Origin of the sequence: Streptomyces sp. NPDC102360 (assembly GCF_044766085.1) — a bacterium.
In the GTDB taxonomy this organism is placed as follows: Bacteria; Actinomycetota; Actinomycetes; order Streptomycetales; family Streptomycetaceae; genus Streptomyces.
The window spans coordinates 1-225066 of the sequence record NZ_JBIWLG010000013.1; the positions used below are offsets into that span (position 1 = coordinate 1).

Here is a 225066-nt window from a genome sequence, read left to right on the forward strand (position 1 = left end):
GACCGCCGCGATCTGGCACAACGACCAGACCGGACAGCCCGTACTGCGGTCACTGACCGCCTACGACCACTGACCCCTTGGAATCGATCATCTAGGGCTGTCGTTCGGGTCAGGCCCTCGGCCCTGACTTCACGCTCCCGCCCGCGCCGTGGCGTCCGGCACGCCCCGGACGCCACCGCGCCACCCTTCGGGCGACGACGGGAGCCCGAAGGCAGGATCCAGCGGCGACCCGACCGGCAGGCGAGCTCCGGCTCCGCCCCTGCCACCGACCTTGAGGAGATCACCGTGATGGGCCCTGCCACCGCGTCACCCCGTCCCACCCCGGCCCACGACCGGACCGGCTCGGACCAGCCGTACTGGCTGCGGGTGGCCCGCGAGGTGGCGGACGATCTCGCCACGGACGCGGTCGCCAGGGAGCAGGCGGGCAAGGCCCCCGTAGACGAGGTGTCCCGGTTGCGCGAGGCGGGCCTGCTGACACCCCCGGCGTCGACCGAGACCGATGGAGGCGGCGGAGACTGGGCCGCCGCCCTCGCCGTGGTCCGCGAGATCGCCGCGGCGGACGGTGCGATCGGCCAACTCCTCGGTTGTCACTACTTCTTGGCGGGCAGCGCCCGGTTCTTCGCCGGGCCCGCGCTCGCCGCGCAGATCGAGGAGCGGTCCGCGGCCGAGCAGTGGTGTTGGGGCGGCGGATTCGCCCGCCAGGAACCCGCACTGACCCTGACCAGGAGCGGCGGCGGGCTGGTGCTCAACGGGCGGCAGGACTACACCACCGGGGTCCTGGCCGCCGACCGGCTCGCCGTGCGGGCCGTACGGGCGGACACGGGCGCGCCGCTCGCCGTCGTGGTGGACGCCGACCGGCCCGGTGTCGTGATCGACGCCGCCGCGGACACCTTCGGCAGGCGGCTCGCGGCCGGCGGCAGCGTGGAGTTCGACGACGTGGTGGTCACCGCCGACGAGGTGCTCGGCCCGCTCTCCGCGGACGAGGATTTCCTGCCGCCCCGGACGGCACTGGCCTCGCCAGTCGCCCACCTCGTCTCGGTCCAGGTCCTGCTCGGCACGGCCGAGGGCACGCTCGCCGAGGCCCGCGAGTACAGCAGGACGGGCCAGACACCCCTGCATCCGGCCTGGCCGGTCGGCAGCCCGCACGACCCGCAGGTGCTGACCACCTACGGGGAGCTGACCGTCCTCGTCCGCTCCGCGTCGGCGCTCGCCGACCAGGCGCTGGGAGCCGTACAGGACGCGCTGGCGCTCGGCGACGAGCTCGCGTACGACGCGTACGCGGAGGTCGCCGCGCTCGTGACCATGGCGGAGACCGCCGCTTCCAGGGCCGCGCAGGAGTCCACCAGCCGGGCACTGGACATCGTCGGCCCGCGCGCCGCATCCGCACGCCTCGGCTTCGACCGTTTCTGGCGCAACGCCCGCACGCACACTCTCTACGAGCCGCTCGGGCATCAACTCCGCGACATCGGCGACTACTTCCTCAATGGCGCGCAGCCTCCTTTCGCCCTCCCCGCCTGAGGCTCTTCACCGAGATCTCGAAATGCGAGACTCGTGCGTCCATATGATGAACACCCTCTTGGGGTGAGCGCTTCCTTCTGCCACGATCCCTATCTGTCAGGTAGGAAAACTGGGAAAGTCAGGGGGTGGCGATGCGTACGCTCAGCCGCGTCGACCTGTCGCGCCTCCTGCTGACCTCGCGCCGCCACATCGACCTCGGCCGCACGTCCAGCGCCATCTGTCGGGCCGCCTGAGCCGTCTCCGTCCGCAGGGGCGCCCGAGGGCGCCCGCGGGACGACGGCCCGAGTCCGGCCCCATGCCGGCCCACGGCCCCACGGCGCCCCGCGCGCCTCCCCTGAACCACTCATTCCCCGAGAGGACACCTCCGTGTCTGCCGCACGCCCTCGCACCACCCTGCGCACCCTCGCCGCCGTAGCAGCACTTCCCCTTCTGCTGACCGCGTGCGGCTACGGGTCCGAGTCGACCGACAGCGGCGGTCAGGCCAAGGCCGCGTCGGGTGCCAAGAAGCTCTCCGCCGACTCGGTGAAGATCGGCTACTTCCCCAACCTGACGCACGGCACCGCCCTGGTGGGCGTCCAGAAGGGCCTGCTGCAGAAGGAGCTCGGCGGCACCGAGATCAAGCCGTCGACCTTCAACGCCGGCCCCTCCGAGATCGAGGCCCTCAACGCCGGCTCCATCGACATCGGCTGGATCGGCCCCTCCCCCTCCATCAACGGCTACACCAAGTCCAAGGGCAAGTCCCTGCGGATCATCGGCGGTTCGGCCTCCGGCGGCGTCAAGCTGGTCGTGAACCCGAAGAAGATCAAGTCCCTGGACGACCTCAAGGGCAAGAAGATCGCCACGCCGCAGTTCGGCAACACGCAGGACGTCGCGTTCCTCAACTGGATCGCGGAGAAGGGCTGGAAGGTCGACGCCCAGAGCGGCAAGGGCGATGTCTCCGTCGTCCGCACCGACAACAAGATCACGCCGGACGCCTACAAGTCCGGCTCCATCGACGGCGCCTGGGTGCCCGAGCCCACCGCGTCCAAGCTCGTCTCCGAGGGCGGCAAGGCCATCCTCGACGAGGCCGACCTGTGGCCCGACAAGAAGTTCGTGATCACGAACATGATCGTGTCGCAGAAGTTCCTCAAGGAGCACCCGGACGTCGTCGAGGCCGTGCTGCGCGGCTCGGTGAAGACCAACAAGTGGATCAACGCCAACCCGGAGAAGGCCAAGGCCTCCGCCAACGCGGCGCTGCAGAAGCTGTCCGGCAAGGCGCTGCCGGCCGATGTCATCGACCCGGCCTGGAAGTCCATCGACTTCCTCGACGACCCGCTGGCCTCGACCCTCGACTCCGAGGCGAAGCACGCGGTGAAGTCCGGACTCCTCGAGCAGCCCGACCTCAAGGGCATCTACGACCTGAAGCCTCTCAACAAGGTCCTCAAGGCCGAGGGCGAGGACGAGGTCGACGACGCCGGCCTCGGCGCGAAGTAACAACCCATCGGACCGGTCACGTCGAGCAATTGACGAACCATCAGGACCATCCGGGCCATCAGGACCCTCAGGAGGTGACGCCCATGGCCACCACGATCGCCAAGTCGGCCGAGGCCGTCGAGACGGTGACACACGCAGCGCGAATCGAGCATGTCTCGAAGTCCTTCCCCGCGCCGGGCACGCCCGGCGGACAGCAGCTCGTCCTTGACGACATCACACTCGATGTCGCGCCGGGTGAGTTCGTCACCCTCCTGGGGGCCTCGGGCTGCGGCAAGTCCACACTGCTCAACCTGGCCGCGGGCCTCGACCTGCCGTCCGCGGGCTCCATCGCCACGGACGGCAGGCCCGCCCTGATGTTCCAGGAGCACGCGCTGTTCCCGTGGCTGACCGCGGGCAAGAACATCGAGCTGGCGCTCAAGCTGCGCGGGGTCGCGGCGCAGGAGCGGCGCACCGAGGCCGAGCGACTGCTCGACCTCGTACGGCTGACCGGCGCGCACCGCAAGCGGGTGCACGAACTGTCCGGCGGCATGCGCCAGCGCGTGGCCCTCGCCCGTGCGCTGGCCCAGGACAGCCGGCTGCTGCTGATGGACGAGCCGTTCGCCGCGCTCGACGCCATCACCCGCGACGTGCTGCACGACGAGCTCACCCGCATCTGGCAGGAGACGGGTGTGTCGGTGCTGTTCGTGACGCACAACGTGCGGGAGGCGGTGCGCCTGGCCGAGCGCGTCGTCCTGCTGTCGTCCCGCCCCGGCCGCGTCGCCCGGGAGTGGACGGTCGACCTGCCGCGACCGCGGCGCCTGGAGGACACCTCGGTCGCCGAACTGTCCGCCGAGATCACCGAAGAACTGCGTGGGGAGATCCGCCGCCATGGCCGCCACTGACCACACCGTCACCCTCGACGCGGATCCCGCGAAGGCGGACTCCGACGAGCCCCGGCGCCCGAGCGACCTCGCGGGTCTGGAGGCCGGGCTCGACGCACTCGACTCGGTGCAGAGCGTCCGGGCGCCGCTGCGCGAGACACTGCGCCGCAAGGTGCTGCCACCGGTGACCGCGGTCGCGGTGGTGCTGGTGGTCTGGCAGCTGCTGGTGTGGGCGGGGGTCGTGCCCGACTACAAGCTGCCCTCGCCCTCCGAGGTGTGGGGCGAAGTGCGCACGGCCTGGCTCCAGGGCACGCTCCTCGACTCCATCTGGACGTCCGTGTCACGCGGCCTGTTCGGTTTCCTCCTTGCCCTCGTCATCGGCACACCGCTCGGCCTGCTGGTGGCCCGCGTACGGTTCGTGCGGTCGGCGATCGGCCCGATCCTGTCCGGTCTCCAGTCCCTGCCGTCGGTGGCGTGGGTGCCGCCCGCCGTCATCTGGCTGGGCCTCAACGACTCGATGATGTACGCCGTGATCCTGCTCGGCGCGGTCCCCTCCATCGCGAACGGCCTCGTCGCGGGCGTCGACCAGATCCCGCCGCTGTACCTGCGCGCCGGACGGACCCTGGGCGCGACCGGGCTGCGCGGGGCGTGGCACATCGTGATGCCGGGCGCGCTCCCCGGCTATCTCGCCGGGCTGAAGCAGGGCTGGGCCTTCTCGTGGCGCTCGCTGATGGCCGCCGAGATCATCGCTTCGTCGCCCGACCTCGGCGTGGGGCTCGGCCAGCTGCTGGAGAACGGCCGTAACAACAGCAGCATGTCGCAGGTGTTCCTGGCCATCTTCCTGATCCTCCTGGTCGGCATCGCCATCGACCTGCTGATCTTCAGCCCGCTGGAGCGCAAGGTGCTGCGCGGGCGGGGGCTGCTGGTCTCCCGCTGACCACGACCGGCGGCCGGCCGGCCGGGACGGGGGTCCGGCCGGTCAGCCGCCGAGGGCGTCGGCCATGCGGTCGAGGTCGACGAGGAGGGCGGCCAGGCGCCGCTCGGGGATGGCCTCGATCATCTGCCGTTCGATGTCGTAGACGGCGGACCTGACCGCTTCGAGCCGCGTGCGGCCTTCGGGCGTCAGGTGGGTGGGCAGGGCGCGGCCGTGTTCGCTCGTGGCGGGGCGGGAGACCAGGCCCGCTTCCTGGAGGTGGCGCAGGACGACATTCACGGACTGCCGGGTGACGAACGTGGCGCGGGCGAGTTCGGCGTTGGACAGGCCCGGCCGCTCGTCGAGAAGTTCGAGGCAGGAGTACTGCGGCACGGTCAGCCGGTGCTCGCGCAACGCCGCGTCCATGGCGCCGCGAAGGGCCGCGGCGGCGCGCTTGAGGCGGTATCCCACATGGTCCGTGACATTGTCCGCGGGGTGCGGCGGCTGCGTCGGCTTCCGGTCTTCCATGTCAGCAGTTTGACATACGAGCGGGGTACACCTACGTTCGACATGTCAGAGTCCTGACATTGGATGCACGCTTACGCCGGAGGCGCCGACCATGAGCAGCCCCACCACCACCATCTCCGCCGACGCGGACCTGATCACGCTGGTGAACGTCTTCACTGTCTCGCCGGAACGGCAGATCGAGCTCGCCGACGCCCTCGACCGGGCCACCCGCGACGTCTTCCTGGCCGTGCCCGGCTTCGTCTCCGCGAACCTCCACGTCAGCCTGGACGGCCGCCGTGTCGTCAACTACGCGCAGTGGAACAGCGAGCAGCAGTACCAGGAGGCCATGCGGCGCCCCGACGTCCGCGCGCACATCACCGAGGCGGCGGCGATCGCCGAGGCCTTCGACCCGACGTTCACGCAGGTCCGCTCGGTCCACCGGCCCGGCGAGCGGCAAGTCTGAGAGGCCTCCCGGTCCACCCGGCGCGCCGGTCATGGGGCCGAGCAGGGGAACGCGTTGCTGCACCCGGGTGGCACGGGAACGGCCCGGGGTGCGCGTCCCCCGACGGTCTGCTGATCTTTTAAGTGATCACTTGATCCCTCTCAGAAGGAGAAGTTCATGGTGCGTCGCATCGCAGCCGCTGTCGCCGTCGCCTCGGTGGCTGGGTTCCTGGCCGCCGGCCCCGCTGTCGCCGACATCGACGACAGCCACCACAGCAGCAGCCACGTGTATGACCACGCCGGAATCGCCGGTCAGGAGTTCGTCAACGTCGGCGGACGTGACGGGGTCACCGTCTCCAACTCGCTGGCGGCCCACCACAACGTCGGCGCGTGGAAGCACCACCACCGGTACCACGACTACGCCGGTCGCTGAGGTCCCCCGGGGGGGCTCCGCCCCTCGGTATGACGCATGACGCATGACGCATGACGCAGGCGGCCCCGCTTCGGCGGGGCCGCCTCCGCGTGTGCACCGGGAGGAACCTCATAACGAAGGTGTCTTCACCCGGCGTGTCGCACTGACACGGGACCGCCGCTCGGGACCACTGCTCGTATGAGTGAACTGAGCGATCTGATCCCCGTCGAGGCCATCCGCCTCGACGTGGCCGCCCCCGACTGGCAGTCCGCCGTGCGCACCGCCGGTGACCTGCTCGTCTCCACGGACGTCAGCACGGACACGTACTCCGAGGAGATGCTCCGCAACGTCGAGGAGAACGGCCCCTACATCGTCATCGCGCCCGGCTTCGCCTTCGCGCACGCCCGGCCCTCCCCCGCCGTCCGGCGTACGGGCATGTCATGGGTCCGGCTCTCGACACCGGTGAACTTCGGGCACGAGACGAACGACCCGGTCCATCTCGTCGTCGCCCTCGCCGCCGAGGACGCCGGGGCACACACCCAGGCGATGGGCGCCCTCGCCCGGCTGCTCGCGGACCAGGACACCTCCGCGGCCCTGGACCGTGCTCCGACACCGGAGGCCCTGCGGCGGATCCTCGTAGGAGACACCGCACCGACCCCGGCACCGTCCGGCAGCACACCCGAACGGCCCGCGTCCAAGGGCTCCGGGCACGGCATGCACAAGATCCTGACGGTGTGCGGCAACGGGGTCGGCACGAGCCTGTTCCTCAAGTCGACGCTGGACAAGGTGCTCGACCGCTGGAAGTGGAGCAGGTACATCACCACCGAGGCGACCGACACCATCTCCGCGAAGGGCAAGGCGTCCGAGGCGGCGGCCATCATGACCTCGCGGGAGATCGCGCGGACGCTCGGCGACGTAGGGGTGCCGGTGCGGGTGATCGAGGACTTCACCAGCACCAAGGAGGTGGACGCTGCGATGCGCGACCTCTACGACGTCTGATCCCCCGCCCCCACCGCTCCCCTCCCCAGGAGTCCCGCATGAACACCCTCGTCGACATCGCGAAATTCATCGTCAACGAGATCCTCAGCGTCCCCGCCTACCTCATCGGCATCATCACGGCCGTCGGCCTCCTCGCCCTGAAGAAGTCCGCAGGGCAGGTCATCGGCGGTGCCATCAAGGCGACCCTCGGCTTCCTGCTGATCGGTGCGGGCGCGACCCTTGTCACCAACTCGCTCGCCCCGCTCGGCACGATGATCACGGGCGCCACCGGTTCGCACGGTGTCATCCCCACCAACGAGGCGATCGTCGGCATCGCACAGGCCGAGTACGGCTCGCGCGTGGCCTGGCTGATGATCCTCGGCTTCCTCATCAGCCTGCTCCTCGCCCGCTTCACACCGCTCTCGTACGTGTTCCTGACCGGCCATCACATGCTGTTCATGGCAACGCTGTTGACGATGGTGATGGCCACGGCCGGTGTCACGTCATGGGTCGTGGTCGTCGCCGGCGCGGTGCTGCTCGGCGTCATGCTCGTCGCGATGCCCGCCTTCGCGCATCCCTGGACCAAGCGTGTCACCGGGAACAACACCGTCGCCGTCGGGCACTTCGGCACGGCCGGGTACATCCTCTCCGGTGCCACCGGGCAGGCCGTCGGCAAGAAGAGCCGCTCGACGGAGGAGATGAACCTGCCCGAGGGCCTGCGCTTCCTGCGTGACTCGATGGTGGCCACCGCCCTGTCGATGCTGCTCATCTACATGATCATGGCCATCGTCTTCCTCGCGAAGGTCGGGAAGACGGAGGCGTTCAAGGCGTTCGCGACGGGCGGGGGGACGCCCTCCACGGGTGTCGGCAACTACCTGATGTCATCGGTCGGTCAGGGCCTCCAGTTCGGCATCGCCGTCGCCGTCATCCTGTTCGGCGTCCGTACGATCCTCGGTGAGCTGGTCCCCGCCTTCCAGGGCATCGCGCAGAAGGTCGTGCCCGGCGCCATCCCCGCCCTGGACGCCCCGATCGTCTTCCCCTACGCCCAGAACGCCGTGCTCGTCGGCTTCATCTGCTCGTTCGTCGGCGGCCTGGTCAGCCTCGGGCTGCTCGTCGGTGTCTTCAAGCCCGCGTTCGGCACGGCCCTCGTCCTGCCGGGGCTCGTCCCGCACTTCTTCACCGGTGGCGCGGCGGGTGTCTTCGGCAACGCGACGGGCGGGCGCCGCGGGGCGGCCCTCGGGGCATTCCTCAACGGTGTGCTGATCACGTTCCTGCCCGCGTTCCTGCTGGGCGTCCTCGGCTCGTTCGGCTCGGCCAACACCACGTTCGGCGACGCCGACTTCGGCTGGCTCGGCCTCATCCTCGGCAACGTCGCCAAGGCCGGTGACGTCGCGGGTGTGATCCTCATGCTCGTCGTCGGCCTGTTGATCCTGGCCACGGCCATCACGTGGCAGAAGCGGGTCGTGGAGACCGGCTGGGACCCGGGCGCCAAGCGCGCCGCGCTGCTGCCGCCGGAGGACCGCCCGGAGCAGCACGACGAGACCGCGGGCGACCAGACCCCGGTCTCCCGCACGTACGCGAAGATCACGCCTCCGGCGGGCGCCCCGGTGCCGCCGCCTCCGCCGGAGGACTGAGCGGATCCCACACACACGTCGAAGGCCCGCTGCACCCCTCGGGGGTGTGGCGGGCCTTCGTACGGTGTGTCAGCCGGGGCCGGTCGGTGGGGGCCGGTCAGTGGGGGGGACGGTCAGTGCGCGAAGCCCCAGTCGAGAATCTTCGTCGCGTCGCCGAAGACCTCCTTGTCGGCGCCGACGATCGCGCCGACGAGCGTGCGGTTGTCCCGCTTCGCGGCGAAGACCAGGGAGTAGCCGGCCTCTTCGCCGCTGCCGGTCTTGACGCCCAGGGCGCCGTCGTAGCTGCTCAGCAGGTCGTTGGTGGTTTCCCAGGTGTAGTACCGGGTGCGGCCGTTGGCCGCCGGGGCCTCGGCCTCGTACTTCTTCAGCTTCACCACGTCGGCGAAGACCGGCTGGAGCATGGCGCGCTGGCCGAGCTTGGCGAGGTCGCGGGCGGTGCTGCGGTTGTCGCCGTGGGAGATGCCGTCGAACGAGTCGAAGTGGGTACCGGTCATGCCCAGCTGCGCCGCCTCGACGTTCATCTGGCTCACGAAGTCGGCGACCCGCGCTTCCGTGGTGTTCCCGACGCCGTAATTGTCGGCAAGCGCCATGGCGGCGTCGCCGCCGGAGGGAATCAGCATGGCGTGCAGCAGCTGCCGGGCGGTCAGCTTGTCACCGGTCTGGAGGTCGGCCGTGCTGGCGCCGTTCTCCTGGACATAGTCGCGGTACTCCTGCTTGACCGTGATCTGCCGGTCGAGCCATTCCGGGTGCTTGAGCACGACCACGGCAGTCATGATCTTCGTCGTGCTGGCCATCGACACACTCTCGTCGGCCTTGGCCCCGGCCCACATCTCGCGCTCCTGGCTGCCGTCGCGGGCGTCCAGGAGGTAGGCGTGGTCGGCCGCGACGGCGGGAACGTCCTGGGTGTCCGCGGCCGGCGCGCCCTCGTTCTGTTCGGCGGCGGGCGTGGCTGCCTGGGCGATGCCACCGGCGGTGATCGGCAGGACGGCCCCGAAGAGCGCGACCGTCGCGACTCTGGCTCCGGTCCGGTGCAGCCGGTTGGGTCGGGCATGGGAACCCATGGAACGCCCCCTCCTTCCGGCGGGTGTCCGCCGGTTCGTCATGGTAAATCGGTGCACCACGAACCTACTTGTCCACCGACCCTTCACGTCAAGATCGCCATGTCATAACCGGGTAACAGGCCTGACCTGCGTGAAGGTGACGTGCAGACAACCGGTCGATCCCGTGACCCCGGCAACCCGCACCCTCGATCAACACTCCACCCGCACACCGGACTTGAGCCCGTCGGCTCACTCGCCGTCGAAGGCGTCCCGTGCGCGTTCGATCTCGGGCATGTGTGTCGTGGCCCAGTCCAGCAGTACGTCGACCGGGCGGCGGAGTGTCTTGCCGAGGGGCGTGATCCGGTACTCGACGGCGACCGGGCGGGAGCTGAGCAGCTCCCGCTCGACGATGCCGTTGCGCTCAAGCCGCCGGAGTGTGGCGGTGAGTGATTTCTGGGTCACCTCGGGGATCGCGCGGCGCAGTTCGTTGAAGCGGCTTGGCCGTTCGCAGAGTTCGTTGAGGACGCTCAGCGACCACTTGTCCAGCACCTGGTCGAGGAGTTCCCGGTGCGGGGCGGTGACGCGGAGTTCGCTGTCAGGGGTGGGGGCGGAGGCGGGAGCGGTATCCATGCCGAAACCTGGTTCCGTTGAAGTGTCCTTTGTGCACCAGGTATCAAAGGTATACCTACGAATCGTTCGACATGAGCCTCGCGACGTGAGGCATGAGGAGTCCTCGATGGCCGTTCGCCGTTTCACCCCTGCCGGCATGCTTCAGCCCACCCCGTACCACCACGTCGCCGTCGCCACCGGCACGCGCCATGTGTACGTGAGCGGGCAGATCGCCCGCACCGCGGACGGGGCCCGGGTCGCTCCGGGCGACCTCGCGGGCCAGGTCGCGCACGCGCTGCGCAACACAGCGACCGGGCTCGCCGGCGCGGGCGCGACCTTCGACGACGTGGCGCGGCTGACGTTCCACGTCGTGGGGTGGACGCCGGAGAAGATCGACGCGTTCATGGCCGGAATCGGCCAGGTGGCCGGGGAGTTGGGTCTGGGCGACCGGCTCCCCCCGGCCTCGCTGATCGGCGTCGACTGCCTCTTCGAGCCCGACGTACTCGTCGAGGTCGAGGCGACGGCGGTTCTCGACTGAGAGGGCCTGACTGCCGTGCATGCACCAGGTCAGTCGGGCAGCCGTCTGTCGTCCACATGCGCGCCGTAGAAGTCGGCCTGGCGTTCCATGACCTCCCGCATCGGGGTGCCACGTGGCACCCCGTAGACGGTGCCCGGGAAGTCCAGGCCCTCCTGCTCCTCCCACAGCTCGTCGTGCTGGTCCGGCGAGAACAGCCGCGCCGGATCCCCGGCGGCGATCCAGCCGATGGGCACCACGGTGTCCGGGCCCAGCCGGGAGTTGGCGTGGAGCACGCTGTTGATCCGCAGTTCCGAGCGTGTCCCCGCCACCGCGCCGGGGAACATCGACACTCCGGTGGCCACGAAGACCTCGTCCTCCACGCGCGCCCCGTTGATGTGCGCGTGCGGCCCGATCAGTACGGAGTCGCCCAGCACGGCTGGGTGTCGCGCCCTCCCCCGCACCAGCGCGTTCTCCATGACCACGACGTCGCGGCCGGTGCGCACCTCGCCGTCCTCCGCGGTGAGGACGGCTCCGTGCAGGACACGCACGCGCTCCCCCAGGACGACCGCGCCACACAGCACGGCGGACGGAGCGACGTAGGCGGAAGCGGGGACCACGGGGCGTTTTCCACGGTGCTCGATCAGCATGCCCATGGAGCGTAGAGCAGGCGGGGCCGGACGGCACGTCCGCGCGGGCCCCTTCAGACGTCAGCGCGGTGGACGCTGACGGCATAGCCGCCACCGTCGTACGGCGCGGCGTCCCACGTCGCGAACCGGTCCACAAGGGTGAGACCGGCCGCCTCACAGCAGGCGTCGTACTCCGGCAGTGTGATCGTGGGCGGCACCGGCAGGTGGGCCGCGTCCAGGCCGAAGCCCGCGACCAGCAGTCCGCCCGGGCGCAGGGCCGCGGCCAGGCGCTTGACGACCGTGGCTTCGGTGCCGGGGGTGAGCAGCGGCATGACGTTGCCGGCGGCGACCACGAGGTCGAAGTCCGCGGCGATGCCGAGATCGGCCGGGTCGAACTCGGCGAGATCGGTCTGGTACCAGGGCAGTTGGGGCGCCCGCTCCCGTGCCACGTCGAGCATGGAGGCGTCCAGGTCGATCCCCACGCCGTCGTATCCGAGCTCCGCCAGCCGGATCATGACCCGTCCGGTGCCGCACCCGGCGTCGAGCACGCGGGCCCCGGCGGGCACGAGGGCCGCGCAGAAGGACGCCTCTCCGTGCATGTCCTTTCCGCTGCGCGCCAGCGCCTCGAAGCGGGCGGCGTACTCGCTGCCGGACGTTCCACCGGTCAGTTCCTGCCAACGACTCATGTGATCGACTATAGGTCGCCGGGCCGCCCGGTCACGCCTGGGCACCGCCCCCGCCCTCGCTCGCCGGAAGGCGTAGGACACACGCCGTGAGCAGCGCGAGGAAGGTGAAGCCGGCGGAGATCCACAGGGCCTGTTCGATGCCGCCGAGCGTGCCGGAGCCGGCCGCCGGGGCGACGAGTGCGATGCCGACCGAGGAGCCGATGCCGAAGCAGGCCGCGTTGATGCCGGGGACGGCGCCGGGCGCGTCCTTCGGGGAGACGACGACACCGAGCGCGTTGAGCGGCGTCATGGCCAGGCCGTTGTACGCGATGCCGAGAGCGCAGGCCGCCGCGAAGAGCAGCCACCGGTTGTCCGGCAAGAGGGCCGTGCCGAGCAGGATGAGGAGGCTGAGCCCCAGGCCCGTGCGCAGGAGTACGAGCCAGCCCTTGCGCGGTGCCAGCCATCCCGTCAGCGGTGCGGAGAGCAGACCGATGGCGGCGGGCGGGGTGAGGTAGAGCAGCGAGGAGAGCGTCGCGCTCATCCCGTAGCCGAACTCGCCGTCCTGGCTGAGCAGGACGAACGTGAAGTTGATCGCGGAGAAGACGCCCATCAGGGTCAGCAGGGTTGTCGCGAGCAGCGGCCACACCTGGCGCGAGCGCAGGTGCTCGATGGCGATGAGCGGGGCCGTACGGCGCTTCTCCGTCTGCCAGAAGACGACGAGCAGGGTGAGCGCGGCCAGCAGCAGGGCGAGCGGCAGCGGCGCCGACCAGCCGTGTGCGGAGCCCTTGCTGAGCGCGAGGTTGACGCAGATGAGCGCGGCGGACAGCTCGGCGGCGCCCCACCAGTCCATCCGCCGGCCGTCCTTGGGCGCGGTCTCGGGCAGGAAGCGCAACAGCAGGACGATCGCGGTCAGGCCGACGACGAGGATGGCCCCGAAGATCCAGCGGAAGCCGACGGTGTCCGCGACGATGCCGCCGACCAGGCCGTCGAGCCCGCCGACGCCACCGTTGATGGCGGTGACGAGCCCGAGGGCCGGGCCGAACCTGGCGGGGCTCATCGTGTCGCGCAGCAGCATGTACGTGACCGGGAAGGTGGCACCGGAGGCGCCCTGGAGGATGCGCCCGGCGATGAGCACGGGAACGCTGGGGGCCAGGGCGGCGATCAGCGCGCCGAGGCACATCGTGACCATCGCGGCCAGCAGGATGCGGCGGCGGCCCACGCGGTCGCTGAGCCGGCCGAGGACGACGCCCGCGACACCGCCGACGAGGAAGAACAGGTCCTGGGCGCCCGCCACTTGGGAGGCCGAGACCTGGAATTCCCTGGCGATCTCGGGGAGCGCGGGGGTGACCATGGAGGCACCGAGCTGGAACGCGATCACCGCGACGATGAGCGCGGTGAGCAGCAGTCCGTGCGATCTCCCGCGGCGGCCCGCGCCGTCCGCGTCCTCGGCGGCCGCCGCGGGAGCCGTGCGGCTCACGAGAGGGCTCCGGATCCGGTGGCGGGCAGGGCGGTTCCGGCCGGTGCGCCTACGGCCGGGACGCCTCCGGTCGGCACGTCTACGGCCGGTGCGTCTATGGAGTTGATCCGCTCCACGAGGCGCTCCGGGAACGTGCCGTCGGTCTCCAGGAGGACGCGGGCGTTGGCCTCGGGCGTGCGGGGGTAGCCGCGGTACATGCCCCGGGTGTCGGCGACGAGTTCGCCGCGCGCGGGGCCCTGCGTGGTGTCGACGGTGACGTGCAGCACGGGGGCCTGGACGGGCGCGAGGTCACCGGCGGCCATGGCGGCGGCCAGCGGGTCGTGGCAGGCGGAGGCGCGGAACGGGAACACGATCCGCTCGTGGAAGTCGAGGTACACGTCGAGGGCGTCGGCGGCGAAGCGGGCGGCCGGTGTGCCGTGGGCGCGCAGCCGGTCCTGGTGGGCGGGGGTGAGGCGCTCGCGCATGGTCACGTCGAGGGGGACGATCGTCAGCTCCCACCCGGCGGCGAGGACGCGTGCGGCCGCCTCGGGGTCGTTGCCGATGTTGGCCTCGGCACGGGCGCCGATGTTGCCGGGATGGTGGACGGCGCCGCCCATCACCGTGACATGGCTGACGAGTTCGGGGAGCCGGGGCTCACGCTCCAGGGCGTGGGCGAGGTTGGTGAGGGGCGCGGTGGCCAGGATGTGCAGGGCGCCCGGGGCCTCGTGCGCGGCGTCGATGATGAGCTGTACGGCGTCGCGCCGGTCGAGGTCGGCGGTGGGCTGCGGGAGTTGGATGTTGCCGATGCCGTTGTCGCCGTGCACGTGGGTGGCGTACTCGGGGTCGGTGCCGGTGAGCGGGGTGGCGGCGCCGGCCGCGACGGGGATGTCGGTGCGGCCCGCGAGTTCGAGCACCTGGAGGGTGTTGATCGCGGCCTGTTCGGCGCTGGTGTTGCCCGCGACGGTGGTGACACCGCGCAGGTCCACGCCGGGGGTGCCGGCGAGGTAGAGGAGGGCCAGGGCGTCGTCGACGCCCGTGTCGCAGTCCATGAGCAGGGGCAGGGGGGCGTTCATCGGGGGCCTTTCCGCGGGGAGGGAGTTCACATCCAACTCGGCTTCAGTTGTCAGACAACTGAAGTTCTGCGGTGGAGCGTAAGTACGGATCGCCCCGCTGACAAGAGGTTGATTTACCGGGTTGACCGGCGTAATGGCGCTGGTGCATGCTCGACGTGACGCCGTACCCGGCCCGGTGGATGTATGACCACTGGCGGCCGGAGAATGGTTGACATGACCGAGAGGCCCCGCCCCATGACCGCACGCGCGGCTCACCGCCGACCGCCCCGCGTCGAGCTGTACGAGCGGATCGTCGCCGCGATCCACGACGGCACCTTCCCGCCCGGCTCCGTGCTCCCCTCAGAGCCGGCGCTCGCCGGGGAACTGGGGGTGAGCCGCCCCGCGCTGCGCGAGGTGCTGATCCTGCTCCAGGAGGACGGGGTGATCACCCGCAAGCACGGGGTGGGCAGCCGGGTCAGCCATCAGCTACCGCCACGCGGCCTCGAACGCCTCTCACCCGTCGAGGACCTGCTCGACACCACGCACGTCGACAGCCGCCGGCTCGCCGCGAGCCGGGATCTGCCCACCGACTTCTCCGCCCACCACCTGCGGCTGTCCGGCAGCGACAGCACCTGGTTCTGGGAGACCCTGCTGGCGGCGGACGGCGTGCCCGCGTGTTTCGCGCACGAGTGGGCCGCCGACGACGACACCCTCGCCGAGGTCGTTCCCGACGGCCCGGCGCTCCTCAACCGCACGGCCGACGCGAGCCGGGGCGGGGCGCCGGACCGCAGCATGAGCGCCGTCCTCCTCGCTGCCACCGACGCCCCGCTCACCGGCCGCAGCACGGTCGGCGCGACGCTGCTCGGCGAGGAGCGCGGCGCGGCGATGGAGCGGTCCGCGCAGACCCCGGCGACGCTCGTGACGCAGGTCGTGTCCTGGGGCAGCCGGCCACTGTTCGCCGCCAAGTACCTCTACCCGGCGGGCGCCCCGCTGCTCCACGTACGCCAGCGCCGCTGATCGCTCCTGGCGCGCCGCGGCCGACAGGAGACCACGCGGCCCGCCGCCTCACGCCGTCGCCGCCCCCGGATCGCAGTCCTCCGCGATCTCGTCCAACAGGTCGATCAGCGCATGCAGCGCCGGATTCGGGTCGCCCGCGCGCCACGCCAGGGCCAGCGGCAGCGGCGGGATGTCACGGGCCGGGATGAGGACCACGCCGGGGACCTTGAGGTGGCCGGCGGAGGACGGCACGAAGCCGATGCCCACACCCGCGCCGACCAGCGTCAGGATCGTGTGCGTGTCCGGCGCCTCCTGGATGATGCGGGGGCTCGACCCGTGGGCCAGATAGGCGCTGTGGATCAGCGCCACGATGCCCGCGCCCCGGTTGGTGGGGTGGCTGACGACGGGCTCGTCCTGGATCTCGCCCATGCCGATCTCCTCGCGCGTCGCGAGCCGGTGCCCCGCGGGGAGTGCCACCACGATGTCGTGCCGGGCCAGTTCGCGGGCCTGGATGCCGGTGCCGGAGACCGGCAGCCGCATCAGCCCCGCGTCGATCTCGTCGTCGGTGAGCCGGGTCACCAACTCGCCGCCGTACAGCGGGCCGTGGATCTCCAGGCGGACGCGCGGGCGGTGTTCGCGGAACTTCCGGGTCATCAGGATCAGCACCTCGTGGGAGGTGGGCCCGCTGAACCCGAGCCGCACCACCCCGGTCTGCCCGCTCGCGGCCCGGCGTGCGGCGAGCGGCGCCTCCTGCACTGCCCGCAGCGCCCGGCGGGCCTCCGTCAGGAACGCCTCCCCCGCCGCCGTGAGGGACACCTGCCGCGTCGTGCGGCGCAGCAGCGTGACGCCGACCTCGTGCTCAAGACGCTTGATCTGCTGGGACAGCGGCGGCTGCGACATCTGCAAGCGCTCCGCCGCCCGCCGGAAGTTGAGCTCCTCCGCGACCGTCACGAACGACCGCAGATGACGCAATTCCACGTGAACTCCCGTTCCCTCGCAGGTCATCAGTGATTGTGTCGCGCAGCCGAATCAACGGTAGAGAACTTTGGTGTTAGACGAAACCAGTCGGCGGTCATAGCTTCCCTGTGAGCGCGATCACGTTGTTTCCCACAGGAGTTCCCCTGCCCACGCCCGGACGACGACGTCCGCGGCCGACCGGAAGGACGGGACGAGATGCCGAGCAGACGGCTTCCCGCAGAGGAGAAGATGGCCCGCAGGGCGGGCTGGGCCTCCTACCTCGGCTCGACGATCGAGTGGTACGACTTCTACGTCTACGGCACCGCCTCCGCCCTGGTGTTCGCCCCGCTGTTCTTCGCCGACGTACCCCCGACGATCGGCGTGCTGCTCTCCTTCGTCACCTTCTGGGTCGGCTTCCTGGCCCGGCCGCTCGGCGCCATCCTCTTCGGCCACCTCGGCGACCGCCTCGGCCGCAAGAAGGCGCTGGTCGCCACGCTGCTGCTGATGGGTGTCAGCACGGTCGGCATCGGGTGTCTTCCGACGTACGGGCAGATCGGTGTGGCCGCGCCGATCCTGCTCACCCTGTTCCGTACCGTGCAGGGCATCGCGCTCGGCGGTGAGTGGGGCGGCTCGGTCCTGATCACCACCGAACACGCCAAGAAGGAACGCGGGTTCCTGTTCGCGGCCTTCGCCCAGCAGGGCTCGCCCACCGGCCGCATCCTGGCCACCCTCTCCTTCCTCGCCGTCGGGCGGCTCTCCGACGACGCACTCCTCGCGTGGGCCTGGCGGATCCCGTTCCTGGCCTCCGCCCTGCTGGTGATCATCGGCCTGGTGATCCGGCTCAGCCTGGAGGAGTCCCCGGCGATGGTGTCGCTTCGGGCCGCCGACCAGACCGTGAAGATGCCGGTCGTCACCCTGTTCCGGGAGCACTCCAAACTCCTGCTGCTCGGCGTCGGCGCCGCGTTCACCGTCTTCGCCATCGTCTACGCCCGTGACACCTTCGCCCTGTCGTGGGCGACCGGCGAAGTCGGCATGGGACGGCAGGACTTCCTCACGGTCATCCTGATCGCCAGCATCGTGCAGTTCTTCGTGCAGCCGCTCGGCGCCCTGCTGGCCACCCGCTGGGGCGTCCGCAAGGCCGTCACCGTCATCCTGGCCTGCCAGATCCCCACGATCCCGGTCATGTTCGCCCTCATCGGCACCGGCAGCTTCCCGCTCGCCGTGACCGGCGCGGTCCTCGCGACCATCCCGGACGTCATGTACTACGCGATCGTCGCGGGCATGTTCGCCCAGGCCTTCCCTGCCAAGGTCCGCTACACCGGCATCTCCACGGCGTACGGGCTCGCGGGTGTGCTCGGCGGCCTGGCGCCGGTCATTCTGCAGTCGCTGCTGTCGGCCTCCGGGACGATCGTGCTCCCGGTGCTGTTCGTGGTCGTCCTCGGAGTCATCTCGCTCGTCGCGGCACGCGCCTTCCTCACCCTGTCGGCCAGGACCGCCGACCAGGAGCAGCAGACCGAAGCGTCTCCCGCTGCCGCCAACTGACCTTCCCCTACTCGCACTTCGCGTCGCCGACAGGAACAGACCCGAGCAGTCCCGAGGAGAAACCGTGCAGCAGCACGCAGCCACCCCCCGTACCGACGACGCCCTGAACTCGCTCCTCCACCCCCGCTCCATCGCGATCCTCGGCGCCTCCGACACCCCCACCAAGCTGTCGGGGCGGCCCGTCGACTACCTCAAGCGGTTCGGGTTCACGGGCCGGATACTCCCCGTCAACGCCAAACGCGATCAGGTGCAGGGCCTCACCGCCTACCGCGCCCTGGACGACATCGACGGGGACATCGACCTCGCCATGATCATGCTGTCGGCCGAGCAGTCCGCCGATGCCGTACGGGCCTGCGGCCGGCGCGGTATCCCCGCCGCGATCCTGGGAGCCTCGGGTTTCGCCGAGGTCGGCGGCCGGGGCGTGGAGCTCCAAGAAGACCTCAAGGCCGCGATCGCCGAGAGCGGGGTGCGGGTCCTCGGCCCCAACTGCCTCGGCATGATCGCCTCCCGCGAGCGCGCGCTGCCCACCTTCACCTCCGCGCTGGACGAGGACGCCGACCTGGTCGAGGGGCCGATCGCCTTCCTCAGCCAGAGCGGCGCCTTCGGCGGCTTCGTGTTCAACGCCGCCCAGAACCTCGGCATCGGGATATCCCACTACCTCAACACCGGCAACGAGGTGGACCTTTCGGTCGCCGAGCTGGTCGACGGCCTCGTGCGCAGCGAGGATACGAAGGTGATCCTCGCCTACCTCGAAGGTGTCACCGGCGGCCGCCGTCTCCTGGAGGCCGCCCGGGAGGCGCACGAGCGGGACAAGCCGATCATCGCCGTCAAGGTCGGCCGTTCCGAGGCGGGCGCCCGCGCCGCCCAGTCCCATACGGCCTCGCTCGCCGGTGAGGACGCCGTATTCGACGGGGCGATCAGCCAGTACGGCATCCTGCGCGTGGACGGTCCCGAGTCCATGCTGGAGGCCGCCCAGATCTTTTCCACCGGCCGCCGCGCGGCGGGACGCAGGCTCACCTCGCTGTCCGTCTCCGGCGGCGCGGGCGCCCTGATGGCCGACGCGGCGGCGGGTCACGGCATCGAGGTACGCCCCTGGGACGAGGAGTGGCAGCGCGCCATGGCCGCCGCCATCCCCGTCTACGGATCGGCGCGCAACCCGGTCGACCTCACCGGCACCCTCACCGCCGAACCCGACATCCTGCGACGTTCGCTCAAGGTCGCCGTCGAGCACCCGGACACCGACATGATCGCCGTCCTCCTCGGCTGCGCCGACAGCAGCGCCGACACGCTCGTCGACGCCCTCGACGAGGCGTACCGGTCCACCGACCGCCCCTTCGTCGTCGTCTGGACGGGTGGCAGCGGCCGTCCCCGCGCCCGCCTGCGTGAGCTGGGCATCCCCTGCTACACCGATCCCGCCCAGGCCGCCCGCGCCCTCGGCCTGCTCGCCGACTTCAGCCTGCGGCCTGCCCTGCCGGACCCGCAGCGGCCCACCGACGTCGACACCGAGGCCGCCCGCGCCGTCCTGACCCGCGCCCGCGCGGAGGGCCGCACCCAGCTCGACGAGTACGAGTCGACGCGGCTCATCGCCGCCTACGGGGTGCGCGCCGCGGCCTCACGACCGGCCGCGAACCCGGATCAAGCGGCGTCCGCGGCAGAGGAGTTGGGCGGATCCGTCGCCGTGAAGCTGCTGTCCGAGCGGATCGGGCACAAGAGCGACATCGGCGGCGTCCGGCTCGGCCTCGACGGCGCGGACACGGTCCGCGCGGCCGCCGCCGACGTGCTGCGCATCGCCCGCGAGGCCGGCGTGCACGACGCCCGCGTCCTCGTCCAGCGGATGGCCGAGGGCGGCGGCACCGAGCTGATCGTCGGCGTCAAGAACGACCCGGTGTTCGGCCCGGTCGTGGTCACCGGGCTCGGCGGCATCCTCGTCGAGGCGCTCGCCGACAGCCGGGTCGCCGTCGCCCCCGTCGACACCGCGGGCGCCCTCCGCATGCTGCTGTCGTTGCGCGGCAGCCGTCTGTTCGGCGAGGTGCGGGGCAAGCCCGCCCGCGACGTCGAGGCCGCGGCCGACACGATCGCCCGCCTGTCCTGGCTGGCAGCCGACTTCGCGGACGAACTCGCGGAGCTGGACGTCAACCCGCTGCTGCTGGGAGCGGCGGGCGAGGGCGCCCTGGCCGTGGACGCGCTGGCACATCTGACGACCCGTAACTGACGCACGTAGAAGGGAGCTTCACGATGGAAGCCGAGGAGTTCGAAGCGGTCGTCGCCGCCGTCCACACCCTCGTACGGGAGGACGTCGTCCCGCGCGAGGACGAGATCGAGGAGACGGACGCGATCCCGGAGGACGTCCGCCGCAAGGCCGTCGAGATGGGGCTTTTCGGGTACACGCTGCCGGAGGCGTTCGGGGGCCTCGGGGCGAGCCTGTCCGAAGACGTCCGGCTCGCCTTCGAGTTCGGGTACACGACGCCCGCGTTCCGCTCGATGTTCGGCACCAACAACGGCATCGCGGGCAAGGTCCTCGACAACGCGGGCACCGAGGAGCAGAAGAAGCACTGGCTGCCCCGGCTCGCCGAGGGCGCCGTCGCCTCGTTCGCGCTGACCGAGGCGGAGGCGGGCTCCGACCCGTCGGGCCTGACCACGCGCGCCGTGCGTGTGGGCGACGGATACACCATCAACGGCAGCAAGCGGTTCATCACCAACGCCCCGCTCGCCGACCTGTTCGTGGTGTTCGCCCGCACCGGCGAGGAGGCGTCCGGGACGAAGGGCATCTCCGTGTTCCTCGTCGAGGCGGGTCTTCCGGGCGTCACGGTCGGCCCGAAGGACGCCAAGACCGGGCAGGCGGGCGCCTGGACGGCCGAGGTGTTCTTCGACGACGTACAGGTCGACAAGGCGGCGCTCGTCGGCGGCGAGGAGGGCGCGGGTTTCGGCACGGCCATGCAGTCCCTCGTACGCGGCCGTGTGCACATCGCGGCGCTGTGCGTCGGGATGGCCGAGCGGATCCTGGAGGAGTCCGTGGCCCACGCGGCGACCAGCAAGCAGGGCGGCCGGCCCATCGGCGAGTTCCAGCTCGTGCAGGGCATGCTCGCCGAGATCCAGACGGGTGTGCTCGCGGGCCGGGCCATGGTCGTGGACGCCGCCGAGAAGTACGACTCCGGCGAGGACCGCAGGATCCGGCCCTCGGCCGCCAAGCTGTTCTGCTCCGAGATGGTCTCCAAGGCCGCCGACCTGGCCGTGCAGATCCACGGCGGCATGGGCTACATGCGCGGCACGGTCGTCGAGCGCTGCTTCCGCGACGCCCGGCTCTTCCGTATCTACGAGGGCACCAGCGAGATCCAGAAGGTCATCATCGCCAAGCAGCTGCTGCGGCAGGCCCGGTCGTGATCGAACCCGCCGTGGACGTCCGCTGCGAGGGACCGGTCCACACCCTCACCCTGAACCGGCCCGCCCGGCGCAACGCCCTCGACCTCGCGGACCGGCGCGAACTGCTCGCCGCGCTGCGGGAGTCCGAGCGGGACCCGGAGTGCCGGGCGATCGTGCTGACCGGCGCGGGAGAGGTGTTCTGCGCGGGCGGTGACATCCGTTCCATGTCGCAGGATCCGCACGTCGCCCGCGAGCGCCTCGCCGTCGTGGGAGACGTGGCCCGCGCCCTGGTGTGCTCGGCGAAGCCGGTGGTCGCCGCAGTGCGCGGGGGCGCGTACGGCCTGGGTCTCGGGCTCGCCGCCGCGTGCGACTACGTCGTGGCCGCCGACGACGCCCGGTTCGCGGCCTCCTTCGCCAAGATCGGGCTCACCGCCGACTCCGGCCTGACCTGGAGCCTCGCCCAGCGCGTCGGACCGGCCCGCGCCAAGGAGCTCATCCTCTTCGCCGAGGACCTGGATGCCGCAGAGGCCGGGCGGATCGGCCTGGTCAGCGAGATCGTCGAGAGCGAGAAGGTGGCGGTGCGGGCGCGGGAGCGGGCCGAGCGGCTCGCCGTCGCCTCCCCCGCGATGGTCGCCGCCACGAAGCGGATCTTCTCCCAGGAGGCGCAGGGCCTGGGCGCGGTGCTCGAAGCGGAGGCCGAGGCGCAGGTCGAACTGCTGGGCGGTGAGGGCTTCTTGGAGGGCCGGGCCGCGTTCTTGGAGCGCCGTCGCCCGGTCTTCCCGGCCTGAGCCCCGATCCCGTACGCGTAAGGAATGAGAGGAGAACGCATGCCTCACCCCACGGTGTCCCGCTTCCGTCCCCTGGAGGGCCTGCGGATCGTCGAGCTCTCCAGCTACGTGGCCAGTCCGCTCGGCGGGATGACGCTGGCCCAGCTCGGCGCCGACGTCATCCGCGTCGAGCCGCTGAACGGCGCGCCGGACCGCACCCGGCACCCGCTCGCCGACAGCGGTACGAGCCTGTACTGGTCCGGCCTGAACAAGGGCAAACGCGCCCTGGAGGTCGACCTGCGCAGCGAGGAGGGGCGCGAGCTCGTCGCGGACCTGGTCACCGGGGGCGGGCCGGGCGGCGGCATCGTGATCGCCAACTCCGAGCGCTACCAGGACCTTTCGTACGAGGCGCTGGCCGCTCGCCGCCCCGATCTGGTCCACGTGCTGCTCACCGGCCGCCGGGACGGGTCCGCCGCCGTCGACTACACCGTCCAGGCCGCCACGGGCTTTCCCCAGCTCACCGGCCCGGAAGGCACGCCCGACCCGGTCAACCACCTGATGCCCGCCTGGGATGTGGCCGCCGGGCTCTACCTCGCCGTCGGCCTGCTCGCCGCCGAGCGGCACCGGCTGCGTACCGGCGAGGGCCAGCAGGTCCGTGTCGCCCTGGAGGACGTGGCACTGGCGACGGCCGGAAACCTCGGGTACCTCGCCGAGGCCCAGCTCGACCCCGCTCCGCGCGCCCGTTCCGGGAACTACGTCTACGGAACCTTCGGCCGCGACTTCGCCACCGCCGACGGCGGCCGCCTCATGGTCGTCGCGCTCACCGACCGGCACTGGCGTGGCCTGTTGGGCGCCACCGGCCTCACCGACGCGGTCGACGCCGTCGGCCGCGCGCTCGGCGCCGACCTCTCCGACGAGTTCGAGCGCTACACCCACCGCAAGGTCCTCGGCGAACTGCTCGCCGGCTGGTTCGCGGCACACACCCTCGCCGAGGCCCAGGAGGCACTGGCCCGCACGCGCGTGCTGTGGTCCACGTACCGCAGCTTCGCCGACCTGGCCGCCGACGACGCCCAACTGCTGCGCGAGAACCCGCTGATGGCACGCGTGGGCCAGGACGGCATCCCCGCGCACTGGGCGCCCGGCTCCCCCGTCGTCATGGCCGACACCCAGTTCCCGCCCGCACCCTCACCCTCGGTCGGCCAGCACACCGACGACGTGCTCCGCAAGGAACTCGGGCTCGGCGAGGCCGAGTTGGCGAAGCTCGGTGCGGCGGGTGTCATCCGTCCACGCCGCGTCGCGCCGCACCCGTTCACCACGACCACAGGAAGCTGAAGACACCATGGCACTACTGGCCGACAGGACCGCAGTCATCACGGGCGGCGCCCAGGGCATCGGGCTCGCCATCGCCAGGACCTATGTCCGCGAGGGCGCGAGGGTCGTGCTCGGCGACCTCAACCTGGAGGCCGCCGAGGCCGCCGCCAAGGAGCTCGGCGGGCCCTCCGTCGCGCACGCCGTACGCTGCGACATCACCGAGTCCGCCCAGGTGGACGCGCTGATCCAGGCCGCGATCGACACCTTCGGCTCCCTCGACATCATGGTCAACAACGCCGGCATCACCCGCGATGCCACCATGCGCACCATGACCGAGGAGCAGTTCGACCAGGTCATCGACGTGCACCTCAAGGGCACCTGGAACGGCACGCGCAAGGCCGCCGCCGTGATGCGCGAGCAGAAGCGCGGCGCGATCGTGAACATCTCCTCGCTCTCCGGCAAGGTCGGCATGGTCGGGCAGACCAACTACTCCGCCGCCAAGGCCGGCATCGTCGGCCTGTCGAAGGCCGCCGCCAAGGAGATGGCCCACCATGGTGTGCGTGTCAACGCGATCCAGCCCGGACTGATCCGCAGCGCCATGACCGAGGCGATGCCGCAGAAGGCCTGGGACCAGAAGATGGCCGAGATCCCGATGCGGCGAGCGGGCGAGGTCGAGGAGGTCGCCTCCGTCGCGCTGTTCCTGGCCTCGGACCTGTCGTCGTACATGACCGGAACCGTGCAGGAGGTAACAGGCGGCCGGTTCATGTGAGTTGGTTCTTGTGAGCTGGCTCTTGTGAGGTCAGCCATCGGTCCGTACACCCGCACCCCGTCAGGAGCACCCCATGCGTGAAGCCGTCGTCTGCGAACCCGTCCGCACCCCCATCGGCCGCTACGGCGGCATGTTCACGTCCCTCACCGCCGTCGACCTCGGCGTCGCCGCCCTCAAGGGCCTCCTGGAGCGCACTGGCATCAACCCCGAGGCCATCGAGGACGTCATCCTCGGCCACTGCAACGGCAACAGCGAGGCGCCCGCCATCGGCCGCGTCGTCGCCCTGGACGCGGGACTGCCCGTCACCGTCCCCGGCCTCCACCTCGACCGCCGCTGCGGCTCCGGCCTCCAGGCCGTGCTGTACGCCGCCCAGCAGGTGCAGACCGGCGCGCACGAGGTCGTCGTGGCGGGTGGCACGGAGTCCATGAGCAACGCGGCGTTCTACTCGACCGACATGCGCTGGGGCGCGAAGGGCGCCGCCATCCAGCTGCACGACGGTCTCGCACGCGCCCGCTCCACCGCCGGAGGACGCCACTACCCGGTGCCCGGCGGCATGTTGGAGACGGCCGAGAACCTGCGCCGCGAGTACGCCATCGGCCGCGAGGAGCAGGACCGTCTCGCCCTCGCGTCCCATCAGCGCGCCGTGCAGGCGCAGACGGACGGGGTCCTCGCCGAGGAGATCGTGCCCGTGACGGTGCCCGGCCGGCGCCGCGGCGACGAGGGCACCGTCGTCGACACCGACGAACACCCGCGCGCCGACACCTCGTTGGAGTCCCTCGGCCGTCTCAAGCCGATCCTGCGCCACTCCGACCCGGAGGCCACCGTCACCGCGGGCAACGCGAGCGGGCAGAACGACGCGGCGGCGATGTGTGTCGTCACCACGCCCGAGCGCGCCGAGCGGTTGGGGCTGCGTCCGCTCGTACGTCTGGTGTCGTGGGGTGTGGCGGGTGTGCCGCCGAAGACGATGGGCATCGGTCCCGTCCCGGCGAGCGCGGTCGCCCTCGACCGGGCGGGGCTCTCACTGGAGGACATCGACCTGATCGAGCTGAACGAGGCCTTCGCCGCGCAGGCGCTCGCCGTGATGCGCGAGTGGGAGTTCGGCGAGAAGGACCTGGAACGCACCAACGTGCACGGTTCCGGCATCTCGCTCGGCCACCCGGTGGGCGCGACCGGTGTGCGGATGCTCGCCACGCTGTCGCGCGAACTGCACCGCCGCGAGGCCCGGTACGGCCTGGAGACCATGTGCATCGGCGGCGGCCAGGGCCTGGCGGCGGTCTTCGAGCGGGTGACGTCGTGACGACGTCGCTCGCGCGTGCGACCGCGCTCGTCGAGGCGCTGGAGGCGGTCGTCGACAGGGCCTCCGCCCACCTCGCCGCCGCACCGGCGACCGACGACGACCAGACCGTCCCGTACGACATCGCCTCGGTGTCCTCGGCGGTCGCCGCCGCCCGCCACCTCCTCGACCTGGGATCACACAGCTCGGCCGAGGCGGACCTGGCGCTGCTGTTCGCCGCCGACACGGCCGCCGACCTGGCGGGCCGGGCGGTCGGCCGCGAAGCCCTGTGGGGCACGGCCGGGTCGACGACGCTCGACGGGGTCGCCGAGCATGTCGCGGCCGGGCGGGCGCCCGCGTTCCTGGACGCCGTCGCCGAGCGCGTCATCGCGGCCGGCGGGGAGGCGGCCCCGCGCCACCTCTCCGACGAACTCCAGCTGGTCCGCTCCACGTTCCGCGACTTCGCCGAGACGAAGGTGAAGCCGGTCGCCGACCGGATCCACGCGGGCGACGAGGACATCCCGGCCGAGATCGTCGACGGCCTCTCCGAGATGGGCTGCTTCGGCCTTTCGATCCCCGCCGAGTACGGCGGCTTCGCCGAGGGCGGCGCGGACGAGCTGCTCAGCATGGTCGTCGTGACGGAGGAGCTGTCACGGGCCTCGCTCGGCGCCGCGGGCTCGCTGATCACCCGGCCCGAGATCATCGGTACGGCGATCTCACGCGGCGGCACCGAGGAGCAGCGACGGCGCTGGCTGCCACGCATCGCGACCGGCGAGAAACTGTGCGCCGTCGCCGTCACGGAGCCCAACCACGGCTCGGACGTCGGCGGCATCACCACGACCGCCGTGCGCGACGGCGAGGACTGGATCCTGAACGGGGTCAAGACGTGGTGCACATTCGCCGGTCGGGCCAACTACCTTCTGGTACTGGCCCGTTCACACCCGGACCGCACGGCGGGCCACCGTGGCTTGTCCCTGTTAGTCGTCGAGAAGCCGTCGTTCGCAGGCCACGAGTGGGAGGTCACACAGGACGGCGGTGGCTCGGCGTCGGGCCGCGCGATCCGCACACTCGGCTACCGCGGCATGCACTCGTACGAAGTCACCTTCGACGGCTTCCGGGTACGTTCCGACAACCTCATCGGCCTCGACGAGGGCCTGGGCCGCGGCTTCTACCTTCAGATGCAGGCCTTCGCCAACGCCCGCCTGCAGACGGCGGCCCGCGCGGTCGGCGTCATGCAGTCGGCCCTCGAACTCGCTCTTGAGCACGCGCGACAACGCCCCGTCTTCGGCCACCCCCTCACCTCCTTCCAGCTCACCCGGACCAAGCTGGCCCGCATGGCCGCCCACATCGCGGCCTGCCGCGCCTTCACCGCCACCGCCGCCCGTGCCATCACGGCGGGCGAAGGTGTCCTGGCCGCGGCCCAGGTCAAACAGCTCGCCTGCCGGGCGGCCGAGTGGGTCACCCGCGAGGCCCAGCAGCTGCACGGCGGATACGGCTACGCCGAGGAGTACGCGGTGTCCCGCCTGTTCGTCGACGCCCGCGTGCTGTCGATCTTCGAGGGGGCGGACGAGGTACTGGCGCTCCGGGTGATCGCCCGGCAGCTGGCGAAGGGAGCATCCCGGGCCACACCAACCCCTTGAGGGCATAGACCGCGCTTATGGGCTCATAGGGAACGAGCGGCTACCGGCCCGGAGGTCATACGCCGACGCTGAGAGCATGACGACAACCGACACGGCAGCCGGCGCAGTGCCCGGAGTGGTCAAGCCGACCTCGGCCGAGGTCATGGAGGACACCGGTACCGGACTCGACTTCGGTACGCGGGCGGATCGGATGCCGGGCCATCTGACCCCCAACGACCGCTTCTTCGTCCGCAGCCACTCCCCCACGCCCCGGATCGACGCCGACCAGTGGTCGCTGCGGATCGGGGGCGACGCCGTGCGCTCGCCCGTCACCTTCGGCTATGACGATCTGTGGCGGTCGTTTCCGCTGGTCTCCGTGACGCGCACGATCGAGTGCGCGGGCAATCGCCGTGTGCTGTTCGGTCGGCAGCACGGGCAGCGCATCGCCGGTACGCCGTGGGGCCGTGGGGCGGTCAGCACCGCCGAGTGGACCGGCGTACGGCTCCGTGACCTGCTGGAGGCGGCGGGGATCGGCCCGGAAGCGCACGACGTGATGCCGGTGGCCCTCGACGAGTGCGGCGCCCGCCGCCCCATGCCGCTCGACAAGGCGCTGGCCGACGACACCCTGCTCGCCCTCGCCATGAACGGAGAGCCGCTGCCGCCCGATCACGGGTTCCCGGCCCGGGTCGTGGTCTCCGGCTGGCTGGGGGCGGCCAGCATCAAATGGGTGGGCCGTATCGAGGTGTCACGCAAGCCGATCCACGTCCCCTGGAACACCGAGGACTACGTCCTCATCGGCCCCGACCACCCGGCACACGGTCCGGTCCTCGGCACCCCCATCAACGAACTCCCGGTCACCAGCCTGGTGGAACTCGACTGGCCCGCACACCTGAAGCCGGAGCCCCAGCTCGTACGCGGACGGTCGTTCGCCGGAGAGCAGCGCATCGCCTCTGTGGCGTACAGCATCGACCGGGGCCCCTGGCACGAGGCCCGGCTCACCGGCTCCCGGGAGGCCGGCGCCTGGACCCGCTGGCACTTCCCGTGGACCCCCGCCCCGGGCGAGCACACCCTCTCGATCCGCGCCACGGACGACACGGGCCGCACCCAGCCCGCCCACGTCCCCTGGAACCGCCTCGGCTACCTCAACAACCAGATCCTGGACCATCCGGTGCACGTGGCGGCCGAGGTCGCCGACTGAACCACTGCGCGGCGGCTACTCCTTCGGCAGCCAGCGCAGGGCCGCCGCCCCCAGGGCGAGGTGCAGGGCGCTCGCGGTGAGCGCCACGAGATGCAGTCCGGCCAGGAAGGCCGCCTGGGCATCCGCCCGGGCCGCCGCATCCGCACCGGACTTGAGGGTCTCGTCGAGGGTGGGCGCGAGGCCGGGGCCCTCAAGCCGGAAGACCAGGGCGGCCAGCGAGCCGAGGAGGGCGATGCCCAGCGCATTGCCGATCTCGTTGCTGGTCTCGGCGATCGCGCCCGCCGCACCGGCGCGCTCCGCGGGGACCGCGCCGACCGCGGTGTCGGCGACCACGGCGAAGGAGATCCCGTAGCCGATCCCGGCGACGGCTGTCGAGGCGATGTACCAGCCGACGCCGCCGGTGACGGTGGTGGCGAGCAGCGCGAGCAGCCCGGCCGCGATGGCGAAGTGACCAGTGATCAGGACCTTCCGCTTGCCTACCCGGTCGACGACGGCCGGCACGACCACCGAGGTGACGGTGAGCACGGCCGCTCCGGGCAGGGCGAGCAGCGCGGCCCGCAGGACGTCGATGCCGAGGACGGACTGAAGGTAGACACCGGTCAGGTAGGCGACGGCCGACCAGGCGGCCAGCGGGAGCAGACCGGTGATGATCGCGACAGTGAAGACGCGGTCCCGGAAGAGCGAAAAGTCGATCAGTGGCTCGTCGAGCACACGCTGCCGGGACGTGAACCAGGCGAGCAGCGCGACCCCCACGGCCACGGAGACCACCGGCAGGACGGCGAGGCCCTCGGCGGCGAGGTGCTTGAGGCCGTAGATCACGGACAGCAGGCCGACGGCGGACGCGGCCACACTGGGTACGTCGACACGGCCCGTCCGCGCGGCCCGCACCTCGCCGAGCAGGACCGGCGCGACGATCAGGAACAGCGCGACGACGGGTAGGTTCACCAGGAACACCGAACCCCACCAGAAGCTCTCCAGGAGCAACCCGCCTGCGACGGGTCCCACCGCGAACCCCGCGGCGAACGTCGCCGCGAAGATCCCGATCGCCCTCGCCCTCATCCGTGTGTCGGGGAACAGCTCGCTGAGCACGGCGAGCGCCGAGGGCAGGAGCGTGGCGCCGGCCGCGCCCATCAACACACGGAAGGTGATGAGGAGTTCCGGCGTGGCTGCGAAGGCGGCGGCGACAGAGGCAAGGCCGAAGACGGCGGTTCCCACCATCAGCAGCCGGAGCCGTCCGTACCGGTCACCGATGTTGCCGAAGGCAATCAGAAGTGAGCCGACCGCGAAGCCGTACCCGTCGAGGATCCACAGCGCCTGGCCGGCACTCGGCGCGAGCGCCTGGGACAGCCTCGGCATGGCGAGGAAGAGGATCGAACCGTCCATGGAGACCAGGAGGACCGGCCCGAGGACCACAAGGAGGCCGAGCCAGGAGCGCAGACCGGTGCGGCGGGGCGGTGCCGTGTCCTGTGGGGGTGTCTGTGTCGTCGTCATGGCCACCACGTTCGGCGCCGGTCACGAGGGCAGCCATCCCACTGGTGCGGGTACACCTGGCAGGTACACCCTCCGGTCCCCCGTTTCCCTCCTCGACGGCCTACCGTCTGAGACATGGAGAGCATGGGAGCGTTCCTCAAGAACCGCCGTGACCGGGTCACACCCGACGACGTCGGGCTGCGTACGTACGGCACCTCGCGGCGGGTCCCCGGACTGCGGCGCGAGGAGCTCGCCCAGCTCGCCGGCGTCAGCGCCGGCTACTACACGCGGCTCGAGCAGGGACTCGCCGAGTCCGCCTCCGAGCAGGTCCTCGACGCGCTGGCACGGGTACTGCGGCTCGACGACGTGGAGAGCACCCACCTGCACAACCTCGCCCGCCGGTCAGGGCGTTCCCAGCTCGTCGAGCCCCCGGCCGAGACACCCGACACCCGTGTCCTCGCGCTCCTCGCCGCGATCGACGAGGCCACTCCGGCGGTGATCCTCGGCCGGCGCGGCGACATCCTGGACTGGAACCGTGCCGGGCACGCCCTGTTCGGGCAGGGCGCCGACTTCGACGCACCTCGGAACCCGGACCTCCGCCCGTCGGTCGTCCGCGGCTTCTTCCTGGCCCCCGAGGCGCGCGACTTCTACCGCAACTGGGGCGAGCTCGCCGAGATCCACGTCGGCTATCTACGGCTCACGGCGGGCCGCTACCCGACCGACGCGCGGCTCGCCGCGCTGCTCGGCGAGATCATGATGGGCAGCGACGCATTCGCCGAGCTGTGGGCCGCAGGCCACGTCCGCGACTGCACGACCGCGCCCATGCACCTCCAACACCCACAGGCAGGCGCCCTCGGCGTCACATACCAGGTCTGGCTCCAGCCCGACAATCCCGACCACCGTCTGGAGCTGTACACCCCCAACGACGCCGGCTCGGCGAACGCGCTGCGCGAATTGCTCGGGTAGTCGGCATGAGCGAAACCAACCCACTACTTTCGAAGCGCCGTTGACTCCCGCACAACCAGTTGCGTCGCCAACTCCACCCGATGCGTATCGGGTTGTTCGCCGCGCGACTGGCGCAGTACGGCGCGCAGGGCCGCGCGGCCCATCTCCTGAAGAGGCTGGGCGACGGAGGTCAGGGCCGGGACGGAGTCGCGGGCGAGGGCCGTGCCGTCGAAGCCGACGAGGCTGAGGTCCTCCGGCACCCGGATGCCGCGCCTGCGGGCCTCGCGCAGGACGCCGACGGCGATGGCGTCGTTGCCCGCGAAGACGGCGGTCGGCGGCCGGTCGAGGGACAGCAGCGCCGTCAGGCCTTCGATGCCGTGCTCGGCGCGGAACCGGCCGTGTCGGACGAGGCCGGCGTCGGCCTCGATGCCGTGCGAGGCGAGCGCGGACAGGTGGCCGTGCAGGCGCGCCTGGTTGCACTCGATCGCCTCGGGGCCGCCGAGGTACGCGATGCGGCGGTGGCCGAGGTCCAGGAGGTGTTCGGTGGCGGCCTTGCCTCCCGCCCAGTTGGCGGCACCGATGCTGACGACGTCGGCGGGCGGCGGGTTGTAGGAGTCGATGACGACGACGGGGATGTGTCGGTGGAGGAAGGCGGCGAGGCCGGACTCGTCGTAGGCCGAGGTCACGACGATGACCCCGGCGCGGCCCTCGTTGATGACGCGCTGCGCCTTGCGGCCGAGGCCGAGTTCGGTGCCGCTCTGCCGTCCGGTGGTGCTGACGACGACCTCGACGCCGGCGCTCGCGGCGTGGTCGAGGATGCCGTTGAGCAACGCCGAGGGGTACGCGGAGTCGATCGCGTCGAAGGCGACCTCGACGACGTCGGGACCGGAGGGCGCCCGGCGCTGGGACGGCGAGCGGTAGCCGGCCTGCTCCAGTGCGGCCAGCACCTTCGCACGGGTCTCGTCGGCCACGTCCGCACGGCCGTTGACGACCTTGGACACCGTGGCCGTGGAGACTCCGGTGCCGCGCGCGATGGCGGCCAGGGTCGGCTTGGCCGAGGTGGACGGGAGCGGCACGGGGCCTCCTGGGTCTCGAAATATTTTCGGTGACAGCAGCTTGTGACGCGGTGGCATCGGCGTCAATCCCGGGCTCCACATCTTTAGTGCTGCGAGGGCTCTTGACCGCCAACGTCGCCACTTCTACGGTTCCGGAGTATCGAACAATCTTCGAAATATTTCGGTCCCTGTCCCTCTTCGGCAAGTGACCCGCGTATCCCCCACCCGTCAAAGGAGACCTGTGACCACCGCCAAGAAGGCACTCGTCGTACGCGGCGGCTGGGACGGGCACCAACCCGTCGAGGCCACCGACCTGTTCATCCCGCACCTCGAGGCGAACGGCTATGAGGTGCGCATCGAGGGCTCGCCCAAGGTCTACGCCGACGCCGCGTACATGGCGGGCGTCGACCTGGTGATGCAGTGCATGACGATGTCCACGATCGAGCGGGAGGAGTTCGCGGGGCTGCGCGCGGCCGTCGAGAACGGGACCGGGCTCGCCGGATGGCACGGCGGGATCGCCGACTCGTACCGGAACACCGCGGACTATCTGCACCTCATCGGCGGCCAGTTCGCCTGCCACCCGGGCAAGCACCCCGACGAGCGCAAGGGCGAGCAGGCCGACAACTACGTCCCGTACACGGTGAACATGCTCCCGGCGGCCGCCGAACACCCGGTCACCGAGGGCATCGAGGACTTCGACCTCGTCACGGAGCAGTACTGGGTCCTCTCGGACGAGTACATCGACGTGCTCGCCACCACCACGCAGAAGATCCGCGCCTGGGACCCGTGGCACCGGGAGGTCACCTCGCCGGCCATCTGGACCCGCAGGTGGGGCAAGGGCCGCATCTTCGTGTGCACACCGGGCCACCATGTCGAGGACCTCGAGCACCCGAGCGTGCGCACCATCGTCGAAAGGGGCCTGCTGTGGGCAAGCCGTTGAACGCGAGCAAGCCGTTGAACGTCGGCATCATCGGGTGCGGGACGATCGTGGGCCAGTATCTGGCGAGCCTGCGCAGGCTGACGGACGTCGCGTTGGTCGCCGTGGCCGACCTCGACGCGGATCGGGCGCGTGCGGTGGCGAAGGAGTGGGACGGGGACGGGGACGTACGCGCGGTCACCGTCGCCGAGTTGCTCGCCGCGAAGGACGTCGACCTCGTCCTCAACCTCACCATCCCCGCCGCGCACGCCGAGATAGCCCTCGAAGCGATCGCGGCCGGCAAGCACGTCTACGGCGAGAAGCCCCTCGCCGCCACCACGGACGAGGCCCGCCAGGTGCTGGAGGCCGCCCGGCAGGCGGGGGTGGTCGTCGGCTGCGCGCCGGACACCGTGCTCGGCACGGGTATCCAGACCGCACGCAAGGCCATCGACGACGGACTCGTCGGCCGACCGGTCGCGGCCACAGCCACCATGGTCACCCCCGGCCACGAACGCTGGCATCCCAGCCCGGACTTCTACTACGCGCCGGGCGGCGGCCCGCTCCTCGACATGGGTCCGTACTACATCACCGCCCTCGTCACCCTCCTCGGCCCCGTCACGTCGGTGATCGGCGCCGCGAGTCGCCCGCAGTCGCAGCGGGAGATCGGCAGCGGGCCGCGGGCGGGCGAGCGGGTGCCGGTCGAGGTCGACTCCCATGTCACGGGGGTTCTCGTCCACGAGTCCGGGGCGCTGTCGACGCTCGTGGTGAGCTTCGACGCGGTCGCGACGCACTCCGCGAACATCGAGGTCCACGGGCCGCGCGGCACTCTGGCCGTGCCCGACCCGAACCATTTCGCGGGTGACACGCGGCTGTTCCGCCTGGGCGGCGAGGCGTGGGAGACCCTCCCGGTCTCCGCCGGTCTCCTCGACTCCGGCCGCGGCTACGGCATCGCCGACCTGGCCGCCACGCCCCCGACGCACGAGCCACGTGCGTCGGGCACGCTGGCGTACCACGTGCTGGACGTCATGGAGTCACTGCTCGCGTCCGCGGCGGGCGGCAGGTCCGTCACCGTCTCGAGCCGCGTGGCGCGTCCGCCGGCGGTCCCGCTCACGGATCTTTCTCGTACGGGGGTGGGCGCAGCCTAACCGCGAGGGCGGGCACGCACGGGCTCCCAGGCGAACGGCGGGTCGGGGAGTTCGTGCCGGAGCACCGAGGCGACCTCGGACTGGAACAGTTCGAGGGAGGACCGGTGCTGAGTGCCCGTCAGCCCGGCTCCGTCCGCGTGCAGATGCAGCACCGAGTGCCCGAACTGCTCGTGGTAGCGGTGGACCTTCTCGATGACCTGTCGCGGGCTGCCGATCAGAGCCGAGCCGCGCTCCACGAAGTCCTCCACGGTCTCGAAGACCACCGGCAGCCCGAACTGCCGCTGGAACGCCAGCGTCGACTCGAAGATCGGCCGGTACACCTCCAGCGCCTCCTGGGAGGTGCGGGCCACGAAAAGACCGGCCGTACCGGCGCCCACCGCGATGTCCGCCGGGTCGTGGCCGTAGTGTTCCCAGCGCTCGCGGTAGTGGCGGATCAGCTCCGCGTACGGCTCGATGGGGTTGGTGACGTTCGCCGAGAAAAGCGGGTCGCCGTAGCGGGCCGCGAGGTCCACCGACTCCTTGCTGGTGGCGCTGCCGTGCCAGACCCGGACCGGCTGCTGGTAGGGCCGCGGCCACACCTCGGCGTCCGTCAGCGGCGGGCGGAACCGGGTCGCCGCGGTGACCTTGTCCTGCCGCCAGAGCTTGCGGAACACCTCGTAGCTCTCCGCGTTGCGGTCCCACTGGTCCTCGGGCGTGACGTGGAACAGCTCGCGCTGTGCGGAGCCGTTGCCCTTGCCGATGATCAGGTCGAGGCGCCCGTCGGAGAGGTGGTCGAGCGTGGCGTAGTCCTCGTAGGCGCGCACGGGGTCGAGGAGGCTGAGCGTGGTCACCGCGGTGAAGAGGCGGATGCGTCTGGTCAGCGCGGCGATATGGCTGAGCACGACGGTCGGCGAGGAGGAGATGAACGGCCGCTCATGCCGCTCCCCCACACCGAACCCGTCGAAGCCCAACTCCTCCGCCAGCACCGCGTGGTCGAGCACCTCGCGGAACCGGTCATGGGTCGACTTCTGTATGCCGGTGACCGGGTCGGGCCGGTGCGTGATCAGGGTGATGGCGAGGAATTTCACGAGGCCACCCGCTCGTACCGGCCGCGGAAACCCGGCGCCTCGCCCGCCCGGAACGCCCGGCGCGGCGCTCTGGCAGGCAGGAACCGGTGGGAGGTGTGAGACACAGGGGTTCTCCGTTCAGGGTCGTCCGTCACAGCAGGCCGTGCCGGGGTGGCCGGGTGCCGGCCAGTACGTAGCGGCCGATGTGCTGGACCTTCCAGCGGGCCGGGTCGTGCAGCGTGTGGGTGCGGGCGTCGCGCCAATGGCGGTGCAGGTCGAGGGAGTTGAGGGCCGAGCGGGTGCCGGAGAGCTCGAAGAGGGCGCTGCCGGCCTCCACGGCCGTCTCGGCCGCCGTCACCTTCGCCGCGGCCACCGCGATCGACGCCTCGGCCGCCGTGTCGTCGTTCAGCTCGGCGCGCGCGGCGTCCACGGATCTCGCTGCGGCGGCGAGCAGCGCGTCGGCGGACCGTACCCGGATGGCCAGTTCACCGAATCGCTGGATCAGCAGCGGGTCCTCGGCGGCGGTCGCGTGCCCCTCTTCAACGCTCTCGAACCAGGGCCGGCTCTTCGTGCGCACGAACTCCACCGCCTCACCCAGCGCACCGGAGGCGATCCCGGCGTCGATGGCGGCGTGCAGCAACTGTGCGACCGCGCCGTGCAGTTGGGGCCCCTGAAAGGTGAGGTGATGGGGCACGACCCGGTCGGCGGGTACGGGCACCGACTCCAGGCGGACGGTTCCGCTGGCGGTGGTGCGCTGCCCCATGCCGTCCCAGTCGTCCTCCACCGAGAGTCCGGGCGCGTCCCGCGGCACGTACGCCACGTGCAGGGTGTCGTCGTCGGCGCGGGCCAGGACGGGGATCCAGTGGGCGAACAGCGCGCCGGTGGAATAGTGCTTGACGCCGTCGAGGACGTACGCCCCGTCCGGCTGTCGCGCGAGCCGGGTGCGGATGTCCTGCACGTGCCGGGTGCCCGCCTCGGACTGGGCGTTGCCGAACCGCCTCCCCCGCAGCACCTCACCGAAGAAGTACTCCTGCTGCTCCCGCGTCCCCTGCCGGCGCAGCACGTTGACGTACACGAAGTGGCTCTGCGGTATCTGCGCCAGGCTGGCGTCGGCGGCGGCCAGCAGCCGGAAGATCTCGGCAAGTGTCTCCGTGCGGACGTCCGCGCCTCCGAACTCCCGGGGCACCGTCACCCCGAGCAGCCCGGAGGCCGACAGCCGGTCCAGCTCCGGACCCGGGAGCCTGCGCGTCGCGTCCCGTTCGGCGGCCTCCTTACGGAAGTCCGCGGCGAGTTCGGCGGCGACGGCCAGGGCCGCGCTGTCGTCGGCGAGCACGGTCGCGGTGCTCATCCGGTGGCCGCCAGCAGCGTCGTGCGGCCGCCGAGCGCGGCGGAGAACTGGTCGGTGACCTGGGCCAGGGCCTCCGCCGAGCCGGGCGCGACGGACAGCGTGCCGTCGTCGCCCACCGTGATGTCCTTGTCGAGCGTGAACCAGCCCGGTGTGATGTGCGCGGGCCCCATGGAGGCGAGGACCGGGCGCAGGGCGTAGTCGATCGCCAGTACATGGGCGGTGGAGCCGCCGGTGGCCAGAGGGAGCACCGTCTTTCCGGCCAGCGCGTACTGCGGGAGCAGGTCGAGCAGCGACTTCAGCAGCCCGGAGTAGGCGGCCTTGTAGACCGGCGTCCCGACCACCACTCCGTCCGCCCGCTCGAACAGGGCGGTGGCCTCGACGATCGCGGGGTGCCGGAAGTCGGCGTGGAGCAGGGCCTCGGCCGGGATCGTGCGCACATCGAGCGGGATCACCTCGTGCCCTTGGCTCGTGAGCCGGGCATCGAGCGCGCGCAGGAGACGGCCGGTGCGGGAGGTGGGGGACGGACTTCCGGACACGGACAAGACGGTGGCCATGGGGTCTTCTTTCTGGGCGCGGGGAGCGGGGGCGCGGGGGCCGAGGCGGGGGGGGTGCCGAGGCGGGCGGATGACGGCGGGGTGGGTCAGGCGTGGGCCGCTACGGACTCGGTGTCCGTGTCCGCGGACCTCGCCTCCAGCTCACGTACGAGGGGCAGCACACGCTTGCCGAAGTACTCGACCTCTTCCTTGTAGTGCAGGAAGCCGAGCAGGAGGAGGTCGACGCCGAGCCTCTTGTAGGCGACGATGCGCTCGGCGATCTGCTCGGGGGTGCCGATCAGCCCGGTGCGGAAACCGTCGTTGTACTGGACGAGGTCCTCGAAGGTGGAGTCCTGCCACATGCCCTTGCCGTCGGCGCTGGAGCGTCCTGCCTGCTTCACGGCGTCGCGGAAGCCGTGGACGGCATCGGTGTCCGCCTTGGCGACGATCTCGCGGAGTGTCTCGCGGGCCTCGGCCTCGGTGTCACGGGCGATGAGGAAGCCGTTGAGACCGAACTTGGGTGGCGTGCGGCCCACTTGGGCGGCGGAGGCGCGGACGTCGTTGATCTGCTCGGTGACTCCGTCGAAGTCCTTGCCGTTGCTGAAGTACCAGTCGGAGACACGGCCGGCCATGGCACGGGCGGCGGTGGAGTTGCCACCCTGGAAGATCTCCGGATGCGGGCGCTCGGGGGTGTTCAGCGGTTTGGGCTTGAGGGAGAAGTCACGCAACCGGTAGAAGTCACCGGCGAGTTCGACGTGGTCCTCGGTCCAGACGTCACGCAGGGCTCGGATGAACTCCTCCGCTCGGCGGTAGCGCTCATCGTGCTCCAGCCAGGGTTCGCCCAGTGCGGTGAACTCGCCCTTGAACCAGCCGGACACGACGTTGACGGCGAAGCGGCCGTTCGACAAGTGGTCGGCGGTGGCGCCGAATTTGGCGAGGACGCCCGGGTGCCACAGGCCGGGGTGAACGGCGGCGATGACCTTGAGCCGTTCGGTGGCCAGCAGCAGGGCGAGGCTGAAACTGGTCGACTCGTGCTGGAACTCGGCGCCGTAACTGGCCATGTAGCGGACCTGGCTGAGGGCGTAGTCGAAGCCGTTGTTCTCGGCGAGCACGGCCAGTTCGCGGTTGTACTGGTGACCCCAGTCGGTGCGCTGCTCGATGGTGCTGGTGACGAGGCCACCGCTCACATTCGGGACCCAGTAGGCGAAGCGGAGGGGGTCGGTTCCCGGCGGGACGGGCATGAAGAACTCCTGGCGAAGGCGCGCACGGAAAACGTGTGCGCGGGTTTTCCGGGGTGTGCTCAGACCCGACGGCGACAGCAGGAGCTGGAGACACGCGCGAGATCGACGTGGCGCCGCTGCGTGAGGTCCTGTCGCTTCATGTCTTCGATCAAAGCAGCGGAAAGTCCGGGCGGTCAACGAGGCGAGGAGCCGATTCCGCATTCTGCAATTCGGAATTCACGCCGTTGTGACAGGCGCCCCTTACCCCTTGGCACGGCCCCCGTCACACCACCGTCACCGGATGCCGTACCACCGCGTCGAACAGGTAGCCCTGCGTGTTGGGCACGGCGACGTCCGGCTGGCTGCGGCCCGTGGTGTCGGTGGCGCGGGCCAGGACGTGCGTGGCGCCGGGTGTGTCGGGCTGCCAGGGGACGGACCAGCGGGTCCATGTGCCCGCGCGGGGCCTGTCGTGCAGCCGGGCCGGCCGCCAGCCGGCCCCGCCGTCGGTGCTGACATCGACCCGCGTGACGGCGCCCGCGCCCGACCAGGACCGGCCGTGCAGCACCTGCCCCTCCCCCACGGGGAACCGGGCGCCGCTCGCCAGCTCGAAGGCGCTCTTGAGCGTCTGCCGGGTCAGCGGCGCGCTGCCGCCCTCCGGGTGGCCGGGGCCGAACAGCCGGTAGAAGGTGGTGTTCCACGGCGAGAACAGCGGCTGCGCGGACACCTCGATGTCACCGACCCACTTGATCGACGCGATCCCCACCCACGACGGCACCAGCACCCGCACCGGATACCCGTGGTCGTACGGCAGCGGCTCGCCGTTCATCTCGTACGCGAGCAGGACGTCGTCCAGCGCCTTCGCCAGCGGCAGCGGCCGGCGCACCCGGCCGAGGTTCTCCCCGTCGCTGACGTATTCGGCGTCCAGGCCGCGCGGTTGTACGTCGACGGCGTGGGACGACAACCCTGCCTTCCGGAGTACGTCGCCCAGGCGCACCCCGCGCCATCGCGCGATGCCGACCGCGCCCAGCGTCCACGCGGTGCCACTGACGGTCTCACCCTGCTGGGACGTGTAGTAACTGCGCCCGTTCCCTGCGCACTCGACGAACGCGGTCCGGGTGACGGCGGGCAGGGCGCGCAGATCGTCGTAGCCGAACTCCACCGGCCTGCCCTCGCCGTGCGCGCCCCGCAGCCCGCTGCCCCACAGCCGCAGTCGCCACTCGTGTGCGTCCAGGACCGGGGTGGCGGTGTGGTTGCGCACGAAGAACCGCTCGTTGGGGGTGTGGTGGCCGGTCCCGCGCAGGGCCTCCCAGCGCGTCTCGGCGTTGGTGCCGCGCTGGATGAACCACTCGGGCGGCAGCGGTTTGACGATGGGCGACTCAGCGGCGTGGGCCGGTCGCGGCGCGGGGAGCGCGGTGGCGGCGGCCGTGGCGGCGAGCAGGGTGAGCAGCCGACGGCGGCTGACCCCGTCCGCGCGGGCTTCCCCGGCCAGCCACTGCCGCAGTCTGCGCCGGTCGTAGGCGGTTTCGTCGAGGCGGGGCGCGGGGCAGGACTCGGAATGGGGCTCGTAACGAGGCGAAGGTACGGCGGATTCGGGCATGACGGGACCTCGTGATCAGCGGGGAGGGCGGAGGTGCGCGGGATGTCCAGCGGTCGGTACACCGCACCCAACACATTTACCTGGCAGGGCAGTTGGGTGGCGGGCCGACGCGGCGAGTGATCAGCCGGGGAACCTACACAGTGCGGCGGCGACGCGGACGAGGTCCACGGCGCGGCGGCGCGTCAGAGGCTCCAGCGGTGGCATGGCGTGATGCAAGCACGCGGCACGTGAGGGCGTCAACGGCGCGGTACAGCAGTGTGGTTGGGGCTTCCCCGCCCCTGTCGCGCCGACTTCATGAGGCCGGTGCGGCACACGGCTCCGCCGCCTGGCCTCGACCAGGGCATGAGCACACCCACGAGCCTGCGTCCGGGCACGGCGGGCGACGGACCCCGGCGCATGCGCGGACACAATTCGGGCATACGGGCAGTGGCGGACACCGCCGGGCGTGGGGGAGGGAAGCTCCCCTTCCCTCCCCCACGCGCACGCCCTGCACGGGGCGGAGAGCCCAAGAGGCCGCTCCGCTCAGCACGTGACAGGACGCGAGCTGGAGCCGCCCATGGTCGGCGACGCGGCCCCAGCGGCCCATGGTGTACACAGCGGGGCCCAGGGGCAGGGGGCCGTGGCGGCGCATCGGCGACCGCTGCTACCGAACGTACAACCGTTACCCATAGTTCGTCAGGCCATCGGCGGGACAATCTGCCCCGCCCCCCACCCAGCCCCCGCATCCCGCCTCACCGCCCTCCCCCGGGTCCGCCCTCCCCTGTCCGCGACCTCTACGATCAGGTGGCGCTTCGCCGTCGAACGCCCGGTCCGCCCGGCCGTGTTCCGCGGCGGGCGCCCGCGTCGTCCGCCGCACAGCGGTGACGTCGGGTATCGGGCAGTCGAGGAGAGGAACGTCATGCGTGCTCGGAACATCGGTGCGGCCGCGGCCACCGCGTTGGCGGTGGTCGCAGCCCGCGACCTCGTACAGAAGAAGCACGCACTGCTGCGGAACTTCCCCGTGATCGGGCACGCCCGGTACCTGCTGGAGACGATCGGCCCGGAGCTTCGCCAGTACGTCGTGACGTCCAACGACGAGGAGCGCCCCTTCAGCCGCGACCAGCGCAGCTGGATCTACGCGTCGGCGAAGGAGGAGAACAACTACTTCGGGTTCGGCACCGACAACGACGTCGAGCACGTGCAGGGCCACGCGTACGTGAAGCAGCGCACGTTCGCCGGGGCGCTGCCCGATCTGCACGACCCGCAGGCCCCGCTGCCCTCGGCCAAGGTGCTCGGCGGGCCGCGGGGGCGCGCCAAGGCGTTCCGGCCGGCGAGCGTCGTCAACATCTCGGCGATGAGCTTCGGTTCGCTGTCCGGCGCGGCGATCACGGCGCTCAACAAGGGCGCGGCGCTGGCCGGCACGATGCACAACACCGGAGAGGGCGGCCTCTCCTCGTACCACCGCGGCGGCGGTGACCTCGTCCTCCAGATCGGCACCTCGTACTTCGGCTGCCGCGACGAGGACGGCACGTTCAACCTCGACAAGCTCAAGGCCGTGGTCGACAGCGCGCCCGTCAAGGCGCTGGAGATCAAGCTTTCCCAGGGCGCCAAGCCGGGGCTCGGCGGGATGCTGCCGGGCGCGAAGGTGACCCCCGAGATCGCCGAGATCCGCGGCATCCCCGCCGGCAAGGACTGTGCCTCGCCCTCGCGGCACACCGCGTTCCACGATGTGGACTCGCTGCTCGACTTCGTGGAGCTGCTCGCCACCGAGACCGGTCTGCCGGTCGGCATCAAGAGCGCCGTCGGCGAGATGAGTTTCTGGGAGGAGCTCGCCACGCTGATGGCGCGCGGTGACCGCGGCGTCGACTTCGTGACCATCGACGGCGGGGAGGGTGGCACCGGCGCCGCTCCCCTGATCTTCAGCGACTCGGTGTCGCTGCCGTTCCGGATGGGCTTCTCGCGCGTCTACAGCACGTTCGCCGAGCGTGGCCTGACCGATCAGCTCACCTTCATCGGCTCCGGCAAGCTCGGCCTGCCCGAGAACGCCGCGGTCGCCTTCGCCCTCGGCGTCGACATGATCAACGTGGGCCGAGAGGCAATGCTGTCCATAGGGTGCATCCAGGCGCAGAAGTGCCACACCGACAAGTGCCCGACCGGCATCGCCACGCAGGACCCGTGGCTGGTGCGTGGTGTCGACGCACCGTCGAAGGCGACGCGCGCCGCCATGTATCTGCGCACCCTGCGCAAGGAGTTGCTGAAGGTGTCGGGGGCGGTCGGCGTCGCCCACCCGTCGCTCATCACGCCCGATGACATCGACATCATGAACGGCGACTACGACGCCCGTACGCTGGCGAGCGTCTACGGTTACAAGGCCGGCTGGGGCGAACTCGGCAAGGACCTCGCCGAGGAGATCACTGAACTCCTCACCGCGCGGCCCGAGTTGGAGCCGAAGCCGGGGGTCTGAGTCCGGCCCGTCCGACGGTGACCTGGACACACGTCACCGGTCACCGTCGGTCTGCCTCGGCGTCAGCCCGTGTGCCGCGTGCGCAGCAGATGCGGTCCGAGGTCGGCGATCGTCGCCGCCCCGATGAGCTGCATGGTCACCTCGATCTCCCTGGCGAGCAGTTCGACGGCGCGCGACACACCTTCGCGGCCGCCGGCCATCAGCCCGTACAGGTAGGCACGCCCGATGAGGGTGAAGTCGGCTCCGGCGCAGAGGGCTGCGACGATGTCGGCGCCGGACATGATGCCGGAGTCGAGGATGATCTCCACGTCGTCGCCTGCCTCGGCCCGTACCTCGGGCAGGGCGTGCAACGAGACGGGCGCGCGGTCGAGTTGGCGTCCGCCGTGGTTGGAGACGACGAGGCCGTCGGCCCCGGCGTCGAGCGAGCGGCGCGTGTCCTCGGCCGTGAGGACACCCTTGACGAACAGCTTCCCCGGCCACTGGGACCGGATCCACTCCAGGTCCTCGATCGACAGGGTCGGGTCGAACATCGAGTTGATGATCGACGGCAGGTCCTGACTGGTACCGGAGAGCGAGGCGAAGCTGAGCGGGTCGGTGGTGAGGAAGTTGAACCACCACTCGGGCCGGTACGAGGCGTCGAGCACGGTCTTGAGGGTGAGCCTCGGCGGGATCACCATGCCGTTTCGGGTGTCGCGCAGCCGCTGGCCCGCCACTGGGGTGTCCACGGTGACCAGCAGTGTGTCGAAGCCGCTCGCCGTGGCCCGCTTCAGGAGGTCGAGCGACTTCTGCCGGTCCTTCCAGAGGTACAGCTGGAACCAGCGGCGCCCCTCCGGTGCCGCGGCGGCGACCTGTTCGAGCGAGCGGGTGCCCATCGTCGACAGGGAGAACGGGATGCCCGCCGCCGCGGCGGCGGTCGCTCCGGCGTCCTCGCCCTCGGCGTGCATGAAGCGCGTGAAACCGGTGGGTGCGATCCCGAACGGCAGCTCGGACGACGCGCCCGCGATGTCCGTGCTCAGGTCCACCTTCTCGGTGCCGTGCAGGATGCGCGGCAGGAGCACGACGTCGTCGAACGCCCTGCGCGCCCGACGCACCGTCAACTCGCGCTGCGCCGCGCCGTCCACGTAGTCGAACGCCGGGCGGGGTGTGCGGCGCCTGGCTATCGTGCGGAGGTCCCATACGTCGGCGGCCTTCGCGAGCCGGGCGGCGCGCCTGTCGGGGTTGAAGCCGTCGAACCTCAGCAAGGGGCGCAGCTCGGAGATCTGGGGCAGACGGTGTTTCATGGGGGCTCCTGCGATGCGTGAGGTGTGCGGTGCCCGGTGGCACGCGTCAGCAGGATGGCATGTCGAGGGTGGCGTCATGGTGGACGCCGTGGACGCCGTCGTCGGGCGGACGGTTCTGCGTGAAGGCGTACGCGCGCCTGGTCGAGGGGGACAGGGGGACGCCGAGGTGGACGGTCAGGGACGCTGTTGTCCGGCCGGAGGCGGTGCGAACGCCTCGGCGGGGACCTCGCCCTCGACGACCCGCAGGCACAGCTGGGTCAGCGAGGTCCGCTGGGCGCGGGCGTAGACCCGCAGACGCTCGAAGGCGGCATCGGGTGCGATGCCGAGCCGGGCCCCGAGGGCGCCCTTGGCCTGTTCGATGGCGATGCGGCTGTTGAGTGCGGTCTGCAGCTGGCCGGCCCGTTCGGCCTGGTCCCGGGAGAGGCGGTGGTGCAGGATGCCGATGGTCGCCGCGTCCGCCAGCGCCTGTCCCAGGCGCAGGGACGCCGGGTGGAGGGCGCCTGGTCGGGTGTGGAACATGTTGACCGCGCCGATCACTTCCTCGCGCAGCCGCAGCGGAAGCGCGGCCACGGTCGCGAATCCGGCGGCGCGGGCGGCTTTCGTGAAGCGTGGCCAGCGTTCGGCGACGGCGGGAAGCGTCAGGTCCACGGGGGCGATCCCCTCGCGGCCCAGGCAGCAGTCCTTGCACGGGCCCTCGTCGAACTCGACCTGTGTCTCTTCGAGTTGATGGGCGGTGTGAGTGGACGCGGTCACGTCCACCAGCCGGTCCTGGGCGTCGACCATGACGACCCCGATCGTGGTCACATCCAACAACTCGCGCATGTGGTCGGTCAGTGCTCGCAGGAAGTCCACCAGGTGGAAGCCGTCCTGGAGGGTGTCGGCCAGCTCCAAGAACGCACGCGCGAGTCGTTCGTCCCGCTCGCCCTGCTCCATCACACAGCCTCCTTCTGCTACGGATCCCCTTCAGCCTGGCCGACCCGTCGCGGCACTTCCAGTGTCCTGTACGGCACCCATGGCCGGGACCGGATGGACGGATTACCACGAATGGTCCACGGCAAACTCCGGTCGGCCGCTGGAGCCCGCACCGCCGCGGAGCCGTAGGGTTCTTCCCAGTCGGCGTCGCGGCACGTGAGGACCGCACACCGACCTCGTTCCTTGCTCCCTCGCACTTTTCTGGAGATTCGATGTACGCAGTCACCGACCCGGCCACCGGCGAGATCGTCGAGACCTACTCCACCGCCACCGACGCCGAGGTGGCCGCGGCCGTCGACGCCGCGCACCAGGCCACCACGTGGGGGCGCACCAGCACCGTGGCCGACCGTGCCGCGCTCCTGCGCCGCCTCGGCGACCTGCACGCCGAGCACCGCACCGAGCTGGCGGACAGCATCGTGCGGGAGATGGGCAAGCCGCGCGAGGAGGCGGAGGGCGAGGTCGACTTCTGCGTGGACATCTACCACTACTACGCCGACCACGCCGAGGAGTACCTCGCCGACGAGGCGGTGAACGTGACCTCGGGACCCGGCCGCGCGGTCGTCCGCCGCAGCCCGGTCGGCGTCCTCCTCGGCATCATGCCGTGGAACTTCCCCGCCTACCAGGTCGCCCGGTTCGCCGCCCCGAACCTCGCCCTCGGCAACACCATCGTCCTCAAGCACGCCCCGCAGTGTCCCGCCACGGCGGCGCTCCTGGAGAAGCTGTGCGGCGAGGCGGGCTTCCCGGCCGGCGCATACGTCAACGTCTACGCCACGAACGAGCAGATCGCCGGCGTCATCGCCGACCCACGCGTGCAGGGTGTCTCGCTCACCGGTTCGGAGCGGGCCGGCGCCGCGGTCGCCGAGATCGCCGGTCGGAACCTGAAGAAGGTCGTCCTCGAACTGGGCGGCTCCGACCCGTTCGTCGTGCTGTCCGCCGACGACCTCGACGCGGTCGTGGAGTCCGCGGTCGCCGCCCGCCTCGACAACACCGGCCAGGCCTGCAACGCCGCCAAGCGCTTCGTCGTCGTCTCCGATCTGTACGACGCGTTCGTGGAGAAGTTCGCCGCGCAGCTCCTCGCGCGCCAGTCCGGTGCCCCGCTGTCCTCCGTGGCCGCGGCCGACACGCTGGAGCGCCAGGTGGCGGCGGCCGTCGCCGAGGGCGCCACGCTGCACTCCGAGGGCAAGCGCGACGGCGCCCACTACCCGGCCGGCGTGCTCACCGGCCTGACCACCGAGCACGCCACGGCCCGCCAGGAGCTGTTCGGCCCCGTCGCCATGGTCTTCAAGGCCGCCGACGAGGACGACGCCCTGCGGATCGCCAACGACACCCCGTACGGCCTCGGTTCGTACGTCTTCACCACCGACGCCGAGCAGGCGCAGCGGGTCGCGCACCGCATCGAGGCCGGCATGGTCTTCATCAACGGCGTCGGCGCCGAGGGGGCCGAGCTCTCCTTCGGCGGCGTCAAGCGCTCCGGTTTCGGCCGCGAGCTCGGCCGGCCGGGCATCGAGGAGTTCGTGAACAAGAAGCTCATCCGCACGGTCGCGTAGGCGTCCGAACGGGCACCGACCGGAGGGTTCCGGTCGGCGCCCGGGCCGGCGGGCGCGCGCAGGTCGCGCCGTCCCACCAGGCCCTGGGGCAATTCACGCCTGGTGAGCGACGGTGTCGAGCACCGCCGACGGCCGCACCGCACCGACGGGTTCACCGTGCCCGAGGACGGGGGCCTCGGTCAGCGCCGCCAGTTGGGGATCGGCGTCGACGTCGACGCCGAGGTGGCGCAGTGCGGCGGTCATCACGACGGGGCGCGGTCGCTGCGCACCGTCCGCGATCTTCAGGGCGACGGCGGAGCCGTCCGCGCGTGCGAGGGCGTAGACGCCTTCTGCTCCGTCCTTGGCGACGACGCCGGGGAGCGCCCGCATGAGGGTGGTGACGTCGCGGCCGGTGCCGCCCACGTATTCGGGGTGAGTGTTCATCGCGGTGGCGACCCGCTTCTCGGGGGTGCCCTCGGCCGCGGCCGCGATCCGCGCGAAGGCGCGCGCCAGGCCGGTGAGGGTGAGCGCGAACAGCGGGGCGCCGCAGCCATCGACGCCGACGGAGGTCGACTTCTCCCCCGCGAGATCCTCCAAGGTCTCACGCAGGGCCACCTGCAGGGGGTGACCGGGGTCGAGGTAGTCGTCGAGGGACCATCCCGCCGCCGCACACGTGGCGAGCATCGCCGCGTGCTTGCCCGAGCAGTTCATCGTGATCCGGCTGGGGCCGAGCCCCGCGGCGAGGTGCGCGGGCTGCGCGTCGGCGCCGATGGGCAGGGCGGCGGTGCACCGCAGGGCGTCCTCGGCGAGCCCCGCTCCGGCGAGGATCCGGCGTACCCCGTCGAGGTGGAAGGCCTCGCCCGAGTGGCTGGCACAGGCGAGGGCGAGGAGTTCGCCGTCGAGGTCGAGGCCCGCGCGGAGCATGCCGACGGTCTGGAGCGGCTTGTTGGACGACCGCGGGTACATGGGGCTGTCGACGGGTCCCGCCGCGAGCACGGCGGCGCCGTCCGCGTCGAGCGCCACGACCGATCCGTGGTGCACGGACTCGAGGAAGTCACCGCGCCACACCTCCGCGAGCACGGGCCACTCCGGCCGCGAAACCGGTGACACGGACGTGGACTTGCTGGGGACTGCGGCGGTCATGAGTGTCCTTCGACGGTCGGTGGTGCGGAGCCCCGGCGGTGGCCGCCACGGGCTTTCAAGTGTCGACAGTTATCAGTTTCGGCGGCAAGTGTCGACAGTTGTCCGCGATGAAAGACGGTCGCCAGGAAGTCTTGACACGGGGTTCGAGGCGCCTGTCCACTGACGTCTGTCGACACTTTGGCAGCGCGTTTCGGCAGATCAACGCCGTCCGCTCTCTGTTCTCGGAGGTTCCCGTGACCGGACTGGTCCATCGCCGCCTGGCGGGACAGGTGGTCGAGATGCTGCGCGAGCAGATCCTCACCGGCGTACTGCCGTCCGGCTCCCGCCTGAACGAGGTGGAGATCGCCCGCGATCTGGGCATCAGCCGCAGCCCGCTGCGCGAGGCCATCGGTCAGCTGGTGAGCGACGGGCTGCTGGTGCACGTGCCCAACAAGGGCGCCGCAGTCCTGACGGCGGGCCCCGAGGACGTGGCGGCCCTGTTCGAGCTGCGCTCGGCACTGGAGTGCCGAGCGGCGCGCCTGGCCGCGCTCCGTCGGCAGCCCAAGGAGGTGGCCCGCCTGCGCAAGGTGTGCGTGCGCTCCCGCACGGCGCGGGAGACGGGACGCAAGCTCCCGTACAACCTGGACCTGGAGTTCCACCGTTCGCTGATGGAGGCCGCGCACAGCCCCCGTATCGCGGAGCAGGTGTGGCTGGTGCAGCAGCAGGTGATCGTGCTGCGCAGCGGCGTCCTGTCGCGGCCCGCCCACACGGAGGCCTCGCTGACCGACCACGAAGCGATGGCCGAGGCGGTCGCGGACGGCGACGCCGAGCTCGCCGCGAGCCTGATGGAGGCCCATCTCTCCCTGGTGGAGACCGAGTTGCTGCACTCCATCCAGTCGGGCACGCGGCTCGCGGACCACGGCGAGGGGGCCACGCCCGCGCGCCGCGCCGGCCGGGCGGAGGCGACGTGACACACCGGCCCCGCCCCCGCACCCTGGGGATCGCGCCGGGCACACTGCCGCCCGGCCCCTCGAACTCCCTGACCGACGTACGAGGCGTCCGCGTGGGCCACCTCACCCTCCACCATGACGACGAGGAGTCGCCGGCGCGGACGGGCGTCACCGTCGTCGTCCCCGCCCCCGGCTCCCCGTTCCGCCGGAAACCAGCGGCGGGCCTTGAGGTCGTCAACGGATTCGGCAAGGCGGCCGGACTCAGCCAGGTCGTCGAACTCGGCGTCCTGGAAACGCCGTTGGCGCTGACGAACACGCTCGGCGTCGGGGCCGCCTTCGAGGGCCTGACCCGGCACGCGCTGCTCGACCACCCGGAGATCGGTGTCTCCACGGGCACCGTCAATCCGGTGGTCCTGGAGTGCAACGACGGCTGGCTCAACGACATCCGCGGGCTCCTCGTCCGCCCGCGTCATGTCCTCGACGCGCTGGCCTCGGCGTCCGACGGACCCGTGGCGGAAGGCGCCGTCGGCGCGGGCACCGGCATGGTGTCCTTCGGCTGGAAGGCGGGCATCGGTTCCAGTTCCCGGCTCGTCGACGCGGGTGACGGCAGCCGCTTCACCGTGGGCGTCCTCGTCCTCGCGAACTTCGGGCGGGCGGCGGACCTGACCGTGCTCGGCGTTCCCGTCGGCCGGCACCTCACCCCTGAACAGTCGCAGGAGCAGGGCGAGTTCGCGCGTGGCGCCGGCTCCTGTGTCGTCCTCGTCGCCACGGACGCCCCGGCGGACGCCCGTCAACTGCGGCGCATCGCCAAGCGCGCCTCGGTCGGCCTGGCCCGCACCGGCGGCATCGTCCAGCACGGCAGCGGCGAGTACGCCCTGGCCTGGTCCACGACGAACCGCACACCCCACGTACCGTCCGGGCCCGTCCGCACCTGCTCGGCGCTTGCCGAGGACGGCCCCCTGATGGACCTGATGTTCCGGGCCGTCTGCGAGGCGACGGAGGAAGCTGTTCTCGGCTCCCTGTTCGCCGCCGAGCCGGTGACCGGAATCCGGGGCCACCACGCGCCCGCGCTCCCCACGGACCGTGTGGCCCAACTACTGCGTCACCCCGAGCCGTTGACCCCGCACGACGCGCCGCCGGAGACCGCTCCGTAGGAATTCCGCGCGCCATCCCCACAACCCCACAGACATCGGAGCAGGACTCCGGCCGCCGGGCACACCCGGCGGCCCGGCCCGGCCTGCCCGCAACCACCCCGGAAAGAGCGAACCCATGCCCGAAACCGCTCCGGTCGCGGCGCCGCGCCGGACACCCACCTTCCTCCAGGCCCTCGCCCCGATCGCCGTGATGATCGCGCTGCTCGTGCTCGGCACGGTGTGGCTCGGCCTCGATCCCGTGATCCTGCTCATCGTCGCGTCGGGCTTCGCCGGGGTCTACGCGCTGTGGTTCGGCCTGAGCTGGGAGCAGATGCTCACCGGCATCCGCCGCAAGATCGACTCGACCATGCCGGCGCTCCTGATCCTGATCTCGATCGGCATGCTCACCGGCACCTGGATGATCAGCGGAACGATCCCCATGGTGGTCGACTTCGGACTCCAGGTGATCGAACCGCACTGGATACTTCCGGTGTCGTTCCTGGTCACCGTGGTCGTCTCCACGCTCACGGGAACGTCGTGGGGCTCGGTCGGCACGGTCGGTGTCGCGCTCATCAGCGTGGCGGGCGGTCTTGGTGCCTCGCTGCCCATGACGGCCGGGGCGATCGTCGCGGGCGCCTACTTCGGCGACAAGATGTCACCGCTGTCGGACACCACCAACCTCGCCCCTGTCGTCGCGGGCGCCAACCTCTTCGAGCACATCCGCCACCTGCTGTACACCACGGTGCCCGCCGCGGTCGTGTCGCTGATCGCCTACTTCTTCCTCGGCCTGAGCATGCACACGGATTCCTCGCAGGGCGCGGGCAAGCAGACGGAGGAGCTTCTGGGCTTCCTGGACAAGGCGTTCACCTTCAGCCCGCTCCTCCTGCTGCCGCCGCTCGTGGTCCTGGTGGGAGCGGTGCTGCGCAAGCCGCCGCTGCCGACGATCATTCTGTCGTCGATCGTGGCCGCACTCCTGGGCGGTGTGGTGCAGGGCTTCTCCCTGTCCGAGCTGAGCACCGCCGCGTCCGAGGGCTTCAGCTCCGACATGCTCGCCGCGCACGGCTGGGACGCGCAGGCCATCCCGGAGACGGCCCGGACCCTCCTCGACCGCGGCGGGCTCTCCTCCATGACGAGCGTCGTCCTCATCGGCCTCGCCGGCTTCACGTTCGCCGGCATCATCACCGAGGCCGGCTTCATGGACGTCCTGATCACGCGTCTGCTGCACCGCGTCCGCCGCACCGGAGGCATCATCCTGGCGACGGTCGGGTCGTCGATCGGCGTCGCACTGGCCACCGGCACCTCGTACCTGACGATCCTCATCCCCGGCGAGGGCTTCAAGCAGGTCTACGCCGACAAGGGCCTCGCCCCCAAGAACCTCTCCCGCACCCTGGAGGACTCCGGCACGGTGATGGTTCCGCTGATCCCCTGGAGCGAGGCCGCGATGTACATGTCGACGACGCTGGGCGTGGCGACGATCTCGTACGCGCCCTACGCCTTCCTCTGCTACCTGGGTGCGGTGTTCGCGGTGATCTGCGGATACACCGGCATCGGCATCGCACGCAGCGGCACGGGTCCGGCTTCCCGGGCAGCGTCCACGGAGGCGGCCGCCGCCACTCCCGCCTCCTGAGCCTCACGCCGCGGCGGACGCCGCCGTAACGGGAGCCTCGCGGGTCTCCTTGATCTCCTTGATCTCCCTGGTCTCGCGCAGGATCAGCAGGCCGGTGACCGCGATCAGCGCCGAGGTCAAGCCGTGGATGCCGAACGCGGCGGCCATGGAGCCGTGATGGGTCAAGACGTTGATCATGTCGCCGAACGGGGCGACGGCCTCCATCAGCAGGACCCAGCCCAGGGCGCGGCGGTGGCCCGTCACGAGCAGGATGACGACGACCAGGCCCATCGAGAATTCGCGGATCCCCTTCATGACGAGGAAGCCGCCGCCGTCGCCCGCGGGCCAGTTGGGCAGGCCGACGCCCGGAGTGGACGCCTCGGGGGCCAGGATGAAGGACAGTCCGAGGTAGAGGACGAACAGGGCGATGGCGGTGGCCAGGACAGTGTTCACGCGCTTCAGCGACATGGTTCTTCTCCTTGACGTTTCGACGGGCCCATTGGCGAGACCTCTCCCGGGATCTAGCACCGCTAGGCAGTAATGCGACGCTAGCGCTACTGCCGCTCGATTGTCTAGCGATGCTAGGGTCGAATCATGTCGGTACAAGAACGCAAGGAGCGCGAGCGCGCGAGCCGTGAGCGCCTCATCGTGGCCACCGCCCGCGAACTCGCCGAACGGCAGGGCTGGGACGCGGTCACCACCCGCAAGCTGGCCGAGCGCATCGAGTACAGCCAGCCCGTCCTCTACAGCCACTTCCGCGGCAAACGGGAGATCATCGGCGCCGTCGCCCTCGACGGGGCCACCGAGATGGCCGCCGCCGTACGGTCCGCGACCGCCGCCGCGGACACCCCGCGCGAGCGGGTCACCGTCCTGGCCCGCACCTACCTCGACTTCGCCGCACGGAACCCGGCGGTCTACGACGCCATGTTCCAGCTCGACGGCGGCCTGGCGTTCGCGCAGGAGGACACCCCGGCGCCCCTCAAGGACGCCTTCGCCGCCCTGTTGGAGTGCCTCGCCGAGGTCGCGGGGGACGGCGTCCAGCCGGGGGTCTTCACCGAGGTGTTCTGGGCCTCCCTCCACGGCCTCGCGACCCTGACCCGGGCGGGACGCCTGCCATCGGAGTACGCCGAACTACGGCTGGAGCTGCTGGTGGACCGGCTTGCTGTGTCCTGAGACATCACACCGAAAGCTCGGCGCGGAGTCGCTCCGCGCCGAGCCGGTGTTCTTCTTCCGCCGTGCCCAGAGGCCTGCCGCACAACTGCCCGGCGGCTACTTCACGGCCGCCGCACGGACGAGCTCCTGTGACACCGAGCCGCCCTTGTCGTCCTTCGCCGTCGCCCGCAGCGAGAGCGAGGTGGCGTCCTTCGGCACATTCAGCGTGCCCTTCCAGGAGGCGCCGGCTCCGGCGAGGGGCACGGACTTCCAGGTCTTCCCGTCGTCGTAGGACACCTTCAGGGTGCCGGCGCCGATGGTGCCGGTGCCGGCCGCGTCCTTGACGTACTCGGCGGACAGGCCGACCGGCAGGCGCTTGCCCGGGCGGATCTTTCCGGCGAGGTCGGTGTCGATGTCGTAGTTGAGGTTGATCAGCGGCAGGAACGTGTACGTGTCGTCCGGCGTGGTGCCCGAGCGGAAGGCCCACTCGCTGTGCGAGGTGCTGCGGATGCCCCACACGGCCGGGTCGAGTTCCGTGTCGGTGACGACCTTGAACGGCTGCTCGGAGCCGTCGGTGACGCTGAACTGGGCGGTGCTGCCCGTGTGTCGGCCCGCGCTCTCGCCGTTCACGAAGGCCTCGGTGGACTGCGTCATGCCGAACTCCGGGCTGTACGGGTCACCGAAACCGGTGTGGTCGGGGCCCGAGTCGCCCCAGCCGGGGATGTTGAAGCGCAGCATGTCGCCGCTCCGCTCCTGGCCCCAGCCGAGGCCGCTGCCGCCGTAGGGGTGCAAGACGGGCTTGAACCAGTTCAACTCGGTGCGCTTGCCCGGCCGGTAGGACACCAGGCCGCTGCGCTCCTCCAGGGGACCGACGTTCACGGACTCGTGCCACTTCTGGCCCGGCTCGACGGACACGTAGTCGGTGCGGTGTCCCGGGAAGTCGTACCGCTCCTGGAAGCCACCCGCGACCGCGAAGGACGGGTCGACCGAGTGGCGGAACTCGCTGCCCGCGGCCTTCTTCGCACCGTAGAAGGTGGTGTCGACGGTGGCGAGGTCCTTGGAGTCCGGCGCGAAGAGCAGGCTGCGGTCCGGGATCGCACCCTTGTAGCCCTTCGACAGGTCGTAGGAGTACGTGGCGTTGTCGACGCCCGTCATCCTGACGCGCTCACCGCGCTTCTGCTTGGCGAGCAGCCGCGCGAAGTCGGCGTTGGTGACACTCGCGATCTGCAGTGGCCGGTCGGTGTCGTCGTCGTTGTAGAAGAGGGTGTTGAGGCGGCCGGGGCTGTCGTCCGTGACGAACAGCGCCTTGGCGCCCGCGTCTTGGGCGGCCTGCGCTATCTGTGCCGGGGTGCGGGTGCCGTCGATGTGTACGAGGACGCCCTTGCCGGTCACGTTCTTGCCCGTGTAGTCGACGGGGGTTCCGGCGCCCGCGTTCACCAGCGCGAGCCTGCCGGCGCCCTCGACGAGCGTGGAGCCGGGCTGCTCCCACACCTCGTCGACGCCGTCGACGGTGATCCGCGGCTGGGCCTCGCGCCAGGTGGTGCGGTACGCGTAACTGCCGTCGCTCACGGGGCGGGTGGGCAGGGCGTACAGCGTGTCGTACTTGATGGGCAGCAGTGCCATGCCGAACACGTCGGCGCCGCCCGCCTTGCGGTCGTACTGCACGAGTGTCTGGTGCGGGTCGGTGTCCTTCGGGACACGCGTGGCGACCTCACGCAGTTTGGTGCCGTCGAGCGTGATCTCGCGGTCCCTGTCGATCCTCACCTCGGGGTCGGACAGATAGGCCGTGCCGAGGGAGTCCTTGCCGTGGGCTCCGCGGACGTCCAGGAACGAGTCCAGGTAGTACGTCCCGGGCTTCAGGCGCAGCTCGACCGTGCCGGACGCGTCGACCGTCGCCGGCTGCGGCTGTGTGTCCTTGGCGAGCCGCTGGTACATGAGGTTGGCCGCGGCCGGCCTGCCGTCCCGGTCCTTCACATGGACGGTGAGCGTGTACCGCTCCTCCTCCTTGACCAGGCCGAAAGCCGTGTGCGCGACGGCCGCGCCGCCCGAACTGGCCACGATCCGCCCGCTGTTGGTGCCGACAGCGGCCTTCGAGCCGTCGCCGGTGACCGTGGTGGAGGCGGCGCCGTGCGCGGGTACGGTCAGCTTGGAGTCGGCGAGCGTCGCGACGCCCTCGGCGCCTCCCTGCACGGCAAGGTCCAACTCGACAGCATTGTCGGACGAGTTGGCGTACGTGATGGTCTTGGTGACCGGCTTGTTGCCGTCGTACGGCCAGCGGTAGGAGCCGAGGTCTGCGCTGCCCGTAGCGGTGACCTTCGCGGCGATCGCCTCGGGCACGGACACCCGGCCGGACCCGATGGCGTACGCCGAATCGGAGAGCTGCTTCGACGACGACATCAGCCCGTTCTTGAGCTGGGCGGCCGTCCAGTCGGGGTGGGCCTGCGCGAGGAGGGCGGCGACACCGGCGACGTGCGGTGTCGCCATCGACGTACCGCTCATGGTGGTGTAGCTGCCGGAGCCGTCCACCAGCGAGGAGCGGGCCGCGAGGATGTCCACGCCGGGGGCCGAGAGGTCGGGCTTGAGGCCGTCGTCGCCGAGGCGCGGGCCCTGGCTGGAGAACGCGGCACGCTCGTCGTCCGCGTCGACCGCGCCGACGGTGAGCGCCGAGTCGGCGGCGCCGGGCGAGCCGATGGTGCCGGGGCTGTAGGCGTTGCCCGCGGCGACGACGAAGAGCGCGCCGGTGTCCGCGGTGAGGGAGTTGACGGCCTGCGCCATCGGGTCGGTGCCGTCGCTGCCGGTGTCGGAGCCGAGGCTCATGGAGACGACCTTGGCCTTGATGTCCTCGGCCGCCCACTCCATACCGGCGATGATCTCGGACTCGGTGCCGTAGCCCTCGTCGGAGAGGACCTTGCCGACGGCGAGCGTGGCGTCGGGCGCGACACCCTTCTCCTTGCCGTCGGACGCGGTGCCGGAGCCGCCGACCGTGGAACTGACGTGCGTGCCATGGCCGTTGCGGTCGGCGACCTCCTGGCCGTCGATGAAGGACTTCGACTCACTCACGCGGGAGGCGAGGTCGGGGTGGGTTGTGTCGTACCCGGTGTCCAGGACGGCCACCTTCACACCCTTGCCGGTGAGCCCCGCCTCCCACGCCTTCGGGGTGCCGATCTGGGCGTTGGACTCCGCCATGTCGCCCTCGACGCGGCCGTCGAGCCACACCTTGCCGATGCCGTCCGTGTAACCGGCCTTGGTGGTCAGGTCGTTCCAGAAGGTGCGCCCCTTGTCGGCGTCGAGGGACGCGCCGCCGATGCTGCCGAGTCTGCGGGTCCGGTCGGCGCCCTTGGGGGTGGCTGCGGTGCTGCGTGCGCCCTTGCCTCCGTAGGTGACGATCAGCGGGGTGGCGGCGGCCTTGGTGTCCGCGAGGCCCTGCTCGATGAGCCCGCTCACGTCGAACAGCCGGGAGTCCAGCTTCCCCGAGGCGAGGTAGGGCGCCGCCTCGTCCGGCACGACACGTATCACGCCGTCGGTGACCTGCGTACGGACGAGCCCGGTGGCGCCCCGGGGTCTCTTGACGTCTACGGTCCGCTGCCCGCCGCCGATGTCCGTCACCGTCACCTTGTCCCCGGTCACCAGCGTCACGGTGTGCGCGGCGCCGGCGGCCTTCGCGGGCCGGGGTCTCACGTGGTCCGGCGCGGCGTACGCACCGCCGGCGGGCAGCAGCGCGAACGCAAGACCGGCCGACAGCAGGGCCGCGCCGCGTCTCGCGGTACCTCTTGCCATAGTTGCCTCTTCTCCTGGAACCATCGGGTGCGGGGGTGCGATCCGAGAGCTGGGAAGAGTGTCAACTGCCGTGCGTGGTGGCGTACTTGCTTTGGGGTGGCGGATTGGCGCCACGGCACCTATCCGCCACGGCACCTATCCGCCACGGCCGGGGCGGGGGGTGCGGGGATTCGCTACTTCTTGACCGGCGGGCAGTAACCCGTCTCCTCGCCGATGGAGTTGATCTCCGCGTTGGGGCGCGAGTCGTTCGCGTAGTTGATCTGGTCGGTGCACTTCGTGTCGGGGTCCTTCGGCGTACCCGACGGCTTGGCGGACTTCTGGGGCTCGGGGCAGGTACCCGTGTCCGCGCCGATGGAGTTGATCTCGGCATTGGAGCGCGGGTCACCCGCGTAGTCGAGCTGGTCGGTGCACTTGGTGTCGGAGCCCTGCTTCTGGACCGGCGGGCACGTGCCCGTGTCCGCGCCGATGGAGTTGATCTCGGCGTTGGAGCGCGGGTCACCCGCGTAGTTGATCTGGTCCGTGCACTTGGCGTCGGACTTGGCGGCGGTGCTCGAGGACGTGCCCTCCGTCGCATCGGGCTGCGGGGTGGCGGAGGCCGCCGCCGAACTGCTCGCGGAAGAAGGCGCGCTGGAAGACGCGCTGTCGGTGCCGTCGTTGCCGTTGCACGCCGTCAGCGACAGTCCGAGGGCCACCGCGGTCAACGTCAGTACCGAGATCTTCCGAGTGCGCATTCTGGTGTCCTCCGCGTGGGCCGCCGCTCCTGGTGAGCGACGGGCGAGTGAATCGGGCCGCTGTCAGCCCGTGTTGCTTTCTGTCCCCTCAGACAGCCGGTGCGGGTTCCCCAGTTGCTTCTTGATCGTCTTCAAGACACGTTCGTGACATGACAGTCGTCGCTTGGTGAACTCCCGGCTCGCCGGGGCCCTCCGGTTAGCCTTGGCCTTCGGCCCTGCGACCGCGGGGAGAGCGACATGGCGCAGGTCACAGGAACTCCGCCGGGACCGCGGAGAGACAGTCAGTGTGAAGGACTCAGAAAACGATCTGCGCAGACGCGTACGTGCCGGTGAGCGCGGTGCGTTCGCCGAACTGTACGAGCAGTGGGCCGCAGCCGTGCACCAGCACGCGCTGTGGCTCACCGGCGACCGGACGAGCGCCGAGGACATCATGTCGGAGACGTTCCTGACCGCCTGGCGGGTACGGGAACGGCTGCACGAGGACGGGGGCTCGCTGCGCCCCTGGCTCCTGGGCATCGCCACCCACAAGGCGGAGAACGCCCGCCGGGGCCTGCGCCGCCGCGTGGCGTTCCTGGCCCGGCAGCGGCGGACACCCGTGGTCGAGGACTTCGCCCCCGAGGTCGCGGGGCGCGTGGACGATGCCCGGCGGCTGGCCGCCGTCCAGGTCGCGCTCGACCGGCTGCGTCGCCCCGAGCGGGAAGTGCTCACGCTGTGCGTGTGGTCAGGACTCGACTACCGGCAGGCCGCGGCGGCACTCGGCATCCCCGTCGGCACCGTGCGCTCCCGCCTCTCGCGGGCGCGCGCGAAACTCGCCCGGTTCACGGACGAGGCGCAACAGAATCCGGAACCGCGCACGGACCGCGGAGAGATGAAGGGTGAAGCCGCACTCGCGGCACTGCCCGTGCGGGAGGAGACGGCATGACCCCCGACAAGGACGTACGAGCGGACCGGCGCACCGACGCCGACGCCCGCGCAGACTCCGACGTCACCGAGATCGCCCGGCTGCTGCCGGCGCCGGACCGCCGCCCGCTCCCCCACGCGCTCCACCTTCACCACAAGGAACAGCTGATGCAGCACATCGACCGCGACCGCGCCGACGGCCCCGCGCAGCCTGCCCGTCCCGCCCTCTCCGCCCGACGCCTGCTGCGTCCGGCCGTCCTGGTACCGGTGACGGCGCTCGCCCTCGCCGGCATCCTCACCACGAGCATCGTGCTCAGCACGGGCGACGACGCCCCGGCGACCACCACGGCGAGCAGGGACGTACGCCCCGCGGTCGCGCTCCTCGACCAGATCTCCGACGCCGCGGGAAGGAGCGAGGAACTCACGGTCCGCGCCGACCAGTTCGCCTACACCCGGGAGAAGGACCAGGGCGCGGACCTGACCAGCGGCAAGGCGGTGCTGGAGCCGCTGAAGGAATCCGAGAGCTGGGTCGCCCAGGAACCCGGTCCGCTGCGCAAGCTCGGAGTCACCAAGGAGGACGGCGAGACCTTGCCGATCAACGCCCAACTCGGCGACACCGACGGGACGCCGGAGGGCTTCGGCCGCCCCACCTACCACTGGCTGGCGTCCCTGCCCACCGACCCCGACAAGCTCCTCGACCTCCTTTACGCCAAGACACCCGAGTCCGACGACCAGGAACGCGACCAAGCGGTGTTCGAGCGCATCGGCGGCCTTCTCGGCGGGGTGACTCCGCCGAGGACCGCCGCCGCTCTCTACCGTGCGGCGGCGAAGATCCCCGGCGTCACCAAGGCCCCCGCCGCCCACGACGCCATCGGCCGGCACGGCGTCGGCATCGCCCGGGACGACACCACGTTCCACACGCGCACCGAGTGGGTCTTCGACCGGCAGGACCTCACGTTCCTGGGTTCCCGCAGCTTTCTCGTCAAGGACACCCAGTACGGGAAGAAGGGCACGCTCATGTCCAGCAGGGCCGTTCTGGACTTCGCGGTCGTCGACAAGGCGGGGCAGGAGCCGTCGAGGGCACGGGAGAGCTGAAGCCCTCCAAGTCCTCGCCCCTGGGCATCAGTCGAGGCCCCGCCAGGTCTCCAGGAGCCTCAGCATCGCCTCGGTGGCGCTCGTGATACGGGATACGGAGCAGGTCTCGTCCGTGACGTGGGCCTGGTCCGGATCGCCCGGCCCGTAAAGGATCACCGCCGGTGAGTCCAGCTTCTCCGTGAGGACCGAGGCGTCGGTGAAGTACGTGGCGTACTGCGGATCCCGGTCCGTTCCGGCCGGCTCCAGAGCACCCGTCAGCGTCCTCACCAGCTCGTCGCCGGGATCCGTGGCGATGCTCGGGAGGTCGAGAACCGCCTCGATGTCCGCCGCCTCGGGGCCGCCAGTCGGCGGATCGCCGCGACGGCATCGCGAGAGGCGAAGTCCGGGACCGTCCTGATGTCCAGCATCAACTCGGCGTGATCGGGGACCAGGTTGGGCTGGACGCCGGCGTGGAACGTGCCGACATTGACAGTGGCCGCGCCGTGCGTATCGCTGCCGGGCCAGCCGTCGTGGTCGTGGATGCGGGTGGCCGCGGCGGCGAGGATGCAGGCCACACCGGCCTTCATGTCGCTGCTGCCGCGCCCGAGCAGCCGGTCGTCACGGATGTCACCGCTCAGCGGATCGAAGGACCAGCCCGAGGCATCGGCGGGGACGGTGTCGAGGTGGCCGGTCAGGGTGATGGGTGTGCCGCCGCCCGCGGCCTAGACGACGATCTGGTCACCCGCCTCACTCACCACAACCCGGCCCGGATGCTCACCGGTTGCTGACACCGAGGGTGTCCCTGCGTCGTTTGGGTCAGGCCCTGGCCCGCCTCCCGGTACCGTCCCCCTGTGACCTCACTCGACCCCGCCACACTCGCCGCGCTCGAGCGCGCCCGCTACGTCAGCCTCATCACGTACCGGAAGGACGGCACGCAGCGTGCCACCCCGGTCTGGCATGCCATGGACGGTGACCGGCTCTACGTGCGCAGCGCGGCCGACGCCTGGAAGGTCAAGCGGCTGCGCCGCGACTCCCGGGCCGAGGTCGCCGTCTGCGACCTGCGCGGGCGCATCGCCCCGGATGCCGTACGGGCCACGGGAACCGGCCGGGTGCTGGACGAGGAGGGGACGAAGAAGGCGGGGGCGCTGCTGCGCCGGAAGTACGTGATGGCGCGGATCGGCGACTGGTACTCGGCGGTCTCGGGACGCCACCGCAGGCATCCCGTCATCGGGCTCGAAATCACCTTCTAGCCTGACCGGGGCCCCGGAGGCCGGTCATCCGTCAGGAGGATCGGCCCACAGGGTGGATCCTCCTGTGGTCGCAGGCGCGTCGAGCGTACGGGTTGACCTGCGGCGACGTTCCGCGCGGGACGATGGTGAGGGACGGCGAACCGCTGTCCTCCCCCACGCGAGAAGAGGCCAGCCATGCAGATCGAGGTCCGTCACAGCCCGTCCTTCGCGGTGGCGCGCGTCCTGCTGGCCGGCGGCGAGAGCGTCCGCGCCGAGTCCGGCGCGATGATGGCCATGACCGGCGGGATCGACGTCGAGGCGAAGACCGAAGGCGGCCTGCTCAAGGGGCTCAAGCGCAGCGTGCTGGGCGGCGAATCGCTGTTCGTCACCCGGCTGACCGCCGGCCCCGAGGGCGGCTGGGTCGACCTCGCCGCGAACCTGCCGGGCGACGTCACGGACATCGAGGTGAACGGCGGCCTCAACCTGGCCCGCGGCGCCTGGCTGTGCTCGTCCGACGGGATCGAGCTCGACACCAAGTGGGGCGGCTTCAAAAACCTGGCCGGCGGTGAGGGCGGCTTCCTCGTCCGCGCCGAGGGCCGGGGCACGGTGCTCGCGTCCTGCTACGGGGCACTGGACGTGCTGGACCTCCAGGCGGGCGAGAAGATCGTCCTCGACTCCGGCCACATGGTCGCCTTCGACGACGGCGTCTCCTACACGACCCGCAAGGTGAGCCGCGGGCTGATGCAGACCCTGAAGTCCGGCGAGGGCCTGGTCTTCGAGATGACCGGCCCCGGCCGCGTGTGGACCCAGAGCCGCAACCCCGGCGCACTGATCACATGGCTCACGGCGAAGCTCCCCTTCACCCGAAGCTGAGGCCGCCCCATCTGCTCACCTAGCTCCTCAACACCTCGCGGAGTCGCTCGGCGAACTCCTTGGGCTGTTCGGTGAATCCGCCGTGGTCGCCGGGGAATTCGACCGGAGGGGTGTCGATACGTTCGGCAAGGGCCCTGGAGGTCCGCGCTGTGATCAGGCCTCCCGAGGTGTCGCCGATACCGACGACGACGCGGGTCGAAACGGCCGTCAGCGCCGCGATGTCGGGTACGTAGCGGCTGGTGCCCAGCAGTTCATGGGCGAAGAAGCGGGTGCTGTTGGCGAGGTCCCGTTCGGAGGGCTCCCCGGGCGGTGGGGCGGGCGCGTCCTCGCCGCCGCCGACGTCGAATCCGGCGTTGCCCATGAACTTCATCCACGCCGCGCCCACCCCTTCCCGGCGGAAGGTGTCGACGATGTCGTCGGCTGCCGCGAGCTGCTCCGCGGCGTCGGGGAGCAGCCCGAGCAGCGGAGGCTCGTGCGCGACGAGTGTGCGCACCCGCCCGGGGTGCCGCACGACGAGGGCGAGCCCGGTCACCGCCCCGCCGCTGCTGCCGAACACGTCGGCGGAGTCCGCGTCAAGGGCGTCCAGGAGCGCGGCGACGTCGTCCGCGCGCAGTTCGGGGGTGGAGTCCTGCTCGGGGTCGTCGAGGGTGCTGCCCGAGATGCCCCGCGGGTCGTGGGTGACGACCGTGTGGTCGCTCGCGAGCGCGTCGGCCAGCGGTCCGAAGGCCTCGGCGTCCATCGGCGATCCCATGAGCAGCACCAGCGGTCCTGAGCCGCGGACTTCGTAGTACAGGTGTCCCCCGGCGACGTCGAGGGTTCGGGTGGTGGTCACGGGTCGTCCTTCCCTGGGCGGTCGTCCGCGATCGCGGTGACGAAAGTGGGGACCCCGGCCGGGAGGAAAACTCATCGCCCCCGAGGACTTCGGAGGACTTCAGAGGGCCTCAGACCAGGAGGACGAGCTTCCCGCGTACGTCGCCGGACTCTCCGACCCGGTGCGCCTCGGCGACGTCGGCCAACGCGAAGCTCCGGCCGACAGGGAGCGTGAACCGGCCGACCGCGACCAGGTCGGCCACCTGACCCAGCGCATAGACGGCACGACCGGCGTCACCGCGGCTGAAACGCACACCATGCCGCTGCGCGCCGTCGAAGTCGGCGACGGTGATGACACGTTCCGCCCCGCCGACGAGGTCGACCAGCTCCGGCAGGATCCCGCTGCCGGCGACGTCCAACGCCCGGTCGACGCCGTTCGGGGCGATGGCCCGGACGCGCTCGGACATCCCTTCCCCGTACGCGACGGGTTCCGCGCCGAGTGCGCGGAGTTGGTCGTGGGTGGCCGGGCTGCCGGTACCGATCACCCGCGCACCACGCGCGACGGCGAGCTGAACGGCGGCGCTGCCGACGCTGCCGGACGCCCCGCTGATGAGGAGTGTGCCGCCGCCGCGGACGCCGAGCTGGTCGAGGGCGCGCGCCGCCGTCTCGACGGCGGAGGGCAGCGCGGCGGCGCCGGCGAAGTCGAGCGACGCGGGGATGGGCGCCCATGCGGACAGCACGGCGCGCTCCGCCTGGGCCGCGCCGTCACCGCCGAAGCCGAACACCCGGTCTCCCAGGGCCACGCCCTCGACCCCGTCACCGATCTCGTCGACGACCCCGGCGGCCTCGTACCCCATGGTCTGGGGCAGCTCCTGGTCCATCAGCCCCTGCCGCTTCTTCCAGTCGCTGGCGTTCACGCCGGCGGCGCGCACCGCGATCCGGATCTCCCCGGCTCCCGGATGCGGATCGGGGAGTTCGACGATTTCGAGCACCTCGGGACCACCGAACCGGCTGAACTGCGCTGCCTTCATGGGGAGTTCCGTCTCCGCCGTCCTATCCGCGCACGTTGCGCGCGAGCCAGGGGCTGAGCGCGCTGGGCAGGATCAGCTCTTTGTAGGTGTCATCACCGGGCAGGGGGACGATCAGCCACAGGGCAGGAGGCAACATCCTCCGCTTTACGTGGGCCAGGCCGCCGTAGACAGACCGCAGGAACGCCGGGACGGTGTCTCGGGGGATGTCGTCGAACTCGACGTTCTCCACCACGATTTTCGCGTCGTCGTCCGGGAAGATCCGGACGGACACGGCGGGCGAGCCCCCGAGGTCGATGTGTGCCTCGTGCGGCAGCGTGCCGTCCGGGTCGAGGACCGCGAAGGCCCCGGCCGAGGTGCGGCGGGACGTCTGGTCGGCGCCGATGTCGTCGGTGACGGACACCTCGAGGTTGTACTCCCGGGCCACCTCACGAACCGCCACCACGGCGGCCTGGGTACCCGCCAGATGCGGATGATTCATGGCTCCGATCATGCCTCATGGGTGGCGGAGTCCACCGTCGCGGACCGGTCGGCCCGCTGGTTGTTGCGGTCGATCTCCGGCATGTGGGTCTCGGCCCAGACCCGCAGGGCCGCGAGCGGTTGTTCGAGGGACAGGCCGAGCCCGGTGAGCCGGTAGTGGACGGCGGGCGGCACGGTGGGTTCCACGCGGCGCGCGACCAGGCCGTCGCGGACGAGGCTCTGGAGCGTGACGGAGAGCATCTTCTGCGAGATGCCGGGGGCGCGGCGGCGCAGTTCCGCGAAGCGGATCTCGCCCGGGGCCTGCTCGGCCAGCACCTTGACCACCATCGACGTCCACTTGGTGCCGACACGGTCGAGCAATTGGCGGGTCGGGCAGAGCGGATCCAGCAGGTCACCGCGCACACCGCGCGTTCCCGTCCGCCGCTCGCGTCCGCCGGACCTCGACGTGGTCACCTGGGGCTCACCACCTGTAGGGAAAGTGCCGTCTTGGACCGACCAGGCTAGTTCCCTACCGTGAGGTTGTCACCATTCCTCACCGCCTCCCCACGCCTCCCCTCCCCTTCCCTCCCCTGGAGTCCCTCGTGCCCGAACTCCGACGCATCTCCGTCAACGGTGTCGAACTCAACGTCGCCCTCGCCGGTTCGGGGCCGGCCGTCCTGCTGCTGCACGGCTTTCCGCACACCTGGGAGCTGTGGACGGACGTCATCGCCGATCTGTCCGACCGCTACCGCGTCATCGCCCCGGATCTGCGCGGGTTCGGCGCGAGCAGTCATGCCGCGTCCGGGTTCGACGCGGGCACCATGGCCGAGGACGCTGCAGCGCTCCTCGGCGCGCTCGGTGTGTCCTCGGCCGCGGTGGTGGGCATCGACGCGGGCGCCCCGCCGGCGTTCCTCCTCGCCCTGCGCCGTCCCGGCCTCGTCCGCCGCCTGGTCGTCATGGAGTCCCTGCTCGGCCGACTGCCCGGCGCCGAGGACTTCCTCGCCGCCGGTCCGCCGTGGTGGTTCGGCTTCCACTCCGCCGCGCCCGGCCTGGCCGAGACCGTACTGGAAGGCAATGAGGCCGCCTACATCGACTGGTTCTTGGACGCAGGCACGCTCGGCGACGGGGTGCGCCCGGCCGTCCGGGACGCCTTCGTCCGCGCGTACACGGGCCGTGACACGTTGCGGCGCGCGTTCTCGTACTACCGGGCCCTGCCCGAGAGCGCGGTCCAGATCGACGAGGCCGTCACGACGACCCGCCTGACGGTGCCGACGATGGCGCTGGGCGCACAGCCCGTCGGCGCTGCCCTGGAACGCCAACTCCGCCCGGTCACCGACGATCTGACCGCACACCTCATCGCGGACTGCGGACACATCGTCCCGCTGCACCGGCCGGAGGCACTGCTCGCACTGCTGCGTCCGTTCCTGGCCGGTGGGGAGTCGTACGGCAACTGAACTCGCCGTCCAAAATGGCCCGTTGGGCGTTCAGGCCTGTGCCCGTGGGGCCCGGATCCCGTCGATGATCCGGGTCCAGTTGTCCTTGCCGTGTCCGTCCGCGATCGCGCGGAGGTAGTACGCCTGCACGGCGCGCGGAAGGGTGAGGTCGATCCCGGCGGTCTCGCTGGTGACGGCGATGTGGTCCGCGGTCGCGCCCATCATGGTCGCCGTGCTCAGGTGGCCGGGGTGCTCTCCGGCGTCGATCTGCGCGCCGACGTCCTCGCCCGCCTGGAGCATGGCCGGGATGCCGGACAGCGTCGACACCAGTTCCGGAACCGCCTCCGTCGCGGTGATCCCGGCCGAGCCCAGCAGCGCGGTGGCGTGCATCAGCGCCGACAGGCTCGTCAGGAACACGTCGAGGTGTGCCAGGTACATCAACTGCGCCAGACCGGCATCCTCGCCGAGGTGTCGCGGCGTCCCGATACGGCCCAGCGCCGGGCGGTGTGCTTCGAAAACCTCGGGCGGTCCGCTGTAGTACACGTGCGCCGCCTCGGTGCCCACCATCTCCGCGGGCACCATCACACCGCCGGCCAGGAACGTCGCTCCGTGCGAGGCTGCCCAGGCAGCGGCCTCGCGGGCACGGTCGGGGGTGTCCGAACTCAGGTTGACGAGCGTGCGGCCGGCCAGTGCCTCGGTCGCGCCGCCGAGGATGTCGTACATCGCCTGGTAGTCGGTGAGGCTGAGGATGACCAGTTCGCTCGCGGCGACCGCGTCGGCGGGCGAGGCGGCCAGGGTGGCGCCGTCGGCGACGAGGGCGTCGGCGCGGGCGGCCGTGCGGTTCCAGACGGTGACGGGGTGGCCGGCCGCGAGCAGCGTACGGACCATGGCCTGGCCCATCGGGCCGAGGCCGATCAGGGTGACGGGGGTGGCGCTCATGCCGCGGTTCCTTCCTCGGGGCGGGTGGCGGCGCGGGTGGTGGGACGTGGGGCGCGCAGGCTCTCGTAGATCCGCGCCAGCCCTTCCGGGCCGTGGCCCGCGGCGATCTGTCGACCGATCAGCTCCTGGACGGCGGCGATCGGGGTGGGATCGACGCCCTGGTCCGCGCTGGCCCGTACGAGGTGCGACAGGTCGGAGAAGTCCAGGCTCTGCTGGCCGGGGACGGTGTAGTCGCCGCCGTCGACGACCTCCGCGTACGCGGCGAGCCCGCGGGTCATGGCGGACAGGAACGGCGCCTGCCGGGCGGCGAATTCGGAGGCGCTCATGCCCGTGGTGGCGACCATCGCGGCACCGTGGAGGAAGCCCGCGAACATCTGGTACATCCCCGACAGCATCGCCAGGTCCACCAGCGACGCCCGTCCGGCGTCCTCGCCGTGGAACTCGCTCGTGGCCCAGATGTCGAGCATCGGGAGGACGGCATCGTAGGCCTTGCGCGAGCCGCTGTAGAAGATCTGGCCCTCACGGGTTCCGATCATGGTGGGCACGGCCATGACGGCGCCGTCGAGGTACGTGATGCCGAACTCGGCTGCCCAGGCGGCGAGTTGGCGGGACTCGTCCGGTGTGGTGGTCGTGACGTTGACGAGGGTGCGACCGCACAGCCGCTCGACGACCGGGCCGAGGGTGTCCCGGACGGAGGCGTACTTGAGCAGGCAGGCGACGACGACCGGGCTCGCCGCCACGGCCTCGCGGACCGAGCCCGCGACGTGGGCGCCGCGGGACTCCAGTTCCGCCGCGCGGCCGGGGGTTCGGTTCCAGACGGTCACGGAACGGCCGGCGTCGAGCAGCGCGGTCGCCAGCGCGCTGCCCATCGCGCCGAGGCCGAGCATGCTGATATCGGTCAACTGGGCTGGATTTCTGGTGGGTTCGGACACGACGACCATGCTGCGCGAGGCTGTATCGTCGCGGAAGTACCCACTATTTACTGCGGTACTTACCAATTTGTAAGTGTGTGGAGAGACGGGAGATTGCAGGTCATGGCGGACGCGCCTCGCAACGGCCCTTATGTCTGCGGCATCGACGCCGCGCTCGACGTCGTCAGCGGAAAGTGGAAGGGGCTCGTCCTTTGGGAGCTGCACGCGCACGGTGTTCGGCGTTTCTCCGAACTGCGCCGCGCGCTGTTGGGGGTGAGCGAGAAGATGCTGACCCAGCATCTGCGCCAGATGGAAGAGGACGGCCTCGTCCACCGCACGGTCTACGCACAGGTGCCGCCGAAGGTGGAGTACTCGCTGACGGAATCGGGCGCTGCACTCAACCAGGCGCTGCTCCCGCTGGGCGAGTGGGGCCTCGAGCGGATCCGCCGGGACCGCCTCGACGTCGTCGCGGAAACCGACGCCGCGGCGGCCGCGGCTCCCTGACCGTCAGACTTGGTAGCGGTCCGCGGCGAACAGGTGGAGGTTCTCCGCGACCCAGTCGGAGGTGCGGCGCAGCCCCTCGTCCAGGGCGACCTCCGGCTCCCAGCCGGCCCAGTCACGGGCGCGGGAGTTGTCGGAGAGCAGGCGGTGCACCTCGCTGCCCGAGGGGCGCAGCCGGTTCCGGTCGACGACGATCTCGGCGTCCCGGCCCGAGGCGTTGATCAGTGCCTTGGCGAGGTCGCCGATGGCGATCTCCTGGCCGGTGCCGAGGTTGACGCTGTGGCCGAGGGCCGCGTCGCAGGCGGCCAGCGCCAGGAAGCCGCGGGCGGTGTCGGTGACGTAGGTGAAGTCGCGTGTCGGGGTAAGGGAGCCGAGCTTGATCTGGCGTCGCCCGGCGTGCAGTTGGGCGAGGATGGTGGGGATGACGGCGCGGGCGGACTGCCGGGGGCCGTACGTGTTGAACGGGCGCACCACCGTCACCGGCAGCTCGAAGGCGTGCCAGTGCGACAGGGCCATCATGTCCGCGCCGATCTTCGAGGCGGAGTACGGGGACTGCGGCTGGAGCGGGTGCGCCTCGCTGATCGGGGCGGTGAGGGCGGTGCCGTAGACCTCGCTCGTGGAGGTGTGGACCAGGCGGCGCACCTGGTGGCGGCGGCAGGCTTCGGCCACGTTCTCGGTGCCGACGACGTTGGTCTGCACGTACGCGCCCGGTGAGTCGTAGCTGTACGGGATGCCGATGAGCGCGGCGAGGTGGAAGACCGTGTCGCAGCCCTCGACCGCGTCCATGACCCGGCCGGCGTCCCGGACGTCACCGGCGATCATCTCGACGGGGCCGTGGGAGGCGCCGAGGTAGGGAGCGAGGTTGCCCTTCTCGCCGTACGGCTTGTAGTGGACGAAGGCGCGGACCTTCGCCCCGCGTGCGACGAGGAGGTCGACGAGGGTGGAGCCGATGAACCCTTCGGCCCCGGTGACGAGGACGGTGCGGCCGGTCCAGTCGAAGTCGGTCGCAGCAGTGGTGGGGCGGGAGTTGGGGGTCATATGGCGATCTCCGTGTGGGACGTGGGAAGGGTGGGGTGGGTGAGGGGGTGGCCGGCCAGGCGCAGGACGTGCGCGGCCAGCAGGTCGGCCGCCTGCCCGTGCCGGCCGGGGTGTGCGGCGGCCGACATGGCCGCCAGGCGGGCCGGTTCGGCCAGCAGCGGCTCGACGAGGGCGGCCAGCCGGTCGGCGTCCGTCTCCGCGTCGGGCAGCAGGAGTCCCGCGCCGACGTCGGTGAGGACCCGCGCGTTGTGGGTCTGGTGGTCGCCCGGCGCGTAGGGGTAGGGCACGAGGACGGCGGGGGTGCGGGTGGCCGCGAGTTCGGCGACGGTCGCGGACCCGGCGCGGCAGACGGCCAGGTCGGCGGCCGCGTACGCCAGGTCCATGCGGTCGAGGTAGGGCACGGCGGTCGCCACCCGGTCCGCCCCGGTCTCGCCGAGCCGTCGGCGGACCTCGTCCAGAGCGGCGGGTCCGGTCTTGATCAGCAGGTGGACGCCGGGGCGGTCGCGCCAGTGCCTGGCGAGGTCGGCGGCGGCCGCGGTGAGGCGGGCGGCGCCGAGGCTGCCGCCGTTGACGAGCAGGAGCCGTCCGTGGGCGGGGACGCCCAGTGCCCGGCGGGCCTCGCCTCGCAGCCGGGGCCGGTCGAGCGCGGCGAGTTCCGAGGCGATCGGCATGCCCACCACGTCGGCGTGCCGGCTGCCCGCCAGGTGTGCCCGGCTCTCCTCGAAGGCCAGGGTGATCTGGTCGGTGAGCAGCGCGGCGAAGCGGTTGGCGCGGCCGGGCACCGCGTTGGACTCGTGGATGACGCTGGGCAGCCCGGCCATCCGCGCCCCGACGATCACCGGGGCGCTCGGGTAGCCGCCCATGCCGACCGCGACCTGTGCCCGCTGCGCCCGCAGGACCGACTTGGCCTGGGTGCCGGACTTGACCAGCGCGGCGGGCAGCAGAAACCGCCGTGCCCCGAGCGACGGGTCGAACGGGATCATGTCGACGGTGTGCAGGCGGTACCCGGCCTCCGGGATGAGCCGCGTCTCGAGCCCGCGTTCGGTGCCGACGAACGAGATCTCGGCGTCGGGCACGGCCCGCCGCAGCGCGTCCGCAAGCGCGAGCCCCGGATAGATGTGTCCGCCCGTGCCGCCCGCCCCGATCACCACCGAGAGCCGGCCATGGGATGTTCGCTGTGTCCTCATGGCCGACACACTGCTGACGCGCTCTAAGAACTTTCTAAGACCAGGTTTTGGCAGGCTGTGACCATGAAAGCGGCCGACGGGTGCACGAACGCACCGAGGGTTCTGGTGGTGGATGACGAGCCGGAGGTGCGGTACGCCGTCGAGGACGGACTCACCGTCGAGGGCTACGAGGTGCGCGGCGCGGAGGACGGCATCGCGGCGCTCTCCGCCCTCGCCGCCTGGGAGCCCGACGCCATGGTGCTCGACGTCATGCTCCCGGGCATGGACGGCCTCGCGGTCTGCCGTCGCCTGCGGGCGCTCGGCGACCGCACACCGGTCCTGGTGCTCACGGCGCTGGGCTCGGTGAGCGAGCGGGTGGACGGCCTGGAGGCGGGCGCCGACGACTACCTGGTCAAACCGTTCGCCCTTGACGAGCTGGTGGCACGGATCCGGGCGCTGCTGCGTCGCACGGCCGCGCCCGAGGAGTCGGCGTCGACGCTGGCCTTCGCCGACCTCGTCGTCGACCCGGCCAGCAGGAGCGGGCGGCGCGGGACACGTGTCATCGAGTTCAGCCGCACCGAGTTCTCCCTCCTCGAGCTGCTGCTGCGCCACCCGGGGCAGGTGCTCCCCCGCGAGACGATCATGGAGCGGGTGTGGGGCCGGGACTTCGGCCCCGACTCCAACTCCCTTGCCGTCTACGTCGGTTACCTGCGCCGCAAACTGGAGGCCGAAGGCGAACCGCGGCTCGTCCACACGGCGCACGGCGTCGGCTACCGGCTGGACCTGGCGTGAGCACACCACTCCTGTCCCCGTCGCAGCCGAAGCCGCACCCCAGGGGCGCGCGCCGTCACGCCCGTTGGATGCGCCGGCGCCCCCTGCGCACCCGGCTGACCCTCACCGCCTCCGCGGCCGTGGCCGCCGTCGCCATCGGACTGTGTGCCGGCAGCTTCGTGGTGATCCGCCATCAGCTGCTGCACCAGCTCGACCTGCACCTGACGCAGTCCGCGCGCCTCGCCACCCAGCAGTTCGGCCACGAGCCCTCGGGTGTGGTGCAGGGCGAGTGCCGCTACCTCGCCGCCCCGGCCTGCGCGCAGCTGGTCCCCGCGCGGCCGGCCGACGACCCCGCCAAGCCGTACCTGCTGCCGGTCACCCACTCCACGCGCGAGGTGGCGGCCGGCGACCGGGGGCCCTACTACAGCGAGCTGACGCTGGCCGGGCACCGGGCCAGGATGCTCACGACACCGCTGCCCGAGGGACGCGCGCTCCAGGTCGCGGTGCGGGCCGACACCGTGGACCGGGGTGTGCGCCAGGCCGCGCTGCTGCTCGGCGGCATGGGCGTGGCCGGTGTGCTGCTGGCCGGCGCGCTCGGTGCCTGGGTGTCCCGTACGGGACTCGCCCCCGTCGCCCGGCTCACCGCCACGGCCGAACGCATCACGGCCACGCGCGACGCCCGGCACCGCATCGAGCTGCCGCCGGAACGCGCGGGACAGGACGACGAGGTCACCCGCCTCGCCACCTCCTTCAACACCATGCTCGACGAGCTGGAGAAGTCCATCGGCGCGCAGCGCCGCCTGGTCGCCGACGCCTCCCACGAGCTGCGCACCCCGCTGACCGCGCTGCGCACCAACGCCGAGCTGCTCACGAGGAGTTCCCGTCTCAGCGACGCCCAGCGCGAGCGCGCGGCGGGCGCGCTGAGCCGCCAACTGCGCGAGGTCACCCTCCTGGTCAACGACCTGGTGGAGCTGGCCCGCAACGAGGAACCCGACCCGCTCATCGAGGAGGTCCGGCTCGCGGACATCGTGGCGCACACCGTCGAGACGGCACGCGGCCACTGGCCGGCCACCCCGCTCGACCTCTCGGTCTCCCCCGAGGCACGCACCGCCACAGTCGCCGGTGTGCCGGCTCGACTGGCACGGCTGCTGTCGAGCCTGCTGGACAACGCGGCCAAGTTCAGCCCGCCCGGCCGCCCCGTCGAAGTCACCCTCACCTCCGCATCGGCCACCTTGGAGCTGACCGTCCGCGACCACGGCCCCGGCATCTCCGGACAGGACCTGCCCTACGTCTTCGACCGCTTCTACCGCGCCCGCAGCGCCCGCGCGCTGCCCGGATCCGGCCTCGGCCTCGCCATGGCCCGCCAGATCGCCCTCGCCCACCACGCCGACCTCGTCGCCGAACCCGCGGCGGGCGGCGGCGCCCAGTTCCGCCTCACGATCCCGCACACCTCGTGACGTACGACGCCGGCCCGGCCGCGTCCGGCCGGCGGCGCGCAGCCGGACTCAGCCGATCCGCCACCGCTCCACGGCGTCCTCGTCCAGCTCGACGCCGAGTCCCGGCGCGTCCGGCACCCGCACACATCCGTCCGCGTCCACCCGGACCGGCTCGGCGAGCATGAAGTCGCGCCGTTCGGGGGTCCAACCCGGCGGGTCGAAGGGGAACTCGAAGTACGGGCCGCCGCCGACGCCCGCCGAGACATGCAGGTTCGCCAGCACACCGATGCCGTTGGTCCAGCTGTGCGGTGTGAAGTGGCGGTGCTTGAGCTGGGCCACCTCGGCCAGGGTGCGTGCGCGGTGCATGCCGACGGCCAGGACGACGTCCATCTGGTAGACGTCCAGCGCGTCCTCTTGGAGGTAGCGCAGCAGCTCGGTCGTCGAGTGGTGCATCTCCCCCGCCGCGATGCGCACGCCCGGGTTCTCCGCGCGCAGCCGCTTGAAGCCGTCGATGTCCGCGTACGGCAGCGGTTCCTCGACCCAGAACACGTCCAGTTCGGCGAGGCGCGCGACGGTCTTGCGGGTGCGTGCGAGGTCGGTCGCGTTCGCCGTGTCGCCGGCCATCCGCCAGGACTGGTTGAGGTCGACCATGATGTCGAAGTCCTCCCCCAGCTCCTCGCGCACCGCGCGTACGGCAGCGATCCCCTCGCCCACCCGGTCGCGGTCGATGCGTATCTTCATCGCCCTGAATCCGGCTTCACGCACCTTGAGGGCGGTGGCCACGCGCTCCTCGGGAGACTTCAGCTCGGCCGACGAGGCGTAGGCGGGCAGCCGCTTGGTGGCATTGCCGAACAGCTCGGACACGGGCCGGCCGTGCACCTTGCCGATGATGTCCCACAGGGCGGCTTCGAGCGGCCAGTAGTGGCCGCCGTGGAAGTTCGCCGTCTCGATCGCCTTCACGTGCCGGGAGATGTGCAGCGGGTCCTGGCCGATGAAGAGGTGTCGGAAGGCGTCGAAGCCGTCCATGGTGTCTCCCGAACCGATCCCGGTGACACCCTCGTCGGTGTGCACCCGCACGATGGTCGCGTCGAAGTGCCGCCGCGGGTCCGGGTCCCAGGCCGCGCGGAGCGGCGGGTCGAGTTCGAGCCGCAAGCGGTCGAGCGTGATGTCCGTGATCTTCATGGGTTGCTCCCTGGGGCGCGGCGCACCCCGGTGTGCGCGTAGATTGACACGCCGACATCGAGGTGAGTACGTGCTGGTGAATCAGGCTGCGAGGGCTGTCCGGTCGACCGTAGGCAGGGTCCTGACCAGGGGCAATGAATCCCGGCGGATCGCAATGCGGGTTGCGGTACGGACAACCGACAGGCACCTCGTCGCGGGCCGTCGTGGCTGACACTTCCGCGGCGGGCGCCCGGCGCCACGGCCTCTCCCGCGATCTGCGGCTGCTCGACGTGCTGGCCCTGCACGAGGCCGAGCACGGGCGGGGGCTCGGGGTGGTGGAACTCGCCGCGCGCTCGGGCCGGGAGAAGAGCCAGGTCTCGCGGGCGCTCAAGGCGCTCGCCGAGGAGGGCGTGGTCGAGCGCGACGCCGACACCATGGAGTACCGGCTCGGCTGGCGGCTGCTCTCCCTCGTGGCGCGCACCGCCGAGAACCGCCTGGTCCGGGTCGCGTCCCCGGTCATGCGCCGGCTCGCGGAGGAGGTCGAGGAGACATGTCATCTGTGTGTCCTCAGGGACGCCGAGGTACTGACCCTCCTGTCGGTCTCCGCGCACGACTTCCGCGCACACGGCTGGGAGGGCAAGGGTGTTCCGGCCGCGCGCACCTCCGCGGGGCGCGTGCTGCTGCTCGACGCGACGCCCGACGAACTGTATGTGCGGCTCGGCATGGGCGACCTGTCCGACGGTTTCGACGGCTCCCTCGTGCACACCGTCCAGGAGCTGTGGCAGCGCGTTCAGGAGGCCCGGCAGCGCGGGTTCGCCGAGGTACGCGAGGAGTTCGAGCCCGACCTGGTGGGTGTCTCGGCCCCGATCCGCGACTTTCGGGGCAGGGTCGTGGCCGCGTTGAACGTCGGCGCTCCCGCGGACCGGCTCGCCGGTCGCCTGCACCGCACCGGCCGGACCACCGTCGCCGCGGCGGACCGGGTCTCGGCGGCGCTGGGGTGGGAACGGCCGAAGCGGGTGCGTTAGGCACCAGTTGACGCCTGCCCCGTGCCCCGCACTTCCTCTCCACCCCGTGGTAACTTCCGTATACAAGTTGTATGCGATTCAGGTCCACGGTCCACGGGAGCTCACATGGCGACGTCCGGCAGGGAGAAGGCGTACGCCTACCTCAAGGGCACGGTGCTCACCGACCCGGAGATGCAGGGCGAGTTCCTCTCCGAGCAGGAGATCGCGGACCGCATCGGCGTCTCCCGCACCCCCATCCGCGAGGCCCTGCTGCTGCTCGCCGCCGAGGACCTGGTCGAGATGGTGCCCCGGCGCGGTGCGCGCGTCTCCCGGCTGACCGGGCGGCAGATCACCGAGCTGATGGAACTGCGCGGCATGGTGGAACGGTACGCGGCCGAGCAGGTCATCAAGGCGGACCGGGTGCCGCTCGACGAGCTGGGCGAACTCCTCGATCAGCAGCGCGGGTTGAGCGGACCCGACGACGCCAAGGAGTTCATCGCCATCGACCACCGCTTCCACGCGACGATCGTCTCGGCCGTCGGCAACGGCCTGCTGGACCGGCACTACGACGGGCTGCGCAGCCGCCAGGTGCGCGCGGGCGTCGTGGCGCTCTACAACCAGAGTGGCCGGCAGAAGTCGGTCATCGACGAGCACAAGTCGATCCTGGACGCGCTCGCGGCGGGTGACACCGAAGCGGTCGGCGCGGCGATCGACAGCCACCTGGAGTCGACGCTGAAGGTGCTGCTCGCCGGGTGACCGGAGGGGGCGGCCGGTGGGCCGCCCCCGGCCGCGTCACTTCGGGTACGTGATCCCCGCGTCGTCGCGCCCGAGCCGCCGGTTGGCAAGGACCGAGGTCTTCTCGCGCACCCGGTCGACCTCGGCGACGTCCAACTCCGCGACGATCAGGCCCGGTTCGGCGCCCAGGCTCTCCCGTACGGTGCCGTCAGGGCCGACGAGCATGCTGTGGCCGATGCCTGTCGGGGCGGTGCCCGAGGCGGTGATGCCGCTCGCCGCCGGGTCGGCCTGGCCCACGGCCGCGACCCACACCGTGGCGTCCAGGGCCCGCGCCCGTACGAGGAGTTCCCACTGCTCGCGCTTGCCGGGGCCCGCGCCCCAGGACGCGGGGAGCAGCGTGGCGACGGCGCCCGCGTCGGCGTGGGCCCGGAAGAGCTCGGGGAAGCGCACGTCGTAGCAGGTGGCGAGGCCGAGGCGGACACCGTCGACGTCGATGGTGACCACCCGCGTACCGGGGGCGACGGTGGCGGACTCGGCGAACCCGAAGGCATCGTAGAGGTGGATCTTGTCGTAGGTCGCTTCGACGCCCGGTCCTGTCGCGAGCAGGGTGTTGGTCACCCGCCCGTCGTCGGCCGGGGTGAACATTCCGGCGACGACGACGATGCCGGCCGCCTCGGCGATGGCCCGCAGCCGGTTCGCCCACGGTCCTTCGAGCGGCTCGGCGAGCGGGGCGAGCTTCGTGCCGAAACAGGCCATCGCCGCTTCGGGCAGGACGACGACGCGGGCGCCCGCGTCGGCCGCGCGCCGCGCCTGCTCCTCGATGAGGTCGAGGTTCTTGGCCGGGTCGGGCCCGGTGGTGAGCTGGCTCAGGGCGATGCGCATGAGGTGTCCCTTCCGATGAGGCGGTAGGTGTGACGGCTGATGAGGCGGTAGGTGTGACGGTTCAGGCGGTCGCCTGCGCGACCAGCTCCGCGTCCTCGTCCGTGGCCGCCTCCGCGTCGCGGCCCAGCAGGAGCCCGGTGACGGTCACGACCGCGGTGATGGCCACGTAGATCGCGAGCGGCACCCAGCTGTCGAACGAGCCGAGCAGCGCCGTGAACAGCAGCGGAGCGATCGCGCCACCGATCAGACCGGCCAGCGTATACGCGAGCGAGGACCCGGTGGAACGCAGCCGCGGCGAGAACTGCTCGGCGATGAACGCGGCCTGCGGGCCGTACATCAGCGAGTGCAGGACCAGCGCGACGATCACACCGAGGACCAGCAGGCCCCACGAGCCGCCGTCGACCATGCCGAAGAAGACGAACGGCCACACACCGGCACCGACGGCCGAACAGCCGTACAGCAGCCGCCGGTTGACGCGGTCGGACAGGGCGCCCGCGAGCGGGATCAGGACGATCTGCAGCGAGGAGCCGATCAGTACGGCGGCCAGTGCGGACCCCCGCGACATGTCCAGCTCGTCGGTGGCGTAGGTCAGCACGAACACGGTGAACAGCGCGTACAGCACGTCGGGGGCGACGCGGGAGAGGATCGCCGCGATCAGGGCGCGGGGTTGGCGGGTGAGCACCTCGCGCACCGGCGCCTCGGGGCGGGTCTGCTCGGCCTCCATCGCCTTGAAGACCGGGGTCTCCTCCAGCCTGGCGCGGATCCACAGGCCGAACCCGACGAGGACGCCGGAGATCAGGAAGGCGACGCGCCAGCCCCAGGAGAGGAACTGGTCCTCGGTCAGCAGCGCGCCGAGCGCGGCCAGGACGCCGTTGGCGAGGAGGTTGCCCGCGGGCGGTCCGACCTGTGCCGCCGAGGCGAAGAAGCCGCGCTTCTTCGGGTCGCCGAACTCGCTGGAGAGCAGCACGGCGCCGCCCCACTCGCCGCCGACGCCCACGCCCTGCGCGAAGCGCAGCACGACGAGCGCGATGGGCGCGGCGGCGCCGATGCTGCTGTGGGTGGGCAGCAGACCGATCAGGAACGTGGCCGCGCCGATCAGCACGAGCGTCGCGATCAGCACCTTCTTGCGGCCGATCACATCGCCGAGCCGCCCGAAGACGATGCCGCCGAGCGGGCGCGAGACGTAGCCGACGGCGTACGTCGAGAAGGCCAGCAGGGTGCCGGTGAGCGGGTCCTCCGAGGGGAAGAACAGGTCACCGAAGACCAGGGCCGACGCGGCGGAGTAGACCGCGAAGTCGTACCACTCCAGGGCGGTGCCGGTCAGGCTCGCGAAGAAGGCCCGGACGAGACCGGAGCGGTTCGGCGTGACGACCGGTGCGACGGCCGGGTCGCTTGGGGAGTCTTGCAGCATTTCGGTCCTCGGATCGGGGGACTTCGACGGTCGGGGTGGGCCGTCGACAGGCGGGGGCGATGTTCCGGGTGATGTCCGGGGCGATGTTCGGGGAGACATCGACCTTCCGGCATACTTCTTGTATACAGGTCGTATGCGCAAGCCCCGAACGGGAAATTAACCGCTTCGCAACCGTCCACCCTGCCCCCACGCCCCGGAGATTCCCATGACGCTGCTCACCTTCGAACTGCCCGACGGCTCCACCCGCGACGTGCATGTCACCCAGGTCCTCAACGCCGGCTACGCCGGGCGCAGCCAGGACGATGTCGCCGCGCACGTCGCCGAACTCGCCGAGCTCGGCGTGCCCGCGCCGACCACGACCCCGGCGCTGTATCCGATCTCCCCCTACCTCGCGCAGCAGACCGAGCGGGTCGCGGTGCAGCACGGGCGGACCTCGGGCGAGGCGGAGTGGGCGCTCGTCGTGACGGCGGACGGCGAGCTGCTGCTCACGGCCGCGTGCGACCACACGGACCGCGAGCTGGAGGTGCACGGCGTGGCCTGGAGCAAGAACGCGAGCCCGGACGTCCTGGCCAGGCGCGCCTGGCGTCTTTCGGACGTGGAGGGCCGCCTGGACGACCTGACGCTGCGCGCCTGGGTCACGGTGCGGGGCGAGGACATCCTGATCCAGGACGGCACGCTCGCGGAGCTGCTCACGCCGTCGTACTGGGCGGACGTGCTGCGCGGGCGCGGCGAGCTGCTCCCCGGCACGGTGCTGATCTCCGGCACCATCCCGATGGCCGAGGGCGTCGACCAGTTCGGCGACGCGTGGCGGGTGGAGCTGTCCGACCCGTCGACCGGTGACACCATCACGCTGGCCTACGCGGTGACACCGCTGCCGGTGCCGATCGGCTGAGCGAAGACATGAAGGCGAAGGTCGGGTGCGTCGCCCACGGCGTACGCACCCGACGGAACAACGGCTCGCTCAGTGGATGGCGGCGGTCAGCGCGTCGAGCGCGCTGTGCTGCCGGGCCGCGTCGGCCTTGTCGAAGGGGCCGTTCCAGTGGAATCCGTAGTAATTTCCGCTGCGATCAAGGGAGTTGAGCGCGTCGGCCTGGCGGTCGATGAAGGCGGAGTAGGGGTGGCCCGGAAGCGCGCGGTTCAGCGCGCCCAGGCCGCGCATGTACGCGCCCTTGAAGGACGGGCCGTCGGCACCGCCGTCCGTGTCGTCGTCATTGGGCTCGGAGAGGATCCCGTCGGGCGCGAGCAGCGGCGAGGCCGCGACCGCGTCCGCGATCTTGCGGCCCTGCGCGAGGACGGCGTTGGATCCCGTGGCCTTGTGGAGCTCGACGAGGCCGCCGAGGATGACGCCCTGGTTGTACGTCCACGTGGTCGACTCGCCCGTGTTGACGCACGCGTCGTTGAGGCCGTCGTTGATGAGGTTGTCCTTGTTGATGAGCTTCTTCGCCTTGAACCAGCTCCAGACGCTCTGCGCCCGCCCCAGGTACGTCGAGTCGCCGTCGAGGCGGTTGTGGATGCCCGCGGAGAGGGTGATGAACAGTTCGTTGGTGATGCTGTTCTTGTATTTGTGCTCGTAGTTCCACCACACCCCGCCGCCGCAGGTGTCGTCGTGGTGCTTCCACATGTGGTCGGCGTCGGCGACCGCGGTGTCGAGGAAGCGCTTCTCGCCGGTGAGGTCGTACGCCCGCAGCCAGGCCAGGCCCCACCAGCCGGTGTCGTCGAGGTACTCGTTGCGGAACTGCCCGTCCTTGGCGTCGACGTTCTTCTCGTAGATCCGGTCGGCGATCTTCTTGATGTCGTGGCCGCCCGTGTCGCCGGGCGCCTGCCAGAAGTCGAGGAGCGCCTGCAGGTCGTTGGCGTTGTTCCACCAGCCGGTGCTCTCGAAGGCGCCGGTGTCCTGGTTCCACCAGGTCATCAGGCCGCCCACGGCGTCCACCGCGTCCTGGTGCCGGTCGGCGCGCGGGGCGGCGGTGGCGGGGCCCGCGGCCAGCAGGCTCAGGCCGAGGGTGGCGGCGGTCAGGAGGAGGGAGAGCCTTCTTGTACGGGTGCGCATCGTGCGGTCCCTTCGGAGAGGCGGAACTGACCGGCGCCCGAAGCTCTCTGACATCGTTGTCAAAGCGCGATCCGGTCACTCGGTGCTCCGAGAACGTAACCGGGCGCCATTTTCACCGTCAACCCTGGTGCGACACACGGCACTTGTACCGACGGGCCGCTCGGCGCATCCGCCCGAAGTCGCTCCGCTGCCTACGTTCGGATAATTGTGGCCGCACGCCCGTAGCCACTCGGCCGTCCGGGCCCGCCGCTCGGCCGACGCGCGGGCCCGGACGGTTTCCGTAGCGTCGACGGCATGAGAAACACTCTGCCGGCGGTGGGGCTGTTCTTCCTCGCGCCGCTGGTCGGGGAAGCGCTCCTCGGCGCCACCTCCCTCGACGCCCTGGCACTGCTGCCGGTCCTCGCCCTCCTCTACGGCAGCGGGGCCCTGCTCATCCGCGAGCTCGTCCGCAGAACCGGGCGCGGCTGGGGTTCGGTCCTGCTGCTCGGCGCCGCGTACGCCCTGCTCGAAGAGGGCCTGCTGGACCAGATGCTGTTCAACGCCGACTACTCCGGCAACTACGACATGGTCACCGTGACGCCGATCCCGCTGGTCGGCACCGGCGCCTACGGCCTGATCTCCGTCCTGGCCGTGCACGCGCTGTGGAGCATCACCGTGCCGATCGCGCTCATGGAGGCCCTCGTCCCGGACCGCGCGGCACGTCCGTGGCTCGGCCGGACCGGGCTCACCGTCACGGCGGTGCTGCTCGCACTGGGGATCGTGGTCGTCGGCTGGGGCAGCTACGACGAGAGCGGCTTCATGGCCCCGTGGCCACTGCTGGCCGGCACGGCCGCCGTGGTGGCCGCGCTGGTGGCCACCGCGTTCCTGATCCCCCGCCCGCGCGCCGGGATCGAGTCCCGCGGCGCGCCCCGTCCGCTGTTCGTCGCCGTCGCCTCATGCGCGGCCACCAGCGCGTTCTGGCTGGTGCTTCAGCCGAGCTGGGTGGGCGTGGCCGCCGCGCTGGCGATCGCGGTCGCGGCCGCGGGGATCGTCCACTACTGGGCACGCGCGGGTGACTGGGCCCCCACCCACATCTTCGCCCTGGCCGCGGGTGCCACGCTGACCTACGCCTGGGTCGGCTTCGGCCAGACCCCGGACCAGGGCTCGGGCGGCACCGTCAACCTCGTCGGTCACATCCTGCTGTCCTTCGCCGCCGTCGCGCTTCTCTGTGTCGGGGCGCGACGAATGGGTACCCACTCCGCCCGAGCGGCCCGAATGGCCGTGTCCGAACGGAAGACGCAGCATGGGTGATGTCGTCGGTTTGCCCGGTGTGTGTCGTTCCGGATGCGGCTCGCACACCACCGGCGCCGCGTCGTAGAGCGAACCCGTCGAAAGGCACGCGCAGCTCATGAGTGACGAGACAGCCAAAGCGACCACCACGGATGCCGGCGTTCCGGTCGAAAGCGATGAGCACTCGCTCACGGTCGGCGCCGGCGGCCCGATCCTCCTGCAGGACTCCTATCTGATCGAGCAGATGGCGCAGTTCAACCGGGAGCGGATCCCGGAGCGGCAGCCGCATGCCAAGGGCAGCGGCGCCTTCGGCCACTTCCAGGTCACCGCGGACGTCAGTCCCTACACGAAGGCCGCCGTGTTCCAGCCGGGGACGCGGACCGAGCTGGTGACCCGGTTCTCCACGGTCGCGGGCGAGCGCGGGAGCCCGGACACCTGGCGCGACCCCCGCGGGTTCGCGGTGAAGTTCTACACCTCCGAGGGCAACTACGACATGGTCGGGAACAACACCCCGGTCTTCTTCATCAAGGACCCGATGAAGTTCCAGCACTTCATCCGGTCCCAGAAGCGCCGCGCGGACAACAATCTCCGCGACCACGACATGCAGTGGGACTTCTGGACGCTCTCGCCCGAATCCGCGCACCAGGTCACCTGGTTGATGGGCGACCGCGGTATCCCCCGCACCTGGCGTCACATGAACGGCTACACGTCGCACACCTACATGTGGATCAACGCCCAGGGCGAGCGGTTCTGGGTGAAGTACCACTTCAAGACCGATCAGGGCATCGAGTGCTTCACCCAGCACGAGGCGGACCAGATGGCCGCGGCGGACACGGACTATCACACGCGGGATCTCTTCGAGCACATCCGCGACGGGGAGTTCCCGAGCTGGACGCTGTACGTGCAGGTCATGCCCTACGACGACGCGGCGGCGTACCGCTTCAACCCGTTCGACCTCACCAAGGTGTGGCCGCACGCCGACTACCCGCTGGTCGAGGTCGGCAGGATGACGCTGGACCGCAACCCGACGGACAACCACGCGGAGATCGAGCAGGCCGCGTTCCAGCCGAACAACCTGGTCCCCGGCATCGGCCCGAGCCCCGACCGGATGCTGCTCGGCCGGCTGTTCTCGTACGCCGACGCGCACCGTCACCGCATCGGCGGCAACTACCAGCAGCTGCCCGTCAACGCGCCGGTAGCGCCCCTGCGCACGTACTCCAAGGACGGGGCCATGGCGTACCGGAAGACGCAGGACCCGGTGTACGCGCCGAACTCCAAGGGCGGCCCGGCGGCCGACACCGACCGCTACGGCACGCCTCCCAGCTGGTACGCGGACGGTGACATCACCCGCGCCGCCTACGTCGACCACGCGGAGGACGACGACTGGGGTCAGGCGGGCACCATGGTGCGCGAGGTGCTCGACGACGCCGCGCGCGACCGGCTCGTAGACAACGTCGTCGGTCATCTGCTCAACGACGTGAGCGAGCCGGTCCTCGAGCGGGCCTTCGAGTACTGGTCGAACATCGACCGGTCCATCGGCCAACGCATCAAGCAGGGGGTGCGGGCCAAGGCCGACGAGAAGGACCCCAAGGCGTCGGAGCAGGCCAACCCGGCGCGCAGCAGCATGCAGGACAAGGCCTGAGCGAACCCGCCGGGCGGGGGCCGCTCCCCCGCCCGGCGGGCACGACCGTGCGCATCGGTGGACCTGATTGCACGGTTCCCGGAGTCGGGTCGTAATCTGCGGTCGTGAACGAGAAGGACAACGCGAGGGTGACGGCACCCGTCCGCGACATCGACATCGACATCGAAAAGGCGGTCGGTGTGCTGCGCGGCGGCGGCCTCGTCGCCCTCCCGACCGAAACCGTATACGGCCTGGGCGCCGACGCCGAGGACCCCGCCGCCGTCGCACGCATCTTCCAGACCAAGGGTCGGCCGCCCAACCATCCGCTGATCGTCCACATCGGCGGCGCCGAGCACCTGGCCGACTGGGCCGAGGAAGTGCCCGAGGCGGCGCGCCTGCTCGCGGAGCGCTTCTGGCCGGGGCCCCTCACGCTGGTCCTGCGGCGCGGTGGGCGGGTGCCGCTCGACACCACCGGCGGGCTGGAGACGGTGGCCCTGCGCGTGCCCGACCACCCCGTCGCGCTGGAGCTGCTGAACGCCTTCGGCGGCGGCATCGCGGCCCCGTCCGCCAACCGGTTCGGCTCGGTCAGCCCCACCACCGCCGAGCACGTGCGCTCCGAACTCGGTGACGGCGTGGACTTCGTGCTCGACGGCGGTCCCTGCGAGGTCGGCGTCGAGTCGACCATCGTCGACGCCACGAGCGAGTCGCTGAGCATTCTGCGGCCCGGCGGAGTCACGCGCGAGGAGCTCGAAGAGGCGCTGGGGCGCCCCCTCGACGTCCCTTCCACCAGCGAGGTGCGCGTGCCGGGTCAGCATCCCTCGCACTACGCGCCGAACGCGCGCGTCGTCCTCGTGGAGCCCGAAGAGATCGTCGCGGAGACGGGCCGCGCACACGAACTCGGCCACCGGGTGGGCGTGTTCGTGCCGTCCGCCCTCGCCGACGCTCCGGTGCAGGCGCACGCCGTGGTCGCCGTCCCCGCGTCGCTGGACGCCTATGCGCGCGGCCTCTACGGCTATCTGCGCGAACTCGACCAGCAGGGCTGCGACCTTATCCTCGTGTCGCTGCCGGCGCCGGAGGGCATGGGCCTCGCGATCGCCAACCGGCTGCGCCGCGCGGCCGGGCCCCGGCCCGCGTAGCGGCGCTCAGCCGGCGGCGAGGAGCTGGAGCGTGTCGATCACGCGGTTCGAGAAGCCCCACTCGTTGTCGTACCAGGCGACCACCTTGATGTGGCGGCCGTCGACGCGGGTGAGGGCCGAATCGAAGATCGACGAGGCGGGGTTGCCGACGATGTCGGAGGACACGAGCGGGTCCTCGGAGTACTCGATGATGCCGGCGAGCGGGCCCTCGGCCGCGGCGCGGTAGGCGGCCAGCACCTCGTCGCGTGTCACGTCGCGGGCGACGGTCGTGTTGAGTTCGACGATCGAGCCCACCGGTACGGGGACGCGGATCGAGTCGCCCGACAGCTTGCCTTCGAGGTTCGGCAGGACCAGGCCGATCGCCTTGGCGGCGCCGGTGGTGGTCGGCACGATGTTGACCCCGGCGGCGCGGGCGCGGCGGGCGTCGCGGTGCGGGCCGTCCTGCAGGTTCTGCTCCTGCGTGTAGGCGTGCACCGTCGTCATGAACCCGTGCTCGATCCCGGCGAGTTCGTCGAGTACCGAGGCCAGCGGGGCGAGCGCGTTGGTGGTGCAGGAGGCGTTCGAGACGATCGTGTGCACGGCCGGGTCGTAGGCCTCGGTGTTGACCCCGTACGCGAGCGTGACATCGGCGCCGTCCGACGGGGCGCTGACGAGTACCTTCTTCGCGCCCGCGTCGAGGTGGGCGCGGGCCGCCTTGGCCGAGGTGAAGCGGCCGGTGGCCTCCAGGACGAGGTCGACGCCGAGTTCGGCCCACGGCAGCTGCGCCGGTTCGCGCTCGGCGAGCACCTTGATCCGCCGGCCGTCGACGACGAGGGTGTCCTCTTCGGCGGTGACCGGGCGTCCGAGCCGGCCCGCCGTGCTGTCGAAGGCGAGCAGCCGGGCGAGCGTGGCGGGCTCGGTGAGGTCGTTGACGGCGACGACCTCGAGGTCGCTGTCGCGCTCCAGCAGGGCGCGCAGCACATTACGGCCGATGCGGCCGAATCCGTTGATGGCGATGCGAGTCATGAATGGTGTCCCTTCCGTTCACCACCAGGCTCGCTCGCGGTCCGCGGCACTGCCAGTGGCGGAATCGCCACGCTTCAAAAGGATGCCGCCAAAAGGATCCCGCCGGCCCGTGTTCGGGGGTGTCACTCACCGGGCGTGAAGGTGCGCCGGTACTCGCTCGGTGTGGTGCCGAGGATGCGCTGGAAGTGCAGCCGCAGATTCGCGCCCGTGCCGAGCCCGACGTCGGCGGCGATCTGTTCGACGCTCCGCTGCGAACGCTCGAGCAGTTCGCGGGCCAGATCGATACGGGCGCGCATCACCCACTGCATCGGTGTACAGCCGGTCTCGTCGACGAAGCGCCGGGAGAAGGTGCGCGGGGAGACCCCGGCCTGTCGCGCCAGTATGTCGAGGGTGAGGGGTTCGCCGAGCCGGTGCAGCGCCCACTCGCGGGTGTCGGCGAACCGTTCACCGAGCGGTTCGGGGACGCTGCGCGGCACGTACTGGGCCTGGCCGCCGCTGCGGTAGGGCGCGGCGACCAGGCGGCGGGCGGCGTGGTTGGAGGCGGCCACTCCGAGGTCGCCGCGCAGGATGTGCAGGCACAGGTCGATGCCGGAGGCGGCGCCGGCCGAGGTGAGCACGCTGCCCTCGTCGACGAACAGCACGTTCTCGTCGACCTGGACGAGGGGGTAGCCGGCCGCGAGGGCGCGCGTGTAGTGCCAGTGCGTCGTGGCGCGTCGGCCGTCGAGCAATCCGGTGGCGGCGAGCGCGAAGGCACCGGTCGAGATGGCGGCGAGCCTTGCGCCCCGCTCGTGGGCGGCGAACAGTGCGTCGACGACGGCCCGCGGCGGGTCCTCACGGTCGGGGAACCGGTAGCCGGGGACGAAGACGATGTCGGCCCACTCCAGCGCTTCGAGGCCGTGGGCCACGGCGTACGCGAGGCCGTCGCCGCCGGTCACGAGCCCGGGGGCCGCTCCGCACACCCGTACCTCGTACGGCATGCTCGCGCGGGTCGTGAACACCTGCGCGGGAATGCCGACATCGAGCGGCTTCGCGCCCTGGAGCACGAGGACGGCGACACGGTGCGGGCGGGAGGCTGACACAGGAGGAGGTTACGCGGGAGTCGCCACGAGGTCGTGCCCGTGCCGGGGCCGTCGGCGTGGCCGGACCGCTCGGTGGGCCCCGGGACATCGTCGCCGGTGGTGGTGTGCAGGGTGACATCGACGCCGTCGGGTTGTACGCCGAAGGCGGTGGGGGTGGTGCCGCAGCGGATCTGGGGCCCGATCCGTTCCCGGTCAGCGGGAACGGCCGCTACGACCGTGCCCTCCCCCGTGGCACGCTCCGACCGTCTGATGCTCTGCACTGCCACGGCGACCGGAAGGACGACAACACATGGGCGGCCCGCACACCTTGGCCCGTCTCGCCGACTGGGCTGCCGACACCCACGGCGACGCGGAGGCCCTCACGTTCCGAGGGGCCCGCTGGACGTTCCGCACCCTGCGCGAGCAGGTGGACCGGGCCGCGCGGGCCCTGCTGGCGCAGAGGCTGCGGCCGGGCGAATCGGTCGGGGTCTGGGCGTCCAACAGCGATCGGTGGGCGATCGCCGCGCTGGGCGCCCTCGCCGCGGGCGGCGTCCTCGTCCCGGTCAACACCCGTTACCGCGCCGCGGAGGCCGCCGACATCCTGCGCCGGGCACGCGCCCGTGTGCTGCTGACGGAGCACGACTTCCTGGGCCGCGACTTCCGCGCCGAACTCGCGGACGGCCACGAACTGCCCTTCCTGGAACGGGTGGTGGCCCTGCACGACGACGGCGAGTGGGCCGCGTTCCTCGCCTCCGGCGACGCGGTCACCACCCTCGAACGCGAGGAACGGTCGGCGGCCGTGGCCCCGGACGCACCGAGCGACCTGCTGTTCACCTCGGGCACCACGGGCCGCCCCAAGGGCGTGATCGGCGAGCACGGACAGGTGGTGCGGGCCGCCCGGGACTGGGCGCGAACGGTGACCCTCCAGTTCGGCGACCGGTATCTGCTGGTCAACCCGTTCTTCCACACGTTCGGCTACAAGGCGGGCTTCGTGGCCTGCCTGTTGACGGGGGCGACGGTGCTGCCGGAGCCGGTGTTCGACGCGGCCCGGGTCCTGGAGCGGATCGAACGCGACCGTGTCTCCGTGCTCACGGGCGCGCCGACGGTGTTCCTCTCCCTGCTGAAGCACCCGCGGCGGCCCGCCCACGACCTGTCGTCGCTGCGTATGGCGGGCACCGGTGCGTCCAACATTCCCACCAGGCTCATCGAGCAGATCCATGAACTCGGCGCGCACACAGTGTTCACCGCGTACGGGCTCACCGAGACGAACGGCTTCGCCACCATCTGCCCGCCCCACGAGGGCGCGCACACCCTGGCGCACACGGTCGGGCCCGCCATGCCCGGCACCGAGATCCGTATCGACGCCTCGGCAGGCCGGTTCGCCGACGGCGAGGGCGAGGTCCTGATCCGCGGCTACCAGGTGATGCGCGGATACCTCGACGACCCGGACGCCACGGCCACCACGCTCGACTCCGAGAGCTGGCTGCGCACCGGGGACGTAGGACGCCTCGACGAGCGCGGCTTCCTGACGATCACCGACCGGCTCAAGGACGTGTTCCTGGTCGGCGGGTTCAACGCCTACCCGGCCGAGATCGAGCAGGCGCTGCGCGGCCATCCGGCCATCGCCGACGTGGCCGTCGTCGGCACGCCGGACGAGCGGCTCGGCGAGGTGGGCGTCGCGTACTGCGTCGCGGCGGACGGCGCCGGGATCGATACGGCGGAGCTGACCGGCTGGGCGCGGCAGCGGCTCGCCAACTTCAAGGTGCCGCGCGCCTTCGTCCCGGTCGACGCTTTGCCGCACAACGCGGCGGGCAAGGTCGACAAGGTCGCGCTGCGCGAACGGGCCCGCCGAGAGCAGCCCTCCCGGGCGTGAGCCGACGGCCCGGACGCCGGCCTTCTCCCGCCTCCGGGCCCTCTGCCTTGCGTGCCGCCCTCTCCGCGCTCGTCCCGCATGCCGCTTCAATATGCCAAGGCATGCCGAGGAGCGTCTGTTGGCTGCCGATGACCTGCTTCTCCATATGCCAGAGGCATGACCAGCGAGCAACCTTGGCCGCCTTCCGCACGTTCGCGTGCAAGGACGGTGCGCTCGGTGCTTCCATGGAACACTCAACGCACCTCAAGTGGGTAGGCCGAGGAGCAACGACCATGAGCACGCCGACCTCACCCGTCTTCGACATCCACGTCGTCGACGCCGGAGACCTCGTCCTCCTCCACGCGCGCGGCGAACTCGACCTGAACACGGCGCCCGACCTCGATCGCGCGCTGACCCCTTTGCACCCACGCCGCTGCGAACTCGACTTCGCCGACGTGCCCTTCACCGACTCGACCGGCATCAACCTCCTCGTGCGGCACCACCGGCTGGCCGCCGACGAGGGAGGCAGCCTGCTCCTGATCGCCGTGAGCAGGCCGGTCCGCCGGGTCCTGGACATCTCCGGCACCACCGGCCTACTGCTCGCCACGCCCGAACCTCCCCCGCCGGGCATCACCGGCCGCTGAGGAGAAGGTCTCGGCCGTGATGCCGTCGGGGCTTTCGGGCGGCCACTCCACCAGCTCGATCCGGTAGCCGTCCGGGTCGGTGAGCCACGACGTCTTGGGCCCTTCGGGACCGCCCGGGTACTCGATCGGCCCTGGCTCCAGGCCCGCACCGGTCAGCCGTGCACGGGTGGCGGCCAGTGTGTCCACCTGGATCGCGAGGTGGTCGAAACCGGTGCCCACGTCGACGGATCCTTCCGCGGGGCGATGGACCAGTTCGAGCGAGGCCGCCGGTTCGCCGGGGAACTTGAGGATCACGAGGTGGCCCGTGTCGCCGGCCTGGACCCTGCCCAGCTCGACGTAGCCCAGGGCGGTGTAGAAATCGACGGAGCGGTCCAGGTCGGTGACGCGGTAGGAGACGAACAGTGTCCTCACGCGGCCTCCTCGGGTCGGCGCACCCGGTAGCGCAGGTGCGTGACGTCGCGGTCCTCGAGACGTCGGACGAGGTCGAGTTCGATGTGGTCACCGCCGAGGTGGTCGAACAGTCGTCGGCCGTCCCCGAGGAGGACCGGGACCAGGTGGATCTCCATCTCGTCGAGATGCCCGGCCCGCAGGAGCGCCTGGGCCGCGCCCGCCCCATGGACCATGACCGGCCGGTCGCCGGCGGCCGCGCGGGCCTGCCGGGCGCAGTCCTCGACGTCGGTGACGAATCGCGCGTGGCCCGGCGGCACGTCCCCGTCCTCCACGTGGTGGGTGAGGACGAAGATCGGCACCCCGTCATGGTGGTCGCCCTGCCAGCGTCCGGCGAGTTCGAAGGTGCGGCGGCCGGAGATCACCGCGCCGGTCGCCAGCGCCTCCCGGTAGACCTGTCCGCTGGGGCCGTCGGACTCCCGGTCGTCGAGCCAGTTGAAGAGGCGTCCGCCGTCGCGTCCGAGCTCCTGGCCCGGCCGATCGTCAGGGCCGGCGATACAGCCGTCGAGCGACATCGACATGTACAGCCGAATCGGAGTGCGCATGCTGGCCTCCCTCTCGTCCAGGGCACGTAAAGGCTTCGCCACCCGCTCCACAGGGGCGGGATTGTCACAGGGGAAGACTCCGCGCAGCGAACAAAATCATCGCCCCGAAACGGTCCGTGCAGCCGGTCGAGCGTGTGCGGGACCTGAGGGAATTCAGTCCTGGTCGACGTGCTCGTTCAGGACCTTGCCGTTGGCCGCGTCGATGTCGAACGACGTCTTGTCCCAGGTGGCAGGTGTGACCACGTCGACCGACCAGACCGTGGCTCCGCCGTCGGCGTCGTCGAGGGCGACGGAGGTGACCTTGCCCTTCTTGCGGTCCGTGGCCGTACCGGCGGCCTTCGCCGCCGTGATCTTGGCCGCGGCGAGCTTGTCGGTGTTCTCCTTCTTGTCGTCCGCGTCCTGGTCGTTGTCCTTCGTGGAGCCGCTCACCTTGCCGGTGACGGCATCGATCCGTACGTCGGTGCTCGTGCCGTCCGACGCGACGACCTCGGCGTCCCACTCCGGGTTGCCCTGCTGGTCGTCGTCGAGGTCGATGTCCAGGAGCTTGCTGCCGGAGACCTCCTTCTCGGCGGTGCGTGCCGCCTTGTCCCAGTCGACCTTCGTCGCGGAGAGCAGCTTCTTGCGCTCGGCCTGGTCGTCGTTCAGCCGGCCGGTCGGGGTCGCGTCGCCGGTCTGGTCCTGCTGGGCGGCGCTCTCGCTTTCCTCGGCGCCCGAGGAGGTGGCGTCCCCGTCGTCCGACGAGCAGGCGCTCAGCAGGGAGAGCGAGGCGGCGACGGCGCACACGACGCCGAGGGCACGCCCCCGCGTCCTTCGATTGCTCCGCTTCCCGGGTACAGCAGCGTGCATGGGTGGGCCTTTCGTGGCGTGGGCCGGGGAGCTCCGTGCCGCTCCCGCGCCCAGGTCACCCCGTACGTCCGCCGCCCTCACGGCGACTCCGCGAACGGGCACAAAGCGGACGCTCGCCGATCGTCGCAGCCTCTCCGGGGCTCGGCATCCCGACACCCCGGAGAGGCCGGCCCGATCCGCCGTCAGCCCTTCTTCAGCTCCTCGGCGAACATCACGATGATGCCGCTGGGGCCACGAACGTACGTGAGCTTGTAGATGTCCTCATAGGTGGCCACTCCGCGCAGCGGGTGGCACCCGTGCCTGGCGGCCGTCTCAAGGGCTTCGTCGATGTCGTCGACCGAGAAGGCGACACGGTGCATGCCGATCTCGTTGGGCAGGGTGGGCTCCGTCTCGATCGCTTCGGGGTGGATGTACTCGAAGAGTTCGAGGCGGCCGTGCCCGTCCGGCGTCTGGAGCATCGCGATCTTGGCGTGGTTGCCGTCCAGGCCGACGGCGGTGTCGGTCCATGCACCGCTGACCGTGTCCCGGCCGAGGACCGTGAGCCCGAGGTCGGTGAAGAAGGAGATCGTTGCTTCGAGGTCGCGAACGGCGATGGCGACGTTCTCAAGTTTGATGGCCATGCGCTGCATGCTACGAGCCGGACGCCTGCTGCGCGGGCGTGACGCGTATCGCGGCGCGCAGGACGGTGCCGGGGATTCGGTCGGCGGCCAGGTGCGCCGGCCACGCTCCCGCCTCTCCCGCGGAACACCGTCAGCTCACTTCGAAGCCGTGGTAGTGGCTCACCGCGATGCCGTCGGTGAGGTCGCGGTAGAGGCCGACGCCGCCGATGAAGGGCATGAACACCCGTTGTTTGCCAGGGATGTTGGCGCCCATGTACCAGGACGCGGCCTGTGGCATGAGCGTGAGGTGGGCGAGGTCGTTGGTGGTGTTGACCCAGTTGTCCTCGGCGTCGGGGTCGGCCTCCATGCGGTGCAGTCCGCGCTCGCGCAGGTGCGTGAGGGCGCGAGTGATCCAGTCCACGTGGTGCTCGATCGAGGTCATCATGTTGGAGAGGACGGAGGGGCTCTGGGGTCCCGTCACCGTGAAGAGGTTGGGGAAGCCGGCCGACATCAGGCCCAGATAGGTGCGCGGGCCGTGCTCCCACTTCTCCCGCAGTGAGCGGCCCCCGGCGCCCCTGATGTCGATGGCGTTCAGGGCGCCCGTCATCGCGTCGAACCCGGTCGCCATCACGATGACGTCGACGTCGTACGCGCCCCCGTCCTCGGTGCGGATCCCGCGCTCGGTCATCCGGGCGATCGGCCGCTCGGTGAGGTCGACCAGGGTGACGTTGTCCTGGTTGAACACCTCGAAGTAGCCGGTGTCGACGCACATCCTTTTGCTCGCGATCGGGTACGTGCGTGGGGTGAGCCGCTCGGCGAGTTCGGGGCTCTTCACCTTCTCGCGGATCCGTGCGCGGACGTACTCGGCGACGGCCTCGTTGGCCTCCGCGTCCCTGAGCAGGTCACTGAAACCGCTGCCGAAGCACAGGCCGCCGATGTCCCAGCGGCGGTCCAACTCCCCTGCGATTTCCGCCCCTTCGGTCTCGACCAGCAACACCTGCGCTTCCTCGTCGCAGTCGAAGCCCTTCGAGGAGACGCGGGACACCTCGCGCCGCTCGGGGTAGCGCGTCCGCGCCTCGGCGAGGCGGTCGGCGTTGGGGCCGTTGTGGGCGGGCACCGCGTAGGACGGGGTGCGCTGGAAGACGGTGAGCGAGCCCACCAGCGGGGCGATCGCGGTGATGGTCTGCAGCCCGGAGGAGCCGGTGCCGATCACGGCCACGCGCTTGCCCGCCAGGTCGGCGCCCTCGTGGGGCCAGTTGGACGTCCACAACACTTGGCCCGCGAAGTCCGCGAGTCCCTCGAAGTCGGGCCTGGACGGCACGGACAGGCATCCGGTGGCCGCGATGACGTACTGGGCGGTGCGGGGTGTGCCGTCGGAGGCCCGGACCGTCCAGCGGTGCGCCGCCTCGTCCCAATCGAGCGCCTCGACCCGGGAGTTGAAGACTACGTCCTTGCGCAGATCGAAGCGGTCGGCCACGTGGCGGACGTAGGCGAGGATCTCCGGCTGGGCCGCATAGCGTTCGCTCCAGTCCCACTCCTGTTCGAGATCGGCGTCGAAGGAGTAGGAGTACTCGACGGACTCGATGTCGCAGCGGGCCCCCGGGTAGCGGTTCCAGTACCAGGTGCCGCCGACGTCCTCACCGGCCTCGATGACGCAGGTGTCGAAGCCGAGCGCGCGCAGCCGGTGCAGCTGGTAGAGGCCGGCGAAACCGGCGCCGATGACGATGACGTCGTGGTCGGCCATGGCTCACACCTTCCTTTCGGCGACGAACTTGTTGATGTGCTCGGCCACCAGCCGCAGCCCGTCGTCGAAGCCCGGCAGGATGCCGGCCATCTGGAAGAAGGCGTGCATCTGGCCCGCGGCCTCTTCGAGGTCCACCGGGACGCCCGCCTCCCGCAGCGCGTGCGCGTAGGCGACGCCCTCGTCATGCAGCGGGTCGTACTCGGCGACGTACACGAGCGCGGGAGGCAGGCCCGCGAGGCTGTCGGCGCGCAGCGGAGAGGCGTCCGGGTGCCTGCGGGCCCGCTCATCAGGCAGATAGTGACCCCAGAACCAGGCCATCGTGTCCCTGGCGAGCATGAGTTGGTTCTGCGGCGCGACGTACGAGGGCCGGTCCAGGTCGCAGTCGGTGACGGGGTAGACCAGGGCCTGGAAGTCGATGACGGGTCCGCCGCGATCCCGCGCCCAACGGGTCAGCACAGCGGCGATGTTGCCGCCCGCGCTGTCGCCGGCGACGAGCAACGGGACACCTTGCGGGGCGAGTTCAGCCATATGCCCGGCTGCCCACGTCAGCCCGGCCCAGCTGTCCTCGATGGCGGTCGGGAACGGGTACTCGGGCGCCTTGCGGTAGTTGACCATCACCACGGTCGCCTGTGTCGCGTTCACGAGTCGGCGGCCCACATGGTCGTACTGCAAGTCGATGTCGCCGACGACCCAGCCGCCGCCGTGGAAGTACACGATGACCGCCTGCGGGGCGCCGGCGGGACGCAGTACCCGGGTACGGAACCGGCCGCCCTCCCTGCCCTCGATCTTGACGTCCCGCACCGCGCCGACCTCCGGGCCCCGGCCGCTGAGACCGGAGAGGATCGGGGCGTGCAGCCGGGCGATGGCCGGCGTGGACTCGTGCATCGCCGGGCCGTCGGCCTCGGCCAGTTCCGCCAGAAACATCCGGGTCACCGGTTCCAGTGGCATACGGCCGTCCCCTCGTCGATCCCGCTCGTCTTCTCGGAGGTGATACGCGTAGGCAGCCTCGCCTCACCCACCAGCCGCGAACGGCAGCGTCTCGTACCGCCGTACGTAGCAGCCGTCCGCGAACGTACCGCCGGGCGCGTCGACCGTGAAGTCGGGGAAGCGGGCGAGGAGTTCGGTGAGGGCGATCCGGCCCTGGAGGCGGGCCGCCGCGGCGCCCAGGCAGTGGTGCGGGCCGTAGCCGAACGCCAGGTGCTGTGGGGTCGTGCGGTCCAGGTCGGCCTCGTGCGCGTGGGGACCGAAGGCGCGTGGGTCGCGGTTCGCGGAGCCGTAGAGCAGCAGCACCTTGCGCCCGGCCAGGGCGGTTCTGCCATTCAGCGTCAGGTCCTCGGTGAGGGTGCGGGCCAGGCCCTGCACCGGCGACGACAGACGCAGTGCTTCCTCGATGAAGGGCCCGATCGAGTCCGGGTCCGAGGCGATCCTGGTCCGTAACCCGGCTTGTTCGGTGAGGAGTTGGGTTGCGGTGGTGAGGAGGCCGATGGTCGTGTCGTTGCCGCCCGCGATCATGGTGAAGGCGAATCCGAGGATCCGGATCACGGCCTGCGGGTCGTCGGCCAGGACACGGACGAGGTCGGAGACGGTGTCGTCGGCGGGGTGGGCGCGGCGCCGTTCGATCAGTTCGGCGAAGTATGCGAAGAGGCCGGCGACCGCCTCCTGTGCGTCGAGGGCGTGGCCGTTGGCGCCCGCCTGCACGATCGACTGCGTCCACGCCGCGAAACGCCGACGGTCGGCTTCGTCGACTCCCAGATAGTGGGCGACGACGAAACACGGGAGCGGCCGCATCAGTTCGGCGACGATGTCGACCGGTTCGCCCGCCGGGGCCCGCTCGGCGATCGCGTCGAGCCGGGTGCGCACGAAGGCGCGTACCGCGTCCGCCACGGATTCGACGCGGCGCGGGGTGAACCCCTTCGTGAGCAGCCCGCGGAATTCCGTGTGCTCGGGCGGGTCGAGCATGACCAGCGGCGGCGCGATGTCCACACCGGCCGCGGCCATGTCGTCCTGGACCACCGTCAGCCCCTGGCCCGACGAGAACACCTCGGGGCGGCGCAGCGCGTCCAGGACGTCGTCGTAGCGGGAGAGCACCCAATAGTCGCCGTCCTCGACGTGGTGCAGCGGATCGTGGTCACGCAGGGCCGCATACATTGCGTAGGGGTCGCGCCAGGACTCGGCGCCCCGGGGGAGGAAACGGGCGGGCGGCTGGACGATAGTCATGGCGGCACGGTGAGCGACTCCTGACGCACAGTCAATAGACGGCCACGCAGCCACACTTCACGAAATTGAGGCGTGGTGCCAGGATACCGATGAGTTTCAGGGGCGCGGGCGGTCCATGCCCGTGACGGCCGAGGCGGCCGGGACGGCGGCAGGACGACGCCGAACGAGGGGAGACGCACGATGGCCAAGGTGTTCACGCACATGACGATGTCGCTCGACGGGTTCATCGCGAACCCGCGGAACGAGGTCGGGGAGCTGTTCGAGTGGTACGAGGCGGGAGCCGTGAACGTCCCCGACCCGAACGAGACCGTCACCCTCCAGGTCGACGACGCCGGCGCGCAGGTGCTGGAGGAGCTGGCCGGCCAGTGCGGAGCCCTCGTCGCCGGCCGGCGCCTGTTCGACATCGCGCACGGCTGGGGCGACAAGCACCCGGTGGGCGCGCCTGTCGTCGTGGTGACTCATCGCGCGCCCGAGGACGCCGCGACGACGTGGCCCACCACGACGTTCGTCGACGGAGTCGAGGCGGCGATCTCCCGGGCCAAGGAGATCGCGGGCGAGAAGGACGTCACGATCGCGAGTGCGGCGATCACCCAGCAGGCGCTCGACCTCGGCCTCGTGGACGAGGTGTGTGTCAGCCTCGTGCCGGTGCTGTTCGGCGAGGGGATCCCCTACTTCGCGAAGCTGGCGCGCGGCCATCTCCTGCTCGAGGATCCGACCGTCGTCCAGGGGCGCCGCGCCCTCCACCTGCGGTATCCCGTCCGGCGGTAGCAGGTCGTCGGCTCCCCCGGGCGGCGGGGCGCGGCTTGTGCGCGATGTCTGCCGCGCCCTTCCGCGCCCCACGGTCGTGATCTACGTTTGGCATCGCCCCGCCACCGAAAGGCCGACGATGCCGTTTCCCACCAGCGTCCAGCACAACCCGGTCGTCCAGCAGGCGGTCCGCCGCCTCGACGAGCTCGGCGACCCCCGCTTCGGACAGACGCTGGTGCGCTGCCTGGACGACACGCTGGCCCGCACCATCCGCCCGATGCCCGACGGCACCGCCTTCGTCGTGACGGGCGACATCCCCGCCATGTGGCTGCGCGACTCGACGACGCAGATGATGCCCTACCTGGCCCTCCTGAAGGACGACACGGCCCTGCAGGACCTGCTCCTCGCCGTGCTGCGCCGCCAGTTCCGGCAGATCGCGCACAACCCGTACGCCAACGCGTTCAACGCCGAGGCCTCCGGGCGGGCCCACGACGCGGACGATCTGTGCGAGGACCCCTGGGTCTGGGAGGAGAAGTACGAGGTCGACTCCCTCGCCTTCCCGCTCCTGCTGGCCCACCGCTTCTGGCGGGCGACCGGGCGCACCGACCATCTGGCGCAGGCGGTGGAGGCGGCGCGTGCCGCGGTCTCCGTATGGCGCACGGAGCAGGACCACGAGCACCTCTCCAAGTACCGCTTCGTGCGGGCGGACGTCCCGCCGACCGACACCCTGCGGAACGAGGGACGCGGAACGCCCGTCGCCGGGACGGGGATGACCTGGAGCGGGTTCAGGCCCAGCGACGACGCGTGCACCTACGGCTACAACGTGCCCGCCAACCTGTGCGCCGCCGCGGCCCTCGACGGCGTCACCAAGATGGCGCAACACGTGCAGGACCATGAACTCGCGGTCGAGGCAGCCGAATTGGCGGGTGAGCTGCGCGCGGCCACTCGGCAGCACGGCACCGTCGACCACCCCGACCACGGCTCGATCTACGCCTACGAGGTCGACGGGCTCGGCAACGCGCTCCTGGCGGACGACGCCAACATGCCCAGCCTGCTGTCCCTGCCGCTGGTCGCCGACGTCTCGCCGGCGGATCCGCTGTACCTGGCCACCCGCGCGTTCGTGCTCTCCCCCGCCAACCCGACCTGGTACCGCGGAACGGCCGCCGAAGGGGTGGGCAGCCCGCACACCCCTGACGGTTACATCTGGCCCATCGCCCTCGCCGTGGAGGGACTGACCAGCAACGACCCGGAGCAGCGGCTCCAGTTGCTGCACACCCTGATCAACACCGACGCCGGAACCGGGGCGATGCACGAGTCCTTCCACAAGGACGACCCGGACAGGTTCACCCGCGACTGGTTCTCCTGGGCCAACGCGATGTACGCGGAACTGGCTCTGGATCTGGCCGGGTTCGGCACCCGCCACCTGTGGGACACGTCCTACGTGGCGTCCGCCTAGTACAGCAGCCCCTCCGACTAGTACGGCAGCCCCTCCGACGCCGCGCGCAGGGCCACGTCGAGGCATGCGGCGAACTCGTCGTACGAGGCCTCGGGTTGGTCCGCGTAGCGGCGGGCGAAGTCCTCCGCGGCCGCGCGGAGGGCGCCGTTGAGTGTCGCCGCGTGCACCGTCACCCGCAGGTCGTCGGCGGCCCCGCCGGAGCGTTCCGCGAGCAGGCGGCCGAGGACGGGGAGCGCGTCGTCGTGGGCCTGGAGCCAGACGGCGCGCAGCGCGGGCTCGGTCGAGGTCATGCGGATCAGGGCGAGGATGGTGGGCGTGCCCTGCGGCAGATCGCCCGTACCGCGCGTCTCTGTGAAGAAGTCCAGCAGACTCATCCGCGCGGGCCAGTACCGCAGTTGGGTCACGGCGAAGTCGAGTCCCGCCGTGAGCAGCGGGAGCACGCAGCTCTCCTTCGTCGGGAAGTGGCGCCACAGCGTGCGCGAGGAGACGCCGACCGCCCGCGCTATCTGCTCCCCCGTCGTGGCCGTGACGCCCTGGGTGGTGAACAGGCGCACCGCCTCGCAGGCGATCTCGAACCGGAGCGCGGCCTTGCGGCGTTCGGCGAGCGACGGCCGCTCGACCGTCGACTCCTCCTGCCGCCACTCTTCCCATGGCATCTGTCGCATGCCGCCATCTTGTCACTGAGTGACACGCGACTCTACTCTGCGGTAGCTGACCGGCGAGTAACCACCCTGCTCTCGCCGGGAGTTGGCAGGTGCCTGCCCTGTTCCCCTGTGCCCCTCCCTCCCCCACTCGCCTCCCCCACTTGGTCAAGGAGTCGCTCATGCCCTCCCCCACCAGGCGCGCCCTGCTCACCGGCGCCGCCGCCCTCACCGCCGCGACCGCCCTTCCCGCCACGGCCGCCTCGGCGGCGCCCGCCCGCGTACGTCTGACCCGCGAGGAACACCGTGTCGTCGTCATCGGATCCGGCTTCGGCGGCGGCGTCGCCGCTTTGCGGCTCGCGCAGGCCGGCGTCCCGGTGACCGTGCTCGAACGCGGCCGTCGCTGGCCGACCGGCCCGAACGCGGAGACCTTCCCCCGCGTCTCCGGGCTCGACAAGCGGGCCCTCTGGTACGGCACCCTGCCCGAAGCCGTCCGCCCGCTCGCCCGCCTGATCGGCACACCGCTCGGCTTCGCGCCCTACGCCGGCCTCCTCGAACCGGTGCTCGGGGAGAACATCCTGAGCGTGTGCGCGGCCGGTGTCGGCGGCGGCTCGCTCGTCTACCAGGGCATGACTCTCCAGCCCTCGGAATCCGTCTTCAACACCTGGCTGCCCGAAGGCCTCGACTACCGGCGCATGGACCGCGTCCACTATCCGCGCGTCGCCCGCATGCTCAAGGCTGCCACCGCCCCCGACCAACTGATCGACTCGCCCACGTACCACGCGTCGCGGATCTTCGGTGAACGGGTCCGCAAGGCCGGATACGGCCTGGAGAAGATCCCCATGCCGATCGACTGGGACTACGCCCTGGCCGAATTGCGCGGCGACATGAAGCCCTCGTACACGAACGGCGACTGCGCGCTCGGCGTCAACAACGGCGGCAAGCACTCCGTGGACGTGACGTACTTGAAGCAGGCCGAGGCGACCGGCAAGGTCACCGTCGCCACCCACCACAACGTCACCTCCGTGGCCCGTGCCGCCGACGGCCGCTGGGAGGTGCACGTGGACCGCACCGACGACTCCGGCACCGTGCTGGAGCAGAAGGTGCTCACCACCCGCGCCCTGATCATGGCGGCCGGCAGCGTCAACACCAGCAAGCTCCTGGTCCGCGCGGGCGCGACCGGCGCCGTCCCCGACCTGCCCGACGGCCTGGGCGAGGGCTGGGGGACCAACGGCGACCGTATCTACGCCTGGACCAGCCTCCAGGAGGACTTCGGCGGCGAACAGGGCGGCCCCGTCGTCTACGGATCCAAGGACTGGGCCGACCCGGCCACCGCGAACACCGTCATCCAGGCCTCCCTGCCGCCCCTGGGCCTCGACATCCGCACCACCATGCTGGTCGGCTTCGGCGTCAGCCCGGACCGCGGCCGGCTCCGGTACAACGCCACCACCGACTCCGTGTCCCTGCACTGGCCCAAGGACGGCGACGCCACGAGCTACCGCGCCATCCACCGGCGGGTCACGGAGATCTCCCAGGGCCTCGGCACCCTCATCGACACCAACTCCCTGGTCAACAGCACCTGGCACCCGCTGGGCGGCGCGCCGATGGGCACCGTGTGCGACCTGGAGGGACGCGTCCAGGGGCAGCGCGGCCTGTACGTCCTCGACGGCGCGCTCATCCCCGGCACCACCGGCGCCTGCAACCCCTCGATGACCATCGCCGCGGTGGCCGAGCGCGCCATGGACGGCATCACCGCCGAGGATGTCGGCACGGTCATCTGACCGCCCCGGCGCACGGCGCCGTGAAAGCAACGGCGCACCACCTCTCGGGAGTTCGCCGCGTCCCGATTGACCTGCACGATCCGCGCCGCACGCCCCGGACGCCGTAACATGTCCCGGTTGTCCGGCCCAGGCCGGACAACTTCGGGCAGTTCGGGGGCTCTTGGGTCGCGTCCGCCGGGCTGCCGTCGTCTCGACGTTGGGACCCGATGGACGCCACTCGCGCACACGACGAGCTCAGCCTGCTCGAAGCGGAGCTGACCGAACGGCTCGACGCTCCGGCGCACTTCTTCGCGAAGGGCGCCGCCGCCCCGCGCACCCTGGTCGACATCTTCGACGCGACCGTCCGTAATCATCCCGACGAGCCCGCCCTCGACGACGGCGTGCGCCGTCTGACGTACCGCGCTCTGGACGCCGAGGTCGACCGGCTGCGCCGCCGTCTGGCCGGGGCGGGAGTGGGGCGCGGCGACCGGGTCGGCGTGCGGGTGCCGTCGGGGACGAACGACCTGTACGTCGCGATTCTCGCCGTGCTCGCCGCGGGCGCCGCGTACGTACCGGTGGACGCCGAGGATCCCGACGAGCGGGCCGAACTCGTCTTCGGCGAGGCCGGAGTGCGGACCGTGATCGGGGCGGGGCACGCCTTCTCCGTCGCACAGCCCTCCGCCACCGGCGCCGGGCGGCCCGGCCTCGACGACGACGCGTGGATCATCTTCACGTCCGGGTCGACCGGCCGGCCCAAGGGCGTCGCCGTCAGCAACCGCGGCGCCGCGGCGTTCGTGGACGCGGAGGCCGCCCTCTTCCTCGCCGAGGACCCGATCGGGCCCGGCGACCGCGTCATGGCGGGCCTGTCCGTCGCGTTCGACGCGTCCTGCGAGGAGATGTGGCTGGCCTGGCGGCACGGCGCCTGCCTGGTGCCGGTGGAGCGCGCCCAGGTGCGCGGCGGCGCCGATCTCGGGCCCTGGCTGGCCGAGCAGGAGATCACCGTGATCTCCACGGTGCCGACGCTGGCCGCGCTGTGGGAGCCGGAGGCCCTCAACGACGTCCGGCTGCTGATCTTCGGCGGCGAGGCGTGCCCGCCCGAACTCGTCCAGCGGCTGGTCACCGAGGGCCGCGAGGTGTGGAACACGTACGGGCCCACCGAGGCCACCGTCGTCACCTGCGCCGCGCTGATGACCGGCGCCGAGCCGGTCCGCATCGGGCTGCCGCTCGCGGGTTGGGAGCTCGCCGTCGTCGACGAGGCCGACCGGCCCGTCCCGATGGGCGCCAGCGGTCAACTCGTCATCGGCGGCGTGGGATTGGCGCGCTATCTCGACCCGGTCAAGGACGCCGAGAAGTACGCGCCGCTGCCCGCCCTGGAGTGGGAGCGCGCCTATCGCAGCGGCGATCTGGTCAAGGCCGACCCCGAGGGTCTGGTCTTCCTCGGGCGCGGAGACGAGCAGATCAAGCTCGGCGGGCGGCGCATCGAGCTCGGCGAGGTCGACGCCGCGCTCCAGGCGCTGCCCGGTGTCGCGGGCGCGGCCTGCGCCGTGCGCACCGCGCGCGGCGGCAACCAGCTGCTCGTCGGCTACCTCGTCACTCAGGAGGGCTGGCAGCACGCGGCGGCCGTGGACAAGCTGCGGTCCGAACTGCCCGCCGCGCTCGTGCCGTTGCTCGCCCCCGTGGCCGAGCTGCCCACGCGCACCTCCGGCAAGGTCGACCGCGACGCGCTGCCGTGGCCGCTGCCCGACGTGGAGAGCGACGGTCCGGCCGAGCAGCTCTACGGCACCGAGGCCTGGCTCGCCGAGCAGTGGAGCGAGACGCTCGGCGTCCCCGTGACCGGCGCGCACGACAACTTCTTCGCCATCGGCGGCGGCAGTCTCGCCGCCGCGCAGCTGACCACCCGGCTGCGCACCCGCTATCCGCGCGCGGCCGTCATCGACGTCTACGAGCGTCCGGTCCTGCGCAAGCTGGCCCGCCGCCTGGAGAAATCGGCGCAGGACGACAGCGCGGAGCGCGTCATCATCCCCGTCCCGACCCGCGCCAAGCTCGTCCAACTGCTGCTCCTGATACCGCTGTTCACCCTGAACGGCCTGCGCTGGACGGTCACGCTCGCCGCGCTTGCCGACGTCCTGCACCGGTTCGGCGGCTACGCGTGGGCCCCCTCCGCCTCCTGGTGGCTGATCGCCCCGGCGGCGCTCGTCCTGTTCAGCCCGCCGGGCCGGCTCGCGCTCGCGGCAGGCGGCGCCCGGCTGCTGCTGCGCGGCGTAGCGCCCGGCACGTATCCGCGGGGCGGCAGCGTCCATCTGCGACTGTGGACCGCCGAACGCCTCGCCGAGCACAGCGGCGCGACATCCCTGACCGGGTCCTGGTTGCAGCGCTACGCCCGTGCGCTCGGCGCCCGCGTCGGCCCCGAGGTCGACCTGCACTCGCTGCCCCCGGTCACCGGTCTGCTCAAGCTCGGCCGCGGCTGCGCCGTCGAGAGCGAGGTCGACCTGTCGGGGCACTGGCTCGACGGCGACCGCCTGGAGATCGGCGCCGTGAAGGTCGGCGCCGGCGCCGTGGTCGGCACGCGGAGTGTGCTGTTCCCGGGTGCCCGGGTGGGCAAGCGCGCCGAGATCGCGCCGGGCTCCGCCGTCCAGGGCCACGTGCCGACGGGGCAGCGCTGGGCGGGCTCACCGGCGGTCAAGCTCGGCAAGGCCAAGCGGGAGTGGCCGGGGCAGCGGCCGCCGCGCACAGCGGGCTGGCGCGCGATGTACGGCGCCGCGGGCCTCGCCCTCACCCTGCTCCCGCTCCTGTCCGCCCTCCCGGCCCTGTTGGTCGCGCGCGCCTTCGTGCCCGCGGGCGCCGGCCTCGGCGAGGCCGTACGCGGCGGGTTGCTCGCCGTCGCCCCCGCGGCCCTCGCCTACGGACTCACGTACGCCGTGCTGATCCTGGCCGGTGTCCGCCTCGCCGGACGCGGTCTGACCGCCGGCACGTTCCCCGTGCACAGCCGGGCGGGCTGGCAGTCCTGGACCGTCACCCAGCTGATGGACCTGTCCCGGCAGACGCTGTTCCCCCTGTACGCGGGGCTCGTCACGCCCGTGTGGATGCGGCTGCTCGGCATGCGGGTGGGCCGGGACGCCGAGGTGTCCACGGTTCTCGCGCTGCCCGGCCTCACCACGGTCGGCGACGGCGCGTTCCTCGCCGATGACACGCTGACCGCGCCGTACGAACTCGGCGGTGGCTGGGTGCGGATCGGGCATGCCCGGATCGGCCGCCGGGCGTTCCTCGGCAACTCGGGCATGACGGCGCCCGGCCGTTCGGTGCCGGACGACGGTCTGGTGGGCGTTCTGTCGGCCACCCCGAAGAAGGCCAAGCAGGGCAGTTCCTACCTCGGTCTGCCGCCGGTCCGGCTGCCGCGTCCCGCCACCGGGGCCGATCCGAGCCGCACGTACACACCGCCGGTTCGGCTGCGCTGGGCGCGCGCCGTGGTCGAACTGGGTCGTCTCGTCCCGGTGTTCTGCTCGGCCGCCCTTGTCGTCCTGGTCCTCGGCGCGCTGGCCGCCGTCGCGGCGGCGCGCGGCCTGTGGGCGGCAGCGCTCGTGAGCGGCCCGGTCCTGCTGGCCGCGGGCGTCCTCGCGTGCGCGGTGTCGATCGTGGCCAAGTGGCTGCTGGTCGGCCGCCATCGCACCGGTGAGCACCCGCTGTGGTGCGGTTTCGTGTGGCGGGGTGAACTGGCCGACACGTTCGTGGAGATGCTCGCTGTGCCGTGGCTCGCCGGCTCGGTGCCCGGCACCCCGGTCCTGACCGCCTGGCTGCGCGGGCTCGGCGCGCACATCGGGGCGGGCGTGTGGTGCGAGAGCTACTGGCTTCCGGAGACCGATCTGGTCACCCTGGAGACCGGGGCGACGGTGAACCGGGGCTGCGTCCTGCAGACGCACCTCTTCCACGACCGGATCTTGCGGACGGATACTGTGACCCTTCGCGAGGGCGCCACGCTGGGTCCTGGCGGAATCGTGCTGCCGGGCAGCGAGGTCGGCCGCAGGAGCACTCTGGGGCCCGCGTCTCTGGTGATGGCCGGCGAGTCGGTGCCGCCGGGCAGCCGGTGGCTGGGCAACCCGATAGAGGCCTGGCGCCCGTGAACCGGCGTGCTCCCCTCGCGCGTTGGACATGCCGTAGGAGTACCAGGAGTACGGGGACAGGGAGCGGACTAGGCGTGAACGGGCAGCACTACGGTCAGCACCACGGCGGCCAGCACTACGGGCAGCTCAAGTTGGACCCCTACTTCCCGGCCAATGGGGACTCCCGCTTCCGGGTGCACCGCTACGAACTCGATCTGGACTACCGGCCCGAGCCGAACCGGCTGGCGGGCACGGCCCGGCTCAGCGCCATCGTGAGCCGCGCCGAACTGGACGAGTTCCAGCTGAACTTCGCCGACTTCCGTATCGGCCGGGTCCGGGTCGACGGCCGCCCCGCGCACTACACACTGCGCGGCGGCCGGCTGCGGATCCGGCCGGCGAAGCCACTGGCCGCGAGCGCCGCGTTCACCGTCGAGGTGCACTACTCCGGGAACCCCAAGCCGGTGAAGAGCTCCTGGGGCGGCCTGGGTTGGGAGGAGCTGACCGACGGCGCGCTCGTCGCCAGCCAGCCGGTCGGCGCCCCCTCGTGGTACCCGTGCAACGACCACCCCGCCGACAAGGCCGCGTACCAGGTCTCGCTGACCACCCCGTCCGCGTACCAGGTGGTGATCGGCGGCCGGCTCCTCACCCGTACGACCAGGGCCTCGACCACGACCTGGCTGTACGAACAACCCGCGCCCACTTCAAGCTACTTGGTCGGTCTGGCCATCGGCAGATACCAGACGGCTCTGCTCGGCGATCCGGGTCTCGACGGGGTTCCGCAGACCGGCCACTTCCCGGCCCACCTGCTCACCGACTTCTCCCGCGACTTCGCGCGCCAGCCGCAGATGATGGCCCTGTTCCAGGAGCTCTTCGGCCCCTACCCCTTCGGCGAGTACGCGGTCGTGGTCGCCGACGAGGAACTCGACGTGCCCGTGGAGGCGCAGGGCCTGTCGCTGTTCGGCATCAACCACGTGGACGGCGCCCGCGGTGCGGAGCGGCTCATCGCCCACGAGCTGGCCCACCAGTGGTTCGGCAACAGCGTCACCGTCGCCGACTGGCAGCACATCTGGCTCAACGAGGGGCTCGCCAAGTACGCGGAGTGGCTCTGGTGCGAGCGCTCGGGCGGCCGCGGCGCCCAGGACCTGGCCGCCGCGGCCCACCGTCTGCTCTCCGGCCTCCCCGAGAACCTGTCGCTCGCCGACCCCGGCCGCAAGCACATGTTCGACGACCGCCTCTACGAGCGCGGCGCCCTGGCGATCCACGCGCTGCGCTGCGCACTCGGCGACGAGACGTTCTTCCAGGCCCTGCGCTCCTGGACGGACCTGCACCGGCACGGCATCGTCACGACCGAGATGTTCGCCGCACACCTGGAACGGTTCGCGCGACATCCGGTCGACGAGGTGTTCCGGGCATGGGTGCACGAGACGGCGCTGCCGGAGGTGCCGGTTCCTGTGGCCCGAGATCGTTGATGATCAGACGTGCGGGATGGGCCGGTAGACGAGTTCCTGGATGTGGCTGTCGAGCGTCCGGTGTTCGAGAAGCTCCAGGTCGAAGTCGGCCGCGCCCCGGAAGATCGGGTCGAGCCCGGTCCGCCCGGTGATCACCGGGAAGAGCGTCACCTGGACGCGGTCCACCAGGCCGGCGGCCATCAGCGCGCGGTTCATGGACAGACTGCCGTGCGAGCGCAACGGCACGGGGGACTCCTCCTTCAGTCGCGCGACGACATCGACGGCGTCGCCCCGCGCGACGGTCGCGTCCGCCCAGTCGAGCGGCCCTTGCAGAGTGGTCGACACGACCGTGGCCGGCAGACTCGTCATCCGCGTCACCCAGGGGTCGCGCACATCCGACTCCTCGGTACTCGACGCCAGCATCCGCGCGAACGCCCGGTACGTGTTGGCTCCGAAGACCATCCGCTGCTCCTCGCGGTACAGGGCGAGGCGGTGATCGAGAAGCTCGGGCCCCTGCTTCCCCCAGTAGCCGGTCCAGCTGCCGCCGTCGGCGGCGCCGAAGCCGTCGAGGCTGGAGAAGACGTCGAATGTGTAGGAAGCAGTCATGATGCCCTCCGCGTCTGCGATGGATCGCGCGTCGGAAGTACGGACCGGGGTTCACGCCGGAATTCATCGCCCGTACCAAGGCGGCACAGAGTTCCCTTGCCGAGGCAGCACACGGTCAGGGAGCCAGCTCCCGCTCCGCCTCGGCCGCGCGCTCGACGACGGTGGCGCGCTGCTCCGCCGTGAAGAGGCCGGCGGTGACCCACCGGTCCGCGGTCCGCTCCACCCGGCGGACGAAGTCGCGGTGCCCGGCGAACGGCGCGCCGTCCCACACCACGTCGAGGAAGGTCAGGCCCTCGTCGCCGGGTGAGGTGACGCCCTCGACCGGCACGTCGTAGTCCGGCAGGTTGTCGTCGCGCTTGCGGTTGGGCACGCCGGTGCCCAGGGATCCGAAGACCACCTCGGGTTCGACGCGCTTGAAGTAGGCGGACTGGGGCTGCCGGTCGCCGACGTAGTGCGGGCGCAGTGTGCGTTTGCCGACGGAGAGGGTCTGGCCGCGGCCCGGGGTGATCGCCGAGCGGGCGTAGTCCCCGTCCCGCTTGAGGTGTTGATAGAGCGTCAGCTCCTGGGACTCGCCCTTCGCCACCTCTCCGAGTACCGGCATCATCAGCGGGCCCCAGAAGACCGACTGGATCTCCGGACGGTCGAGGGCGCGCTCGATGCGGACGGTGAACGGCATCGAGACCTCGACGGTGTCGCCGGGGCGCCAGTCGCGGTCGATGGTGAGGTAGCTGCCCGGCTTCGGGCGCGGGCCGGTGAGGCGGCGCCCGTTGACCGAGACCGCGAAGCCGTCCCGGGTGTCGGCCACCCAGCCGGGGACGCGCAGCTTGAGGGCGAGCCGGCCGCGCCCGTCGACCTTCAGCGTGCTGCTCTGTTCGCGCGGGAAGCCGGTCTTCTGCGTGACCGTGAAGTCCCGCTCCCGCCAGCGCAGGGTGGAGGGGATGTACAGGTTGACCCACAGGGTCTTGTCGTCGGCGGAGCGGAAGTACACCGTCTCCTGGTACTTGGTGCCGCCTTCGAGGCCGCTGCCGCCGCAGCAGGTACCGGTGTTGTCGTACTCGCGGGCCGCGCCCGGGGTCAGCGGCTGGAAGTAGGCGAGCTGCGGATCGTCCGTCCGGTCCGTGTCGGCGCGCTGCCCGAGCACCATGTTGACCAGACCGCGCTCGTAGTAGTCCATGTAGGCCGGGTCCGGGTCGAGGGTGAAGAGATTGCGCGCCAGCTTGAGCAGGTTGTACGTGGTGCAGGACTCGGCGCCGTCGCCCGCTATGGCGTTGGCGATGTTGTCGCGGTTCTGGAACAGCTCCGGGTTGGTGTTGCTGCCGGGCACGGTCCCGCTGGTGCCGCCGTGGGCGAACATCCGGTGCGGGACGACCATGCCGAAGAAATTCTCCGCCGCGCGCCGGTAGTCGTCGTCCCGGTTCTGCTCGAAGACCCGTAGATAGCCGACGAAGTTGGGGACGTGCGTGTTGGCGTGCAAATGGTTCGGGCGTCTGCGGCCGGGGCGGTTCTCGTCGGTGGTGACGAGGATGTCGCGGTCCTCGACGCAGGCCTGGAAGAGGGATTCGCGGCTGTCGAAGAGCCGGGCGGTCTCCAGGTGGCGGGCGTCGCCGGTGAGTGCGTGGATCTCGGCGAGGACCTCGTTGGCGCCGCCGTACTCCCCCGCGATGTAGGTGTCCCACAGGTAGTTGAGGTCGTCGCGGGTGAGCGGGCCCTCGTAGTCGGGGTGCTCGATGTCGCCGAGCGTCAGGGCCAGGTGGGCCCAGTCCGCCATCCCCTTGACGATCTCGAAGGCCTGCTCGTTGCCGGTGAGGATGTACGCGTCGAGCAGCCCGCGCAGGATCTTGTGCTGGGTGTACCAGGGCGCCCAGGTGTTGGTGTCCAGGTCGCCGCCGTACACGGCGAACCGGGGCGGGCCCGCGCGCAGCACGGTGTCCTCGGGCAGCGCGCCCAGGTAGCCCGGATGCACCGTCTTGCCCTTCAACGCGTCCTGGCAGGCGGCGAGTTCGCGCACCATTCGGTCGAGCTTGTCCTTGTAGACCTGTTCGCCCTGGTCGACGTGGGACTGGGCGAGGGCGGTGAGGTAGTGGCCGGCCCAGTGGCCGCTGAGCAGGCCGCCGTCCTCCCAGCCACCGGGGACCTCGACGCCGGGCGGGTTCGGCCGGCCCGCGGCCTTGTTGAACAGCACGAGGAAGCGCCGCTCGTCGTAGGCGCGGATGAAGGCCTTCACCCTGTCGCGCTTCTCCTGGAACAGGCCCTTGCCCAACGTCACTTCGTTCAGCCGGAAGGGCCGGACGGGCGCCGTGCTGCCCGCGCCGACGTACGGCGGGAGGTCCTTCGCGAGCGCGGGCGCGTGCGGCGCGCCGGTGCCGGGCGCGGCCGCCTGGGCGGCCGTCGGCCAGGACCCGGCCGCCACGACAGCGGTGCCGACGGCTGAGGCGGCCATGAAGTCACGCCGTCGGATGGACCGGCCACCGAATGTCGTCATGCCCCTCCCCTTTCACGGGAGTTACGGCTTTGTCCGAGGTACCGGACAGCCTTTGACCTACCGAACACTCCTGAGCGGCCCCAAGATCTCACGCAGAGTGGATCGCCCGTCAACACCTCTGCACGCCGAGCGCGGCCACTCCCCATCGATTTCCGGCCCTGGCCGACAATCGCCGACGCGACGGTTCGCTCGCGAATGACCTTTATGCGAGGTGACCGCGCCTTTTCGGGCTCAAACAATCTTGGAACGGAGAGACGCTGGCCAGAGCGGCTCTCCGCCTCGACTCCAGCCCTGTATACGAACTTTGCAGGCATGAGTCCGCGCACTCTTGGACAGCGATCCGCTCAGACCGTGCGGCTCCCGAGTCCTGGAGCTCTGTGCCGTCTTGGGCTGCCGCGCCAGGGCAAGATTCCTCATAGCTGAAGGGTTCCCCATCATCGTGCAACCGGCCCAAGAGTTCGGCGACAACCCTGTCGAAGTACGCGAAACCGGGCATTACACGGAGGAGTACGTCCCCAGCTTTGTCGAGAAATGGGACTCCCTCATCGATTGGGAGAAGAGGGCGGAGAGCGAAGGCAATTTCTTCATCGACCTGCTGCGCAAATGGGGGGTGAAGAGCGTGCTCGACGTCGCGACGGGCACGGGATTTCACTCCGTGGCGCTCCTGTCCGCAGGGTTCGAAACGGTCAGCGCGGACGGCAGCGCGGAGATGCTGGCGAGGGCCTTCGAGAACGGACAGAAGCAGGGCGGGCACATACTGCGGGTCGTTCAGGCGGACTGGCGATGGCTCAACAGAGACGTCCACGGGGAGTACGACGCGATCGTCTGTCTCGGCAACTCCTTCACGCACCTCTTCTCGGAACGTGACCGGCGCAAGGCGCTGGCCGAGTTCTACGCGATGCTCAAGCACGACGGAATTCTCATCCTGGATCAGCGCAATTACGACGCGATGCTGGATGACGGGTACACGAGCAAGCACCGCTACTACTACTGCGGTGAGGACGTCGCCGTGGAACCGGAGTACGTCGACGAGGGCCTCTGCCGCATGCGGTACAGCTTCTCGGACGACTCGATGTACTACCTCAACATGTTCCCGCTGCGAAAGGACTACACGCGGCGGCTGATGTCCGACGTCGGTTTCCAGCGCATCGAGACCTACGGCGACTTCCAGCACACCTACCGGCGTGAGCAGCCGGACTTCTTCGTCCATGTCGCGGAGAAGGAGTACAAGGCGGAGGGAGAGGAGCAGTACAAGGGCGCGGTCGGCACCGCCCGCAGCTACTACAACTCACCCGACGCGGACACCTTCTACGCCACGGTGTGGGGCGGCGAGGACATCCACATCGGCCTGTACGAGAGCCCGCAGGAACCCATCGCGCAGGCCAGCCGGCGGACCGTCGAACAGATGGCGTCGAAGCTCGAGCTGACGCGGGACTCCGTGGTGCTCGACCTCGGCTCCGGCTTCGGCGGTTCGGCACGGTACCTGGCCGAGACGTACGGCTGCCGGGTCCTGGCCCTCAACCTCAGCGAAGTGGAGAACCAGCGCCACAAGGAGCTGAACGCGGCCCGCGGGCTCACCGACAGGATCGAGGTCGTGGACGGGTCCTTCGAGGACATCCCGTACCCGGACGACCAGGTCGATGTCGTCTGGTCCCAGGACGCCTTCCTGCACAGCGGGAACCGGGTCCAGGTCCTCAAGGAGATCGCCCGGGTGCTGCGGCCCGGCGGCCATCTCATCTTCACCGACCCGATGGCGGCGACGGAGGGCGGCCGCACCGACGTGCTGCAGCCGATCCTCGACCGGATCCACCTGGACGACATGGGCTCGCCCGGCTTTTACACACGCGAGCTGGGCCGGCTCGGATTCACCGCCGTCGACGGTGGTTTCGAGGAGCACCGCGAGCAGTTGGTGAACCACTACGCGCGGGTCCTCGAGGAGACCGAGCGCCAGGAGGAGGAGGGGCTGGCCAGAAAGATCAGCCACGACTACCTCACCCAGATGAAGGCGGGGCTCGGCCATTGGGTCGACGGCGGCCGCGACGCCCACCTCACCTGGGGCATCTTCCACTTCAGTCTCGGTGCCGATGACTGAGCGGCACGACTGAGCGGGAGAGCCGAGCGACATTCCATCGGCCGGCCCCGAGAGCGCCACGGGACCGGCCGGTCGGGCTCGGCATAGCCTTGATCCCCAACGGCCGCGCGGCCGAAAGACGTTGGAGGGAGACAGGCATGCAGACACTGTTCCAGGGCGGTCGCGTCGTCGATCCGGCCGGCGGGTTCGACGGCAGGGCCGATGTGCTCGTGGCCGACGGGAAGATCGCCGCCGTCGGCCCCGCCCTCGCACCTCCGCCGGACGCGGAGCCCGTCGATGCCACGGGACTCCTCATCGGGCCCGGCTTCGTCGACCTGCACAGCCACGTCCACTCCATCGCCGGGCACCGGTTGCAGGCGATGGACGGTGTGACCACCGCGCTCGACCTGGAGGCCGGGCTCATGCCGGTCGAGCGGGCCTACGCGGAGGCCGCGGCCGCCGGCCGGCCGCTCCATTTCGGCTTCTCCGCCTCCTGGGCCGGCGCGCGGGCCCAGGTACTCGCCGACATCGCCCCCGACGCCAGGATCACGTCCAGCCTGGCCGTCCTCGGCAACCCGCGCTGGCAACGGTCCTCGTCCCCGCGCGAGTTGGCGTCCTGGCTGTCCCTCCTGGAGAACGAACTGTCCGCGGGCGCACTCGGGATCGGCGTCCTGATGGGCTACGCACCCACCACCGAGCCCGCCGAATTCCAGGCGGTGGCACGGCTCGCCGCGAAGGCCGGCGCGCCCACGTTCACCCACGTCAGGGAACTGGTCGAAATGGATCCGACCATCCCCGTCGACGGCTCGACGGAGATCGCGATCGCGGCGGCAGAGACCGGCGCGGCGATGCACCACTGCCACGTCAACAGCACCTCCGGACACCACGTCGACCGGGTCCTCAACACCCTTGAGGAATCACGGCAGTCGGGCTCGCGCGTCACGGTGGAGGCCTATCCGTACGGTGCGGGCAGCACAGCCGTCGGCGCCGCCTTCATCGCCCCGGAACGGCTGCGCCTGAAGGGCCTGGGACCGAGCAGCGTCGTCATGGTCGAGACCGGGGAGCGGATCGCGGACGCGGCCCGCCTGGAGCAGCTGCGGGCCCAGGACCCCGGCGCGCCCTGCCTCCTGGAGTTCCTCGACGAGGACAACCCGCGCGACCTGGCCCTGCTGCGCCAGGCACTCGCCTTCCCCGACGCCGTCGTCGCCAGCGACGCGATGCCGGTCTTCTGGCCGGACGGCAGCCACGACAGCGCCCACTGGCCCCTGCCGCCCGGCGGCACGACCCACCCGCGCACCGCGGGCACCTTCGCCAAGACACTGCGCCTGATGGTGCGGGAGACCGGGGCGTGGACGTGGCTGGAGGCCTTCCGCCGCTGCTCCTACCTCCCGGCGCGCATCCTCGACGACGTGGCACCCGCCGCCCGCACCAAGGGGCACCTCGGCGTGGGCGCCGACGCCGACCTCGTGGTCCTGGACCCGGCCGCGGTGACCGACACCGCCACGTACGCCGATCCCACCCGCCCCTCGCTCGGCGTCCGGCATCTGTACGTGGCCGGGGTACCGGTCGTCTCGGACGGCGCCCTGCGGACGGACGCGCTTCCCGGGCGGCCGTTGCGAGGCGCCGTCGCCTGACACGGCTGTGGGGCCTTTGCCCTGGTCATGTCGTCGGGGCGGCTGTGACAGAACGAAGACACCCTGGAGGACTGCCTGTGACTCGGTGCGGGATACAAATACTTCAGACCGCACACACCGCGCCACCTTCGGGGAGACACCATGAAGTACACCCGCATCTCCGCCTTCGCCGCCCTCGGCGTCGCCGCCACCCTTTCGCTCACCGCCTGCGGCGGCGGTGACTCCGGCACGGACGCCGCCGCCAAGGACTCCTCGTCCGCGTCCACTTCGTCGTCCTCGTCCTCGGACAGCGGCTCGAAGTCGGAGGGCGGCTCGGAGGCCGGCGACGCGAAGTCGGGCTCCGGCAGCGACACCGAGGTCCAGGCCGGCGCCGCGAACAGCGGGACGAAGTCCGCCGGCAAGTCCACGTTCTGCAAGACGGAGGACCTGGCCATCAACGCCGTGGACGCGGCGCCGGACAAGACCTCGGGCCGGATCAACATCAGCATGGTCAACCGGGGTTCGACGACCTGCTCGGCGACGGGCTTCGCGGGCGTCGACATCAAGGACGCCGACAACACCTCGAGCCCCATCGAGCGCGGCCACGCCCAGCCGCGTGTCACCACCCTCAAGCCCGGCGACTCCGCGGTCTTCGACCTCGCCTACGACATCGACAGCTCCGGCGAGAGCCTCACGTCCCCGACCAAGATCCTGGTCACGCCCCCGAACGAGACCCACTCCGTAACCCTGGACTGGCCCGCCGGCGCGGGAGACATCAAGGGCGCCTACACCGACGTGCAGGTCTACCCCACGCACACCACCAAGTAGGACCACCCGGCAACCGGCCGAGGAGCGCTGGGCTCTTCGGCCGCCACGGGCCGGACCCAATCGGGCCACATCCCGGCCCCACTGAAATATGATCACGCCATGCCCGACATGACCGAGACAACGCCCGGATGGCTGGCCTCAGACGAGCTGGAGCTGGTCCGTTCCCGTATGCCGATCCTCTACGTCGAAGCCGTGCCGGTGCGCGTCGCGGACAACGGCGAGGTGACCAGCGTCGGACTGCTGCTCCGCATCGGCCCCGACGGCAACGTCAGCCGCACCCTGGTCTCCGGCCGCGTACTGCACCACGAACGCGTCCGCGACGCCCTTCTGCGCCACCTCGAAAAGGACCTCGGCCCGGTGGCGCTGCCCCGGGTGTCCGCCTCGCTGCAACCCTTCACCGTCGCCGAGTACTTCCCCACGCAGGGCGTCACGCCGTTCCACGACCCACGCCAGCACGCGGTCTCGCTCGCCTACATCGTCCCGGTGGCCGGGGACTGCCAGCCCCGCCAGGACGCGCTCGACCTGGTCTGGTTCAGCCCCGAGGACGCTGTCTCGGAAGCCATGCAGAGCGAGATGCCCGGCGGCCACGGCGCCCTCCTCAAACAGGCCCTCGCCCACGCCGGCCTCGGCCTCTGACCGACGTCCGACGCCGACTTGTTCCGAAACGCCAGGACTCGTAGCACCATTGGCTGACTCATCGCGCCCACGAGCCCGCGCCCCCGAGGGAGAAGTCATGACACGAGCGTCCGCAGCGCAGGACTGGATCACGGAGCATCTGCCCAAGCTGATCGCCGTGCACAAGGTGCCGGGCGCCCAGGTCGCCGTGCTGGTGGACGACGAGGTGGTGGACGCGGCCGCCGGTGTGGTGAACAGGGCCACCGGGGTGCCCGTCACCCCGGACGCGGTCTTCCAGATCGGGTCGATCACCAAGGTCTGGACGGCGACCCTGATCCAGCAGCTGGCGAACGAGGGCCTCCTCGACCTGGACCGCCCGGTGCGGCAGTACCTGCCGGAGTTCACCCTGGCCGACGAGCAGGCCGCCGCCACCGTCACCGTCCGCCAACTGCTCTGCCACACCTCGGGTATCGAGGGCGACCGGTTCACCGACACGGGCGCGAACGACGACGCGGTCGAGCGCTATCTGCCCACCCTGGCCGACGCCGAGCAGCTGTACCCGCCGGGCGAACAGTTCTCGTACTGCAACAGCGGCTACGTCGTCCTCGGCCGCCTCGTCGAGGTGCTGCGCGGGCAGACCTTCAACGCGGCGCTGCGCGAACACCTGGTGACGCCCCTCGGCCTCGCCCACGTGGCGACCCATGTCGGCGAGGCCATCCTGGAACTCCCGGCCATCGGCCACCTCGGCCCCGACCCGCAGCCGGCACCGGTCTACGGGCTACCGCCCTCCACCGCCCCGGCCGGCGCGGCGCTGGCGATGCCGGCGCGCACCCTGCTCGGGTTCGCTCAACACCACCTGGGCGAGGGCGCGTTCGACGTGATGCGCGAGACGCAGGTGAGCGTGCCGCCCCTGGGTGCGCTGGGTGACCGCTGGGGGCTCGGCTGGATGCTCTTCGACCAGCCTGAACATTCCATGATCGGCCACGACGGCGGCACGATCGGGCAGTACGCGTTCCTGCGGATCGTGCCGGAGGCGGGCGTCGCAGTCGCCGTACTCACCAACGGCGGCGACGCGGCGGCGCTCTTCCAAGAGGTCGCCGGTCACCTCCTCGGCGAACTCGCCGGCGCCCGGCTGCCGGCCCTGCCCCGGCCCCCCGAGAAGCCGGCACCGGTCGACGCGCACCGCGCCACCGGCACCTACCGCTCCACGCTGCTCGACTTCGACCTCACCGTCCACGACGACGGCAGCACGTCCCTGACCACCACGCCGCGCACCGGCGAGGCCAGGATGCTGCTCGGCGAGGACAGCGTCACCCAGCGGCTGGTGGGCCTCGGCCCCGACCGGCTGATTTCCGTAGAAGAACGCGCGGGGCGGCACGAGGTGTTCGTCCTGGTCGGCAAGGACGCGGACGGGCGGGCGCGGTACCTCCACAACAGCCGGGCGGCGGCGCGCCTCACGGGCTGACCGGCCGGTCGGCGCGCCTCACACGCTCCGCTCCTCCAGCCGGTGCGGGTCGGCCGGATAGACGCCGAGTACGCGGACCTCGGACGAGAAGAAGTGCAGTTCCTGCAGGGCGAGCGCGACGCGTGGTTCGTCGGGGTGGCCCTCGATCTCGACGTAGAAGCAGCTCGGGTTGAGGCCCGCGCCCAGCTGATAGCTCTCGATCTTGGTGAGGTTCACCGCGCTGCTGGCGAACCCGCCGAGGGCCTTGTACAGGGCGCTCGGGATGTTCCGTACGGCGAAGAACAGGCTCGTCATGGTCGGCCCGCCCGCCACGGGCGCGAAATCGGCGTCACGGGACAGGACGACGAAACGTGTGGTGTTGTCCGGGTCGTCCTCGACGCCCGCCTGCAGCACCTCCAGGCCGTAGTGCCCGGCAGCGGCCGGCGGGGCCAGCGCCGCGTGCCGCGGGTCGTCCAGTTCGGCCACCTCGCGGGCCGCTCCCGCGGTGTCGTCGCTGACACGCGTACGCCAGCCGCCCGCGCGCACGACCTTCCGGCACTGTCCGAGCGCGTGCACATGGCTGCGGACACACTCCACTTGGCCGAGCGACGCCCCGGGCACCCCCATGAGGTCGAAGCGGATGGCGAGAAAGTACTCGCCGGTCACGAACAGGCCCGACTCCGGGAGCAGATGGTGCACATCGGCGACGCGGCCGGCCGTGGAGTTGTCCACGGGGATCACCGCCAGGTCCGCGGCGCCCGTCGTCACGGCGTCCAGCGCCTGCTCGAAGCCGACACAGGGCACTTCCGTGCACCCCGGGAACAGCCTCTGGGCGACGGTCGCCGAGTTGGAGGCGTACTCGCCTTGATACGCGATGCTGGTCACAGGGTGTCACTTTCGGTGCGGAGGCCGTTGCCGTCGATCAGTGGGATCTATGGGGTCTACAGGAGATCCAACACTGTCACCTCCGCACCGCGGACAGCGGAGGGTCCTCAGCCGTGCAGCCGCACCGGGATCCGCTGCCAGCCGTACGCGATGAACGACGGGACCTGGCGCAGTTCCTCCTCGCCGACGGCGAGACGCAGGTCCGGGTAGCGGTCGAAGAGGGCGGGCAGCGCGGTGCGCGCTTCGAGGCGGGCGAGCGGGGCGCCGATGCAGCGGTGGACGCCGATCCCGAAGGACATGTGGTCGTCGGCGGCGTGGGTCGCGTCGAACTCCGAGGCCGTGGGCCCGTAGTGCTCGGGGTCGTAGCCGGAGGCGGCGTACGTCGTCAGGATCGCGTCGCCCGCCGGGATCGTCACTCCGTCGACGGTCACGTCGGTGACCGCGAAGCGCAGCGGCAGGCTGGCGATGGAGGGGTGCACGCGCAGCGTCTCGTCGATGACGGCGTCCCAGGCGATCTCGCCGGAGCGGACGGCGGCCAGCTGTTCGGGGTGGGTGAGCAGGGCGACGACCGCGTTGCCGATCAGGTTGACGGTCGTCTCGAAGCCCGCGCCGATGACCAGGAGCAGGGTGTAGAGCAGTTCCTCGTCGCTGAGCCGGTCGCCGTCCTCCGCGCGCACCCGCAGCAGCTCGGTGGTCATGTCGTCGCCGGGGTGCTCGGTGCGGTGGGCGATGATCGCCGGCAGCACCGTGCCGATCTGCTCCTGCACGAACGCGCCGTGCTCGGGGCTCGGGTCGGAGGTGTCCATGATGGCCGCGACGAGACGCTCGACCGGGTCGAGCAAGTGGTCGGGGACGCCGAAGAGTTCGCAGATGAGCTGCATCGGCAGCTGGTTGGCGTACAGCGGGCGCAGGTCCACGTCCTCGTCGGGCGCCGCCGAGTCGAGGGCCTTGAGAAGTGTCTCGGTGATGTGCTCGACGCGTGGGCGCATCGCCTCGGTGCGGCGGGCGGTGAAGCTGGGCGCGACGAGCTTGCGCAGCCGTGTGTGGTCGGGTCCGTAGGTGGAGAGCATGTTGACCACGCCGACCCAGCCGAGCACCCAGCCCCACTCGGGGTGTTCGCCGATCTCGGGCCACAGCGACCAGTGCTTGCGCGGGTCCTTGCTCACCTGCGGGTCCAGGATCAGCGACCTGAGGGTGTCGTAGCGGGTCGGCGCCCAGGCCGGGATTCCTCCGGGCAGGTCGACGGGGACCACGGATCCCGCCGCGCGCAGTCGGGCTGCCTCGGCCGGCAGGTCGGCGCCGAACGGGTCGATGGCGATACGGGGCGAGGACGCGGTCTCGGTCACTCAGCTGCTCCTGACTGGGTTGCGGTACGGGGGGCGAAGCGGACGGGCAGCTCCCTCAGGGAACGGTGGAACGGGCCGGTGCGCCAGGTCAGTTGCTCGCGCGGGATGCGCGGTTCCAGGTCGGGCAGCCACTGGGTGAGGCGTTCGATGGCCTCGGTGGCGATGAGCAGGGTGTGCTGCTTGACCGGGCAGGAGTGCTCTCCGGCCGACCACGACAGGTGCGAGGCGTCGTGCGGATGGCGCTCCACCGCGGTGTCCGCCTCCGCCGCCTGCCCGAGGGCGCCGTACGAGATGACGACGGGGACGGCGGCGCGCACCCACACGCCGTGGAACGTCAGCGGCTCGCGGGCGAAGTGGATGCCGTAGTTGGCCAGCGGGGTCTCGTGGCGTAGGACTTCGACGACGGCGTCCATGACCGGCCGGGATCCGCTGGTCAGCGTCGAGTAGTACGCCGGGTTGCCGAGGATCCGCGAGAGGGAGTTGGAGACGAGGTTGGCGGTGGGCTCGTGGCCCGCGCCGAGCATGAGGAAGACCTGCCAGGTGACCTCCTCCGGGGTGAGGCCGAGGGGATGGTCGAGCAGCCAGCTGGTGAGGTCCTGGCCGCGCTCCGTGCTCTTGGCGGCGACGAGGTCCAGGATGTAGCGGCCGAACTCCTCCTCGCCGCGCGCGGCGTCCTCGCCGCCGTCCATCACCCGCGCGATCGCGTCCTGGAGGCGGTCGCTCTCGCTGTCCGGCAGTCCGAAGAGGTCGTTGAAGACGAGTGACATCAGCGGGCGGGCGAACTCGCTCACGAGGTCGGCCCGGCCCCTGGACGCCATCCCGGCGGCCAGTACGTCCACGGCGCGGTGCACCCGCTCGCGCAGGTCGTGCGGCTCCACCAGGTCGAAGGCGTCGGAGAGTGAGGTCCGGTACCGCCCGTGCAACTCGCCGTCGTTGAAAAGGGCGTTGGGCCGCCAGCGCATCATGCCGAGGATCGGCGCGTCGCCGTCGACGGTCTCCTCCCACGGCCGCGGATCGTGCGACCAGGCCTCGGTGTCGTGCAGCAGGTCGAGGGCGGCCCGCCGGTCGGTGACGACGTACGCGGGTACGCCGGGGCCGAGTTCGGCGTGGCCGACCGGGCCCTGGGCGCGCAGGGCCTCGTAGTAGCTGTGCGGGTCGGCGGCGAAGCCGTCCTCCCACAGGCGGACCGGCGCGGACAGGTGGAAGTCCTCGGCCTGCGCGGGATATGTCATCGGGGCTCCGGGATGCTGCGGTCGATCAGGTGCTGCACGAGGGCGAGCAGCGCGTCGACGGAGGAGTGCGTGTCACGGGCGTCGCAGATCACCATCGGGGTGTCGTCGTCCAGGTCGAGGGAGCGCCGCACCTGCTCCTCGGTGTAACTGCGGGAGTCCGGGAAGGTGTTGAGGGCGACGGCGTAGGGCAGCCCCGACTCCTCGACGAGGCCGAGGGCGTCGAAGGACTCGTCGATCCTGCGGGTGTCGACCAGTACGAGGGCGCCGAGCGCGCCGTACGCGATGTCGTCCCACAGCGCGCGGAAGCGCTCCTGTCCCGGCGTGCCGAACAGGTAGAGCACGGCCCCGCCCTTGAGGCTGATCCGCCCGAAGTCGATGGCGACGGTCGTGGTCTTCTTCTCCCGCACGCCCGCGAGATCGTCGACCGCCACCGACGCCTCGGTGAGCTGCTCCTCGGTGTGCAGGGGGCGGATCTCGGAGACGGAGTCGATCAGGGTGGTCTTGCCGACCCCGAACGGCCCGGTGACGAGGATCTTCACCAACTCCCGTGCGGTGTCCGGGAGATGGACCCCGCTCTTGGCGCTTGCGGGCGCGGACTTAGCGCTTGAGGGCGCGGAGGCCATCGGCGACTCTCTTCAACAGATCGGGATCGGGCAGCGCGGCGGGCGGGACCGGCGGGCGGGCGCCCACGAGCCCCTGGTCGATCAGAGCGGCGGCGAGCACCCGTACGGCGGAGACCGGCAGTTCGAGCAGGGCGGCGGCCTCGACGACCGTGAGTGAGCCGCCGTCCAGGGTGCGCAGCAGGGCGTGTTGCGCGGCGGGCAGGCCCGCGGGCCAGGGCGCGCCGACGCCGGTCAGTACGGAGAGGCGCTCCAGGCTGTTGCGGCTGGGCTGCGCGACCCCGCCGGTGGCGAGGTACGCGGGGACCAGCGGCCGGCCGCTCCGGCGGCCCGTCATTCTCCAGTGCCGCCGTCGGCCTCACGGGGCGCGGCCGCCATGGCCTTCTCGCCGAGCCTGGCCACCTGCGAGTGGACACGGTGGCCGAGCAGGTCGAGCCGGACCTCGGGGTCGCCGAAGGCGGCCACACAGGTGCCGTGCGCGGTGGGCGCGACGAGGATGTAGCCGTGGTCGGACTCGATGACCACCTGGCGTACGTCCGCGGACTCCTGGTCGGCGAAGGCGGCCGCCGCGGTGCGACAGGCGCCCTGCACCGTGCTGGTGATGGCAGCGACGCGCTCCGCGGACGCCTGCGTCAACGCCTCGGTGTACCCGGACACCAGGCCGTCCCTGGTGAGCAGGACGGCGGCCTGGACGTGCGGGATCTCCAGGATCGGATCGAGGACCCAAGCGCTGTCGCCGAGGTCACGGCTACTCATCGGGGGTGTTCCCTTCACTGGTGCCGGGGCGGTCGCCGGCGGTGTCGTGCGGTTGCTGTGCGGGCCGCTCCTCCCGCGCCGCGGCGGTGGCCGCTTGGAGCGCGCCGAGCGCGGCGGCCTGTTCCTCGGGGCTGCGGTGCGCGGCGGGTCGCGGCTTCGACGGTGCCGGGCGCGCGTCGGACTGCGTGGCGGCTTGCGCGTCGGTGCGGACCTTGCGGCGGCGCCGGGGCAGTTCGTCGCCGTCGGCGGGAGGGGTGTCCGGGCGGGTGGGTGTCGCCACCGGGGCCGGGTCCGGGTCCGGTTTCGGGGCCGCGGCCACCGGCGCCTCGTCCGCCGCGAGGGCGTGGGTAGCTTCCTGGGTGGTGTCGCGCGTGGAGCGGGGAGCCGCGGCGGCGGGCCTGCGTTCCTCGGGGGCGATCCGGCACAGGAGGTGGTCCCGTACGAGCAGGACCGCGCGGACGCCGCCGTACGGCGAGGGCGACGACAGGTCGACGGAGAGGTCGAACTGGCGGGTCAGCTGGCCGATCGCGGCGAGTCCCATGCGGGGCGGGTCGCCGAGCTCGGAGAGGAAGATGGGCTCCTCCCCCGCCACCATCCGCTGGGCGTGGGCCCGTTCGTCGGAGCTCATCCCGACACCGGCGTCGTCGACGGTCACGCTGACGCCGTGGTGGACGCGTTCGAGGTGCACACCCACGGAGGTGTCGGACGAGGAGTACCGCAGCGCGTTGTCGAGCAGCTCCGCCACGATGATGGCGACCGGTTCGACGGCGTGCGAGATGAGCCCGGTGCCGTCCTCGAGGTGGTTGTGGACCTCGACCCGGTCGTATCCGGCGAGCCGCGACTGGCCGCCGGTGACGGCCTCCACCAGGTACGACTCACCGCGGGCGAGCCCGACCCAGGCCCCGCAGACCACGGCGGCGACCTGCGCCCGGCGCAGCGACTGCTCGTTCTCGTGGTCGAGCGCGTACAGCGTCTGCGCCAACTCCGGGTCGTCGTAACGCTCCTGAAGCCCGCGCAGGACGTCCTGCAGCCGGTACAGCCCCGCCTGGATCTCACGGGTGGCGCCGCGCATCCCGGCGCGGGCGGCGGCGTCGACCCGCTTGCGCTCCTGGGCGACCGCGGTGCGCAGCCCGTCGAGCACGGCGTCGAGACCCGCGGCCAGTTCCTTGCCGCCGAGTTCGGGCTGCAGCGGGCCGGGCACCTGGAAGTGCGGGTGGGCGGCGTGGGTGGCGGCGGCCGGCATGCGCTTGCCGGACAGGTGGACGACCTCAGAGGTGAACGCCGCGGTGAGGTCGTCGAGTTCCTCCCGCGCTGCCTCCAGCTCCTCGCGGGACGCCACGAGGCGGGAGCGGAGCGAATCGGTCTCGTCGCGCTGCCTGCTGCTCCGCTGACGGGCTTTCAGTAGCCCGCCGCCGAGCACGAACGCCGACACGGTCCCGGCGGCCAGCGCGCCCGCGGCCAGCTCGGGTATCTCAATCATGGATGCGGACCTCGAGGAGAACTGGGCGTGGGGGCCGACTGCGAGGAGGGGACGGAGGCGAGGAGGGCACGGAAGCCCGCGCACCGCTTACGACCCTACCTCCCGCCACACGTTCGAGTGAAGCCGTCCAGGATCTTGAATCCGGTCGTCGGAGCTCTCACTGTCCGGCCAGCGCCACAAGGACGCCCGCCGCCAACGCCGACCGTTCGACCATGCCGGACACGGAGGTGTTCTCCGAGCGGGCGTGTGCGCCGCTGCCGACCGCGCCGACGCCGTCAAGCACCGGGACGCCCGCCGCGGCAAGGAAGTTGCCGTCGCTCGCTCCGCCGACCGACGCCTCGGCGAGGTCATGACCGAGCAGTCGTGCGCATTCCTTCGCCAGGTGCGCGAGTGTCGCCACATGTTCGGTTCGTTCGAAGACAGGACGGTTCCAGTCCCCTGCGACCTCCAGATGGGTGCGGGCGTCGACGGGGCGCAGCTCGGCGAGGGCCCGTGTGATGCGCTGTTGTTCGGTGTCCGATGCCACGCGCACGTCGAGGTGTGCGCGGGCGCGGCCGGCCGTGACGTTGCTGCGGGTTCCGCCTTCGACGACACCGATGTTGAGGGAGGTTCCGGCCTGGTGGTCCCGGAGGCGGGTCAAGTTGAGGACCTGGTGCGCGAGTTCGTCCACCGCACTGGCTCCGGCGGTGGGGTCGAGTCCGGCGTGGGCCTCGGTGCCGGTGACGGTGAGGGTGAACAGGCCGACGCCCTTGCGTGCGGTCTTGATGGCTCCGTCGGCCGCCGCCTCGAAGACCATGGCGAGCCGGGAGCCGCTGGCCGCCTCGACGATGGCCTCGCTGGAGGAACGGCTGCCGGTTTCCTCGTCACCGTTGAGTACGAGGGTCAGGGGCGGGCGGGGCAGGTCGAGCTCGTCGAGCGCGCGCAGGGCCCACACCGCCTGGACCAGGCCCGCCTTCATGTCGAAGACACCGGGTCCGGTGATGCGGTCGCCGTTACGGTGGAAGGGCCAGGTTTCCAGGGTTCCGGTCGGCCACACGGTGTCGTAGTGCCCGACGAGCGTGACCGTGCGGGTGTCCGCGCCGGTCGCACCGCGCGCGGCGTAGCGGCGCACGAGGATGTCCCCGGCATCGGCGCGCGGCAGGATCTCTTCCTCCTCGGGGTCTCCCAGACGCCGGTCGAGCCAGTCGCGCAGCCAGGCGAGGCAGGAATCCAGGGCCTCCAGGTCGTCGCTGGCACTGCCCTGAGAGGTGTACGCGGACAGGTCGGCGACCATGTCGTCACGGTGCTCGTCGAGCCAGCTTTGCAGATCCGTTGCCTGACCTCTGGTCAGTGCGCCTGCCGGAGCGGCCTGTTGTGGTGCAGCGTCGAGTGCGTCGATGCGTGTTTCTGACATCTTGTGCGGCGCGCCTTCCAGCTCGCGCAGGCCGTCCAGGACGGACCGCAGGCGGGTCGTGGGCAACCCTGCGTGTGCGGCCTGCGCGATGACGTCGGCGTAGTGGGTGGTGACTTCGACGGGACGGTGGCGTACGGCCAGGTCGCGCCAGATTCCGCTGCGGTCCTTGGACTGGGTGCGCAGCCAGGCGGTGAGCCGGTCGAAGGCAGCGTCGCGGGCCACGACGTCCGCTCCCGACCGGAACGGGTGGGGGTCGAAGGCGTCGAACGCCTCGAGCTTGACGCCGAGTTGCTCGGCCACCGCGAAGATCTCTGCCGCGAGCCCCGCCATCGCAGGTCGATGACGGTCGATCAGGTCCGCCATGGGCGCGTCGGCGAGGGCCGTTGCGGCGAGCATCGCGCCGAACCCGGCCTTGGCCCACAGATACCCCTCTACATTGTCGTCGGCCGCTGCCGGGCCCCAACTCTGCAGATCAGTGACCAGGTCGCGGACCCGGTCACTGACCGGTGCGCCGCCCGGCTCGCCGATGACGAGGGCTCCCGCGCCGCCGTCCTGAACCACCCCCGGTTCGATGACGTCGGCGAAGATATTGACGAAGGCCGCGACGGTGCGTTCGGCGCCGACGAGCTGGGCGATCTGGTCCTCGTTGAAGCCGTTCTGCACCGACACGACATAGCCGTTCGGGGCCAGCCGCGGTGCGATCCACTCGGCGGCGCTCCGGGTGGCCTGGGCCTTCACCGCGAGCAGGACCCGTTCCAGCGGACCTCCGTCGTACTCGTCGGGCGTGGTCGCGGTGACGGGGATGCTTGTGCGCGACTCGCCCCGTGCGACGACGAGTCCGTGCTTGCGGATGGCGTCGACGTGTGCGCGGTCGGTGTCGACGACAGTGACCGGGTGGCCGGCGCTGGCGAGCGCGTGGGCGAGTGTCCCACCGATCGCGCCCGCGCCCACGACGGTGCAGGCGGCCGGTTCCGGGCTGGTGTCGCTCATCGCACGTACTCCTTCGTCGTGGTGGTGGCCGCGGGCGGTGCGGTGGCGCGGACGTCGTCGGCCTGCCAGATACGGGGCAGGTGGAGGGCCCCGGTGCTCGACCCGCCGTCGACGCGGAGCACCTCTCCGGTGATCCAGGAGCAGTCGGGTCCCGCGAGCCAGCACACGGCGCGGGCGATGTCCTGCGGGGTTCCGGGCCTGCCCAGCGGGTTGACGCCGATCGCTTGCGCGTACTCGGCGGAGACGGGGTTGCAGTCGCTGTCGACGAGGACGAAGCCGGGGCTGACCGCGTTGACGCGGATGCCGTGACCGCCCAGCTCCAGTGCCGCGGCCCGCGTCGCCATTTCGAGGGCCGCCTTGGAGCTCGCGTAGGGTCCGCCGCCCGGCCGCGACCGCTGGGCCGAACCGGAGGAGATGTTGATGACGCTGCCGGAGCGGCCTTCGGCCATGGCGCGGCGGGCGAAGGCGGCCATCGTCAGGACGGGGGCCCGCAGGTTCACCGCGAACAGTCGGTCCCAGGCCGCTGCGTCGACGTCGGCCATGTCCAGGGAGGGGTACACCCCGGCCGCGTTGACCAGGATGTCGACGGGTCCGTGTGTGGCCCAGGCCCGGTCGACCAGGGCGGCGGGTACGTCGGGGGCCGTCAGGTCGGCGACCTGCGTCTCGACAGGCACGTCGCAGCGGGCAGCCGTCGCCTCGAGCGCCTCCCGGTCGCGGTCGGCGAGCGTCAGGGTCGCGCCCTGGGCGGCGAAGGCCTCCGCGATGGCGCCGCCGATGCCACCGGCGGCGCCGGTGATGAGCACGTGCGGCATCAGTTGAATTCCTTGTCCTTGGTCTCGGGCATCGTGAGGTAGACGACCAGAGAGATCAGCGAGGCGGCGCACACGTACACCCACAACAGGTCGCTGTGGCCGCTCTCGTGCATCCATGTGGTGATGTACGGCGCCGTACCACCGAAGACGGCGACGGCCAGCGCATACGGCAGCGCGATACCTGTGGCGCGCACCTCCGGTGGGAACTGCTCGGCCATGATGACGGCGCAGTTGGCGGAGTAGCCGAGGATCAGCAGCATGCCCACGAGTTGGACGAGGAACAGGCTGATGAAGTTGTCGTCGAGCAGGTGCAGCAGCGGCCAGGCGAGCACGACGAATCCGGCGGCGAATCCCGCCATCGTCGGCTTGCGGCCGAGGCGGTCCGAGAGCATGCCCGCGAACGGCAGCGCGACCACGAAGACGACCAGGCACAGGGTCTGCGAGAGCAGCGCCGTCCGCAGCGGGATGCCGGTGGTCAGATTCGCGTACGTGGGAAGGTAGTTGACCCAGATGTAGTACGTGAGGGTGCCGGCGATCGTGATGCCGACGACGCGCAGCGTGGCGGCGGGGTGCTCGACGAACATGGCCTTGACGGGGTTCGTCCGGGTGCGCCCGCTGTCCTGCGCCTGAGTGAAGGACTCGGTGTCCTCGACCGAGACGCGCAGCCACAGGCCGACCAGGCCGAGCAGTCCCCCGAAGATGAACGCGATGCGCCAGCCCCAGGAGTGCAGGGCGCCGTCGCTCAGCACCGACGTGGTGAAGGTGCCGAGGAGCGAAGCGATCAGGACCCCGCCGGCGACCGACACCTGCTGCCAGGATCCGGCGAAGGCGCGACGGCCCCGGGCGGCCGACTCGACGAGGAAGGCGGAGGAGGAGCCGAACTCGCCGCCCGCGGAGAAGCCCTGCACGAGGCGGGCGACGAGCAGCAACAGCGGCGAGAACATGCCTATCTGCTCGTACGAGGGGGTGATGGCGATGATGAAGCCCGCGCCCGCCATCAGCGCGACGGTGAGTGTCATCCCCTTCTTGCGTCCGCGGCGGTCGGCGTAGGCTCCGAGTACCGCGGCGCCGATCGGGCGCATGACGAACCCGACGGCGAAGACCGCGAGTGTGGACAGCAGCGCCACCGCGCCGTTCCCCTTCGGGAAGAACTCATCGGCGATGATCTTCGCGAAGATGGAGTAGAGCGCCCAGTCCACCCATTCCACGGTGTTACCGATGGTTCCGGCGACGATCGCCTTGCGCTGCGCGCCGCTCAGTCTGGCGCGGGCGCCCGCGCTGCCGTCGTCTCTTTGTGAGCCGGTAGGCATGACGGATCCGGTGTTCATCACGTGTGCTCCGGGGCCTCGTGGGCGGGACGGGAGTCGGTCGTGCTGTCCATCAAGGTGCGGACGGTGTCGGCCAGTTGTGCGTGGGTGGCGAACCAGACGTCGCGGTGGGAAGCGATGTGGTCGAGCAGTTCGCGCAGCACCACCAGGCGCGAGCGGTGTCCGATGACGTGCGGGTGCAGGGTGAGTTGGAAGACGCCGCCGTCCCGGTGGGCGGCGTCGAATTCGTCCCGCCAGATCTCCCCGACGTCGCGGGGCCGGCTGTGCGGGCGGACGGATCCGTAGCGGTCCATCGTGAAGTACGGCGCGTCGTCACGGATCCAGTCGACGGGTATCTCGACGAGGCCGGTGGGCCGGCCCGCGGCGACGATCTCGTAGGGCTCGTCGTCGGCCATCAGCGAGGAGTCGTACGCGAATCCGAGCTCGAGCATGATGTCGAGGGTGGAGTCGGAGAAGTCCCAGGAGGGGGTGCGGATCCCGACGGGGCGCCGACCGGTCACCGTCGTGAGGGCGTCCAGGGCACGGGCGGTCAGCTCCCGCTCGTCGGACCGCTCCAGAAGCATGTTCCGCTCGTGGATCCAGCCGTGCACGGCCAGTTCGTGGCCGTCCTTGGTGTAGGCACGGGCCTCTTGGGGATGGAGCAGCGCGGAGACGGCCGGCATGAAGAAGGTGGCCGGAACCCGGTAGCGCGCCAGTAGATCGAGGATCCGCGGAGCGCCCGCGCGCGCACCGTACTCGCCCTGCGCCAGCCGCCCGGGACTGGTCTCGCCGTCGCGCAGCGGGATCGTCTCGTGGTCGGAGTCGAACGACAGGGCCACGGCGACGCGGGCTCCTCCGGGCCAGCGGTCGGGCACCAGGCGCCGTCCGGCGCGCACGGCGTCGACGTGCCCGCGCCATGTGGTCTCGGACCAACGCCAGCTCTCTGTGGGCAGGTTGAGGTCTTCTGATGGCATGACGACTCCACGGGAGGGGTGAGGGGACTGGAGGAATCGGCTGTTCTCGGATGTTCGAAGCCGCGGCGCGCGACGGTGCGCTGACGCGAAGGCCTGGCCCCGTTGACCCGGCTCAGGCGGGACGGACCAGTTGGTGCCAGGAGTACTTCATGGTGACGAGGTGCAGGGTCACATCGGAGGCGATGAGTCCGGGCAATGCCCCGATGACGTCCCTGGTGTAGGGGAACAGATCCGCGCGACGGGGCAGCACCACATGCCCAACGAGGTTGAAGCGTCCGGTTGCCGCGCTGACGAATTTCGTCCCCGGATGCTTCGCGAGCTGCTGGCCCGCGACGTCCAGCTGATCCGGCTCGATGGAGAGCCACACCATGAACTCCGCGTCGAATCCCAGGAGTTTGGGGTCGACGAGCGTACGGAACTGCAGGATGCCTCGCGAGATGAGCCGGTCCATCGCGCGCGCGACGCTGGACTGCGCGTGCTTCAGGCGGCGGGCGAGCACGCTCACCTGGACCCGACCGTCCTCCCGCAGCGCCGCCGCGATCTCCTGCTCGAGCGGGGTCAGCGCTTGTGGCGCCCGGTCCCTGCCGGGGCGGTCGTGCCAGGACGGCGACGGATCGGGACGCAGATCGGCGACCGCCGCGGGCGGCAGCAGTCCGGTGTCCCACCTTCCCGCCCTGGTGAACGCCCGGATGACGGGGGCCGCCTCGGTGCTCGTGATGAGGTCGGCGGCGGGCAGGTCGGTGAAGAGCATCCGCATCATCTCCTCGTTGTCACGCGCAACGAAGTCGACGATGAGGTCGGCGGACCCGGTGACGACCGCCACGAAGCGGACGTCGGGACTGTCCGCGAACCGGGCCGCGGCCTCGAGCCCGCGCCCCGGCCGGGCCTGCACCCGGACCAGCATGGAGGAGCCCTCGCGCGTCCGGTCCAGTTCCAGAGTGCCGGTGACCCGCAGCAGTCCCCGCTCGCGCATGGCGGTGTAGCGCCGCTGGGCGGTGGTTTCACTGGCGCCCACCCTCCGGGCGATCGCGCTCCACGAGGCACGACCGTTGAGCTGGAGCGCCGCGATGACACGGCGGTCCAGCTCGTCGATGGCGCCCACGGGGGCTTCCTGGGTCATGCGTTGAAGTTAACCAGCGGCATTCCGGCCGTCAATGGCGAAATTCTGCGTTTTCGCAGGTCATCGCAGCGTAATCCCGCACGGCGGTCTGGGCGGCGGAAGCGCGGAACGCGGTTCCGTCCCTTACGCGTGGAGGAATACCGATGAAGGATTTCGCCACTGCGGTGCAGGAAAACACCACGACCGCCGCCGGTGCCGCCAGCGGGCTGCCGTTGACTGGCCCAGGGGCCTCCGCGGGCTGCAACGGACATCAACTCGGTTACTCCATCGCCCAGTTGAGCGCCATGAAAGGCGGCAGCGACACCGGCCCGGCTCAGCCGACACGACCCACCGGCCTCACCGCCTCACCAACCCTTGACTCTTATTATCCGAAAATGGCCTTTTCTACTGATTTGCTGCATTCTGACGGCACGTCACCCACCAAATCCGCCGGACGTGTGCCGCAACGCACAGCGTGGCTCGCCGTTGCCACGGTGGTGGCAGCCGGCGCCGCCGGCCCCGCCGTGGCAGGCCCCTCCCCCGCTGCCCCTATGTCCGCCGCCGCGTCCGCGTCACCGCAGGAACGCGCACCGCGCGCGGCCGGGCCGCTCCGGCTGGAGAAGACCGTGGCCCCCGATCCGCTCACGGTGGGCGGCAAGGGTGTCTACACCCTGGTCGTGACCAACACCGGCGACGAGAGCGCCCACGACGTCACCGTCACCGACAACCTCGACTCTCACCTGAGCACGGGCGAAGGCCTCCCCGGCAGCTGCACCGCCTCCGGCTCCACCGTGACCTGCGGCGGCTCCGGGACCGACCTGGCGCCCGGAGCCTCGGCCACTTACGAGATCCCCGTGACCGTCGACCCGTCCACCACGGACGGCACGAACATCGTCAATCACGCCACGGCCTCCAGCAGCGACGCCCAGAGCGCCGAGGCGCAGACCATCACCATCGCGCAGACGCAGACCAACGTGAAGCTCACCAAGACCGGACCCGCCACCGTCGATCCCGACGGCAGTTACGACTACACCTTCACCGTGACCAACGAAGGCCCCTCCGACGCCGTCGACGTCACCGTCGAGGACAACACCGACGGTCTCGACCTCGACATCCAGGACCTCCCCTCCGAATGCCCGCCCAGCGGCACCACCATCACGTGCCCTCTGCACACCCTCGCCCCCGGCGAGGAACACACCTTCACCGTCAGAGTCCACGCCCACGACGACGTCCCGGCCGGCACCGTCATCCCCAACTGCGCCGACGTGTACACCGGCAGCCGGGAGACGGTCACCACCGACAACCACTCCTGCACCACTACCGCGGTGACCCCGAACACCGCGAGCCCCACGCCCGGTGTGGAGATCACAGACACACCAACGACCGAAGCGACGGACTCGCCGACGGACTCACCGACGACCGACCCGACGGACACCGCATCACCCACCCCCAGCCCCACAGCCCCAGGCCCCTCCGTCACCCCCGCGCCCACGACGAGCACACCATCGACTCCCCACCGCGACCCCAGTGACCAACTGGCGGACACCGGAGCTCCGCGCACCGGCCTCCTGGCCGCGATCGGCCTCGCCTTCGCCGCCCTCGGCACGGGCGCCGTACTCGCGACGCGCCGCGCCCGCACCCGGCGCCACTGAGCCGGCAACCCGAGCCGGCTTCCCGTACGAGGCCCGCGGTTGCCGAAGTCTTGGTGGCCGCGGGCCGCGGCCGGACACCGCCGATCTCTCACCCCTCGGAGTCGCCCCCCGTACCGGTCGTCGTCAGCGCGGCGCGCGCGGTGGCAAGGATCTCGTCCGACAGCGGCGAGCCACTCGTGGCCCGGGAAAGGACGAGCGCGCCGAGCATGGTGCACAGCCGGGTGAGGCCGTCCTGGTCGTCGGTTGTGAGCCATTCGGCGAAGTCGCCCACGCCCTCGGTGTAGACCCGGCGGGCCTCGTGGTCCCCGCCCTCGCGTGCCATGTCGGTGGCGAGCGCGGCGACGGGACACCCCTCCCCGGGACTGTCGCGGTGCTCGGGCGACAGATAGGTGTCGATCAGCGCGCGCTGGGCGGCGGCGCGCTGCCCGCCGTACCGCTCGAGCCCTTCCTCGTGGTGCCGGGTGAGTTCGTCGAAGGCGTGGGAGGTGGCCTCGTCGACGAGCGCCTCTTTGGAGGCGAACTGCTTGTAGAAACCGCCGTGGGTCAGCCCTGCCGCCTTCATGAGGTCGGCGACGCTGACGTGGGTCCCCTGCTCCCGGAACAGGCGGGACGCGGTGTCCACGACCCGTCGACGGTTCTCCTCCGCCTGCGCCTGCGATACGCGGCCCATCGGCCACCTCCCGTTCGGATGTCGACTGTGTGGAGTCGACCGTTTGGATGTCGACTGGCATCTATCCTAGACCAGTGCTTAGATTGTTGCCGTAATCTAATTTACGAAGGCCGCTCGCACGCGGCCGCAACGCTGGGAGTGGTCATGGAACTGAAAGACGCGGTCGCGGTGGTCACCGGCGCCAACCGAGGGCTCGGCCGGCATCTGGCCGCCCAGCTCGTGGAGCGCGGGGCGACGGTGTACGCGGCGGCCCGCCGCCCCGAAACGGTGGACCTTCCGGGCGTCGTACCGCTGCGGCTCGACGTGACGGACGAGGAGTCGATCCGGGAGGCGGCCCGCACCGCCTCCGGCGCGACGCTGCTCGTGAACAACGCCGGCATCTCCACCGGTACGCCGTTGATCGCGGGCAGCACGGACGCGGTGCGCCTGGAGATGGACACCAACTTCTTCGGAACGCTCGCCGTGACCCGCGCCTTCACTCCGGTCATCGAGGGCAACGGCGGCGGCGCCGTGCTCAACGTGCTGTCGGTCCTGTCCTGGCTGCACCCGGCGGGACTCGGCTCCTACGCCGCGGCGAAGGCCGCCGGCTGGGCGCTGACGGACGCGATCCGGGAGGAGCTGGCACCCCGCGGCATCACGGTGTCGGGGCTGTACGTCGGATACATGGACACCGACATGGCCGCGGCCGTCCCGGCAGACGAGAAGGCCGACCCGGCCGATGTCGCCGCCCAGGCCCTGACCGGCGTCGAGTCGGGCCTGCCGGAGATCCTCGCCGACGAGACCACCCGGTACGTGAAGCAGAGCCTGGCCGCGTCGCCGAACGCGGCGTGAGCCGCACCGAACGCGACAGGAGAGCGAGACGACGATGAAGGCTTTCGTGATCGAGCGGTACGGCGCCGAGGACGGCGGTCGTGTCACCGAGACCCCGGACCCGCGGGTCGGCGCCACCGACGTGCTCGTGCGGATCCACGCGGCGAGCGTCAACCCGCTGGACTCCAGGATCCGCGACGGCGATTTCAAGCGGATCCTGCCGTACCGTCCGCCTCTCGTCCTGGGCAACGACTTCGCCGGAGTGGTAGTCCGGGTCGGCTCCGCCGTCACCCAATTCTCGGTGGGCGACGAGGTCTTCGCGCGGCCCGACAAGGACCGTATCGGCGCGTTCGCCGAACTCATCGCCGTCCACCAGGACAACCTGGCCCTCAAGCCGGCCTCACTCACCATGACGGAGGCCGCCTCCCTCCCGCTGGTGGCCCTCACCTCATGGCAGGCGCTGGTCGAGAAGGCACGGGTCCGGCCGGGCCAGAAGGTGCTGATCCACGGGGGCTCCGGCGGGGTTGGCACGATCGCCCTCCAGCTCGCCCGGCAATTGGGCGCACACGTGGCCACCACCGCGAGCGCGGCCAACACCGACCTCGTCAAGGACCTCGGCGCGGACGTCGTCATCGACTACCGCACCCAGGACTTCGAGGAACTCCTCGACGGCTACGACACGGTCCTGGACACCCGCGGCGGCGAAACCCTGGAGAAGTCCTTGCGCGTCCTCAAGCCCGGCGGAACGGTCATCAGCCTCGCCGGGCCGCCCGACGCGGACTTCGCCAGGGAACTGGGCGCGAACCCACTCCTGCGGCAGGCGATGAAGGCGCTGAGTCTCAAGACCCGCCGCCACGCCAAGCGCCGGGGCGTGACGTACTCGTTCCTGTTCATGAAGGCGAGCGGCGACCAACTGCGCGACATCACCCGGCTCGTCGACGCCGGAGAGATCCGCCCCGTCGTCGACCGTGTCTTCCCCTTCGAGCGGACTCGCGAGGCCATGGAATACGTCGAGAAGGGTCGCGCCAAGACCGGAAAGGTCGTCGTCACGATGGAGTGAGAGCTCCCAGTGCCTGCGCCTCCCGCACCCTTGCCGCGCACCCCTCCCGCACCCCCCTTCCCGCTCCCTCGGGAATCTCCCCCACCGGAACCGGGTTGTCGACGAGGACCACGGGGTGGACCAGGAGCCGCCCGGGGAGGGAGCGGGAGCCCATGAGTCTGCGCCGGTTCGAATACGCCTTGGCCGTCGCCGAGGAGGGCTCGGTGACGGCGGCGGCCGAGCGGCTGCGCGTCGCCCAGCCGTCGGTGTCCCAGCAGATCCGCGGTCTGGAGCGGGAACTCGGCGTGGCCCTGTTCGCCCGCACGCCGACCGGCCTGGTGCCCACCGCGATCGGCCGCGCGTTCCTGCGGGACGCGGAGGTCGCGGTGCGGGCGGCCCGGCGGGCCGAGGCGACGGCGCGGGCCGGCGCCGACGACCTGGAGGGCGAGCTGGTCGTCGCGGCGCAGATGGGCCTCGGCACACGCCAACTGCCGGGCGCGCTGAGCGCGTTGCGCCGCCGTTTCCCGCGGCTGGAGATCACCGTGTTCGAGGAGGCGAACCCCGCCGACCTGGAACGCCTCGCGCGCCGGGGCGCGGTGGACGTCGGCCTGATGGCGGGGCCGTGCAGGGAGGGCATCTACGAGGGCCACCACCTCGGCGACGAGGAGTTCGTCGTGGTGCTGAGCCCCGAGCACGCGCAGCTCTCCGCGGACCGGGTCGAGCTGCGCGAGGTGGCGCGGGCGCCCTGGATCAGGTTCGACCAGGGCAGCGCCCTCGACGGCGTGCTGCGGGACGTACTCCGGGACAACGAGCTGGCCCCGGCGACCGTCGCCCGTGTCTCCCAGACGTCGACGGCGGTGCGCTGGGCCGCCCACGGGCTGGGCGTGACGCTCGTCCCCACGTCCGCGGTGCCTCCGGGGTTCGAGCACCTGACACGCCCCGTCTCCCCCGCCGTTTCCATGCCCACCATCGCCGCGATCCGGCCCGGCGCCGGTCCGGCGGAATTGGCCCTGCTCGACTTTCTGCGTCAAGAGACCTGGTATCACAGCGGATTCGCGTATCCCCGGGAGCCGTCCTTCATTTCCGGACCCTCACCCGCCAATTCTTCGACCGGGGCCTCAGTCCTCAATTCTCGGGCCGGGGCCTCGGTCCTCAATTCTCCGACCGGGGCCTCGGTCCTCAATTCTCGGGCCGAGGCCTCTGTCCTCAATTCTTCGGCCGAACTCCCCGCGCTCTGAGTTCCCGGCGTCACCCCACGGGGAATTCACCGCCGTCCACGGTGAGGTTCCTTCCGGTCAGCCAGCTCGCCCGGTCCGACACGAGGAACAGCACCGCGTCGGCGATGTCGTCGGGCCGGCCGTCGCGGCCCAGCGGAGGGGCGGTGTTGTCCTGGCCCGGTCCCTCGTTCAGGCGCGACCACTGCTCCCGCGTCGCCTCGCCGCCGGGGGTGGCGGTCCTGCCGGGCGACACGGCGTTGACCCGGACCCCGAACGGGGCCAGTTCCAGGGCCAGTCCCCTGCTGTAGTTCTGCAACGCCGCCTTCGCCGCGGTGTAGTGCAGGAACGGCGGCGCCGTGGCGGGGACGGCGGCCGAGGAGACGTGCACGACCGCGCCCGTCCGCCGCTCACGCATTCCGGGGGTCAGCAGCGCGTCCAGCCGCACCGACGCCAGGTAGTTCAGGTCGAGTTGGTCCTGCCACTCCTCGTCGGGGATGGCCAGGGCGCTCGGGAAGGGGAGCGCTCCGCCCGCGTTGTTGACCAGGATGTCCACCCCGCCGAGCGCCTGCTGCGCGGCCTCGGCGAGCGCCCGCACTCCGTCCCGTGTCCGTACGTCGGCCTCGACGAAGGCGGCGCCTTCCGGCACGTCGCTCGGCTTCGACCTGGCGGTCGTGAGCACCTCCGCGCCCGCGTTCACGAGCTGTCGCACGACCGCCGCGCCGATTCCCCGTGTACCACCCGTGACCAGGGCACGCTTTCCCGCGAGTTCTCGCATTGCCGAGCCATTCTCCATTGTGGTCATTCCACCGGTCCTCTCGATTTCGTGATTCACGCTACGACCGGGAAACCAAGGAGAGCAAAGACGAAATAGCAGCAGGCGCCATAGGGGGTTCCTATGGCGCCTTGCCGCCTTCCCTGCTTCGGATTCGGATGTCCCTACAGGGCCACATGCACCGCGGGCTCATCGAGCAGCGCCCGGGTCCGCGTCCCGTCCGGGTCGTCGCGCAGTTCGTAGATCTCCACGCGCTGGTCGGGGCGGTCCGCCTGGGCCCAGAGCTGGAAGTCGACGGTGATGTCTCCGGCGCCGGGATGGGTCATGCGCTTCGTACCGGCGACGCATTCACCGACGCGGCCCGAGGCCCACAGTTCGGCGAAGGCGTCGTCGCGGACGCACAGCTCGCCGACCATGCGGGTCAAAGCCTCGTCGTCCGGGTGCTTCCCGCTGATCAGACGCAGGTAGGCGACGTAGTCCGCCGCCTCCTGGTGCCAGTCCCGGTACAGGGCGCGGGCCCGCGGGTCGAGGAAGAGCAGGCGGGGCAGGGACGGCCGGGCCTCCGGGTGCGCGGGGGCCTCGGCGGGCAGATGCGGGGCGATCAGCGCGTGCCCGAGCCTGTTCCAGGCCAGGACGTCGTTGCGGCGGCCGAGGACGATCGCGGGGCGCTCGGCGACCAGAGTCAGCAGGGTCTGCGCGTTCGGGCTGACGGTTTCCGGACCGGCGTCCGCGACAGCCGCGGAGGAGCGCGGGGTGCGCGCGAGGTCCAGCAGGTGTTCGGTCTCGGTGACGGACAGCTGCAGCGCCCGGGCCAGGGCCAGCAGCACCTCGTCGGAGGCGCGCCGGCTGTGCCCCTGCTCCAGGCGTGTGTAGTACGTGACGCTGACACCGGCCAGCTGCGCCACCTCTTCGCGCCGCAGTCCGGGCACGCGTCGGCGGACCCCGAAACCGTTCATGGGGGTCGCCTCCGGCGGCAGTGCGGCGCGCTTCGCCCGGAGGAATACCGCCAGATCACCGGGATCGTTCATATATCAACCGTAGAGGGTGTGCCCGTACGCGACCATATCCCTGGTTGTGCCACCCTTCGCGAGGGCAGCAAAGATCCGGATCTGGTAGCTGACCTGGGCTTCTTCCACGATCGACGGCATGCCTGTACCGATCCTCGCTCTCGCCCTGACCGCCTTCGCCCTGGGGACGGCGGAACTCCTGCCCAACGGTCTGCTGCCCCTCATCAGCGATGATCTCGGGGTCTCCGTGTCCCAGGCGGGCTGGGTGACCACCAGCTTCGCGCTCGGCGCGATGATCGGCGGCCCGCTCGTCGCCGCCGCCACCCTCCGCCTCCCCCGCAAGCCCCTCGTGAGCGGCCTGGCCCTCGTCTTCCTCGTCGCCAACGCCGCCACAGCCCTCGCCGGCAGCCTGCTCCTGGTGTCCGTCTTCCGCGCCCTCGCCGGCGCGATGCTCGGCGGGTTCCTCGGAGTCGCGATCACCCTCGCCGGCGGGATGGTCGCCCCCAACCGACGCGCCATGGCCATCGCGGTGGTCTTCACCGGATTCACCGTCTCCAACGTGATCGGTGTCCCCATCGGCAATGTCGTCGGGCGCGCGGCCGGCTGGGAGTCCGCCTTCTGGGTCGTCTCGGGCCTCGCCGCCGCCGGCGCCCTCGCACTGTGGCTGCTGCTGCCCGGTACGCCCACGGGCGGCGGGCACGAGGACCGCGGCTTCGCCGTCCTGCGCAGCGGAACTCTGTGGGTCTCGTTTCTCGCCATCGCGCTCGGTTACGGCGGCCTGTTCGTCGTCTACACCTACATCGCCCCGTACCTGACCACCGTCACCGGGGTGTCCGCCGGCTCCGTCACCTGGCTGCTGCTCCTGTTCGGCGCGGGCCTGATCGCGGGCAACGCCCTCGGCGGCCACTACGCCGACCGCTCGGTGACCCGCACGGTGGTCGTCATCCTCGCCGTCCTGGTCGCCGGGCTGCTGGCGCTCGCGGTGCTCGGCCCGGTCCTGCCGGCCGTGCTGGTGCTGCTGGTCCTGCTCGGCGGGGCGGGCTTCGGCATGGTGCCCCCGTTGCAGTCCTACGTCCTTCAGGTGGCCGGCGCGGCGTCCGCCCTGGTCTCCGCGCTCGCGGCCGCCTCGTTCAACGCGGGCGTCGCCCTCGGCTCCGCGACCGGCGGTCTCGTCCTGAGCCACACCACCCGCTACCCGGTGCTGGCCCTGGTCGGCGCCGCGACGACCCTGCTCGGACTGCTCGTCTTCCTGCTCACCCGGCGGCTTCGTCGGCGCGGACCAGGAGCGCCACAGGCAGAGGCTCGAAAAGTTTCGTCACGCGCGCTTGCCCACTGAAGCGCCGTTCCGGGGCCAGCAGGTCGACCCACTCGCCCTCGGGGAGCCCGAGCTCCGTCGACCGCCATCCGCCGGCCTCGGCGAGCCGCAAGGAGAGCCGGGTCGCCGCCACGACCACGCGGCCCGAGCGCGCGTAGGCGACGCAGTGCGCCGCGCCGGGGCCTTCGGCGAGCAGCGGTTCGTAGGTGGCCGCGCCGCCGAACCACTCGGGATGCGCGCGGCGCAGCCGCAGCACGCACCCGGTGAGCTCCGCCTTGGTGCTGTGCTCCTTGGGTGCGAGCCGGGCGGGTGCCCGGTTGTCCGGGTCCACCAGCGCGCGGTACTCGTGCTCCGTGCCCTGGTAGAGGTCGGGTACGCCCGGCATCGTCAGGTGGACGAGGGCCGCGCCCAGGATGTTCGCCCGCACATGGGGTTCGAGGCCGTCCATGAAGCGCAGTACCTCGTGGCCGGGCGGGCCGCACGGGCCGGACGCCACGAAGTCCCGCACCGCGCGTTCGTAGTCCGCGTTCTGCTCCGTCCAGGTCGTGAAAAGTCCCGCCTCGCGCGCGTGCTTGAGCATCGCGCCTCCGAGGCGGGCCGGTTCGGCGGGTCCGAGCCCGGCCACCGTCTGCCAGGCGGCCCACGCCAGTTGGGGGTCCGGGGAGCTCTCGCCGCCGCCGCGCGCGGTGTGCTCGGTGACCTCCGCGAGCAGTGCCTCCCAAGGTTCGGGGCACTGTGTCAGGACGGCGATCGCGGCGCGTACGTCGGCGCTGCGCTTGGTGTCGTGCGTGGAAAGGACCGTCGACGTATAGGGCCAGTCGCGCTGCACGCGCGCGCAGAACGCGTGGAACGCCTCCGCGGACACGGCGGGGTCGCCGGGTGAGCCGCCCACCTCCAGCGCCGACAGAAGCGGGGTGAATCGGTAGAACGCCGTGTCCTCCACCGATTTCGCCCGCAGCGCGGACGCGGTCTGCGCGAACCGGTCGCGGAACGCCGTGTGCGCGGGACTCGCACCGCGCCGCCCCAGCGCCAACTCCCGTACGGCGTCGACCGCGCGGGCCTCCTCGGCCACCGCGAACGCCGCCTTGGCCTCGCGGGCCGCGGCCGCCGTCAGAACCGTGTCGGGGGCCGCGCCTCCGGTCGCGTACGGTCGGTAGACCGGAACCCGCACCAAGAGCTCGCACAGCGCCGTACGCAGCGCCCAGGGGGCGTGGTCGCGCAGCTGGGGCTCCTCGGCGCACAGCGCGGCGGCCTCCCGCGTCAGCCGGTCCACCTCGGCGGCCAGTTCGTGGGTGACGACGCGGTGGGCGCAGCGGCGCACGGTCGCGGGCCAGTGCCCGCCCAGGTCGGCCGCGACCCCGGTGAACCGGCGGAACAGGCCCAGGAGTTGGTCGGCTCCCGCCGGGTCGGTGAACAGCCCGTCGATGTGCCGCAGGGCGTCGTACCCGGTGGTGCCGGCCACCGGCCACGCGGCGGGCAACCGCTCCCCGTCCTCCAGGATCTTCTCGACGACGGTCCACCGGCCACCGGCCGCCTCGCTCAGGCGCTGCACGTAGGCGCCCGGGTCCGTGAGCCCGTCGGGGTGGTCGATTCGCAGCCCGTCGACGACGCCCTCGCGCAGCAGCCCGAGCACCGTGCCGTGCGTCGCCTCGAAGACCTCCGGCTCCTCCACCCGTACGGCGATCAGCTCCGAAATCGTGAAGAAGCGCCGGTAGTTGAGCTCGGTGCGGGCGAGGCGCCACCACGCGAGGCGGTACCACTGCGCATCGAGGAGCTGCGGCAACGGCAGGCCGCTGGTGCCCGCGCGCAGAGGGAACGCGTGCTCGTAGTAGCGCAGTACGTCGCCGTCCACCTTCAAGTGCGGCAGTTCCTCGCCCACAGGGCGGCCCAGGACCGGCAGCAGCACCCGGCCCCCCTGCGCCTCCCAGTCGATGTCGAACCAGCGCGCATACGGAGACGAAGGGCCGTCACGCAGTACGTCGCGCAGTGGCCGGTTGTACGACACGGCAGCCGCCATGTGGTTGGGCACGAGGTCCACGACGAGCCCCAGGCCGTGCCCCCGCGCCGTCCGGGCGAGGTCCCGCAGGCCCTCCTCGCCGCCCAACTCGGCGCGCACGCGCGCGTGGTCGACCAGGTCGTAGCCGTGCGTCGAACCCGGCACCGCCTCCAGTACCGGCGACAGATGCAGGTGCGATACCCCCAGGGAGGCCAGATACGGTACGGCTGCCGCGGCCTCGGCGAACCCGAAGTCCGGTTGCAACTGGAGCCGGTACGTCGCCGTGGGCGTCGTCGGCATCGGCGTCACGGGCGACATCTGATGGAAGCTCCCTTCGGGCCGGAACAGAGGGCCGCCGCACCGAGGATGCGACCGGCATCTTCAGCGTCCGCCCGAGATGGGCCGATGCCACCCCAGAGTGCCCTCTCGCAGGCCCCGGCCGCCATGGTCGGGTCGCCTCAAGACGCCGGTGCCAGCCACAAGGTGGCCAGCGGCGGCAGGCACACCTCCAGCGAGACGGGGAGGCCGTGGCAGGCAGCCGGCTCGGGGGTGAGCGAAGGGCCGCCCGCGACCCCGCCGCCGCCGTACCGCTCCGCATCGGTGTTGATGATCTCCCGCCAGCCGCCGGAGGCCGTCCGCGGCACACCGAGCCGGACCCCCTCCCGCACCACGGGCGAAAAGTTGCAGACGGCGAGCAGGGGGCTGCCGTCGGCCGCGTAACGCAGGAACGCGAGCACGTTGTCGTCCGCGTTGTCCGCCATGACCCAACGGAAGCCGGCCGGGTCGCTGTCGCGCTCCCACAGGGCGGGGAGTGCCGTGTAGCGTCCGTTCAGGTCCGTGATCAGGCGTTGAACCCCCAGATGGTCCTCCCTGCCGGCGGCCCCTTCTTCGATCAGGTTCCATTCCAGGCCGTGGGCTTCGGACCATTCGGCGCTCTGGGCGAACTCCTGGCCCATGAACAGGAGTTGTTTGCCGGGGTGGGCCCACATGAAGGCCAAGTACGCGCGGTGGTTGGCGCGTTGCTGCCACCAGTCGCCGGGCATTTTGGAGACGAGTGAGCGTTTGCCGTGCACGACCTCGTCGTGGGAGATGGGCAGCACATAGTTCTCGCTGTAGGCGTACACCATGGAGAACGTCATTTCGTTGTGGTGGAACTTGCGGTGCACCGGCTCGTGGCTCATGTAGTCGAGCGAGTCGTGCATCCAGCCCATGTTCCATTTGAGGCCGAAGCCCAGGCCACCGCGTGTTTGATTCCCTTCGACTGCGGGGCCTTCGTGGTGGGTGGCGCGGGTGACGCCGTCCCAGGCGGTGGATTCCTCGGCGATGGTGACGACGCCGGGCACGCGGCGGTACAGGGTGGCGTTCATCTCCTGGAGGAAGGCGACGGCGTCGAGGTTCTCGCGGCCGCCGAACCGGTTCGGGGTCCACTGACCCTCCTCGCGCGAGTAGTCGAGGTAGAGCATGGAGGCGACGGCGTCGACACGCAGGCCGTCGATGTGGAATTCCTGGCACCAGTACAGGGCGTTGGCGACGAGGAAGTTGCGGACTTCCTTGCGGCCGTAGTCGAATTCCAGGGTGCCCCAGTCGGGGTGCGCGGCGCGCAGCGGGTCCTCGTGTTCGTACAGTGTGCGCCCGTCGAATTCGGCCAGCGCCCAGTCGTCGCGGGGGAAGTGGGCGGGGACCCAGTCCATCAGGACGCCGATGCCGGCCTGGTGGAGGGTGTCGATCAGGTGCTTGAAGTCGTCGGGGGTGCCGAGGCGGGCGGTGGGGGCGTAGAAGCCGGTGACCTGGTAGCCCCAGGAGCCGCCGAAGGGGTGCTCGGCGACGGGCAGGAACTCCACGTGCGTGAAACCCAAGTCGCTGACGTAGGCGGGAAGTTGCTCGGCGAGTTGGCGGTAGCTGAGGCCGGGGCGCCAGGACGACAGGTGCACCTCGTACACCGAGAACGGCGACGTGTGCGCGGGGCGGGCGGCGCGGTGCTCCAGCCAGGCCTCGTCCTGCCAGGTGTGGTGCGAGGCATGGATGACCGAGGAGTTGGCCGGGGGTTCCTCGGTGCGGCGTGCCATGGGGTCCGCGTGCTCACGCGAGACACCGTCGGGGCCGGTGATGGCGAACTTGTAGAGCTCGCCCTCGCCGAGCCCCGGAACGAACAGCTCCCACACGCCGGAGTGGCCCAGCGATCGCATGGGTGCCGAGGCGCCGTCCCAGTGGTTGAAGTCGCCGACGAGACGCACGCCGCGCGCCCTGGGCGCCCACACGGCGAAGCGCGTCCCTTGAACGCCTTGGTGCTCCAGGACGTGCGCGCCCAGTGCCGTCCACAGGTATTCATGGCGGCCTTCGCCGATGAGATGAAGGTCCAACTCCCCCAGTGCGGGCAGGAATCGATACGGGTCGTCCCTCTCGACGACCCCTGCGGCGGTGGTCACGCGCAGCCGGTAGTCCCTTACGGAGGCGAGGGGAAGCTCACCTTCGAACAGGCCGTCGCCCACGTCCGACAGGCCCCACGTCGTACCGCCGACGAGCACCGCCACCTCGATGGCATCGGGGCACAGGCAGCGCAGGACGACTCCCCCCGGCGTCCGGTGTGCTCCGAGGATGTCGTGCGGGTCGTGGTGGGTACCTCGCAGCAGTGCCGCACGTGTCTCCCGGTCGAGACCCGACGTGGCCCGTGCACGCCTGTGCGGGATGGGTCCTGCGGTGGCGTTGACGGTCATGGTCGGCTCCTTCGGGAGACATGTGGCCGGCGCGGCTCAGAGGTACGCCCCGGTGTCAGCGTGCGGCGGCGAGGCGGGCGACGGCCTTCAGGGGGACGGTGATCCAGTCGGGGCGGTGGGTGGCCTCGTACAGCACCTCGTAGACGGCGCGATCGGCCTCGTATGCGCGCAGCAGTGCCGGTACGCCGGCTGGTTCGAAGCCTCCTGCGCTGCTGTATCCGGCGCAGAACGCGGCGCGGCACCGCTCCGCCCACTGCGGGCGGGGTGTGCCACCCATGTGCGCCGCGTAGTCGAAGGACCTGAGCATTCCGACCACGTCCCGCATCGGTGAGCGGTCCGACCGGCGCTCCGGCAGGGGTTGCGAGGGCTCTCCCTCGAAATCCACCACGTGCCAGCTCCCGTCCGCCCACAGGACCTGACCCAGGTGGAAGTCCCCGTGTATCCGTTGCAGGCACAGCTCACTGGGTGCCGCCGCGGCGTTCGCGAAGATCTGCTGGATCGCGGAGGCGTGGGTGCGCAGCGCAGGCACCGTCTCGACCGTGCGTTTCAGCCGGTGGGCCATCTCGGCGGCGAGGCACGGCAGATGGCGCCCCGCGGGCTGCGTGGTGGGAAAGGCCTGGGCGAGCGCCGCGTGCAGTTCGCCCGTGGTGCGCCCCAGGCTCGACGCCTGCTCGATGAAGTCCCCTTGCGTGGACGCCGAGTTCAGCGCGAGGGTCCAGCCGTCCGTCGCTCCGGTCAGGAAGGGCTGGACCGTGCCGAGGGTGCCCAGGAACGGTTCGGTCGCGAAGAACCAGGCCTGGGGAGCCGGTACCCAGGGGTAGCCCCACCGGGCCAGCCTGATGGGCACTTCCAGGTCCGGGTTGACGCCCTGCTGGATGCGGCGGAACAGCTTGAGGATGAGCCGGTCGCCGTACACGATCGAGGTGTTGGTCTGTTCCACGTCCAGGACGCGCGGAGTGAGGCCTTCCGGGATCGACGTGCGCGGGAGGGACTCGAAGCGGAGCGTTCCGTGCGCGCCTCCCATACGAATACGGTCCAGCAGCAGTGCCGCGATCCGGTGGTCATGGACGGCGTCGTAGACCACCAGGGAACGGCCGTCCGGGCCGTCCACCTGGCCCAGGACGTGCGGCCACAGCCGCGGCGGCGGATCAACGGCAGCGCCCAGTATCAGTTGGTAATAGGTCTCGTCCCGGTCCACCGATTCCTTCACTCGCACCAGTAGGTGCAGGCACTCGGCCGTGAGCACGGTGGCGGACGCCGTCGAGACCTCCGCGATGGGGCGGCCGCTGCCCGCGTACCAGCGTTGGCGCGGGAGCCAGTGTCTGAGCAGGTCGTTGAGGGAGGAGCCGAGAAGCGACGGGCGTGCTTCACCGACTTCCATCAGGGGGGAGGTCATCGCGTCAGCTCCCATCCTGAGGAGCTGCGTGGGGTGTGCCCCAGGCCCTTGCGGAGCCGGAACCAGTAGAAGCCGTGTCCCGCCAGGGTCAGGAGATACGGCAGTTCGCCGATGGCCGGGAAGCGCACCCCGCCGATCAGTTCCACCGGGTGCCGTCCGTTGAACGACTGGAGGTCCAGTTCGGTGGGTTGCGCGAAGCGGGAGAAGTTGTGCACGCACAGCACCAAGTCATCCTTGTACTCCCGCAGGAACGCCAGCACTGCCGGGTTCGAGGCAGGCAGTTCGGTGTAGGAGCCGAGGCCGAAGGCGGGGTTCTGTTTGCGGATTTCGATCATGCGGCGGGTCCAGTGCAGCAGGGAGGACGGGGAGGACATCGACGCTTCCACGTTGGTGACCTGGTAGCCGTAGACCGGGTCCATGATCGTGGGCAGGAACAGCCTTCCCGGGTCGCTGGAGGAGAAGCCGGCGTTGCGGTCCGGGGTCCACTGCATCGGGGTTCGGACGGCGTCGCGGTCACCGAGCCAGATGTTGTCGCCCATGCCGATCTCGTCGCCGTAATAGAGGATCGGCGTGCCCGGCAGGGAGAGCAGGAGTGCGGTGAAGAGTTCGATCTGGTTGCGGTCGTTGTCCAGGAGCGGGGCCAGGCGGCGGCGGATGCCGATGTTGGCGCGCATCCGCGGGTCCTTGGCGTACTCCGCGTACATGTAGTCGCGTTCCTCGTCGGTGACCATTTCCAGGGTCAGCTCGTCGTGGTTGCGCAGGAAGATGCCCCACTGGCAGCCGGCCGGGATCGGCGGCGTCTTCGCGAGGATCTCCGAGACCGGGTAGCGGGACTCGCGGCGTACCGCCATGAAGATGCGGGGCATCACGGGGAAGTGGAAGGCCATGTGGCATTCGTCGCCGCCGGTGTCGGGGGCGCCGAAGTAGTCGACGACGTCCTCGGGCCACTGGTTGGCCTCCGCGAGCAGAACGACGTCGGGGTACTGGGCGTCGATCTCCTTGCGGACCCGCTTGAGGAAGGCGTGCGAGGCGGGGAGGTTCTCGCAGTTGGTGCCTTCCTCGGCGTACAGGTAGGGGACCGCGTCCAGGCGGAAGCCGTCGATGCCCAGGTCGAGCCAGAACCGCAGGGCGGCCAGGATCTCCTCCTGGACGGCCGGGTTCTCGTAGTTGAGGTCCGGCTGGTGGGAGAAGAAGCGGTGCCAGAAGTACTGCTTGCGCACCGGGTCGAAGGTCCAGTTCGAGGCCTCGGTGTCCACGAAGATGATCCGCGCGTCCGCGTAGCGCTTGTCGTCGTCCGCCCACACGTAATAGTCGCCGTAGGGCCCCTCGGGATCGGAACGCGACTGCTGGAACCACTCGTGCTGATCACTCGTGTGGTTCATGACGAAATCGATGATCACACGCATCCCGCGCTGGTGCGCCGCGTCCACGAACTCCACGAAGTCCGCCAGATGACCTGTCTCGGGCAAGGCGGCTATGTAGTTGGCGACGTCGTAACCATTGTCCTTGAGCGGGGACTTGAAGAACGGCGGCAGCCAGAGGCAGTCGACGCCCAGCCACTGCAGGTAGTCCAGCTTCGCCGTGATGCCCTTGAGATCTCCGACGCCGTCGCCATTACTGTCATGAAAGGAGCGGACCAGGACCTCGTAGAAGACGGCGCGCTTGAACCACTCCGGGTCCCGGGACTTGATGCCCGGACGGCCGGGCACCACGCTTTCGTTCGTTGTCATGAGGGTTGCTCCCTCGGTTGTTCATGCGGGTTCCGGCAGAGCTCTTTCCTGACTCAGCCGATGGTGAAGATGTGTGCGGGCGTCACGCCCGGCGTCAGACAGACGTAGTTGGTGGAGCCCCAGGTGTACGTCTGGCCGGACAGCTCGTCGTGCACGCGATAGGTGCTGTCCGGCGGGACGTTCAGGGCCTCGCAATCGATGCGGACCGTCGTCTCCTGGGTGTGGTGCGGGTCGAGGTTCACGACCACCAGTACCGTGTTCGAGCCCTGTGCGGTGGTGGCGGTCTTGGAGTACACGAGCACCGCGTCCTGGTCGGCCTGGTGGAAGTGCACGCCGCGCAGCGTTCGCAGGGCCGGGTTGCGGCGCCGGATCGCGTTGAGCTCGGTGATCAGCGGGGCGATCGTGCGGCCCTCGCGTGCGGCCGACTCCCAGTCCCGGGGGCGCAGTTGGTACTTCTCGGAGTGCAGATACTCCTCGCTTCCGGCCCGCAGCGGGGTGTTCTCGCACAGTTCGTAGCCGCTGTAGACACCCCAGGTCGGCGAGAGCGTCGCGGCGAGCACGGCGCGCAGCTCGAAGGCCGGGCGGCCGCCGTCCTGCAGGAACGCGTGCAGGATGTCGGGGGTGTTCACGAAGAAGTTCGGCCGCATGTACGAGGCGGCTTCTCCGCTCAACTCGCGGGCGTACTCGGTGAGTTCCTGCTTCGAATTGCGCCAGGTGAAGTACGTGTACGACTGCTGGAAGCCGACCGCGGCCAGTGCGTGCATCATCGCGGGCCGGGTGAACGCCTCCGCCAGGAAGATCACGTCCGGGTCGCTGCCGTTGATGTCCGCGATCACCTGCTCCCAGAAGACGACCGGCTTGGTGTGCGGGTTGTCGACCCGGAAGATGCGCACCCCGTGGTCCATCCACAGTCGCAGGATGCGGACCGTCTCCGCGATCAGGCCCGGCATGTCCTGGTCGAAGGCGAGCGGGAAGATGTCCTGGTACTTCTTCGGCGGGTTCTCCGCATACGCGATGCTCCCGTCCGGGCGGTGCTGGAACCAGTCCGGGTGCTTGTGCACCCAGGGATGATCCGGCGAGCACTGCAACGCGAAATCCAGGGCCACCTCCATGCCCAACTCTCGTGCCCGGCCCACGAAGTGGTCGAAGTCCTCGAAGGTGCCCAGGTCCGGATGGAGCGCGTCGTGACCGCCCTCGTGCGAACCGATCGCCCACGGCACCCCCACGTCATCGGGGCCGGGCGAGAGCGAGTTGTTGGGCCCCTTGCGAAAGGTGGTGCCGATGGGGTGCACGGGCGGCAGGTACACCACGTCGAAACCCATCGCCGCAATGGCCGGAAGCCGCCGCGCCGCCGTGCGGAACGTCCCGCTCACCGGCGGCACACCCGGCTTCACGACAGCACCCTCGGACCGCGGGAAGAACTCGTACCAGGACCCGAACAGCGCCCGCTCCCGCTCCACGAGCAACGGGAAGGACCGGCTCTCGGACAGGCGCTCGCGCAGCGGGACGTCCTCCAACGCGGCGCACACCACGGGGGCGGTGGCCGCGGCCAACCGGTCCGGCGGGCTCAGGTCCGCGTCGCTCAAGGCGTCAACTGCCGTGCTCAGTACGTCGCGTGTCTCATCCTTGGTGGCCCGTGCCAGCGCCCGCTCCAGGAGCACGGCTCCTTCTTCCAGCGTGATCTCGCAGTCCACGCCGGCGCCCACCTTGATCGCGGCGTCCCGCATCCAGGTGCCCACGGGGTCGCGCCACGCCCGCACGCGGCAGCTCAGCCGGCCGGGGCTCTCCGAACTCACCTCGGCGCCCCACCGGTCCGTCCCCGGAGCAAGCAGAGTCATCGGCCACCGGCTCACCTCACCCCCGTCGGGCGCGCGCAACACCACTTCGGCACCGAGGACCCCGTCACCCTCGACGAAGATCAGTGCCGTGACCGCGAAGCGCTCCCCCACCACCGCCTTGGCCGGACGTCGGCCCGCGTCCACCGAGGGCTTCACGTCCTCGATCGGGACGGGGACCAGAACGGGGGCAACAGGGTTCGACAGCGTCGTCACGTGATGGCACCCTTCCCGGCGGTTGACGTTGAAGGCGATCGGCCCGAGGTCTGCGCCGCTTCGGCGGCCTCCCGGCCGCATCGCTCGCCCGTGGCCCGGCACAGGGCGGCGACCGCGCGCTCGAAGCCCTCGCGCGCCCCGGGGTCGTCCGGAGAAGCCAGGAACCGGCGCTCCCAGAAGCGGTAGCTCACCAGGCACTGGTCAACCTGTCCGGTGACACGTGGTGTCCCCATGGAGTGACCTCCGGGCCAATCACGGAGAGGGTGCACATCGTCACCCTCGGCAGCTCCTCCACTCATGGTGCGACGCCGTCGCCGATCCGTCCTGTTGAACGCAGAGTGGCAGGTCGGGCACGCTCCGGTTGCACGAATGGAGTACAGCGCACAGGCTGATCGATGACTCTCAAGCGATCCATGCCCACGGTCCGCGCGCTCGGTTCCGCCGCGCCGGATCGGGCCGTGAGCTACGCGGTGAGTGAGGAGCAGGAACCATGCATCAGTCAACGCCCCGCTACTACCACATCGCTGTGGAGCCGACCCCTGAGCGTGTCGGCCAGATCCAGCGAATAGTCGCCGCGCACACGCGCTACTGGGGGCTCGAGCGGCTGGCCCCCTCGGCGACTCGTGGTCTCGGTCTGCTGCTGGGACTCGCCGTCCAGGGACACCCGGGCAGCGACAGCAACATCGAGATCGAGGCGTGGTGGAACGGGCAGCACTTGTTCAACGCCGTGTCCTATGAGGACCCGACCGCCAAGCCCGCCCGCGGGCTTCCCCAGCACTGTTCGGCGCAGATAGCGGCCCTGAGTGACGGGTGGGGCAGCTGCACCCAGGACGTCCGGCGCATCGTGTGGTTCTCGTTGCGCAGCAGGACCGGTGTGCGCGAGATCCTCGTGCCCAAGCACCCTGTTCCGGACGCGAGCGAAGCGCTCCACCTGCCCCTGTCCGCGCTCCCGTGTCCTGCCCCGGAGTCCGTGCCGGTCGAAGCGGGCACCGCTTCGTGACCGCGCGACGGGGGGCGGACGCGGCCCGCGTGCACAGCGGGCGCCCCTACCCCCTCGGAGCGACCTACGACGGCCACGGCACGAACTTCGCCTTGTTCAGTGCCGTGGCCGACGGTGTGGACCTGGTACTGCTGGACGCCGATGGCGCCGAACGCACCGTGCCACTGCCCGAAGTCTACGGTTCGGTGTGGCACGGCTACGTTCCCGACGCCGGGCCGCCCCAGCAGTACGGCTATCGCATCCACGGCCCCTGGGAGCCTGCCTCGGGGCACCGGTGCGATCCCACGGCGTTCCTTCTGGACCCCTACGCCAAGGCCGTCCATGACCGCTCCGGAACGGCGGGGGCCGACGGGCAGGGCCTGTGCGGGGTGGTCGTCGACCCGGCCTTCGACTGGTCGGACGACACACCTCCGGACCATGCCTACGCCGACTCCGTCATCTACGAAGCACATGTGCGGGGCCTGACCGCCGGACACCCCGGCGTGCCGAAGGCCCTGCGGGGCACCTATGCGGGCCTGGCCACGCCCGCGGTACTGGACCATCTCACCGCGCTGAAGGTGACCGCGGTCGAGCTCCTTCCCGTGCACCAGTTCGTGCAGGACGGCTTCCTTCGCGAGCGCGGACTGTCCAACTACTGGGGCTACAACACGATCGGCTTCTTCGCGCCGCACCACGCCTATGCCGCCGGCGGCACTCTCGGCGAACAGGTCACGGAATTCAAGAGCATGGTCAGATCGCTGCACGCCGCCGGCCTCGAGGTGATCCTCGACGTGGTCTACAACCACACGGCCGAGGGGAACGAGAACGGTCCCACGCTGTCCTTCCGCGGTATCGACAACGCGTCGTACTACCGTCTCGCCGAGGACGACTTCAGCCGCTACTACGACACCACGGGCACCGGCAACAGTCTCCTGATGAGGCACCCCAACGTCCTGCAGTTGCTCATGGATTCACTGCGGTACTGGGTCACCGAGTGTCATGTCGACGGATTCCGCTTCGACCTCGCGGCCACGCTGGCCCGCCAGTTCCACGAGGTGGACCGGCTGTCGGCCTTCTTCGACCTCATCCAGCAGGACCCCGTGATCAGCCGCGTGAAGCTGATCGCCGAGCCCTGGGACCTCGGCGAAGGCGGCTACCAGGTGGGCAACTTCCCGCCGCTGTGGTCCGAGTGGAACGGCAAGTACCGCGACTGCGTCAGGGACGCGTGGCGGGCCCAGGAGGGGGTCCTGCCCGAGTTCGCCTCCCGGCTCACCGGATCCTCCGATCTCTACCAGCACGAGCGTCGCCGTCCGCGGGCCAGCATCAACTTCGTCACCGCCCACGACGGATTCACGCTGCGGGACCTCGTCTCGTACAACGAGAAGCACAACGAGGGCAACGGCGAGCAGAACAATGACGGTGAGAACGACAACCGGTCCTGGAACTGCGGAGCGGAGGGGCCGACCGACGAGCCGGCCGTACTCGGACTCCGCGCCCGCCAACAGCGCAATCTCCTGGCGACCCTGATGCTGTCCCAAGGCGTTCCGATGCTCAGCCACGGGGACGAACTGGGCCGCACCCAGCAGGGCAACAACAACGCCTACTGCCAGGACAACGAACTGACCTGGGTCGACTGGGACCTCGACGACGAACGCGCCTCGCTCCTGACCTTCACACGTGACCTCATCGAACTGCGGGCCACCCACCGCGTCCTGCGCCAACGCCGCTTCTTCCGCGGCGAGCCCGCCCCGGGCGACGGCCGCGACCACGCACTGCCGGACCTGGTCTGGCTGCGCCCCGACGCGACCGTCATGACGGAAGAGGACTGGGCCCGCCCCGACGCACACACCTTGGCCGTCTTCCTCAACGGCGACGCCATCACGGAACGGGACAGCTGCGGACAGAGCGTCGTCGACGACTCGTTCCTGCTGCTCTTCAACTTCTACTGGCGCGCGACGGAGTTCCAGCTGCCGGGGTCGTCGTACGGCGCTTCATGGGCGACACGAATCGACACCGCGGCGCCCGACGGCGTGGACGAGTCCGAATACAAGGCCGAAGCGGCGGTCCACCTCGACCCGCACTCCTTGGTGGTCCTCTCCCACCACTCCACGTGAAGGGCAGAAGAACGCCTCACGCCGGGCACGTCCCGCCCTTGCCCGGGCTCGTCCGGAACGGGCTCGGCGGGCGGTACGCGGCGGAGCGGGGGTACTCGATGACCGGGACGGTCTTGCAGACCGGCCAGTTGCCGTTCCCCGAGGTGAAGCCGAATTCGCCGCTGGCGCCCCGCACACAGTCCCCGCAGTCGCCGTCGGTCCCCACCTTCATGTTGCTGATGTTGCTGTTGACGTCGTACTTGGTGGGCAGCTGGCCCTTGTTGTCCTCGTCGTCCGTGAACTGGGTGACACCCTTGATGAGGATCTGGAAGGCGTCGTAGTGCATGATCGCGTAGCCGTCGTCCAGGTCGGCGCCCTTCAGGCCCGCGTCCTTGGCGACGGTGGTGGCGAACGTCCGATACTGCCCGGGTGCGCCCTGTCCTCGGCTCCACGAAAGGTTGTCGGTAGGGGCGGCGTTGAGTGTGACGACGTTGGCCTCCGCCATCGCCTTGCGCATGTCCCCTCCGGTGAGCCGCGAGGTGAGCCCGGTGGAGACACGGAGGATCCGGATGGGTTTCTTGGCCCTGTCCTTGCGCGCCTGGCAGTCGGCGTCGTGGGCGATCGCCTCGACCAGCTCCGGAAGGTCCCAGTCCCGGCCGGCCACGAACACCGTGTCCGCACCCGACTTGCACAGCGTCGACGCGGCAGGTGCCATGGCGGCGGGCGCCCCTTCGTAGGGGCCCATGGTGCCGATGTACGACCGGTCCCGTAGCGCGAGCTGGTACTTCGTACCGAACCGTTTGAGGAGTTCCGCCTTCGTATTGGTGACGTAGTCGTCGTCGGCGTCCGAGTCCCAGACGAGGAAGCCCTTCCCGTTGCCGGGGTGGCCCTTCAGGTAACGGGCAAGGGCCAGCACGGAGTTGTGGTTGTTGGGAGGCGCCTTGTAGAACGTCCTGGCCTTGATGGTGGGCGAGCTGAGGACACCGCTGACCGCGGGGATGTTCTTCTCGGCCAGGGCGGTCGCCGCGTCCTGCGTGTCCTGCTCGCTGTTGGGCAGCCCCATCACACCCACCAGCGGGGAGTCACCCTCCTTCTGTTTCCCGCTGCCGGTGAGCCCGGCCGCCGCGTCCACGGCGGGCTTCCACAGGTCGAGGTTGGTGCCGACGTTGCCGAGCAGCATCTGGAAGTTGACGCTGTTGCTGGAGGTGTTGGCGTTGCGCTGCGCGGCGTAGGCGCCCGCCAGGCTTCGCTCGAGGAGCGAGGCGGTCATCGCCCCGGACTTCGAGGTGTTGAACGGGAGCAGCAGGGCGACCTTCACGTACGGCTTCTTGTCGGCGGCGCCCTTGGGTTTCTCCCAGACGTCCCGCACCCGCTCGTTCTCCTCGGCGATGCGCTGGACCAGCCCGGCGAACCGCTTGCCCGGCCCGTCCTCGCCCGGCTTGAAGACCGGCGTCCGTGCCGTCGCGTCGACGAGGCCGACGCACTCGCCGTCCTTCTCCTCGAGCCCGTCCTGGCAGTCGCTCCTGGTGAGGATCGGTACGACGATCCACGCCGCGGTGCCCACGAGGACGAGGGCCACGAAGCCCGCGATCCACCGGCCCAGGATCCTCTCACCACGCCGCAGCGGGCGCCCTCTGACGAAAGGGCGGACGAAAACGTCAGTGAAGCTCACCATGGCTCCCTTCGGGGCCGAGCGCCGGCAGGGCGGAGGCGGGGGTGCGCAGTTCGCGCAGGTCGTCGTGCCACTCCTGCGCGGCGTCGAAGAGCGCGCCTGCGCCCGTGACATGACGGCCCGACAGAAGTTCGAGGTCGAAGCGGATCCGGTCGCAGAGTTTCTCGTCCGGCGCGGTCAGCGGGTCGGCGGCCAGCCACACCGCGTGCAGGAGCCGGTGCACGGAGCGCAGCACATCGTTCCCCGCGGGTTCCGTGCCGCTCTTTCCGCTGGCCTTGTCCCAGCAGTCCTTGGCCCAGGTGGCATCCGGCGGATGCGGCGCCGTCGCCACCCGCCACAGGTCGCGCAGCCACTGTTCGGCCTCGCCCGGCCGCGCGAACCGCTCGTACAGGCTTGTCACCACGTGCCCTGCGTCGCCGCCCGCGAGCGCGTGGTGCAGGGCGTCGGTGTGCTGGCGGGCCGTCTCGTGGTGGGAGCGGAGCAGTTCGTGGAGGCCGCGCCAGCTCGGGTCCTGTTGTGTGGGCCGGGCCCGCCGGCGGCGCAGTTCGAGTACGAGGACGGTGCGCAGGAACGGGTCGGTGATGAACGGCTGTGGCGCCTGGGCACCGTACTCGGCACGCAGGTGGCTCCGGGCGGTCTCCACCGCCGCGCGGTCGGGGTCGGCGGGCAGGTACGCGGTGGCCAGGGCGCGCGCCGCGGCGTTGTCCCGGGCCACGGAGAACAGGGTCAGATTGCGGCGCAGCTCGGGGTCGGGCACGAGCCGCGCCGCGATCTGCCGCGTCACCGACTGCCCGTTCAGTTGCAGCGCTCCCACGTCGAGCCCCGGCGTGGCCGCACTGCTCGGAGCGGCCCGTACCGCCTCGGTCAGCAGCCCGCACCCCAGGGGCGAGCCCTGGGTGAACCGGCGTACCACGCGCGGCAGTTCACCCCGCAGCGACGGGGCCGCGTCGCTCAGCATCCTGACGATGTCGTGCCGCTCGAGGCGCGGGAGTTCCATGGTGATGAGTCCGGCCGACGGTGTACGTGTCTCGGGCCGTTGCCAGTCGAGTGCCCCGCCGGTGACCTGCTCCAGGGTGCGGGGCGTCGCGTCGGGCAGCGAGCGGCGGCGGGCGCTGCCGCGCGCGGCGGCCACCACGATCAGCGGGTCGCCTGCGCGTTTCACGCGGTGGGTGAGGAGCTGGTCCAGAAGGCGGGTGCCCGCGGGTGTCTGCACGTTGTCGAGCAGGAGCAGCGGGCGCGGTGGCCGGTTGAAGCGCATCCAGCGGGTGCCGTAGCGGGCCCGCAGATCCTCCAGGAGCGCGACGGCCAGGGTGGCCTCGGCCACTTCGCGCAGGTCCCCGTCCTGGTGGAAGGCGCGGGAGAGGGTGAACAGGGGCGGCTCGTCCCGGCGGGCCCAGGGCCGCTGCACGTAGAAGGCCAGCACCTCGTCGGCCTGCCCCTTCCTGGCCAGATACCGCTCGGTGAACAGCGTGACGGACGCGTCCACGACCGGCCGGAGCTCCTCCCGGACGACGACGGCGGGCAGGCGGTCGTTGACGTCCCGCACCCAGTTCTCCGCGCCGGCGGAGCCTTCGGGCTCCAGGCCGCACCCGGTGAGCAGCCGCCCCACGCGGTCCTGGGCGGCCTCCTGCTCTCCGGCGTCGGCGTACCGCCAGGCGCTGACGGCCACGATTCCGGTCCACAGGCGCGGCAGTTGGAGCTGCTTGCGCTCTCCCGCTACCGGGGAACAGAGCCCGCACGCCGAGTCGATCAGGAAGTCGGCGCCCTGCGAAGTGTTGGCGACGAGGCCGTCGCCGGCGCCGGCGCCCTGCGCGCAGTCCACCTCGGCCACGGGGACGCGGTCCCGGTACGAGCGGTACAGCGTGTCGAGGACCGCGGTGCGGCCGCGGCCGTGCGGGCCGGTCAGGAGCAGCGCCGGCGGATCGGTCCTGTGCACCTGTTCGACGTCCTCGTGGCCCTCCTTGCGCTGGAACCCCACGAGGCGTGGCACCAGATCGTCGAGGAGGGCGTCCCGGCCGTACAGTCTGCTCACTCGCGTCCTCCCTGCTGCTGGCTCAGCCTGCTTCCGGCTCAGCCGCCGAGCAGTCTGGCCAGGATCGGTCCGATGGTCTGCAACAGCGCTTGCGCGGCGGTGGAGTTGGGCGCCTCCGTGAGCTGCGCGCGGATGCGGGCCGCGAGCGTGCGCGTCTGGGGGCTCGGCGGCACGGCACCCGCGCGCTCCCGCAAGTCCCGGTCGGCCCGGATGAGTTGGTGGATCTGCTCCGGGTCCAGGTTGAGGCCGGTCTCCTGGTTGAACGTCTCGACGGTTCCGTACAGGACGTTGACGTTGCCCGTGACCGAGCCGATGGTGAGGCCCACCGGGGCCGGTTCGTGGGCCACGTACGCCGATACGTCGCCGCCGCCGCTGGTCGCGCAGGTCAGTCCGTGGTCGGTCAGTTCGACGCGGGCCGCCATCGCGTCCCCGTCGAGCCTGAGCAGCCCGGCCTGCTGCAGATACGCGGCGCTGCCCTCGACGACGCCCTGCCCGAGCACCTGTCCGTGGAACGAGGACGGCTCGGCGATGAAGAATTCCTTGAGGCGCGGGCTGCGCCCGGACCGGTTCTCCTCGTACGCCCAGGCGATCAGCGCGTTCTCGGTGTACCGCCTGACCGCGTCCGGGTTCTCCAGATCGGCGATGAACTGCTCCGCCTGCGCGAGGCCGGCCGTGGTGATCTCCGCGTCCGGCGGCGGCCGCTCCCCGTCCTCCTGGATCCGTACCAGGCCGCGCTCCTGGAGCGCTTCGACGAGGGCGGCGACCCCCAGTGCGGGCATGTTCTTCCGCCGCCCGAACTCGCCGGTCGGCACCGGCACATCGGCCTGCCGGCCGCACTGCTCGTGGAGCCACAGCAGCAGCCGAACTTCGTGACGGCCCAACGAGGCCGTGTGGCGCGTCATCGTGAGCCCAACCCCCGTTGGCGCAGATGGCATGAGACGAGGTACGTGAACAGTCGAATGTACCCCCCATCCGACCCGGTCACCAGATCTGCGACGCCCCGGGGACCTCAGAACTCCCTTGAGTCTCCGTGGAGTTGTATCAGGCGGGCGTTCCCGAGTTCGCGCCGAATCTCATTCAGGCGGTCACGATAAAAGGTCACATTGTCCAGCTTGATCTGTTCGTAGCCGCGAATGTGGTCCGGCAGGCAGGCGATGGTCACGGCGAGTTCGTGGGTGGCCGGGGTCAGTGCCTGGAGGATCTCCTCGACCACGGCACGGACTCGCTGATCAGCTCGCGCTCCACACGCCGCACCCGGGCATACCCGAAGGGGTCGAGGCGGGTGCCGCGAAGCCGTCGCGTCTTGGCGAGGGTGCGCAGGGCGGGGGGGGAAGGCGGTAGGACACGCGCGCGTCCGGGCCGAAACGTTCGGTGGCGGCGGCGAGGGCAGCGGGGTCCAGGGACAGCCGCGCGACTTCGTACTCGTCCTTGTAGGCCATGAGCTTGTACAGGTGCCGGGCGACCGCCTCCGTCAACTCGGCGGAGTCCGGCACCCGCTCCGCCTCCACCAGGCGCACGCGCCGAACACACTCGGTGTACGACCGGGCGTAGGTGATGTCCTGATAGACGATCAGTTCGGGGACGTGTACGGCGACGATCCGCTCCAGTTCGGAACCCGTCGCGGCGCCCACACTCGCGATCAGGTCCCGGGCCTCGTCGGACGTCGGCGCCTGGGGTGCGGGCCGGGCGCTTTCGAGTTCTCGCAGTACGGCAGCGAACTCGGCCGGCTCCGCGACGGCCTGGCGGCCGCTCCGGAAGGCCTGCACGTTCGTCTCGGGCTTGGCGCCGTTGAGCGTGATGGCCTCCTCGATCGCGGCCGCGGGCAGCGGCAGTGCTCCAGCCTGGTAGGCGGCTCCGGCGAGGAGGACGTTCGCGAACTGGCCGTTGCCGAACAGGACTTCGGCCGTGCGGCGGGCATCCAGCAGGACGGCGTCGGTGGCGCGCGTCGCGGTGCGGATCCGCTCGGCGGTGTCACCGGCGTCGGGGAAGGCTTGAGAGGTGTCGGTGACCATTCGCCCGGTGGGGACCTCGCTGGTGGACACGACGGCGACGGTGCGGCCGGGGTAGGTTGCCTTGAGGTTCACGGGGTCGGCGGCGACCAGCAGGTCGCACCCCAGGTAGAGGTCGCACTCCCCCGCTGCCGCCTTGCCGGCCGACTCCGTGTCACCGTCGCTGATCTTCACGTCCGAGACGACATCGCCACCCTGCTGTGCCAGGCCTGTCTGGTCCAGGGTGCGCACGTGCCGCCCGGCGAGGGATGCCGCGGTGCTCAGGACCGCGTCGATGCGCGACGGAATCGGGCTCCTGCGAGGTCTCCTCAGGGGCGAGGAGCGGGAGTTCCCCGGCCCGGCGGGCACGGTCTGCTCGCGGCTGCGCGATCCCGCGCCCGAGGTCCCGCTCCATCTGGCGGCGAGCGGCCCGAAGAACCTGCGCCTGACGGGCGCGGCGGCGGACGGTGTCATCCTGCTCAGCGGGGTCTCGCCCCGCACCCTCGCCGGTGCCGTGGCCCGCGTGCGCGAGGGGGCCGAGTCCGCTGGCCGGGCGGCGGACAGCCTGCCGCTCACCGTCTCCGCGTACTGCGCCGTGACCGACGACGTGGCGGCCGCCTCCCGTCAACTCAAGCCCATCTGCGCCTCCATCGCCCAGAACGGCGGGGCGCCCTTCCTCGCCCTGGCCGGCATCCACGTCGACGTACCCGCGGGTGCCGTCGACGGCATTTACCCGGACCTCGTGCACGCGGAGGACTGGGACGCGGCCGTGCGGATCACGTCGACCCGAAGCCCGACGGCTCCCACCTGCGGGAGTTGTGGGACCGGCGAAGCGGCTTCTACCGGCCGGGCGAGGAAGCCGCCCTGAACCGCTACGTCATCGACGCGCTGACGGTCCTCGACCGGGTCGAGGAGGGCCACGAGGCTGTGCGCGCCTATGCCATGGAGGAGCGGCTTCCGCACATCACGGCGCGCACCCTCGCCGTGTGCGCGCCCGATGACCACTTTTCGCTGCCCTCCCTGGCGAAGTTCGCGGCCGCGCTCGGCTGCGGGACACGCGTGCTGGACGGCGGGCATGTGGCAGCGCCGGAGCAGGTGCCCGCGGAGTTCGCGCGGACGGTGCCGGACTGGGTGGGCCAGGACTGAGCCAACGACTGTGGCGCCCCGCCGAGTCCGGTGGGGCGCCACAACTGTGCGCTGCTGTACATCATTTGAGGCCGATGCCCGCCCCCGGCCCCAGCGGCAGATCGAAACCGTAGAACACCGCGAGGATGGCGAGCCACACCACCATGAACGGGACCACGAACACCGCGAGACGGGAGATGAGCGTGCCCAGGCGGGCCTCGGGTTCGTAGCGCTGGAGCAGGGCCAGGACCAGGAACACGTACGGGTTCATCGGTGTGATGACGGCGGTGGCCGAGTCACCGATGCGGAACGCCGCCTGGCTGAGCGCGGGGTTCATGCCCAGGAGCATGAAGGCCGGCACGAAGACCGGGCCGATCAGTGACCACAGTGCGGAGCCGGAGAGCACGACCAGGTTGAGGCACGACACCAGGAGGACGAAGGCGACCAACGCTCCGAAGCCGGTCAGCCCGATGGACTCCAGGAGCGCGGCGGCCTTCACGGCGAGCAGCACGCCCAGGTTGGACCAGTTGAACACGGCGATGACCTGCGCGGCCACGAACATCATGACGACGTAGCCGCCCATGTTCTTCACCGAGTCGGTCATGGCGCCGACGACACCCTCGGAACCGGTGAGTGTGCGCGCCGTGGCCCCGTAGACCATGCCCCCGAGCAGGAACGCGCCGAACAGGACCGGGACGATGCCGTTGAGCAGCGGGGACGGCACGAGGGCGCCACCCTCGCCCCGCAACGGCGCACCGTCGGGCAGCCACAGGGACAGCACCACAGCCGCGTACACGGCGACGACGAGGGCGCTGCGGATCAGGCCGCGGCGCTGTTCGGGGGTGAGGTGCACGCCTTCGTCGGGTTCCTCGTCTGCGGCGGCCCAGACGGGCAGCCGCGGCTCCAGCACCCGGCTGATGAGGAAGCCTCCGACGAGCCCGAGGGCCAGGCTGCTGGTGGCGGTGAAGAAGTAGTTGGCGAGGATGGTGACATCGACGTGGTGGGAGTCGGGCAGCACCTCGACCGCACGCTGGGTGATGCCCGTGTAGAGGGCGTCTAGCGAACCGATGGTGGCTCCGGCCGCGTAGCCCGCGGTGACGCAGGCGAATCCGCCGATGAGCCCGGCCGCCGGGTGCCGGCCCGCGCTCTTGAAGACGACCGCGGCCAGGGGCGGCAGCACGATGGCGGCCACGTCGCTCATCATGTGTGCCTGGCAGGCCACGAGCGCCACCAGGTACGGCAGGAAGGCGCGTGGCGCGCGGGCCAGTGTGGCCCGCATCGCCGTCTCCAGCAGGCCCGCCTTCTCCGCCACACCCACCGCCATGATCATGAGCAGGACGGCGGCGATGGGCGGGAACGAGGCGAAGTTGGTGACGAGGTTCTCGACGAGCCAGCGCACGCCTTCACCGGTGAGCAGGCCGGTGATCTGCTTGGTGTCGTCGGTGCCCGGCACGGTGACCGACACATCGGCGAGGGCGAGCGCCGTGGAGACCACGGCGACCACACCGAACAGGGCGGTGAACAGGACGACCGGGTGGGGCAGCGCGTTCCCGGCCCGTTCGATCCACGACAGCACCCGGTCGACACCACGTGGCTTGTCGCCGCCGCCCGGGCCCGGGGCGGGCAGCTCGGTCACCGGTGATGTCATGGCCGCCTCCCCTCGGTGATCCCGTCGGCGATGCCCAGCAGGTCCTTGCGGACGACACCGTCCTGCACGACGCACACGACGTTGGCGGGATCGCCGAGGACGCCGATGTCGGCGAGCGGGTCACCGTCGCACAGCACGAGGTCGGCGATCCGTCCGGCCGTCACACTGCCCAACCGGTCGTCGACACCGAGCAGTTCGGCCGAGGACCGGGTGCCGGCGACGATGGCGTCCAGCGGGGCCATGCCGAGGTCGACGAGGTAGCTGAGCTCCATCAGGTTCACGCCGTGCGGGCCGACGGCCGCGTCGGTGCCGAGCGCGAACCGTGAGCCACGCTCGATGGCGTGGGCGATGTTCTCCTTGGTCAGCCCGGACCAGCGGGTCTTCTTCTGGTAGTGGTAGTCCGGCATCGTCTCCTTGTTGATGCCCGCGTACACCGTGGACAGCGTCGGGACGACGAAGATGCCGCGCTCCCCCGCCATGTCGATGGCCCGGTCGTCGATGCCGTAGCCGTGCTCGATGCTGGTGACACCACCGCGGATCGCGTTGAGGATGCCCGCGTTGCCCTGCGCGTGGGCGGCGACGGGCCTGTCTCCGTGCCGCCGGGCCTCGTCGACGACGGCCCGGATCTCCTCCTCGTAGAGGCCCTCGTCGTCCGGGTCGTCGTACGGGCTGCCCATGCCGCCGGTGGCGCACACCTTCACCAGGTCGGCGCCCGCCCGGATGACGCGGCGCACGGCGAGCCGGGCCTCGTCGGTGGTGTCGGCGAGTTCGGACATGCCGTCGCTCAGGTCGGTGCCGTCGGGCAGGCGTACGTCGCCGTGGCCGCCGGTGTGGCTGATGACGCGGACGGCGGTCTGCAGCCGCGGGCCGACGATCCGCCCGGTCTCCTGAGCCGTGCGGTATCCGGCCGACAGGCCCGCCAGGTCGCGGGCCGTGGTGACACCCGCGTCGAGGGTGTTCCGGAGCCGGGTGGCGGTGTCCAGGGTGACCAGGATCGGGTCGAGTTCGCCGCGCCGCCCGGGGTGGGCGCCGTGCGCGTACGACATGTGGACATGGCAGTCGAAGAATCCGGGCAGCAGTGTGCGCCCGCCGCCGTCCACGACCCGGACGCGCGGGATCGCATTCTGCGGAGCGGACTGCGGCGCTTCCGCCGAGGGCCCCGCGTAGGTGATGATCCCCTCGGCGTCCACGAGAACTGTGGCGTCGTCGACCGGGGCCGCGCCGGTGCCGTCGATGAGCCGGACATGCTCGATCCGCAGCGGATCGCGGGGAGCATCGTGCGTGGTGGCGTGCGTCATGGCGTGCGGTCACTCCTGTACGGGCGAGGTCGGTGGACCAGGATTCCGGTCCGGAACCAGTTGGAGGGGAGTGTGGGATGCTCACGTTTTCGGCGGGTGACAGTGCAGGATGCGTTCGGAATTCGGCAGTCGCGCGCATGAAAGTGCCACCCAGGGACGGGCAGGAAAGTGCCGCCCCCTGCGGGCCAGAGCCACGGCTCGCGCCGCTCGACGAACTCGACCGCGCCATCGTGCACGCCCTGCAGATCCACCCGCGGGCCCCGTGGGCGCTGGTCGGCGAGGTGCTCGGGGTCAATCCGGTGACGGCGGCCCGGCGTTGGCAGCGGCTGCGTACGGCCGGGCTCGCCTGGGTCACGGCGTATCCGCGGCTGACCGACGCCCGCGTCGTCGTCACCGGCGTCGTCGAGGTGGACGTGCGACCGGGCGCCGCGGAGGACGTGGCGCGGGAACTGGCGGCGGAACCGGCGGTGCCGAACATCAAGCTGACGGCCGGGGGCCGCGACCTGCTGGCGGCCGTGCAGGCGCCCGGCCTCGACGAGTTGTCCCGATTGACGACGCAGCTGTTCCAACGGATCCCGGATGTGCGGGCGACCCGTACCCACATCTCCACAGGACTGCCCACCGAGGGCAGCCGCTGGCGGCTGCGCAGCCTGGACGCGACGCAGACCTCCCGGCTTGCCGCGGAGGCGGAGCCGGCCGACGTGCCGCGGCACGCGCCGCCCGCCCACTGGGACTCGCTGGACACCCGTCTCCTGGAGCTGCTCAGTACGGACGGCCGAGCCTCGCTGCGCGACCTCGCGACCGCGAGCGGGGCGAGCCTGAGCACGGTGCGCCGTCGTGTGCACTCCCTGCTCGCCTCACGGGTTCTCCTGCGCTGCGACCTCGCGCGCCCGCTGTCGGGCTGGCCCCTGTCGGCCGCCTACTTCGCGTCCGTGCCGAGTCCGTACCTGGAGGAGACGAGCCGCGCCCTCTCGGAGGTGCCCGAGGTGCGTTCCTGCGCGATCACCGCCGGGCCGCACAACCTGCTCATCGACGTATGGCTTCGCACGCTCCATGACGTGCACGTCTTCGAGACCCACCTGTCCCGCAGGTTCCCCCGCCTGACCGTCGCCGACCGCTCGGTGGTGCTGCGTACGGTCAAGCACATGGGCCGCATCCTCGACCACGCGGGACGGAGCGTACGCGTGGTGCCGCTGACGGCTTGAACCGCCGGACGGCACCACACACCACACCGCGGTCAGACGCGAATGCCCTCCACGAAGCCCGCCTTCACCTCGTCGACGAGTCCGGGGGTGCGGAACAGGGCCGCCGCGGTGATGGCGAGCATGAGGGCCCCGTCGAGGACGGCGCGGTCGCCGTGCTCGCCGCCGACGATCTCCGTCGCCCGACGGCTGTGCATCGTCAGTCCCGGCACGATCTCGATGTTCGGGTGGATCGAGGGAACGACCTGGCTCACATTGCCCATGTCCGTCGAGCCCGGGAACACCTCCTCGCGGTGCGGCTCCGTCTCGCGGCCGATCGCCCGGTACGCGTCGTCGACGAGCCGCTCGAGGACCGGGTTGGGCCGGATCGACAGATACGCCGGGTCGTTGTGCCGGATCTCGACGTCGGCACCGGTGGCAAGGGCCGCGCCACGGGCGCAGTTCTCCACGCGCGGACGCAGGTCCTCCAGGAGCGCGCGGGGGTCCTCGGAGCGCACCGAGAGCACCCCGACCAGCTCGCCGTCATCCGGGACACCGACGACCCCGAGGTTTTCGCCGACCCCGACACCCTGGACATCACCCGCAACCCTCGCCAGCACCTCGCCTTCGGCACCGGCCCCCACCACTGCGCGGGCCAGGATGGAACTCCAGGTCGTGTACCCGACCTTGTTCCGCCGCATCCCGACGCTGCGCGCCGCGCTCGACATCGACCAGGTGCCCTTCAAGTACGACGCCGTGATCTACGGGATCCACGAACTCCCCGTCGCCTGGTAACCGGCCCCGAGCCAGGCCGAGTTCAGGACGCGTCGTAGCGGGCGAGCGCGGGGCGCTGGGGCGCGTCGCCCGTGTCCGAGGAGTTGTTGAAGGTGACGCCGCCAACGGCGAGGACCGTACGGGTGCCCGGGATCAGCCTGGTCGTGGCGACGTCGAAGGGCTGCCCGAAGTCGTACTTGCGTTTCGGCTTCGGTACCTCGGACGGCTCGGGCAATCGGCCCGGATCGCGCAGCTTGTGCACCTTCCCGTCCTTGGTGCGGCGCATCCGTGAGTCCAGGAGCAGGCCGCCGGTTCCGTCGGGAACGGTCGTGGAACTCGTGAGACCCCGGCCGAAGTCGGGAATGCTCACCTTGCGCCATGCGTCGCCTTCCCTGGTCAGCACGATGGTCTCGGCATCGGGCTCCTCCTCCACCTCTCCGTGGTTGAAGTCGTGGCCGCCCAGCGCCCACATACGATCGCTCACGGGGTCGTGGACGATGGTCTCCAACACGGCGGCCGCCTCAGGCGGGACGGGCTCGGGGAAGTGGTACGCGGGGGTGTCCAGCCGTTGCCAGGCACCGTCTGCCCACCTGGCCGTGGCGAGCTGCGGGTAGTCCTCGTCCGTCGACCCGGCCGCCCAGACACGAGGGGATCCGTCCTCAGCGGACGCGACGGTCAGTGCGGCGACGGGGAAGCCCGGAGTCGGCACATCCCAACGCTCCCCGTTCCAGTGCACGATCTCGCCGTGGACGACGACCCACACGTGCGCTCCGGAGGCGACACACCAGGCGCCTTGCGTCGCCCCGCCGGACATGTGATTGCCCTCGACCGCCGGAGGGTCGGGGAGCCGCTGCCACGCCCCGTCCTTCCGGTGGAATACAGCGAGTTGCTCGTGGTCCACCGTGCGCTGTGCGAGCCAGAGTTGGCCGGAGGCCCCGGCGGCCAGAGCCCAGAGAGATCGTCGGCCGCCGGCGATGAGCTCGCCGGGCATCGCGGGCTCGCTCCACCGTTTCCCGTCCCAGTACTCGAGGAACGGGGTGAAGGATTGCGTGCGGGTTCCCAGCAGCCACAGGTCGTCCCTCGACGTGACGGAAAGGGCCTGGTACGAGGCGCCCTGCTCGGACGAGAGGTGTGTATAGCGCCACGCCCCACCCGTCGATCTGGCCGACGCCGTGTCGGCTGCGGGCGGAAGCTCACCGAGCCGGGTCGCATCGGTGCTGGGCGCGCCGGACGAAGGCCGCTTCTTCCCGTTCCCGCCCGCGTTGTTGCCCTTGCCGCAGCCGGCCAGCGCGAAGGCCCCGGTGGCTGCTGCCGCACCGATGAGCGTGCGGCGGGTGATCAGAGAATCCGTCATGCGCGACGACTGTAGTACCGGTCAGCGGCCATCCGGGCCACGGCCCGCCTCGTACAGGGCCTCCCGCGACGGGCAAGCTCCCCCTGGGAGACGGGGGGGGGCTGGGACCGATCGCACAGAATCCCGCCGCCTGAGCGCGCACGACACCGCTCACCCCCGCTGGACCGGCGCGACCGCCCGGCCCACGCAGTCCCGCAGCAGCGCGTGCCGCTGCTCGTGGACGGCCTCGGGCTCCTCGGCGGAGGCGGCGTAGACGTTGCTGACCGGCGACCAGGCCATGGACATGGCGATGACGACGGCCATCACGTCGAAGGGGTCGCCCTGCCTGACGCGCCCCGCGGCCTGGGCCTCGGCGATGGCGCGGAGTTTGTGGTCGTCGTGGTGGTCGTGGTCCCGCACGAGGTGCCCGGTCGGGCGGCGTTCCAGGCGTGCCCAGGTGGCGAGGCGGATCAGGTCGGGGCGGGCGAGGTACTCGTCGTAGAGGCGCACCGCCCAGTCGGCGAGGTCCTCGGCGTCGATGGGGGCGACGTTGACGATGCGCTCCAGTGACGCGAAGAAGATCGCGTCGAAGAGCTTTTCCTTGTTGCCGAAGTAGCCATAGAGCTGCGCCTTGTTGGTGCGCGCGGCAGCGATGATCCGCTCGACGCGCGCGCCGGCGATGCCGTACTGGGCGAATTCGAGGGTGGCGGCGTCGAGGATGCGCTGGTACGTCGCGCTTCCCCGCGCGCTGGACGGCTGATCGGGCATGCGACACAACCTAACAGGCGACAGACCAACTCGTCTGTTTACTTCGCGCCGCCGGCGTGCCTACTCTTAATAGACCGAACAGTCTGTCTAAAGGATGACCGAGGAGATCGAGTCGACATGCGTTCCACGACCGGATGGCAAGCGGACGGCGCCACGCGAACCCTGCGTCGCACGACACTGGAGCGCCGGGATCTGCGCCCGGACGACATCGCCGTGCGCGTCGAGTACTGCGGCGTCTGCCACACCGACCTGCACGCACTTCAGGCACACACCGACGACGCGAACGGCATGCTCGTTCCCGGCCATGAGTTCACCGGAGTGGTGACCGAGGTCGGCGACGCGGTCTCCGGGTTCACCGCGGGCGATGCCGTGGCCGTCGGCAACATCGTCGACTCATGCGGCACCTGCCCCATGTGCCGGGCAGGACAGGAGAACTTCTGCCGGGAGTTCCCGACCCTGACCTACGGCGGAACCGACCGGCAGGACGGATCGACCACCCTCGGCGGATATTCGCGCGAGTACGTGGTGGACCATCAGTTCGCGTACCGCCTCCCCGCGGGCCTCGACCCGGCCGCCACGGCCCCACTCCTCTGCGCCGGTGTCACCGTCTGGGAGCCGCTGCGGGCCCTCGGGGTGGGTCCGGGCAGCACGGTGGCCGTCGCAGGACTGGGCGGTCTGGGGCACCTCGCGGTCAAGATGGCCGCCGCACTCGGAGCCACGACCACGGTCATCAGCCGCACACCCGACAAGGCCGACGAGGCGCGCGAACTCGGGGCGACGGGCTTCGTCGTCTCCACCGACCCGAGGCAACTGGAAGCGGTACGCGACCGGTTCGACGTCGTCATCGACACCATCTCCGCCCCGCACGACCTCGCCCCGTACCTGCGCGTGGTCGCCATGGACGGCACCCTCAGTCACCTCGGCCACCTCGGACCGGTGACCGTGGACACCATCGACCTGCTCATCGGCCGCAAGAAGCTCAGCTCAGCGGGCAGCGGCGGGCGTTCGTCCACCGCTGCCATGCTGCGCTTCTGCGCCGAGCACCACATCACCGCCGACGTCGAGGTACTGCCGTCGTCCCAGGTGAACACGGCCCTCGAACGCCTGGAACGCAACGATGTCCGCTACCGCTTCGTGCTCGACATGTCGGACCTGGACCTGGACTACTGAGCCCTGACGTCGATCAGGACCTTGCCCACCGCCCCGCCCTCGACGGCCTCGTGTGCCTTTGATGTCTGGTTCAGCGGGAAGCGGGCCAACGGCAGGCCGGACTCGACGCCCGCCCGCAGCGCACCGGCCGCGACGGCCTCCGAGACGGCGGCCACGCCCTTGCGCATCGAATCGGCCGGGACCGTGTAGAGGGACAGGCCGTGCCAGTCCAGGTTCCGGCCGAAGGTCGCGCGGAGCGGCAGGCGCAGTTCGTCGCCGCCGTTGTTGGCGTAGAAGGCGATCGTGGCGTTGTTCCGGGTGACCGCCAGGTTCAGCTCGGCGTTGACCGCCGGGGCGACCTCGGCGACGAGGTCCACGCCGTCCGGCGCGAGGTCGAGGATGACCTTGGCGGCGTCCTGCGTACGGTAGTTGACGATGTGGTGGGCGCCGGCGGCCTTCGCCAGGTCGGCCTTCTCCGGGGAGCTGACGGTCGTGATGACCGTCGCCCCGGCCCAACGGGCCAGCTGGATCGCCGCGTTGCCGACCGCACCGGCTCCCCCGGCGATCAGCACGGTCCGGCCGTCGAGCGCGCCCGGCGACAACCGGTCGGGGCCGTCGCCGGCGAGAGTGAGCGCACGGTGGGCCGTGAGCGCCGGGACGCCGAGCGCCGCGCCCAGGTCGTAGTCGGCCCCGTCCGGGAGCGGTACGGCGCGCTCGGCCGGGATGGTCAAGTATTCCTGGGCCGTGCCGCCGTCGGGGCGACCTGCGGCGGAGAGATACAGCCACACCCGTTCACCGATCCGCCCGGGGTCGACTCCCTCCCCGACCGCGTCGATCCGGCCCGCGCCGTCCTGGTTGGGCACCTGGCTCTCACCGTCCCCGAGGCTCCCCGAGACCCCCGCCCGGACCTTCCAGTCGGTGGGGTTCACCCCGGAAACGTGAACCTCGACGCGGACCTCGCCGGGTCCGGGGTCGGGGACGGGGCGCTCCTCGATCTTCAGTACCTCGGAGTCGCCGTTGCTGTTGTACACGATCGCCTTCATGCTCTGGGCAATCACGCGTGGGCCCGTCGTATTCCCGGGGGGCGGTTCAGCCCAACCGGCCTCGCAGCCACTTCGTGACCTCCGGGGTCACAGGGTCGACGACGTCGGCCGTCTCCTGCTCGCGCTTCTTCACGTACTTGGCCCAGTAGGGGCACACGGGGACGACCCGCTTGCCGCCGGCGCGGACGTCGGCCAGGGCTTCGGTGACGAGGGTCGAGGCCAGGCCCTGCCCGGCGAAGCGGTCGTCGACCTCGGTGTGGAAGAAGACCCGCTGCTCGCCGCGGTCCCGGTACTCGGTGAAACCGGCCGGTTCGCCGTCGACCGTGATGACGTAGCGCTGTTCGTCGGGACGGTGCTCCACGACCGGGTTCGTGGCAGGTGTCATGACGCTTGTCTCCTTGTGACCTGTAGGGACGGGCTTGGTGTGTTGACCGTATTCGGTGTGTTCGTGAGGTGGTCAGCGCGGTGAGCGGTTCCCGCGTGACTTGAGTCTGCTGTTGGGCAGTTCGGGTGCCGGCAGGCGTTCGCCCGGATGGCCGACGACCGTGCCGAAGCGTCCCGCTCCGGCCTTCCATTCCTCGCGTGCCGTGACGATGTCCTCATGGCTGCGGCCGATGAAGTTCCACCACATCACGATCTCTTCGCCGAACGGTGTGCCGCCCAGCAGCAGAAGCCGTGCGGGGCTGCCCGCGTCGTTGGCGAGGGTGATGGTCTCGCCGCCCGGGGCGAGGTAGCCCAACTGTCCGCCCGGCACCGCGGTTCCCTCGACCCGGACGGCGCCTTCGTCGACCAGGACGCCGTGTTCGAAGGACGGGTCCACCGCGAGGGTGGTGTGCGCGCCCGGTTCGAGCACGAGTTCCGCGCCGAGCAGCGGGGAGTACGTGGGGACCGGGGAGGTGTCTCCGGCCAGTGTGCCGAGGAAGACCCTGGCCTCGGCTCCGTCCAGGGCCACGGTGGCCGGGGCGTGATGCCGGAACGCCGGCGCCACGTCGCGGTGCTCGTCCGGGAGCGCGATCCAGAGCTGGACGCCGCGCAGGATCGTGGTGTCCGGGGTGGAGACTTCGGAGTGGCTGATGCCCCGGCCCGCGGTCATCAGGTTGAGTTCGCCGGGCCGCACCATGGCGTGCGTGCCCAGGCTGTCGCGGTGCTCGATCTCCCCGTCGAACAGCCAACTCGCCGTCTGCAGCCCGATGTGCGGGTGTGGCGCGACATCCATCCCGCCGTTGACGGCGACGATTTCGGGCCCGTAGTGGTCGGCGAAGCACCACGCGCCGATCAGGCTCCGCTCCCGCTGAGGAAGGGTGCGCCGCACGACCATCGCCCGCGGGCCACCGAGAGGCACCTCGCGGGCCGACAGCACCTCCACCTGCCGCCCACCCGTGGCTTTCTGACGTCGCGTCACGGTTGCACGGTGCGCCTCGACCGGCGCCTGTTCGTATGCGGACATGGTGCTCTGCCCCCTCTTTCCGATCTTCCCCGTCGCAGGGTGATTGAACGGTAAACTATATTGACGTGAGCCGCCACTCCTCCAGGCGGTCACGAACCAGGGAGGGCTCAGCCATGACCAGCAGCGCAGCGACCACCACCCACGCGTCCGACCGGCGCCGAGTCTTCATCGACAAGCAGTCACCGGACGCGTACAAGGCCTTCCGGCACGCTTCCGAGGCCGTGCGCGCCGAGGCCACCGAGGCCGGCCTGGAACCCGAGCTGCGGGAGCTGATCAACGTACGTGTCTCCCAGATCAACGGGTGCGCCTTCTGCCTCAACACGCACACGCGTGCCGCTCTGCACGCCGGAGAGTCCCCGCTGCGCCTGGGAGTTCTGCCGGGGTGGCGGGACGCGGAGCTGTTCACCGACAGGGAGCGGGCGGCACTCGGCCTTGCCGAGGCGGTGACACGTCCGGACGACGCCGTCGCGCAGGAAGTGGCGTACGGGGCGGCCCGAGAAGTGTTCGACGATGCCGAGATCTCCGCCGTGATCTGGACGGCGATCACCATCAACGCCTTCAACCGGGTCTCCATCCTCAGCAAGCACCCGGTACGCCAGGCCGCCATGCCGAACCCGGCGGTCGGGTGACCTCGCCGCCCCATTGCGCCAAAATGCGCGAAACAGCTCAAGCGGCAACCGACAGTACGCCCGAGACCACACCACCCCATGGAGGGCCCACTATGGCCATCGAGATCACCGACTCCCCCGACGCCAACCGCTACGAGGCCCGAATCGACGGGCAGCACGCGGGTTTCGCCGAGTACATGCGTACCAAGGAGAGCGGGCTCGTCGTCTTCACGCACACCGAGGTCGACCCGGAGTACAACGGGCAGGGTGTCGGTTCGGCGCTGGCGCGGGTGGCCCTGGATGCCGCACGGGCGGACGGGCTCAGGGTTCTGGCCGTGTGCCCGTTCATCTCCGGCTGGATGGCCCGGCACCCCGACTACCAGGACCTCGCCTACCAGAGCCGCAGCAAGGTCGAGGACTGACAAGCTCCGGGGCGCGGGAACAGCCGTGTGCGTACGTTGAGTGGACCCCGCACCACGAGGCGTAACCCGTCACTGATTGAATGGCACATGCCACTTACGGCAACCACACATTCACGGGGTCAACGGGGAAATGATGAACAACACGCACGTCCTGTCCGTCCGCCGCGCCGCCACCGCGCTCGCCTGCGCCGCCGCTCTGGTGTCACTGACGGCCTGCAACAGCGGTTCGGACAAGGCCGCGGACGGCGACAGCAAGGCGTCGACCGCCGCCGACAAGCCGGCCAAGGCCGACGCCAAGCCGAACGGCGCCGACAAGCTCTCCGCCGTCGAGCTGCGCACCAAGGGCACGGAGACGAAGGCGGCCGCGGGCTCGGTGCACGAAGTCATGTCGCGCTCGGACGCCAAGTCCGATCTCCGGCTCTCCGCCACGGAGTGCGCCGGCACGGTCGACCTCAAGGACATGGGCTCCTTCGAGGTCATCCGCAAGGGCGACGACGTCTGGGGCAAGGTCGACTCCACGTTCTCCACCTGGGCCAAGAAGAACGGCGCCGGCACCATCAAGGCCGACCAGTGGATGCACGGTTCGCCGACCGCCGCGCTCACGAAGGTGTTCGCGAGCTACTGCCACGGCGAGCAGTTCGGCAAGCCGGAGAAGAACTCCCTCAGCCTCACGAAGGGCCCCGCCACCAAGGTGGCGGGTCAGCCCGCCGCCACGGCCGTCGCCAAGGGCTCGGACCCGAGCAAGCAGGCCACGTTCAGCGTCGCCACCACGGGCAAGCCCTACCTGCTGCAGCAGGAGAGCCCGTACAGCAACGGCACCGGCATGGCGACCATCACGTGGTCCGACTTCGGCACGGCTGTCGGCGCGAAGGCCCCGACCGGCAAGATCGTGAACGCCCCGAACATCTGACCCCCGCCCAGGGGTGCGCCCCGCCCAGGGGTGCGCCCCGCCCAGGGGTGCGCTCCGACCAGGGGTGCGCCCCGGCCAAGCGCCGGCCCCCGCGTCACCTTGAGCCGATCAGTCGGGCTCGCTCACATGTATCGCCCCCGTGGGGCACATGGCCGCTGCTTCGCGTACGGCGGTGTGGTGTGCGGAGGTTGGTTCGGGGGCCAGGAGGGTCACGATGCCGTCCTCGTCCCGCTGGTCGAAGACCTCCGGCGCGGACAGGACACAGGCACCGGCGCCGCAGCACTTGTCCTGGTCGACGTCGACATTGAGTTTCACAGTGCGTCTCCTCTACGCGTCACCCGCGTCACCAGCTGACGGGGACTTCGCTCAGGCCACCCACGAGGAGCCCCTCCGTCTTGCGCAGTTCGGCGGCGGGGACCTCGAGGCGCAGGGTGGGCACGCGGGCCAGCAGGACCTCAAGGACGACCTGGAGTTCGGTGCGGGCCAGCGCCTGGCCGAGGCAGGAGTGCGGCCCCACACCGAAGGTGAGGTGCGGATTGGGGGTGCGGGCGAGATTCATGGCGTCGGCACCGTCGAAGGCACGCTCGTCACGGTTGGCGGCCGGCATGCTGCACACGACCGTGCTGCCCGCCGGGACGACCTCTCCACCGATCTCGGCGTCCTCGCCGAGGTAACGGCGCAGCCCGAAGCCGAGGTTGCTGTCGAAGCGCAGGGACTCCTCGACGGCGGTGCGCACCAGCGACGGGTCCGCCAGCAGGCTCTCCCAGCGGCCGCGCTCGGCGAGCAGCAGGGAGACCATTTTGCCGATCGAGTTGGCGGTGGTCTCGTGGCCGGCGACGAGCAGGCCCATGCCGGTGGAGACGAGTTCCTCGTCGCTCAGTCCGCCGCCCTCGACCTCGCTTCCCCCACCGCCCGCCTCCTCGCTCTGCGTGATGAGGACACTGAGGAGGTCGTCGGCCGGCGCGGCACGCTTGGCGGCGATGTGCGCGGACATGTAGGCGACGAACTCCTCCTGGGCGGTGCGGATTTCGTCGGCGCTGTAGCGGGTGACGCTGAGGAAACTGTCGGACCAGCCGGAGAAGCGGTCCCGGTCCTCCGCGGGCACCCCGAGCAGGTCGCAGATGACGTAGACGGGGAACGGGAATCCGAGGCCGGCCCGCAGATCGGCGGGGGCGCCGTCGGCGAGCATGGCGTCCACGAGGCCTTCGGCGAGGCGCGTCATGGCGGGGCGCAGGGCGGTCATCCGCTTGACGGTGAAGTAGCGGCCCACCTGGCGACGCCAACGCTGGTGCGGTTCACCCCTGTTGGGGGTCGCGATGGCGGAGCTTCCGGTGGCTGCGGCTCCGCCCGCGCCCTCGGGCGCCATCCGGGCGGCGTTGTCCTGCTCGGTGGGGCGGACGAACCGGGAGTCGGAGAGCAGGCCCCGGACATCGTCGTACCTGGTCAGATAGACGGCCGTGTCACCGCTGGGCAGCGTGGCCTGGGCGACGGGGCACCGGGCGCGCAGCTCCTCCCATACGGCGGGCGGGTCGAGCGGGGTGTCACCGGACAGCGGGAGGCGGACGGGCGGTTGGGCGTAGGCGTGTTCGGCCTGGTCGGTCATGGTGCGTCTCCTCGTGGGGTGGAGGCGGCGGCTGGTGTCCACGGTGGCGAAAGGGCCGGCGCGGTGCACCGTTCAACAAAAGCGCATCATGCACCGTCTATGCATGATGCACTTCCTATGTATGGCGCACAAGCGTGCAGGATGCTTCAATCGCCTACCGGGTACGACGGGCGAACAGGCGGGGGCCGGGGTGGACGCACGACAGGCGGGCGGCCGTATCGAGCGCGAACTGCTGATCCTGAACCGGCACTTGGAGATGACCTCTCCGCGTCGCGTACGCCTCGACAACAACGCCCTCGACCGCAGCGCCTACGTCCTGCTCAGCCGCCTGGAGGCGCAGGGGCCGATGTCGGTCCCCGACCTGGTCGACGCCTTCGGGCTGACCCCCTCCACCCTCACCCGGCAGACCACGGCACTGCTGCGCGACGGTCTCGTGGAACGGACGCTGGATCCGGGAGGCAGCATCGCCCGGCAGTACCGGATCACCGACGAGGGGCGCACGCGGCTGCACACCGACCGGGAGGCCATCGCCACCGGGCTCACCGACGTCCTCGGCGACTGGCCCGAGGACCGGTTGCTGCGGTTCGTCGAGGACCTCGAGCGGTTCAACACCGACATCGAGGAACGTACGGGCCGGCCCTGGCCGCGCTGAGCCGGCGGACGCCGCCTTTCGGGGGCGCCCACCGACCCAGGCGGTGGGCCCGTGCCTACATCCAGGCGGTGGACCCGTCGCGGCGGACGGGCACCTTGCGGCCCCACGCGGCCCAGTCGTCGGCCACAAGTGCGTCCTCGTCGATCTCGATGCCCCAACCGGGGCGGTCGGGGCGCAGCTCCAGGTGGCCGTCCACCGGGAGGTACGGGTCGGGACACCAGGAAATGTCGTCGACCTGGTAGCCCGTGCCGTATTCGAGGATGCCGAAGTTCGTGGTGGCCGCCGCGAAGTGCACGTTCGCCGCGGTGGCCAGCGGGCCCATCGGGTTGTGCGGGGACACGGGCACGTAGTGCGCCTCGGCGATCGCGGCGATCTTCACCATCTGGGTCATCCCGCCGACCACGCAGATGTCGGGCTGCACAATGTCGGCCCCGCCGGCCGTGAGCAGCGCGAGGAACTCCTGTGTCGTGTAGAGGGATTCACCGGTCGCCAGTGGCACCCGCAGCTCCGAGCGGATCCGCCCCCACGAGGGCATGTGCTCGGGGCGGATCGGCTCCTCCAGGAACAGCGGCTGGTTGGGCGCGAGCGCTGCGCCCAACTCGACCGCCTGGTGCGGCTCCCAGAGACAGGCGTGGGCATCGAAGGCGAACTCCCAGTCCTCGGGGTGGTGTTGGCGGACGTCGCCGAAATAGTCACCGAGTTCGCGGACCACGAGACCGTATCGAGTGGTGTGCAGATCGCGGCGATAAGGACTGAGCTTGAATGCCGTGAAACCGAAGCGGTCGTTCACCTCGGCTGTTCTGTCGCGCAGTTGCGGTACATCCGGGGCGTTGTAGAGGCCGGCGTAGACCCGCACGCGGTCCCGGACCGCGCCGCCGAGCAGCTGGTACACCGGCACACCGAGTGCCTTGCCCGCGATGTCCCACAGGGCGTGGTCGATCGCGGCGATGGCGGCGGTCCCCAGGGCACCCTGGGGGAAGCGGGCCGACTGGTGCAGGAACTGGTTGACCGCGGTGGGTCGCAGCGGGTCCATGCCCTTGATCTGCTCGAAGAGGTAGTCGAGCAGCGGCGGGTAGGCGAGGTCGGGGCCGTGGTTGTAGACCTCGGACCAGCCGGACACACCGCTGTCGGTCATGATCTTCACCAGGACGCGGGGCCGGTCGCCGACCCGCTGGCGGAAGGTCTCCAGGGTTTCGATCTTCATGCCACGAGCTCCTCGTCGAGGGCGGGCACCAGTTCCCGCCAGGGCCGGACGGCTTCGGTCACCTCGGCGGCGCGGGCACGGGACAGTACGTGGCTGGGCGGACGTACCTCGCGCCCGCACAGGCCGAGTTGGTGCATGGCCTCCTTCACCACGGACACGTTGTCCGCCGAGTGGTCGCGGGCCCGCATCTCCTCGAAGGGGCGGATGCGGCGCCAGAGGTCCGCCGCCTCGTCGTAACGGCCCGCGCGCAGGGACGCGAGCAGTTGGAGGGGCACGGCCGGTGCGACATTGGCCAGGCCCGAGGTGAACGCACGGGCACCGGCCTGCCAGTAGGCGGACGCGTACGACTCCGCGAGACCCGCGATCCACAACAGGCCGTCGTTCCCGGCCTGTTCCCGGTTGGCGGCGAACACCACCGGGTCCGGCACCGAGTACTTGAGGCCGATGACGTTGGGAGCACGTTTCGTGAGGGCCGCGATGTGTGCGCCGGTGACGGCCGGGTTGCTGAGGTAGGGCAGGACACCGAGTTCCGGTACGGAGCCCGCAATCGCCGCGTTGTACTCGATCCAGCCCTCCGGCGACATGTAGGGCAGCACCGGCTGGTGGATCATGATGGCGTGCGCGCCGGCGTCCCGGGCGAAGCGGGCGTCCGCGCTTGCTGTCTGTACGTCGAAGCCGACACCGGCGACGAGCGTCGTGGCGGCCGGACACACCGAGGCGACGCTGGTCAGGACAGTGCGCCGTTCGGCCGGGGTGAGGGCGTAGAACTCCCCGGTGTTGCCGTTCGGGGTCAGGGCTGTGATGCCGCCCGCGACGAGCCTGGCGGACAGTGCGCGGGCGCGGTCGTGGTCGATCTCGCCGTCCGCGCCGTAGGGCACCACCGGAATCGCGATGACGGTGCTCAACCGCTCGATGAGATCGGCGGTGTTCAGTGTGTTCGGGGTGTTCAGGGTCGAGCTCGCGCTCATGAGGTGGTCCCCTTGGGGTCGGTGGCTGCCGCAAGGGCGCTCACGGGGGTGATGGGCTTGATGCGGACCCAGAACAGGTAGATGGCCGCACTGATCAGACAGCAGGCGGCGGAGCCCAGCAGCGGGCCGAGATAGGAGCCGTCACCGAAGGTCAGGAAGAGTCCGATGGCGATCGGGCTGATGAGATTGCCGACCTGGGAACCGAAGTGAGTGCGAGCCCGGAGACGATCGGGATCTTACGTGCCAGATTCGTCGACATCCCGGACGCCAGCATGCGGTCGGAGACGATGCCGCCGAGGACCGTGGAGCCGATGGCGATGAGGGGCGGGATGGCGCCGACCATCCCGAACTCGGCCTCGGTGAAGCCGCGATCGTCGAGCAGGTAGGTCGGATACCAGGTGAGGAAGAACGCGCCGGAGAGTGAGCGGAAGACGTATCCCGTCATCAGCGCCCACACCTGGTTGTTGCGCAGCAGCACGCGCCACGAACCGTTGGTGTTGGTGTTGGTGTTGGTGTTGGTGTTGGTGTTGGTGTCGGTGTCGGTGCCGGCGTTCTGCGCGGCCACCATCTCGCCCTGGTCGGACTGGATGTGCGCCAGCTCGGCGGCGGAGACACGTGGGTGCTTCTCAGGCTCGCGGTAGACCAGCTGCCAGCCGACGATCCACAGCAGGCCGGCGACACCGATCACGACGAAGGCCATGCGCCAGCCGCTGAGCGTGATCAGCGCGGTCACGATCGGGACGGAGAGCGCCGTGCCGATCTGCTGGCCCATGTCGAACAGGCTCGACGCGAAGGCGCGCTCCCGGCGGGGGAACCACCGGGAGACCACCTTGACGTTCGCCGGCTGCACCGGTGCCTCGCCGATGCCCAGGCCGAGCCGGAACACGACGACCGAGCCGACACCCTGGGCGAACGCGGTCAGAGCGGTCCAGATCGACCACCAGCCGACCGCGATCGGGTAGATCACCTTGGGGCCGAAGCGGTCCAGCAGCCAGCCGGACGGGAGTTGGAAGAGGGCGTACGTCCAGAAGAAGGCGGAGAGCAGGACTCCCTGCACCGCCGAACTGATGTGGAACTCCTTGGACATGAAGGGCATCGCGACGCTGATGGCGGCACGGTCGAGATAGGCGATGGTCAGCCCGAGGGCCGAGAATCCGACGATCGTCCAGCGCATACGGCTGCGCTCGCGAACGGGGCCTGTCCCGGCTGGGGCGGACGTGCGCACGTTAGACTGGGGCATCGTTGCTCCTAGTGGGTAACGGCGACGCTCCTCGCGGAGCGTGGATCTCTGAGGTGCGGCCCGGGATCTTGGCGGTGAACGGGTCGCACCTCGTCAAGCAGTCGTTCGGTCGAATCAGTGAGTGAGTGCCCCCTCCTGAATGTCGGCTCTGCTGAAGGTGCCGGGCCTGCTGAAAATGCCGGGTCTACTGAAGGTGCCGGGTCACGAATCCTTCGATGTGGCGGCGTACGAGGGTCCCTGCGTCATCGGCCTTCCCCGAGCGCACGCACTCGAGCACGGCCGCGTGTTCGCGGGACTCCTCCTGCCACGACGGCGAACGGGCCCAGGAGGACGCGGAGACCAGCGCCGTCTGCTCCCGGAGCCCGTCGAGCGAGCGGACGAGGAGCGGGTTGCCGCACCCGGCGTAGAGGCCGCGGTGAAAATCTCTGTTGGCGGTGGAGCGCGTCGAAGCGTCCTCGGCGAGCGCCGCCCGCTCCAACGCCTGTGCCGCTTCGGAGAAGTCGCTTCCGGCGATGACGCTGCGCCGTACCGCTTCCGGTTCCAGGAGCAGCCGCATGTCGTAGATCGCCAGCGCGTCCTGCTCGCTCAGCTCGCGCACCGTCGTACCCGCGAACGGTCGGATGACGACGAGACCCGAGCCCTCCAGCGCCTTCAACGCCTCGCGCACGGGCGTCTTCGACACACCGAACTCCCCCGCCAGCACGTTCTCCACGAGCGGGGCCCCCGGCTTGAACTCCCCGTTGAGGATCGCCGCCTTGATGGCCTCGAGCACGTGCGCGGTCCGCGACGGCAGGGCAACCGGACTGAAAGCAGGCAAGGTCGAGCCCCCAAATGGAATCTCATATGTCATATATGACTGGACCGTAGCCGCCGGGACCACCAAGGGCAATGGGTCTGCGGCAAGCATGGAGTTCGGCGCAACACCGACAGCTACAGTGGGGAAATGTTCAAATCCCGCAAAGTTCACAAAGAAGACGCCTGGGACGGCGTTGTCGTCGACAAGACCCGCAGGGCGACCGACGGTTCGAACGTCTACCACTACGTCGAGATCCGTCTCCAGGACGGCACGACGGTCAAAGTCCGCGTGGACAAGCCTCTGTGGGAGTCACTGACCAGTGGCGACCATCTCGTCAAGGAAGCCGGGGCCGCCGCCCCGGCCAAGGCGCCGCGCTAAGGCCCTAGACGTCCGCCCCGGGTTCGGTTGACGGTTCGAACAGCCGGCTGGATAAGCTCGTCAACAGTTGCGACAGGCTGTAGCGAGTGCGACAACCGTGTTCGGTGCGCGTGAAGGGCCCTCTGGGCTCGAACTCGAAGGGGGAACCTCGTGACCAACAGGTCGGGAAGCGGGTCGGGGCCGGGCGATCGGGAGATCGACGACTCGGAGCTGATGGACGTCGCGCGGGACCCGGAGCAGGCCGAGAGCCTCCACAAGGCGCTGCGCACGCTGGCCAGGAACCCCAACGTGAACGGCCCGTTGCAGGAAATGGCCCAAGGCATCCTCTCGGGACGTATGGGCATGACCGACGCCATCAAGGACGAGCGCTACATGGACGCGCTGGGTGACCGCATGACCGAGATCCGACAGGCCGCCGAGTCCCAGACCATGGAGGACCGCGAGGCCGAGCGCGGAAAGCGCGAGGAGTGGGAGCGCAAGCGGGACGAGCAGGAGCAGAAGGAGCGCGAGGAGCGCGACGGTCCTTCGACCAACCTGTTCACGGGGTCGAAGAAGCGGGGACAGGGCGGCCACCGGGGTTGAGTCCTTGTCAGTGCCTCTGGGTACGCTGGCACTGACATGAGGCGGACGCGAACCAGCGGCACAGTGGCGCCAGTTGGTGAAACGGGGGCGTAGTCATGGGTGACGGATTCAGGAGCAATCCGGAGACGCTGAAGAACGAGGGGCGGAGCTTCTCCGACATCGGCAGGGAGTTCTACCAGGCGACCGCCAGGCTGAGGAGCGGTCTGGCCGCGCAGGGCGACGGCGGGGGCGGCGGAGGCGAAGCTCCGAAGGACACGTCGTTCGCGAGCGTCGCCGGTGACGCCTGGAAAGGCATGACCACCTTCAGCGACAAGCAGGGCACGCCGCCCTGGGGGGACGACGAACTCGGCGAGAAGTTCGGCGTGGTCTACGAAGGCCTGCGGGACGGCATGACGGACTCGATGGACCACCTTGCCACGAAGCTCAACGAGATCGGCAAGGCGTTGGAGCGGATGGCGAAGAACCACGAGGAGAACGAGGACTTCAACGAGGCTCTGGTCAAGGAGCAGACGCCGGAGAACCAGTTCGGCGGCGAGGTCCATGTGCTGAAGTCCGTGAGCAAGTAACACGTCCTCCCAGCACCGCCCCTGACCCGCAGTCACCCCTTCACGCACAGGAGGAGTCCGTGTCACAGCCCGGCGCGCCGGAACCGGTACAGCCCGTCCCCTCCACCGCCGACGAGGCATTGGCCGCCGCTCGGTCCCGATTCGAGGTACTGGATCCGGCCGGGAACCCGGCACCGTTGCATGTGGCCGAGTTCGACATCGGCTTTCTCGTGCACGCCGTCATGCCCCCGCCGCCGCCCGGTACGCAGGCACCGTTGGGCGGCAGTCACATGGTGATCTCCAAGAGCGACGGCGCGGTCACCTACGTTCCCAACTTCCCGCCGGACTCGGCGATCGACCTCTACCGGAGCATGCGCCGCACCAACAACGGCTGAGTGCAACAGCACTGTGACACGGGAGAGTTGAGAGGCCCGAGGAGCCTTTGGGTAGGCTCTGGCATGAGCATGGGTCTGCGCCAACGGTGCGGCGGCAGGCGGGGCAGGTCGGTCCCACAGGGCCGGGACAACACGAAATGCATGGCGGACAACGGGGGTCTTCGTCGTGGCTTTGATGCTGCCGAACGGGCTTGAGTGGCTTCTTGAGATGTGCGGCTTCGACTGGCCCACAGGCGACGAAGACAAGATGATGGAGTGCGCCAACACCTGGCGCCAGTTCGCCGCCGATGTGACGGACCTCCAGTCCCGAGGCTTAACCGCCGCCGGCAACGTTCTCGCGGAGAACGCCGGGGACTCCATCGACGGCTTCAACAAGACCTGGGAGAAGTTCGCCGGTGGCTCCGGCTACTTCGACGACGCCCGCCAGGGCGCCGAGCTGATCGCCGTCTGCATGGACGCCGCGGCGATGCTCATCATCGGGCTGAAGATCGCGGTGATCGCCCAACTGGTCATCCTGGCGGTCGAGATCGCCGCGGCCCAGGCCGCCGCGCCCTTCACTCTGGGCCTGTCCGAGATCGGCGCGATGGGCGCGGCCGCCGCGACGCGCATGATCCTGCGCAAGCTCCTCAAGGAGATCGCCCAGCAGATCCTGCAAGCGGTGCTGGAGACCGCCAAGGAACCGTTCGTCTCCGCCCTCGAAGCCATGATCTCGGACGTGGTCGCCCAGACCGTCGAGCAGAACTTCGGCAAGCAGTCGGGCTACGACCTGGGCCGCACCGCCAAGACGGGTTACGAAGAGGGCAAGAGCGCCCTGGAGAACTCCGGCTCCACGTTCGGCGAGTCCCTGCGTGATGGGGCCGGGTCCCGGGCGGGGCACGGGGCGCGGCACGGGTTGAGCGGGGGTGATGGCGGGGGCGACAGCTCGGCGAGCTCCGACGGTGGCAGCTCGTCGGGCTCCAGCGATTCGTCGTCCGGAGGTTCGTCGTCGAGCAGTAACTCGTCGTCCGGTGACGGTAGTTCGTCCAGCAACTCTCCCGGCTCCGGCTCCAGCGATTCGCCTGGCTCGTCCGGTTCGACGTCGGGTGACTCCTCGAGCGGTTCCACCAGTTCCAGCAGTTCGCCGAGTTCGAGCGACGGGGACTCGGGGCGCAGGGCGCCGGACATCGGTGGGCCGTCGTCCTCGCCCTCCTCGACCCCGAGTACGTCGCCGAGCGGCGGGGCGGACGGGGCCGGCGGCCCGGGCTCGTCGGACACCTCGTCGTCCTCGCCCGCGCCGAGCCGTGGCTCCGATCCGCCGAGCCCGTTCGACGTGGGTACCCAGGCGTACCAGGACAGCATCGGTCAGCCGTCGGGCGGCGACTCGTCCACCCCCGGCTCGTCTCCGGACTCCGCTCCGGACTCGTCCACGCCGTCCGCCACGACGCCGGACGTCCAAGGCGGGCCGACCCCCGACACCACCCCCGACTCCGCCCGTCCGGACAGCGCCCCGGACGCCCCGACGAACACACCACCGGGCAACGAACCGTCCCTGTCCTCCGATCCCTCGCCCAGCGGGAGCACGGGCACCACACCAGATGTCAGCACCTCCCCGACTCCGGACACCACTCCGGACGGCGCGGCCCCGAGCCGCCCAGATGGCGCCGACGCCCCCAGCCCGGGCCAGGGCGCGTCGATCCCGGACCAGCACACCCCCGAGCCCGCGCCGACGCCGTCCACACCGCCCGACGCCGCACCGGCCCCGGCGCCGGACAACTCCAGCCCCGACCCCGGTACGCACCAGGTCGGCCCCGACTCGGTCAGCACCATGCCCGCGCACGCCCAGGGCCCCACACCGGGCGACTCCGGCGACGGCACCAACAACGACAACCAGAACCAGGGCACCGGCAGCGCCCGCATGCCGAGCGGCGCCATGCCCGGCAACGCCCCCACCTCCCACGCAAGCCCCGGCCAGGGCCACGCGCCGACACAGCCGGCGTCAACCCCGCACGACCCGGACGACGCCGAAGTCGGCCTCATGGGCGGCGCCGCCACTGCGACGCCCCCGGCCCCCGGTACGCAGACCTCCGACGGAGGCATCCCACAACAGGCGGCCCAGTCCTCCGCGGCGCCCTCGACGGCGACCCCGGGCGCCATGCCGCCACCGACGGCCGGCCCCATCCCGGCACAGGCGCCGGCCTCGGGCGGCCGCACGACGCCGTCGCGGGCAAGCACGCCCAGCGCCACGACGCCGCGTACGGACCAGCCGAGCTCCAGGCCCACGACGCCGTCCCGGGACACCGGCCAGAACGGCCCCGCATCGCCGCCGCGCCGCGAGACGCCGCGCACGGAGACCCCGAGCCGCCCGACCACACCGCCCCGCGGCGACCGCCCGACGAACCACCAGTCATCCCCCACGTCCACGCCGAACGACCAGGGGATGCCTGCCCAGAACAACCAACAGCCGGACAACCACCAGCCGAACACCCCACAGCCGGACGCCACCACCCAGACGCCCGACCAGAACCAGCACGAGCAGAACCAGCACGAGCAGCAGCCCACGGCCCCTCCGCCCCCGCCACAGGCGGACAACCTCTCGGACATCCGCAACGACCTGAACATCCCGCACGAGGGCCTGACCACACCCGACCCTGCCCACCAGCAGGACCTCGAGAACGCCCACCCGAGGAACCCCGACGGCACCCCGCAGGTGTTCGCGGACCCGCGGCAGGGCAACTGGGCCGGTCTCCAGAACGACGGCGGCCCTGGCGTCCCCGGCCGGTCCAACAACTGCGCCGACTGCACCCGTTCGTTCCTCGAGACATGGTTCGGCCGCCCCACCGTGTCCGCCCCGCGCACGTTGGACCAGAACGCGGACGGCAGCCTGAACACCTTCTCGGCGGAGCGCGACTCGGTCGACAACCAGACGCGTTGGGCCGGCGCACCCAGCACGTACGCGGGCAACGACCATCCGAGCCCGTACGCGCGAATAGCCCACGAGCTGTCGCAGGCCGGGCACGGTTCGGCGGCCGTGATCGGGGTCAACTGGCCCGGCGGTGGCGGCCACGCCTTCGCCGCGGTCAACCACAACGGCCAGGTCCTGTTCGTCGACGCACAGACGGGAGTCGTCAGCGAGAACCCGATCCACACAGGCGCCCAAGAGGTCTTCTACACCCCGCTGGACGCCAACCGGAACCCGATCACCCCGTACTTTCTGCCCTCGTCGACACCCGACCCGTCCACGGAGACCACCCCGGACACGAACAACACCCCGGACTCCGACTCGTCGACGAACCAGCCGACGTCCGACGCCCAGTCGCCCGAACCGTCCAACACCTCACCGTCGTCCGAGCCGTCGACGGCCCCGGAGACGACCTCACCGCAGAACGAGACCGGCTCCCAGGACTCTCAGGACTCCGACGACTCCCCGGACGACAACCAGCAGTCGGAGTCCGCGGAGCCGGTCCGCCCGGCCACCGACACCCGCCCCTCTGGCCCGCCGGACGGCTACGACGACCCCACCGACGCCGACGACCGCGCCCAGCAGGAACGATTCCCGCGCAATGAGGACGGCTCGTTCCAGCAGGCCCCCGACCCGCGCGAAGGGTCGTGGCTCAACGACATCCGCGGCCAGAACCCCGACGACTCGGGCCGCGACGTCAACTGCCCTGACGGAGCACTGGCGTTCACCGACTCGTACGCGGGCAATCCCACGGTCGCCGCCCGCCGCAGCCCGAACGAGGACGGCTCCCCCGCAGGCACCCCGGAGCCGGGAGGCCGCGACCGTATCGAGAGCACCCTGGGCGCGGAGTTCAGCGACTTCGGCGACGGCCGCGACGCGTACAACAATCTGGAGACTTCCCTCCTCAACGAGGGCCACGGCTCACAGGCCGTGATCATCACCCAGAACGCCGACGGCCGCGCCCACGCCTGGAACGTGGTCAATCACAACGGCCAGATCGTCTACGCCGACCCGCAGACGGGCCAGAGCAGCACCACTCCGCTCCACAGCGGCAACAACGGCGTCTTCGCCATCCCCCTGGACGCCCACCGCCGCCCCCTCGACACCACCAACCAGCCTGCCGCTCAGAGCCAGGGACAGACCACCGGCCCCGCACCGCACAACCCCGCAGGTTCCACCTCTCCGTCCAACAGCCCCAGCGCGGAAGCCACTCGCGCGCAGCGCAACCAGAGCCTCCCCGACCCGGAGGCCCAGAGCCAGCAGCATGCGAACCTCCCTCCGGATCAATCACAGCAGGACCTCCGGGAGAAGCACCCGGTACGGCGCATCGATCTGGATCCGGTCCAGCAGCAGATGCGTGCCTGGGCCGAGCCCCGCGGCGACGCCCCCTCCCCCTTGCACGAATTGCTGCAGGAGTCCCAGGGCCGACGGCAGCAACATGTGGAGGCCGCGCAGCACATCCGCGACGCCAAGCAGTCGCTCGACGACGCGAAGAAGGAACTCGCCGCTGCCAAGAGGGCGTTGAAGAAGGCCGATCCGGCGGAGCGGCCGGCAGCCGAGCAGCGGCTGAACGACGCGAAGAACGCCGTGTCGGATGCGAAGAATGGGCACAAGGAGTCGCTCCAGGCGCACCGGGACAACGTCTCGATGCCGGCGACCAACTTCACCGACAGCGATCTGCGCCGTCACCTCGACCCGGCGTGGTCGCGGATGAACGACGGCGACCGGTACGCCGCGCTGGCGACCTTGGCCCGGATGAGCCACTCCTTCCACGCCAACAACGCGGTGGGCGCGAGCCCGGAGCCCGCCCCGAACAATGACCCATACGCCGACGCCCCGCCCAAGAAGCGCCAGAGGACGGACCCGGCCCACGACCATCACGAGTCCGTGGCCTCCACCCGAAGGGAGGCCACGGCTCGCCCCAAGGACAACGTCCCGCAGGATCTCAGGGATCTGTTGGAGGAGACGGAGCGCAACTCGCCGGACTTCTCCGACAAGAACTACGCGGTGGTGGAGGTCGTCGACGAGCACGGCGAGAGCCACTACATCATCGACTCCTCGGTCCCGGCCGCAGGAGACGCCGTGCGACCACGGCACTCGGAGAGCCACATCCTGGAGTCGATCGAGCAACTCAACAACGGCAGGGCAGCCGAGGGACGTCCCCAGTACCGGGTGGCCGGCCTGTACACCGAGCGGGAACCCTGTGGTCTGCGCACCGGCAATTCCGGTCACGCGGACTGCTCGCGGACGATCCGCAGCTCCGAGGCGATGAACGGGGTGCCCGTCTACTACAGCACCACCTACCGCGTCGATCCTCAACGCGACGGTCTGCTGGCACAGGAGCGCGCCACTCGGCAGGCCCAGGGGGAATCCGAGGCGGAGATCAAGAAGGCGTTGGACGGCTACAAGACGCCCAACCGCCGCCTCATGGACCGGGAGATCCACCAGCACCTGGACTTCGTCGACAACCTCCTCGCGACGATGAACGACCAGGACCAGCCCCCTCCCGACACCACACCACCGCCTGCGGACCTGGCGGGCGCGGACCGCACCCCGCCCGCAGACCCAGCAGGCGCGGACCGCAGGCCTCCGGCGGATCCTGCCGGCAACGCCGAACCACCCAACAGTGAACAGCCTCCATCCGAGCCGCCTGCCGCGGGCGAGGGCGACGATGACCCCAGGCCCGGGCTCGTACGCCAGGACGACAACTTCGAGTCCGAGATGAACAGTCGAGGCCAACGCAAGTCGCACATCAACGCGGAAGGCGACCTGGTTCCCGCGAACCCGCACGGCACCGCGAGTGTCGTCGATCACGTAGTGGGCCGCGATCCTGCGAAATCGGACAGCCCTTACACCTCCTTGAGTTCGGAAGGTGCCAACGCGAAGGCATTCGGGTCGAATCGCATTCGCATTGATCTGGACCGGCTGGAGCAGGACATTGCTGCCGGCCGTGTCCAAGACGTCGAGGTCTACTCGCCCGAAAAGGTCCAGAGCAGCATCCAGGAGAACGCCGACAGGATCGCCGGCAGGCCTGTGGACCTGACCGTTCCGCCTGGGACCAGCAAGTCGCAGGCCCAGGAAATGGCCCGAACGCAAGGCCTGAGCAACGCAAAGGCCAAGAGGATCGCACAACGTATGATCGACATGATGAACACGCGACGTGACGAAGAATGGCTCATCAAGGGCGTCGTTCCAAGCAATTACATTGAGGGGCCGCTCGGTGGGTGACTTCGTGCAGGAAACAGGAGCCAACCGCTTCGAGGCACTGCTGGGCACGGACTTCAAGGGCCGGCCCACCAATGATCTTGAGGACGTGATCTACGAAGCCCTCGACGACCCCCGCCACCGGGAACGCGTGCCGGGACTCACCGCCCTCCTCCAGGATCCGACGGCCGACGACCGCGAGCGCTTCCTGTCCTGCGTCGCCCTGACCACCTGGGCCGAACCTGCCGGGTACACGGCCGTGATCGCAGCCACCCGAGACCCCAAACGGGCACCTTGGTACGACCTCCTCGTGGACCGCAAGTTCTCGGTGGACAACACCTTCGCCCAGTTGGCTCTCGCTGTGGGCGACAGTGATGTCCTGGCACGCGAGAAGGACACCTGGGATCAACGCACCGAGGCCTTCGGGCATTTGATCGGTATCGCGGACAGTGAGTACTTCGACGAGAAGCTCGGCGATCAACTGGATCCCCCCACCGCCGCAACCCTGCTTGTGTCGATTCGCACCGTAGTGGCGCGCGGAGTAACGGCCCTCACAGCACGGAATCCCGTGAGCTTCGACCTCGCCACGCAACTCGTGGACCTGGCCGCCTCCCTGTCCCCCGTAGACGCAGCCACCGCGATCTCATTGGCGACGGATGTGCTTGCGCAGGATCCACGTCCCCGCGCTCTCCTGCACGCGGTGTCCATCGTCCAGCGCTCGAACACCCCGGAAGCGCGCGCTTTCGCCGAGTATCTGGCAATGAGCGGAGACGACCGAGTACGGTCATCCGTCCAGGACGCACTCGGCACGCAATAGGAACCTTGAACTCGCAGTGGGGCTGCTACCCGCGGGCTGGGACCGCCCGTCGATGCCACACCTCAAGTGCCCCCGGTGAACCTGACAGCCGGGCGACCGGGCCTCGGGCGCGGCGCCGTCGCATTACCGTAATGGGATTCGGCAGCCGTGGCGACGAGAGGCGACATGACGGTGACATCGGTGGGCATGCCCGCAGAAGAAGTGCCCGGTCGGGTGGGCGCATGGTGGCGTGCCGGTGGGCGGGGTGGCAGCGCCGCGCATGTCGTCCCGCCGGACGGTGTCGATGCCGGGGCCGTCCTGCGCCGGGTGCACGAGGACGTACCAGGCAGTGTGTTGATCGACGTCACAGGGCTCAGCTCCGAACAAGTGATGCACGAGGCTCTGACCGCACTGGGGGTCGACCTGTCTCCCGGCAAGCGGGGATTCTGGCCGAACGCGATCGGCGCGTGGAGCGAGGAGCGGTTGCTCGTGCTCGTCAACACCCGCCGCGCCGGGCACACTCGGCGATCGCAGGAGCCGCGGCGCCTCCTGCGCGACACCGTCGGCCGCCTGGCCACACGGAAGTTGGCCGTGCTGACCGATGCCGGCGACCGGCTCCTCCCGCTGGGTCTGCGGCCCGAGAACCTCTTCCACCTGGCCGAACCCGCCACCGACGCACCGGCTCCCGAGCTTCCGACTGCCCTGCGTGCACTCGCCCTGGCAGAGCCGCGCACGGTGCCCGTGCCTGTGTGGGTACAGCTCGTTGCCGCCCTGACCGGCGAAACCATGACCCCGGACGAACTCACCGGGCTGGCCCGGGAGCATTCGGATGTTCTCCGGATGGGTCCACTCGGGGTTTCCTTCGCCGACGAAGGCGTGGCCGAAGCGCTGCGACGCGCGGTCGCCGTCGAGCAAGTCACGGGCGTCAACGGGCACTTGGCCGACTGGCTGCTGCGTTCGTCCGCCGATTTCCGGCATCCCGAAGGATGGGCCAGGTCCGGCCCCGTCGGGCTGTACGCCGCCACCGGGCTCGCCATGCACGCCGTGCAGGCCGGGACGTACGAGGAACTTCTGCGCGACGGGCGCACGGTGGCCCACCTGCCGCAGACCGCGTTCATCGACGCGGCGCGCAGCCACAGCAGCGGCATCCCCGGCAACAGTCCCGCGGCCGACGCACTTCACCTGTGGGGATGGGGCGTTGTGCCGAACCGTCAGCGCGAGTGGGCGTCCTGGCTGCATTTGATGTCCTGGTCGCGCGACGATTTCGCGTTCGCGCAGGCCGTGGCCTCGTCCGGTGTCGCGCTTCCCTGGCGTACGAAGTGGGCCCGCTGGCGGCCGCCGGGTGGGTGTCACGCACGTTTTCTCGAGGCGGGCCGGTTCTCCAGGCTGGCGGAGGTCCGCCGGCAGGGACGGCCCGCCATCGCCGGCTTGCAGAAGCGGATGGTCGGCAGGTCGCCGGAGCCGTACGTTTCCGTCCGGGACGCGGAGACGGGTGAGCTCCTCGCGGGCCCCTGGGAGGGTGATGAGATTCCGCAGGGACACCGTGCGGACCTGGCCCTGCCTCCCCCTGCGACGACGGCGCCGGGCGCCTCGGTGTCGCCGGACACGGAGCCTGCCGCTCCTCCCACCCGTCTCCTCGACCTGTTCGCGTCGTCGGCCCCGCGGCGCAGCGAGCGCGATTTCCTGATGCCGTGCGCGCCACTGGCCGTGGGCGACGTCGTCGTGTTCGGGGGCGAACTGGGGCTGGTCGCCGTCCAGTCGGCGGACGGCGTCGACCCTTCGGACACCTTCGGCCTTCGGCAGCAGCCGCTGTCCGGGGACTATTCGGCCCCCGACCCGAGCAGTCCCGTCGATGCCGCTCCGCCGAGCCACCGAGATCTGATCACCCTGTTCGGCGAGGACGAGATCTTCGAGGCCGAACCCGAGGAACTTCCCGATGAGTTGACCCATCAGCCGACACGCGACCTTCTCACCGGGTTCGGGCTGCCCGACATGACGGAGGGCGCCATGGCGCTCCTGCCGTACGGGGACGGGGACGTCGACCTGCTCGACGAGGTGGACTGGCCGGATGATGTCGAGGACCCGGCGGAGGAGGGGCCCTTCTTCCGGATCGGCAGGTGGATGGGCGGCGAGCTCGTCGTCGACGGGCCCACGGGCCGCGTCCTGCGCGTCCCGACCGACGACGACCCGGGCGGCCCGGACGAGAAGTATCTGACCGCGCTTCCCGCCGCCCGCGACCTGGAGACCTTCCTGACCATGGTCGCGCTCTTCGTCACGGGACTGCGTTCGCGAGACCTTGCGCCCGCGCTCGGCTCCGAGCGGGGACAGGTCACTCATTGGCTCCTGGAGGCACTGGCCAAGGTCGACGAGACGGGCGGCGGGCAGCCCGCCTGGGCGTACGTCATCGAGAACGAGTGACACGACGAGCGGCGGCAACAAGGGTGTCGGTGCACCAGTCGGAGAGGCGGCCGACGAGGCACCCCGTACAAGACTGATCAGAACAACCCGTGCCACATCTGCTCGACGATCACCGACCACCAGTTCCGCGGGTCGTCCAGGGCCGAGGCGTCGATCGCGACCAACTGCTCCTGGAAGTCGGCGACGGCGGTGCCCGCCAGGGTCGGGTCGAGCGCGATCATCTCCTCGCGCGTGGTGTGCAGGAGCGCGAGGGAGCGGGCGAAGGCGGAGACCGAGGCGTTGACGCGGCGGCCCGCGCCGTTCTCCGGGGTGACGGCCCAGACCTGGCCGACCGGCTCGCCCGCCAGGTCGGATCCCGTGCACTGGACGGTGATCAGGGCGACGCCGTCGGTACCGATCCGGACGTGGCCCTCCAAGAACGCGAGGGCGTCGGCACCTGCCTGCGAGCCGGTCTCGCGCAGATGCGCGGCGGCGTTGCCGAACGGGCCGCCCGGGAGCCCCGCCTGCGGGTTGTCGGCCGTGAAGAAGAACGGGAGGTCGGCCGGCAGTCCGGCCCAGGTCAGCGTGGCCTTGGTGGCCTCCGGGAGCGGGGTGCCCGCCACGTCGTCGGCGTCGTAGCGGCGTACGTCGTCGGCGCCGAAGGCCTCCGTCAGCTCGCGGCCGAGAGCGACGTCGCGGAGCGGCCCGGCCGGGTCCACGTCGGTCGGCACCGGCGCACGGTGGGGCCGGGGCGGCGGCTGCTGTCCGGCGATGCGGTGCATCTGCTCGACGTGCTCGATGAGCCCGGCGACCGCCTCGGCGCGCTCCTCGCCCCGCAGGCCGTACTGCTGGACGCAGGTGAACTTGGCGTGGGGGAAGCGGCGGCCGAGCAATAGGCCCGGGTAGCCGCCGGGGAGCGGGCTGGAGCTGAGGTCGGTGTGGATCGCGACCACGTTCTGCGCGGGGACACCGAGGCGGTCGAGTTCCGCCATGGCCTGGTACTCGGAGTGCGGCTCGCCGGGGGCGGAGTTCTGGACGAGGCTCGTCTCCTCGCCGGTGCGCGGGTCGACGTAGGTGAAGACGGCGGTGTTGCCGGGGCCGGTAGTCGGTGGTGGTGCAGGCGGCTGCGTTGTCTCCTGGCCGCCGCCGTGCTTCTGCTGGTACATCCGTACGACTTCCTCGACCGGCACGGACGGCCAAGTGCTCAGCTCGCCGGTGCGGCGGTCGACGACACCGCAGGAGTGGCCGAACGTGGCCGGCGGCCGGCGCCTGCCCGTGACCGGGTCGCGCTCGAGCGGTGGGGCCGTGGCCCACACCACCCAGCCCAGATCGAACTCCTGGATCCGCACCTCACGGCGCTGCTGCCCCGCGGGGTTGAGCCATCCCTCGGCGGTCGCGAGCGCCTGCTCCTGGCTGATCACGGATCTCCTTCGAGTCTTCGGGCCCAGAAGGCCAAAGGTCTGTGCTGAGTGGGCGTCAGGCGGTCGGGAGGGCATCGGGCCCGGCGGCCTCGGGAGCCGGTGCGGGCTCCGGTTCAGCTGTCCTCGGCGCGGGTACGTCGGGCGTTTCGGGCCGCGGCGGGCGGATCCGCAGCGCCTTCACCCCGCCCTCCGTGGCAAGCAGGAGGATGCCCTCGGCGGAAAGGTCGGTTCCCGTGACGGGCGTCGCGGAAATCAGGGCAGTGACGATCTTCGCGTCGCCCGTCTGCGCACCGCGACGCCAGACGCGTACGTAATCGGCGCCGCGGCTGAAACCGAGCGGCCCCGCGGCGCGCTCGTCCTCCGAGGGGCGTTGGATCCGGGCCGGGTCGGCGTCGATGACGGCGCCGGTGGTCAGGTCGTGCACCAGCACGGCGGGCGCCTCAGGGTCGTCGGCCCTCAACGGGCGTGCTCCCGGGGCGTCTTGAGGCACCACACTCACGGCGACCGCGCGCGGGGCCCCCTCGTCACCCGACTCGGCCAGTTTGCCCACGGTCACCCCGTCGACTCCGGCCACCGGCACGCTCCACAAGGTGTGCCAGGGAAGGTCCGGCAGCGAGCGGCGCAACACCGCCGCGTACTCCGGCAGCCCGTCCTCGACGAACGCGGTCTCCAGGAACGCCGCGCGAAGCATGGCGGGTGCCTGGGTCCGGGTGAGCAGCGGAGCCGTACGCAGATACGTGCGCGCCGGTGCCTCCAACTGCTCGGCGGGCAGGGCCTCCACCGCGGCACGCAGCAGCACCGGGTCGGCCTGGGCGAACAGGTTGGGGTCGGTGAGGAGTCGGGGCAGCAGTCCTGCCGCCAGAGTGTGTCCCGCGATGCGATCGCGGACGTACTCCCCCGCCTTCGCCCAGTCCTGATCGGGGACGGCCTCCAGCAACTCCATGGCGATGCGCGCCTGAGCGCCTGCGACATTCGGGATGCCCGCCCGAACGGCCTCGCCGATGCCCGGGTGTTGCAGCGCCACGAGCGTCCGCTCACCCTCGGGCACGTCTTCGTCCGCCCTCTCGACGGGACGGATGAAGGGGGCGACGAGCAGCATGCCCCGGGCGATGTCCTCGCTCATGTCCCGCTCGGCGACGGCGGAGGCGAGCGGGGTCAACAGGTGCACGGGCAGGCCGTCGCCCTCGGCGAGGGCAAGCGGCGCGAGGATCTGCCGCAGGGTGCGGGGGTGGGCGCCGAGTCGCTGGGCGTGCAGGTCGAGCACTTCGCCTGCGCTGCCGGGGAGTTGACCCGCATCCGCCGGGTCGAACCCCTCCGGGTGCGTCAGGATCGACTGGACGGCGAGGTGGGCGGTCAGGCGGCTGCCCGCGCCGTCGCCCGCGTGCCGGGCGATCGCCTCGGCAAGCGTGCGCCGGGCGTCGGGGTCGGTCGTGAACGGCAGTTCAGGGGCGCCGAATTGGGGGCTGAGGAGCGCCTCCGCCTGCCGCACGAGGCCTTCGGGGTCGGCCCACTCGGGTGCGTCGAGGTCGATGATCCGGGCCGCGCCGGACGGAAGGCCCTCGGCGAGCTCCGCGGCGAACTCCCGCGGCACCTCGGCGAGCAGGCGTACGGTCTCGACGGCGGCGAGGGGCTTCAGCACGTCCCGCACCACGCGCGCGGGCTCGCCCGTCCCCCGCACCGGTCCTGCCCGGTCCACATCCGGCACCACGATCGTCACCGGCCGCCCGGAGGAAGGGAGTTGGCCGAGTTCGGGGAAGATGTCGGCGGTGCGGGTCGCGGACAGCTCGTGGTGGTCGGCAAGCAGCCACAGGGCCTGAGCGGCCGTCAGCCCGGCAACGCTCGGCACGGCGGGCGCGGGCAGGTCCGGCGGCACGGTCGCCGGATCGAACGCGTCAAGGTCGAGCCCCTTGCGGTACTCCGGGTCGCAGAGCATCAGGAACCCGGTGAGCAGCCGCGAACACCCGGTGCCCGGGCTTCCGGTCAGGATGACGACCCGGGGCGCGCCCGGCCACTCCATCCGCCACGCCGCGAGCGCGCGCAGCGCGGCGTTGCGTCCCCCGATGTACGGGTGGGGCTCGTAGGTGGCCTTGGCCTGCCCTGGGGCCTGGGTCGGGCTGGTCATCGTTCCCCCGTTGTCCTGTCCGTCCGTCCGGCACCGTCACATCCTGTTGACCGTACGGTGTTCATCCTATGGGCGTCGCACGGGGCGAATCACGCCCCGGCCGCCGCTTGTTACCCAGGTGTGGCGTGGGCTCGGCACACACGTGCCGGGAGGCGTCACCGTTCGGTGTCGGGACCGAAGAGCGTGGCGAGCGCGCGGTCGACGACGCCTTCCATGTCCTCCTTGCCCGCCGGCACGAGCGCGTATGTACGCAGCAGGAACCGGCGCAGGGCCGAGGTGTCGAACTGGACCACGGCCATCCCCTGCGGCGCGTGCAGCTCGACGACGGTGCGCGCACGGCCGCACGGCCACACGTGGATGTCCCCGGTCCCGGTCGGCACGCGCAGGCCGTCGTCGAGGAGGGTGCGGGCGAACGCCCACGTCACTTCGGTCCCGGCGAGTGTGGCCTCGGCGGGGAACACCAGCTGGAGGGCGAGCGGATCGGCGGACGCGTAACGGAGGGTGACGGTGACACTGCGCTCGGGACCCTGCCCCTCGGCGGTGACGAGGCGGGCGCGGGCGGGCTGTTCGAGCGTGACGGGCAGCGTGGTCGGCATGGCAGGTCCCTTTCTGCACTGCGTGTTCCAGGTGCCAGTTCGACGCGACAGCAGGGCGGGGCATTACGGCGTTTCCGGAAAAGGCGGTTGTGACCTATGCCACCCACCCCTCCATAATCTGACATTTGTGAATTACGGTTGCAAAATCCTCGCCCGATCCGCAGTCGGGCTGAGCCGCAGAAGCACCGCCAGAGCACCGCCGCAGTCGGACGGAACGGAAGACTCCTGCCATGACCGACGGCCCCGCCGCCGCGCCCATATCCCCCGCCGCCACGGAAGACGGCCTCAGCCCGACCGCGTACGCGCGGATCTACGAGGCGGAGCAGCCTCGCCTCGTCGCGTACGCCCGCTCGCTGACCGGCAGCCCCTGGCTCGCCGACGATCTCGTCGCCGAGGCGCACTTCCGGGTCTGGCGGCGCCTCTCCGCCGGGCATGTCATCGACAACGTGGCGGCGTACCTGACGACGACCGTGCGACACCTGGCCGCGTCGGCGGGACGCGGGGCCGCGCGCGAGACACCCCTCGACCCGCACGCGGGCATCGAACCGGTACACGTGTCGAACGGTGCGTACGACTCCGGGGCGTACGGCGACCAGGACCCGGCCACCCGCGCCTCCGCAGTGGACCTGCTGTCCCAGGTCCTCGGGCAGCTGCCGAAACGGTGGGTGAAGGCCCTGTGGCTCTCCGAGGCCGAGGGTCAGCCGCTGGAGGCGGTGGGCCGGGGCATCGGCGCGGGCAGCGGGGCCACGGCCGTACTGCTGCACCGGGCACGGGAGGGCATGCGCCAGGGCTTCCTGCGGGCGCATCCGGGGACCCCGGACGATCCAGCGTGCGAGAGCCACTGGGACCGGATGCCCGCGCACGTGCGCGGCAGCGCGTCCGCGCGCCAGTCGGAGAAGCTCCTCGCGCACGTCGACGACTGCGACGACTGCCGGGCGCGGCTCACGGTCCTGCTGCGCGCCAACGACCGGCTGCCCGCCCTGGTGGGTCCGGCGCTCCTGATCTTCGTGCTCGGCGGGGCCGGGAAGTTCCTGGTGCCGCTCGCGGCCGGGGCGGGGGCCACCGGAGCCGCGGCCGGCGGGCACGGGTCCGGTTCCGGGCTCCTGCACGGCATACGGCACGCGCTGACCGGCGGGGCGAAGGCGCAGGGGGCCCTGGCCGGGGCGCTCGGGGTCTCGGTGGCGGGAGCCGCCGTCGCGGGTGGCCTCATGTTCGCCGGGAACAGCGATACGGTGCCGCCCCAGCGGTCGGCCGCGGTGCGGAGCGAGGCGCCTGCCGAGCGTGACAGCGCCCCGCCGCCCCCGTCCTCACACCTATCAACTCCCTCACCGCGTACGTCCGTTGCCCCGCAGCACCGACCGCAGCGCACGGCCGAACCCGCCCCTCAGGCCGCCCCTGGCGGCTCCACGGACAAGGAGGCGCCGACATCCCCCAAGACCCCGGACTCACCGCCGACCCCCAAAACCCCGAGCACTCCGGACACCCCCACCACTCCCGCCACTCGCCCGAACCCGCCCGCGACCAAGCGGTCCGTGCCGAAGGAGCCCAAGGCGGACGAGCCGTCGTCCGGCGACACTCCGGCCGAGCCCACGACCACGCCCACCCCGACTCCCACGCAGACACCGACACCCGAGCCCGCCACCCCGACGGAGCCCGCTGAGCCGACTGAGCCCGCCGAACCGACCGAACCGGCCGAACCCGCACAGCCCACCGAACCCACGACACCCCCGCAACCTTCCACTCCCCCGGAGCCCAGCACCCCGGCCCCCGCCCCCACCTGCACCCACTGGCTCGGCCCGATCTACCTCTGCCGCGCCGGCTGACACCACCCCGGACGCACGCGACGCAAGCAGGGAAGACCGGTGGCTAGGGGCGAACCTCTCGGGGCAGTCCGAGTACACGCTCGGCGATGATGTTGCGCTGGATCTCGTTCGAGCCCGCGTAGATGGTGTCGGAACGGGAGAACAGGAACAGCCGCTGCCAGTCGTCGAGTTCGTAGGGCTCACCGGCGGCGTGCAGCCCGTCGGCACCGCACACGTCCATGGCCAGTTCGCCGAGTTCCCGGTGCCAGGTGGCCCAGTAGATCTTCCCGATGGACGCCTCGGGGCCCGGGGCCCCGGCGGCGGCTCCGTCCAGCATGCGCAGCGCGTTGAACCTGATGGTCTCCAGGCCTGTCCAGGCGCGGGCGAGCCGGTCGCGGATCAGGGGGTCATCGGCGCTGCCGTTGCGACGGGCCAGCTCGATCAGGGTCTCCAGTTCCCTGCGGAAGCCGACCTGTTGGCCGAGGGTGGACACGCCACGCTCGAAGCCGAGCGTGGCCATGGCGACCTTCCAGCCCTCGCCGGGCGCGCCGACGATGTTCGAAGCGGGTGTGCGGGCCCGGTCGAAGAAGACCTCGTTGAACTCGCTGGTGCCGGTCAGCTGGGTGATGGGCCGGATGTCCACCCCCGGCTGGTCGAGCGGGACCAGCAGGTAGGACAGCCCCTGGTGGCGTACGGATCCGGGTTCGGTGCGGGCGACCACGAAGCACCAGTCGGACTCGTGGGCGAGCGAGGTCCAGATCTTCTGTCCGGTCACCGTCCACACCTCGCCGTCGCATTCGGCCCTGGTGCGCACATTCGCCAGGTCCGATCCGGCGTCCGGCTCGCTGTAGCCCTGACACCACAGCTCCTCCGCCGCCACGATCGGCGGCAGGAAACGGGCGCGCTGTTCCGGTGTCCCGAAGGCGATGAGGGTCGGACCGAGGAGCTGTTCGCCGATGTGGTTGACCCGGGCGGGAGCGTCGGCGAGGGCGTACTCCTCATGGAAGGCGACCTGCTGTTCGAGGGTGGCGCCGCGGCCTCCGTACTCCACCGGCCAGCCCACGCAGGTCCAGCCGGCGGCTGCCATATGGCGCTCCCACGCGAGCCGTTCGGCAAGCACCTCGTGCTCGCGGCCGGGCCCGCCGCGACCACGCAGCGCGGCGAACTCGCCGGTGAGGTTGGCCCGCAGCCAGCTGCGGACCTCGGCACGGAACTCCTCGACGCTGGTCATGGACGTACGCTAACCTACCAAACACTTGTTAGGGAAGGAGGGGCGGATGTCCGCTGCCCAGGGCTTGAGGCTGTCGCGTGAGCACGAGGAACTGCGTTCCGCCGTCCGGTCGCTGCTCGGCCGGCACGAGGGCGCGGACGCCTGGCAGCCGTTGACCGAGCAGATCGGCGTCGCGGCTCTGGCCGTACCGGAGAAGTACGCGGGGGCCGGGTGCGGGGCGGTCGAAACACATGTGGTGATGGAGGAGTTGGGCCGGGCACTGAGCCCCGCTCCCCTTCTGGGCTCGGCCGTGCTCGCCGCGCAGGCCGTCCTCGCCACCGGGGACGACGACGCCTGCGCGCGGCTGCTGCCCGGCATCGCCGACGGCGGCACCCTCGCGTCCCTGGCCTGGGCGGAGGACGGCTCCTGGGACCCGGCAGCCATCGACTCCAGGGCCGAGCCGGGCGCCGACGCGACCTGGCGGCTGCACGGCGTCAAACAGCATGTGCTCGGCGGCGCCGAACCCGATGTGCTGCTCGTGACCGCCCGCACCGACCGCGGCGTCTCGCTCTTCGAGGTGGCCCCGCGGCAGCCCGGCGTACGGGTCGAGGCTCGCGTGACCATGGACCAGACCCGCCCGCTGGCGCGGTGGCGGTTCGAGGGGGCCGAGGGCCGGCTCGTCGGTACGGACGGCGCTGCGGCCGGGGCGCTGGAGCGTGCCCTGGACCTCGCCTGCGCGGCCCTGGCGGCGGAGCAGGTCGGGGCCGCCGAGAGGTGCCTGGAGCTGACGGTCGCGTACGCCATGGAACGCGTCCAGTTCGGCCGGGCCATCGGCTCGTTCCAGGCCGTCAAGCACCGGCTGGCAGACGCCTACGTACTGGTGGAGTCGGCACGCTCCGCGGCCCTGGGCGCCGCGTTCGCTGCGGCGGACTCGCCGGACTTCAGCAGGTACGCGTCCGTGGCCAAGTCCGCCTGCTCGGAAGCCTTCTCGGCGGTGGCGGGCGAGATGATCCAGCTGCACGGCGGCATCGGCATCACCTGGGAACACGACGCACACCGCTACTTCAAGCGGGCACACGGGTCCTCCCAGCTCTTCGGGACACCGGCCCTGCACCGTCGGCGACTCACCGACAGCCTGGGCCTGCTCACCGAGCGGAAGCCGGATCGGGAGCGCGAGCGTGAGCCGGAGTCGGCGCGCGGGTGAAGCGGGGAGGCGCCTTCGGCCAGTCCGGACCACGCAGGTGGGCGTCGAGGCCGCCGTCGCAGTACATCAACGTACCGACGCAGTAACCCGACTTGGCGGACAGCAGGAAGAGCACCAGCTCCGCGACCTCCTCAGGGCTGCCCGCCCGCCGCGCGGGGATGGCTTTCAGGAACCCCTCGATACTCGCCGCGATCCGCGGGTCCGCGTGTAGTGGGCGATCGCGGCCTTGGTGGCCGGGTAGGTGAGCACGCCGCCATCGTCGCCCAGGGAGTCCGCGAGGGCGCGCGCCGCCTCCTCGTCGCCCGCGAGGCAGGCCTCGGCGAGCCTCGGGTTCCAACCGGGCTGCGTGGTCGTGGAGTTGGAGGAGGCGAGGACGACGGAGGACGCACCTGCGGCGGCGAGCGCCGGGCGCAGCTCTTCCAACAGGCCGATGGCGCCGTAGTAGTTGACGGAGACCAGCAGGCTCGCCGGCCGGTCCGCGCCGCCGTCGACCATCACGGAACGCCGCCTGGGAGATCTGGAACGCGAGCCGACCCTGCTGTCCCGGCATTTCATCGCGGCACGCGGCCCACGCAACAGCGGCCAAGGGCGCCGCACGCACCTTCCGCCCCACCCCGCTGGGCCTGGAGCGGCTGGAAGCGGACCGCCCGATCAGCCGGGCGGGGTCCGCGCGGCACACACCCCGGCGCTCGCCGGGTCAGCCGAGCGCCGAGATCTCCTCCGCGACCGCGCGCATCGTGGCGACGGACCCGCCTGCCACGTCCTCCCGTGACGTGATCAGGTTGACGCACATGTGCAGCGCCTCGTCCGCCAGGTGCAGGGGCACGGCCACGCCGTACGCGCCGGGTTCGATCCGCCCGAAGGTCTGCGCGTACCCCTGGTCGCGGGCCTGCGTGACCTCGGGCGACTCGGCCCGCGCGGGCGTGCGCAGGGCGGCGAGGGCCAGGCCCGCGGCGCCGACCCCGACGGGGTGCCGGCTCCCCACCCGGTAGCTGAGGTGGTAGTCCACGGACAGCGGCTCGACCACCGCGACAGCGACCGCCTCGTCGCCCTCCGCCGCGATCAGCGCGACCGTGGCACCGAGTTCGTCGGCCGTGCGGCGCAGCACCGGCAGCGCGGCCTCGCGGACGCCCGCCGCGTATCCGCGCGCCAGCGTGACCGTGCCGGACCCGGCCCGGTAGCGGCCGTCGGAGGCCCGTACGACGAGGTGGTGCTCGGCGAGTGTGACCAGGGTCCGGTACGCGATGGTGCGGTGGACGCCGAGGCGCTCGGCGACGTCCTGCACGGCGAGCCCTTGCGGCTGGCCCGCGACCAGTTCGAGGGCGAGCAGTCCACGCGAGAGTGTCTGGGACCCGACGGCCTTGCCCGCCTGCTTGTCGCTCATCCGGTCAGTCTACGTGCGCGGTGGTGACACACCGTCACTCCGGGGCGGGTGCACGGTCCGGTGGCCGTGCACACCGTCCCGTAAAGTCGAGACACCTCAAGACACCTCAAGACACCTCGACGCACCGACGGCCCGGAAGGAGACCCCTTGAGCGACGACGCGCCCAGCGGTGTCCTGGCCAAGGCCCTCACCGTGCTCCAGGCCTTCACCGTCGAGGACACCACCCTCGGGTTCGCCGAACTCCAGCGGCGTACCGACTTCGCCAAGAGCACCCTGCACCGGGTCCTGGGCGATCTCGTGGCGGCCCGGCTCCTCGACCGCGTCCAGGGGCGCTACCGGCTGTCCGGGCTCGTCTTCGAGCTGGGGATGCGCGCTTCGGTCGAGCGCGGACTGCTCGAAGTGGCCACGCCGTTCCTCGAGGACCTCTACGTACGCACCCATGAACTTGTCCATCTGGGCACGCGCGAGGGCTCGGAGGTCGTCTACGTCGCCAAGATGGGCGGCCATCAGCAGGCCGACTCGCCGTCCCGGCTCGGTGGGCGGATGCCGCTGCACGCCACGGCGATCGGGAAGGTGCTGCTGGCCCACTCCCCGTCCGAGGTGCGCGAGGCCACGCTGCGCGGGCCGCTGGAGCGCAAGGCGCCCCGGACCATCACCAACCTCGACGTGCTGGCGCGGCAGCTGTCCGATGTCGTAACGAAGGGGGTCGCCTTCGAGTACGAGGAGTCGGCGGTCGGCATCGTGTGTGTCGCGGCCGGCATCTTCGGACCGGCGGACGAGATCGTGGCGGCGGTGAGTGTGACGGGGCCGGTGCACCGTTTCCAGCCCGCCCGGCACGCCAACAGCGTGCGCGCGGCCGCGGCGGGCATCTCGGCGATGCTCGGCCGCCGCGCGGAACCGCGCGGGCACTGATCCCAGGCCCCCCCTCTCAGACAGACACTGATTCGCAGGCGAGTTCCGTGAGGCGGAACTCAATGCTGGGCCAGGGACGGTCCCCTTCGCCAAGCTGAGGGCATGAACGAGATTCCCCCCGGCAACGATGCCGTCGCACAGGCGGCGCGGCGGCTGCTGCGCGCCGCCGCCGACCACGTGCCCTGCCCTCCGGTGCGCGATCTGATCGGCAGCGACGACGTGAAGGCGGCCTACGCCGTCCAGGCGCTGCTCACCGCGGACCGTCTCGAAGCGGGCGGCCGTGTCATCGGCCGCAAGATCGGCCTCACGTCGCCCGCCGTGCAGCGGCAACTGGGCGTTGACCAGCCGGACTTCGGGGTGCTGTTCGCCGACATGAGTGTCGAGGACGGCGGCTCGGTGCCGGTCGGCGACCTGCTCCAGCCCAAGGTCGAGGCGGAGATCGCGTTCGTCCTGGGCGCGGATCTCGCCGACGGCCCCCTGGACGACGCGCAGATCCGGGCCGCCGTGGCGCACGCCGTGCCCGCCCTTGAGATCGTGGACAGCCGGATCTCCGGCTGGGACATCACCTTCGGTGACACCGTCGCCGACAACGGCTCCTCCGCGCTCTACGTCCTCGGCGCCCCGGCCAGGCCGCTCGCCGGGTTCGAGCCGGTCGAGGCCACCATGACGCTGAAGCGGCACGGCGAGACCGTCTCCAGCGGCGACGGCGCGGCCTGCCTCGGCGACCCGCTCACCGCGCTCGGCTGGCTCGCCCGGACGGCGCGCGACGTCGGCGACCCGCTGCGCGCCGGCCAGGTCGTGCTGTCCGGCGCCCTCGGCCCGATGGTGCCCGCCGCGGCCGGCGACGTGTTCACCGCCGACATCGGCGGACTCGGCTCCGTCTCCGTCCGCTTCCACGCCTCCAGCCATGAAGGAGCCTCCGTATGAAGACCAAGGTCGCCGTCATCGGCTCGGGCAATATCGGCACCGACCTGATGATCAAGGTGCTCCGCCTCTCGGACACCCTCGAAATGGGTGCGATGGTCGGCATCGACCCCACCTCCGACGGACTCGCCCGCGCCAAGCGGCTCGGGGTGCCGGTGACCGCCGAGGGCGTCCAGGGCCTCATCGCCATGGACGGCTTCGAAGACATCAAGATCGTCTTCGACGCCACGTCCGCGAAGGCGCACGTCGCCAACGCGGCGGCGCTCGCCCCGTACGGCAAGCAGCTCGTCGACCTGACGCCCGCCGCGATCGGCCCGATGGTGATCCCGGCGGTCAATCTCGACGCCCATGTCGCCGCGGAGAACGTCAACATGGTGACGTGCGGCGGCCAGGCCACCATCCCGATCGTCGCGGCGGTCTCCTCGGTGGCACCGGTCCCGTACGCGGAGATCGTCGCCTCGATCGCGTCGAAGAGCGCCGGTCCCGGCACGCGCGCGAACATCGACGAGTTCACCGAGACGACCAGTCACGCCATCGAGACGGTCGGCGGCGCCGCGCGCGGCAAGGCCGTCATCGTCCTGAACCCGGCGGAGCCGCCGCTGATCATGCGGGACACCGTGCTCGCGCTGGTGAACGCGCCCGACGAGGCCGCCCACGACGCCATCCGCGCGGCCATCGCCCAGCGGGTCGAGGAGGTTTCGGCGTACGTGCCGGGCTACCGCCTCAAGCAGCAGGTGCAGATCACGCCGGTCCCCGCCGACCAGCCGGTGCACACCCTCACCACGGCCCCGGTCACCCATCAGGTGTCCGTCTTCCTCGAGGTCGAGGGGGCCGCTCACTACCTTCCTGCGTACGCCGGGAATCTCGACATCATGACCAGCGCGGCCCTGCGGATGGCCGAGGCCATGGCCGCCCGCGCAGCCGAACTCCAGGGAGCCGACGCATGAGTGACACCACCGTGAGCAGCGCCGGCACGGGTGACACCAAGCTGTTCATCCAGGACGTCACCCTGCGCGACGGCATGCACGCCATCCGGCACCGCATCGAGCCGGAGCAGGTCGGGAGGATCGTGGCCGCCCTCGACGCGGCCGGTGTCGACGGGATCGAGGTGTCCCACGGCGACGGGCTCGCGGGCGGCTCCCTCAACTACGGCCCCGGCAGCCACACCGACTGGGAGTGGATCGAGACGGCGGCGGCACACATCAAGAACGCCCGCCTGACCACTCTTCTCCTGCCGGGCATCGGCACCATCGAGGAACTCAAGCAGGCGTACGCGCTCGGAGTGCGCTCGGTGCGGGTGGCCACACACTGCACCGAGGCCGACGTATCGGCCCAACACATCGCCACGGCACGCGAGTTGGGCATGGACGTCTCCGGCTTCCTGATGATGAGCCACATGGCCGACGCGAAGACGCTCGCCCGGCAGGCCAAGCTCATGGAGTCCTACGGCGCCCACTGCGTCTACGTCACCGACTCCGGCGGCCGCCTGATGATGGACGGCGTCCGCGAGCGGATGCGCGCCTACCGTGACGTGCTCGACCCGGCCACCGAGCTCGGCATCCACGCCCACGAGAACCTCTCCCTCGCCGTCGCCAACTCCATGGTCGCGGTGGAGGAGGGTGTGAACCGCGTGGACGCCTCCCTGGCGGGCCAGGGCGCGGGCGCCGGCAACTGCCCGATCGAGCCCTTCGTCGCGGTCGCCGACCTCAACGGCTGGCAGCACGGCTGCGATCTGTTCGCCCTTCAGGACGCGGCCGAGGACCTGGTGCGCCCGTTGCAGGACCGTCCCGTGCGCGTGGACCGCGAGACCCTCACCCTCGGCTACGCCGGGGTCTACGGCTCCTTCCTGCGCCACGCGGAGGCGGCGGCCGACCGCTACGGCATCGACGTGCGCACCATCCTCGTCGAGGTCGGCAAGCGGGGGCTGGTCGGCGGCCAGGAGGACATGATCGTCGACGTGGCGCTCGGGCTCGCACAGGCGAGCTGACACCACGCACGCCGCAGGGCCGGGAGGGCAGTGTCTCCCGGCCCCGTTCGGCGTGGCCGCACGGCTACCGCGTACCGGCCGGGCACCACGGACGGCCTGCTGGGGAACCCTTGACATTCCTTCCGGGCAGGCGTTCCATCATTTTCGCTGGTGTGTAAATAACGCTCGCCAGCGTGCACATACAGAACGAGGAGTCGGGTCACATGTCCCTCACCAAGGAAGCCGCCGCGCACGACATCGCCCTCCCGTCGGGCCTGCGGATGCGCTACTACGAGGCCGGGCGGGCCGGCGCCACGCCGGTCGTGCTGCTGCACGGGTCCGGTCCCGGCGCGACGGGATGGTCGAACTTCTCGGGCAACATCGGCGACATCGCCGCCGCCGGATTCCATGTCGTCGCGCCGGACATGCCGGGCTGGGGCGACTCCGACGCCCAGGCGACCAAGGACATGGACCACGACGCGACCCTCGTGGAGTTCCTCGACGCACTGGGCCTTACGAAGGCCGCTCTCGTCGGCAACTCGATGGGCGCCCACACCGCGGTCCGTTTCGCCACGCTGCACCCCGAGCGGATCACCCACCTGGTGACGATGGGCGCCTCGCTCGGCCGCGGCCCCGCCTCCCTCTTCGGTGCGGGCGACGGCCCCAGCGAGGGCCTGAAGGTCCTCGTCAAGGCGTACAAGGACGCGAGCCCGGAGAACATGCGGGCGCTCGTCGAGATCATGACGTACGACAAGGCGCGCTTCGCGACACCCGAGCTCACCCGGGCCCGCTCAGAGGCGGCCCTCGCCCGCCCCGACCACCTGGAGAACTACGTCGAGGGTCTGGCGCACGGCGCCCCCATCCCGATCAAGGTCGACCGCGACCTGATCCCCGGCATCGGGACACCGACCCTGCTGATCCACGGCAAGGACGACCGGGTGCTGCACTACGAGACCAGCCTGTGGCTGCTGGCGAACATCCCCAACTCCCGTCTCGTACTGCTCAATCGGTGCGGGCACTGGGCGATGATCGAGCACGCCGCCGAGTTCAACCGCCTCGTCATCGACTTCCTGTCGCACAACTGAACCGGACGGACCCCGCACCATGAGCACTCTTGACACCGACGTCGTTGTCATCGGAGCCGGACCCGTCGGCCTCACCCTCGCCAATCTGCTCGGCGTCCGCGGGCACCGGGCCACCGTCCTGGAAGCCCGCCACGACCTGATCGACTACCCGCGCGGCGTCGGACTCGACGACGAGTCGATCCGCACCCTGCACACGGCGGGCCTCTGGGAACGGGTTCAGCCGTTCACGGTCCCGCACCACGTGGTGCGCCTGGTCAACGGCGCCGGCCGGGTCCTCGCCACCAACAACCCGAGGACCCAGGAGTTCGGTTACCCGCGCAAGCACGGATTCGTCCAGCCGCTGGTCGACAAGGAACTCGCCGCCGGACTCGACCGGTTCCCCGACACCGAACTGCGCTTCGCCCACAGGGTTGTGGGCCTCGCCGACCACGGCGACCACGTCACCGTCACCGCCGAACAGCTCGACGCCGAGGGCGAGGTCACCAGGACGGTCACCCTCACCGCCCGGTACGCCGTCGGCTGCGAGGGCGGCAGCTCCTTCACCCGCAAGTGGATGGGCGTGGAATTCGAGGGGAAGTCGCCCTCGACCCGCTGGGTGGTCGTCGACGTGGCCGACGACCCGATCGGCACCCCGTCGGTCTACCTCGGCGCCGACCCGCGCCGCCCGTACGTCTCCATCGGCCTGCCGCAGGGCATCCGCCGCTGGGAGTTCATGCTCCACGACGACGAACCGACCGAACGGTGCGACGACCCGGCGTTCATGCGCTCCCTGCTCAGGCACCACGTCCCCGACCCGGCGGCCCTGAAGGTCATCAACCAGCGCACCTTCACCCACCACGGCCGCATCGCCTCCGACTTCCGCAAGGGCCGTGTCCTCCTCGCGGGCGACGCCGCGCACCTGATGCCGGTCTGGCTCGGCCAGGGCTGGAACTCCGGGATCCGCGACGCGACGAACCTGGCGTGGAAGCTCAGCGCCGTCCTCGCGGGCGACGCGGGCGACGCCCTCCTGGACACGTACACCGAGGAACGCCGCAAGCACGCCTCCGACATGATCGATGTGAACATGGCGGCGGGCACGGTCATGAAGATGGGCCGCTTCGGAGGCACGGTGCGCGACGTCGCCGCGTCCGCGCTCAACCTCGTGCCGAAGTGGAAGTCGTACTTCACCGAGCTGCGGTTCAAGCCCATGCCGCGCTACGCCGCCGGTGTCGTGGTCGACCAGGCCACACTCACTCCCGGCGGGGCGCGAGCCGGGTTCAAGCACGGTGGCCGCCTCGCCCCGTTCATCGACTCGGCGGGCGAACTCTCCCCGGTGGGCCTGCAGTTCATCCAGCCACGCGTCACCACCGCGGACGCCACGAACATCCTGCTCGACGATGTCACCGGCGACTGGTGGACGCTCGCCACCTGGGGCACCGACCCGACGGCCCACCTCACCGAGGCGGACCTCGCGCTCGTGCGCCGCCACCGGATCAAGCTGGTCTCGTTCGTTCCGGAGACCCAACGACCTTGGGTGGAGCGGCAGTTCACGAACTCGCCGGCCCCCGTCACCGTCGTCGGCGACAGCACCGGGGCGCTCAAGGACTGGTTCGACGTCCGCGCCTGCGGCCTGGTCGTGCTGCGCCCCGACCACTTCGTGGCCGCGGCCTGCCTCGCCCGCCAGGCGTCCCGGGCGCTCGCCGCCCTGTGCGCCGCGGCGTCGCTCACCACCGAACCCGTCAAGGAACCGGCCCCGGAAGGAGCCCCGGCATGACCGTCGCCCTCGTCACCATGTCGCACAGCCCGCTGCTGGAGTTCGCCGACCCGCCCGCCGACGTGGCCGACGCCGTCCAGGGCGCCTTCTCCGCCGCGCGCACCTTCGTCGAGGAGTACGACCCCACGCTGGTCGTCTCCTTCGCGCCGGACCACTACAACGGCTTCTTCTACGACCTGATGCCGCCGTTCTGCATCGGGTACGAGGCCCTGGGCGTCGGCGACTACGGCACCACCGCAGGCCCGCTGAACGTGCCGACCCGGCGCGCCGAGGAACTCGCCCAATGGGTCGCCGAACGTGACATCGACGTGGCCGTCTCCCGCCGCATGGAGGTCGACCACGGCGCGATCCAGCCGCTGGAGATCCTCTTCGGCGGCATCGACACGGTGCCGACCGTGCCCGTCTTCGTCAATGGCGTGGCCGAGCCCTTCGTGACGATGCGCAGGGTGCGCCGGCTCGGCGAGGCCATCGGCGGCTTCCTCGCCGGCCTGGAGGACGAGCGTGTCCTCGTCCTCGGCTCGGGCGGACTCTCCCACGACCCGCCGGTCCCCCAGTGGGCCACCGCCGACGACACCGCCCGCGCCATGCTCCTGAGCGGCCGGCACCCCACGGCCGCGGCACGCGACGCCCGCCAGCAGCGCGTCATCGACACCGCGAAGGCCTTCGCCGCGGGCACCGCTCCCATCCAGGACCTCAACCCCGAGTGGGACCGGGCCCTGATGGCGGCGCTCGCCTCCGGCGACCTCTCCCCCGTGGACGCGATGACGCCGCGGCAGATGGCGAAGGACGCGGGCAACTCCGCGCATGAGGTACGCAGTTGGGTCGCGGCGTTCGCCGCACTCGGCGCTGCGGGCCCGTACGACGTGACGTACTCCTTCTACCGTCCGATCAAGGAGTACATCGCCGGGTTCGGAGTGATGACGGCGCGTACCGCGGGGTGAGCCCTCAGGCCCGCGCGGGCGCGAGGACGATGTCGAAGCGCGCGCGGGACCAGGGACCCTGGACGGTCCGGCCGTCCGGCGTGGGGGCGGCGGCGGGCTGCCGTTCGAAGTCCTTCACCAGGGACTCCCTGACGCCGAACACCGCGTCAGAGCAGAGGAGTTCGTCGCCCCGCACGAAGATGTGGGTCACCAGCGTGCGGCAGTCCTCGTGGTCGACCTTGAAGTGCAGGTGCGAGGCCCGCATCGGCGAGCGGCCCGCCGACTCCAGCAGCTCCCCCACCGGTCCGTCGTGCGGGATCGGATACGGCGTCGGGGTGACCGCCCAGAAGCGGAACTCTCCGTGGGAGTCGCTGAGCAGGTGGCCGCGCGCGGCAGTCCGGTGGTCGTCGTACTGGACGTCGTAGTGGCCGGTCTCGTCCGCCTCCCACACCTCGATGCGGGCGCCCGCGAGTGGTGTGCCTGAGGTGTCGGTGACCGTGCCCTCGACCCAACAGGGTTCGCCGGGCGCGCCGGCGGAGATGTCACCACCCAGGGGGACAGCGGGAGAGTCCTCCACGAAGAAGGGGCCGAAGACGGTGGCCTCGGTGGCGTCGCCGTGCGCCTCGTTGTTGACGGTCACGGTCTGCATGGACGCGCCGAGGACGTCGGACAGGAGGATGAACTCCTGGCGGCGGTCGTCGGTGAGGTGGCCGCAGCGGGTGAGGAAGTCGATGGCCCGGTTCCACTCCTCCTCCGTGAGCCGGACCTCGCGGATGCAGGCGTGCAGATGACGTACGAGGCTGCTCAGCAGCTCCCGCAGCCGCGGGTCGGGGCAGTCGTCGAAGGAGGCCGTGACGCTGTCGACGAGTTCTGTCTCGCGGCTCTGCTGTTCGGGGCCGGGGATCGGACGGGTTGCATGGGTGGTCATCGGGGGACGTCTCCTTCCCAGGCCGCCCGCAGCAGTGCGCTGAGCCGGTCCCGGGTCACGGGGGCGGGGTTGCCTTCCGGCACGGCGGCGAGCACGGGGTCCACCGCTTCGGCGATGCCGCGCTCCGGCATACCGAGCTCCTTGAGCGATGTCGGTGCGTCGAGGCGGGCGTAGAGGGCGGCCAGGCCCCCGGTCGCGGTGGGCGCGCCGAGCGCGGTGGCGATCCTGCGCTCGGCCTCGGGGGCGTGCGGCGCGTTGAGCGCCAGGACGTGCGGCAGGACGACGGCGTGGGTCCGCGCGTGCGGGAGGTCGAAGCGTCCGCCCAGCACATGGCAGATCTTGTGGTGCAGGCCGGATCCGGCGGAGGCGAAGACGACGGCGGCCAGGTAGGCGCCGTAGAGCATCTGCTCGTGGCCCGCCGACCGGGCGGGGTGCGCGGCGACTTCGGGCAGGCCGCCGCTGAGCGCGCGGGCCGCCTCTTCGGCCAGGGCGCGGTCGATGGGGTCGGCGCGCGGCCCCCACATCGCGTCGACGCAGTGCGCCAGGGCGTTGAGACCGCTGGCGACCGCCAGTTCGGCGGGGAGGGTACGCAGGAGCGAGGCGTCGTAGACGACGGTGGCCGGGAGTACCGCGGCGTCCACGCCGGTGGTCTTGACGCCGTCCCGGGTCAGCCCCCAGACGTTGGTGGCCTCCGAGCCCGCGTAGGTGGTGGGGACGGCGACGATCGGCAGTCCGGTGGTGAGGGCGACAGCCTTGGCGAGGCCGGTCGCCGAGCCTCCTCCGACACACACCAGGGCGTCGGCTGCGTGCTCCCGCGCGGCCGTGCGCGCCCGCTCGGCGGCCTCGACCGGGACGTGCTCGACCACCTCGCCGTGCACCCGCGCCCCGGCGAGGCGCTCGGCGAGCGCCGTGGCCAACGCCGCGGCGGACGGGCCCGCGACGATCAGGACCCGTCCCGATCCGAGCCGGGCCACTTCGTCGACGACGGTGCGGACGGCCTCGCCCGGCGCGAACACGGCGCGCTGCGCGGGGGTCTCGTGTGCGAACTTCATTCCGCACATACTGCCCGCGCCGAGGGGGCGGAGCAGTGTGTCAGTCCGCTGGCCGGACCGATGGGCCGTGTCACCCGGCCCGCTCTCAGCCCGCCATGCCGACACCGGGACGGGCGTCCGTACGATCCGCACGGTCCGTACGGGAGGAGTCCTGCCGGTACAGCCCGCGGCCGATGTCGGCCGCCGTAGCCAGCAGCGCGTGGACGAGCTGCTGGTCGTCGCGGCGGTCGGCCGGGACCGTCGCGGAGATCGTGCCGATGACCCGGTCGCCCCCGAAGTACGTGATCGGGACGGCGAAGCTCTTGTAGCCGTGCATGCACGACTCCCGTTCCTGGGCCCACCGGCGGGAGCGGATCTGCGCCAGCTCGGCGCGCAGCGCGACCGGGTCGAGCCGGTCGGAAGCCGGCAGGCCCTCGGCGCGCTGCGCCTCGAGGTCCGCGATCACGTCCTCCTGGTCGTCGCTGTAGGCCAGCAGGACCCGCCCGGAGACGGTCAGCACCCGGGACACGTTCGATCCCACGGCCGCGACGACGGCGGCCTCCCGGCGCCCGCCGAGCCGTTCCAGGTAGCAGCAGTCGGTGCCGTGCGGCACGGCCAGGTGGACGACGGCTTGGGTCGCGGCCCGCAGGTCCAGCATCGCCGGGCGCGCGACGGCGCGCAGATGCGCGGGGCCGGGGACGAGGCGGCCCAGCTCGAAGATGCGCCAGCCGAGCTGGTACCCGTCCGGGGTGCGGCTGAGGTAGCCGAGTTGGACGAGCTCGGTTCCGAGCCGGTGCACGGTCGCCTTGGGCACGCCGGAGCGGCGGCTGAGCTCGCTCAGGCCGAGGCAGGTCGAGCCGGAGGAGAAGGCTCCCAGCACCAGATGCGCCTTGCCGAGCACGGAGCTCATGTGTGGTTCGGGGGCCGTGGACCCGGCTCCCGGGGCGGGCTGCTCCTCGGTGTCGAGTTCTGCCTGGGCGCTCGCGCGCATACCGCTTCCCCTCGCCGATTCCAATGAACAGGGACGATTGTTCAAACTTCTTGAACAGCTTGGCAACCCCCAGCGGCATCGATCCGCCCAGCGGACCGAGCGGTTCCCTCCGGGACGCGCGGCCGGGAGGCTGCCGACATGAGCAGCCAAGACACCATCGCCACCCTGGTCGAGCGCATCGAGGTCCTGGAGGGCGAGGCCGACATCCGCCGCCTCCAGGCCCGTTACATGTTCCTGTGCGACACACCGTGCCCGGAGTACGGGGTGGAAAGCGACGAGCAGCGCATCGAGCTGATCCTCGACCTCTACGCCGACGACGCCATCTGGGAGGGCGTCGGCGAGTACTACGACAGCCAGTTCGGCCGGGCCGAGGGCAAGGCGGCGATCCGCGCGCACTTCAGCCGCTTCTGGCCGAAGGACCAGGACCCCAAACTGCTCCTGAACGCCCACTGGCTCACCTCGGAGCAGATCCATGTGCACGGCGACGAGGCCGACGGCCAGTGGATCCACTTCCAGCCCTGGCTCTTCGAGGACGGCAAGTCCCTGGTCCGCGCCAGCCGGCTCAACAACGCCTTCCGCAAGATCGACGGCGAGTGGAGGATCACCCGGACCCGGACCGAGAACGTCGCCATCGCCGACCTGCCCGACTTCTTCGCCGGTAGCTATCCGAAGCAATCCGTGCTGCTCAAGGCGCCTGGCACGAACCACACCAACGAGCACGCCGCCGGCGCCTGAAGCCCTCTCACCTGAAGCCTTCTCACCCGTTGAGGCGCCGCTCCACCCACACCGCGGCACGCAGGGCTGCCGACTCGGATTCCGCGATCACCTGGAGCCCGAGCGGCAGCCCTGCCGCGTCGCGCAGCCCCGGCACGGCGACCGCTGCCAGTCCGAGGGCCTGCCAGGAGCGGCTGAGTACGGGATCGCCGGTGGCGTCGAGCCCCTGCGGAGCCGCGCCGGGCGCGGCCGGGCCGAGCACCGCGTCGAACCGGGTGAGGAGCGCGGCGAGTTCGGCGCGTGCGGCGGAGACCAGGTGGCGCGCGGCGCGGTAGTCCGCGTCCGTCGTGTCGGCGCCGGTGCGCAGCAGCCCGGCGAGGGGCGCACTGAGGCGGTCGGCCTGCTCCAGTTCGGCGGAGCGTTCGCGCGCGGCCTCGTAGGCCATCACCACCGGGTGCGCCGCGGTCACTTCGGCGATCAGCGTCTCCAGCGGGAAGGCGTCGATCTTCGCGCCGCGGTCGGTGAGCCGGGCCTCTGTGGAGGCGAGCGCCGCCCCCATCTCGTCGGACACTACTCCCAAGGGGGCGGCGTTCCAGAGCGCGAGCCGCGGGGTGCCGTGCTCGGCGCGGGCCGGGTCCGGCCGGCCGGTCAGAGCGGCCCACGCGAGGGAGACGTCGGCGGCGGTGGCCGCGTACACGCCGTGTGCGTCGAGGCTGGGGCTGAGGCCTGCTACGCCCTCGGTGGACAGGTGCCCGTGGCGCAGGACGAGCGAGGCGACCCCGCAGTACGCGGCCGGCCGGGTCACCGATCCCGCGGTCTGGGAACCGATGGCCAGCGGGACCTGCCCGGCGGCGACCGCCGCCGCCGAACCGCTGGAGGAACCGCCGGGTGTGTGCCCCAGGTTGGCGGGGTTGCGGGTCGGTCCGGGCGCGAAGAAGGCGAACTCCGTGGTCACGGTCTTGCCCACCGGGATCGCACCGGCCGCCCGCCATGCCTCCACGACGGGGGCGTCCCGCTCGGCGGGGCCCGCGTCGGCACGCAGCACCGAGCCGCACCGGGTGGGCAGCCCGGCGAGGTCGATGATGTCCTTGACGCCCATCGGGACGCCGCCCAGAGGGCCGCCGGACACGGCCGCGGGGGTGTCCTCGAAGGCCACCCAGGCGCGTACCTGCTCCTCGGTCCGTGCGATGCGGTCGCGGCTGCGCCGCAGGGCCGCCGCGGGCGTGGTCCGCCCCGACCTCAGGTCGGCGACGAGTCCGCTCAGGGACCAGGGCTGCCGGACGGTGTCGCTCACTTGGTCCCCCGCTGTACGTCGGTCGGTGTGTCGGTCCCCCACTGCGCGTCGGCCTCCCAGAAGTCCATGCCGCCCGCGCTCACACCGTGGCGCCAGTCGGAGGTGCGCCGCAGGGCGGGTTCGACCCGGGCGGTCTCCTCGTCCGCCGCGTCCGGGCCGTCCTGGGGAACGCCCCAGTGCACCCAGCCGAGTTCACGCCCCGCCGCGTCGCGGACGAACAGGTCGACGTGCTTCCACCCGTAGCCGTGGTTGTCGTTGTAGCAGGTGAGGGTCATCCGCGGGGCGCGGTCATCCGGCTCTTGCTCTTCCATGCTCGGCCACTCCTCCTTTGGGGTCGTGCCTGTGGCGGCGGGTCCGTTCCGCCACAGGATCCGACCACATCGCCCTCCCGGTTCCGCCGCATCGGTCCACTGACCGGTCCGACCCGTCGCATCGGCACACCCGATGGCTGAGCATCCCGTTGGGCCTCGAACGCGAGCCGGAAGGAGCCGACATGGGTGACACCCCCGAGCCGACAGCGGGCACGAAGTGGCAAGCGGTGCTTGCGGAGCTCACCGAACGACGGGCGGAGTTCAACGCCCAGGGGTACGTCCCCCGGGACTTCATCGAGAAGCTCATGCCGTTCGGTGTCTACCGGCACGCCACCCCGATCCGGTTCGGGGGAAGCGTGCTGCCGCCCCACCGTTTCCTCAGGCTCGTCGAGGAGGTGGGCCGTGTCGACGGGTCCACCGCCTGGGTGGTGGGCTTCGCGTCCGCCAACACCTACCTCGGCGCGCTCCCCGTGGAGACGCAGAAGGAGATCTACCGCGAAGGACCCGATGTCGTCGTGGCCGGTGGCCTGTTCCCGATGCAGAGGGCCGAGCGGACCGCGAACGGCTTCCGGGTGAGCGGCCGGTGGAAGTTCGCCAGCGGCTGCATGGCCGCCGACTACATCAACGTAGGCCTGTTGGACGAGTCGGCGGACGGGCAGCCCCGTGCGGCCCTGCTCCCCGCCGATCAGGTCACCATCGTCCAGGACTGGGACGTCAGCGGGATGCGCGCCTCGGGGTCTTTCGACACGGTGCTCCAGGACGTCGAGATCCCGCTGGAGTGGACGTACATCCGCGGCGGCGCCGCACAGATCGACGAGCCCCTCTTCCGCTACCCCCTGCTGGCGTACCAGGCGCAGTGCCATGCGGCGATCGGGCTCGGCGTGGCCCTGGGCGCCCTCGACCACGCGCGGCGCTCCGGCTCCTACCGGGGCATCACGGGCGCGCCGCCGGTCGGCGAACGGGCCTACTACCGAACGGAGTTCGCGCGGCAGTACGTGGCGCTTCAGTCGGCGCGCAGCTACTTCCTGGACGTCGCGGAGGAGGTGTGGGAGACGGTCGACGGCGGGGAAGCGGCGAGCGCGGAGCAGGTCGCGCGGATCCGTCTCAGCGCCGTCCACATCGCCGACACCGCCGCCCAGGTCGTCCACGACCTGTCCAAGGTGTCAGGGGCGGCGATCATCCAGAACTCCCATCCGCTGAACCGGATCCGCCTCGACGCCCAGGTTCCCCAACTGCACGCCTCACTCAGCCAGCACATCTACGACGACGCCGGGGCCGTCCTGCTCGGCCTGGACCCGACCGCCCCCGGCTTCCTGGGCCCCGAGAACCCCCGTGGTGACCGGGACCGCCCCAGGAGCGGCAACACCGAGGAGAAGACAGCATGACCATCGAGTTCACCGCGGCGAACATCCATCAGCTGGAGCCCGCCGATCTCGTCCAGGAGGACCGCGTCGCCGCGCGGGTCTACACCGACCCGGAGATCTTCGAACGCGAGATGACCGAGATCTTCGAGAAGACCTGGATCTGGGTGGCGCACGAGAGCGAGCTGCCCAAGCCGGGCAGCTTCAAGTCCACCTACGTGGGCCGCAATTCGGTGATCGTCACGCGGGACCGCAAGGGCGCCATTCACACTCTGGTCAACCGCTGCCGGCACCGCGGCGCCAGCCTGTGCGAGAAGCCGCGCGGCGAGGCCAACGGCTTCACCTGCCCCTACCACGCCTGGTCGTACGGCCTGGACGGGCGGCTGCGCGGCATCCCCTACCCCGACGGCTACGAGGGGGTGATGAGCAAGGACGAGATGGGCCTGCACAAGCTGCGCACCGAGAGCTACCAGGGGCTGATCTTCGCCACCTTCGACCAGGACGCCGAGCCGCTGGAGGAGTTCCTCGGCGATGTGCGGCAGTGGGCCGACCGGTTCATGAAGCAGGGCGGCGGTTTTCCGCTGAAGGTGCTCGGCACGCACCGCTTCAGGTTCCGGGGCAACTGGAAGATCCAGCTGGAGAACACCACCGACGGCTATCACTTCCCGATCGTGCACCGCTCCTGGATGAGCTCGGTGGACGGGGAGACGGCCGACATGCTGAGCTTCATGACCGACCCGGCCTCCACCTGCCAGGCCCTCGGCAACGGGCACAGCGTGATGCACATGGTGCCGGCTCACATGGATCTCGACGCGGACGACGGCAGCGAGCCCCTGCAACCCCGATTCGACGGTCTGGTCGCCGAGTTGGAGCAGGGCGGGGCCGACGAGGCGCGGATCCGCAAGCTGGTCCGCGCGATGCACGGCACCGGTTCGAACCTGAACCTGTTCCCCAACGTCGGCCTGTCCTCGGCGTTCTTCCGGGTGCTGCGCCCGGTGAGCGTCGACGAGACGATCATCGAGCACGTCGCGCTCGGCATCGACGCCCCCGACGAGATCGCGGGACCGATCCGCCGCGAACGTCTGCGCATCCACGAGCACTTCCAGGGCCCCTTCGGTTTCGGCACCCCCGACGACTCCGAGGGCTGGGACCGCGTCCAGCGCGGCGCCCGGGCCTGCCCGGAGATGCCGATCATGGTGAACCGCGGCCTGAAGCGTGAGACCGAGGCGCCCGAGGGCTGGGCCACCTCGCACAGCACCGACGAGACCGGTATGCGGGCCGCGTACCGGATGTGGAAGAAGATGATGAGCAATGGCTGACACCGCCACGATCCCCAGCGCCCCCACGGCCACCCTCTCCGACCCGCGCGTCGTGCGGGCCATCGAACTCGCTTGGCACGAGGCCGACTTGCTCGACCGCAAGGAGTACCGGGCCTGGAACGAGCTGTACGCCGAAGACGGCATCTACGTGATCCCGCTCGATGCCACCACCGAGGACTTCGACGACCAGCTGAACATGGTCTACGACGACGCCCGGATGCGGGCCATGCGCGTGGCACGCCTCACCGAGGGCTACGCCATCGCGGCGGTCGACTCGGCCAGGACCGCACGCACCGTGTCACGCTTCGTGGCCGTGGAGACCACCGACGAATCGGTGTCGCTGCGCGCGGCCCAGGTCGTGGTCGCCTATAAGCGGGGCAGCCACCAACTGTGGGCCGGGGACGTCGAGTTCACGGTCCGGTTCGGCACGGACCGCTCCGGGGACCGGATCGTGCGCAAGGTGATCCGGCTGGTGGACTCCGAGGACGCCGTGCCCGCCGCGGGGTTCCTGCTGTGAGCGTCGCCGTCCAGGTGTCCGAGATCGTGGAGGAGAGCGCGGCGGTCCGCTCCCTGCGGCTGCGCAGGGCCGACGGCGCCGCGTTCGGGCCCTTCGCCGCGGGCGCGCACATCGATGTGACCGGCCCGACCGGGGTCCTGCGCCAGTACTCGCTGGCGGGGGACCCGGCCGACCGCTCGTCCGTCCTCATCGCCGTGAAGCGGGAGGACGAGTCCAGGGGCGGCTCGGCCGCGCTCCACCGGGCGGCGGTCGGCGACGAGTTGACGATCGGCCCGCCGCGGAACCTGCTGGGCATCGCCGAGGGCGCCGACCGGCACCTGCTGGTCGCCGGGGGCATCGGCGTCACTCCGCTGCTGAGCATGGCCTACGAACTCCACCGCCGCGGCGCCGACTTCGCGCTGCACTACTTCGTACGCTCGCGCGCCGAGCTCGCCTTCGGCGACCTGCTGGAGCGCCGCGCCGAGTTCCGCGACCGGGTCACCCTCCACATCGGCCGGCCACGGGAGGAGCAGCCCGGTATCCTTCGGCCCTCGGCGGCCACGTTGAGCGCCGCCAGTCATGTCTACACCTGCGGGCCGGTCGGCTTCATGGACCAGGTCACCGCGGTCTTCGCGCCGGTCGTGGGCGAGGCGCAGGTCCATGTCGAGCACTTCTCGGCGGAGCCGGTCGACACCTCGGACGACACACCGTTCACCGTGGAGCTCGACACCGGTGAGGAGTTCGAGGTCCCGGCGGACCGCACGATCCTGTCCGTGCTGGAGGAAGCGGGCATCCCGGTCGGCAAGTCCTGCGAGGAGGGCATCTGCGGCTCGTGCGTCTCCGGTCTGCTGGAGGGCACCGCCGACCACCGCGACCACTGCCTGTCCGCGGCCGAGCACGCGGCGGGCACGGAGATCGCCCTCTGTGTGTCACGGGCACGCTCCGAGCGATTGCGTATCGAACTGTACTGACCGCCGACCGGCGGCACACCGCCCTCCGAGTACGTGCCCCAACTCCCCTGACAGGCCCAGAGGTTCACACATGACCGAGCAGATATCGGCGGCGGCCACCACGGGTTCGCCACCGCCGCCCCGCAGCGGCATCGTCCGCATCGCCATCGCCAGTGGGCTGGGCACGTCCCTGGAGTTCTACGACTTCGCCATCTACGGGACGGCGACCACGCTGGTCCTCACCGACACCTTCTTCAAGACCGACGACGCCTGGTTCGGCACCTTCCTCGGTCTCGCGACCTTCGCCATCGGCTTCCTGATGGCGCCGCTCGGCGCCGCCGGGTTCGGCTGGGTCGGAGACCGGTACGGCCGGCGCTTCGCGCTGCTGCTCACGTTCATCGGCATGGGCGCGGCGACCGTCCTGATGGGTGTGCTGCCGACCTACGCCCAGATCGGTGTCGCGGCGCCACTGCTCCTGGTCGTGCTGCGGATGGGGCACGGCCTGTTCCGTGGTGGTGAGACCGGCGGCGCGGCCGCGCTTGCCATCGAGCACGCCCCTGATGACAAACGGGCCAGGTACGGGGTGTTCGTCGCCCTCGGCTCGCCGTTCGGGACGATCATCGCCAACCTGGCGTTCGCCGCCGTGCTCTTCCTGCCGGACTCCAGCATCGAGTCCTGGGGCTGGCGACTGCCCTTCCTCGCCGGTGGTGTGGCCATCGTCATCGGCGTGTGGATCCGCCGGGGCGTGGCGGAGAGCCCGGTCTTCCAGCAGATGGTGCGCGAGGAGGGCGAGACACTCAAGGACCGGCGCCCGGTGGCCGACGTGTTCCGCTCCAACTGGCGCCGGGTGCTGCTGGCCGCTGGTGTCAACATCGGCCTGAACTCCTGCACGTTCGCGCTGGTCACCTTCATGATGTCCTACGCGACGTCGGCCGCGCCGGACGGTCTCGGGCTGCCCCGGCAGGCGGTGGTCAACGCCAGCACGCTGGGCCTGCTGGTGCACGCGGCCAGCAACGTCCTCGGGGCGTGGGCCTCGGACCGGTTCGGCCGGCGACCGGTCATGTTCGCCGGGGCGCTCTCGTCGCTGGTCGCGGCGCTGGTCATCTTCCCGATCGCCGGCGCGGGCACCGTCGGCGCCCTCACCGTCGCGCTGATGCTCGGCTTCGCGACGACCGGGCTGCTCTTCGGCCCGATGTACACCTTCTTCACCGAGCTCTTCCCCCGTGACCAGCGGCAGTCCGGGATGGGCATCGCCTTCCACCTCGGCGCCGTTCTCGGCGGCGGCATCTCCCCGCTGATCGCGAACCGGATCATCGCCGCGACCGGGGACGCGGTCAACGTCGGCTACTACCTCGCCGGAACCTGCGTGCTGTCCCTGGTGTGTCTGATGGCCCTGCCGGAGACGGCTCCCCGGGCGCTGCTCAAAAGGTAGCGGGCTGCCCGAGGTCCTGTCCCGTTCGGCCGGTGTCAGGTCCGCGATCCGGCCCGCTGCCGCGTCGCACCACCGCGCGGGTGCGGGGCGAGTGCCGGGTGAGCTCGGCGACGGCGGTGATGCCGTCCCCGGGCAAGCGGATGTCGAGGAGGGCGTCGTCGAAGGTGTGGACCCGGCAGTTCGTCACTCCCCCGCAATGCCCCGAACGCGGCCGGCACACTCTCCGTACCCACGTCCTCGGCAGGCGGGCCACCCGGCCGGCCCCCATGGGACCGCTCACCCACTGGCCCCTAACGCAGGTTCTCCCGCGCCCAGTCCTCGAAGCGCGTCAGTGGCAGGCCCAGCGCACGCGCGAACTCCGGGCGGCCCGGCTGGCCCGCGGCGTTCATGAAGGCACCGGAGGCTCCCATGGGCGGCATTCCGGCGGCGAGGGCCTGCTCCAGGGTCAGGTCCGGCGCGGTGATCGGCCGGTCGAGGACGCGGCTGAGGATCTCGGCGACCTCCGCCATCGACCGGTATTCACTGGCCAGTTCGAGCTCCACCTCGTGGAAACGGTCCGGGTCCGCGAGGGCGGCGGCGGCCGCGGTGCCGATGTCGGTGACCGCGGTGAGGGAGAGCCGGGTATCGGGCTTGATGAGAGTGATCAGGCCGCCGTCGATGCCGTGCGGGAAGAGGTAGGCCATGGACGGGAGCAGGTTCTCCATGAAGAAGCCCGGCTTGAGGAGGGTCCAGCGCGGGAAGCCGGCCTTGCGGACCAGGTCCTGGATGGCGGCCTTGGTGTCGAACGTCGGAGCCATGAAGTCCCAGTGGCCCTCGGCCCAGCCGGGGACCTCGGTGTGCTGACCGGCGCCGGTGACGGAGGTGTGCACGAACTGCTCCACCCCGGCCGCCCGGGAGCCTTCGACGAGGTTGGCGGCCTGGGTCAGCTCGTTGTCGAAGTCGACACCCTCGGCGGTGAAGAGGGGCATCTGGACCGAGAAGACGGCGCGGGCGCCCTCGGCCGCGTGCGTCACGGAGGCGCGGTCCAGGAGATCCCCGGTGACGAGCCGGGCCCCGAGCGCGGCGACGGCGCGGGCCCGATCGGTGGCGGGATCCCGGACCAGTGCGCGTACGGGAACACCGGCGGCGAGCAGCGCACGGGCGGTGGCGCCGCCCTGCCGGCCGGTGGCGCCGGTGACGAGCACGGGGGCGGGTGTGAGTGACGGGGTGCTGGGCGGGGTGGGCATGCGAGGACTCCTTCGGCGTAAGGACGTACGGCCGACCGCGGGCAGGCGTCGACCACGGTAAATGGCGGGGCCCGCCATTTATATTCGGATACGATATGGCGGGCCCCGCCACTTAGCAATCCTGGAGCTGATCACATGGTCGAGCGGCAGCGCGCCGACGCCCGGCGCAACTACGAGCGGATCCTCGCCGTCGCCGAGGAGGAGGTCGCCGCACGGGGTGCGGAAGCCTCGCTGGAGCAGATCGCACGCGTGGCCGGGGTCGGCTCGGCGACCGTGCGCAGACACTTTCCGACCCGGCGGGCGCTACTGGAGGCCGTCTCGCGACAGCGGATCGAGGCACTGAGCGCACGGGCACGAGAACTCGACGGCCGAAGCGGCGAGGACGAGAAGGGCGCCCGCCGGAAGGGCGAGGGCAGGCAGGCACTGCTGGAGTGGCTGGGCGAGGTGGTCGCCTACTGCGTCACCGCACGCGGACTTGCGGCAGCCCTCTCGTACGACGAGGGGCACGACCCGGTGGGGGGCAACTCCTGCGCGGCGGCGCTGATCGAGGCAGGAGAGCCGCTCCTGCGGAGCGCCGCACGGGAGGGCGCGGTGGCACCGGCGGTCACGGTCGAGGACCTGATCACCGTTGCCGTCGGCCTCGCCCTCGCAACGGAGCACCACCCCGAGCCGGCGGCTCGCGCCGACACACTGCTCAGGCTTGCGGTGGCGGGGATCAGCCCCGAGCCAGCTGCCGGTACTCGTCGAGCAGACACCGCAACTGCCGCACCATGAAGTCGTAGTACGTGTACATGTCGCGCAGCCGCGCCTGCTGCGCCTCCGGCATGTCGACTCCCTGCTCCAGCGCGGTCCGGGCAAGTTCGAGCAACTGCTCGGTCTGCGTGAGCTGGTGCTGGAGGCAGCCACTCCACGCGTCGTCGCGCCAGACGTAACCGGCCTGGCGCACGCCGGGCACCTTGACCCGTTCGACCGTGCCGTTCGCGATGAGCAGGCGGGTCATCTCCGACGTCGAACCCTTACTGGCCCCGAGCCTCACCTGGAGTTCCGACAGCGTCATGGGGTCGGGGCTGAGCATCAGAACGCCCGCCAGCCGCCCGGCGATCGGCGGCCATCCCATCGCCCGCCCGATCCGCCGGCCGAAGTCCTCGACCAGCGGCCCGTCATCCATGGCTGGCGACACCGATCCTCCCCGTACGGAAAAAACTGAAAATTCATTCTTGACTGAACTTTCCTGGTGCGTCAGATTACCAGCATCCGCACAGGAGTCTCCGGTGCGTGACACTCCCGCATCAAGGAGGAGCGATGGCACAGCACGTTCGCGACCTGATCGTCGTCGGTGCGGGCTCCGCGGGTGCGGCGCTCGCCGTCCGCGCCGCCGCTCGCGGCCGGCGGGTCCTCCTGCTGGAGGCGGGTCCCGACTACCGGTCGGCGCAGATGCCGGAGGCGTGGCGCTCCCCCAACCCCGTGGTGGCCCTCATGGATCCCGCGGCCGCGGAACATCTCGTATGGACCGGCCTGAACTCCTCGCGCACCGAGAAGCAGCCGCAGGTCCCGTACTGGCGCGGCCGCGGGGTGGGCGGCAGTTCGTCCGTCAACGGCCAGATCGCGATCCGCCCCCCGATGGCGGACTTCGAGGAGTGGGCCCGCCTCGGCTGTACCGGCTGGGCGCCCGATGACGTGCTGCCGTACTTCGCGAAGCTGGAGGACGACGAGGAGTTCGGCGACGAGACCTACCACGGGCGCGGCGGGCCGACCCCGATCCACCGGACCCCGAAGGACGCCTGGGGAAGCGTCGACCGGGCCCTGGCCGACTCGGCGCTCGCGGCGGGGTTCGGCTGGGCCCCCGACGTCAACTCCCCCGGCGCCACCGGCCTTTCGCCGTACCCGATCAACTCCCGCGACGGCCGCCGCGTCAGCGTCAACGACGCCTATCTCGAACCCGCACGCGAACTGCCCGGCCTCACCATCCGCGGCGACGCGCTGGTGGACACCGTCCTCTTCGAGAACGACCGCGCGGTCGGTGTGCGCGCGGTGATCGACGGATCCGTCGTCACCGAGTACGCGGACGAGGTGATCCTCAGCGCGGGAGTCATCCACTCCCCCGCGATCCTGCTGCGCTCGGGCATCGGACCCGCCGAACAGCTGCGGGCGCTGGGGATCGAGGTGCGCCAGGACCTTCCGGTCGGTGTCGGCATGCAGGACCACGCGATGACGGTGCTCTCGCTGCCGTTGCGGGCCGAAGCAGTCATCACGTCACCGCACGACCGGCACACCAACGTCTGCGTGCGCTGGTCCAGCGGTTCGGGTACGCACACCGACGACCTCATGTTCGTCTCGCTCAACCAGAACGTGCTGGCCATGGCGACCGCGAACACCCAGGCGCACGCGGGTGCCTTCGGTGTCTGGCTGAACCGGACCCACTCGCGCGGTGAACTCACCCTCGTCTCCACCGACCCCTCGGCACACCCGTACGTCGCCCAGCGCATGCTCTCCGACGCGCGCGATCTCGCCCCGATGCGGGAAGGTGTGCGCGCCCTCGTCGAGTTGAGCGGCAGCGCCGGGACGGCCGCCGTCCTGGGCGGATCGGTCGAAGAGGCGAACGGCCCGCTGTTCGCGGCCCTGGCGGACGACAGCGCCCTCGACGACCACCTGCTCGCCACGGTCATCGACGCCCAACACGGCACGAGCACCTGCCGGATGGGCGCGCCCGGCGCCGCGGGGACGGTCGTCGACCCGGCGTGCCGGGTGCAGGGTGTCCGGGGACTGCGGGTCGTGGACGCCTCGATCTTTCCGTCCGTGCCGAGGGCCAACACCAATCTCGCCGCCATCATGACCGGCGAACTCATGGCCGACCGTCTCGACGCCTGACACCGCCCGTCACGCACGGCGTCCCGTACCGAACGGAAACGGCCTCCACCGGGGAAGCCCTCGCGCGGTGCACGGCGGCGAGGTGCTCGCGGACGTAGGCGATACGTTCCGGGTCGTTGACGTCGCGGTGAGCGACGCGGGGTCCTTCAGCAGGTCCTCGGGGTACTCGCCCCGCAGCATCGGCCCGGTGAAGACCCGGTTGGCCGGCGCGTCGAAGCGCCGGGCGGCGTCCGTGTCCCCGGCAGAGCCGGCCAGCGGGCGCACATGGTGCACGTTGAGTGTCACCGACACCTCGGCGGCCGGGCGCAGTTGCGAGCGCAGTGCCTGAACGGCCAGGCCGTGTCCCAGGTTGAGGTGATGGGCGGCGCGCAGGGCGGCGACCGGCTCGGTGCGGCCGGGGGCGTGCACGCCGGACGCGTAGCCGAGGAAGGCGCTGCACCAGGGCTCGTTGAGGGTGGTCCAGGTGTCGAAGGGCAACGGTTACTTCGCGCCGATTTCGGCGATCAGCGCCTCGACGCGGGTCTTGATCTCGTCGCGGATGGGCCGGACGGCCTCGACGCCCTTGCCGGCCGGGTCTTCGAGGGCCCAGTCGAGGTACTTCTTACCGGGGAAGACCGGGCAGGCGTCGCCGCAGCCCATGGTGATGACGTAGTCGGATGCCTGGACCGCCTCCGCGGTCAGCACTTTCGGCTCGGCGGCGGCGATGTCGACGCCGACCTCACGCATGGCCGCGATGGCGGACGGGTTGACCTGGTCACCGGGGATCGAGCCGGCGGAGCGGACCTCGACGCGGCCCCCCGCCAGGTGGTCGAGGAACCCGGCGGCCATCTGCGAGCGGCCCGCGTTGTGCACGCAGACGAACAGCACGGAGGTGAGCGGAGCGGAGGGGGCGGTGGGCATGGCTCTTCCTTTACGGGTGGCGAGTCGGACCCTCTGCGGGTGGCGGGGCGGGCCGCTCGAGCGATCAGCCCGGACCGACATCGCCCCAGAGCGGCGCCACGTCACAGCGACATCAGTCCCGAGTGGTATCAGTACAGAGTGATGTGACACTATCAGCCCATGATGACGTCAGTCGACACTGACCTGATCCGAGTCCTCGCCGACCCGCTCAGGCTCAAAATCGTGAATCTGCTCGCCCACGAGACCTTGTGCACGACACACCTGGTCGAGGAGACCGGGGCCAGGCAGACCAACCTCTCCAACCACCTCAAGGTCCTGCGCGAGGCGGGTGTCGTGGACACGGAGCCCTGCGGCCGGTTCACGTACTACCGGCTCAGGCCGGACGTCATCACCGCTCTGGCCGGCCAGTTCACCGAGCTGGCCGAGACCGCCCGCACCACCATCGACACCGACCGCAAGCGAGCCTGCTGATGACGACGACGGACCCCGGCAGCAGGACTCCCGCGCAGGCGGGGACCGCCGACGCCTCGATCGTCGCCAAGCTCTCCACGCTTGACCGCTTTCTCGCCGTGTGGATCCTGCTGGCCATGGCGGTCGGCCTCGGGCTCGGCCGCCTGATCCCCGGCATGAACGACGCCCTCGCCAAGGTCGAGATCGGCGGCATCTCGCTGCCGATCGCCATCGGCCTGCTCGTGATGATGTATCCGGTCCTCGCCAAGGTCCGCTACGACAAGCTGGACACGGTCACCGGCGACAAGAAGCTGATGGTGTCGTCGCTGGTCATCAACTGGATCGTCGGCCCGGCGGTGATGTTCGCCCTCGCATGGATCTTCCTGCCGGACCTGCCCGAGTACCGCACCGGCCTCATCGTCGTCGGGCTCGCCCGCTGCATCGCGATGGTCATCATCTGGAACGACCTGGCGTGCGGCGACCGCGAGGCCGCCGCCGTGCTGGTCGCCCTCAACTCCGTCTTCCAGGTCGTCGCGTTCAGCCTCCTCGGCTGGTTCTACCTCGACCTGCTGCCGCAGTGGCTCGGCCTGGGCGACGGCCAGGGCCTGGACGTGTCCGTGTGGCACATCGCGCTGAACGTGATCGTGTTCCTGGGCATCCCACTGGTCGCCGGATTCCTGACCCGCCGTATCGGCGAGAGGAGGCTTGGCCGAGACCGCTACGAGTCCAACTTCCTTCCCAGGATCGGACCTTGGGCGCTGTACGGCCTGCTCTTCACGATCGTCATCCTCTTCGCCCTGCAGGGCGACGCGATCACCTCGGAGCCGGTCGACGTCGTCCGGATCGCGCTGCCGCTCCTGGTCTACTTCGCGGTGATGTTCTTCGGGAGCTTCCTCCTGGGCAAGGCACTCGGGATGCCCTACGACCGCACGGCGACACTCGCCTTCACGGCCGCGGGCAACAACTTCGAGCTGGCCATCGCGGTCGCCATCGCCACCTTCGGCGTCACCAGCGGCCAGGCACTGGCGGGTGTCGTCGGCCCGCTGATCGAGGTGCCCGTCCTCATCGGACTCGTCTACGTGGCCCTGGCCTGGCGCAAGAGGTTCACACCCACCGCACCGGTATAAGCGTTCAACCGGCGGGGCGCAGCGCCAGCAACTGCCCCATGCCCGCCAGCACCGACGGCTCGACCCGGTAGTACACCCACGTCCCCCGCCGCTCGGAGGCGAGCAGTCCGGCGTCCTTGAGCTTCTTCAGGTGGTGGGAGACGGTCGGCTGGGAGACACCGACGTCGGAGATGTCGCAGACACAGGCCTCCCCGCCCTCGTGGGAGGCGACGAGCGAGAACAGGCGCAGGCGGACCGGGTCGCCGAGCGCCTTGAACATTCGGGCCGCCGTCTCCGCCTCGTCGGAGGTGAACGGCCGCTCCGTCAGCGGCGGGCAGCAGGGCGCCGCGTTCTGGCCGTCGGCCTCGATGAGCGGCAGCACCTTCGTCTTCGACATCCATCTATGTTCACACACGTCGAATCAAGAGGGCGAGAGCGAACCCCCTCCATGAATTCGACAAACGTCTATATTGACGTCCACCGAAACAGGTGCGACGCTGACCGGGCAAGCCATCGACAAACGTCGAAACAAAGAAGAGGGGCGGCTGCTGACATACGTCGGACCCACCCCACACACCCGCCAGGAGGCACGCCATGTCCCGCGTCCAACTCGCGCTCCGCGTACCGGACCTGCAAGCGTCCATCGCCTTCTACAGCAAGCTGTTCGGCACCGAACCAGCCAAGCTCCGCGACGACTACGCCAACTTCGCCATCACCGAACCACCGCTCAAGCTCGTCCTGATCGAAGGCACCGCAGAGCAGACGAGCCGCCTGGACCACCTCGGCGTAGAAGTCGAATCCACCGAACAGGTTCACGCGGCGACCGCTCGCCTCGCGGAGGCAGGACTGACCACCACGGAGCAGAACGACACCACCTGCTGCTACGCCCTCCAGGACAAGGTCTGGGTGCACGGCCCCGGCCAGGAACCCTGGGAGTTCTACGTGGTCAAGGCCGACGCAGCCGCCGAGACCGCCGAACCGGCGGCCGCCGCAGGCGACAGGTGCTGCTGACCGACTACCGACTGAGCCTGACGCACAGAGCCTCGATGAACCAGGCGAACACCGGCGCCAGGCTCGGCTGGACCGGCCATCCGTTGATCATGGCCAGGAGCCGCCAATAGCGTTCCGTGCGGGGGTCGTTGGCGACCCCCAGGCGCGTCAGCAGCCAGCGGCGCCGCTTGGCCACCGCTCTCAGCACCGCACGCCGCAGGCGCAGGGTTCGGATCTGCACGTCCAGAGCGTCCGCGTGCGCGGTCGCGACCTCGGGTACCGTGATCTCCCGGTCGAGGACCTGCCGGATGACGGCGAGTTCCAGTCCCAGATCGCGCAAGGTCCGCACCAGATCCAGACGCGCGAGCGCATCGATGTCGTAGCGCCGGTAGCCCGCCGGGCTGCGGTCGGTCGACGGCACGATTCCCGTGTCGGAGTAGAACCGAATGGCCTTCACCGTCAGCCCGGTCCGCCGGGCCAACTCCCCGATCGTGCAAAGCGTGTCGCCGTCCATGCCCCCACCTTGGCGTCTCCCCTTACAGGAGACTCAAGTACTCAAGTCAGAGGAGATCCGGAGTGTCCGGCACTGCCGTCAGTCGCCCTCCGACCCCCGCCGCGGTCTCGCGCAGCCAGATGTGGGCGGCGTCGTGGGTGTGCACCGGGTGCCACCACATGGCTTCCTGCAGGGGGACGGCCTCGTACGGTGGATCCACGACGCGGACGGCGGTGATCGGCGCCATCAGCCGGGCCAGGCGGGCCTGGACGAGGGCGATGCGACGGGTGCCCGCCACCAGCAGGGGCAGCAGCTGGAAGCTGTCGACGGAGACCTCCACCTGCGGTTCGATGCCGAGCATGCCGAGCTGGCGGACCGCCGGGGCGTCGTAGGTGCGCTGGTACGTGACCCAGGGCAGGGTCGCCAGGTCCCGCAGGGTCAGCCGGCCCTCGAGGCTCGGGTGGTTCTCGGCGACGAGGAAGACCCAGCGGTCGTCGTAGAGATCGGTGGCGGGGAAGTCGCTGATGACGCCGTGCGGCATGAGCAGTCCGTCGACCGCGCTGAGCAGCGTCGCCGTGTCGTCGACGACGGTGGGCGGGGTCTGTGTGAAGCGCAGCCGGATACCGGGAGCCTCCTCGTGCACGACGCGGGCGAGTTCGGTGCCGAACACGGAGACGGCGTAGTCGGACGCCACCAGCCGGAACTCGCGGGACTCCTCGGCCGGGTCGAAGTCGGCCTGGCTGGCGAAGAGCCGCTCCAGGACGTCATAGGCGGTGGACGTGCGGTCGAGCAGCACCTGGCCGAGCGCCGTCAACTCGTAGTGGCCGCCGACGCGGGCGAGCAGGTCGTCGTCGAAGTGCCGGCGCAGCCGGGACAGGGCCGCGCTCATCGCGGGCTGGCTCAGGCCGACGCGCTCCCCGGCACGTGTGACGTTGCGCTCCTCCAGGAGGGCGCGCAGGGCCACCACGAGGTTGAGATCCAGGCGGGCCAGATTCACGAGTTCCTCTCCTTGCACATTGTCTCATCGCACCGTTCTGACCAGGGTATATCTGTCCGGCGGATGCTTCTCATCCACACAATCTATTTCCCTGATCACGGGTACCGGGTCCAGATTGGACCCACCGCAATCAGGAGGACATGTCCGTGAAACCCGCCCCCGCATCCCCGCTCTTCGCCGGCCCCTTCGCGCTCGCGACCCTCTCGGCTCCGGATGGACCGGCCTTCCCCGCGCTCGTCACGGCCGACGCGTCCGTCGCGGATCTGCGCATCGCCTTCGGCGACGACCAGTTGACGACGCGCCGGCTCCTGGAGGACTGGCCGACAGCACTGCCCCGACTCCGGGCTCTGGCGGACGAGAACTCGGCGGAGCGCAGCCCGCTGGCCGACTTCCGTGTGCATGCCCCGGTCGAGCCGCGCCAGGTGCTCCAGTCCGGAGCCAACTACCGGCAGCACGTCATCGACCTCCACGTCGCGCACCGCACCCCCGGCGACGAGCGCCCCGAGGAGGAGCGGCGCGCGGAGGCCGCCGAGATCATGGACCGCAGGGCGACCGAGGACCTGCCGTACGTCTTCATCGGCCTGCCGAGCGCCATCACGGGCCCCTACGACGATGTCGTACTGCCCGCGTGGGCCGAAAAGCCGGACTGGGAGCTGGAGTTGGCGGTCGTCATCGGCAGGCCCGCCCACCGGGTGTCGGTCGAGGAGGCGCTGGAGTACGTCGCCGGTTACACCATCGCCAACGACCTAACCGACCGGGCCACCGTCTTCCGCCGGGACATGCCGCAGATCGGCACGGACTGGCTGCGCAGCAAGAACGCGCCCGGGTTCACGCCGCTGGGCCCGTGGATCGTGCCCGTCGAGTCGATCGCCGACACCGGTGACCTGCGGCTCACCCTGAAGCTGAACGGCGAGACGATGCAGGACGAGTCCACCAAGGACATGATCTTCAACGTGGCCCGGATGGTGTCCTACGCCTCCCAGAGCTCCCAACTCCTGCCCGGAGACCTGGTGTTGACCGGCTCTCCGGCCGGCAACGGCATGCACTGGGGGCGCCTGCTGCGCGACGGCGACGTGATGGACGGCTCCATCACCGGGCTCGGCGCCCAGCGCACCCGCTGCGTCGCCGAGGAGGTGACGTCGTGACCCTGAACAGGAACGATCCCGAAGGCGCGATCGCCGAGGCCGCCAAGTCGTACTCGAACTGGGGACGTTGGGGCGAGGACGACCGCCTCGGCACCCTGAACTTCCTCGACGAGGCGAAGCGCCGCGAGGGCGCCGCACTCGTCCGCCGGGGCGCCAGCTTCTCCCTCTCCCAGCGCTTCGACATGAACGGCCCGCAGAAGGGCTGGCGGCGCCGCACCAACCCCGTGCACACCATGCTCGACACCGGCGTCGACGCGGCCCTCGCCAACCAGGGCTTCCCGCACGGCATGGGCGGCGCCGACGACGTGATCGCCATGCCACTGCAGTGCTCCACCCAATGGGACGGCCTCGGCCACATCTTCGACCACGGCAAGGCGTGGAACGGTCGGCCGGCCGAGCAGGTCGTCACCTCCGAGGGCGATCTGGTCACCGGCATCGAGCACATGGCGCCGTACGTCGCCGGGCGCGGCGTCCTCCTCGACGTGGGCCATGTCGTAGGCGCCGACGGCGAGTTGCCGGACGCCTTCGCCATCACCGAGGAGCATCTGAGCGCGACCGCCGACGCCCAGGGGGTACGGGTCGGGCGCGGCGACATCGTCCTCGTACGCACCGGGCAGCTCGCGCGGGCACGTCGGGACGGCTGGGGCGACTACGCGGGCGGCCCGGCCCCCGGCCTGTCGTTCACGTCGGCCGGCTGGCTGCACCGCACCGAGATCGCCGCGATCGCCACCGACACCTGGGGCTTCGAGGTCAGGCCCAACGAGTTCGAGCACGCCTTCCAGCCGCTGCACCAGGTCGCCATCCCCAACATCGGCCTGCTCATCGGCGAGATGTGGGACCTGGACGCGCTCGCCGCGGACTGCGCGGCCGACGGCGTGTACGAGTTCTGGCTCACGGCCGCGCCCCTGCCGATCACGGGCGCCGTCGGCTCGCCGGTCAACCCCGTCGCCGTCAAGTAGCCCCGCGGTCCGAGCCCTCCTCCAACCGCCTCCCCGCTTTCAACCTCCTTGAGATACAACGGAGATCCCTTCATGAGCTCACCCCGCACGGTCCTCGTCATCGGCGGCGGCGCGGCCGGCAACGCCGCCACCATCCTGCTGCGCCGCGCCGGTGTCACGGTCGACCTGATCGAGGCGAAGGACGACTGGAACGCCACCGCCGGATCCGGCATCACCCTCCAGGGCAACGCGCTGCGCGTCCTGCGCGAACTCGGCGTGTGGGAGCAGATGGAACGGTCCGGGTACGGGTTCGACTCGGTCGGCATCACCGCCCCCGACGGCACGGTCCTGCACGTCGCCGAGGACCTGCGCACGGGTGGCGACGAGCTGCCCGCCACCGTCGGTATGCAGCGCCCGCATCTGCAACGCGTCCTGATCGACGCGGTCCGCGCGAGCGGTGCCACCGTCCGCCTGGGCGTGCGGGCCACGTTCTTCGAGCAGTCCGCCGACAACGACGGTGTCACCGTCCGCTTCACCGACGGCAGCGAGAGCCACTACGACCTGGTGATCGCCGCCGACGGCCTCGGCTCCACCACCCGCGCGGCCATCGGCATCCAGGACAAGCCGGAGCCGACCGGTATGGCCATCTGGCGCGTCGCCGCTCCCCGCCCGTCCGGTGTCACCCGCACCGACCTCGCGTACGGCGGCTCGGCCTTCATCGCCGGCTACTGCCCCACCAGCGAGTCGACCCTGTACGCGTACGTCGTCGAGGCCAAGCGCGACCGGGCGACGATCCCGGTCGACTCCTACGCGGACGAGATGCGCCGCCTGGCTTCGACGTACGGCGGTCACTGGCCGGAGATCACCGCGCACATCACCGACCCGGGACAGGTCAACTACACCTGGTTCGACCGGATGTTGGTGGAGGGTTCGTGGCACCGCGGCCGCGTCGTCCTGGTCGGAGACGCCGCGCACTGCTGCCCGCCCACGCTCGCGCAGGGCGCGGCCCTCTCCCTTGAGGACGCGCTCGTGCTGACCGAGATGCTGACCAGCACCGAAGTCTGGGACGACGCCCTCTTCCAGGCGTACTACGAGCGCCGCATCGCGCGGGTACGTCCCGTCGTCGAGGCCTCCGTACAGATCGGCCAGTGGCAGCTGGACGGCGTCCGCGACGCCGATGTCCCCGGCCTGATGGGCCGCACCATGACGATGCTGCGGGAGCTGCCGTGACCCACACACCACCCACCGTCGACGTGCACGCGCACGTCCTGCTGCCCGAGGTCGAGGCGCTGGTCGACGGTCTGCCGGGGCACGCGGAGGCGCGCTCCCTGGAC

The 225066-nt window shown here is 70.9% G+C and carries 203 protein-coding genes and 6 pseudogenes (1 of these 209 only partly in view); 102 read left to right on the plus strand and 107 right to left on the minus strand.

Translation table 11 applies throughout. From position 1 onward, the window contains the following. Positions 1 to 288 precede the first annotated feature (288 nt). The 5 genes from ACIRHA_RS35370 (at position 289) to ACIRHA_RS35390 (ending at position 4788) form a co-directional block, all read left to right on the plus strand. Entirely contained in the window at positions 289 to 1518 is a 1230-nt protein-coding gene (locus ACIRHA_RS35370) for an acyl-CoA dehydrogenase family protein (protein ID WP_403854377.1), read from the plus strand. Positions 1519 to 1649: 131 nt separating this feature from the next. Next, positions 1650 to 1751 (plus strand): putative leader peptide, encoded by a 102-nt coding sequence (locus ACIRHA_RS35375; protein ID WP_403854379.1) that lies wholly within the window; start codon positions 1650 to 1652, stop codon positions 1749 to 1751. Positions 1752 to 1884: 133 nt separating this feature from the next. Further along, positions 1885 to 2991 (plus strand): ABC transporter substrate-binding protein, encoded by a 1107-nt coding sequence (locus tag ACIRHA_RS35380; RefSeq protein ID WP_403854381.1) that lies wholly within the window; start codon positions 1885 to 1887, stop codon positions 2989 to 2991. An 83-nt stretch (positions 2992 to 3074) separates the two neighbouring features. Next, a complete protein-coding gene (locus ACIRHA_RS35385; protein WP_403854383.1) occupies positions 3075 to 3872 on the plus strand; it encodes an ABC transporter ATP-binding protein in 798 nt (265 codons plus the stop codon). Next, positions 3859 to 4788: an ABC transporter permease gene (locus tag ACIRHA_RS35390; protein ID WP_403854385.1), complete on the plus strand. Its 930-nt coding sequence runs from the start codon at positions 3859 to 3861 to the stop codon at positions 4786 to 4788. Before ACIRHA_RS35385 ends, ACIRHA_RS35390 begins: the two co-directional genes overlap by 14 nt. Before the next feature lie 42 nt (positions 4789 to 4830). Here the strand turns inward: ACIRHA_RS35390 and ACIRHA_RS35395 are convergent, their stop codons facing one another. Continuing rightward, positions 4831 to 5292, minus strand: coding sequence for a MarR family winged helix-turn-helix transcriptional regulator (locus tag ACIRHA_RS35395; RefSeq protein WP_403854387.1), 462 nt, complete (start codon positions 5290 to 5292; stop codon positions 4831 to 4833). A gap of 91 nt (positions 5293 to 5383) precedes the next feature. On the opposite strand from ACIRHA_RS35395, the gene ACIRHA_RS35400 reads away from it, so the two are divergent. From ACIRHA_RS35400 to ACIRHA_RS35415, 4 genes are all read left to right on the plus strand, one after another. Further along, entirely contained in the window at positions 5384 to 5734 is a 351-nt protein-coding gene (locus ACIRHA_RS35400) for an antibiotic biosynthesis monooxygenase family protein (RefSeq protein WP_403854389.1), read from the plus strand. 156 nt (positions 5735 to 5890) lie between these two features. Further along, positions 5891 to 6145, plus strand: coding sequence for a hypothetical protein (locus tag ACIRHA_RS35405; protein ID WP_403854391.1), 255 nt, complete (start codon positions 5891 to 5893; stop codon positions 6143 to 6145). Positions 6146 to 6322: 177 nt separating this feature from the next. Further along, on the plus strand, positions 6323 to 7123 hold the full coding sequence (locus tag ACIRHA_RS35410; protein ID WP_403854393.1) for a PTS sugar transporter subunit IIA: 801 nt from the start codon (positions 6323 to 6325) through the stop codon (positions 7121 to 7123). Positions 7124 to 7161: 38 nt separating this feature from the next. Beyond that, positions 7162 to 8736 carry a PTS ascorbate transporter subunit IIC gene (locus ACIRHA_RS35415; protein WP_403854395.1) on the plus strand — a complete coding sequence of 525 codons (1575 nt, stop codon included), beginning with the start codon at positions 7162 to 7164 and terminating at the stop codon, positions 8734 to 8736. 113 nt (positions 8737 to 8849) lie between these two features. On the opposite strand, the gene ACIRHA_RS35420 is transcribed toward ACIRHA_RS35415, so the two are convergent. Beyond that, complete coding sequence (locus tag ACIRHA_RS35420; protein ID WP_403854397.1) at positions 8850 to 9797, minus strand: D-alanyl-D-alanine carboxypeptidase family protein; 948 nt, start codon at positions 9795 to 9797, stop codon at positions 8850 to 8852. A gap of 228 nt (positions 9798 to 10025) precedes the next feature. Beyond that, positions 10026 to 10406 carry a winged helix-turn-helix transcriptional regulator gene (locus tag ACIRHA_RS35425; RefSeq protein WP_403854399.1) on the minus strand — a complete coding sequence of 127 codons (381 nt, stop codon included), beginning with the start codon at positions 10404 to 10406 and terminating at the stop codon, positions 10026 to 10028. A gap of 106 nt (positions 10407 to 10512) precedes the next feature. Between ACIRHA_RS35425 and ACIRHA_RS35430 the strand changes: the two genes are divergently transcribed. Next, positions 10513 to 10923 carry a RidA family protein gene (locus tag ACIRHA_RS35430; protein ID WP_403854401.1) on the plus strand — a complete coding sequence of 137 codons (411 nt, stop codon included), beginning with the start codon at positions 10513 to 10515 and terminating at the stop codon, positions 10921 to 10923. A 29-nt stretch (positions 10924 to 10952) separates the two neighbouring features. Here the strand turns inward: ACIRHA_RS35430 and ACIRHA_RS35435 are convergent, their stop codons facing one another. The 4 genes from ACIRHA_RS35435 to ACIRHA_RS35450 are packed head-to-tail and all read right to left on the minus strand — an operon-like array spanning position 10953 to position 14722. After that, positions 10953 to 11549 (minus strand): gamma carbonic anhydrase family protein, encoded by a 597-nt coding sequence (locus ACIRHA_RS35435; RefSeq protein WP_403854403.1) that lies wholly within the window; start codon positions 11547 to 11549, stop codon positions 10953 to 10955. A gap of 53 nt (positions 11550 to 11602) precedes the next feature. Next, a complete protein-coding gene (locus ACIRHA_RS35440; RefSeq protein ID WP_403854405.1) occupies positions 11603 to 12214 on the minus strand; it encodes a class I SAM-dependent methyltransferase in 612 nt (203 codons plus the stop codon). A gap of 31 nt (positions 12215 to 12245) precedes the next feature. Further along, the gene (locus ACIRHA_RS35445; protein ID WP_403854407.1) at positions 12246 to 13670 is read right to left on the minus strand and encodes an MFS transporter; all 1425 of its coding nucleotides are present in this window, start codon (positions 13668 to 13670) and stop codon (positions 12246 to 12248) included. Continuing rightward, the gene (locus ACIRHA_RS35450) at positions 13667 to 14722 is read right to left on the minus strand and encodes a nucleoside hydrolase (protein ID WP_403854409.1); all 1056 of its coding nucleotides are present in this window, start codon (positions 14720 to 14722) and stop codon (positions 13667 to 13669) included. The genes ACIRHA_RS35445 and ACIRHA_RS35450 overlap by 4 nt, the downstream gene beginning before the upstream one ends. Positions 14723 to 14935: 213 nt before the next feature. Between ACIRHA_RS35450 and ACIRHA_RS35455 the strand changes: the two genes are divergently transcribed. After that, positions 14936 to 15718 (plus strand): GntR family transcriptional regulator, encoded by a 783-nt coding sequence (locus ACIRHA_RS35455; protein ID WP_403854411.1) that lies wholly within the window; start codon positions 14936 to 14938, stop codon positions 15716 to 15718. Positions 15719 to 15766: 48 nt separating this feature from the next. Here the strand turns inward: ACIRHA_RS35455 and ACIRHA_RS35460 are convergent, their stop codons facing one another. Beyond that, entirely contained in the window at positions 15767 to 16675 is a 909-nt protein-coding gene (locus tag ACIRHA_RS35460) for a LysR substrate-binding domain-containing protein (protein WP_403854413.1), read from the minus strand. A gap of 195 nt (positions 16676 to 16870) precedes the next feature. Here ACIRHA_RS35460 and ACIRHA_RS35465 point away from each other — a divergent pair, with 195 nt between their 5' ends. The 9 genes from ACIRHA_RS35465 (at position 16871) to ACIRHA_RS35505 (ending at position 28493) form a co-directional block, all read left to right on the plus strand. Beyond that, a complete protein-coding gene (locus ACIRHA_RS35465) occupies positions 16871 to 18196 on the plus strand; it encodes an MFS transporter (protein ID WP_403854415.1) in 1326 nt (441 codons plus the stop codon). A 64-nt stretch (positions 18197 to 18260) separates the two neighbouring features. After that, positions 18261 to 20408: an acetate--CoA ligase family protein gene (locus ACIRHA_RS35470; RefSeq protein ID WP_403854417.1), complete on the plus strand. Its 2148-nt coding sequence runs from the start codon at positions 18261 to 18263 to the stop codon at positions 20406 to 20408. Between the two features lie 23 nt (positions 20409 to 20431). After that, positions 20432 to 21577, plus strand: coding sequence for an acyl-CoA dehydrogenase family protein (locus ACIRHA_RS35475; RefSeq protein WP_403854419.1), 1146 nt, complete (start codon positions 20432 to 20434; stop codon positions 21575 to 21577). Then, a complete protein-coding gene (locus ACIRHA_RS35480; RefSeq protein ID WP_403854421.1) occupies positions 21574 to 22344 on the plus strand; it encodes an enoyl-CoA hydratase/isomerase family protein in 771 nt (256 codons plus the stop codon). The genes ACIRHA_RS35475 and ACIRHA_RS35480 overlap by 4 nt, the downstream gene beginning before the upstream one ends. A gap of 39 nt (positions 22345 to 22383) precedes the next feature. Next, positions 22384 to 23655: a CoA transferase gene (locus tag ACIRHA_RS35485; RefSeq protein WP_403854423.1), complete on the plus strand. Its 1272-nt coding sequence runs from the start codon at positions 22384 to 22386 to the stop codon at positions 23653 to 23655. Between the two features lie 7 nt (positions 23656 to 23662). Further along, positions 23663 to 24403: a 3-oxoacyl-ACP reductase FabG gene (gene fabG, locus ACIRHA_RS35490; RefSeq protein ID WP_403854425.1), complete on the plus strand. Its 741-nt coding sequence runs from the start codon at positions 23663 to 23665 to the stop codon at positions 24401 to 24403. 73 nt (positions 24404 to 24476) lie between these two features. After that, the gene (locus ACIRHA_RS35495) at positions 24477 to 25700 is read left to right on the plus strand and encodes an acetyl-CoA C-acetyltransferase (RefSeq protein ID WP_403854427.1); all 1224 of its coding nucleotides are present in this window, start codon (positions 24477 to 24479) and stop codon (positions 25698 to 25700) included. Then, positions 25697 to 27316, plus strand: a complete 1620-nt coding sequence (locus ACIRHA_RS35500; protein WP_403854429.1) for an acyl-CoA dehydrogenase family protein — start codon at positions 25697 to 25699, stop codon at positions 27314 to 27316. The genes ACIRHA_RS35495 and ACIRHA_RS35500 overlap by 4 nt, the downstream gene beginning before the upstream one ends. A gap of 76 nt (positions 27317 to 27392) precedes the next feature. Next, complete coding sequence (locus tag ACIRHA_RS35505; protein ID WP_403854431.1) at positions 27393 to 28493, plus strand: sulfite oxidase; 1101 nt, start codon at positions 27393 to 27395, stop codon at positions 28491 to 28493. Positions 28494 to 28508: 15 nt separating this feature from the next. Here the strand turns inward: ACIRHA_RS35505 and ACIRHA_RS35510 are convergent, their stop codons facing one another. After that, positions 28509 to 29984: an MFS transporter gene (locus ACIRHA_RS35510; RefSeq protein ID WP_403854433.1), complete on the minus strand. Its 1476-nt coding sequence runs from the start codon at positions 29982 to 29984 to the stop codon at positions 28509 to 28511. A gap of 114 nt (positions 29985 to 30098) precedes the next feature. Here ACIRHA_RS35510 and ACIRHA_RS35515 point away from each other — a divergent pair, with 114 nt between their 5' ends. Further along, entirely contained in the window at positions 30099 to 30929 is an 831-nt protein-coding gene (locus ACIRHA_RS35515; RefSeq protein ID WP_403854435.1) for a helix-turn-helix transcriptional regulator, read from the plus strand. 23 nt (positions 30930 to 30952) lie between these two features. Here the strand turns inward: ACIRHA_RS35515 and ACIRHA_RS35520 are convergent, their stop codons facing one another. Further along, a complete protein-coding gene (locus ACIRHA_RS35520) occupies positions 30953 to 31984 on the minus strand; it encodes a LacI family DNA-binding transcriptional regulator (protein ID WP_403854437.1) in 1032 nt (343 codons plus the stop codon). 220 nt (positions 31985 to 32204) lie between these two features. On the opposite strand from ACIRHA_RS35520, the gene ACIRHA_RS35525 reads away from it, so the two are divergent. Together ACIRHA_RS35525 and ACIRHA_RS35530 are read left to right on the plus strand one after the other, a co-directional pair. Next, entirely contained in the window at positions 32205 to 32903 is a 699-nt protein-coding gene (locus ACIRHA_RS35525; protein ID WP_403854439.1) for a ThuA domain-containing protein, read from the plus strand. Then, on the plus strand, positions 32888 to 34024 hold the full coding sequence (locus ACIRHA_RS35530; RefSeq protein WP_403854441.1) for a Gfo/Idh/MocA family protein: 1137 nt from the start codon (positions 32888 to 32890) through the stop codon (positions 34022 to 34024). The genes ACIRHA_RS35525 and ACIRHA_RS35530 overlap by 16 nt, the downstream gene beginning before the upstream one ends. On the opposite strand, the gene ACIRHA_RS35535 is transcribed toward ACIRHA_RS35530, so the two are convergent. The 6 genes from ACIRHA_RS35535 to ACIRHA_RS35560 all read right to left on the minus strand — a co-directional run bounded on the left by ACIRHA_RS35535 (position 34021) and on the right by ACIRHA_RS35560 (position 39768). Next, a complete protein-coding gene (locus ACIRHA_RS35535; protein WP_403854442.1) occupies positions 34021 to 35091 on the minus strand; it encodes an LLM class flavin-dependent oxidoreductase in 1071 nt (356 codons plus the stop codon). The two genes, ACIRHA_RS35530 and ACIRHA_RS35535, sit on opposite strands and share 4 nt — an antisense overlap. A gap of 130 nt (positions 35092 to 35221) precedes the next feature. Beyond that, complete coding sequence (locus tag ACIRHA_RS35540; protein WP_403854444.1) at positions 35222 to 36418, minus strand: SfnB family sulfur acquisition oxidoreductase; 1197 nt, start codon at positions 36416 to 36418, stop codon at positions 35222 to 35224. Continuing rightward, positions 36415 to 36972 (minus strand): NADPH-dependent FMN reductase, encoded by a 558-nt coding sequence (gene ssuE / locus ACIRHA_RS35545; protein ID WP_403854446.1) that lies wholly within the window; start codon positions 36970 to 36972, stop codon positions 36415 to 36417. The genes ACIRHA_RS35540 and ssuE overlap by 4 nt, the downstream gene beginning before the upstream one ends. Positions 36973 to 37058: 86 nt before the next feature. Beyond that, a complete protein-coding gene (sfnG, locus tag ACIRHA_RS35550; protein ID WP_403854448.1) occupies positions 37059 to 38192 on the minus strand; it encodes a dimethylsulfone monooxygenase SfnG in 1134 nt (377 codons plus the stop codon). Positions 38193 to 38251: 59 nt separating this feature from the next. Further along, a complete protein-coding gene (locus tag ACIRHA_RS35555; protein WP_386495781.1) occupies positions 38252 to 38332 on the minus strand; it encodes a putative leader peptide in 81 nt (26 codons plus the stop codon). A 122-nt stretch (positions 38333 to 38454) separates the two neighbouring features. Continuing rightward, on the minus strand, positions 38455 to 39768 hold the full coding sequence (locus tag ACIRHA_RS35560; RefSeq protein WP_403854450.1) for a sulfite oxidase: 1314 nt from the start codon (positions 39766 to 39768) through the stop codon (positions 38455 to 38457). Positions 39769 to 40666: 898 nt separating this feature from the next. On the opposite strand from ACIRHA_RS35560, the gene ACIRHA_RS35565 reads away from it, so the two are divergent. Then, a complete protein-coding gene (locus ACIRHA_RS35565) occupies positions 40667 to 42211 on the plus strand; it encodes an FMN-binding glutamate synthase family protein (RefSeq protein ID WP_403854452.1) in 1545 nt (514 codons plus the stop codon). A 62-nt stretch (positions 42212 to 42273) separates the two neighbouring features. Here ACIRHA_RS35565 and ACIRHA_RS35570 read toward each other — a convergent pair whose 3' ends face one another. Both ACIRHA_RS35570 and ACIRHA_RS35575 read right to left on the minus strand, forming a co-directional pair. After that, the gene (locus tag ACIRHA_RS35570) at positions 42274 to 43491 is read right to left on the minus strand and encodes an alpha-hydroxy-acid oxidizing protein (RefSeq protein WP_403854454.1); all 1218 of its coding nucleotides are present in this window, start codon (positions 43489 to 43491) and stop codon (positions 42274 to 42276) included. 174 nt (positions 43492 to 43665) lie between these two features. Then, positions 43666 to 44424: an ANTAR domain-containing protein gene (locus ACIRHA_RS35575; RefSeq protein WP_403854456.1), complete on the minus strand. Its 759-nt coding sequence runs from the start codon at positions 44422 to 44424 to the stop codon at positions 43666 to 43668. 251 nt (positions 44425 to 44675) lie between these two features. Here ACIRHA_RS35575 and ACIRHA_RS35580 point away from each other — a divergent pair, with 251 nt between their 5' ends. Then, complete coding sequence (locus ACIRHA_RS35580) at positions 44676 to 46010, plus strand: NAD-dependent succinate-semialdehyde dehydrogenase (protein ID WP_403854458.1); 1335 nt, start codon at positions 44676 to 44678, stop codon at positions 46008 to 46010. Between the two features lie 93 nt (positions 46011 to 46103). Here ACIRHA_RS35580 and ACIRHA_RS35585 read toward each other — a convergent pair whose 3' ends face one another. Next, entirely contained in the window at positions 46104 to 47132 is a 1029-nt protein-coding gene (locus ACIRHA_RS35585; protein ID WP_403854460.1) for an asparaginase, read from the minus strand. Between the two features lie 233 nt (positions 47133 to 47365). On the opposite strand from ACIRHA_RS35585, the gene ACIRHA_RS35590 reads away from it, so the two are divergent. From ACIRHA_RS35590 to nhaC, 3 genes are all read left to right on the plus strand, one after another. Continuing rightward, positions 47366 to 48082: a GntR family transcriptional regulator gene (locus ACIRHA_RS35590; protein WP_403854462.1), complete on the plus strand. Its 717-nt coding sequence runs from the start codon at positions 47366 to 47368 to the stop codon at positions 48080 to 48082. Beyond that, positions 48079 to 49215 (plus strand): P1 family peptidase, encoded by a 1137-nt coding sequence (locus ACIRHA_RS35595; protein WP_403854464.1) that lies wholly within the window; start codon positions 48079 to 48081, stop codon positions 49213 to 49215. The genes ACIRHA_RS35590 and ACIRHA_RS35595 overlap by 4 nt, the downstream gene beginning before the upstream one ends. A gap of 115 nt (positions 49216 to 49330) precedes the next feature. Further along, positions 49331 to 50821 carry a Na+/H+ antiporter NhaC gene (gene nhaC / locus ACIRHA_RS35600; RefSeq protein ID WP_403854466.1) on the plus strand — a complete coding sequence of 497 codons (1491 nt, stop codon included), beginning with the start codon at positions 49331 to 49333 and terminating at the stop codon, positions 50819 to 50821. Between the two features lie 3 nt (positions 50822 to 50824). On the opposite strand, the gene ACIRHA_RS35605 is transcribed toward nhaC, so the two are convergent. After that, entirely contained in the window at positions 50825 to 51268 is a 444-nt protein-coding gene (locus ACIRHA_RS35605; RefSeq protein ID WP_403854468.1) for a DUF4267 domain-containing protein, read from the minus strand. Positions 51269 to 51394: 126 nt separating this feature from the next. On the opposite strand from ACIRHA_RS35605, the gene ACIRHA_RS35610 reads away from it, so the two are divergent. Continuing rightward, positions 51395 to 51973, plus strand: coding sequence for a TetR/AcrR family transcriptional regulator (locus ACIRHA_RS35610; RefSeq protein ID WP_403854470.1), 579 nt, complete (start codon positions 51395 to 51397; stop codon positions 51971 to 51973). A 96-nt stretch (positions 51974 to 52069) separates the two neighbouring features. Here ACIRHA_RS35610 and ACIRHA_RS35615 read toward each other — a convergent pair whose 3' ends face one another. Both ACIRHA_RS35615 and ACIRHA_RS35620 read right to left on the minus strand, forming a co-directional pair. Further along, entirely contained in the window at positions 52070 to 55729 is a 3660-nt protein-coding gene (locus ACIRHA_RS35615; protein ID WP_403854473.1) for a S8 family serine peptidase, read from the minus strand. Between the two features lie 173 nt (positions 55730 to 55902). Beyond that, on the minus strand, positions 55903 to 56460 hold the full coding sequence (locus tag ACIRHA_RS35620; protein ID WP_403854476.1) for a hypothetical protein: 558 nt from the start codon (positions 56458 to 56460) through the stop codon (positions 55903 to 55905). A 307-nt stretch (positions 56461 to 56767) separates the two neighbouring features. On the opposite strand from ACIRHA_RS35620, the gene ACIRHA_RS35625 reads away from it, so the two are divergent. Both ACIRHA_RS35625 and ACIRHA_RS35630 read left to right on the plus strand, forming a co-directional pair. Beyond that, positions 56768 to 57382, plus strand: a complete 615-nt coding sequence (locus ACIRHA_RS35625; RefSeq protein WP_403854944.1) for an RNA polymerase sigma factor — start codon at positions 56768 to 56770, stop codon at positions 57380 to 57382. Next, the gene (locus ACIRHA_RS35630) at positions 57379 to 58455 is read left to right on the plus strand and encodes a CU044_5270 family protein (RefSeq protein WP_403854479.1); all 1077 of its coding nucleotides are present in this window, start codon (positions 57379 to 57381) and stop codon (positions 58453 to 58455) included. Before ACIRHA_RS35625 ends, ACIRHA_RS35630 begins: the two co-directional genes overlap by 4 nt. Positions 58456 to 58482: 27 nt before the next feature. Here the strand turns inward: ACIRHA_RS35630 and ACIRHA_RS35635 are convergent. Both ACIRHA_RS35635 and ACIRHA_RS35640 read right to left on the minus strand, forming a co-directional pair. After that, positions 58483 to 58779 (minus strand): annotated as a pseudogene (locus ACIRHA_RS35635) (M20/M25/M40 family metallo-hydrolase); the annotation flags it as partial. After that, a complete protein-coding gene (locus ACIRHA_RS35640; RefSeq protein WP_403854946.1) occupies positions 58719 to 59135 on the minus strand; it encodes a M20/M25/M40 family metallo-hydrolase in 417 nt (138 codons plus the stop codon). The pseudogene ACIRHA_RS35635 and the gene ACIRHA_RS35640, both read right to left, overlap by 61 nt. A gap of 150 nt (positions 59136 to 59285) precedes the next feature. Here ACIRHA_RS35640 and ACIRHA_RS35645 point away from each other — a divergent pair, with 150 nt between their 5' ends. Continuing rightward, on the plus strand, positions 59286 to 59684 hold the full coding sequence (locus ACIRHA_RS35645) for a PPOX class F420-dependent oxidoreductase (protein WP_403854482.1): 399 nt from the start codon (positions 59286 to 59288) through the stop codon (positions 59682 to 59684). Between the two features lie 174 nt (positions 59685 to 59858). After that, on the plus strand, positions 59859 to 60536 hold the full coding sequence (locus ACIRHA_RS35650) for a TIGR00266 family protein (protein WP_403854485.1): 678 nt from the start codon (positions 59859 to 59861) through the stop codon (positions 60534 to 60536). A gap of 19 nt (positions 60537 to 60555) precedes the next feature. Here the strand turns inward: ACIRHA_RS35650 and ACIRHA_RS35655 are convergent, their stop codons facing one another. The 4 genes from ACIRHA_RS35655 to ACIRHA_RS35670 all read right to left on the minus strand — a co-directional run bounded on the left by ACIRHA_RS35655 (position 60556) and on the right by ACIRHA_RS35670 (position 63307). Then, entirely contained in the window at positions 60556 to 61368 is an 813-nt protein-coding gene (locus ACIRHA_RS35655) for an alpha/beta fold hydrolase (protein ID WP_403854488.1), read from the minus strand. Between the two features lie 109 nt (positions 61369 to 61477). Continuing rightward, positions 61478 to 62377: an NADP-dependent oxidoreductase gene (locus ACIRHA_RS35660; RefSeq protein ID WP_403854491.1), complete on the minus strand. Its 900-nt coding sequence runs from the start codon at positions 62375 to 62377 to the stop codon at positions 61478 to 61480. A 22-nt stretch (positions 62378 to 62399) separates the two neighbouring features. Then, positions 62400 to 62855: a hypothetical protein gene (locus ACIRHA_RS35665; RefSeq protein WP_403854494.1), complete on the minus strand. Its 456-nt coding sequence runs from the start codon at positions 62853 to 62855 to the stop codon at positions 62400 to 62402. Positions 62856 to 62863: 8 nt separating this feature from the next. After that, positions 62864 to 63307, minus strand: a complete 444-nt coding sequence (locus ACIRHA_RS35670) for a winged helix-turn-helix transcriptional regulator (RefSeq protein WP_403854497.1) — start codon at positions 63305 to 63307, stop codon at positions 62864 to 62866. A 128-nt stretch (positions 63308 to 63435) separates the two neighbouring features. On the opposite strand from ACIRHA_RS35670, the gene ACIRHA_RS35675 reads away from it, so the two are divergent. Continuing rightward, positions 63436 to 64287 (plus strand): alpha/beta fold hydrolase, encoded by an 852-nt coding sequence (locus ACIRHA_RS35675; protein ID WP_403854499.1) that lies wholly within the window; start codon positions 63436 to 63438, stop codon positions 64285 to 64287. Positions 64288 to 64317: 30 nt separating this feature from the next. On the opposite strand, the gene ACIRHA_RS35680 is transcribed toward ACIRHA_RS35675, so the two are convergent. Further along, on the minus strand, positions 64318 to 65205 hold the full coding sequence (locus ACIRHA_RS35680) for an NAD(P)-dependent oxidoreductase (protein ID WP_403854502.1): 888 nt from the start codon (positions 65203 to 65205) through the stop codon (positions 64318 to 64320). Beyond that, entirely contained in the window at positions 65202 to 66137 is a 936-nt protein-coding gene (locus ACIRHA_RS35685) for an NAD(P)-dependent oxidoreductase (protein ID WP_403854505.1), read from the minus strand. The genes ACIRHA_RS35680 and ACIRHA_RS35685 overlap by 4 nt, the downstream gene beginning before the upstream one ends. A 102-nt stretch (positions 66138 to 66239) precedes the next feature. Here ACIRHA_RS35685 and ACIRHA_RS35690 point away from each other — a divergent pair, with 102 nt between their 5' ends. After that, positions 66240 to 66620: a winged helix-turn-helix transcriptional regulator gene (locus tag ACIRHA_RS35690; RefSeq protein WP_403854508.1), complete on the plus strand. Its 381-nt coding sequence runs from the start codon at positions 66240 to 66242 to the stop codon at positions 66618 to 66620. Positions 66621 to 66623: 3 nt separating this feature from the next. Here ACIRHA_RS35690 and ACIRHA_RS35695 read toward each other — a convergent pair whose 3' ends face one another. After that, positions 66624 to 67655, minus strand: a complete 1032-nt coding sequence (locus tag ACIRHA_RS35695) for a GDP-mannose 4,6-dehydratase (RefSeq protein ID WP_403854511.1) — start codon at positions 67653 to 67655, stop codon at positions 66624 to 66626. Further along, complete coding sequence (locus tag ACIRHA_RS35700) at positions 67652 to 68842, minus strand: UDP-N-acetylglucosamine--N-acetylmuramyl-(pentapeptide) pyrophosphoryl-undecaprenol N-acetylglucosamine transferase (protein ID WP_403854514.1); 1191 nt, start codon at positions 68840 to 68842, stop codon at positions 67652 to 67654. Before ACIRHA_RS35700 ends, ACIRHA_RS35695 begins: the two co-directional genes overlap by 4 nt. A 63-nt stretch (positions 68843 to 68905) precedes the next feature. Here ACIRHA_RS35700 and ACIRHA_RS35705 point away from each other — a divergent pair, with 63 nt between their 5' ends. Both ACIRHA_RS35705 and ACIRHA_RS35710 read left to right on the plus strand, forming a co-directional pair. Then, complete coding sequence (locus ACIRHA_RS35705; RefSeq protein ID WP_403854517.1) at positions 68906 to 69613, plus strand: response regulator transcription factor; 708 nt, start codon at positions 68906 to 68908, stop codon at positions 69611 to 69613. Positions 69614 to 69681: 68 nt separating this feature from the next. After that, positions 69682 to 71049 carry a sensor histidine kinase gene (locus tag ACIRHA_RS35710; RefSeq protein WP_403854948.1) on the plus strand — a complete coding sequence of 456 codons (1368 nt, stop codon included), beginning with the start codon at positions 69682 to 69684 and terminating at the stop codon, positions 71047 to 71049. A 48-nt stretch (positions 71050 to 71097) separates the two neighbouring features. Here the strand turns inward: ACIRHA_RS35710 and ACIRHA_RS35715 are convergent, their stop codons facing one another. After that, positions 71098 to 72210 (minus strand): mandelate racemase/muconate lactonizing enzyme family protein, encoded by a 1113-nt coding sequence (locus ACIRHA_RS35715; RefSeq protein ID WP_403854520.1) that lies wholly within the window; start codon positions 72208 to 72210, stop codon positions 71098 to 71100. A gap of 203 nt (positions 72211 to 72413) precedes the next feature. On the opposite strand from ACIRHA_RS35715, the gene ACIRHA_RS35720 reads away from it, so the two are divergent. Then, entirely contained in the window at positions 72414 to 73214 is an 801-nt protein-coding gene (locus tag ACIRHA_RS35720; protein WP_403854523.1) for an IclR family transcriptional regulator, read from the plus strand. 105 nt (positions 73215 to 73319) lie between these two features. Continuing rightward, positions 73320 to 73949, plus strand: a complete 630-nt coding sequence (locus ACIRHA_RS35725; protein ID WP_403854526.1) for a GntR family transcriptional regulator — start codon at positions 73320 to 73322, stop codon at positions 73947 to 73949. Positions 73950 to 73985: 36 nt separating this feature from the next. Here the strand turns inward: ACIRHA_RS35725 and ACIRHA_RS35730 are convergent, their stop codons facing one another. Together ACIRHA_RS35730 and ACIRHA_RS35735 are read right to left on the minus strand one after the other, a co-directional pair. Then, entirely contained in the window at positions 73986 to 74810 is an 825-nt protein-coding gene (locus ACIRHA_RS35730; RefSeq protein ID WP_403854529.1) for a carbon-nitrogen hydrolase family protein, read from the minus strand. A 61-nt stretch (positions 74811 to 74871) separates the two neighbouring features. After that, on the minus strand, positions 74872 to 76221 hold the full coding sequence (locus ACIRHA_RS35735; RefSeq protein WP_403854532.1) for an MFS transporter: 1350 nt from the start codon (positions 76219 to 76221) through the stop codon (positions 74872 to 74874). 205 nt (positions 76222 to 76426) lie between these two features. On the opposite strand from ACIRHA_RS35735, the gene ACIRHA_RS35740 reads away from it, so the two are divergent. After that, a complete protein-coding gene (locus ACIRHA_RS35740) occupies positions 76427 to 77113 on the plus strand; it encodes a DUF2848 domain-containing protein (protein WP_403854535.1) in 687 nt (228 codons plus the stop codon). 69 nt (positions 77114 to 77182) lie between these two features. Here ACIRHA_RS35740 and ACIRHA_RS35745 read toward each other — a convergent pair whose 3' ends face one another. After that, positions 77183 to 78271 (minus strand): glycoside hydrolase family 76 protein, encoded by a 1089-nt coding sequence (locus ACIRHA_RS35745; protein WP_403854538.1) that lies wholly within the window; start codon positions 78269 to 78271, stop codon positions 77183 to 77185. Between the two features lie 294 nt (positions 78272 to 78565). Here ACIRHA_RS35745 and ACIRHA_RS35750 point away from each other — a divergent pair, with 294 nt between their 5' ends. The 3 genes from ACIRHA_RS35750 (at position 78566) to ACIRHA_RS35760 (ending at position 82297) form a co-directional block, all read left to right on the plus strand. Next, on the plus strand, positions 78566 to 79561 hold the full coding sequence (locus ACIRHA_RS35750; protein ID WP_403854541.1) for a DUF998 domain-containing protein: 996 nt from the start codon (positions 78566 to 78568) through the stop codon (positions 79559 to 79561). Positions 79562 to 79658: 97 nt separating this feature from the next. Then, a complete protein-coding gene (locus tag ACIRHA_RS35755) occupies positions 79659 to 81182 on the plus strand; it encodes a catalase (RefSeq protein ID WP_403854544.1) in 1524 nt (507 codons plus the stop codon). Between the two features lie 149 nt (positions 81183 to 81331). After that, complete coding sequence (locus ACIRHA_RS35760) at positions 81332 to 82297, plus strand: L-threonylcarbamoyladenylate synthase (RefSeq protein WP_403854950.1); 966 nt, start codon at positions 81332 to 81334, stop codon at positions 82295 to 82297. Positions 82298 to 82303: 6 nt separating this feature from the next. Here ACIRHA_RS35760 and gap read toward each other — a convergent pair whose 3' ends face one another. Continuing rightward, positions 82304 to 83302: a type I glyceraldehyde-3-phosphate dehydrogenase gene (gene gap, locus ACIRHA_RS35765; protein ID WP_403854547.1), complete on the minus strand. Its 999-nt coding sequence runs from the start codon at positions 83300 to 83302 to the stop codon at positions 82304 to 82306. Positions 83303 to 83424: 122 nt separating this feature from the next. Beyond that, a complete protein-coding gene (locus ACIRHA_RS35770; RefSeq protein ID WP_403854550.1) occupies positions 83425 to 84381 on the minus strand; it encodes a GlxA family transcriptional regulator in 957 nt (318 codons plus the stop codon). Between the two features lie 289 nt (positions 84382 to 84670). Here ACIRHA_RS35770 and ACIRHA_RS35775 point away from each other — a divergent pair, with 289 nt between their 5' ends. Together ACIRHA_RS35775 and ACIRHA_RS35780 are read left to right on the plus strand one after the other, a co-directional pair. Beyond that, complete coding sequence (locus ACIRHA_RS35775; RefSeq protein ID WP_403854553.1) at positions 84671 to 86233, plus strand: AMP-binding protein; 1563 nt, start codon at positions 84671 to 84673, stop codon at positions 86231 to 86233. Between the two features lie 272 nt (positions 86234 to 86505). Further along, positions 86506 to 86856 carry an STAS domain-containing protein gene (locus ACIRHA_RS35780; protein WP_403854556.1) on the plus strand — a complete coding sequence of 117 codons (351 nt, stop codon included), beginning with the start codon at positions 86506 to 86508 and terminating at the stop codon, positions 86854 to 86856. On the opposite strand, the gene ACIRHA_RS35785 is transcribed toward ACIRHA_RS35780, so the two are convergent. From ACIRHA_RS35785 to ACIRHA_RS35815, 7 genes are all read right to left on the minus strand, one after another. Then, entirely contained in the window at positions 86806 to 87267 is a 462-nt protein-coding gene (locus tag ACIRHA_RS35785) for a VOC family protein (protein ID WP_403854559.1), read from the minus strand. The two genes, ACIRHA_RS35780 and ACIRHA_RS35785, sit on opposite strands and share 51 nt — an antisense overlap. Beyond that, positions 87264 to 87848 (minus strand): dihydrofolate reductase family protein, encoded by a 585-nt coding sequence (locus ACIRHA_RS35790; protein ID WP_403854562.1) that lies wholly within the window; start codon positions 87846 to 87848, stop codon positions 87264 to 87266. The genes ACIRHA_RS35785 and ACIRHA_RS35790 overlap by 4 nt, the downstream gene beginning before the upstream one ends. 153 nt (positions 87849 to 88001) lie before the next feature. Next, entirely contained in the window at positions 88002 to 88631 is a 630-nt protein-coding gene (locus ACIRHA_RS35795; protein WP_403854565.1) for a PepSY domain-containing protein, read from the minus strand. A 245-nt stretch (positions 88632 to 88876) separates the two neighbouring features. Then, positions 88877 to 89314, minus strand: a complete 438-nt coding sequence (locus tag ACIRHA_RS35800) for a VOC family protein (RefSeq protein WP_403854568.1) — start codon at positions 89312 to 89314, stop codon at positions 88877 to 88879. A 130-nt stretch (positions 89315 to 89444) separates the two neighbouring features. Beyond that, complete coding sequence (locus tag ACIRHA_RS35805; protein WP_403854572.1) at positions 89445 to 91037, minus strand: flavin-containing monooxygenase; 1593 nt, start codon at positions 91035 to 91037, stop codon at positions 89445 to 89447. Positions 91038 to 91040: 3 nt separating this feature from the next. Further along, positions 91041 to 91985 carry an alpha/beta hydrolase gene (locus ACIRHA_RS35810; RefSeq protein ID WP_403854574.1) on the minus strand — a complete coding sequence of 315 codons (945 nt, stop codon included), beginning with the start codon at positions 91983 to 91985 and terminating at the stop codon, positions 91041 to 91043. Positions 91986 to 92048: 63 nt separating this feature from the next. Then, complete coding sequence (locus ACIRHA_RS35815; RefSeq protein ID WP_403854577.1) at positions 92049 to 93254, minus strand: cytochrome P450; 1206 nt, start codon at positions 93252 to 93254, stop codon at positions 92049 to 92051. Positions 93255 to 93434: 180 nt separating this feature from the next. Between ACIRHA_RS35815 and ACIRHA_RS35820 the strand changes: the two genes are divergently transcribed. Further along, the gene (locus ACIRHA_RS35820) at positions 93435 to 94022 is read left to right on the plus strand and encodes a dihydrofolate reductase family protein (protein ID WP_403854580.1); all 588 of its coding nucleotides are present in this window, start codon (positions 93435 to 93437) and stop codon (positions 94020 to 94022) included. Between the two features lie 118 nt (positions 94023 to 94140). Then, positions 94141 to 95457 (plus strand): glycoside hydrolase family 125 protein, encoded by a 1317-nt coding sequence (locus ACIRHA_RS35825; RefSeq protein ID WP_403854583.1) that lies wholly within the window; start codon positions 94141 to 94143, stop codon positions 95455 to 95457. Between the two features lie 17 nt (positions 95458 to 95474). Here ACIRHA_RS35825 and ACIRHA_RS35830 read toward each other — a convergent pair whose 3' ends face one another. Next, positions 95475 to 96122 (minus strand): TetR family transcriptional regulator, encoded by a 648-nt coding sequence (locus tag ACIRHA_RS35830; RefSeq protein WP_403854586.1) that lies wholly within the window; start codon positions 96120 to 96122, stop codon positions 95475 to 95477. 158 nt (positions 96123 to 96280) lie between these two features. On the opposite strand from ACIRHA_RS35830, the gene ACIRHA_RS35835 reads away from it, so the two are divergent. The 3 genes from ACIRHA_RS35835 (at position 96281) to ACIRHA_RS35845 (ending at position 103424) form a co-directional block, all read left to right on the plus strand. Further along, positions 96281 to 97879, plus strand: a complete 1599-nt coding sequence (locus ACIRHA_RS35835) for a GMC oxidoreductase (RefSeq protein ID WP_403854589.1) — start codon at positions 96281 to 96283, stop codon at positions 97877 to 97879. Between the two features lie 206 nt (positions 97880 to 98085). Beyond that, on the plus strand, positions 98086 to 101976 hold the full coding sequence (locus tag ACIRHA_RS35840; protein ID WP_403854592.1) for a Pls/PosA family non-ribosomal peptide synthetase: 3891 nt from the start codon (positions 98086 to 98088) through the stop codon (positions 101974 to 101976). A 74-nt stretch (positions 101977 to 102050) separates the two neighbouring features. After that, on the plus strand, positions 102051 to 103424 hold the full coding sequence (locus tag ACIRHA_RS35845) for a M1 family metallopeptidase (protein ID WP_403854595.1): 1374 nt from the start codon (positions 102051 to 102053) through the stop codon (positions 103422 to 103424). 3 nt (positions 103425 to 103427) lie between these two features. Here ACIRHA_RS35845 and ACIRHA_RS35850 read toward each other — a convergent pair whose 3' ends face one another. Then, positions 103428 to 104009, minus strand: coding sequence for a dihydrofolate reductase family protein (locus tag ACIRHA_RS35850; protein WP_403854598.1), 582 nt, complete (start codon positions 104007 to 104009; stop codon positions 103428 to 103430). 115 nt (positions 104010 to 104124) lie between these two features. After that, entirely contained in the window at positions 104125 to 106491 is a 2367-nt protein-coding gene (locus ACIRHA_RS35855) for a beta-L-arabinofuranosidase domain-containing protein (protein ID WP_403854601.1), read from the minus strand. Positions 106492 to 106930: 439 nt separating this feature from the next. Here ACIRHA_RS35855 and ACIRHA_RS35860 point away from each other — a divergent pair, with 439 nt between their 5' ends. The 5 genes from ACIRHA_RS35860 (at position 106931) to ACIRHA_RS35880 (ending at position 113083) form a co-directional block, all read left to right on the plus strand. Continuing rightward, the gene (locus ACIRHA_RS35860; RefSeq protein ID WP_403854604.1) at positions 106931 to 108583 is read left to right on the plus strand and encodes a methyltransferase domain-containing protein; all 1653 of its coding nucleotides are present in this window, start codon (positions 106931 to 106933) and stop codon (positions 108581 to 108583) included. A 137-nt stretch (positions 108584 to 108720) separates the two neighbouring features. Next, entirely contained in the window at positions 108721 to 110196 is a 1476-nt protein-coding gene (locus tag ACIRHA_RS35865; protein ID WP_403854607.1) for an amidohydrolase family protein, read from the plus strand. A 141-nt stretch (positions 110197 to 110337) separates the two neighbouring features. Then, positions 110338 to 111003: a DUF4232 domain-containing protein gene (locus ACIRHA_RS35870; RefSeq protein WP_403854609.1), complete on the plus strand. Its 666-nt coding sequence runs from the start codon at positions 110338 to 110340 to the stop codon at positions 111001 to 111003. 108 nt (positions 111004 to 111111) lie between these two features. Next, positions 111112 to 111639 carry an NUDIX hydrolase family protein gene (locus ACIRHA_RS35875; RefSeq protein WP_403854952.1) on the plus strand — a complete coding sequence of 176 codons (528 nt, stop codon included), beginning with the start codon at positions 111112 to 111114 and terminating at the stop codon, positions 111637 to 111639. Positions 111640 to 111736: 97 nt separating this feature from the next. Continuing rightward, entirely contained in the window at positions 111737 to 113083 is a 1347-nt protein-coding gene (locus ACIRHA_RS35880; RefSeq protein ID WP_403854612.1) for a serine hydrolase domain-containing protein, read from the plus strand. 18 nt (positions 113084 to 113101) lie between these two features. On the opposite strand, the gene ACIRHA_RS35885 is transcribed toward ACIRHA_RS35880, so the two are convergent. The 12 genes from ACIRHA_RS35885 to ACIRHA_RS35940 form a co-directional block, all read right to left on the minus strand. Beyond that, positions 113102 to 113947 carry a prephenate dehydratase gene (locus ACIRHA_RS35885; protein WP_403854615.1) on the minus strand — a complete coding sequence of 282 codons (846 nt, stop codon included), beginning with the start codon at positions 113945 to 113947 and terminating at the stop codon, positions 113102 to 113104. 107 nt (positions 113948 to 114054) lie between these two features. Further along, positions 114055 to 115293 (minus strand): cytochrome P450, encoded by a 1239-nt coding sequence (locus ACIRHA_RS35890; protein ID WP_403854618.1) that lies wholly within the window; start codon positions 115291 to 115293, stop codon positions 114055 to 114057. Next, positions 115290 to 116525, minus strand: a complete 1236-nt coding sequence (locus ACIRHA_RS35895; RefSeq protein WP_403854621.1) for a cytochrome P450 — start codon at positions 116523 to 116525, stop codon at positions 115290 to 115292. Before ACIRHA_RS35895 ends, ACIRHA_RS35890 begins: the two co-directional genes overlap by 4 nt. After that, positions 116522 to 117148: a GTP-binding protein gene (locus tag ACIRHA_RS35900; RefSeq protein ID WP_403854624.1), complete on the minus strand. Its 627-nt coding sequence runs from the start codon at positions 117146 to 117148 to the stop codon at positions 116522 to 116524. Before ACIRHA_RS35900 ends, ACIRHA_RS35895 begins: the two co-directional genes overlap by 4 nt. Beyond that, positions 117123 to 117482 (minus strand): DUF742 domain-containing protein, encoded by a 360-nt coding sequence (locus tag ACIRHA_RS35905; RefSeq protein WP_403854627.1) that lies wholly within the window; start codon positions 117480 to 117482, stop codon positions 117123 to 117125. Before ACIRHA_RS35905 ends, ACIRHA_RS35900 begins: the two co-directional genes overlap by 26 nt. Then, a complete protein-coding gene (locus ACIRHA_RS35910; RefSeq protein WP_403854629.1) occupies positions 117479 to 117901 on the minus strand; it encodes a roadblock/LC7 domain-containing protein in 423 nt (140 codons plus the stop codon). The genes ACIRHA_RS35905 and ACIRHA_RS35910 overlap by 4 nt, the downstream gene beginning before the upstream one ends. Beyond that, complete coding sequence (locus ACIRHA_RS35915; RefSeq protein ID WP_403854632.1) at positions 117894 to 119381, minus strand: ATP-binding protein; 1488 nt, start codon at positions 119379 to 119381, stop codon at positions 117894 to 117896. The genes ACIRHA_RS35910 and ACIRHA_RS35915 overlap by 8 nt, the downstream gene beginning before the upstream one ends. Before the next feature lie 157 nt (positions 119382 to 119538). Next, a complete protein-coding gene (locus tag ACIRHA_RS35920) occupies positions 119539 to 121764 on the minus strand; it encodes a 2-dehydropantoate 2-reductase (RefSeq protein WP_403854635.1) in 2226 nt (741 codons plus the stop codon). Then, on the minus strand, positions 121761 to 122576 hold the full coding sequence (locus tag ACIRHA_RS35925; protein ID WP_403854638.1) for an SDR family NAD(P)-dependent oxidoreductase: 816 nt from the start codon (positions 122574 to 122576) through the stop codon (positions 121761 to 121763). The genes ACIRHA_RS35920 and ACIRHA_RS35925 overlap by 4 nt, the downstream gene beginning before the upstream one ends. Further along, positions 122576 to 123886, minus strand: a complete 1311-nt coding sequence (locus ACIRHA_RS35930; RefSeq protein WP_403854954.1) for an MFS transporter — start codon at positions 123884 to 123886, stop codon at positions 122576 to 122578. The genes ACIRHA_RS35925 and ACIRHA_RS35930 overlap by 1 nt, the downstream gene beginning before the upstream one ends. Before the next feature lie 17 nt (positions 123887 to 123903). Next, positions 123904 to 124857 (minus strand): polysaccharide deacetylase, encoded by a 954-nt coding sequence (locus ACIRHA_RS35935; protein ID WP_403854641.1) that lies wholly within the window; start codon positions 124855 to 124857, stop codon positions 123904 to 123906. Positions 124858 to 124969: 112 nt separating this feature from the next. Next, positions 124970 to 125977 carry an Lrp/AsnC family transcriptional regulator gene (locus tag ACIRHA_RS35940; RefSeq protein WP_403854644.1) on the minus strand — a complete coding sequence of 336 codons (1008 nt, stop codon included), beginning with the start codon at positions 125975 to 125977 and terminating at the stop codon, positions 124970 to 124972. 530 nt (positions 125978 to 126507) lie between these two features. On the opposite strand from ACIRHA_RS35940, the gene ACIRHA_RS35945 reads away from it, so the two are divergent. Continuing rightward, complete coding sequence (locus tag ACIRHA_RS35945; protein WP_403854647.1) at positions 126508 to 127608, plus strand: hypothetical protein; 1101 nt, start codon at positions 126508 to 126510, stop codon at positions 127606 to 127608. Positions 127609 to 127696: 88 nt separating this feature from the next. Here the strand turns inward: ACIRHA_RS35945 and ACIRHA_RS35950 are convergent, their stop codons facing one another. Then, entirely contained in the window at positions 127697 to 128278 is a 582-nt protein-coding gene (locus ACIRHA_RS35950; RefSeq protein ID WP_403854650.1) for a TetR/AcrR family transcriptional regulator, read from the minus strand. A gap of 144 nt (positions 128279 to 128422) precedes the next feature. Between ACIRHA_RS35950 and ACIRHA_RS35955 the strand changes: the two genes are divergently transcribed. From ACIRHA_RS35955 to ACIRHA_RS35965, 3 genes and pseudogenes are all read left to right on the plus strand, one after another. After that, positions 128423 to 129109 (plus strand): SDR family oxidoreductase, encoded by a 687-nt coding sequence (locus ACIRHA_RS35955; protein WP_403854652.1) that lies wholly within the window; start codon positions 128423 to 128425, stop codon positions 129107 to 129109. Between the two features lie 34 nt (positions 129110 to 129143). Continuing rightward, on the plus strand, positions 129144 to 130148 hold the full coding sequence (locus tag ACIRHA_RS35960; RefSeq protein WP_403854655.1) for an NADP-dependent oxidoreductase: 1005 nt from the start codon (positions 129144 to 129146) through the stop codon (positions 130146 to 130148). Positions 130149 to 130300: 152 nt separating this feature from the next. Beyond that, positions 130301 to 131183: pseudogene (locus ACIRHA_RS35965) on the plus strand (LysR family transcriptional regulator); the annotation flags it as partial. A gap of 192 nt (positions 131184 to 131375) precedes the next feature. Here the strand turns inward: ACIRHA_RS35965 and ACIRHA_RS35970 are convergent. Both ACIRHA_RS35970 and ACIRHA_RS35975 read right to left on the minus strand, forming a co-directional pair. Continuing rightward, positions 131376 to 132146, minus strand: a complete 771-nt coding sequence (locus ACIRHA_RS35970; RefSeq protein ID WP_403854658.1) for an oxidoreductase — start codon at positions 132144 to 132146, stop codon at positions 131376 to 131378. 134 nt (positions 132147 to 132280) lie between these two features. Then, entirely contained in the window at positions 132281 to 133144 is an 864-nt protein-coding gene (locus tag ACIRHA_RS35975; RefSeq protein ID WP_403854661.1) for a helix-turn-helix domain-containing protein, read from the minus strand. 118 nt (positions 133145 to 133262) lie between these two features. On the opposite strand from ACIRHA_RS35975, the gene ACIRHA_RS35980 reads away from it, so the two are divergent. After that, positions 133263 to 134459 (plus strand): MFS transporter, encoded by a 1197-nt coding sequence (locus tag ACIRHA_RS35980; RefSeq protein ID WP_403854663.1) that lies wholly within the window; start codon positions 133263 to 133265, stop codon positions 134457 to 134459. Here the strand turns inward: ACIRHA_RS35980 and treY are convergent. The 6 genes from treY to ACIRHA_RS36010 form a co-directional block, all read right to left on the minus strand. Next, entirely contained in the window at positions 134377 to 136752 is a 2376-nt protein-coding gene (treY, locus tag ACIRHA_RS35985; RefSeq protein WP_403854666.1) for a malto-oligosyltrehalose synthase, read from the minus strand. The two genes, ACIRHA_RS35980 and treY, sit on opposite strands and share 83 nt — an antisense overlap. 140 nt (positions 136753 to 136892) lie before the next feature. Beyond that, positions 136893 to 139148 (minus strand): 1,4-alpha-glucan branching enzyme, encoded by a 2256-nt coding sequence (glgB, locus tag ACIRHA_RS35990; protein WP_403854669.1) that lies wholly within the window; start codon positions 139146 to 139148, stop codon positions 136893 to 136895. 55 nt (positions 139149 to 139203) lie between these two features. Then, entirely contained in the window at positions 139204 to 140544 is a 1341-nt protein-coding gene (locus ACIRHA_RS35995) for a phosphotransferase (RefSeq protein WP_403854672.1), read from the minus strand. Beyond that, positions 140541 to 142274, minus strand: a complete 1734-nt coding sequence (gene treS / locus ACIRHA_RS36000; protein WP_403854675.1) for a maltose alpha-D-glucosyltransferase — start codon at positions 142272 to 142274, stop codon at positions 140541 to 140543. The genes ACIRHA_RS35995 and treS overlap by 4 nt, the downstream gene beginning before the upstream one ends. A 53-nt stretch (positions 142275 to 142327) precedes the next feature. Continuing rightward, a complete protein-coding gene (locus ACIRHA_RS36005; RefSeq protein ID WP_403854956.1) occupies positions 142328 to 144316 on the minus strand; it encodes an alpha-1,4-glucan--maltose-1-phosphate maltosyltransferase in 1989 nt (662 codons plus the stop codon). A gap of 5 nt (positions 144317 to 144321) precedes the next feature. Next, complete coding sequence (locus ACIRHA_RS36010; RefSeq protein ID WP_403854678.1) at positions 144322 to 144558, minus strand: DUF5133 domain-containing protein; 237 nt, start codon at positions 144556 to 144558, stop codon at positions 144322 to 144324. A gap of 257 nt (positions 144559 to 144815) precedes the next feature. On the opposite strand from ACIRHA_RS36010, the gene ACIRHA_RS36015 reads away from it, so the two are divergent. Both ACIRHA_RS36015 and glgX read left to right on the plus strand, forming a co-directional pair. Further along, positions 144816 to 145325 carry a pep a2 gene (locus ACIRHA_RS36015; protein WP_403854681.1) on the plus strand — a complete coding sequence of 170 codons (510 nt, stop codon included), beginning with the start codon at positions 144816 to 144818 and terminating at the stop codon, positions 145323 to 145325. Next, a complete protein-coding gene (glgX, locus tag ACIRHA_RS36020; RefSeq protein ID WP_403854684.1) occupies positions 145322 to 147418 on the plus strand; it encodes a glycogen debranching protein GlgX in 2097 nt (698 codons plus the stop codon). The genes ACIRHA_RS36015 and glgX overlap by 4 nt, the downstream gene beginning before the upstream one ends. Before the next feature lie 16 nt (positions 147419 to 147434). Here glgX and ACIRHA_RS36025 read toward each other — a convergent pair whose 3' ends face one another. The 5 genes and pseudogenes from ACIRHA_RS36025 to ACIRHA_RS36045 all read right to left on the minus strand — a co-directional run bounded on the left by ACIRHA_RS36025 (position 147435) and on the right by ACIRHA_RS36045 (position 153458). Beyond that, a complete protein-coding gene (locus tag ACIRHA_RS36025) occupies positions 147435 to 149069 on the minus strand; it encodes a hypothetical protein (RefSeq protein ID WP_403854686.1) in 1635 nt (544 codons plus the stop codon). After that, positions 149056 to 151101: an ATP-binding protein gene (locus ACIRHA_RS36030; RefSeq protein WP_403854689.1), complete on the minus strand. Its 2046-nt coding sequence runs from the start codon at positions 151099 to 151101 to the stop codon at positions 149056 to 149058. The genes ACIRHA_RS36025 and ACIRHA_RS36030 overlap by 14 nt, the downstream gene beginning before the upstream one ends. 38 nt (positions 151102 to 151139) lie before the next feature. Further along, positions 151140 to 152003: a hypothetical protein gene (locus ACIRHA_RS36035; protein ID WP_403854692.1), complete on the minus strand. Its 864-nt coding sequence runs from the start codon at positions 152001 to 152003 to the stop codon at positions 151140 to 151142. Positions 152004 to 152110: 107 nt separating this feature from the next. After that, a complete protein-coding gene (locus ACIRHA_RS36040) occupies positions 152111 to 152314 on the minus strand; it encodes a DUF6537 domain-containing protein (RefSeq protein WP_403854694.1) in 204 nt (67 codons plus the stop codon). Continuing rightward, a pseudogene (locus ACIRHA_RS36045) lies at positions 152287 to 153458 on the minus strand (DUF6537 domain-containing protein). Before ACIRHA_RS36045 ends, ACIRHA_RS36040 begins: the two are co-directional and overlap by 28 nt. Here ACIRHA_RS36045 and ACIRHA_RS36050 point away from each other — a divergent pair. Then, the gene (locus ACIRHA_RS36050) at positions 153385 to 153957 is read left to right on the plus strand and encodes an LLM class flavin-dependent oxidoreductase (protein ID WP_403854697.1); all 573 of its coding nucleotides are present in this window, start codon (positions 153385 to 153387) and stop codon (positions 153955 to 153957) included. The pseudogene ACIRHA_RS36045 and the gene ACIRHA_RS36050 overlap by 74 nt on opposite strands. Continuing rightward, on the plus strand, positions 153906 to 154235 hold the full coding sequence (locus ACIRHA_RS36055) for an alpha/beta fold hydrolase (RefSeq protein WP_403854700.1): 330 nt from the start codon (positions 153906 to 153908) through the stop codon (positions 154233 to 154235). The genes ACIRHA_RS36050 and ACIRHA_RS36055 overlap by 52 nt, the downstream gene beginning before the upstream one ends. A gap of 61 nt (positions 154236 to 154296) precedes the next feature. On the opposite strand, the gene ACIRHA_RS36060 is transcribed toward ACIRHA_RS36055, so the two are convergent. Both ACIRHA_RS36060 and ACIRHA_RS36065 read right to left on the minus strand, forming a co-directional pair. Beyond that, on the minus strand, positions 154297 to 155862 hold the full coding sequence (locus ACIRHA_RS36060; protein ID WP_403854703.1) for an AbgT family transporter: 1566 nt from the start codon (positions 155860 to 155862) through the stop codon (positions 154297 to 154299). Then, positions 155859 to 157160 (minus strand): amidohydrolase family protein, encoded by a 1302-nt coding sequence (locus ACIRHA_RS36065; RefSeq protein ID WP_403854706.1) that lies wholly within the window; start codon positions 157158 to 157160, stop codon positions 155859 to 155861. The genes ACIRHA_RS36060 and ACIRHA_RS36065 overlap by 4 nt, the downstream gene beginning before the upstream one ends. A 137-nt stretch (positions 157161 to 157297) precedes the next feature. Here ACIRHA_RS36065 and ACIRHA_RS36070 point away from each other — a divergent pair, with 137 nt between their 5' ends. Further along, a complete protein-coding gene (locus ACIRHA_RS36070; RefSeq protein ID WP_403854709.1) occupies positions 157298 to 158365 on the plus strand; it encodes an Lrp/AsnC family transcriptional regulator in 1068 nt (355 codons plus the stop codon). A gap of 32 nt (positions 158366 to 158397) precedes the next feature. Here the strand turns inward: ACIRHA_RS36070 and ACIRHA_RS36075 are convergent, their stop codons facing one another. Then, entirely contained in the window at positions 158398 to 158961 is a 564-nt protein-coding gene (locus tag ACIRHA_RS36075; RefSeq protein ID WP_403854962.1) for a hypothetical protein, read from the minus strand. Here ACIRHA_RS36075 and ACIRHA_RS36080 point away from each other — a divergent pair. Then, positions 158902 to 159136, plus strand: a pseudogene (locus ACIRHA_RS36080) (cytochrome P450); the annotation flags it as partial. The gene ACIRHA_RS36075 and the pseudogene ACIRHA_RS36080 sit on opposite strands and share 60 nt — an antisense overlap. Before the next feature lie 22 nt (positions 159137 to 159158). Here ACIRHA_RS36080 and ACIRHA_RS36085 read toward each other — a convergent pair. Both ACIRHA_RS36085 and ACIRHA_RS36090 read right to left on the minus strand, forming a co-directional pair. Continuing rightward, on the minus strand, positions 159159 to 160469 hold the full coding sequence (locus ACIRHA_RS36085; RefSeq protein WP_403854712.1) for a hypothetical protein: 1311 nt from the start codon (positions 160467 to 160469) through the stop codon (positions 159159 to 159161). Between the two features lie 150 nt (positions 160470 to 160619). Next, positions 160620 to 161216, minus strand: coding sequence for a TetR family transcriptional regulator (locus ACIRHA_RS36090; RefSeq protein ID WP_403854715.1), 597 nt, complete (start codon positions 161214 to 161216; stop codon positions 160620 to 160622). A gap of 117 nt (positions 161217 to 161333) precedes the next feature. Here ACIRHA_RS36090 and ACIRHA_RS36095 point away from each other — a divergent pair, with 117 nt between their 5' ends. Next, on the plus strand, positions 161334 to 162386 hold the full coding sequence (locus ACIRHA_RS36095; protein ID WP_403854718.1) for an NAD(P)-dependent alcohol dehydrogenase: 1053 nt from the start codon (positions 161334 to 161336) through the stop codon (positions 162384 to 162386). On the opposite strand, the gene ACIRHA_RS36100 is transcribed toward ACIRHA_RS36095, so the two are convergent. The 3 genes from ACIRHA_RS36100 to ACIRHA_RS36110 all read right to left on the minus strand — a co-directional run bounded on the left by ACIRHA_RS36100 (position 162380) and on the right by ACIRHA_RS36110 (position 164855). Further along, entirely contained in the window at positions 162380 to 163423 is a 1044-nt protein-coding gene (locus tag ACIRHA_RS36100) for an NADPH:quinone reductase (RefSeq protein ID WP_403854720.1), read from the minus strand. The genes ACIRHA_RS36095 and ACIRHA_RS36100 overlap by 7 nt on opposite strands. Positions 163424 to 163454: 31 nt before the next feature. Continuing rightward, entirely contained in the window at positions 163455 to 163793 is a 339-nt protein-coding gene (locus ACIRHA_RS36105; RefSeq protein WP_403854722.1) for a GNAT family N-acetyltransferase, read from the minus strand. A gap of 72 nt (positions 163794 to 163865) precedes the next feature. Then, positions 163866 to 164855 (minus strand): pirin family protein, encoded by a 990-nt coding sequence (locus ACIRHA_RS36110; protein ID WP_403854725.1) that lies wholly within the window; start codon positions 164853 to 164855, stop codon positions 163866 to 163868. 113 nt (positions 164856 to 164968) lie between these two features. On the opposite strand from ACIRHA_RS36110, the gene ACIRHA_RS36115 reads away from it, so the two are divergent. The 3 genes from ACIRHA_RS36115 (at position 164969) to ACIRHA_RS36125 (ending at position 166795) form a co-directional block, all read left to right on the plus strand. Further along, entirely contained in the window at positions 164969 to 165484 is a 516-nt protein-coding gene (locus ACIRHA_RS36115) for a carboxymuconolactone decarboxylase family protein (protein WP_403854728.1), read from the plus strand. 92 nt (positions 165485 to 165576) lie between these two features. Next, positions 165577 to 165885, plus strand: a complete 309-nt coding sequence (locus ACIRHA_RS36120; RefSeq protein ID WP_403854731.1) for a GNAT family N-acetyltransferase — start codon at positions 165577 to 165579, stop codon at positions 165883 to 165885. A gap of 133 nt (positions 165886 to 166018) precedes the next feature. Next, the gene (locus ACIRHA_RS36125; protein WP_403854734.1) at positions 166019 to 166795 is read left to right on the plus strand and encodes a hypothetical protein; all 777 of its coding nucleotides are present in this window, start codon (positions 166019 to 166021) and stop codon (positions 166793 to 166795) included. Positions 166796 to 166903: 108 nt separating this feature from the next. Here the strand turns inward: ACIRHA_RS36125 and ACIRHA_RS36130 are convergent, their stop codons facing one another. Both ACIRHA_RS36130 and ACIRHA_RS36135 read right to left on the minus strand, forming a co-directional pair. Then, on the minus strand, positions 166904 to 167110 hold the full coding sequence (locus ACIRHA_RS36130; RefSeq protein WP_403854737.1) for a ferredoxin: 207 nt from the start codon (positions 167108 to 167110) through the stop codon (positions 166904 to 166906). 28 nt (positions 167111 to 167138) lie between these two features. Next, the gene (locus ACIRHA_RS36135; protein ID WP_403854740.1) at positions 167139 to 168398 is read right to left on the minus strand and encodes a cytochrome P450; all 1260 of its coding nucleotides are present in this window, start codon (positions 168396 to 168398) and stop codon (positions 167139 to 167141) included. A 190-nt stretch (positions 168399 to 168588) separates the two neighbouring features. Here ACIRHA_RS36135 and ACIRHA_RS36140 point away from each other — a divergent pair, with 190 nt between their 5' ends. After that, the gene (locus ACIRHA_RS36140; protein ID WP_403854743.1) at positions 168589 to 169050 is read left to right on the plus strand and encodes a MarR family winged helix-turn-helix transcriptional regulator; all 462 of its coding nucleotides are present in this window, start codon (positions 168589 to 168591) and stop codon (positions 169048 to 169050) included. Between the two features lie 55 nt (positions 169051 to 169105). On the opposite strand, the gene ACIRHA_RS36145 is transcribed toward ACIRHA_RS36140, so the two are convergent. The 4 genes from ACIRHA_RS36145 to ACIRHA_RS36160 all read right to left on the minus strand — a co-directional run bounded on the left by ACIRHA_RS36145 (position 169106) and on the right by ACIRHA_RS36160 (position 173234). Continuing rightward, a complete protein-coding gene (locus tag ACIRHA_RS36145; protein WP_403854746.1) occupies positions 169106 to 170254 on the minus strand; it encodes a mandelate racemase/muconate lactonizing enzyme family protein in 1149 nt (382 codons plus the stop codon). Then, complete coding sequence (locus tag ACIRHA_RS36150) at positions 170251 to 171222, minus strand: dihydrodipicolinate synthase family protein (RefSeq protein ID WP_403854749.1); 972 nt, start codon at positions 171220 to 171222, stop codon at positions 170251 to 170253. Before ACIRHA_RS36150 ends, ACIRHA_RS36145 begins: the two co-directional genes overlap by 4 nt. Before the next feature lie 151 nt (positions 171223 to 171373). Beyond that, positions 171374 to 172396 (minus strand): MFS transporter, encoded by a 1023-nt coding sequence (locus ACIRHA_RS36155; protein ID WP_403854752.1) that lies wholly within the window; start codon positions 172394 to 172396, stop codon positions 171374 to 171376. Positions 172397 to 172646: 250 nt separating this feature from the next. Further along, positions 172647 to 173234: a GntR family transcriptional regulator gene (locus tag ACIRHA_RS36160; protein ID WP_403854755.1), complete on the minus strand. Its 588-nt coding sequence runs from the start codon at positions 173232 to 173234 to the stop codon at positions 172647 to 172649. 171 nt (positions 173235 to 173405) lie between these two features. Between ACIRHA_RS36160 and ACIRHA_RS36165 the strand changes: the two genes are divergently transcribed. From ACIRHA_RS36165 to ACIRHA_RS36195, 7 genes are all read left to right on the plus strand, one after another. After that, positions 173406 to 173636 carry a hypothetical protein gene (locus ACIRHA_RS36165; RefSeq protein ID WP_403854758.1) on the plus strand — a complete coding sequence of 77 codons (231 nt, stop codon included), beginning with the start codon at positions 173406 to 173408 and terminating at the stop codon, positions 173634 to 173636. Between the two features lie 150 nt (positions 173637 to 173786). After that, the gene (locus ACIRHA_RS36170) at positions 173787 to 174218 is read left to right on the plus strand and encodes a hypothetical protein (RefSeq protein WP_403854761.1); all 432 of its coding nucleotides are present in this window, start codon (positions 173787 to 173789) and stop codon (positions 174216 to 174218) included. 95 nt (positions 174219 to 174313) lie between these two features. Continuing rightward, on the plus strand, positions 174314 to 174784 hold the full coding sequence (locus ACIRHA_RS36175; protein ID WP_403854764.1) for a hypothetical protein: 471 nt from the start codon (positions 174314 to 174316) through the stop codon (positions 174782 to 174784). A 59-nt stretch (positions 174785 to 174843) separates the two neighbouring features. Continuing rightward, positions 174844 to 175158: a hypothetical protein gene (locus ACIRHA_RS36180; RefSeq protein ID WP_403854767.1), complete on the plus strand. Its 315-nt coding sequence runs from the start codon at positions 174844 to 174846 to the stop codon at positions 175156 to 175158. 175 nt (positions 175159 to 175333) lie between these two features. Further along, positions 175334 to 181324 (plus strand): toxin glutamine deamidase domain-containing protein, encoded by a 5991-nt coding sequence (locus ACIRHA_RS36185; protein WP_403854958.1) that lies wholly within the window; start codon positions 175334 to 175336, stop codon positions 181322 to 181324. Continuing rightward, positions 181317 to 182117, plus strand: a complete 801-nt coding sequence (locus ACIRHA_RS36190; RefSeq protein ID WP_403854770.1) for a hypothetical protein — start codon at positions 181317 to 181319, stop codon at positions 182115 to 182117. Before ACIRHA_RS36185 ends, ACIRHA_RS36190 begins: the two co-directional genes overlap by 8 nt. A 165-nt stretch (positions 182118 to 182282) precedes the next feature. Next, positions 182283 to 184514: an SUKH-4 family immunity protein gene (locus ACIRHA_RS36195; protein ID WP_403854773.1), complete on the plus strand. Its 2232-nt coding sequence runs from the start codon at positions 182283 to 182285 to the stop codon at positions 184512 to 184514. A 77-nt stretch (positions 184515 to 184591) separates the two neighbouring features. On the opposite strand, the gene ACIRHA_RS36200 is transcribed toward ACIRHA_RS36195, so the two are convergent. From ACIRHA_RS36200 to ACIRHA_RS36210, 3 genes are all read right to left on the minus strand, one after another. Further along, a complete protein-coding gene (locus ACIRHA_RS36200) occupies positions 184592 to 185914 on the minus strand; it encodes an SUKH-4 family immunity protein (RefSeq protein ID WP_403854776.1) in 1323 nt (440 codons plus the stop codon). Positions 185915 to 185969: 55 nt separating this feature from the next. Further along, positions 185970 to 188036, minus strand: coding sequence for an ATP-binding protein (locus ACIRHA_RS36205; RefSeq protein WP_403854779.1), 2067 nt, complete (start codon positions 188034 to 188036; stop codon positions 185970 to 185972). 155 nt (positions 188037 to 188191) lie between these two features. Next, on the minus strand, positions 188192 to 188632 hold the full coding sequence (locus tag ACIRHA_RS36210; RefSeq protein WP_403854782.1) for an SsgA family sporulation/cell division regulator: 441 nt from the start codon (positions 188630 to 188632) through the stop codon (positions 188192 to 188194). Positions 188633 to 188862: 230 nt separating this feature from the next. Between ACIRHA_RS36210 and ACIRHA_RS36215 the strand changes: the two genes are divergently transcribed. Then, positions 188863 to 190455 carry a sigma factor gene (locus ACIRHA_RS36215; RefSeq protein WP_403854785.1) on the plus strand — a complete coding sequence of 531 codons (1593 nt, stop codon included), beginning with the start codon at positions 188863 to 188865 and terminating at the stop codon, positions 190453 to 190455. Between the two features lie 43 nt (positions 190456 to 190498). Here the strand turns inward: ACIRHA_RS36215 and ACIRHA_RS36220 are convergent, their stop codons facing one another. Further along, positions 190499 to 191665 (minus strand): acyl-CoA dehydrogenase family protein, encoded by a 1167-nt coding sequence (locus ACIRHA_RS36220; protein WP_403854788.1) that lies wholly within the window; start codon positions 191663 to 191665, stop codon positions 190499 to 190501. A gap of 46 nt (positions 191666 to 191711) precedes the next feature. Between ACIRHA_RS36220 and ACIRHA_RS36225 the strand changes: the two genes are divergently transcribed. Beyond that, complete coding sequence (locus ACIRHA_RS36225) at positions 191712 to 192848, plus strand: acyl-CoA dehydrogenase family protein (protein ID WP_403854791.1); 1137 nt, start codon at positions 191712 to 191714, stop codon at positions 192846 to 192848. Here the strand turns inward: ACIRHA_RS36225 and ACIRHA_RS36230 are convergent. The 3 genes from ACIRHA_RS36230 to ACIRHA_RS36240 form a co-directional block, all read right to left on the minus strand. Continuing rightward, on the minus strand, positions 192790 to 193041 hold the full coding sequence (locus ACIRHA_RS36230; protein ID WP_403854960.1) for an SDR family oxidoreductase: 252 nt from the start codon (positions 193039 to 193041) through the stop codon (positions 192790 to 192792). The two genes, ACIRHA_RS36225 and ACIRHA_RS36230, sit on opposite strands and share 59 nt — an antisense overlap. Next, positions 193014 to 193346: a hypothetical protein gene (locus tag ACIRHA_RS36235; protein ID WP_403854795.1), complete on the minus strand. Its 333-nt coding sequence runs from the start codon at positions 193344 to 193346 to the stop codon at positions 193014 to 193016. Before ACIRHA_RS36235 ends, ACIRHA_RS36230 begins: the two co-directional genes overlap by 28 nt. Before the next feature lie 199 nt (positions 193347 to 193545). Beyond that, positions 193546 to 194232, minus strand: coding sequence for an IclR family transcriptional regulator (locus ACIRHA_RS36240; RefSeq protein WP_403854798.1), 687 nt, complete (start codon positions 194230 to 194232; stop codon positions 193546 to 193548). 147 nt (positions 194233 to 194379) lie between these two features. On the opposite strand from ACIRHA_RS36240, the gene ACIRHA_RS36245 reads away from it, so the two are divergent. The 7 genes from ACIRHA_RS36245 (at position 194380) to ACIRHA_RS36275 (ending at position 201813) form a co-directional block, all read left to right on the plus strand. Further along, on the plus strand, positions 194380 to 195144 hold the full coding sequence (locus tag ACIRHA_RS36245) for an IclR family transcriptional regulator (protein ID WP_403854801.1): 765 nt from the start codon (positions 194380 to 194382) through the stop codon (positions 195142 to 195144). A 102-nt stretch (positions 195145 to 195246) separates the two neighbouring features. Then, complete coding sequence (locus tag ACIRHA_RS36250; protein WP_403854804.1) at positions 195247 to 196071, plus strand: 2-keto-4-pentenoate hydratase; 825 nt, start codon at positions 195247 to 195249, stop codon at positions 196069 to 196071. Then, positions 196068 to 197015, plus strand: coding sequence for an acetaldehyde dehydrogenase (acetylating) (locus ACIRHA_RS36255; protein ID WP_403854807.1), 948 nt, complete (start codon positions 196068 to 196070; stop codon positions 197013 to 197015). Before ACIRHA_RS36250 ends, ACIRHA_RS36255 begins: the two co-directional genes overlap by 4 nt. Then, positions 197012 to 198055: a 4-hydroxy-2-oxovalerate aldolase gene (gene dmpG / locus ACIRHA_RS36260; protein WP_403854810.1), complete on the plus strand. Its 1044-nt coding sequence runs from the start codon at positions 197012 to 197014 to the stop codon at positions 198053 to 198055. Before ACIRHA_RS36255 ends, dmpG begins: the two co-directional genes overlap by 4 nt. Positions 198056 to 198228: 173 nt before the next feature. Then, positions 198229 to 199119: an alpha/beta fold hydrolase gene (locus ACIRHA_RS36265; RefSeq protein ID WP_403854813.1), complete on the plus strand. Its 891-nt coding sequence runs from the start codon at positions 198229 to 198231 to the stop codon at positions 199117 to 199119. Positions 199120 to 199138: 19 nt separating this feature from the next. Then, positions 199139 to 200872 (plus strand): bifunctional 3-(3-hydroxy-phenyl)propionate/3-hydroxycinnamic acid hydroxylase, encoded by a 1734-nt coding sequence (locus ACIRHA_RS36270; protein WP_403854816.1) that lies wholly within the window; start codon positions 199139 to 199141, stop codon positions 200870 to 200872. Then, entirely contained in the window at positions 200869 to 201813 is a 945-nt protein-coding gene (locus ACIRHA_RS36275) for a 3-carboxyethylcatechol 2,3-dioxygenase (RefSeq protein WP_403854819.1), read from the plus strand. Before ACIRHA_RS36270 ends, ACIRHA_RS36275 begins: the two co-directional genes overlap by 4 nt. 4 nt (positions 201814 to 201817) lie before the next feature. Here ACIRHA_RS36275 and ACIRHA_RS36280 read toward each other — a convergent pair whose 3' ends face one another. From ACIRHA_RS36280 to ACIRHA_RS36290, 3 genes are all read right to left on the minus strand, one after another. Next, positions 201818 to 202720 carry a dioxygenase gene (locus ACIRHA_RS36280; RefSeq protein WP_403854822.1) on the minus strand — a complete coding sequence of 301 codons (903 nt, stop codon included), beginning with the start codon at positions 202718 to 202720 and terminating at the stop codon, positions 201818 to 201820. Continuing rightward, positions 202717 to 203772: a maleylacetate reductase gene (locus ACIRHA_RS36285; protein WP_403854825.1), complete on the minus strand. Its 1056-nt coding sequence runs from the start codon at positions 203770 to 203772 to the stop codon at positions 202717 to 202719. The genes ACIRHA_RS36280 and ACIRHA_RS36285 overlap by 4 nt, the downstream gene beginning before the upstream one ends. A gap of 85 nt (positions 203773 to 203857) precedes the next feature. Next, a complete protein-coding gene (locus ACIRHA_RS36290; protein WP_403854827.1) occupies positions 203858 to 204742 on the minus strand; it encodes an IclR family transcriptional regulator in 885 nt (294 codons plus the stop codon). 138 nt (positions 204743 to 204880) lie between these two features. Between ACIRHA_RS36290 and ACIRHA_RS36295 the strand changes: the two genes are divergently transcribed. Next, a complete protein-coding gene (locus tag ACIRHA_RS36295; RefSeq protein WP_403854830.1) occupies positions 204881 to 205477 on the plus strand; it encodes a nuclear transport factor 2 family protein in 597 nt (198 codons plus the stop codon). Positions 205478 to 205499: 22 nt separating this feature from the next. Here ACIRHA_RS36295 and ACIRHA_RS36300 read toward each other — a convergent pair whose 3' ends face one another. Together ACIRHA_RS36300 and ACIRHA_RS36305 are read right to left on the minus strand one after the other, a co-directional pair. Next, on the minus strand, positions 205500 to 206750 hold the full coding sequence (locus ACIRHA_RS36300) for an amidase (RefSeq protein ID WP_403854833.1): 1251 nt from the start codon (positions 206748 to 206750) through the stop codon (positions 205500 to 205502). Further along, entirely contained in the window at positions 206747 to 207061 is a 315-nt protein-coding gene (locus ACIRHA_RS36305) for a hypothetical protein (protein ID WP_403854836.1), read from the minus strand. Before ACIRHA_RS36305 ends, ACIRHA_RS36300 begins: the two co-directional genes overlap by 4 nt. A gap of 182 nt (positions 207062 to 207243) precedes the next feature. On the opposite strand from ACIRHA_RS36305, the gene ACIRHA_RS36310 reads away from it, so the two are divergent. The 5 genes from ACIRHA_RS36310 (at position 207244) to ACIRHA_RS36330 (ending at position 212619) form a co-directional block, all read left to right on the plus strand. Then, on the plus strand, positions 207244 to 208446 hold the full coding sequence (locus ACIRHA_RS36310; RefSeq protein ID WP_403854839.1) for an acyl-CoA dehydrogenase family protein: 1203 nt from the start codon (positions 207244 to 207246) through the stop codon (positions 208444 to 208446). Further along, on the plus strand, positions 208443 to 209741 hold the full coding sequence (locus ACIRHA_RS36315) for a Rieske 2Fe-2S domain-containing protein (RefSeq protein ID WP_403854841.1): 1299 nt from the start codon (positions 208443 to 208445) through the stop codon (positions 209739 to 209741). The genes ACIRHA_RS36310 and ACIRHA_RS36315 overlap by 4 nt, the downstream gene beginning before the upstream one ends. Further along, the gene (locus tag ACIRHA_RS36320) at positions 209734 to 210258 is read left to right on the plus strand and encodes an aromatic-ring-hydroxylating dioxygenase subunit beta (protein ID WP_403854844.1); all 525 of its coding nucleotides are present in this window, start codon (positions 209734 to 209736) and stop codon (positions 210256 to 210258) included. Before ACIRHA_RS36315 ends, ACIRHA_RS36320 begins: the two co-directional genes overlap by 8 nt. Then, entirely contained in the window at positions 210255 to 211208 is a 954-nt protein-coding gene (locus ACIRHA_RS36325) for a PDR/VanB family oxidoreductase (protein WP_403854847.1), read from the plus strand. Before ACIRHA_RS36320 ends, ACIRHA_RS36325 begins: the two co-directional genes overlap by 4 nt. A gap of 70 nt (positions 211209 to 211278) precedes the next feature. Then, entirely contained in the window at positions 211279 to 212619 is a 1341-nt protein-coding gene (locus ACIRHA_RS36330; RefSeq protein ID WP_403854850.1) for an MFS transporter, read from the plus strand. A 290-nt stretch (positions 212620 to 212909) separates the two neighbouring features. Here ACIRHA_RS36330 and ACIRHA_RS36335 read toward each other — a convergent pair whose 3' ends face one another. Beyond that, entirely contained in the window at positions 212910 to 213845 is a 936-nt protein-coding gene (locus tag ACIRHA_RS36335; protein ID WP_403854853.1) for an NmrA family NAD(P)-binding protein, read from the minus strand. 135 nt (positions 213846 to 213980) lie between these two features. Here ACIRHA_RS36335 and ACIRHA_RS36340 point away from each other — a divergent pair, with 135 nt between their 5' ends. Further along, positions 213981 to 214619, plus strand: coding sequence for a TetR/AcrR family transcriptional regulator (locus ACIRHA_RS36340; RefSeq protein WP_403854855.1), 639 nt, complete (start codon positions 213981 to 213983; stop codon positions 214617 to 214619). Here the strand turns inward: ACIRHA_RS36340 and ACIRHA_RS36345 are convergent. After that, entirely contained in the window at positions 214561 to 215013 is a 453-nt protein-coding gene (locus ACIRHA_RS36345) for a GbsR/MarR family transcriptional regulator (protein WP_403854858.1), read from the minus strand. The two genes, ACIRHA_RS36340 and ACIRHA_RS36345, sit on opposite strands and share 59 nt — an antisense overlap. 134 nt (positions 215014 to 215147) lie before the next feature. Between ACIRHA_RS36345 and ACIRHA_RS36350 the strand changes: the two genes are divergently transcribed. After that, positions 215148 to 216713 (plus strand): GMC family oxidoreductase, encoded by a 1566-nt coding sequence (locus tag ACIRHA_RS36350; protein WP_403854861.1) that lies wholly within the window; start codon positions 215148 to 215150, stop codon positions 216711 to 216713. 116 nt (positions 216714 to 216829) lie between these two features. Here the strand turns inward: ACIRHA_RS36350 and ACIRHA_RS36355 are convergent. Further along, a pseudogene (locus ACIRHA_RS36355) lies at positions 216830 to 217178 on the minus strand (family 1 glycosylhydrolase); the annotation flags it as partial. Between the two features lie 15 nt (positions 217179 to 217193). Further along, positions 217194 to 217613, minus strand: coding sequence for an arsenate reductase ArsC (locus tag ACIRHA_RS36360; RefSeq protein ID WP_403854864.1), 420 nt, complete (start codon positions 217611 to 217613; stop codon positions 217194 to 217196). Between the two features lie 159 nt (positions 217614 to 217772). Between ACIRHA_RS36360 and ACIRHA_RS36365 the strand changes: the two genes are divergently transcribed. Then, on the plus strand, positions 217773 to 218084 hold the full coding sequence (locus ACIRHA_RS36365; RefSeq protein ID WP_403854867.1) for an ArsR/SmtB family transcription factor: 312 nt from the start codon (positions 217773 to 217775) through the stop codon (positions 218082 to 218084). Beyond that, on the plus strand, positions 218084 to 219190 hold the full coding sequence (gene arsB, locus ACIRHA_RS36370; RefSeq protein ID WP_403854870.1) for an ACR3 family arsenite efflux transporter: 1107 nt from the start codon (positions 218084 to 218086) through the stop codon (positions 219188 to 219190). Before ACIRHA_RS36365 ends, arsB begins: the two co-directional genes overlap by 1 nt. Before the next feature lie 4 nt (positions 219191 to 219194). Here the strand turns inward: arsB and ACIRHA_RS36375 are convergent, their stop codons facing one another. After that, positions 219195 to 219566: an ArsR/SmtB family transcription factor gene (locus ACIRHA_RS36375; RefSeq protein ID WP_403854872.1), complete on the minus strand. Its 372-nt coding sequence runs from the start codon at positions 219564 to 219566 to the stop codon at positions 219195 to 219197. A 197-nt stretch (positions 219567 to 219763) separates the two neighbouring features. On the opposite strand from ACIRHA_RS36375, the gene ACIRHA_RS36380 reads away from it, so the two are divergent. Then, a complete protein-coding gene (locus ACIRHA_RS36380; protein ID WP_403854875.1) occupies positions 219764 to 220180 on the plus strand; it encodes an ArsI/CadI family heavy metal resistance metalloenzyme in 417 nt (138 codons plus the stop codon). Positions 220181 to 220343: 163 nt separating this feature from the next. Here ACIRHA_RS36380 and ACIRHA_RS36385 read toward each other — a convergent pair. Then, positions 220344 to 220673 (minus strand): annotated as a pseudogene (locus tag ACIRHA_RS36385) (MerR family transcriptional regulator); the annotation flags it as partial. Positions 220674 to 220719: 46 nt separating this feature from the next. Beyond that, entirely contained in the window at positions 220720 to 221649 is a 930-nt protein-coding gene (locus ACIRHA_RS36390; protein ID WP_403854877.1) for a LysR family transcriptional regulator, read from the minus strand. 140 nt (positions 221650 to 221789) lie between these two features. On the opposite strand from ACIRHA_RS36390, the gene ACIRHA_RS36395 reads away from it, so the two are divergent. From ACIRHA_RS36395 to ACIRHA_RS36410, 4 genes are all read left to right on the plus strand, one after another. Continuing rightward, positions 221790 to 222794: a fumarylacetoacetate hydrolase family protein gene (locus ACIRHA_RS36395; RefSeq protein WP_403854880.1), complete on the plus strand. Its 1005-nt coding sequence runs from the start codon at positions 221790 to 221792 to the stop codon at positions 222792 to 222794. After that, positions 222791 to 223753: a cyclase family protein gene (locus ACIRHA_RS36400; protein ID WP_403854883.1), complete on the plus strand. Its 963-nt coding sequence runs from the start codon at positions 222791 to 222793 to the stop codon at positions 223751 to 223753. The genes ACIRHA_RS36395 and ACIRHA_RS36400 overlap by 4 nt, the downstream gene beginning before the upstream one ends. A 72-nt stretch (positions 223754 to 223825) precedes the next feature. Further along, positions 223826 to 224962, plus strand: a complete 1137-nt coding sequence (locus tag ACIRHA_RS36405; protein ID WP_403854885.1) for an FAD-dependent oxidoreductase — start codon at positions 223826 to 223828, stop codon at positions 224960 to 224962. After that, positions 224959 to 225066, plus strand: the start of a protein-coding gene (locus ACIRHA_RS36410) for an amidohydrolase family protein (RefSeq protein ID WP_403854888.1). It continues 894 nt past the right edge of the window; only the first 108 of its 1002 coding nucleotides appear in the window; the start codon lies at positions 224959 to 224961; its stop codon lies off the right edge, out of view. Before ACIRHA_RS36405 ends, ACIRHA_RS36410 begins: the two co-directional genes overlap by 4 nt.

What these genes read in the sequence shown, in the direction of transcription:
- ACIRHA_RS35850 (WP_403854598.1), bottom strand. Translation starts at nt 104,009, where the DNA reads ATGACTGCTTCCTACACATTCGACGTCTTCTCCAGCCTCGACGGCTTC.
- ACIRHA_RS36375 (WP_403854872.1), bottom strand. Translation starts at nt 219,566, where the DNA reads ATGTCGAAGACGAAGGTGCTGCCGCTCATCGAGGCCGACGGCCAGAAC.
- ACIRHA_RS35650 (WP_403854485.1), top strand. Translation starts at nt 59,859, where the DNA reads ATGCAGATCGAGGTCCGTCACAGCCCGTCCTTCGCGGTGGCGCGCGTC.
- arsB (WP_403854870.1), top strand. Translation starts at nt 218,084, where the DNA reads ATGACGACGACGGACCCCGGCAGCAGGACTCCCGCGCAGGCGGGGACC.
- ACIRHA_RS35790 (WP_403854562.1), bottom strand. Translation starts at nt 87,848, where the DNA reads ATGCGCACTCCGATTCGGCTGTACATGTCGATGTCGCTCGACGGCTGT.
- ACIRHA_RS36280 (WP_403854822.1), bottom strand. Translation starts at nt 202,720, where the DNA reads ATGACCACCCATGCAACCCGTCCGATCCCCGGCCCCGAACAGCAGAGC.
- ACIRHA_RS35865 (WP_403854607.1), top strand. Translation starts at nt 108,721, where the DNA reads ATGCAGACACTGTTCCAGGGCGGTCGCGTCGTCGATCCGGCCGGCGGG.
- ACIRHA_RS35955 (WP_403854652.1), top strand. Translation starts at nt 128,423, where the DNA reads ATGGAACTGAAAGACGCGGTCGCGGTGGTCACCGGCGCCAACCGAGGG.
- ACIRHA_RS35810 (WP_403854574.1), bottom strand. Translation starts at nt 91,985, where the DNA reads ATGCCACTGGAACCGGTGACCCGGATGTTTCTGGCGGAACTGGCCGAG.
- ACIRHA_RS35725 (WP_403854526.1), top strand. Translation starts at nt 73,320, where the DNA reads ATGGCGACGTCCGGCAGGGAGAAGGCGTACGCCTACCTCAAGGGCACG.
- ACIRHA_RS36275 (WP_403854819.1), top strand. Translation starts at nt 200,869, where the DNA reads ATGACCGTCGCCCTCGTCACCATGTCGCACAGCCCGCTGCTGGAGTTC.
- fabG (WP_403854425.1), top strand. Translation starts at nt 23,663, where the DNA reads ATGGCACTACTGGCCGACAGGACCGCAGTCATCACGGGCGGCGCCCAG.
- ACIRHA_RS35450 (WP_403854409.1), bottom strand. Translation starts at nt 14,722, where the DNA reads ATGAACGCCCCCCTGCCCCTGCTCATGGACTGCGACACGGGCGTCGAC.
- ACIRHA_RS35620 (WP_403854476.1), bottom strand. Translation starts at nt 56,460, where the DNA reads ATGCGCACTCGGAAGATCTCGGTACTGACGTTGACCGCGGTGGCCCTC.
- ACIRHA_RS35400 (WP_403854389.1), top strand. Translation starts at nt 5,384, where the DNA reads ATGAGCAGCCCCACCACCACCATCTCCGCCGACGCGGACCTGATCACG.
- ACIRHA_RS35775 (WP_403854553.1), top strand. Translation starts at nt 84,671, where the DNA reads ATGGGCGGCCCGCACACCTTGGCCCGTCTCGCCGACTGGGCTGCCGAC.
- treS (WP_403854675.1), bottom strand. Translation starts at nt 142,274, where the DNA reads ATGACAACGAACGAAAGCGTGGTGCCCGGCCGTCCGGGCATCAAGTCC.
- ACIRHA_RS36285 (WP_403854825.1), bottom strand. Translation starts at nt 203,772, where the DNA reads ATGAAGTTCGCACACGAGACCCCCGCGCAGCGCGCCGTGTTCGCGCCG.
- ACIRHA_RS35710 (WP_403854948.1), top strand. Translation starts at nt 69,682, where the DNA reads ATGCGCCGGCGCCCCCTGCGCACCCGGCTGACCCTCACCGCCTCCGCG.
- sfnG (WP_403854448.1), bottom strand. Translation starts at nt 38,192, where the DNA reads ATGCCCGTCCCGCCGGGAACCGACCCCCTCCGCTTCGCCTACTGGGTC.
- ACIRHA_RS35695 (WP_403854511.1), bottom strand. Translation starts at nt 67,655, where the DNA reads ATGACCCCCAACTCCCGCCCCACCACTGCTGCGACCGACTTCGACTGG.
- ACIRHA_RS35920 (WP_403854635.1), bottom strand. Translation starts at nt 121,764, where the DNA reads ATGAGCGACACCAGCCCGGAACCGGCCGCCTGCACCGTCGTGGGCGCG.
- ACIRHA_RS35910 (WP_403854629.1), bottom strand. Translation starts at nt 117,901, where the DNA reads ATGAGTAGCCGTGACCTCGGCGACAGCGCTTGGGTCCTCGATCCGATC.
- nhaC (WP_403854466.1), top strand. Translation starts at nt 49,331, where the DNA reads ATGCCCGAAACCGCTCCGGTCGCGGCGCCGCGCCGGACACCCACCTTC.
- ACIRHA_RS35375 (WP_403854379.1), top strand. Translation starts at nt 1,650, where the DNA reads ATGCGTACGCTCAGCCGCGTCGACCTGTCGCGCCTCCTGCTGACCTCG.
- ACIRHA_RS36205 (WP_403854779.1), bottom strand. Translation starts at nt 188,036, where the DNA reads ATGACCAGCCCGACCCAGGCCCCAGGGCAGGCCAAGGCCACCTACGAG.
- ACIRHA_RS35630 (WP_403854479.1), top strand. Translation starts at nt 57,379, where the DNA reads ATGACCCCCGACAAGGACGTACGAGCGGACCGGCGCACCGACGCCGAC.
- ACIRHA_RS35385 (WP_403854383.1), top strand. Translation starts at nt 3,075, where the DNA reads ATGGCCACCACGATCGCCAAGTCGGCCGAGGCCGTCGAGACGGTGACA.
- ACIRHA_RS36320 (WP_403854844.1), top strand. Translation starts at nt 209,734, where the DNA reads ATGGCTGACACCGCCACGATCCCCAGCGCCCCCACGGCCACCCTCTCC.
- ACIRHA_RS35825 (WP_403854583.1), top strand. Translation starts at nt 94,141, where the DNA reads ATGCCGTTTCCCACCAGCGTCCAGCACAACCCGGTCGTCCAGCAGGCG.
- ACIRHA_RS35395 (WP_403854387.1), bottom strand. Translation starts at nt 5,292, where the DNA reads ATGGAAGACCGGAAGCCGACGCAGCCGCCGCACCCCGCGGACAATGTC.
- ACIRHA_RS35945 (WP_403854647.1), top strand. Translation starts at nt 126,508, where the DNA reads ATGTCCGCCGCCGCGTCCGCGTCACCGCAGGAACGCGCACCGCGCGCG.
- ACIRHA_RS36270 (WP_403854816.1), top strand. Translation starts at nt 199,139, where the DNA reads ATGAGCACTCTTGACACCGACGTCGTTGTCATCGGAGCCGGACCCGTC.
- ACIRHA_RS35420 (WP_403854397.1), bottom strand. Translation starts at nt 9,797, where the DNA reads ATGGGTTCCCATGCCCGACCCAACCGGCTGCACCGGACCGGAGCCAGA.
- ACIRHA_RS35505 (WP_403854431.1), top strand. Translation starts at nt 27,393, where the DNA reads ATGACGACAACCGACACGGCAGCCGGCGCAGTGCCCGGAGTGGTCAAG.
- ACIRHA_RS35425 (WP_403854399.1), bottom strand. Translation starts at nt 10,406, where the DNA reads ATGGATACCGCTCCCGCCTCCGCCCCCACCCCTGACAGCGAACTCCGC.
- ACIRHA_RS35495 (WP_403854427.1), top strand. Translation starts at nt 24,477, where the DNA reads ATGCGTGAAGCCGTCGTCTGCGAACCCGTCCGCACCCCCATCGGCCGC.
- ACIRHA_RS36065 (WP_403854706.1), bottom strand. Translation starts at nt 157,160, where the DNA reads ATGACGCACGCCACCACGCACGATGCTCCCCGCGATCCGCTGCGGATC.
- ACIRHA_RS35660 (WP_403854491.1), bottom strand. Translation starts at nt 62,377, where the DNA reads ATGAAGGCAGCGCAGTTCAGCCGGTTCGGTGGTCCCGAGGTGCTCGAA.
- ACIRHA_RS36155 (WP_403854752.1), bottom strand. Translation starts at nt 172,396, where the DNA reads ATGCGCTGGACGATCGTCGGATTCTCGGCCCTCGGGCTGACCATCGCC.
- ACIRHA_RS35875 (WP_403854952.1), top strand. Translation starts at nt 111,112, where the DNA reads ATGACCGAGACAACGCCCGGATGGCTGGCCTCAGACGAGCTGGAGCTG.
- ACIRHA_RS36210 (WP_403854782.1), bottom strand. Translation starts at nt 188,632, where the DNA reads ATGCCGACCACGCTGCCCGTCACGCTCGAACAGCCCGCCCGCGCCCGC.
- ACIRHA_RS35680 (WP_403854502.1), bottom strand. Translation starts at nt 65,205, where the DNA reads ATGAGCGCCACCCCCGTCACCCTGATCGGCCTCGGCCCGATGGGCCAG.
- ACIRHA_RS35585 (WP_403854460.1), bottom strand. Translation starts at nt 47,132, where the DNA reads ATGACCGCCGCAGTCCCCAGCAAGTCCACGTCCGTGTCACCGGTTTCG.
- ACIRHA_RS36220 (WP_403854788.1), bottom strand. Translation starts at nt 191,665, where the DNA reads ATGACCAGCGTCGAGGAGTTCCGTGCCGAGGTCCGCAGCTGGCTGCGG.
- ACIRHA_RS35880 (WP_403854612.1), top strand. Translation starts at nt 111,737, where the DNA reads ATGACACGAGCGTCCGCAGCGCAGGACTGGATCACGGAGCATCTGCCC.
- ACIRHA_RS35575 (WP_403854456.1), bottom strand. Translation starts at nt 44,424, where the DNA reads ATGGAGCAGGGCGAGCGGGACGAACGACTCGCGCGTGCGTTCTTGGAG.
- ACIRHA_RS35465 (WP_403854415.1), top strand. Translation starts at nt 16,871, where the DNA reads ATGCCGAGCAGACGGCTTCCCGCAGAGGAGAAGATGGCCCGCAGGGCG.
- ACIRHA_RS35405 (WP_403854391.1), top strand. Translation starts at nt 5,891, where the DNA reads ATGGTGCGTCGCATCGCAGCCGCTGTCGCCGTCGCCTCGGTGGCTGGG.
- ACIRHA_RS35715 (WP_403854520.1), bottom strand. Translation starts at nt 72,210, where the DNA reads ATGAAGATCACGGACATCACGCTCGACCGCTTGCGGCTCGAACTCGAC.
- ACIRHA_RS36240 (WP_403854798.1), bottom strand. Translation starts at nt 194,232, where the DNA reads ATGAGCGACAAGCAGGCGGGCAAGGCCGTCGGGTCCCAGACACTCTCG.
- ACIRHA_RS35735 (WP_403854532.1), bottom strand. Translation starts at nt 76,221, where the DNA reads ATGCTGCAAGACTCCCCAAGCGACCCGGCCGTCGCACCGGTCGTCACG.
- gap (WP_403854547.1), bottom strand. Translation starts at nt 83,302, where the DNA reads ATGACTCGCATCGCCATCAACGGATTCGGCCGCATCGGCCGTAATGTG.
- ACIRHA_RS35440 (WP_403854405.1), bottom strand. Translation starts at nt 12,214, where the DNA reads ATGAGTCGTTGGCAGGAACTGACCGGTGGAACGTCCGGCAGCGAGTAC.
- ACIRHA_RS35515 (WP_403854435.1), top strand. Translation starts at nt 30,099, where the DNA reads ATGGAGAGCATGGGAGCGTTCCTCAAGAACCGCCGTGACCGGGTCACA.
- ACIRHA_RS36365 (WP_403854867.1), top strand. Translation starts at nt 217,773, where the DNA reads ATGATGACGTCAGTCGACACTGACCTGATCCGAGTCCTCGCCGACCCG.
- treY (WP_403854666.1), bottom strand. Translation starts at nt 136,752, where the DNA reads ATGTCGCCCGTGACGCCGATGCCGACGACGCCCACGGCGACGTACCGG.
- ACIRHA_RS35780 (WP_403854556.1), top strand. Translation starts at nt 86,506, where the DNA reads ATGAGCACGCCGACCTCACCCGTCTTCGACATCCACGTCGTCGACGCC.
- ACIRHA_RS36085 (WP_403854712.1), bottom strand. Translation starts at nt 160,469, where the DNA reads ATGACGGATTCTCTGATCACCCGCCGCACGCTCATCGGTGCGGCAGCA.
- glgB (WP_403854669.1), bottom strand. Translation starts at nt 139,148, where the DNA reads ATGACCGTCAACGCCACCGCAGGACCCATCCCGCACAGGCGTGCACGG.
- ACIRHA_RS35830 (WP_403854586.1), bottom strand. Translation starts at nt 96,122, where the DNA reads ATGCGACAGATGCCATGGGAAGAGTGGCGGCAGGAGGAGTCGACGGTC.
- ACIRHA_RS36345 (WP_403854858.1), bottom strand. Translation starts at nt 215,013, where the DNA reads ATGGATGACGGGCCGCTGGTCGAGGACTTCGGCCGGCGGATCGGGCGG.
- ACIRHA_RS36405 (WP_403854885.1), top strand. Translation starts at nt 223,826, where the DNA reads ATGAGCTCACCCCGCACGGTCCTCGTCATCGGCGGCGGCGCGGCCGGC.
- ACIRHA_RS36090 (WP_403854715.1), bottom strand. Translation starts at nt 161,216, where the DNA reads ATGCCCGATCAGCCGTCCAGCGCGCGGGGAAGCGCGACGTACCAGCGC.
- ACIRHA_RS35485 (WP_403854423.1), top strand. Translation starts at nt 22,384, where the DNA reads ATGCCTCACCCCACGGTGTCCCGCTTCCGTCCCCTGGAGGGCCTGCGG.
- ACIRHA_RS35835 (WP_403854589.1), top strand. Translation starts at nt 96,281, where the DNA reads ATGCCCTCCCCCACCAGGCGCGCCCTGCTCACCGGCGCCGCCGCCCTC.
- ACIRHA_RS35940 (WP_403854644.1), bottom strand. Translation starts at nt 125,977, where the DNA reads ATGACCCAGGAAGCCCCCGTGGGCGCCATCGACGAGCTGGACCGCCGT.
- ACIRHA_RS35975 (WP_403854661.1), bottom strand. Translation starts at nt 133,144, where the DNA reads ATGAACGATCCCGGTGATCTGGCGGTATTCCTCCGGGCGAAGCGCGCC.
- ACIRHA_RS35915 (WP_403854632.1), bottom strand. Translation starts at nt 119,381, where the DNA reads ATGATTGAGATACCCGAGCTGGCCGCGGGCGCGCTGGCCGCCGGGACC.
- ACIRHA_RS35935 (WP_403854641.1), bottom strand. Translation starts at nt 124,857, where the DNA reads ATGCCATCAGAAGACCTCAACCTGCCCACAGAGAGCTGGCGTTGGTCC.
- ACIRHA_RS35870 (WP_403854609.1), top strand. Translation starts at nt 110,338, where the DNA reads ATGAAGTACACCCGCATCTCCGCCTTCGCCGCCCTCGGCGTCGCCGCC.
- ACIRHA_RS36110 (WP_403854725.1), bottom strand. Translation starts at nt 164,855, where the DNA reads ATGTCCGCATACGAACAGGCGCCGGTCGAGGCGCACCGTGCAACCGTG.
- ACIRHA_RS36315 (WP_403854841.1), top strand. Translation starts at nt 208,443, where the DNA reads ATGACCATCGAGTTCACCGCGGCGAACATCCATCAGCTGGAGCCCGCC.
- ACIRHA_RS36255 (WP_403854807.1), top strand. Translation starts at nt 196,068, where the DNA reads ATGAAGACCAAGGTCGCCGTCATCGGCTCGGGCAATATCGGCACCGAC.
- ACIRHA_RS35615 (WP_403854473.1), bottom strand. Translation starts at nt 55,729, where the DNA reads ATGGCAAGAGGTACCGCGAGACGCGGCGCGGCCCTGCTGTCGGCCGGT.
- ACIRHA_RS36195 (WP_403854773.1), top strand. Translation starts at nt 182,283, where the DNA reads ATGACGGTGACATCGGTGGGCATGCCCGCAGAAGAAGTGCCCGGTCGG.
- ACIRHA_RS35690 (WP_403854508.1), top strand. Translation starts at nt 66,240, where the DNA reads ATGGCGGACGCGCCTCGCAACGGCCCTTATGTCTGCGGCATCGACGCC.
- ACIRHA_RS35570 (WP_403854454.1), bottom strand. Translation starts at nt 43,491, where the DNA reads ATGAAACACCGTCTGCCCCAGATCTCCGAGCTGCGCCCCTTGCTGAGG.
- ACIRHA_RS36380 (WP_403854875.1), top strand. Translation starts at nt 219,764, where the DNA reads ATGTCCCGCGTCCAACTCGCGCTCCGCGTACCGGACCTGCAAGCGTCC.
- ACIRHA_RS35415 (WP_403854395.1), top strand. Translation starts at nt 7,162, where the DNA reads ATGAACACCCTCGTCGACATCGCGAAATTCATCGTCAACGAGATCCTC.
- ACIRHA_RS36125 (WP_403854734.1), top strand. Translation starts at nt 166,019, where the DNA reads ATGAACAACACGCACGTCCTGTCCGTCCGCCGCGCCGCCACCGCGCTC.
- ACIRHA_RS36340 (WP_403854855.1), top strand. Translation starts at nt 213,981, where the DNA reads ATGGTCGAGCGGCAGCGCGCCGACGCCCGGCGCAACTACGAGCGGATC.
- ACIRHA_RS35540 (WP_403854444.1), bottom strand. Translation starts at nt 36,418, where the DNA reads ATGAGCACCGCGACCGTGCTCGCCGACGACAGCGCGGCCCTGGCCGTC.
- ACIRHA_RS35840 (WP_403854592.1), top strand. Translation starts at nt 98,086, where the DNA reads ATGGACGCCACTCGCGCACACGACGAGCTCAGCCTGCTCGAAGCGGAG.
- ACIRHA_RS35580 (WP_403854458.1), top strand. Translation starts at nt 44,676, where the DNA reads ATGTACGCAGTCACCGACCCGGCCACCGGCGAGATCGTCGAGACCTAC.
- ACIRHA_RS35925 (WP_403854638.1), bottom strand. Translation starts at nt 122,576, where the DNA reads ATGCCGCACGTGCTCATCACCGGCGCCGCCGGTGGCATCGGCGGCGCC.
- ACIRHA_RS36115 (WP_403854728.1), top strand. Translation starts at nt 164,969, where the DNA reads ATGACCAGCAGCGCAGCGACCACCACCCACGCGTCCGACCGGCGCCGA.
- ACIRHA_RS35560 (WP_403854450.1), bottom strand. Translation starts at nt 39,768, where the DNA reads ATGCCCGAATCCGCCGTACCTTCGCCTCGTTACGAGCCCCATTCCGAG.
- ACIRHA_RS35805 (WP_403854572.1), bottom strand. Translation starts at nt 91,037, where the DNA reads ATGGCCGACCACGACGTCATCGTCATCGGCGCCGGTTTCGCCGGCCTC.
- ACIRHA_RS35930 (WP_403854954.1), bottom strand. Translation starts at nt 123,886, where the DNA reads ATGCCTACCGGCTCACAAAGAGACGACGGCAGCGCGGGCGCCCGCGCC.
- ACIRHA_RS36095 (WP_403854718.1), top strand. Translation starts at nt 161,334, where the DNA reads ATGCGTTCCACGACCGGATGGCAAGCGGACGGCGCCACGCGAACCCTG.
- ACIRHA_RS35755 (WP_403854544.1), top strand. Translation starts at nt 79,659, where the DNA reads ATGAGTGACGAGACAGCCAAAGCGACCACCACGGATGCCGGCGTTCCG.
- ACIRHA_RS35510 (WP_403854433.1), bottom strand. Translation starts at nt 29,984, where the DNA reads ATGACGACGACACAGACACCCCCACAGGACACGGCACCGCCCCGCCGC.
- ACIRHA_RS35995 (WP_403854672.1), bottom strand. Translation starts at nt 140,544, where the DNA reads ATGACCTCCCCCCTGATGGAAGTCGGTGAAGCACGCCCGTCGCTTCTC.
- ACIRHA_RS36050 (WP_403854697.1), top strand. Translation starts at nt 153,385, where the DNA reads ATGCGCGACGGAATCGGGCTCCTGCGAGGTCTCCTCAGGGGCGAGGAG.
- ACIRHA_RS36165 (WP_403854758.1), top strand. Translation starts at nt 173,406, where the DNA reads ATGTTCAAATCCCGCAAAGTTCACAAAGAAGACGCCTGGGACGGCGTT.
- ACIRHA_RS35565 (WP_403854452.1), top strand. Translation starts at nt 40,667, where the DNA reads ATGCGTGCTCGGAACATCGGTGCGGCCGCGGCCACCGCGTTGGCGGTG.
- ACIRHA_RS36035 (WP_403854692.1), bottom strand. Translation starts at nt 152,003, where the DNA reads ATGACGCGCCACACGGCCTCGTTGGGCCGTCACGAAGTTCGGCTGCTG.
- ACIRHA_RS35475 (WP_403854419.1), top strand. Translation starts at nt 20,432, where the DNA reads ATGGAAGCCGAGGAGTTCGAAGCGGTCGTCGCCGCCGTCCACACCCTC.
- ACIRHA_RS35800 (WP_403854568.1), bottom strand. Translation starts at nt 89,314, where the DNA reads ATGGCCATCAAACTTGAGAACGTCGCCATCGCCGTTCGCGACCTCGAA.
- ACIRHA_RS36330 (WP_403854850.1), top strand. Translation starts at nt 211,279, where the DNA reads ATGACCGAGCAGATATCGGCGGCGGCCACCACGGGTTCGCCACCGCCG.
- ACIRHA_RS36175 (WP_403854764.1), top strand. Translation starts at nt 174,314, where the DNA reads ATGGGTGACGGATTCAGGAGCAATCCGGAGACGCTGAAGAACGAGGGG.
- ACIRHA_RS35960 (WP_403854655.1), top strand. Translation starts at nt 129,144, where the DNA reads ATGAAGGCTTTCGTGATCGAGCGGTACGGCGCCGAGGACGGCGGTCGT.
- dmpG (WP_403854810.1), top strand. Translation starts at nt 197,012, where the DNA reads ATGAGTGACACCACCGTGAGCAGCGCCGGCACGGGTGACACCAAGCTG.
- ACIRHA_RS35730 (WP_403854529.1), bottom strand. Translation starts at nt 74,810, where the DNA reads ATGCGCATCGCCCTGAGCCAGCTCACCACCGGGCCCGACCCGGCCAAG.
- ACIRHA_RS35370 (WP_403854377.1), top strand. Translation starts at nt 289, where the DNA reads ATGGGCCCTGCCACCGCGTCACCCCGTCCCACCCCGGCCCACGACCGG.
- ACIRHA_RS35555 (WP_386495781.1), bottom strand. Translation starts at nt 38,332, where the DNA reads ATGAAGCGACAGGACCTCACGCAGCGGCGCCACGTCGATCTCGCGCGT.
- ACIRHA_RS35605 (WP_403854468.1), bottom strand. Translation starts at nt 51,268, where the DNA reads ATGTCGCTGAAGCGCGTGAACACTGTCCTGGCCACCGCCATCGCCCTG.
- ACIRHA_RS35430 (WP_403854401.1), top strand. Translation starts at nt 10,513, where the DNA reads ATGGCCGTTCGCCGTTTCACCCCTGCCGGCATGCTTCAGCCCACCCCG.
- ACIRHA_RS36215 (WP_403854785.1), top strand. Translation starts at nt 188,863, where the DNA reads ATGACCGACGGCCCCGCCGCCGCGCCCATATCCCCCGCCGCCACGGAA.
- ACIRHA_RS36395 (WP_403854880.1), top strand. Translation starts at nt 221,790, where the DNA reads ATGTCCGTGAAACCCGCCCCCGCATCCCCGCTCTTCGCCGGCCCCTTC.
- ACIRHA_RS35745 (WP_403854538.1), bottom strand. Translation starts at nt 78,271, where the DNA reads ATGCGCACCCGTACAAGAAGGCTCTCCCTCCTCCTGACCGCCGCCACC.
- ACIRHA_RS35740 (WP_403854535.1), top strand. Translation starts at nt 76,427, where the DNA reads ATGACGCTGCTCACCTTCGAACTGCCCGACGGCTCCACCCGCGACGTG.
- ACIRHA_RS36060 (WP_403854703.1), bottom strand. Translation starts at nt 155,862, where the DNA reads ATGACATCACCGGTGACCGAGCTGCCCGCCCCGGGCCCGGGCGGCGGC.
- ACIRHA_RS35455 (WP_403854411.1), top strand. Translation starts at nt 14,936, where the DNA reads ATGACCGAGAGGCCCCGCCCCATGACCGCACGCGCGGCTCACCGCCGA.
- ACIRHA_RS35970 (WP_403854658.1), bottom strand. Translation starts at nt 132,146, where the DNA reads ATGACCACAATGGAGAATGGCTCGGCAATGCGAGAACTCGCGGGAAAG.
- ACIRHA_RS36305 (WP_403854836.1), bottom strand. Translation starts at nt 207,061, where the DNA reads ATGGAAGAGCAAGAGCCGGATGACCGCGCCCCGCGGATGACCCTCACC.
- ACIRHA_RS36185 (WP_403854958.1), top strand. Translation starts at nt 175,334, where the DNA reads ATGCTGCCGAACGGGCTTGAGTGGCTTCTTGAGATGTGCGGCTTCGAC.
- ACIRHA_RS35820 (WP_403854580.1), top strand. Translation starts at nt 93,435, where the DNA reads ATGGCCAAGGTGTTCACGCACATGACGATGTCGCTCGACGGGTTCATC.
- ACIRHA_RS36015 (WP_403854681.1), top strand. Translation starts at nt 144,816, where the DNA reads ATGCATCAGTCAACGCCCCGCTACTACCACATCGCTGTGGAGCCGACC.
- ACIRHA_RS36250 (WP_403854804.1), top strand. Translation starts at nt 195,247, where the DNA reads ATGAACGAGATTCCCCCCGGCAACGATGCCGTCGCACAGGCGGCGCGG.
- ACIRHA_RS35410 (WP_403854393.1), top strand. Translation starts at nt 6,323, where the DNA reads ATGAGTGAACTGAGCGATCTGATCCCCGTCGAGGCCATCCGCCTCGAC.
- ACIRHA_RS36335 (WP_403854853.1), bottom strand. Translation starts at nt 213,845, where the DNA reads ATGCCCACCCCGCCCAGCACCCCGTCACTCACACCCGCCCCCGTGCTC.
- ACIRHA_RS35390 (WP_403854385.1), top strand. Translation starts at nt 3,859, where the DNA reads ATGGCCGCCACTGACCACACCGTCACCCTCGACGCGGATCCCGCGAAG.
- ACIRHA_RS36105 (WP_403854722.1), bottom strand. Translation starts at nt 163,793, where the DNA reads ATGACACCTGCCACGAACCCGGTCGTGGAGCACCGTCCCGACGAACAG.
- ACIRHA_RS36310 (WP_403854839.1), top strand. Translation starts at nt 207,244, where the DNA reads ATGGGTGACACCCCCGAGCCGACAGCGGGCACGAAGTGGCAAGCGGTG.
- ACIRHA_RS36350 (WP_403854861.1), top strand. Translation starts at nt 215,148, where the DNA reads ATGGCACAGCACGTTCGCGACCTGATCGTCGTCGGTGCGGGCTCCGCG.
- ssuE (WP_403854446.1), bottom strand. Translation starts at nt 36,972, where the DNA reads ATGGCCACCGTCTTGTCCGTGTCCGGAAGTCCGTCCCCCACCTCCCGC.
- ACIRHA_RS36295 (WP_403854830.1), top strand. Translation starts at nt 204,881, where the DNA reads ATGAGCAGCCAAGACACCATCGCCACCCTGGTCGAGCGCATCGAGGTC.
- ACIRHA_RS35610 (WP_403854470.1), top strand. Translation starts at nt 51,395, where the DNA reads ATGTCGGTACAAGAACGCAAGGAGCGCGAGCGCGCGAGCCGTGAGCGC.
- ACIRHA_RS35750 (WP_403854541.1), top strand. Translation starts at nt 78,566, where the DNA reads ATGAGAAACACTCTGCCGGCGGTGGGGCTGTTCTTCCTCGCGCCGCTG.
- ACIRHA_RS36360 (WP_403854864.1), bottom strand. Translation starts at nt 217,613, where the DNA reads ATGCCCACCGCCCCCTCCGCTCCGCTCACCTCCGTGCTGTTCGTCTGC.
- ACIRHA_RS36010 (WP_403854678.1), bottom strand. Translation starts at nt 144,558, where the DNA reads ATGGGGACACCACGTGTCACCGGACAGGTTGACCAGTGCCTGGTGAGC.
- ACIRHA_RS35900 (WP_403854624.1), bottom strand. Translation starts at nt 117,148, where the DNA reads ATGGCCTCCGCGCCCTCAAGCGCTAAGTCCGCGCCCGCAAGCGCCAAG.
- ACIRHA_RS36290 (WP_403854827.1), bottom strand. Translation starts at nt 204,742, where the DNA reads ATGCGCGCGAGCGCCCAGGCAGAACTCGACACCGAGGAGCAGCCCGCC.
- ACIRHA_RS35950 (WP_403854650.1), bottom strand. Translation starts at nt 128,278, where the DNA reads ATGGGCCGCGTATCGCAGGCGCAGGCGGAGGAGAACCGTCGACGGGTC.
- ACIRHA_RS35895 (WP_403854621.1), bottom strand. Translation starts at nt 116,525, where the DNA reads ATGACATATCCCGCGCAGGCCGAGGACTTCCACCTGTCCGCGCCGGTC.
- ACIRHA_RS35665 (WP_403854494.1), bottom strand. Translation starts at nt 62,855, where the DNA reads ATGAATCATCCGCATCTGGCGGGTACCCAGGCCGCCGTGGTGGCGGTT.
- ACIRHA_RS35700 (WP_403854514.1), bottom strand. Translation starts at nt 68,842, where the DNA reads ATGAGGACACAGCGAACATCCCATGGCCGGCTCTCGGTGGTGATCGGG.
- ACIRHA_RS35905 (WP_403854627.1), bottom strand. Translation starts at nt 117,482, where the DNA reads ATGACGGGCCGCCGGAGCGGCCGGCCGCTGGTCCCCGCGTACCTCGCC.
- ACIRHA_RS36135 (WP_403854740.1), bottom strand. Translation starts at nt 168,398, where the DNA reads ATGACCGACCAGGCCGAACACGCCTACGCCCAACCGCCCGTCCGCCTC.
- ACIRHA_RS35980 (WP_403854663.1), top strand. Translation starts at nt 133,263, where the DNA reads ATGCCTGTACCGATCCTCGCTCTCGCCCTGACCGCCTTCGCCCTGGGG.
- ACIRHA_RS35705 (WP_403854517.1), top strand. Translation starts at nt 68,906, where the DNA reads ATGAAAGCGGCCGACGGGTGCACGAACGCACCGAGGGTTCTGGTGGTG.
- ACIRHA_RS36120 (WP_403854731.1), top strand. Translation starts at nt 165,577, where the DNA reads ATGGCCATCGAGATCACCGACTCCCCCGACGCCAACCGCTACGAGGCC.
- ACIRHA_RS36145 (WP_403854746.1), bottom strand. Translation starts at nt 170,254, where the DNA reads ATGAAGATCGAAACCCTGGAGACCTTCCGCCAGCGGGTCGGCGACCGG.
- ACIRHA_RS36150 (WP_403854749.1), bottom strand. Translation starts at nt 171,222, where the DNA reads ATGAGCGCGAGCTCGACCCTGAACACCCCGAACACACTGAACACCGCC.
- ACIRHA_RS35435 (WP_403854403.1), bottom strand. Translation starts at nt 11,549, where the DNA reads ATGCTGATCGAGCACCGTGGAAAACGCCCCGTGGTCCCCGCTTCCGCC.
- ACIRHA_RS36070 (WP_403854709.1), top strand. Translation starts at nt 157,298, where the DNA reads ATGAAAGTGCCACCCAGGGACGGGCAGGAAAGTGCCGCCCCCTGCGGG.
- ACIRHA_RS35855 (WP_403854601.1), bottom strand. Translation starts at nt 106,491, where the DNA reads ATGACGACATTCGGTGGCCGGTCCATCCGACGGCGTGACTTCATGGCC.
- ACIRHA_RS36225 (WP_403854791.1), top strand. Translation starts at nt 191,712, where the DNA reads ATGTCCGCTGCCCAGGGCTTGAGGCTGTCGCGTGAGCACGAGGAACTG.
- ACIRHA_RS35815 (WP_403854577.1), bottom strand. Translation starts at nt 93,254, where the DNA reads ATGACTATCGTCCAGCCGCCCGCCCGTTTCCTCCCCCGGGGCGCCGAG.